The organism is Halomonas lysinitropha, assembly GCF_902500215.1.
Lineage (GTDB): Bacteria > Pseudomonadota > Gammaproteobacteria > Pseudomonadales > Halomonadaceae > Halomonas > Halomonas lysinitropha.
This window is the reverse complement of record NZ_CABVOU010000027.1, coordinates 356,587-584,538: the sequence shown is the minus strand read 5'-3', so window position 1 is coordinate 584,538 and position 227,952 is coordinate 356,587. Positions and strand designations below refer to the sequence as shown.

Genomic DNA, 227,952 nt, shown 5'->3' with positions numbered 1-227,952 from the left:
CCTCTCCCGCCGACGGAACACTTTCACAATTCGGCGCCATCGAGGCCGGACAGCTGCTCCAGGCCAAGGACCACCGCTTCTCGCTGATGGAGCTGCTCGGTGGCGACGGCGAGGCGGCCCGCCGCTACCTCGGCGGTAGCTTTGCCACCATCTATCTCTCTCCGAGTGACTACCACCGGGTCCATATGCCGCTAGGCGGCACCCTGAGAGAGATGGTCTACGTACCGGGCCGGCTGTTTTCGGTCAATGCCGCCACTACCCAGCATGTCCCCAACCTCTTCGCTCGCAACGAGCGGCTGGTATGTCACTTCGATACCGAGCAGGGCCCCATGGTGGTGGTGCTGGTAGGGGCGATGATCGTCGCCGCCATCGAGACGGTCTGGGCGGGCCAGATCACCCCCCTGCCCCGAGGGGGCGTGCAGCGGATCCGCTTCGATACGCCGATACGGCTGGAAAAGGGCGAGGAGATGGGGCGCTTCAAGCTAGGCTCCACGGTAGTGATGGCCTTCGCCGAGCCGGTCACTTTCGCCGATGCTCTCGAGCCCGGTGCCAAGGTACAGATGGGACAGTCGCTGGGGTGCTTCTAACAACGGGGCGTGGCAAAGGCCATGACCTCCGCCACGCTCTGCTTGCCCAGCGCCAGCTGGATAAGCCGGTCGAGGCCCAGCGCCACGCCGCTGCCTTCTGGCATGCCGTGAACCAGAGCAGCCAACAGGCGCGCATCCACATCGACCTCGGGCAGGCGCGCGGCACGGCGGTCGGCGTTGTCCTGCTCGAAACGCGCGGCCTGTTCGTCGGCGTCGGTGAGCTCGTCGTAGCCGTTGGCCAGTTCCAGCCCCTCGAAATAGAGCTCGAAGCGCGACGCCACCCGGGCGCCGTCCTCGGGGTCGCGATGGTGACGCGCCAGGGCGGCCTGACTGGCCGGATAGTCCACCACCACCTCGAGGCCATCTCGCCCGAGATGGGGCTCGATTTCGAGGCTCATCAACAGATCGAGGCATGCGTCACGGTCACTGTCGGTCATATCCAGGCCACCCCGCTGCCCGGCCAGGCGTCGCAGGGCATCGAGAGGTAACGTGAAGGGGTCGATGGCCAGAGTCTGGCGGAACAGCTCGCGGTAGCGGCGTCGCTGCGGCGGGCCCGGCTTATCCCCCAGTTCCTGGCCCAGCACGGTGTTGACCAGGGCAGCGGTCTCCTCGATCAGCGCATCAAGCCCCAGCCCGGGGCGATACCACTCCAGCATGGTGAACTCGAGGTTGTGGCGTCGGCCCACCTCACCGTCGCGAAAGCTCCTGGCCAGCTGGAAGATCGGCCCGCTACCGGCAGCCAGCAGCCGCTTCATGTGGAACTCCGGGGAGGTCTGCAGCCAGAGCCGCTCGTGCCCGGCCGGGGTGGTCGCTTCTGCGAAGAGCGATGCCAGGTGCATCTCGGTGCTGCCGCCGTGGCCCAGCACCGGGGTATCCACCTCCAGTACCCCCCGGTCGGAGAAGAAGGCGCGCACTCTCGCCAGCAGCCGGGCACGCTCGCGTAGTGTCGCGATATCGGCGGTCGGCTGCCAGTCTACCTCCATCCGTCGACTAGGCCCGGCTGACGTACTCGCCGGTGCGCGTATCCACCTTGAGAACTTCGCCCTCCTCGATGAACAAGGGGACCTTGACTACCGCGCCGGAAGAAAGGACGGCCGGCTTGGAGCCCCCCTGGGCAGTGTCACCCTTGAGGCCCGGATCGGTCTCGGTCACTTGCAGCTCGATGAAGTTCGGCGGGCTGACGTTGATCACGTTATCGTTCCACAGCGTCACGGTGTAGGGAACCTGCTCCTTGAGCCACTTCTCGGTATCCCCCAGGGCCTTCTTCTCCACGGCATACTGCTCGAAGGAGCCATCGGTCTTCATGAAATACCACATGTCACCATCGGTGTAGAGGTACTCCATTTCTAGCTCGAGGACGTCGGCGGCCTCCAGGGAGTCGCCGGACTTGAAGGTGCGCTCCCAGACGCGGCCGGTCATCAGGTTGCGCAGCTTGACGCGGTTGAAGGCCTGCCCCTTGCCGGGCTTGACCAGTTCATTCTCGACGATGCTGCACGGGTCACCGTCCAGCATCACCTTCAGCCCGCCCTTGAATTCGTTGGTAGAATAGTTGGCCATGATGACTTATCCATATTCGAGCGCGCCACCGGCACTGGCCGGGGGCGCGCGTAAGCAGATGAAGTTCGACGGGGCTCTCGTCCCCGTTCGCATTGACTGGTGTCGCGCATGATAACCCGAAGCAGCGCCCTTTTGCAGCGCCCCGACCGGGAGACCCAGCCTCAGCCACTGCCCATCCAGGCCCGCTGGCAAACCCAGCTGGCCAGGGCGATCCGCGACCCCCGCGAGCTGTGTCGCCGTCTGGGGCTCGACGAGGCCTGGTGGCCCGGTGCCGAAGCGGGCCATGCGCTCTTCGAGGTGCGTGTGCCCGAGGCCTACCTGGCACGCATCCGCCCCGGCGACCCGTCCGACCCCCTGCTGCGCCAGGTGCTGCCCCTGGCCGAGGAAGCAGTAACGATGGCCGGCTATGTCGCCGACCCGCTCGCCGAGGTCGAGCACGCCCCCGCCCCGGGGCTGATCCACAAGTATGCCGGGCGGGTACTGCTGATCGCGAGCCCCGCCTGCGCGGTGAACTGCCGCTACTGCTTTCGCCGCCACTTCCCCTACGAGGAGAACGCCCCCTCGCGAGCCCAGTGGGAGTCCACCCTCGATTATCTGCGCGGCGACCCCTCGCTCCACGAGGCCATCCTCTCCGGGGGCGACCCCCTGGCCGCCAGCGACCGCCAGCTGGCCTGGCTGGTCGAGCGGCTGGAAGGAATTTCTCACCTCAAGCGCCTGCGCATCCATACCCGGCTGCCGGTGGTGATCCCCGATCGCATCGATGACGCCCTGCTGGGATGGCTCGGCGCCACCCGCCTGCAGAAGGTGATGGTGCTGCACATCAACCATGCCAACGAGATCGACGAGGCCGTCATGGCAGCGTGCCGCAGGCTGAGCGCTGCCGGTGTGACCCTGCTCAACCAGAGTGTGTTGCTGCGCGGGGTCAACGATGACGTGGGCACTCTCTGCACGCTCTCCGAGCGGCTATTCGAGGCGGGCATCCTGCCCTACTACCTCCATGTCCTCGACCCGGTGGCCGGGGCGGCGCACTTCGACGTGGTGGACGAGGAGGCCCGCAAACTGGTCGCGGGCCTGCGAGAGGTGCTGCCGGGCTTCCTGATGCCGAGGCTGGTGAGGGAGATTCCCGGCGAGGCGAGCAAGACACCGCTGTAGCCATCATGGCCACCAGGTAGGCCGGATAAGCCGAAGGCGCATCCGGCGGGGATGCCCGGTGCGCTGTCGCTTACCGGGCCTACCGGATAATCCACGATTAGGCTATTTGGCAACCGCAAGGCTATCGGCGGTCACATTGGGCGCCGGGGCCCGGGTGGAAAGGTGGCGGTTGAGGGCACTCATCACCGCCTTCATGGAGGCACTGGTGATGCTCTCGTCGGTTCCGACCCCGAACACCGCCTCGTTGCCCGCGCGCACCTCCACGTAGGCGATCGCCTCGGCATCGGCGCCCTGGCCGCGTGCGTGCTCGTGGTAGTCGATGATCTCCACGTCGTGGCCGGCCGCGGCCAGCGCCTTGATAAAGGCCGCCAAAGGCCCGTTGCCTTGACCGGATACCACGCGGCGCTCGCCGTCCTCCTCGATGGTCGCCTCGAGGTTCACCTTGGGGCTGTCGGGCTCGGAGGAGAGACGATGGCCGACCAGACTGAAGGGCGAGTCCTTAGCCAGGTACTCGTCCACGAAGGCCTGGTAGATCATGTGCGAGGTTATCTCGCGTCCCAGGCGATCGGCCACCTCCTGCACCACCTGACTGAACTCCATGGAGAGCCGGCGAGGCAGTTCGATGCCGTACTCCTGCTCCAGCAGGTAGGAGACCCCTCCCTTGCCGGACTGACTGTTGACGCGGATCACCGCCTCGTAGCTGCGGCCGACATCCAGCGGGTCGATGGGCAGATAGGGGACCCCCCAGATGGCATCCGGATCGCCGCGCCGCTCAGCCATGCCCTTCTTGATGGCGTCCTGGTGGGAGCCGGAAAAGGCCGTGAACACCAGGTCGCCGACATAGGGATGTCGGGGGTGGACCGGCAACTGGTTGCAGTGCTCCACTTCGCGCATGATCGGCGTGATATTGGAGAAGTCGAGCCCGGGATGGACGCCCTGGGTGTAGAGGTTCATGGCCAGCGTCACGATATCGACATTGCCGGTCCGCTCGCCGTTGCCGAACAGCGTGCCCTCGACACGGTCACCGCCAGCCATCAAGCCCAGCTCCGCGGCGGCAACGCCGGTACCGCGATCATTGTGAGGATGCAAGCTGACGATCAGGCTCTCGCGGTTGGCGACGTTACGACAGAACCACTCGATCTGGTCGGCGTAATTGTTGGGCGTGGCAACCTCCACCGTGGCCGGCAGGTTGACGATCATCGGTGTGTCGACGGTCGGCCGGTAGACCCCCGCCACCGCCTCGACGATCTCCACGGCGAAATCCATCTCGGTGGTGGAGAACAGCTCCGGCGAGTACTGGAAGGTCCAGTGGGTCTCGGGGGCTTCCTCCATGCGGCGGCGAATCTGAGTGGTGGCATCCACGGCGATCTGAATGCACTCCTCCTTGCTGACATGAAAGACCACGCGGCGGAAGACCGGGTCGGTGGCATTGTAGACATGCACGATGGCATTCTTTGCCCCCTTCAGCGCCTCGAAGGTGCGATCGATCAGATGGGGCCGAGCCTGGGTCAGCACCTGGATCGACACATCATCGGGCACCTTGTCCTGCTCGATGAGGGTGCGAACGAAGTCGAAGTCGGTCTGGGACGCCGAGGGGAAGCCCACCTCGATCTGCTTGAAGCCGATCTTGACCAGCAGGTCGAAGAGGCGCTGCTTGCGCTCCTGGTCCATGGGGTCGATCAGTGCCTGGTTGCCGTCGCGCAGGTCGACGCTGCACCACTGCGGCGGCGTCTCGAGGCGGCGATTGGGCCACTGGCGGTCGGGCAGGTCGACGGCCACGAATGGGCGGTACTTGGTGGCGGGGTTGTCGAGCATCATGGTGGCGTTCTCCCTGGTGTACGGCGGCCTTCAGAAACGACAACGCCCCGCCGGCCGAAAGGCGGGCGGGGCATCGTTCGAGTCTGCACTGTCGATACTCACCGTGGAATATGCTCGAGAGCATACTGAAGGAGTGGCGACAGCGGCAATTGTCATGGGGCAGGTACTGCGTGTGGTAAACATCTTGCGACCTCGTTTCAACCTAATCTTAGTACTAGCGGCTTGCGGGCTGGCCAGGCGACGATGACGCGAAACGTCACCCGTCGCATTCAGCGGCAGGCTAGTAGTAGTCGTAGATCGAGAACGGGGAAGCAAAATGTCATGTTCATGCCTCTAGAGAATCAGTCTTCATCGCTTCTGTCAACTTTGATGTCGCCGCGCCCGGCCACCAGCGCCGCCTCCATGCGGTCGAGCTGATCACGAAGCTGACGCACATCGTGGCGCAGGCCATGCAGCTCGGCCGCCTCGCCCTCCCCGCTCTCGATCTCCATCTGGATGCTCTCTTTCTGCATCACGTCGAGCACGATGCCGATCATCATGTTGAGAAAGATGAAGGCGGTAAGGAAGATGAAGCTCAGGTAGTAGACCCAGCTCCAGGCATAGAGCTCCTGAGTGGCGTACATGACATCGGTCCAGTCCTCGAAGGTGGCCACCCGGAACAGGGTCAGCATGGCCGTCGAGATATTGCCCCACAGGAACTCGTCCACCTCGGCGAACAGGAAGCTGCCAAGGGCGGCGTAGATGTAGAAGATGATGAACATCAGCAACACCACGTAGCCCATGCGCGGGATCGACTTGATCAGCGCGCCCATCAGCATGCGCAGTTCGGGGATCATCGAGACCAGACGCAGCACCCGGAAGATGCGCAGCAGCCGCGCCAGCAGCACCATCTCCGAGTCGTCCAGCGGGATCAGGCTGGCGGTGACGATCAGGAAGTCGAAGACGTTCCAGCCCTTGCGAAAGAAGTCGCGCAGCCGCTTCTCCGCCGCCATGCGGATGAGGATTTCCACCAGGAAGAAGACCGTCACCGCCACGTCCATGGCCAGCAGCCACTGCTGGAAGCGCGTGGTCTCCTCGTAGGTCTTGGCCCCGATCAACAGCGCAGAAACCACGATGATGGCAATCACCGTCAGCTCGAACGCCTTGTGGGCGCGCAGCCGCTCGAAGCGGTCGCGCCAGGTCTCGAAGCTCGTGCTCACGACTAGCCTTCCTCCAGATCGCCGTGGCGGTAGCCGATCAGGTAGAGCACGGCATCGAGCCCCAGCGTGGAGATCGACTGGCGCGCCTGGGCCCGCACCATCGGCTTGGCCCGGAAGGCGATGCCGAGTCCGGCCGCGGCCAGCATCTTGAGGTCATTGGCGCCGTCCCCCACGGCGATGGTCTGCTCCATGGCCAGCCCCTCGCGGGCGGCGATCTCACGCAGCAGTTCGGCCTTGCGATCGGCGTCGAGAATCGGCTCGCGCACCTCGCCCGTGACCTTGCCGTCCTCGATCAGCAGTTCGTTGGCGTGCACCTCATCGAAGCCGAGCCGGTCCTGCAGGTGGCGGGCGAAGTAGGTGAAGCCGCCGGAGAGGATCGCCGTGCGGTATCCCAGCCGCTTGAGGTGGCGCATCAGCCGCTCGAGGCCATCCATCAGCGGCAGCGACTCGGCGATCTCGGCGAGCACCGACTCGTCCAGCCCACGGAGCTTGCGCATGCGCTCGCGAAAGCTCTGCTGGAAATCGAGCTCGCCGCGCATGGCCCGCTCGGTGACCTCGGCGACTTCGTCACCCACGCCGTGGCGGCGGGCCAGCTCGTCGATCACCTCGGCCTGGATCAGGGTGGAATCCATGTCGAAGCAGACCAGGCGGCGATGCCGGCGCCAGATGGAGTCCTCCTGGAGGGCGATATCCACGCCGTGCATGGCACCCAGCGCCAGGGCCTTCTCGCGCAGGGCGTCGAGGTCGACCTCCTCACCGCGCAGCCAGCACTCCACGCAGGCGCCGTGCTCGGGCATGCCGCCGTCCAGCGGTTCACGACCGGAGAGGCGATGAATCAGCTCCACGGTCAGGCCGTGTTCGGCGGTCAGCGCCCCCACCTCGGCGAGAATCCCTGCCGGCAGATGGGGCGCCAGCAGGGTCAGGATCAACCGCGGCTGGCTCGCCTGCACGCTCCAGCGCTGGTAGTCCTCGGCGCTAACCTGGATCGCCTGGACATCCAGGCCCAGGGTGTCTCCCGTCGTGGCCAGTGCGCCCTCCAGGTCGCTCTCCCGGGGAAGCCCCACCAGGGCTTCCAGGGAGAGGATACCGAAGGTCACGCTCTGGTTGATGTCCAGCAGCCGGGCGCCGCTGGTCGCCAGCGCCTTGCCGAGGCCGGCCAGCTGGCCGGGGCGCGCCACCCCGGTGGCGCGGATGAGTACTCGTCGTGTCATGGTTGCCTCAAGAAATACCGGGTAATCGCGGCTTATCCGGCGCCGCTGTATCGCCTTGTCAGGCGTTGGCGTTCAGTGCTTCCAGCCGATCCACTTTCTGCAGACCGCGGGGCAGCTTGCTGCCGCGCCGGCCGCGCTCGCCCCGATAGTAGTCCAGGTCGCCGGCCTTGAGGGTCAGGTGACGCTTGCCGGCATGCACCACCAACGCCGCGCCAGCGGGAAGCACCACCAGGTCGCGCACGAACTCCTCGCGGCGTGTGGCCCGGGCACCAGGGATATCGAGCATCTTGATGCCCTTGCCCTTGGCCATCTCGGGCAGCTGTTCGAGCGGGAAGACCAGCAGCCGCCCCTCGTTGGAGACCGCCGCCACCCAGGCGCCCTCCTCGGCCGGCACTTCCAGCGGCGGCAGCACGTTACAGCCCTTGGGCACGCTGAGGATCGCCTTGCCCGACTTGTTCTTGCCCACCAGTTCCTCGAGCCGGGCCAGGAAACCGTAGCCGCCGTCGGAGGCCAGCAGGAAGCGCCTCTCCGACGGCGCCAGCATCAGCCCCGCCATATGGGCCCCAGCCGCCACGTTGACCCGGCCGGTGACCGGCTCGCCCTGCCCTCGGGCGCTGGGCAGATTATGGGCCGACAGCGTGTAGGCCCGTCCGGTGTCATCCAGCAGCACCAGCGGCTGGTTGGTCTTGCCCCGTACCGCGAGGTGGAAACGATCGCCGGCCTTGTAGGAGAGCCCGGCGGGATCGATCTCGTGGCCCTTGGCGCTGCGGATCCAGCCCTTCTCGGAGAGCACCACGGTGACCGGGTCGGCGCCGACCAGCTCCACCTCGGAGAGCGCCCGGGCCTCCTCACGCTCGACCAGCGGCGAGCGACGATCATCGCCATGCGCCTCGGCGGCGGCGCGCAGCTCGTCCTCGATCAGGTCGGTGAGCTTGGCTTCGCTGCCCAGCAGCGCCTGGAGCGATTCCCGCTCGGCCTCGAGCTCATCCTGCTCGCCGCGGATCTTCATCTCCTCGAGCTTGGCCAGGTGACGCAGGCGCAGCTCGAGGATCGCCTCGGCCTGTCGGTCGGAGAGCCCGAAGGCCGCCATCAGCGCGGCCTTGGGTTCGTCCTCCTCGCGGATGATGCGGATCACCTCGTCGATGTTGAGGTAGGCGGCCAGCAGGCCCTCGAGGATATGCAGGCGATCCTCGACCTTGCCCAGGCGGTGCTCGAGGCGCCGGCGCACCGTGGCGCGGCGGAAGCGCAGCCACTCGCCGAGCAGGTCGGGCAATGCCATGACGCGCGGGCGGCCGTCCAGCCCGATCACGTTCATGTTGACGCGGATGTTCTTCTCGAGGTCGGTGGTGGCGAAGAGGTGCGCCATCAGCGCCTCGATGTCGACGCGGTTGGAGCGCGGCTCGATCACCAGCCGCGTGGGTTCCTCGTGGGTCGATTCGTCGCGCAGGTCGGCGACCATGGGCAGCTTCTTGGCCTGCATCTGGGCGGCGATCTGCTCGAGCACCTTGGCCCCGCTCACCTGGTAGGGCAGCGCAGTGACCACCACGTTGCCCTCCTCGCGCACGTAGCGGCCCCGCAGCTTCACCGAGCCGCGACCGCTCTCGTAGAGCTTTCGCAGGTCGCTGCGCGGGGTGATGATCTCCGCCTCGGTGGGGAAGTCCGGCGCCGGCATGTGAGCGAGCAGGTCGGTCGTGGTGGCATGGGGATCGCGCAGCAGATGACAGGTCGCCTCGACCACCTCGCCCACGTTGTGGGGCGGGATATCGGTGGCCATACCCACGGCAATACCGGTGCCGCCGTTGAGCAGCACGTGGGGCAGGCGCGCCGGCAATACCACCGGCTCGTTCATGGTGCCGTCGAAGTTGGGGGTCCAGTCCACGGTGCCCTGGCCGAGCTCGGCGAGCAGCACCTCGGCGAACTTCGACAACCGTGCCTCGGTGTAGCGCATGGCGGCGAAGGACTTGGGGTCATCGGGGCTGCCCCAGTTGCCCTGACCATCCACCAGCGGATAGCGGTAGCTGAAGGGCTGGGCCATCAGCACCATGGCCTCGTAGCAGGCGCTGTCGCCGTGGGGGTGGAACTTGCCCAGCACGTCGCCGACGGTACGCGCCGACTTCTTGTACTTGGCGTTGGCACCGAGCGCCAGCTCGCGCATGGCGTAGACGATGCGCCGCTGTACCGGCTTCATGCCGTCGCCGATATGCGGCAGCGCCCGGTCGAGGATGACGTACATCGAGTAGTCGAGGTACGCCTTCTCGGTGTACTCGCGCAGCGAGAGGCGCTCGACGTCGCCCTCCGCCACCTGGATATCCATGGTCATAAGGGGATCAGACCTCTATGTCTGCGAGGTTGCCGTAGTCTTCCAGCCAGCTCTTGCGATCGCCGGCACGCTTCTTGGCCAGCAGCATGTCCATCATCTCCATGGTGCCGTCGCCGACCTCGCGGGTGAGCTGCACCAGGCGGCGGGTCTCCACCGCCATGGTGGTCTCGCGCAGCTGCAGCGGGCTCATCTCGCCCAGGCCCTTGAAGCGCTGGACGTTGACCGTGCCGCGCTTGCCCTCGAGCTTGCGCAGGATGGCCGCCTTCTCGCTCTCGTCCAGGGCATAGTGCACCTCCTTGCCCAGGTCGATGCGGTAGAGCGGCGGCATGGCCACGTAGACGTGGCCGGCATCCACCAGCGCCGGGAAGTGACGCACGAAGAGCGCGCACAGCAGCGTGGCGATATGCAGGCCGTCGGAGTCGGCATCGGCGAGGATGCAGATCTTGTGGTAGCGCAGCTTGGAGAGGTTATCGCTGCCTGGGTCCATGCCCACGGCCACGGCGATGTCGTGAACCTCCTGGGAGCCGTAGATGTCGTGGGACTCCACCTCCCAGGTATTGAGGATCTTGCCGCGCAGCGGCAGGATCGCCTGGGTCTCGCGGTTGCGTGCCTGCTTGGCACTGCCACCGGCGCTGTCGCCTTCGACCAGAAAGAGCTCACTGCCTGCCGGGTCCTGACCCGAGCAGTCGGCCAGCTTGCCGGGCAGCGCCGGACCCGAGGTGACCTTCTTGCGCGCCACCTTCTTGGAGCTCTTCTGGCGGCGCTGAGCGGCATTGATCACCAGCTCGGCCAGGGCCTCGGCCTGGTCGACGTGGTGGTTGAGCCACAGCGAAAAGGCATCCTTGACCACCCCGGAGACGAAGCCGGCCACAGTGCGCGAGGAGAGTCGCTCCTTGGTCTGGCCGGCAAATTGCGGGTCGAGCATCTTCACCGAGAGCACGTACGAGACCCGCTCCCAGAGGTCCTCGGCGGTGAGCTTGACCCCCCGTGGCAGCAGGCCGCGGTATTCACAGAACTCGCGCAGGGCCTCGAGCAGGCCGGCCCGCAGGCCGTTGACGTGGGTGCCCCCCTGAGTCGTGGGGATCAGGTTGACGTAACTCTCCAACAGCGGCTCGCCGCCCTCGGGGAGCCACTGGATCGCCCAGTCCACGCCGTGCTCGTCGTCGGCAAAGTGACCGATGAAGGGCGAGGCCGGCAACACCTCATAGCCGTCAGTGGCCTGGGCCAGGTAGTCACGCAGGCCATCCGCGTACTGCCAGACGCTCTCGTTGCCGTCGGGCTCGACCAGGGTGACCTTGAGGCCCGGGCAGAGCACCGCCTTGGCGCGCATCAGGTGCTTTAGCCTTGAGAGGGAGAGCCGGGGGCTATCGAAGTAACTCTCCTCGGGCCAGAAGCGCACCACCGTACCGCGGGCACGCTTGGGGGCACTGCCGATCACCTGCAGGGGAGACGCCTTGTCGCCGTGCTCGAAGGCCATGCCATGGCGGCTGCCATCGCGCAGCACCTCGATCTCCAGGCGCTTCGAGAGCGCATTGACCACCGAGACCCCCACGCCGTGCAAACCGCCGGAGAAGCGGTAGCTCGACTGGGAGAACTTCCCGCCGGCGTGAAGCCGAGTCATGATCAGCTCGACGCCGGAGACGCCGTGTTCCGGATGGATGTCGATGGGCATGCCACGGCCATCGTCGGATACCTCGACGCCGCCGTCCTCGAACAGTCGCACGCTGACTTCCCCGGCATGGCCGGCCAGTGCCTCGTCAACGCTGTTGTCGATGACCTCCTGGACCATATGGTTAGGCCGCGAGGTGTCGGTATACATGCCGGGGCGTTTGCGCACCGGCTCGAGGCCGGAGAGGACCTCGATGGAGCTGGCACTGTATTGCGTCATGCATCACCCAACTGGTTGCGATCATTCGTGTCGCCCGGGATGCCGGCGCTCTCGGTTCCGGGGGATTCGCTGCCGGACCACCCTGGCGCCAGACGATGGCCGCCATGGGCGAGAATCGCAGGCAGGTAGTTGGCCAGCGCCGCGAAGCCGTGATCCCCCTGCGGGTGCAGGACGGTCCTGGCACCACGGTACAGGGCGAAGGCCTCGGCCGGATCCAGGGTCTCGTCGGCGGTCCCCAGCAGCAACAAGTAGTGCTCGGGCGTGACCCGCTCCGGGGTCAGCGTCTCGAGCTCCTCGAGGTGCGCTGCCTCGATGGCGAAGCGCTCGCCGGTATAGGCATTCTCGAAACGCTCACCGAGCCAGTCTGCCACCAGCCGGGCCGGGGCCACGGCCGGATTGACCAGCGCGCCCACCAGATCATGGCGTTCGGCGATCACCGTCGCCAGGAAGCCGCCCATGGAGCTCCCCGCCACCAGCGGCCGAGGTCCCAGCCGAGCCAGCTGCGCCTCGGCAAGCGCCAGGGCCGCCATCGGGCGATGGGGCATCTGTGGGGTTGCGCAGGGCAGACCGAGCCAAGCGCAGGCCTGGCGCATTAGCGCCGCCTTGGGCGAACCGCTGCCGCTGTTGAAGCCATGGAGGTAGAGGACCCCGCTGGCGGCCGGGAGCTGCCGGGCGGCACTCAGCATACCGCAACCCCTGTACATGCAGCCAGTATCATCGTGGGCTTCGCTCCGCCGCCCAGACGGCCTCGATCAGCCCTCGGGTAGAATCGTCCATGCCGGCGATGTCCGCCTGGTGCTCGAGAATCCGCCGGGTCTCACCGGCGATCTCCTTGCCCAGCTCCACGCCCCACTGGTCGAAGGGGTTGATGTCCCAGATTTTCGCCTGAACGAACACCTTGTGCTCGTAGAGCGCGATCAGCGCACCCAGGGTCGACGGCGTCATCCGTTCGAGGAGCAGGGTACTGGAGGGTTGGTTGCCACGATAGCGCTTGTGCACCGGACGCGGGCCGTCGTCGTCGATAGCCTCGTCGCCGAGCATCAGCACCCGCGACTGGGCGAAGCAGTTGGCCAGCGCCAGGCGATGCTGGCTCTTCAAGTGCGCCCGGGTGGCACTATCCTCCACTTCGTCGTAGCGGCGCAGGGGAGCAATGAAGTCACACTCCACGGCCTGAGTCCCCTGGTGAAGCAGCTGGTAGAAGGCATGCTGGGCATTGGGCCCGAGCTGGCCCCAGAGTACCGGGCAGGTGGAATAACCGACCTCGCGCCCGTCGTGGGTCACGGATTTGCCGTTGGATTCCATCTCCAGCTGCTCGAGGTAGGCGGCGAAGAACTCCAGGCGGCCGTCGTAGGGCAGGATCGAGTGGGCGCGGATATCGAGGAAGTTGACGTTCCAGATGCCCGCCAGGGCCAGCAGCACCGGCAGGTTGTCGGACAGCGGTGCCTCACTGAAGTGGCAGTCCATGGCATGCGCCCCGGCCAGCAGCTCGCGGAAGTGCTGCATGCCCACCATGAGGGCGATGGGCAGGCCGATGGCCCCCCACAGCGAATAGCGGCCGCCTACCCACTCCCAGAATTCCAGCTGGTGGTCCTCGGCGATGCCCCACTCGTGCATCTTGTCGGGGCTCGCCGAGACGCCGATGAAGTGCTGGCGCATCACCAATTCGGCGTCGACGCCCTCCTCGCCGTTGACACCCATCAGACGACCCATCAGCCAATCCCGTGCAGTGCGGGCATTGGAGAGAGTATCGATGGTGGTGAAGGACTTCGACGAGAGCACGAACAGCGTGGTCTCGGGATTGAGCCTTGCCAGATAATCGGCCAGTTGGGAGCCGTCCATGGTCGAGGCGAAGTGCACGTCGATGCGGTGAACCCCCTCCGGTCGGTAGTCGGCCAGAGCATGGGTCACCATCAGCGGCCCCAGGTCCGAGCCACCGACCCCCAGGTTGACCACGTCGCGGATCGCCCGGCCGGTGGCGCCACGCCACTGCCCGGCATGGAAGCGCTCGACCATGGTGGCCATGCGCTCGAGAGTGGCGTGCACCGAGGGCACCAGGTCCTCGCCCTCCACTACCAGGCTGGCCTCCGGCGGCAGCCTCAACGCGGTATGCAGGGCCGGCCGGTCCTCGCTACGGTTGACGCGCTCACCGGCGAGCAGGCCGCGAATCGCCCCGGGCACCTCGGCCTCACGAGCCAGGTCGAGCAGCCGTTCCAGGGTCTCGTCACGCCAGCGCTGCTTGGAGAGGTCCAGGGTCAGGCCCGCGGCCTGGCGAGTGAAGGCCGTGTGGCGCCCCGGCGCACCGGCGAACAGCTCAGACAGGTGACAGTCGCACATCTCGCGGGCGTGCTCGGCCAAGGCCTGCCAGGCCTTGCACTGGTCGATCGTGGGGTGTGGCATGGCGTCCTCCTGGACGTCCTGTCGTGCAGCCGGCGCGGGCGCGGCGTAGAATAATGCCCCTTTCCCACGATAACCGGTCGGTTCCATGAGTGACGCATCTTACCGTGACGCGATCTTTTCGACACCCCTGGACCGGGTGGCACGCTTTTCGTTCGATGAGAAGGTCGTCGCCTGCTTTCCCGACATGATCCGCCGCTCGGTGCCGGGCTATGGCCAGATACTGGGCATGCTGGGGCTGATCGCCGCCCGCCACCTGCGCCATGGCGCGCGGGTCTATGACCTCGGCTGCTCGCTGGGCGCCGCTGGCCTGGCGCTGGCCGGGACGCTGCCCCCGAGCGCCTTCCGCTACACCGGCGTGGACCTCTCCCCCGCCATGGTGGCTCGCGCCAGGGAGACCCTGGACGCGGAGTGCCCCGACCACGCCATGGAGGTGCGCGAGGGCGATATCCGCACCCTGGATGTCGCCCCGGCCGGCATGATCGTGCTCAACTTCACCCTCCAGTTTCTGGAACCCGGGGAGCGCGACGCGGTGATCAGCCGACTGTTCCAGGCCCTGGAACCGGGTGGCGTGCTGGTGCTCTCGGAGAAGATCAAGGCCTCAGACGAACAGGAGAATGCCTGGCTGGTAGAGCGCTATCACGACTTCAAGCGCGCCAACGGCTACAGCGAGATGGAGATCAGCCAGAAACGCACCGCGCTGGAGAACGTGCTGATCCCGGACACCCTGGCGGGCCACCACGAGCGCTTGGCCCGGGCCGGCTTCTCCCGCGCTCACACCTGGTTTCAGCTCCTCAACTTCGTGTCGTTGATCGCCTTCAAGGACGCCGGCGCCCCGACGTCCCAGGAGGCGTGACATGCCGATCGCGCCCGAACACCGCGACCTCTACAGGGCCTTTATCGACCAGGGGCTGGACACCTGGCTGGCCCGCCTCCCCGACCAGCTGGCCCGCGGCCTGGATCGCCAGCGTTTTGGTGATATGCCGGCCTGGGAGAAGGCCGTGGCCAAGCTTCCGACGCTGCCGGATGAGCGCGAGGTGCGTCTGGACGCCGATACCGTCGCGGTCGAGGTGAAGCTCGATGACAGCCGGCGCCGCCAGTGCGAGAACCTGCTGGGCAAGCTCGCGCCCTGGCGCAAGGGGCCCTACCGGCTCGGCGGCGTGCCGATCGACACCGAGTGGCGCTCGGACTGGAAATGGCGGCGGGTGGCACCGCACCTGGCGCCGCTGGGCGGGCGCCGGGTGCTGGACGTGGGAGGCGGCAACGGCTATCACGCCTGGCGCATGGCCGGTGCCGGGGCAGCCTTCGTGCTGGTGATCGATCCCTCGCCGCGCTTCTTCTGGCAGTTCCGGGCGGTGCGCCACTTTATCGGCGATGCCGACGGCGGCCGCACCCACTTCCTGCCGGTGGGCATCGAGGAAGTCCCCGAGCAACTCGCCTTCTTCGATACGGTGTTCTCCATGGGCGTGCTCTATCACCGCCCCTCGCCCCTCGAGCATATCCAGCAGCTCAAGGAAGCCCTGCGCCCGGGCGGCGAACTGGTGCTGGAGACGCTGGTGGTGGAAGGCGACGAGACCACGGTACTGCTGCCCGGCAGCCGTTACGCCGCCATGCCCAATGTCTACTTCCTGCCTTCATCCAGAGCGCTCTGCCAATGGCTCGAGCGCTGCGGCTTCACCAACGTACGCGTGGTGGACGAGGCGGTGACCACCACGGACGAGCAGCGCGCCACCGAGTGGATGACCTTCCAGTCGCTCGTCGACTTCCTCGACCCGGACAACCCGAGCCGGACCCGCGAAGGCTACCCCGCCCCGCGGCGGGCAGTGGTCATGGCCAAGCGTGCATAGAGCGTTCTGGAAAGAGGTATGTCAGACTCGGCGCTCGATACCGACAAGCAAGGAGAACAACATGGGTGTTCTAGCATGGATTCTGTTCGGCCTGATCGCCGGCGTCCTTGCCAAGCTGGTCATGCCCGGCAAGGATCCCGGAGGCATCATCGTCACCATCCTGATCGGCATCGGCGGCGCCTTCGTGGGCGGTTGGCTGGGCTCGATGTTCGGCATGGGCACCATGGGCGACTTCAGCCTGGGCAGCTTTATCACCGCCATCGTGGGTGCCCTGGTGCTGCTCGCCCTGTACCGCATGATCCGGAAGGCCTGAGGCAGCCACTCCCCCGGGGCCAGACAAAAGGCAACGTCAGCAAAGCCGCTCTTCCTGGCGGCTTTGCTGGTTTCGGATCACAACTGGCCGAGCGGTTCAGCCAGTTGCGGATAATTCTCAACGCCGCAAGATCACCAGCCAGCGCCCCAGGTTGAGAATGCTGGAAAGTGACGCCGCCACATAGGTGAAGGCGCAGGCGGTGAGCACATGGCGGGCACCGGCCATGTCACGGGGCGGGATGTACTCCTTGAGCAGCGGCAGGGCGCGCTGGAAGCTGGCATCGAACTCCACCGGCAGTGTCACCAGGTGCACCAGGGCCGCGGTGCCGAAGCTGATCACCGCGGCGGCCACCACGATGGCCAGGCCGCCCGGCAGGCGGGTCAACACGAACAGGAAGGGAGCAGCCATCATCAGCAGCGCCCCGATCTTCTCGGCCTTCTGCGCCACCCCCACCAGCCGCGAACGAGCCAGCAGCGGCGCATAGCCCTGGTGGTGCTGAATGGCATGGCCCACCTCGTGGGCCGCCACCGTCACCGCGGTGAGCGAACGGCCCCGGTAGTGGTCCGGGGAAAGCCGCACACGGCGCGTCTCAGGGTCATAGTGGTCGCCATGGTCGGTCATCTCCACCCTGACACCCTCGAGCCCGAGACGCCGAACCAGGTGGTCCGCCAGTTCGCCCCCGGTCCCGGGATACTCCTCTCGCCCCCGAGCGTGACGCGCCAGCACCCACTTCGCCCAGAGGTTGGGCAGCAGGAAGAGGGCCAGCAGCAGGGCGATTGCCAGGACGATCATCGGGGCAGGCTCCGGGGTGAGGTCAGGTCATTAGACCTACCCTACCAGAGCATGGTTCTTTCGGGATCAAGTCAGACGGGGCTTACCCGGGGACAGTTCGTAGAGGGGGTCCTATGCCATGGATGGCATCGGTAGCGTACAGGGAGGTATTCACAGCGCCCCCTCGAAGACCTGTCCCCGGAGCCCCATATCGGGGCAATCAAAAGGGATTACCGCAACAGCTCGCGAAGATCCCTGGCTTCCCAGTGGGGGAAGTACTTGCGCACCAGGGCGTTGAGCTCCAGCTCGAAGCCGGCCCAGTCCACCTCGCCAGTCGGGCGGTCACCCGCACGGGCCACGCCGCGGATCATCCCCGCGCCCACCGTGACGTTGCTGAGCCGGTCGATGACGATGAAGCTGCCGGTGCCCGGGCTCGTGCCATAGTCATCCAGCGGCACCTCGGCGGTGAGCTCGACCCGGCAGCGGGCAATGGCGTTGAGCTCGAGGCGCTCGGCCGGGTGGCGCGCCAGGCTGTTGACGTCCACCTGATGGAGGATCTCGCCGACCTGCCCCGACACGGAGCGCCCGGCCAGGCGGATATCGACCTGGCGACCGGGAGCGAGCGGCTCGTCATGCATCCAGACGATGTCGGCCTCGAAGGCATCGGCCATGGCCACCTCGGCGTCGGCAGCCACGATCCAGTCGCCCCGGGAGATGTCGATCTCGTCCGCCAGGGTCACGGTGATCGCCTGCCCCGGCCAGGCGGCTTCCAGGTCGCCATCGAAGGTGACAATGCGCTCGACCGTCGAGGTCCGCCCGGAGGGCAAGACCTTGATGGCCTGGCCCGGCCGCAGGATGCCGGCCTCGAGGGTGCCGGCATAGCCGCGGAAATCCAGGTCGGGGCGGTTGACGTATTGCACCGGCAGACGCAGGTCACTCAGGTTGCGATCGCGACTGATCTCGATGCCCTCCAGCAGCTCGAGCAGCGGCGGGCCGGGTTCTCCATCGACTGAGTACCAGGGCATGCGCTCGCTGCGGTTGACCACGTTGTCGCCCTCGAGCGCCGAGAGCGGCACGAAGTGGATGTCCGGTGCGGCAAGCTGTTCGGCGAAGACCCGGTAGTCGGCGACGATCTCGTCGAAGCGCGCCTGGTCGAAGCCCACCAGGTCCATCTTGTTGACCGCGATCACCAGGTGCTGGATGCCCAGCAGGTCGGCGATAAAGCTGTGCCGGCGGGTCTGGGTCTGCACACCGTAACGGGCATCGATCAGAATGATCGCCAGGCTCGCCGTGGAGGCGCCGGTCGCCATGTTGCGCGTGTACTGTTCGTGGCCCGGGGTGTCGGCGATGATGAACTTGCGCTTGTCGGTGGAGAAGAAGCGGTAGGCCACGTCGATGGTGATGCCCTGCTCCCGCTCGGACTGCAGGCCATCCACCAGCAGTGCCAGATCCACCGTTTCTCCGGTGGTGCCGCTCTTCTTCGAGGCCTGGGTGATCGCCGCCAACTGATCATCGAAGATCATCTTGGAGTCGTGCAGCAGGCGCCCGATCAGGGTCGACTTGCCATCGTCGACGCTGCCGCAGGTAATGAAGCGCAGCAGGTCCTTGTTCTCGTGCTCGTGCAGGTACTGCTCGATGTTGTCAGCGATCAGGGTCGATTGGTGTGACATCAGAAATAGCCCTCGCGCTTCTTCTTCTCCATGGAACCGGCCTGGTCGTGGTCGATGGCGCGGCCGCTGCGCTCACTGGTGCGCGTCAACAGCATCTCCTGGATGATCTCGGGCAGGGTGTCCGCCCGCGACTCCACTGCGCCGGTCAGCGGGTAGCAGCCCAGGGTGCGGAAGCGCACCCACTTCTCCTCGGGCACCTCGCCCTCGGCGAGCGGCATCCGCTCATCGTCAACCATCACCAGCATGCCGTCGCGCTCGACCACCGGCCGCGGCGCGGCGTAGTAGAGGGGCACGATGGGGATGCCCTCGAGGTGGATGTACTGCCAGATATCCAGCTCGGTCCAGTTGGAGAGCGGGAAGGCGCGGATCGACTCGCCCTTGTTGATGCGGGCGTTGTAGAGATTCCATAGCTCCGGCCGCTGATTCTTGGGATCCCAGCGGTGGTGCTTGTCGCGAAAGGAGAACACCCGCTCCTTGGCGCGGCTCGCCTCCTCGTCGCGGCGCGCTCCGCCGAAGGCGGCATCGAAGCCATACTTGTCCAGCGCCTGCTTCAGGGCGGCGGTCTTCATGACATCGGTGTAACCGCTCGAGCCATGATCGAAGGGGTTGATACCGGCGGCACGCCCCTCCTCGTTGATGTGCTCGATCAGTTCCATGCCGGAGTCCGCGGCCATGCGATCACGGAACTCGATCATCTCGCGGAACTTCCAGGTGGTATTGATGTGCATCAGCGGGAAAGGCGGCGGCCCGGGATAGAAGGCCTTGCGCGCCAGATGCAGCATCACCGAGGAGTCCTTGCCGATGGAATAGAGCATCACCGGATTGGAAAACTCCGCGGCCACCTCGCGAATGATATGGATCGACTCGGCCTCGAGCTGCTGGAGATGAGTCTGCCGCTCGGGCGACGGGGCCAGGCCGGCCTCGACGGCGCTCTCGCGTGACGGTGCGTGAAGACTGCTCATGGCCCGGCTACCTCGCATGACGTTGGGCGGTTGAGATCATGCGGGACAGAGTAACGCCGGACACATAATAACCCAAAAGAATTAATAACTATCTTTTTATATCAACTTTGGCTATTCAGCACTCGGATGTCGACGCGCTCCACCCAGGTCTCCAGTTCAATATCACTGAGCTCGATAAGGCGATAGCCCGGGCGCGAGGCCTCGTCGAGGGCAAAGGTCGCCGAGCCGGGCAGGAAAGGGTCAACGGTGGAGGGGCAGCCATACGCCAGCACCTCACCGTCGGCCAGGACCTGAACAGCGTGAAAGGACTGGTGGACATGGCCGAAGATCACCGCCTTGACCTGGCAATGGGGAGCAACCACACGCCAGAAGGCCTCGCCGTCAACCAGGCCGATCTCGTCGAGCCAGGCCGTGCCGACGGGCAGGGGCGGATGGTGCATCGCCAGCAGGGTCGGCCGGTCGTCGGTCGCCAGACGCTCGTCCAGGGTGGCCAGGGCCGCCTCGCCCAACTCGCCGTGCGGCTGACCGCTGACGTGGGTATCCAGCAGCAGCACCCGCCAGCGGCCCAGGTCCACCTCATCGTGAAGCTCACGGCACTCTTCCATCAGCGCCGGCTGGTCGTGGTTGCCGGGTAGCCAGTACCAGGGCGCTTCGAGACGTGACAGCGCGTGCTCCGCCAGCCGGTAGGAGGCTGCCGTTTCATCCTGGCTGATGTCACCGGTGACCAGCACCAGCGACGGCCGCTGCCGATTCACCGCCGCTACCACGGCCTCCAGCTGACGCAGCGGAGAGCCCGACCGACCGCGAGCCTCGGGATCGGCCTGCAGGTGGAAGTCGGTGATCTGAGCCAATCGCGTCAGCGGGGCTTTCTTCACCAGGGAAGCTTTCTTCATCAGGGCAGTTGGGGCAGATCCAGGGAGTGGCCATGAGCCAGACCATGGTCCAGCCACTCGCCGAGAAAACGGTTGAGCTGCAGCTTTTCGTCGGGCTGGTGCATGCTCGAGTTGGGATAGCGATAGCGGCCGTCGAAGTGACGCTGGCGCTGGAAATCGGTGACCTCGGCCATGCGCACATCGTGGTAAAGATGCACCCGCATGCGCGGGGTTTCGATCAGCGAATCGAGGATGCCGCGCTGGGAGACCCGCACAATACTGGTGTAAGGGGCCCGCTCCTGGAGCTTGAGGCACAGTTCGCCCACCCGCCGACCATGAGTGACCAGCTCGACCTCACGGGTCTCGCCGACCTCCAGGTCGCCCAGCAGCCGGGTCAGCCGGATGAAGTTGGCGGTACACTCGCCCTGTAGCGTCTTCAGGTCGGTGACATAGGCATTTCTCGGCACGCTACCTCCTCGCTCGCAACGATGCGCGTTCACCGGCCAGCCAGTAGAAGGCGATCAGGCTCATGGCATTGTCGAGTCGACCGGCCTGCAGCAACTCCCAGGCTCGGATAAACGGTAGCACATGCACGCGGATGTCCTCGTGTTCTTCGTCGAGTCCATGCACCCCGCCGAGACCACGGCTGTCGACCAGGCCACAGAACAGGGTAACCCGCTCGTCGCAGGCCCCGGGGCTTGGGTAGTAGGTGTGCAACTCGATCAGCTCACCCACATCGCAACCGGCCTCCTCCAGGGTCTCGCGGCGCGCCACCTCGGCGACACTCTCGCCGGGCTTGACCAGCCCGGCCACCACCTCCACTTTCCAGGGAGAGTCGGGGTCGTCGAGAGCACCGGGGCGAAACTGTTCGACCAACACCACGGCGTCACGCTCGATGTCGTAGAGCAGCACCCCCACGGCATCGTGCCGATGATGCACCTCGCGCACCACCCTGCCGCTCCAGCCGCCCTCGAAGAGGCGATGACGCAGATGAAGCTCCTCAAGCCGAAAGAAGCCCTGGTGCAGGCAGCGACGCTCGGCAAGATCCACGTCGGCAACCGTGAAGGGCGACGGGAGGGCCAGATCCTGTTCGTCCGCGGGCGGGCGTTTCTCGCTCATGCCGGTCTCCGGATCGCACAAAGCCACTATTATCGTGACCCGGGCGGAGAATGCCAACCGCAGACGCGTTGACGCTCGCTTGCCCAGCCACACACCGACTTGGCTGCATCGCTCGCGCGGCGTATGTTCGCCCAGACACAAGACTGCGAGGAACGCCATGAAAGGCCGCAACATGACGCGCTGGCGAGACCCCGCCAAGGACCCGCGCCAGGAACCCAAGAGCAACCTGATCACCGCCGAGGGAGCCGAGCGGCTGCGCGGCATCCTCGACCACCTCTCGCGGGTCAAGCGCCCCGCCCTCTCCACCAAGGTGGGCGAGGCGGCGGCACTGGGCGACCGCAGTGAGAATGCCGACTACACCTACAACAAGAAGGAGCTCAACCGGGTCATCGCCCGCATCCGCTACCTGACCAAGCGCCTCGACGAGCTCACGGTGGTGGACCGTCTGCCGGAGGACACCGGCAAGGTCTTCTTCGGCGCCTTCGTCACCCTGGAGGACGAGGAAGGCGAGGAGATGCACATCCGCCTGGTCGGCCACGACGAGACCGACACGACGAAACGCTGGATCAGCGTCGACGCGCCGCTGGCGAAGGCCCTGCTCGGCCGGGCACTGGACGACGAGGTGACGGTGGCCGCCCCGGGGGGCGAAACCACCTACGTGATCACCGAGATCGCCTATCGCGATCCGCGGGCCTGATCAGCCCTTTACGGACCGATAGACCCGGAAGCGCCGGTCGTCGGCCAGCACCTCGAAGGCGCCAAAGGCACGCTCCAGCAGGTCCGGATAGGGCAGGAAGGCGTTGGCCACCAGCAGCAGCTGGCCCCCGGGCCTCAGGTGGTCGGGAGCTTCGAGGATCAGTCGCCCCGCCGGGCCATAGTCGATCGCCCGTTCCTGATGGAAGGGCGGGTTGCTGACGATGGCGTCGAAGCGACGCCCTCCCAGTGCCGAGTAGACATCGCCCGCCAGGACCTCACCGTTGAGACGGTTGGCCGACAGGGTGCGCCGAGTGGCCTCCACTGCAAAGTGGCTCACATCCGCCGCCGTAACCCGCCCACCGTGCCGGGCCAACCAGGCCGCCAGGATGCCGTCGCCGCAGCCGATATCCAGAACATCGCCCAAAACATCGCCGCTCCCCGCATGATCCTTCTGCAGGTATGCCGGCAACTGCTCCAGCAGCCGCCGGGTGCCCTCGTCCAGCTTGCCGTGGCCAAAGACGCCCGGATGGCTGACCAGACGCAGACTCTCGTCTCCCAGATCGGCCTCAAAGGCGGTCCAGACGGCGTCCGGATCGATACCCACCCGGTCCAGGCGGGTCGCATAGAGGCCGCAGCGGCGAGCGCTGTCCAGCTTGCGACACCCCAGCCCCAGGGCTGCCAGCGCCTTGAGGACCCGCTTGATACCGCCCTGGTTCTCGCCCACCAGCTGCAGCGGCGTCCCCGGCGGCAGGTGGGCACAGAGCCACAGCAGCCACCACTCCCCCAGGGCATGGCTCTTGGGCCAGAACAGCACCGCCCCGGGCGGGGCCGGCTCGACACCCTCGAAGGGCGAGTGAGCCGCCCTCCCCCGGGCCCGCCAGGCCGCGAGCACGGCCTGATCCGCGGAGAGCAGGCTCCCCTCCCCCGCCGCCCGCCAGCCGGCACGGGGTGGCGCCACCCAGAGCCAGCCGCGGTAGTCGGTACCCTGACGCTCCAGCAGCTGACAAACGGGGATTTCGGCACTCATAGGGCGGCCTCCTCGGAGAAGCGAATGGGGCGCTCCAGGGTATAGAGCAGGTAGCGGCCCAGCCGCCAATGGGGATCGACGCGGCAGTAGCGCTGCTCCAGTGCCAGCAGTTGCTCACGGTCGGTATCGTCATCCGGGGGGTTGCGCAGGTAGTCGGCGAAGACCCGAATGCCCGCCACCTCGCGGATTACCAGGCCATTCTCGGCACTCCAGGCCTCGATCTGGCCATGGGTCAGCGGCGAGATCGGCGTCAACCGCTTGCGCAGCCCCTTGCCCTCAAGCCGGTCGGCCAGGGCCTTCTCCAGGTTGCCCTTGACCACGTTGGAGAGCCTGAGGGCATCCCGGTTGAACACCATCAGTGAGAGCTGCCCCCCGGGCGCCAGCAGGCCGACCAGGGTGGCCAGGGCTCCGCGCGGATCCGCCAGCCACTCCAGCACGGCATGACAGACGATAAGCGACCAGGGCCCTGGCGCCAGCTCGGGTAACGCCTGGAGCGGCGCCTGCAGCAGGCTCACCTCATGGCCTGTGAGACGCTCACGCGCCCGGTCGAGCATGTCACCGGCGGGCTCGGCCAGGGTCACGGCGTGGCCGCGCGCGGCGAACCACTCAGCCTGCTGACCCAGGCCGCCCCCCACGTCGAGCAGCGGCTGACGGTGGAGGTCGAGCATCTCGGGGAGCAGGTGGTCGAGCAAGGCCAGGCGCAGCTCGCCGCGGGCCCCGCCGTAGAGGCTCGAGGCAAACTTGTCGGCCAGTCCGTCGAAATGACGGTCACCAGCCGGCGAGAGGGGGGGAACAGATTCAGACATGCCGGCCACCGGTCACGGGTTTGCCGCGCATTCTACCCGGGAATCACAGCAGACTCATGATCGGAGGCGCGCCTCCGGCCCACCGCGGGTTTATCTCGGCGGTTCAGGCGCTTATACTGCGCCCCGTTACGCCCCCATAGCTCAGCTGGATAGAGCGTCCCCCTCCTAAGGGGAAGGTCTCAGGTTCGAATCCTGATGGGGGCACCAGGAAAATCAATGGCTTGAAGAAACCCGACAAGCGCGAACATGCTGTAAAACGGCTTCCGCCCCCACGCACGCCCCCACACTCTGCAAGCTATGGACCCCGGTCCGCCCACTTTTCCACGTCAAGACGCCAGCCCATCAACTGGGCGCCCCGGTGGCCACGCCCCGGCGACTGCTAATGAATAACGCCGTGATGACACATAACCCCCAGGCGGAGAAGACTAGCCCGGCGCTTGACCGGGTGGACTACAATCAAAGGCAGCCCGCAATTCATCCCAGCATGGGGGACCAGAGTGAAACTCCTCGGCTACTTTTCGATTTTCCTAGGGTGGTTCATCTTCATTGTCCTTGGCGGTCGGTTACTGCTCGATGGGCACCCCTTCCTAGCTTTCTTCCTTTGTGGAGGTGCGGCGGCGGGCTTAATCGGCATTGGCGCTGGCCTGGCTTCGGATGATCAAAACGACTCAGTGATCGCCCCCTCCAACGAGCTCAACGCGCTGGACATGCCGATGAGCACTCCTGATTTTGCCCAGCAACACTATCCAGCGTCATTTCCCATCAGTCGCATTGTCAGGAACTTTTTTCAATATGATTAGTCATGAATTATGTCGTTGATGATTGTGTTTTCCGTCTAGACTCCGGTTGTGTGGGAGGGAAACAGAGACGCTTCCTCGCGATTTGTCCCGAAGCTGCCTTGATGCAGACGATAACAACAATAATTCCAGCTCATGCGACAACGACCCCGAGAGACGTTGGGGTTGGGAGCGAGAGCAATGCAACAAGATCCCCATGCCCCTGACGGAACCCGGACCTTCGGATTTCTCCTGCTGGACAACTTCACCCTCATTTCCCTGGCCACGGCCATCGAACCGCTTCGCATGGCCAACCAGCTGGCCGGGCGTGAACTCTACCGCTGGTACACCCTTGGCATCGATGGTCAACCGATCAAGGCCAGCGACGGCCTGCAGGTCACTCCCGATGTTGCTGTCTCGGTGCCATTGAGTCTCGACATGGTCATCGTCTGTGGCGGGGTCGGTCCGAGCCGCAGCGTTCAGCGCGAGCATATCGCCTGGCTGCAGTCCCAGGCCCGCCTCCCGCGACATCTGGGTGCCATCTGTACCGGCAGCTGGGCGCTGGCCAAGGCGGGCCTGCTCGATGGCTATGAGGCGAGCGTTCACTGGGAGTGCCTGGCAGCCATGCAGGAGGCCTTTCCGCGGGTAATACTGACGCCACAGCTGTTCTCCATCGACCGCGACCGGGCCACTTGCTCCGGCGGCACCGTACCGTTGGACATGGTGCTCACCCTGATCGGCCGTCATCATGGGCGAGAGCTTGCCGCCGGCATCTCGGAGATGTTCATCTGCGATCGGGTGCGCGGCGAGAGCGACCATCAGCGAGTGCCGCTCAAGCATGTACTGGGCACGACCCAGCCCAAGCTGCTGGATATCGTCGCCCTGATGGAGGCCAATCTCGAGGAGCCCATCGGTCTCGACGAACTGGCCGGCTATGTCGACCTGTCGCGTCGCCAGCTCGAGCGGTTGTTCCATAACCATCTGCACTGCGCGCCGTCGCGCTACTACCTCAAGCTGCGTCTGACACGCGCCCGTCAGCTTCTCAAACAGACCTCCTGCTCCATCATTGATGTGGCCTCTGTCTGCGGCTTTGTCTCCACGCCGCATTTCTCCAAGTGCTACCGCGAGTTATTCGGTATGCCGCCCCGGGACGAGCGTCTGGGCAGCGGCACCATGGACCTCTCGCCAATCCCTGCCACGAAGGACGCGGATGTCCTGTTGAAGTCCGCCGCCTTCGACCCGCTCGCGCAGGGGCCTGTCTCTAGTGCCAAGGCCGCCCTCAAGCAAGCATGGGGTGAACCTTCCTACGCCAGCATGCGGATCAAGCGCTAGGCTTTGCCCGAAAACTCGAATTTTCTAATATCACCTATGCCTCAGCAGCATAGGTGACCCATGGCAGGACGCTACGAGATCTCCGACAACGGCTGGGCCCTCATCGAGGACATCGTCTCACCGCCGCAGAGGACAGGCCGCCCCGTCGCGATGACCGCCTGGTGTTGAACGGCATCTTCTGGATCCTCTGCTCGGGCGCCAAGTGGCGTGATCTCCCAGAGCGCTACGGTCCCTGGAAAACTGTCTAAGATCGCTTCCTTCGTGGCGCGATGATGGCACCTTCGAGGCCATCTTGGCTCATCTCCAGCTCCGCTTGCGAGAGGATGGCCCGATGGATCTGGACACCTGGATGATCGATTCGACATCGATCCGCGCTACCCGTGCCGCCTCTGGAGGCGGCAAAAAGGGGGATACCAAGAGCCCGTAGACCATGCCCTGGGCCGCAGCAGAGGCGGCCTGACAACCAAGACCCACATGGTGTCTGATCGAAATGGATGGCCGCTGACCTTCACCTTGTCGCCGGGACAGGACTCGGATAACCGGCACTTCATCCCGACCATGGAGCACGTCCACCTGCCTGGTCCCGTAGGCAGACCGCTCAAGCGCAGCCGCTTCATCGTCGCTGATAAGGGCTATGACAGCGATCCGCTTCCAGAACCCCTCGGCCGTGCAATGAGCGTCGGTCAGCAACCCGGGTGCCGGGAAGAAAGAATAGTGCCAGCGGACCTTACAGAAAAATTTCTCATCCTTTTGTCGCAATCGGTACATCGTGCAATTGTCACAATTCATCGAGGTCGCTATGTTAGCACCTGACGTCAACGTAAGATTTATGCCGCACGAGTGCCTGACGTTTACGTCAAGGTCATCACAATAAATCGATCTGCCTCCCGCAGGGGCAGTCGCGCATCGAAAGGAACAGCAAGTGACAATTCAAAATCGTCTCAAGCAGACCGCCATCTTCTCCGCCAGCGCCCTGGCCCTGGCCGTAGCCAGCGCTTCGCACGCATACGATTTCGAGGTAGGCGACACCACTGCCAGCGTCTATGGCTATGTCAAACTGGACATCATCCATGACGTCGATGCCGACATGGGTAACACAGTTGCTCACAGCGCCATCCGCCTGGATGGCGTCGACGGTCCTGATGGACATACTGATTTCCATGCCAAGCAGAGCCGCATCGGCTTCAAGACTTCCACCCCAATGAGCGGCAGCACCCTCAACACCACCATTGAAGGTGACTTCTACGGTTCGGGTAACGACACCTTCCGCCTTCGTCATGCCTTTGGCGAGTGGAACGGCATTCTGGCAGGCCAGACATGGACCAACTTCGGCGGCTTTATCGGCATGACGCCGACCATTGATTTCCTGGGTCAAGTGGGACAGGGCAACATCGGGCGTCAATCCCAGCTGCGCTATACCACCGGTGGCTTCTCGGTAGCGCTGGAGGATCCGGGCACCATCGGCAGCAATATCGACATGGATAACCGTATCAACGTCGATGATGATGTTAAGAGCAGCCTGCCCGACCTGACGCTGCGCTACCATGCCGATGCCGGCAATGTGAACTACGGCGCCTCTGCCGTCATGCGCCAGATTGAATACTACAATACCGCTCGTGACGACGATGAAAACGCGTTTGCCTGGGGGATCAATCTGGAAGCCAGCGCCGAAGTCGCTGATGGTGTCACGATCCGCGGTGCCCTCACTCATGGTGACGGCCTGGGTGGCTACATGTACGGCTCACCGGGTCGAGCCGGCTATATTGATAATAACGGCGATGTGGAAGGCATCGAGGGCACGGGCGGTACCTTCGGCGCGAGCGTGGCGGCAGGCTCCGGCAACGTCAATCTGGGTTACGGAGTTGCCACGGCAGATCTGGATGACGGTGTCGACGAGGGTGCGCTGTCGACCACCTCCACCGACAAGGTCGAAAGCATCTATCTCAACTACATCTGGTCACCTGTTGCTCGCGTCAGCTACGGCGTCGAGGCCGGTTACCATACTCGTGAAACCCACGATGGCGCCGACGGCGATGCCGTGCGCCTGCAGGGCATGGTGATGTACAGCTTCTAATACCCGACCCGATGGCGGGGCCAGCTCCCGCCATCATTGCGATAACGCTTTACAGCACAAGCAACTGCCTGTTCGATCCTTGCACCCCGGCCACACGACCGGGGCTTTTTCGTGGTGTATGGCCAAGACCTAGCTTCAGAGGAAAGGAAGACGGAGCCCCCACTGAAACTTGCTGGCTCCCTCTGCAAAACAACAAATTCACAGCGCCGTGTAAGCCTGAGCGATCTCATGACACCAAGAAACGTGACCTGACGTCAGGTCTGTTTCTCCCACAAGTTCAAGAGGTGTCGCCATGAACATGAAGCTTCTGACCGCTAGCCTGCTCGCCAGCCTGATGATGGCCGGTTCCGCCCTGGCCATGGATTCCCAGGCAGTCGAAGAGCACATGCAAAAGATCAACGAAGAATATGTCCAGACGGCGGAGCAGGAAGGTGAAGTCGAGGCGCTCGAGCAGAAAGTCGAACAGCTGGAGGAAATGATCCAGATGATGCTGGACGACCAGGATGCCTAACGTTCATTAGGCACACGTTGTTTGACAATAATGGCCCCCGGTGCAGATGCACTGGGGGCCTTGTCATATCGTGGCGCTAGGAAGGGTTACCGACGATTCAACTGCTGCACCCTGAGTTCATAGTTGTTGACGCCCGACATGGATGAGCCGAACTTCTGGCCCTGCACGCGAAGGCGGTAGCGACCGGGCGACAGTTCGGTCGTCATGTCGACATCGCCGTCGAAGCCCTCACCGGAGCCTTCTGCCACCACACGGCCGTTCTCGTCCAGCACCTCGAGCTCGATCCGGTAGGTATCTTCATAGCCACTGGGGTAGGTCGAGGTGGTGATGGCAATGGTGCCCGGCTCGGCGACCTCGAAGGTCAGCACCTCACCGCTCGCCCGAATCTTGACGTCAGTGACAATGGTCTCGAAACTGCGCGGCGATCCTTTGGCCTCTTGGGTTGCCGGGGCTTGCGCCGCCTGGCCAGCGGTTTCCGCGACCTCTGGCGATGCACTGCTGGCGTCTGCGGTCGCCGCTGCGGCACCCGCAGTCGCTTTCCCCCTCGAGGCGCCAAGGGTCGCCACGTCGTCATCGCCGCGCACAAAGACGCTGCGACTGCCCTCACGGCCGTTACCGATGAAGGCAAACCCCTGACCATCGCTGACGCCATCTTCCACGCGACGGCCCTGGTCATCCAGGCCAGTGACGGTGATATAGAAGCTGCTGCCTGCCCTGCTGCGAGTGCCGTATTTGCGGCCCTCCACGCGTAGCGTGTAGTCACCCGGCTGCAGGCGCTGCCGCATGGCCAGCCCGCCGTTCTGTCCCAGTGCCTCGCCACGCGCGATCTCTTGTCCCTGGTCGTCAAGCAGCACCGCGGCTACGCGGTAGTCTTCGGAAAACCCACCCGGCACGCGGCTCTCGAACAGGTAGTTACCGGACTCGTTGACCGTGAAGTCATGCTCATGGGGGCTACCGTAGAGAAAGCTGCGGCTGCGGGCATCGTTCTCGGACTGCAGGAAGCCGGTAAGGTCGAGCTGCTTGCCTTCTTCACGGAAACGCTCTTCCATTTCGCTGGCCAGCGCCGCGGCGCTGCCGAAGGACAGGCCCAGCGCTACCAGGCTGGCAGTGAAAATCGGCTGTTTCATGGAACCTCGCATCAGACAATGAAAAAGCCGACCCCTGAGGATCGGCTTTCGGTGTTCCATTCATCAAGCAGGGCTGCCCTGCCAGAGAATTTAGAACAGGTAGGTCACGCCGACGCCGACGCCGTCGCCATCGTCACCTTCGCGATCGTACCAAGCCACTTCGGACCAGACATACATGGCATCGGAGATGCTGTAGTTGGCGCCGAGAATGACCTCGTTGTAGGTCTCGTCACGATCCTGCTCGTCCTGGATGATCTCGTCCAGCTCGGAGAGGAAGGTGCCGGCGCCCACGTCGATATACTGGTAGGCCGCGTAGATATCGCCATTGCCGTAGCCGTAGCGAGCACCCAGGCCGTAGAAATTGGTGCTGTCGCTACCAGAGATGTCGGAATCGAAGCGCTCGACCTTGGCGGACACGCGCAGGGTATCAACGGTGTACTGGGCGGTCACGCCGTACTGGTCGCCTACGCTATCGACATCACCATTGCCGTCGATGTACTGGACGTTATCCAGGTTGTCGTAGACAGCGGCAATGGAGAAGGCACCGGCGGTGTACTTGGCGCCACCAAAGAAGGAAGCGTTGCCGGAGTCCTCAAGGTTCTCAGACTCGGAATCACCCTTGTACTGAGTACCCACGGCGAACTGCATGCCGCTGAAGGACGGCGAGGTGTAGGTCACCTTGTCGGTCTGCTGATTGCCGCCGTCACCATGAGCAGTGGTGGAGTCGGAGACGTCGAAGCCTTCGTTGTTGGTGATCGGATCCTGGATCCAGTCGTCGATCAGCTGGTCGTAGGAACCGAGACGAACATCACCGAAGTTGCCCTTCAGGCCGACGTAGGCAGTATCACCCGAATCATTGGCATCATTGGCGGTGGCCATTTCATCGGCCTTGATGTCGTCGAGCTCGAGCTTCAGGTAGCCGCTCAAGCCGTCGGAGATGACGTGCTCGGCGGCAAAGCCGAAGGTAGTACCGTTGTCGGCGATTTGGTCAGCGGAATCAGTACCTGTGAGTGTGCCTTCGTTGTCGAAGACAGCAGAATCAGTGTTGTAGTAGGCAATCTGGATATTGCCGTAGATGTCGAGCTTGGTGCCGTCTTCGTTGTAGACGGTGGCAGCCTGGGCGCCGGAAGCGGCCAGGGCACCGGCGATAGCAGTCGCTAACAGTGTCTTTTTCATTGCGATGGTTCCTTATTGACTAGCTTGCTGTTTCGATCGTGGCTGCCCGTTCTTGATGAGCGGGTCAGCGGGCTTGGCCGGTCTTGGTGCCGGTTCTCGTGCCTGCGGGCTCCCTCCCGGGAGGTGGCAGGTCGCGAGCCAGACCTCGGCAAAGCCTTGTTATAGTCCAATGCTCGCAAGAGGAACTCTATACCGGGATATACGGGAACGCAACAAGAAAAAACACTGTTTTCCTTCGCTGCGCACCTTCCTTATTCGGCGCTTCCCCCTGCCCTTGCGATGCGGGCGCCATCCCGGCGAGCCCAATACCCGTTCGGCCTGCCATGGCGATCCGGCATGCGAATCAGACACCTGGCACGATGAGCAGTTTCATCATGCCCCGCGAATATGACGAGAGCAAGTCAGCAGGTCAACGCTGGTTGTGTTTGGCAAGCAGAGCGGAAAGCTTCTCTTCCAGGGTGGCGGGTTCACTGCCCCTAGGGGCGTCTTGTCCGGCACCCTCGGCCGCGGTGGGAGCCCGGTTTGGGGGGGGAGCGGCCGCCCTGGCAGCGTCGGGCCGGGGGACTTCGGCCGAGGGCTTGCCGTCCTTGGCGGTATCCAACTTCTTGTTGCCACGCTGCCGGACCGGGCGCCCCTTCTGCCGGCGGTCGGCCTGCAAGCGCTCGAGCTTCTTGCGGGCATGCTCGGCGGCCGCGGCATCCACCCGGCCAGCCGGCTCACCGGCCAGATCAAGGCGCTCAGCCCCCTCGCGCACCGACTTGAGATACCGCGGCAGGTTGACGTAGCACGCCAGCGCCCGGCGCACCAGCTTCTCGGCCCAGGATTCCCGCTCGGCCAGCTCCTCGTGAATGCCGACCTTGAGCGGCCGGGTATGACCCTTGAAGAAGGTAGAGGAATAGCGCTGATACCACTGATCAAGCAGTGCCTGGGGCGATGGCGCTTCTTCAGGTGCAATCTCCCCAGGGGCCCCCGTTTCGGGAGGGGTCGCGGCTGGCACGTTCGGTTCGGCAACGGGCTCGGCGGCATCTGCAACCGGTTCCGACACCGGGGTCCCGGGCTGCTCGGGAGCGACGCCATCGGCTTCAGGCTGTCTGGGGCGATGGCCGATCAGTGCAGAGAGCCCCTGGGCACGGCGCGACTGGCGATGGAAGAGTGGCGTCCCGGCCTCAGCGGGCTCGCGCTCGAGAAGGCGACGATTGTGCGCCTCGAGTTCGCGGTTCTGCTCATCGAGCTCGCGGTTCTCCTCGGTGAGCTCCAGGCGGGTGGCTTCCAGTTCAACGAGACGTGCTTCCAGTTCGCCGCAGCGCAGCGCCAGGGCCTCCCGGGCGGCCTGCTCCTCGCGAGCCTCGGCGCCCAGCTCGGCATTGATGGCCTCAAGCTCGACGCGACGGCGTTCCAGCTCGGCCAGCCGGCTATGCAAAGCACTCTGCTGGACGCGGGATTCCCGCAATACGCCCAGCAAGGCCGCGGCGCGGCTCTCCAGCTGTTCCAGCAGGCGGGTTGAGCGTTCCTCGATCACGTCCTGGTCCTCCAGCGGTGCGCCATCCCGGTGATTGCTAGGTTCAGTCTGTGCCAGGCGTGGCGTGGTGACAAATGTCGCCGGCCGGCGACGCCTTCAGCGTCGATGGCCTGAAGATCGACGATACTGCACGAAATGGTAGGCCGGCTGCCCCTCGGCGGGCTCGCCGGGCACACGCTGCACCTCCTCCCACTCGGCCATGTCGAGCTCGGGGAAACGAGCGTCACCCTCCACCTCGATATCGACCTCGGTAAGGTAGAGCCGACTGGCGTAGGGCAGCGCCTGAGCGTAGATCTGCGCGCCGCCCATCACCATGATCTCCTCGACGCCGTCGATGGTGGCCTGCTGGTCGGCCAGCTTCAGTGCGGATGCGAGGTCGTGGCAGACCCGCAGGCCCTGAGCCTGGAAGCCGGTATCGCGGGTCACCACGATATTGAGCCGCCCGGGCAGGGCCCGGCCGATGGACTGGTACGTCTTGCGGCCCATCACCAGCGGCTTGGCCTGGGTCATGCGCTTGAAGAACTTGAGGTCCTCCGGCAGGTACCAGGGCAGCTGGTTGTCCACGCCGATCACCCGGTTGCGAGCCATGGCGGCAATCATGGCCACGGGAACAAGGGTCTCGTCGGTCAGGTCCCTGGCCTCGCTCATACCGCCACCTCGGCCTTTATATGAGGATGCGGGTCGTAGCCCTCGATGGCGATATGCTCGAAGCGGAAAGCGAAGAGGTCGTCGACGCCCGGATCAAGCACCAGGCACGGGGCGGCCCGTGGCGTGCGCGAGAGCTGCTCCTCGGCCTGCTCGAGATGGTTCAGGTAGAGATGGGCATCGCCCAGGGTATGCACGAAGTCGCCGGGCTCGAGCCCCGAGACCCGGGCGATCATCTGGGTGAGCAGTGCATAGCTGGCGATATTGAAGGGTACACCCAGGAAGATATCGGCGCTGCGCTGGTAGAGCTGGCAGGAGAGCCGCCCTTCTGCCACGTAGAACTGGAAGAGGCAATGGCACGGCGGCAGGGCCATCTCGTCCACCAGCGCCGGGTTCCAGGCCGAGACGATCAGCCGCCGCGAGCGCGGGTTCTCGCGAATCTGCTCCAGCACCTTGGCGATCTGGTCGACGTGGCCGCCGCGGGGGTCCGGCCAGCTGCGCCACTGGTAGCCATAGACCGGGCCGAGGTCGCCGTTTTCATCGGCCCACTCGTCCCAGATGCGCACCCCGTTCTCCTTGAGGTAGGCGATGTTGGTGTCGCCGGCCAGGAACCACAGCAGCTCATGGATGATCGAGCGCAGGTGCAGCTTCTTGGTGGTCACCAGCGGGAAACCGCGGGAGAGGTCGAAGCGCATCTGGTGGCCGAACAGCGAGCGGGTGCCAACGCCGGTGCGATCATCGCGCTCCACGCCGCGGCCTAGCACCTGGCGCATCAGGTCGAGATAGGGCTGTTCGAGGGCGGGCAGAGTATCGTCGGTCACGGCGGCATCATGGCTGATAAATGGGTAGAGAATTCTACAGGAACTCACTGATGATGTTGATCCGGGAGCACCAGCGGTTCAGGCAGCGAGGAATCCAGCGACATGCGCTGTTCCGCATAATCCCGGAGGTTGTTATAGGTCGCCATCAGCATCATCGAGAAGCGCCTGGCTGAATACAGCGCTTCCGAGAAGGCAACCGGGTCTTGCATGTATTCGTGAATCAGCTGATTACGGAGCTTGCGCGCCACCAGCCACTCTTCTGTGCTTTCCAGGACGCCCAGCCGCTCGGCACGGTCGAGGTTTTCGATCTGGCTTCCGGTACGCTCCGCCAGGCTTTGCAGCCAGCGAGGAATCAACTTGTCGGCGATGGTGTCCTGCATGCGGCCAAAGCGCGACACGAACGCCTCAAGCCTTACGGCCTCCTCCGGGTGCTGGTCGAGGCCAGCGACCCAGTCACTGTCCAGAACGTTGCCGCTGCCAAACAACGTCTCCCAGCTGTAGCGGAGATGACGTCCCTCGCGCTCGACGATATCCAGAGACCAGAGAAACCGCTCGATAGGCAGCAGCTGCTTCTTGTCGTGTGTCATAACCGTTGCCCTGTCTGCATGGCATGGCGATGAACGGGATTCAAGGCGGTAGAGGGGTCGATCACCAGAATGTCTATCGGCCGATCCCCGATACGCAGCTGCAGTCGAGCCGTCAGGGTCAACATCTTGTCCACCTTGCCCTCGATCTCGCAAGGGCTTTCCACCAGGAGATCGATGTCCCCTCCCCTGGCGTCATCATCCAGGCGGGAGCCGAAGACTCTGACATTCGCTTCATCGCCAAATACCTCGGCCGCGGTCTGCTTGATGATCACGATTTGCTCGGCAGAAAGACGCACGCTCAACCTCCCTTTCCCTCACCGACATGGCGGGTTAGACCATGTGTCAAAACTTTGCATCCACCGGCTGGCGGCGTGACCAGGTGATCAGCGCGATGCCGGCGGCGATCATCGGCAGGGTCAGCAGCATACCCATGGTGATCCAGCCGAAGGCCAGATAGCCGATGTGGGCGTCGGGCAGGCGCACGAACTCCACCAGGAAGCGGAACAGCCCGTAGAGCGCAAGGAAGAGCCCGGAGACCAGCCCGCGGGCGCGCGGCCGGGCCGAGACCCACCACAGCACCACGAAGAGCACCACCCCTTCCAGAAACGCCTCATAGAGGGACGAGGGATGGCGCGGCTCTGGCCCCATGCCGGGAAAGGGCATGCCCCAGGGCAGCTCGGTGACGCGACCGGGCAGCTCGTGGTTGATGAAGTTGCCGATGCGGCCTGCCCCAAGGCCGATGGGGACCAGCGGTGCGACGAAGTCGGTCAGCGTGAAGAAGGCGAGCCCCTTCTTTCTGGCGAACCACAGCGCGGCGAACAGCACCCCGACCAGGCCCCCATGAAAGCTCATGCCGCCATCCCATACGCGGAAAATCCACAGCGGGTCAGCGAACCACTGGGACATACCGTAAAAGAGCGCATAGCCGAGCCGGCCACCCACCACCACGCCAATGGCGGCGTAGAAGATCAGGTCACCGATATCGTCCCGGGTCAGCCCGATGCGCTCGGCACGCCGGCGCCCCAGGAGCAAGGCGGCAACGAAACCGACGACGTACATCAGGCCGTACCAGTGGACCTGGAAGGGACCGAGGGAGATGGCCACAGGGTCGATATCGGGATAGCTCAGCATGAAAGGCCTTTGGGTCACTTAACGATCGGAAAAAACTCGAGCTCCAACGCCGCCGGCAGGTCGACAACGGGGGTGCGCAGCGTAGGGGCAAAGCACAGGAGCTGCCATGATGCCAGACAACCGTCAAACAGTCCGCCAGCGGATTCATGCCGGCCCGGGCTCCAGGAAGGCTGGCAACCAGCGGCGTACCAGGTCGACCAGCGCCTGGGGGCGATAGGGCTTGGCCAGGTAATCATCCATGCCGGCCTGGCGAAAACGCTGGCGATCCTCGTCGCCGGCGTTGGCTGTCAGCGCCACCAGAATACTGCGCTGGCTGGTTGCCGCGTCGGCCTCTCGTTCGCGCCAGTGACGGCTGGCCTCCACACCATCCATGCCGGGCATGAAGATATCCATCAGCACCAGATCGAAGTAGCCAGCCTCCAGCCGAGACAGGGCCTCCTCACCGCTGGTGGCCGTCTCGACCTCCAGCCCCTGGCGCTCCAGCACCTGGCGTGCCAGCGTCAGATTCACCGGGCCATCGTCCACGATCAGTACCCGCCCTTTCACGGAAGGAACCGGTGGCATAGAGGCATCTGACGTGTCGATGGACTCGCCGAGATTCTCGAGCAGCACCACGGCATCGGCCAGGCGCTCGCGCAGCGCCAGGAGTATTGCATGGTCATGCTCGCCGCCGCACTGGCGAAGGGCGTCGCTATCCAGCGCCTCGGCCAGGGAACTCATCAGCGGGCCGAGCGACTGCTGCAGGTGGGAAAGATAGTCGGACTTGAGGCGCGACTCCTCTCGGGCCCGCGCCCGGCCAGCCTCCAGCCGCTCGAGCTGGCCTCGATGGTCCTGAAGATCGCTGGCCAGGCGTCGCTCCGCGGCTCGGCTCTCCTCAAGCTCCCGCCGCCATCCCTCGACCAGAGCTTCGCAGGCGACTGACAGGGCCTTAAGGCGCTGAGGCAGCGGTAGTTCATCGCCGGCCTGGGGACGATGTTGGCCAGACAGCCAGGTCTCGATGTCTATCAGGGCGTCGTTGAGGTCACGCTGGATGCCGCCCAGTCGCTGGCGCAGCAGCGTCAGGAAGACCGCCACATTCAGGCTGCTGCCCAGCAATAGCGCCAGCAGCAGCCAGAAGGTGGCGCTCCAGGAGGCATGGGAGGGCACCAACAACCACAGCGTAGCCCCGACCGCTAGGCAGAGCACCACCAGGGCGGCCTGGGCGAGCAGTACCGGCCAGAGGATCGGCCATACCAGGCTCGACCAGAGGCGGTTCAGGCAAGTGTCGTCCTGCATTGTCATCCCTGTGCAAGCACGATAGTAAACAGAGTGTACGTGGCCGGAACGAGACTGTCATGGCGGAGCCTTCCCCCCGGCCGGCCGGCCCGATAAGCTGGCCCCATGTGTCTGATTGCCTTCGACCATCGCCCCGGCAGCGCCTTTCCGCTGCGCCTGGTGGCCAACCGTGACGAATTCCACGCCCGCCCGGCCGCGCCCCTGGGCATCTGGCCCGATGCCTCGGAAATCGTCGGCGGCCGCGACCTGGAAGCCGGCGGCAGCTGGCTGGCGGTGCATCGCCGCGGCCGCGTTGCCGCCATCACCAATGTGCGCGACCCGCGCCTCACCGTGCCGCCGGGCGCTGCCAGCCGCGGCGCCCTGGTGCGCGAGGCGCTGGAGTGCAACGACCTGGCAACGTGGCTTCAGCGCCTCGCCGGTACCGCCGCCGAGTGCTACCCCGGCTTCAACCTGCTGACCGGCGACGGTGAGCGGCTGTGGCACCTCCATCGCGGTCGCGATGGCGTGTGGCTGAACGAGGTTCCGCCGGGCCTGCACGGCCTCTCCAATGCCAGCCTGGACAGCCCCTGGCCCAAGCTGATCGCCGCCCGTCAGGGACTCGCCGCCAGCCTGCGCCATGGCCGCTGGCCGGAGGAGGCCCTGTCCGCACTCGGCGACCCCCACCCCGCCGACGACGACGAACTACCGGAAACCGGCGTGGGGCTCGAGGCGGAGCGCCGGCTGTCATCCCCGTTCATCGTCGGACAGGAGTACGGCACTCGCGCCTCCACCTGGCTCACCTGGCGGGCTGACGGAGGAATCGAGATCGGCGAGCGGCGCTTCGGGCCGCAAGGGGTCAGGCTGGGGGAGAGCGTGTTGCAACTGTCACTGAACCAGCCGTAAGAGCCCTACCCATCGCGCTGCCAGTCGAGACGTCGAACCGAGCGCTCCTACAAGATGTGCCAGAAGCAAGCGATACTCAATCCCGCGGCGGCAACAGGTGACCGAGATCCCAGCCGTCCAGGCGTTTCGCGAGGTGGCGACGCACCTCGCCGGGCGTATCGAGCCTGAGGGTTTCCGTGACCAGCTCGCGAGCGCCGTCGAGGGATACCCGGCGGATCGCTGCCCTGACCCGCGGCAGGCTGGGCGCATTCATCGACAAGGCATCGAAGCCCATGCCCATCAGCATCAGGGCCCCGGCGGGGTCACCGGCCATCTCGCCGCACACCGAGGTGGGCATGTCCAGGCGTCGAGTATCCTCAGCGAGCCGGGCCATGGCCGAGAGCACGGCGGGATGGCAGGCGTCATAGAGTTCCGCGACCCGCGGATTGTTGCGATCCACCGCCAGCAGGTACTGAGTGAGGTCGTTGCTGCCCACCGAGAAGAAATCGACCCGACACGCCAGGGCATCGAGCTGGTAGAGGGTTGCCGGCACCTCCAGCATCACCCCCACCGGCGGCCGGTTGACCGGAACGTCTTCCTCGCCGAGTTCGAGGATGGCGCGGTCGAGCAGGCGCAGCGCATCGTCGACCTCGTCGACGTTGGTGACCATCGGCAGCAGCACCTGGAGGTTGTCCAATCCCTGGGAGGCACGCAGCATGGCGCGCAACTGCACCATCAGCACCTCGGGATGGTCGAGAGTGACCCGGATGCCTCGCCAACCCAGGAAGGGATTGGCCTCTTCGATGGGAAAGTAGGGCAGGTCCTTGTCGCCGCCGATGTCCAGGGTCCGCATCACCACCGGCAGCGGCGCGAAGCTCTCGAGCTGATCACGGTAGAGGCGGGTCTGCTCCTGTTCGCCGGGGAAGCGCTCGGTGATCATGAAGGGCACTTCGGTGCGATAGAGCCCCACCCCGCCGATCCGCGACTTGAGCGAGGCGACGGCATCCACCGTCAGGCCGGTGTTGACCATCAGCGACATGTCGTGGCCGTCCGGCGTGCGGCTGGGCAGGTCCTGCTCATGCTCCAGCACCTCCATCAGTGCCCGTTCCTCGTCGATCAGGCTCTGATAGTGGCTCTCGAGCTCCGGCGTGGGCCGCACGAAGAGACGCCCGCGGTGGCCGTCCAGCACCACCCGGTTGCCGCCGAGACGCGGCAGCGGCAGATCGACCATGCCGAGCACGGTAGGAATCCCCATGGCCCTTGCGACGATGGCCACGTGGGAGGTGCTGGAGCCGCGCACCGAGACCAGCCCGGCCAGCTTGTCGCGGGGCACTTCGCCAAGCATCGCCACGCTGATCTCGTCACCCACCAGAATGGTGCTGTCAGGATAGATCGCCGGGGTCTGGGGCGTCTCTTCCTGCAGGTGGGCCAGCACGCGCCGCCCCAGGTCACGGACGTCAGCGGCACGCTCGCGCAGATAGTCATCATCGACCCGTTCGAGATACTGGACATGGCGACGCACCACGTCGGCCAGGGCGCCGGGTGCCCACTGGCCTTCACGGATGCGTTTCTCGACCTCCTGGGAGAGCGCCGCCTCACCGAGCATCTGCTGATAAACATCGAACAGGGCCAGTTCCTGGGCGGAGATGCGGCTGGCCAGACGCTCGCCGGCGGCGCGAATCTCGTTTCGCACCCGACCTATGGCCTCCTTGAGCCGTGCAATCTCGTACTCCACGTCAGTGGGGATCAGGTCCGGCACACTGTTGAGGTCCGCGGGAGCGGCGGTCACCACCGCCTCGCCGATGGCCATGCCGGGCGAAGCCGCCACGCCGGTGAAGCGCGCCTGCCCTCCCGGCATGCTCGGCCGGTTGAGCCCACCCGTCGCCAGGGCATGGGCCAGCACGCCCGCCAGTTGGGCGGCCATGGTCACCAGGAAGGCCTCGTCTTCCTCGTCGAAGCGACGCTTCTCGGACTGCTGCACCACCAGCACCCCCAGCATGCGGCGCTGGTGGATGATCGGCACACCGAGGAAACTCGAGTAGCGCTCCTCGCCGGTGGCCTCGAAGTAGAGAAACCGGGGGTGAACGTGGGCGTTTTCCAGATTCAGTGGCTCTTCGCGCTTGGCCACCAGGCCCACCAGGCCCTCACCCACTTCCAGGCTTACCCGTCCCACCGCCTGGGAACGAAGACCGATGGTTTCCATCAGCACCAGTCGGTCGATGTCGGGGTCGAAGAGGTAAAAGGAGCATACGTCGGTGCGCATCGCCTTGCGGATGCGTCGCACCATGGTGGCCAGGGCCGCATCCAGATTGCGCGCCCCGTTGACCTCCTGAATGATGCGTCGCAACACCTCGAGCATCGGCGTCTTCTTTTCCATCGTGGTTATCTCTCGCCTCGCTGAGGAATGCCGTCGCCGTCAGGCGCTCGGCTCATCCATGGCGCTTATCCATGGCCAAGGGCCAACCGTTGCGCCCGGGGGGAGAGCTCGCGCAGGGCACGGCGGTAGACCTCCCGCTTGAAGGGCACAACCTGCCCCAAGGGATACCAGTAACTGACCCATCGCCAGCCATCGAACTCCGGCTTGCCGGACATGTCCATGCAGATCCGGCTCTCCTGGCAGCAAATCCTCAGCAGGAACCACTTCTGCTTCTGGCCGATGCACACCGGCCTCGAATGGGTACGAACCATGCGTCGCGGCAGGCGATAACGCAGCCAGCCCCGGGTGCAGGCAAGGATCTCGACGTCGTCGGCGGTCAGGCCGATTTCCTCGTGCAGCTCACGAAATAGTGCCTGTTGCGGAGTCTCGTTAGCCTTGATGCCTCCCTGGGGAAACTGCCACGCATTCTGTCCTACCCGACGCGCCCAAAGCAGCTGCCCCTGCTCGTTGGCAATGATGATGCCAACATTGGGGCGAAAGCCCTCAGCGTCGATCACGGACTTCACCTTATGAATCCAGTATTGGGACCATTCTTCCACAGGGCCGCAAAGGGCATCAATACGACCATGCTGTTAGCGGGAAAGGCGTCGTCATCAGCGCCGGCCTGGCGCTCGATGCCTGACGCCGCTTCTGCCATAATCGCCGACCTTGCCACGACCATGAAACACGCTCGATCATCAACATACGAGGGGAATGCAGTGAGCCTGGCCATTTTCGACCTGGACAACACCCTGCTGTCGACCGACAGCGACCATGCCTGGGGAGAATTCTTGCTGGAGCAGGGGGCCGTGGACCCGGTGGCCTACCGCGAGGCCAACGACCGCTTCCTGGCCGACTACGAAGCCGGCACCCTGGATATCCAGGCCTTCCTGGAAGTGGCGCTGCGGCCGCTGACGGAACACAGCCCCGAGCAGCTCGCCGCCTGGCACCAGCAGTTCATGGCCAGCAAGATCGAGCCACATATCCTGCACAAGGGCGAAGAGCTGGTGGCCCGACACCGCACCCGCGGTGATACCCTGCTGATCGTCACCGCCACCAACCGCTTCATCACCGGCCCCATCGCCGAGCGCCTGGGGATCGACGAGCTGATCGCCGTGGAGCCCGAGGTGGTCGACGGCCGCTATACCGGTCGTGCCACCGGCATCCCCAGCTTTCGCGAGGGCAAGGTCAAGCGTCTGGAGGAATGGCTTGCCGACCGCGACCTGACCCTGGACGGCAGCTGGTTCTACAGCGACTCCCACAACGACCTGGCACTGCTGGAGCAGGTCGACCACCCGGTGGCGGTGGACCCCGACCCCAGCCTGCGCGAAGTCGCCGAAGCCCGCGGGTGGAAGATCATCAGCCTCCGGGACTAACTTCCCCGCTGCAACCCATGGCGGCAACCACAATCGCAAAATGAATTTCGCTCCTAGAGGGTGCTGAGCCACCGGAAAGGTTGTCGTGGGAGCTTTGCTTGCAAAGCGATTGGACCGCGCGGTTGAAGCCGCCGCTTCGCAGCGGTTCGCGCTGCAAGCAGCGCTCCTACGGGGTGGGGAGCAGGCTTGCCCAGTGCGCAATCGCTTGCCGGGCCTACGACAGATGCCTTTCAACAACGGCAACCCCCGGAGGCGGCGGCCCCGGGGGTTGCTTATTCTTACCGCTTACCGCTTATAGCTGGCGATCAGCCCAGCAGATGCTCGACGGCGGCACGCTCCTCGCGCAGCTCGTCTTCGGTGGCCTTCATGCGGCCGCGGCTGAACTCGTCGACCTCGAGGCCCTGGACGATCTCGTACTTGCCGCCCTTGCAGGTCACCGGATAGGAATACATGATGCCGGGCTTGACGCCATAGCTGCCATCGGCGGGAATGCCCATGCTGACCACTTCATCGGTGCCCAGCGCCCAGTCGCGCATGTGATCGATGGCCGCGGACGCCGCGGAGGCCGCGGAGGAGGCACCACGCGCCTTGATGATGACGGCACCGCGCTGCTGCACGGTGGGGATGAAATCGCTCTCGTACCAGTCGCGCTCCACCAGATCGAAGGCCGGGGTGCCGTCCACCTTGCAGTGGGCCAGATCGGGATACTGGGTTGCGCTGTGGTTGCCCCAGACGATCATCTGCGCGACATCGTTGACGTGCTTGCCGGTCTTCTGGGCCAGCTGCGTCTTGGCGCGGTTGTGGTCCAGCCGCATCATGGCGGTGAACTGGCCAGCATCCAGGTCCGGCGCGTTGCAGGAGGCGATCAGCGCGTTGGTGTTGGCCGGGTTGCCTACCACCAGCACGCGCACGTCGCGGCTGGCATTGTCGTTGAGCGCCTTGCCCTGCACGGAGAAGATCGCCGCGTTGGCTTCCAGCAGGTCCTTGCGCTCCATGCCCGGTCCGCGCGGACGGGCGCCAACCAGCAGCGCGAAGTCGGCATCCTTGAAGGCGACGTTGGCATCGTCGGTGGCAACGATGTCCTCGAGCAGCGGGAAGGCGCAGTCGTTGAGCTCCATCACCACGCCGTTGAGGGCATCCATGGCCGGCGGAATTTCCAGCAGCTGCAGGATGACCGGCTGGTCCTTGCCCAGCATGTCGCCGGAGGCGATACGGAAAGCAAGCGAATAACTGATCTGGCCGGCAGCACCGGTAATGGCAATACGGACGGGGTCTTTCATGGTCGCTCCTTGGGTTGTCAACGCGCGGGTTGTCGCCGTGAGGATGAGCCGGACCGACATGCCGCCTGCCCGGCCGGAACTCGAATCGCCAAGATGGTATGCCTGCACTGCACAAAACTCAATTCGACCTAGGAGGGAGGGGGAACGGCACTTACCCGAGGCGGCGTGCGGCAAACATCTGTATGAGAGAGCCTGGCGAGGATAGTATGCTAGCGCTTTCATGCTCGCTGATGGATCACACTGCATGCCCCGCCGTCGTCTCCCTCCGCTCTCGGTCCTGTTTGCCATTGGGCTGGCCTGCCTGCTGCTGGTGTGGCTGGCGCTCGGTGACATCGAGGGGTTCCGCGACACCCCACCCGAAAGAGGCGATACCGAGGAGCCGGCGCCAACCCGAGTCGAGGTGGTGGAGCGCCAGGCAGAGGCTTATGCGCCCCGATTGGTGCTGCAGGGCCAGCTCGAAGCTCATCGCGAGGTAGAACTGCGCGCCCGACAATCGGGCCGGGTAGCGGCATTGCCCGTCACCCTGGGTGAGCGAGTCAAGGAGGGTGAGACCCTGCTGGCCTTGGCCCGGGAGGAGCTCCCCGCCCAGCTCGAGCAGGCCGAGGCCGAGCTGGCCCTGGCGCGGGGCGAGCTGGCCGGCGCCGAAGAGCTGCGTCGCCGCAAGCTGATCTCCAACCCGGACTACCTTCGCCTGCAGAGCGGCGTCAGTCAGGCCCTGGCCGAGGTCGCCACCCTGCGTCGCCAGCTCGATGACACCCGCCCCGAGGCCCCCTTCGACGGCGTGCTCGACCGCCTCGACGTGGAGATCGGGAACCTGATCCAGGCGGGCGAGGGCTGGGGCCGGCTGGTCGACGACTCGCGCCTCACGGCGATAGCCGCGGCGCCACAGCGGGATGCTCTGTCGCTGACCCCCGGGCTGCCCGCCGAAATCCAGCTGCTCGACGGCACCCGTCTGGCCGGCGAGCTAAGCCACGTGGCCAGCCGTGCCGATGACAGCACCCGCAGCTTCTCTGTAGAGGCCACGCTGGCCAATCCCGAGGGCCGCCGACTGGCCGGCGCCAGCGCCACCCTGGTCATCCGCCTGCCCGAACGCCAGGTGCACCGGCTCTCACCTGCCCTGCTCGAGCTCGACGGCGACGGCCAACTGGCGGTGAAGCACCTGGACGCCGACGACCGGGTGCAGCTTACCGCGATCGAGCTGATCGGTGCCGATACCGAAACCGCCCGGGTGTCAGGCCTGCCTGAACGGATCCGGCTGATCACTCTGGGCGGTGGCTTCGTGAATGCCGGCGATCGCGTACAGGCCGTCCCCGTCGAGTCAGCCAGCATGCAGACAGGCACGGACGCTACCGAGGAACTGCGCTGAGATGCGGGCCCTGATCGAGGCGGCACTAGATCGCTCGCGCACCACCCTGCTGCTGCTGGTCGCCCTGTTGCTGGCAGGCTTGGCCGCCTGGCAGGCGATCCCCAAGGAGGCCAACCCCGACGTCACCATCCCCATCATCTATGTGGCGATGTCGCTGGAGGGCGTCAGTCCCGAGGATGGCGAGCGGCTGCTGGTGCGCCCCATGGAGCAGGAACTGCGCAGCATCGAGGGGCTGCGCAAGATGACCGCGCAAGCCAGCGAGGGACGTGCCGCCGTCACCCTGGAGTTCGATCCCGGTTTCGACCCCGACCAGGCGCTGACCGACGTGCGCGAGAAGGTCGACATCGCCCGTGCCGAGCTCCCAGCGGAGGCCGACGAACCGCGCGTCATGGAGGTCAACGTGGCGCTCTTCCCCGTGCTCTCCATCGGCCTCTCCGGGCCGCTGGAAGAGCGCCAGCGACTGGCCGTGGCACGCCGCCTGCAGCAGGAGATCGAGGGCATCCCGGCGGTGCTCGAGGTGGACATCGGCGGTGACCGCGAGGACCTGCTGGAGGTCGTCGTCGACCCCCTGGTGCTCGACAGCTACGGCGTCGACTTCGACACCCTGTTCAACCTGTTCAGCCGCAACAACCGTCTGGTGGCGGCCGGCAGCCTGGATACCGGAGCGGGCCGCCAGGCGCTCAAGGTGCCGGGGATCATCGAACGCCTCGAGGACGTCATGGCGATGCCGGTAAAGATCGACGGCGACCGGGTGGTGACCTTCGGTGACGTGGCCTGGATCCGTCCCACCTTCAAGGACCCGGAGGGCTTCGCCCGTATCGACGGTCAGCCGGCCCTGGTGCTGGAGATCTCCAAGCGGGCCGGCGCCAACATCATCGCCACCGTGGCCCAGGTGCAGGGGCTGCTCGACGAGGCCGCCGAGCTGATGCCTGAGGAACTGGAGGTCACCACCATCCTCGACCAGTCCGAGACCGTCCGCGACATCCTTTCGGAGCTTCTCAACAACGTCGTCACCGCGGTGGTGCTGGTGCTGGTGCTGATCCTGGCCGCCATGGGCCTGCGCTCGGCGCTGATGGTGGGCCTGACCATTCCCGGCGCCTTCCTCACCGGCATCCTGATGATCTGGGCCCTCGGTTACACCCTCAACATCGTGGTGATGTTCGCGCTGATCCTGGTCGCCGGCATGCTGGTGGACGGCGCCATCGTGGTCAGCGAGCTAGCCGACCGTCACCAGCGCCAGGGCCTGCCGCCCCGGGAGGCCTGGATTCAGGCCGCCACACGCATGAGCTGGCCGGTGATTGCCTCCACCGCCACCACCCTGGCGGTCTTCGTGCCGCTGCTGTTCTGGCCCGGCGTGGTGGGCCAGTTCATGAAGTACCTGCCCATCACGGTGATACTCTGCCTGCTGGCGTCGCTGGCCATGGCGCTGATCTTCCTGCCCACCCTAGGCGGCGTGTTCGGCGTGCGACGTGCCGCTGCCAGCCGCGACACCGAGCTGATCACTGCGGGCGGCCGGCTCTACCGGGCCTTGCTGGCCCGCCTGCTCGCCTGGCCGGGCCTCACCCTGCTGGTCGCCCTGCTGTTGATGGCCCTGATCTACACCGCCTACGCCCGCTTCAACCACGGCGTCGAGTTCTTCCCCAGCGTCGAGCCCGATACCGCCCAGGTGCTGGTGCGCGCGCGGGGCGACTTCTCCGCCGTGGAGACCGATGCCGTGGTGCGACGGGTCGAGACACGGCTCACCGGCATGAGCGAGGTCCAGGCGCTCTACGCACGCTCCTTTGCAAGGCCGGACCAGCAACTCGGCAGCGACGTGGTGGGTGTGCTGCAATTCCAGCTGATCGACTGGCAGCGGCGCCGCCCGGCAAGCGCGATCCTGGCCGAGATGACCGAGCGCACTCGCGACCTGCCGGGCATCCAGCTGGAATTTCGCGAACAGGAATCGGGGCCGGCCGGCGGCAAGCCCATCGTGCTGGAGGTCAGTGCCCAGGACCCGGCCCTGGCCGATCAGGTGGTCACCTCGCTGCGCCGGACCATGGGCGAACTGGGCGGCTTTCGCGACATCGAGGACAATCGCAGCCTGCCGGGCGTGGAGTGGCGGGTGAAGGTGGACCGCGAGGCCGCCGCCCGCTTCGGTACCGACGTCGCCAGCGTAGGCAGTGCCGTGCAGCTGATCACCACCGGGCTGCAGGTGGCGAGCTACCGCCCGGCCGGGGTCAACGACGAGGTGGACATCCGGGTACGGCTGCCGCGGGGTGCCCGCTCGCTGGACCAGCTGGGCCGACTGACGCTGAATACCCGCCGCGGCCAGGTGCCGATCTCGCACTTCGTCTCGCTGGAACCCGCCCCCAAGGTGGGCACCCTGCACCGCATCGATGGGCGCCGGGCCATCACCCTGGAGGCCGATGTCACCGCCGACAACCGCCCCGACGAGCGTCTGGCGGCCTTGATGGCGGCCATGGAGTCACCTCCCGACGGAGTGAGGGTCAACGTGGCCGGCGAGCAGGAGGACCAGCAGGAAGCCATGCAGTTCCTTGCCACGGCCTTCCTGGTAGCGATCTGCCTGATGGCGCTGATTCTCGTCACCCAGTTCAACAGCCTCTACCAGGCGGCGCTGGTGCTCTCCGCCATCGTCTTCTCGACCGCCGGGGTGCTGCTCGGCCTGCTCGCCAATGCCCAGCCCTTCGGCATTGTCATGGTGGGGATGGGCATCATTGCTCTGGCAGGCATCGTGGTGAACAACAACATCGTGCTGATCGATACCTACAACCAGCTGCGCGGCGAGGGGCATTCCGCCAGGGAGGCGGCCCTCGAGGCCGGCGGACTGCGCCTTCGGCCGGTGCTGCTCACCGCCGTGACCACGGTACTGGGTCTCATGCCCATGGTACTGGGCGTCAACGTCGACCTGATCACACCGAGCCTGGGACTGGGCGCGCCCTCGACCCAGTGGTGGACGCAGCTCTCCAGCGCCATCGCCGGCGGCCTGGTCTTCGCCACCGGCCTGACCCTGCTGCTCACGCCCTGCATGCTGGTGCTGGGCCCGAAGGGACGGTGAAGAGTGAATGGTGAGGGGTGAGGGGTAACTACTCACTATTCACAAGCGCGCTCACCCCTCACCCCTGACAAGCGCGAAGCGCGCTCACTCCTCGAAGGAGCGCAGCTCGGCGGCATCCGGCGCATGGGCCGCATGCAGGCGGGCGATCAGCTGGTCCTCGAGGCTGAAGCGCTCGCTGAGACCTCGGTTCAGGCGATCAAGCCAGGCAGGAAGCCGACGCAGGTGGTGCTCGGCACGGGCCGGGCTGTCGTAGTCGCGGTCGAAGGAGAGCACCAGTTCGGTGGACATCTCCAAGCGCTCCAGCAGGCGATCAGCGATTTCCAGGGCCTGGTGGTCATTGAAGGCTTTCGCCTCTTCCCGCAACTGCGGATAGACCTCGAAGTGGCCCGCGCTGATATAGTCCATCAACACCTCGCTGAAGGTATTGACACGCTCCGAGTTCACCGTCTCGAGTTCAGCATCGCAGGCCTGCTTCAGCGCAGCGAAATGGATCAGCAACTCTCGGCGCTCGTGCAGCCAGCGATCGATCAGCTCGTGGACGCCGCCCCAGCGCTCCAGGGCATTCTTGCAGTCTTCCAGCATGGGTGCCTCCCTTGCCCGATGCAGCCAGCCACTCGGGGATCTCGAACCGCGAATTGCCAGACTCGCGCCTGCCGAGCCCGCTGTCAATCCTGCTGCCACGGGATTGCCGAAGTGGCGCTTGAGTCGTCACGATGCGGCAAGAGGAGGGGCGGAGCATGCGCTCTGCCGGCTCCGCGAGGGGAACGTGGAGAGCTCAACGCGGCATTCGTAGTACATTACCGCATCGGCATCCTGTGCTTGCGGTCGCCATCACCGTGCCACCGCCATGATACCAACAGAACTCTGGAGGGGATTTCCATGAACACGCTGACCCGTGCCGGCCTCGGCCTGCTGATGACCACCGCCGTAGCCACGGCCCAGGCCGATGACGTCAAGATCGGCATGATCACGACCCTGTCGGGAGGCGGATCCCATCTCGGTGTCGATGTCCGCGACGGCTTCATGCTCGCCATGAACCAGGCGGATCGCGATGATCTCGAGGTCCTGATCCAGGACGACGCCCGCCGCCCCGACCTCGCCAAGTCGCTCTCCAACGAGTTCATGCAACGCGACCAGGTCGACATCCTCACCGGCATCATCTGGTCCAACCTGGCCATGGCCGTGGTGCCCTCGGTCGTCCGCCAGGGAACCTTCTACCTCTCGCCCAATGCCGGCCCTTCGGATCTTGCGGGGCGCATGTGCCACGAAAACTACTTCAACGTGGCCTACCAGAACGACAACCTGCACGGTGCCATGGGGGCCTATATGCGCGGGCAGGGCTTCGAGAATCCCCTGCTGATGGCGCCCAACTATCCTGCCGGCACCGACGCCCTGGCCGGTTTCAAGCACCTCTTCGAGGGCGAGGTCGCCGACGAGATCTACACCCAGCTGGGCCAGACCGACTACGCCGCGGAGATCGCCAGGATCCGTGCCAGCGATGCCGATAGCCTGTTCTTCTTCCTGCCCGGCGGCATGGGGATCTCCTTCATGAAGCAGTGGGAGAGCTCAGGTGTCGAGATGCCGGTGTTCGGGGCGGCCTTCTCGTTTGACGAGACGATCATCAAGGCGGTGGGCAGCGCCGCGATCGGCGCCATGAACACCTCGCAGTGGGCCTATGACCTGGACAACGCGGCGAACCAGGCCTTCGTCGAGGGCTTCCAGGAGGCCTACGAGCGTATGCCGACCCTCTATGCGGCCCAGGGCTACGATACCGCCCGCCTGATCCTGAGCGCCCTGGACAAGGCACATCCGAGCGACAAGGACGCCTTCCGCGACGCCCTGCGCGACGCTGACTTCGATTCGGTACGTGGCGAATTCCGCTTCGGCTCGAACCACCACCCGATCCAGGACATCCATGTCCGCGAGGTCGTCGAAGGCGAGGATGGCGAGCCGACCAATCGCCTGGTCGGTATCGCCGTCAAGGATATCCAGGACGTCTATGCCGAGCAGTGCCGGATGTGATCGCTTCGCTTCTCTAAAGGCTACCTGACGTGTCCGTTACCCTGCTGATCGAGCAACTGATCAACGGCCTGCAGCTCGGTACCATGCTGTTCCTAATGGCCAGCGGCCTGACCCTGGTCTTCGGGGTCATGGGCTTGATCAACCTGGCACACGGCTCCTTCTACATGGTCGGGGCCTATGTCACCGCCTTGACGAGCGTCTCGACCGGCTCCTTCCCGCTGGGCCTGGCCGCCGGCGTGCTGGCGGCCGCCGCAGCCGGTGCCATCGTCGAACTGCTGGTGATACGTCGCCTCTACGGGCGTTCTCACCTCGACCAGGTCCTGGCCACCTTCGCGCTGATCCTGATCTTCTCCGAAGGCACCCGCTGGCTGTTCGGCTCCTCACCGCTGTGGCTCAGCCCGCCCGAGGCGCTGTCCGGGTCAGTGGCACTGCCCGGCGGCTCGCGCTATCCCGTCTATCGGCTGGTGATCATCGCCGTGGGGGTGGTGGTCGCCGCCGGCCTCTATCTGCTGATCGCGCATACCCGGCTGGGCATGCGCATCCGCGCCGGCGAGAGCGACCGCGAGATAATCGGCGCCCTGGGGGTCAACATCCGGCGGCTCTATACCCTGGTATTCGCCCTGGGCGCCGCCCTGGCGGGCCTGGCCGGATCCCTGGTCGGCGCCCTGCAGTCGGTGCAGGTGGGCATGGGCGAGCCGGTGCTGATCCTGGCCTTCGTGGTGATCGTGATCGGCGGCATCGGCTCGATCAAGGGTGCCCTGCTCGGCGCCCTGCTGGTCGGCATGGTGGATACCCTGGGCCGGGTCTTCCTGCCCGCGCTGTTCGGCCAGTTCATGAGCCCCTCGGACGCCGCCGGTGCCGGGACCGCCCTGGCCGCCATGCTGATCTACATCCTCATGGCGGTGATTCTCGCCTTCAAACCAAAGGGACTCTTTGCCGCGCATGACTAGGCCCCCTTCGACGACCGCTCCCACCGCGGGTCCACCCAGCGGGAGCCACTGGCTGAATCGCCGGCGGCTGGTAGAGGTTGCACTGCTGGCATTGATGCTGCTGGCTCCCGTCGCCGCCCACCTGCTGGGCGAAATCTACTACGTCAACCTCGCCTCCCGGGTCGCCCTGGTGGCCATGGCCGCCGTGGGGCTGAACCTGGCCATCGGCTTCGGTGGCATGATCAGCTTCGGCCATGCCGCCTACTTCGGCCTGGGCGGCTATGTCGCCGGCATCAGCGCCCACCATGCGTTCGAGGGCAGCCTGGTGATGGGCCTGCCCGGCAGCGACAACATGCTGGTGATCTGGCTGGCGGCCGTGCTGCTCTGCGGCCTGCTCGCTCTGGCGATCGGTGCCATCTCGCTGCGCACCACCGGCGTCTACTTCATCATGATCACCCTGGCCTTCGCCCAGATGGCCTACTACTTCGCCAACTCCTGGCCCGACTATGGCGGCGAGGATGGCCTGCCGATCTACCTGCGCAACGCTCTGCCCGGCATCGATACCAACCACGCCCTGAGTTTCTTCCTGATCTGTTTCACGGCGCTGGTGCTCTCCCTGGCGCTCACCTCGCGACTGATGAGGTCCCGCTTCGGGGCCGCCCTGACCATGGCGCGGCTCAACGAGACCCGCCTGGCCACCGCCGGCATCTCGCCCTTTCCGATCCGGCTGGTGGCCTTCGTCATCTCGGCGATGATTACCGGCCTGGCCGGAGCCCTCTACGCGGACCTGAACGGCTTCGTCAGCCCCTCCATGCTCAGTTGGCACTTCTCCGGCGAGCTGATGGTGATCGTCATCCTGGGAGGCGTCGGCCGCCTCTATGGGCCCCTCGCCGGGGCCATCCTCTTCGTGATGATGGAGACCCTGCTGGGCGGGCTGACCGAATACTGGCAGTTCTTCCTCGGCCTGGTACTGCTGGGCGTGGTGCTGTTCGCCAAGCAGGGCGTGATCGGCTGGCTGGCCGGGAGAGAGCACCATGGGTGAGAGCGTGCTGTCGATGTCCGGCCTGCACAAGCGCTTCGGCGCCCTGCAGGCTACCCACGACGTGTCGCTGGACCTGAAGGCCGGCGAGATCCATGCCCTGATCGGGCCCAACGGCGCCGGCAAGTCGACCCTGATCGCCCAGATCGCCGGAAGCCTGAGGCCCGATGCCGGAAAGATTCACCTGGGGGCGCGCGACATCACCGCCCTGGGGGTCGCCCGTCGGGCCCGCCTCGGCCTGGGCCGCAGCTTCCAGGTCTCTTGCCTGGCCGAGCCCCTCAGCGTGCTGCGTAACGTGATGATCGGCGCCCAGGCGCTGCAGGGGCACAGTTTCCGCTTCTGGCAGCCGGTCGATCGTGATCCGAGCCTGCTGGCCCCTGCCCGCGCGGCCCTGGAGCGTATGCACCTCGTCCACCGTGCCGACACGCCGGTGGCGGAACTCTCCCACGGCGAGCGCCGCCAGGTGGAGGTGGCCTGTGCACTGGTGCTGAAACCCCGCGCCCTGCTGCTGGACGAACCCATGGCCGGACTCGGCCCCGAGGGGACGGCACGGCTGACCGAACTGCTCGAGACCCTGAAACACGAAGTCCCCATCCTGCTGATCGAGCATGACATGGACGCGGTGTTCCGGCTGGCGGATCGCATCTCCGTGCTGGTGGCGGGCAGCGTCATCGCCCATGGCGACAGCGAGGCCATCCGCCGCGATCCACGCGTCCGCGACGCCTATCTGGGAGACTGAGATGCTCGACATCACCGATATCGAGACTTTCTACGGGCCGTCCCAGGCGCTGTTCGGCGTCAGCCTGCACGTCGGGGCGGGCGAGATGGTGGCGCTCATGGGGCGCAACGGCATGGGCAAGACCACCACCATCCGCTCGCTGTTCGGGCTGACGCCGGCGCATCGCGGACGCATCACCTTCGAGTCGCGGGATCTGCGGCGTCTGCCGGCCTACCGCATCGCCCAGTGCGGCCTGGGGCTGGTGCCGGAAGGACGGCGCTGCTTTCCCAACCTCTCGGTGCGCGAGAACCTGATGGTCACCGCCCGTCCCGGCCCCTGGAGCCGGGAACGGGTCGAGGCCCTCTTTCCTCAGCTGGCCGAGCGGCGACGCCAGATGGCGGCCACCCTCTCCGGCGGCGAGCAGCAGATGCTGGCCATCGGCCGCGCCCTGATGACCAACCCCCGCCTGATGGTGCTCGATGAAGCGACCGAGGGCCTGGCCCCGGTGATCCGGCAGGAGATCTGGTCGGCATTGCGGCTGATCAAGGCGCAGGGCCAGTCGACCCTGATCGTCGACAAGTCGCTGGGTGAGCTACTGCCGGTGGTCGACCACTGCACCATCCTGGAGAAGGGGCGCACGGCCTGGACGGGGCCGCCCGAGGCCCTGGATGCCGGCATCCGCGACCGCTATCTGGGTGTATAGGGGGGGCTGAGGCGCTTAGGAATGCAAGGCGGTGATCCAGTCGACGAAGCGACCACCGGGGCGATAGTGCTCGAGAAGCGTGAAGTGGTCATCGCCTTCCAGCACGGCCGATTCGACGCCGATGCCCAGTCCGCGCAGGTGCTCGGCGTAGGCCTGCATCTGGCGCGCGAACTCGCTGGACTCCTCCCCGCCGGCGACCAGCCGCACTTCGGCCGGGACATGGCAGGGCTGGAGAATCGGACTGTAGTCGCTCACGTCACGGCCGGTGAGTTGGAGCTTGGGCTGCAGCCAGGACCAGGGGAAGGGCGCCAGGTCATACAGGCCGCTGACGCACAGCGCTCCCCTGATCAGATCCTGGGGCAGGCCATAGGGGCCTTCCCAGTCGGTGGCCAGCAGCATGGCGCAGAGGTGCCCGCCGGCGGAATGGCCCGAGACGCTGAGTTGGCGCGGGTCAACACCCAATGACGCCGCGTTGCGATAGACCCACGCCAGCGCCGCCCGGGCCTGGCGTACCACCTCGCCGAACGCCACCGCGGGGCAGAGGGCGTAGTTGACCACCGCCACCGTGATCCCCGACGCTACCAGGCCATCCACCACGAAGCCGAACTCCTTGTGGCTGAGCGAGCGCCAGTAGCCGCCGTGGAAGAAGAGGTGACAGGGAGCAGGCTTGCCCTCCTCTCTCCCCTCCGCTCTCTCTTCCCCCCTGCCCTCGGCATGGAAGAGATCCAGGCACTCGGCAAGCGTCGGCCCGTAGGGCAGATCGAGTGTCGTCCGATGGTGTGCTCGGGAGGCCTCGCTTCGCCGCCGCCACGCCTCGAGCAGGACCGCCGGATCGCGCCCCCGCATGGGGTCGTAGGCGCGGTCGATCTCTTCCTGGGTTGCCAGGTCACGATAGAGCACGGACCTGCCTAGCCCTGCCAGCGATAGCCGCGGCGCGGGCGGTTGGCTGCCAGCAGCAGGCCCAGCGGGGCCAGGGCGAGCACCAGGAAGCCGGCCAGGGTCCAGCCGGGCAGCGAGATGCCGAGCAGCAGGAAGTCGATCTCGGCGCATTCCCCGGAGCCGGAGAGCACCTGGGCCAAGACCTGCTGCAGGGGCAGGATCTCCATCATGTAGTCAAGCCCCGGTCCGCAGGTCGGAACCTCGTCGGCGGGCAGCGATTGCAGCCACAGGTGACGACCCGCCACGGCGATGCCCCCCCCAACGGCGGCCAGCGACAGCAGACCATAGAGCACCGCCCCCACGCGCCCGACGGGGTCATGGATCGCGGCGACAAGGAACACCGCCGCAGCGGCCAGCACGGCCACCCGCTGAAAGATGCACAGCGGGCAGGGTTCCAGCCCCACGAGGTGCTCGAGCCCCAGGGCCACGGCCATCATCAGCGCACAGAAGGCCAGGCCCGCGAGGCTCCAGTCGCGGACGGAAAGGCGCCGCAGGTCATCGATCATGAGGTTTCTCCGGTCTGTAGCGGCGTGACAGTTCGCACCTCACGGGCACGCTCGAAGTAGCGGGCCAGGAAGGCGTCGAAGTCCTCGGTTTCCAGCGCTTCCAGGTCATCCTGCTGCATCCGGGAGCTCGTCACCAGTTCGTCGAAAAGTGCCGCCCGGGCCGGGTCCATGGGCGTATCGCGGAAGTCCTGCGCCTGTTGCCGGGCGAGGCTCAGCATGAGCTCGACGAAGGATTCGCCGCTCGACTCCAGGCGTGCCAGCAGACGGGCGGAGGGCGTCAGCGCAGGATCGCCGAGCCGCGGCGACAGGGCCGCCAATGCCTCACCATGGGGCTCGCCCTCTTCCAGGCGGTCAAGCAGCTGCGCCACTGCACCCATCTCGGCGACGATCTCACCGCCCCAGTCGGCGATGGAACGGTGGTGACCATCCTGCAGCAGGCGCAGCGCCGGATCCCGGCCGCGCTCGACCACCAGGCGGCGATTGTCGTCCAGCCGGTCGCACTCGTCGTCGGGGATCCAGGGGCTGTCGCTGAGCAGGCACCACATCAGGAAAGTGTCGATGAAGCGAATCTGTGGCTCGTCCACCCCCAGCGGCAGAAAGGGGTTGAGGTCCAGGCAGCGTACCTCGATATACTCCACGCCGCGGGCCTCCAGCGCCTGGCTGGGGGTCTCGTCGTGACGCGTCACCCGCTTGGGGCGGATGTCGCTGTAGTACTCGTTCTCGATCTGCAGGATGTTGGCGTTGAGCTGGCGCCACTCGTCGCCCTCCTTGACGCCCAGCCTCTGGTAATCCTGCCAGGGCGTAGCGATGGCGTGGCGCAGAGTATTGACGTAGTTGGAGAGTGAGTTGAAGCAGATCTTCAACTGCTCCTGGACCTTGTTCTGGTAGCCCAGGTCCGACATGCGCAGGCTGGTGGCATGGCGCGACACCAGGGTGTCTTCGTCGTGACGCTGAAGCTTCTCGGGCAGTTCGCCACTCGGCAGGAAGCTGCGATCCAGCGCCGACGATGCCCCGAAAAGATAGAGCAGCAGCCAGCTGTGACGGCGGAAGTTGCGGATCAGGCCGAAGTAGCGCGCCGAGCGATAGTCACGAAGCGGGGTGTCCACGTCGTCCTCGAGTTCGCGCAGCAGCAGCCAGAGGTCGTCGGGCAGCGAAACATTGTAGTGAACGCCGGCGATGGACTGCATGATCCGTCCGTAACGCAGGTCCAGCCCCTTGCGATAAACGCGCTTCATGAGGCCCACGTTGGAGGAACCATAATCGGCGATGGGTACGCTGTCGTTACCCGCCAGCCGCGACGGCATGCTGGCCGGCCAGATCAGTTCATCGTCCAGTTTGCGATAGCTGAAGCGATGCAGGTCGGCGAGAAAGGCCATGGCATCACCCGGCCGACAATAGATCGGGGTGATGTACTCCAGCAGCGCCTCGGAGTAGTCGGTGGTGATATGCGGGTGGGTCAGCTTCGAGCCCAGTGCGGCGGGATGCGGAGTGGCAGCGATACGTCCCTCGCCGTCGACCCGCAAGCCTTCCTTTTCGATGCCGCGGCGCAGGCGCCCGACCCGCCCCTGGTCGGCCAGGGCCTTGAGTCGATCGATACGGCTGGTGAGCGATTCGGACAAGATGGTCACCCCATATATGGAAAAGCGGGCGCCATGGCGCCCGGCAAACGTCAGATTATGGTGCCGCCTGGCGGCGCTTCAAGCTCAGCGATCCTTCCTTGCCTGCAGCAGGGCCGCCCCCAGGGCACCCATCTGGCCTTCCGGCTCGGCCGCCTTGTTACCGCGGCCGGCCTTGCCGGACCCTTGTCCCTTGGCTTTGCCGCTGCCCCGGCGCGGCGCATCGCCGCTCCTGTCACCACCTGGGTCATCAGGCTGATCATCGAGGCGCATGGTGAGGCCGATGCGCGAGCGCGCGAGGTCCACGCTCATGACCTTGACCCGCACGATATCACCGGCCTTGACCACCGTGCGCGGGTCCTCGATGAACTTCTCGGAAAGCGCCGAGATGTGCACCAGGCCATCCTGATGCACACCGATGTCGACGAAGGCACCGAAGTGGGTGACGTTGGTCACACTGCCCTCGAGGATCATGCCGGGCTCGAGGTCCTTGAGGGTCTCGACCCCTTCGCGGAACTCGGCCGCCTTGAATTCGGGGCGCGGATCACGGCCCGGCTTGTCGAGCTCGGCGAGGATATCGGTGACCGTGGGCACGCCGAAGCGCTCGTCGGCGAACTCGGCGGGCTTGAGCGACCTGAGGGTGGCGCTGTCACCGATCAGCCCGGCCAGCGGACGCCCGCTGCGCTGGGCGATTCGCTCCACCAGCGGATAGGCCTCGGGGTGCACGGCGCTGGCGTCCAGCGGATTATCCCCCTTCATGATGCGCAGGAAGCCGGCGCACTGCTCGAAGGTCTTCGGCCCGAGACGGCTCACGTCGAGCAGCGCCCGACGACTGGTGAAGGCGCCCTCGGTGTTGCGCCGCGCGACGATGTTGTCGGCCAGCGTTGCATTGAGGCCGGCGACCCGCGAGAGCAGTGCGCTCGATGCGGTATTGAGGTCCACCCCCACGGCGTTCACGCAGTCCTCGATCACCGCCTCCAGGCTCCGGGAGAGCTGTAGCTGAGAGACATCGTGCTGGTACTGGCCCACGCCGATGGACTTGGGCTCGATCTTGACCAGCTCAGCCAGCGGGTCTTGCAGCCGTCGGGCGATGGAGACCGCCCCGCGGATGGTGACGTCGAGATCCGGCAGCTCCCGCGAGGCGTACGCCGAGGCGGAGTAGACCGAAGCACCCGCTTCGCTGACCATTACCTTGGCGAGTGGGCGCTTGCCAGCCATTCGTTTCACCAGGTCGCCGACGAGCCTGTCGGTCTCGCGGCTGGCGGTGCCGTTGCCGACGGCGATCAGGGCCACATCGTGCCTTTCGACAAGCCTTGCCAGTTCTGCAAGTGCTTCATCCCAGCGCTTCTGCGGCGCGTGGGGATAGATAGTAGCGTGCTGCAGGAACTGGCCGGTGGCATCCACCACCGCCACCTTGCAGCCGGTGCGCAGGCCCGGGTCGATGGCCAGGGTCGCCTTCTGGCCCGCCGGCGCGGCCAGCAGCAGGTCCTTGAGGTTGGCTGCGAACACTTCGATGGCCTCGAGCTCCGCGCGCTCGCGCAGCCGTCCCATCAGTTCGGTCTCCAGGTGGGTATAGAGCTTGACCCGCCAGGTCCAGCGCACCACCTCGGCGAGCCAACGGTCGGCGGGGCGGCCCTGGTCGCTGACCGAGAAATGCTTGGCAATGGCCACCTGGGCCGGATGGAGCGGAGCCTCCTCCTCACCGGGCAGGCGCAGGGTCAGTGCCAGCACGCCCTCGTTGCGGCCGCGGAACATCGCCAGCGCCCGATGGGAGGGCGCCTTCGAGAGAGTCTCGTCGTGCTCGAAGTAGTCGGAGAACTTGGCGCCCTCCTGCTCCTTGCCGGCGATCACCCGGGAGGAGAGCTCGCCCTCGCGCCACAGCCGTTCGCGAAGCCTCCCGACCAGTTCGGGGTCCTCGGCGAAACGCTCCATGAGGATTTGCTTGGCGCCGTCCAGGGCGGACTTGGCATCCTCGACGGCAGGGATGTCGCCCTCGGCAGCGCGAAGGTAGCTGGCCGCCTCGGCCTCCGGCGCGAGGCTCGGGTCGCCCAGCAGGGCGTCGGCCAGCGGCTCGAGCCCGGCCTCCCGGGCGATCTGTGCCTTGGTGCGCCGCTTCTTCTTGTAGGGCAGGTAGAGATCTTCCAGGCGCTGCTTGGTGTCCGCGGCGCGGATGCTGGCGGCGAGCGCGTCGCTGAGCTTGCCCTGTTCGTCGATGGCGGCGAGCACCGCCGCACGGCGCTCCTCCAGCTCACGCAGGTAGGCGAGGCGCTCGTGGAGCTGGCGCAGTTGGATGTCGTCGAGCTCCCCGGTGACTTCCTTGCGATAGCGGGCGATGAAGGGAACGGTAGCCCCGCCGTCGAGCAGTTCCACCGTTGCCTTGACCTGCGGCGGGCGAACGGAGAGCTCCTCGGCGAGGCGGCGGATGATCTTGTCGTGTGCGTCCATGAAATCCTTGGTAATCAAACGTCCAGACGATCGCGACAAGGTATCATAAACGCCATCAAGGCGCCGCCAGGTCCATTACAGATAGCTTTATCGCTCGAGGCTGATCCGGCGACAAGCCCCGGAGTGCCGGACCATCGAGGAGGCGCTGTGAATACTTCCCTGTACGCTACCGATGCCATCCATGGCATAGGACCTCCTCTTCGGCTTGCCCCCGGCGCCTCTCCCTATGCGTAACTGATAGCCTTGGGGATGCCGTCTACGCTGGCACGAAGGTCAGCGCCAGACCGTTGTTGCACCAGCGCAGACCGGTGGGCTCGGGGCCGTCGTCGAAGACGTGGCCCTGATGACCGCCGCAGCGCGCGCAGTGGTATTCGGTGCGCGGGAAGACCAGGAAGTAGTCGACGCTGGTCAGCAGGTGCCCCTCGACGTGCTCGAAGAAGCTCGGCCAGCCGGTTCCGGAGTCATATTTCATGGCACTGGTGAACAGCAACAGGTCGCAGCCGGCACAGTGGTACTCGCCTTCGCGGGTCTCCTTGTCCAGGGGGCTCGAAAAGGCCGGCTCGGTGCCCTCCTCGCGCAGGATCTCGAACTCCTCCTCGCTCAGTCGCTCCCGCCACTCGGTCTCGGAAAGCTCCAGCGTCTCGAGCCCCTCGGCACGCGTCAGGTCAGGCTTGGGCCTGGCTGCGGCCAGGCCCGGTAGCAGCCCGACAAGGCTGCCGGCCCCCAACACGCCAAGAAAATGCCGTCGTTTCATGGTCTCTCTCCGTTGGTGATCAGACCTGGGCACCCGCCTTTCCCCTGTAGATGACATCAAGACGCAAGCGGGGGAAGGAACGGCGTCCTTCCCCCGGTCAGACCGTCGATACCGCCGACGGTTCGCTGTCGTGACGCACTCAGGTCAGGCTGGGGCCCGCCTTGACGATCGCCTGGTTGACGCCCTCGAACTTCTTGAAGTTGTCGACAAACTTGGCGGCCAGTTCCTGGCACTTTCGGTCGTAGGCGGTCTTGTCTTCCCAGGTTTCGCGCGGATCAAGGAGACGGGAGTCGACGCCCGGCACGGCGGTGGGCACGGCCAGGTTCAGGCCCTTCACCTCGCGCGTCTTGACGTCGCGCAGCACGCCGGACTGGATGGCGCTGATGATGGCGCGGGTGGTGGGAATCGAGAAGCGCGCGCCGCCCTCGCCGTAGGCGCCTCCGGTCCAGCCGGTGTTGACCAGGTAGACCTGAGCGTCCTTCTCGGCCACACGCTTGATCAGCAGTTCGGCGTATTCGCGGGCCGGCCGCGGGAAGAAGGGCGCGCCGAAGCAGGTGGAGAAGGTCGCCTCGAGGCCAGCGGAGGATCCCATCTCGGTGGAGCCCACCTTGGCGGTGTAGCCGGAGAGAAAGTGGTAGGCAGCGGCTTCCTTGGAGAGCACGGAAACCGGCGGCAGCACGCCGGACATATCGCAGGTCAGGAAGACGATGGCATTGGGCTCGCCGGCGCGGTTCTCGGGCACGCGCTTCTCGACGTGCTCCAGCGGGTAGGCGGCACGTGAGTTCTGCGTCAGGCTGCCATCGGCGTAGTCCGGCTCGCGGCGGTCGTCGAGGACCACGTTCTCCAGCACGGTGCCGAACCTGATGGCCTGCCAGATGATCGGCTCGTTCTTCTCGGAGAGATCGATGCACTTGGCGTAGCAACCGCCCTCGATGTTGAAGACGGTGCCCGGCCCCCAGCCATGCTCGTCGTCACCGATCAGGTAGCGGGCCGGGTCGGCGGAGAGGGTCGTCTTGCCGGTACCGGACAGGCCGAAGAACAGGGTGGTCTCGCCATCCTCGCCGACGTTGGCACTGCAGTGCATGGGCAGCACGTCGGCGTCGGGTAGCAGGAAGTTCTGCACCGAGAACATCGCCTTCTTCATCTCGCCGGCGTAGCGCATGCCGGCGATCAGCACCTTCTTCTGGGCAAAGTTGAGGATCACGCAACCGTCGGCATTGGTGCCGTCCCGGGCCGGATCGCACTCGAAGAAGGGGGCATTGAGGATGGTCCACTCGTCCTTCACGGACGGATTGTAAGCCTCGGGACGCACGAACATGGTGCGGCCGAAGAGGCCGTGCCAGGCGGTCTGGGTGGTGACACGCACCGGCAGATAATGGTCCGGATCACTCCCTACATGGAGTTCGGATACATAGTGCTCATCGCGGGCCAGGTAGGCCTCGACACGGGCCCAGAGTGCATCGAACTTGTCGGCGTCGAAGGGGCGGTTGACGCTGCCCCAGTCGATCTGGCCACTGGTGCTCGACTCGTCGACAATGAAGCGGTCCTTGGGCGAACGGCCGGTGCGCTCGCCGGTATTCACCACCAGGGCGCCGTTGGCGGCCAGGCGCCCTTCCCCGTTGGCCACTGCCCGCTCGATCAGCTCGGCACTGCAGAGGTTGACGTGGGAAATGGCGGCTTGCTGGGGGGCGGCTTGAGTCGTGGTCATGTCGTGTCCTGGGCCTTGCGGCCGCTTCTCTCTCGTGTGCCGGGCGTCGGTGACGCAACGTGGTTCATGCCATGATCGCCGTGTGCGGGTCGTTCCCGTCTGGTGCAGGGCGATTGGACCGGAAAAAACGGCGCCATTATGGCAAAAACCCGGCCGCCGGGAAACGCCGTTATTGGGCGAAGATCATGTAGTTTTACTACTACATCGACGCCGTTCAGTACCGCTCACCCGAAAACGCATGCTGCCTTGCAGCACTCGACACGACGCTCTCAGTGCAGCGTCGGTGCCGGTTCCTCGGGGTCATCGAGCAGCCCCTCGACCTCCGCCACCGAGAAATGGTAGCGGGTATGGCAGAAGTGGCACTGCGTCTCGATGCCGCCCTGCTCGGCCAGCACGTCGCGCAACTCCTGCTTGCCCAGGTTCAGCAGCGCGGAGGCGATGCGCTCGCGTGAACAGGTGCAGGCGAAATGCAGGGCCTTGGGGTCGAAGACCCGCACCGTCTCCTCATGGTAAAGCCGGCGCAGCACCTCGAGCGGCTCGAGACCGAGCAGTTCCGCGTCTTTCACGGTATCGGCCAGATGCACGGTGCGCGCCCAGGCATCGGCATCCTGATTGCGGGACTCGTCGGGCAGGCGCTGCAACAGCAGGCCGGCGGCACGCTGGCCGTCGGCGGCCAACCACAGCCGTGTCGGCAGCTGCTCGGACTGGGCGAAGTAGGCGGCCAGGCAGCCGGCCAGGCTGTCGTGCTCCAGGGCCACGATGCCCTGATAGCGATGGCCACCGGCGGGGTCGAGAGTGATCATGATCTTGCCCTCCCCCACCAGTTCGCGAAAGCCGGTGTCTTCGCCGGGAATCACGGCATCCTCGGCCAGGCGAGCGATGGCGCGCAGCTCGCCGCCGGGGTTGGATTCGGCCATCAGCAGGGCGAGCGCCCCCTGGCCGCGTACCTCGATGCTCAGGGTGCCATCGAGCTTGACGGTGTCGGTGAGCAGGGCCACCGCGGCGAGCAACTCGCCGAGCAGATGGTTCACCGCGGGAGGATACTCGTGGCGTTCGAGCACCTCGCCGTAAGCGCGCTCGAGGGTGACGAGCTCCCCGCGCACGTTGGTGTTGTCGAAAAGGAAACGCTGAATCTGGTCGGTCATAGGGAATCTGTGAGTCGTGAGGAGTGAATAGCGAGAGGTGAGTGGTGAAGCCTGGGGAACTACTCCTCACCGCCCTCCTTGAAGCGCCGGATATCACGGCGCTGCTTCTTGTCGGGTCGCTTGAGCGGGTGCTGCATGACCTGGTTGGTAAGGCGCCGAGCCTCGGCTTCGCGTTCGCGACGCGCGACGCTCTCCTCGGTCTCGCGATAGAGTGCTCGCGCTTCGGGAGCGCCGCGGCGCTGGTCGGAGAGCGCCAGCACCTCCACTTCCAGGACGTCCCAGCCCTGAGGCACCCGGATCAAGGCACCGACCTCGACGGCCTTGCTGGTCTTGGCCCGGGCACCCTCGTAGTGGACCTTGCCACCTTCGATGGCCTTCTTGGCCAGGGCCCGGGTCTTGAAGAAGCGTGCCGCCCACAGCCACTTGTCGAGCCGCACGCTATCCACGGGCGATCTCCTCCTTCTCTCCATCAACCGCAGGCGGGGTGTTTTCGGGCAGAATGCTGGCGAAGCGATCCAGGGCGATGAACTCCTCGAGTTCCTTCTCCGGCCGACGGCTGTTTGGCTGCTTGATGCCCAGCAGGTGGCGGATGCCGAACTCCCGGGCACTCTCCAGCACCGAGGCATTGTCATCGATGAACAGGGTACGCTGCGGGTCGAAGGGCTCGACCTCCTGCAAAGCGAACCAGAAGGCCTGCTCTTCCTTGGGGACACCGAGATCCGCCGAGGAGACGATGGCATCCAGGTACTCCTCCAGCCCGGTCAGCGGCAGCTTGAGCTCCAGGCTCGCGCGGTCGGCATTGGTGGCCAGCACCACTCGAGGATGGGCCACCTTGAGCCAGCGAAGGAAGTCCAGGGCATCGCTGCGCAGGCCGATCAGATGCTGTACCTCGCGCTTGAGCGCCACCACGTCGACCCCCAGCTCGCGACTCCAGTAGGCCAGGCTGTACCAGTTGAGGGTGCCCTGCTCGCGTATGATCCGGGCACGCAACTCCTCCTGGGTCGCCTCGTCGAGGCGATGCAGTTCCCCATAGCGTCGCGGCAGGTGCTCGAGCCAGAAATGGCTGTCGAAATGCAGGTCCAGCAGGGTACCGTCCATGTCCAGCAGGACGGTATCGATGGCGCGCCAGTCGATCATCACTACTCCGGGGTGAGTCAGGGTCCGTCGGGGCATAGTATTGGGCCGTTGCCAGATAGTATTGTATCGAATCGACATCCAGGGCGCACAGCGCGCCCGGCCCCGCCACCTGCCCCTTTCGTTCGCCAACAGGGAAGTCCGCCCATGTCCGACCCGCACGACACCTCCCGGTCCTGGCCCGTCAAGCCGCACATCCTCGACCGACGCAGCGTGGCGCGAAGTCGCCTCTTCCACGTCGAGGAACTGGACCTGCGCTTCTCCAACGGCGCCGAGCGCACCTTCGAGCGGCTCACCGGCACCGGCCAGGGCATCGGCGCGGTGATGATCGTGGCCATGCCCGACCCTGAACACGTGCTGCTCATCCGCGAGTATGCCGCCGGCTTCGAGGACTATGTGCTGACCCTGCCCAAGGGGCTCGTGGATCCCGGCGAGGACATCGTCACCGCTGCCAATCGCGAGCTGATGGAGGAGTGTGGCTTCGGCGCCCACCGCATCGAGCCGCTGGTGGAGCTGTCGCTAGCCCCCAACTACATGCGCCACCGCATGCAGGTGCTGCTGGCCAGCGGCCTCTACCCGAAGCGCCTGCCCGGCGACGAACCGGAGCCGCTCATCGTGGAGACCCACGCCATCGACGAACTCTCTGCCCTGCTGACCCGGGAGGACTTCCACGAGGCCCGCGCCATCGCCGCGCTGTTCATCGCCCGGGACAAGCTGCGCAGCGAGGCGCCCCACGATGCCGGGCTCTGGTGAACCCCGCTCATGAGCCGGCATCGCCCGGTGCGCGGTCGCTTACCGGACCTAAGGCCCCTTTGCCCCCTGTAGGCCCGATAAGCCGGAGGCGCATCGGGCGAGTCTTGCCCGGGGCGCTGTCGCTTACCGGGCCTGAAACTAGCTTGAGTGCAACCGGCGCAGCGCGCTGTTGCTGTCCTTGAGCTTCACCCAACGCCCCTGGCGGTAGCTGTCGAGCCCGGTCTCCAGCAGGGTCATCACGTCCAGCGCCGACTCGCTGGTCACGGGTGGCGGCGTGCCCTCGATCAGCGCCTGGGCGATGCCGGCGTAGAACGCGGCGTAGTCCCCCGGCACGACCGGTGCCTCGCGGGTGGTCAGGGCCACCGAATCACCCTCCTCCTCGGCGAGGGTCAGGGTGCCCGGCGACGCGTCCAGGCCCCAGCCCGGCGACGGGGCACGTCCCGCCTTGAGCCAGGCCTCCTGGGGGTCGAGCCCATACTTGACGAAGCTGCCCCGGGTGCCGTGGACCCGGAAGCGCGGCGTCGGCTCGGCTACCAGGGAACTGGCCTGCAGGCTTACCCGCAAGCCGTCGTACTCCAGCAGCGCCAGGAAGTCGTCATCCACCTCGGCTTCCTCGCGGGAGGTGGCAAGCTCCAGAAGGATCCCCTTGGGCATGCCGAAGAGCTGCCGGGCCTGGTCGAGGAGGTGCGGTCCGAGGTCGTACCAGATGCCACCGCCCGGCTTGTGGTGGTCACGCCAGCGATCGGTGACCCGGGGGCGAAAGCGGTCGAAGCGCGACTCCAACGCCACCACCCGCCCCAGGGTCCCCTCGTCGAGCAGCGCCTTGAGGGTCAGGAAGTCGCTGTCCCAGCGGCGATTGTGGAAGACGCTCAGCAGGCGTTCGGCGCCATCGGCCTGGGCCTTGAGCAGGCGGGCCTCGGAGGCAGTGACGCTCAAGGGCTTGTCAATCACCACATGCTTGCCGGCCGCCAGCGCCGCCTTGGCCAGCGGGAAATGGGTGTCGTTGGGCGTGGCGATCACCACCAGGTCGATGTCGCGCCGCGCAAACAGCTGCACCGCCTTGGGCAGTACCTCGACCTCGGGATAGTCGGTCTGAACCCGCTCGGCATTGCCGCTGACCACGGCCGTCAGTTCCAGGCCGGGAGCGGCCTGGATCAGCGGGGCGTGAAAGGTGCGCCCGGCCATGCCGTAGCCGATCAGGCCGACGTTGAGGGTCTGTGTCTTCATCGTGCGAGTTCCCTGCAGGGGTCATGGGGCCCGGTCCTCGGCAAAGGCTCACGTCGCCTGGCGTGGCGGCTCGGGTCTTCAGTTGATCCGTGATTCTGGCATGCGGCCCCTCGCCAGGCCAGTGACCCGGACGAGCGGGCCGTGTCACTGCTTGCACGCCCCTCGATCAGGGACGAAGATTGGCGCAACGTCATCACCCACCGATAGCCATTGCGATGCATCACCAAAGCACCACTTCGGACGACACCCTGGACGCCATCCGCCATCTGGCGATGGTTCGAGATGATATCGCCGCCCTGTGGTTGTACGGCTCACGGGCTCGTGGCGAGCACCAGGCCGCGAGTGATTTCGATCTGGCCGTGGCATTTACCACCTGGCTCAACGACCCGCTGGAGCGGCGCCTGCGCCCCGAGCTGCTTGCCCTGGAATGGCAACAAGCCCTGGGCATGGGCGAGGACATGCTGAGTGTGGTGGACCTGGCCATCGCCCCGATTCCCCTGGGCTGGAGCATCCTCGATCAGGGCCGTCTGCTGATCGATCTCCACCCACAGATTCGCATGCGCCAGGAATCGCGGATCCTGTCACGCTGGGAGATCGACTACCTTCACCCGGAGGGCATTCATGCCTGACAGTTCCCACCAGAGCGCCTATCTGAGCGCCCAGCGCCAGCATCTCGACGAATGCGAACAGGACATCGCCAGCCTTGCCGACATCCTGCGAGAAGGTGCCTGGAGCTATTACAATGCTCGACTTCGGCCGTCAGGCATTGGCCGAGCTGGAAGCCAGATCCTGAGGCCCATGCAGAAGGATGACCTGCTGCGGCGCGAATCAGGCCAGCACCAGGGGGTGCTCCTCGGACAGCGGCTGGGTGGCGTAGAGCACCCAGACGTCCAGCGCCGACCCGAGATCCCTCACTAGCCGAAGGTCATCGGGGTGCTGTGCCAGCACTTCGCGAGCGCAGATGCCGGCGTCCACTTCCCCCCTCCTCAGGGCCGCCGCCACCTCCACGATGGTGGCGTAGTCGTGGTGCTCGTCGAAGGCCGAGAGATCGGTGTAATGGCGGGTGGCCGGCTGCAGCCCCACGCTGACCGGCACGGCCACCTCGGCCCGCGCCAGCAGCGCCAGCGGCCGACTGCCGGCGACGAAGGCCTCCACCGGAAAGGCGCGATGCATGGTGCTGCCCACGCAGTCGGCATGGCTGGGGTGCGCCGTACACTGCAGGACCCGATCGACGCGGCCCGCCAGCAGCGCCTCGAAGGCCTCGGGAAAGGCCTCGAAGAGCTCGACCCGCGCGTCGGCGGGACCTCGCCGCTCGAGATAGCGGCGCAGCACCAGCGCATGGTTGCTGCCTTCCGGGCCCAGGGTGGCAAACCTCACAGCACCTCCTTGAACATGAAGATGAGCAGCGCGCCGGCAATGACCAGCAGCATCCTGACCCAGGCCGTACGGCGGGCAATCACCCCGTAGGAGATCGCGGCCAGCCCCGCGCCGATACGCAACGTATCGAGCAAAGCCGCGACGGGGTCGCTGGCCAGCCGGATCACGTCCGGGTTGGCGACCATGGCCAGGGGAATGATATAGAGCCCGATACCCAGCGCCATGGCCTTGAAGGCCACTTTCAGCCAGTTCTCTCCCACCATGCCGGCGGCGATGAAGACCCCGCCGCAGACCGGCGGCGTGATGGTCGAGAGCAGCGCGAACCAGAACACGAAGAGATGTGCCAGCAGCGGCTCCAGGCCCAGTTCGGTCAGCGCGGGCCCCGCCACCGAGACACAGATCACGTAGGCCGCGGTGGTCGGCACCTCCATGCCGAGCACCAGGCAGGCCAGGGCGGTGAGCAGCAGCGCCGGCCACAGCGCCTCTCCCGACAAGGCGAGGATTCCCGAGGTGATCTTGACCCCCAGCCCGGTCATCGACAGCACCCCGATCACCAGCGAGGCGCAGATGATGATCGAGCCGATCACCGCCACCTGACGCCCCGCCGTGACCAGCGCATCGGCCAGCCGCGAGGCAAAGCCGCCCAGGGAGAATGTCAGGGTGACATCAAAGAAGAGCAGCGCCACGCCGGCGAAGATCGCCAGGCTGGCCGCATACTGGGGCGTAAAGCCACCCGCGAAGATGCGCTCCAGCAGGATCGCGAAGGGAACCGCAAAGAACAGGGAAGTGATCAGCACCTCACGTCCGGAGGGCCGGTCGGCCTCGTCCACGGGCTTGAGGTCGTGGCGCGTGGCGTAGGCGTTGATTCCCGCCCACACGGTCGCGAAATAGAGAATTGCCGGGAGCATGGCCGCGGCCATGATCTGGGTATAGGGCGTCCCGGTGAGCTCCACCATCACGAAGGCGCCGGCCCCCATCAGCGGCGGCATGATCTGGCCACCCGAAGAAGCCACCGCCTCGATACCGCCGGCCAGAGCACGCGGATAGCCCAGGCGCACCATGCCGGGAATGGTGATGGCGCCGGTGGAGGCCACGTTGGCCGAGGCCGAACCGGAGATCGACCCCATCAGCGCCGAGGAGATCACCGACACCTTGCCGGCACCACCGGTTAGCCGACCCGCCACGGCACCGGCCATGTTCATGAAGCCCCGCCCCGCCTCTCCGGCGTTGAGTACCGCACCGAAGATCACGAAGATTGCCACTATACCCACGCTGACCCCGGTCAGCGTGCCCCAGAGCCCACCCTCGGAGATCGTCAGGGTGCCCATGAAGCTCGGTAGCGGCATGCCGGGATGCCCGTAACGGCCGGGCACAAGGTCACCGAACAGCCCATAGAGCAGTGCCAGCAGCGCCACCAGCGGCAGCGGCCAGCCAATGGCGCGACGCGCCGTCTCCAAAGCCAGCAGCACCAGGAACCCCCCGATCACCATCTGCAGCGGGGTATCGATGAAGCCGTACTGCTGCATCAGCAAAATCCGCGTGAACCCTCGCCCACTCGGGCGGGGAGGTAAGCGGGCAGCGCGGTAGCGCTGCTGGGGTTGCCCGACAGGATAAGACGACATAGGCTGTACATACATCCATGCTATGTGCTTCGCTATGTTGAAGGCCACGAAGATACGCATCTACCCCACGACCGAGCAGGTGGCGTTTCTGAACCGCCAGTTCGGCGCGGTGCGTTTCTGCTACAACACCGGCCTTCGCATCATGTCCCATCGCTACAAGCGCCACGGCCAGTCGTTGAGTGCAAAACACGACATCAAAAAGCTGCTTCCGGTGGCCAAGAAGTCCCGCCAGTATGGCTGGCTGAAAGAAGCGGATTCCATGGCTCTCCAGCAGTCGTGCATCAATCTCGACCAAGCCTTCCAGCGCTTCTTCGACCCCCATCAAAAGACGGGCTACCCGCGCTTCAAGAGCAAGCGGGGCAAGCAATCCAGCTACCACTGCGTCGGCGTCAATGCTGGCGATAGCTGGATTAAGGTGCCCAAGCTCGGGCCGATCAAGGCCAAGGTGCATCGTAAGGTTGAGGGCAGGCTGAAAAGCATCACCCTGACCCGGACGGTCACCGGGAAGCACTACGCCTCGCTGCTCTACGAAACAGAACAGGTCGCCCCGGCACTGCTGAAGGATGTAGACGCTGCCGGTGTCGTCGGCCTCGACATGGGGTTGTCGCATCTGGCCATTGACTCCACCGGCCGCAAGATCGCCAATCCGCGCTTCCTCAAGCAGGCGCAGAAGAACCTCAAGCGCAAACAGCAGGCGCTGGCCCGCACGAAGAAGGGCAGCGCCCATCGAGCTAGGGCACGGCTACTCGTCGCCAAGGCGCACGAGCGGGTTGCCAATGCCCGCAATGACTTCCAGCACAAGCTCTCTCGACAGATTGTTGACGACAACCAAGCGGTGATCGTCGAGACGCTGAAGGTCAAGAACATGATGAAAAACGCCAAGCTCGCCAAGCACATCGGCGATGCGTCATGGCATGCCTTGACGGCCAAACTGGACTACAAGGCCAAGGAGCAGGGCAAACATCTGGTCAAGATCGACCCGTGGTTTGCCAGCTCCAAGACCTGCCATGTCTGCCAGCACAAGATGGACGCCATGCCGTTGAGTCTCCGGTCGTGGGAGTGCCCCGCCTGCCACACACAGCACGACCGGGACATCAACGCGGCGCTGAACATCAAGCATCAAGGCATAGTGAAGTTGAAGGCGGAAGGGCTGTCCGTCTCTGCCCATGGAGGCTTGCGTAAGTCCGGCATGTCGCCGGCTGCTGCCTGAGAAGTGGGAAGCCTCGCCCGTGGCGCGTCAGCGCTTAGGGCGGGGAGCAGTCACCAATCACTATAATATCCAACCAACACACGAGGAAGCCTTCCTGCCGGCCCCCGGTCGTAGGCTCGGCAATTGACAGGGCAGAGGCTCAGCCGAATACCACCTTGGCCACATCACCGTAGTGGTCGGCAAAATGCACCGTCATGCCCTCCTTGAGGTAGTCGGGCAGCTCGTCGTAATCACGGCGGTTGGCGTCGGGCAGGATCAGCTCGGAGATGTCGCTGCGCCGCGCGGCGATCACCTTCTCGCGGATACCGCCCACCGGCAGTACCTGGCCGGTCAGGGTCAGCTCGCCGGTCATCGCCATCGGCCGGTCGATGGCACAGTGCCTGGCCAGGGACAGCAGCGCCGTGGCGATGGTCACCCCGGCCGAGGGGCCATCCTTGGGCGTGGCGCCTTCCGGCACGTGCAGGTGCACGAAGGCGGAGTCGAAAAAGTCGGTATCGGCGCCGTATTCACCCAGATGGCCGAGCACATAGCTGTAGGCGATATTGGCCGACTCCTTCATGACGTCGCCGAGCTGGCCGGTAAGCTTGAAGCCGCGGTCCAGGGCATGCACCTTGCCGGCCTCGACGGAGAGGGTGGCGCCGCCCATGGTGGTCCAGGCCAGGCCGGTGACGACGCCCTCCCCCTTCATCACCTGCTCCTTGCGGAAGATCGGCGGCCCCAGGTAGTCCTCGAGGTTGGTCACCGAGATCCGCACCGACTGCTGGCCGCTCTCGAGAAGCTTCACGGCCGCCTTGCGCACGATCCGGTGCAGCTGCTTCTCGAGCTGGCGCACCCCCGCCTCGCGGGCGTACCCCTCGATCACCTGACGCAGCGCCGCGGCGGTGAGGTTGATGCGCTTCTTGGGAATGCGGTCGCGCTTGAGCAGCTTGGGCCAGAGGTGGTGCTTGGCGATATCCATCTTCTCCTCGGCGATATAGCCGGAGAGACGGATCTGCTCCATGCGGTCCAGCAGCGCCGGGGGAATCGCATCCAGGGTGTTGGCAGTGCACACGAACAGCACCTTGGAGAGATCCAGGCGCACGTCGAGGTAGTGATCGAGGAAGTCGACGTTCTGCTCCGGATCGAGCACCTCGAGCAGCGCCGAGGCCGGGTCGCCCTGGAAGGACTGCCCCATCTTGTCGATCTCGTCGAGCATGATCACCGGGTTCTCGACCTCCACCTCCTTGAGGGCCTGGGCCAGCTTGCCGGGCATGGCGCCGATGTAGGTGCGGCGATGCCCCTTGATCTCGGCCTCGTCGCGCATGCCGCCCACCGAGAAGCGATAGAACTCGCGGCCCAGGGCCTCGGCGATGGAGCGCCCCACCGAGGTCTTGCCGACACCCGGCGGACCCACCAGCAGCAGGATGGAGCCCCCCACGTCGCCCTTGAAGGTGCCCTCGGCGAGGAACTCGACGATACGCTCCTTGACGTCCTTGAGGCCGTCATGGTCGCGGTCGAGCACCTGCCGGGCATGGACCAGGTCGAGCTGGTCCTGGCTGCGCACCCCCCAGGGCATGCTGGTCAGCCAGTCCAGATAGTTGCGCGTGGTGCCATATTCCGGCGAGCCGGTCTCCAGCACCGAGAGCTTGTCGAGCTCTTCATCGATGCGCTCCATGACCCGCTCCGGGACCACACACCCCTCGAGGCGTGCGCGGAAGGTGTCGACATCGTTCTCGCGATCATCCTTGGAGATGCCCAGCTCGCGCTGGATGACCTTGAGCTGCTCGCGCAGGAAGAACTCCCGCTGACGCTCCTGCATCTGGGCATTGACCTGGTCGCTGATCTCGCTCTGCAGCTGGGCGACCTCGATCTCCTTGCGCAGCAAGGGCAGCACCTTCTGCATGCGCTCCATGACCGGCAGGGTCTCCAGCACGTCCTGCAGCTCCGGTCCCTTGGCCGAGGTGATGGCGGCGGCGAAATCGGTCAGCGGCCCCGGCTCGTGGGGGCTGAAGCGGTTGAGGTAGTGCTTGAGCTCCTCACCATACAGCGGATTGATCGGCAGCAGCTCCTTGATGCCGTTGATCATCGCCATGGCATAGGCGCGGGTCTCGTCCTCCTCGGCGTCCACCGGCTCACGGGGATAGCTCACCTCCACCAGGTAAGGCGGCGTGCGGGAGAGCCAGCGCTGGATGCGAAAACGGCGCGCCCCCTGGGCGATGAACTGGATCTGCTGCTCCTCGCCCTGCAACTTGTGTACCTTCACGGCGGTCCCGATCTCGGGAAAATCCTCCCCGCCGAGCTCCTCGACGCCGGTCTCGCCGACGAAGGCCAGGCCCACGGTGTGATGCGGCGTATTGCCGACACGCCGGATGGTCTCTTCCCAGCGCTCGCGGTTGACCACCAGCGGTTGGACCTGGGCAGGAAAGAAGGGCCGATTGTGAATCGGCAGCAGATAGATGCGCTCGGGCAGCGAGTCACTGGCGGGCACCACCGCATGGTGGTTGCCCTCGTCGGGCCTCTCGTCGTGCAAGGCATCGTCGGTGTTGGCCTGAATCCAGTCCAGACCATCCTGCGCTTCGTGATCGTCGCTCATGCGTTCCTCATTCTGGATCGTCGGGATAGATTCCCGGGTCTGCCTGAGGAATGCGGGCACCGACGCCCGACTTCAAGTCATTGGAACCGTTCGAGGGCCGGCGGCAGTGGACGACCGTTGATCCGAACCCGGCCACGCACCACATCGATCTCCAGATCCCGGGTATCCAGCGGCAGACCGAGCCACAGGGCCACCACCTTGGGCGCCTGGTGCCAGATGAGGTCACCGAAGAGCCGTGCTCGCCAGCGAGCCTGTTCGCTGGCCTGTTCATGAGGATCGACGAGCGCGACCAGACTCAATTCCGAGAGCTGGCGCGAATCGAAGAACAATGCCCCGTCGCCCCGCGCCTCCAGCCCCAGCATCGGGCTGCGGAGGTCGATGGCATGGATGTCCAGCCGGGGGGAGTCCTGGAGCGTGGCCAGTAACTGCGGCTCCAGGCGGGCCAGCAGGTCGCCGCTCTCCTGAGCGGCATCGCCGCGGGCCGCCTCGGTGCGCAGCACGGCCAGCACGCTGCGCAGGGCGTCGGCATTGATGCGTGACAGCTCCAGGTCGACACGGCCGGTGAGCAGCACCTGCCCGGCCGTCACCAGGCGGTCCAGGGTCAGCTCGCTCTCGACGCGCAGTTCCTGTTCATCGAGCACCGTGCGGCTATGCAGGATCACCCCGCGGGCTTCCAGTTCGAGATCCGGCTGCTGCCAGGTCAGTCGCTCCACCTTGAGCAGGTCCTGCTGGCGGAAATGGTAGGCGGCATCGGTATAGGCATAGCGACTCTCCAGGACGGTCGGCCCCGCTTCCAGGGCAGCCGGGCCATCACTGAGGCGCCAGGGCTCGAGCCTGGCCTGCAGCCGCCAGTCACCGTAGACCCCGCCGAAGGTGATACGCCCACCGCGGAAATCGAGTTCGCGCCCCGCCTGGCTGACGATGAAAGGGGCCAACTGCAGATGCCCCTCCAGGGTGGCGCCAAGGGTGCGGTAGCGGGCCTGCCAGGTGGGCGGGCTCGAGGGCAGGGCGTCGCCGAACAAGCGTCGGTCGTCGGGCCCGAGATGCGGGATCAGCTCGCCGTCGATGCGCGTGCTGATCACCCCGTGACGTGCCACATAGGGCAGCTCGAGATGCCAGGCCTGGCCGAAGCGGGGCGTCAGATGGAGGGTGCCGCGGGACTCGAGCCAGCCGCGTTCGATGTCGCTGCGCTCAACCGCGAGCTCGCCCCGGGCGGTGAGATCCTCGAGGGCGCGCGCAAGTTCGCGCTCGAAGAGCACGCTCGAGAGATACTGGGCGGCGCCCCAGAGCAGCGCCACTCCCACCACCAGCGGGACGATCAGTCGTTCCTTGCGCATCATGGCGTTCCTTACCCGCGCCTTTTCCGGACCACTCCTGTGTCGCCGAAACGCTGGAGAGCTTTCAATGACCCCGGGTCAGTGGAGCCAGAACCACAGATGCATGGTACTCCATGCATACACCGCGGCGAGGACATCATCGATCATGATACCGAAGCCACCGGCGACCCGCCGGTCCGCCCAGCGGATCGGCCAGGGCTTGAAGACATCAAAGATACGGAAGACCACGAACCCCCAGAGAGCCGCTTCCCAGGAAAAAGGCACCGCCGCCATGGTCAGCCAGTAGCCGACGAACTCGTCCCAGACGATGCCCGAATGGTCGTGAACCCCTAGGTCGCGGGAGGTCTTGTCGCACAGCCAGATGCCCCAGAAGAAGGTCGCCGCTACCAGGCCCAGATACCAGCCCAGCGGCAGCTCGGAAATCAGCCAGTAGAAGGGAATCGCCGCCAGGGTGCCGAAGGTGCCGGGCGCGAAGGGCACGGTACCACTGCCCAGCCCGAAGGCCAGGAAGTGCACGGGGCGTCGCCATACGCTGGCGGGGGCCTGATTCATGGAGCGACACCTCCCGAAAAGTGCTGCCAGCCGCGATCGCCGGTGACCGTCACGCCCTGCACGCCGGATCGGTCGCTGAAGCGGCCGATCACCGTGAGGGCCAGGCCCAGGGCGGCCAGCCGGGCGCGAGCTTCGTCGAGGTGGTCGGGAGGCAGGCCGAGCAACAGCTCGTAGTCATCACCGCCGTGGAGCCCTGCCTGCCGAGCCCCCTCCTCGCCCAGCGCCGTCACCAGCCCCTCGGCCAGGGGCAGGGTGTCGGGCGTCAGCTCGGCCCCGACGCCCGAGGCCTCGAGGAGATGGCCGAGGTCGGCGAGCAGGCCGTCGGAGATGTCGATGGCGGCGCTGGCCAGGCCACGCAGGGCCAGGCCCGCCTCGAGGCGCGGAAGCGGATGGAGATAGCGCTGCAGCAGCGGGTGGCCGGTATCGCGTTCGCCACGCTGCCACAGGGCCAGCCCCCCGGCCCCGCCCCCCAGCGCACCGGTTACCGCCACCAGGTCACCCGGCCGCGCCCCGCTGCGGGTCAGCGCCTGTGCGGGGGGCACTTCACCCATCACCGTCACGCCGATGGCCAGTTCGCCGCGGGTCACATCGCCGCCCACCAGGGCCGTGTCGGTGGCGTCACAGAGAGCATGGAAGCCACGGGCGAAATCCGCCAGCCAGGCGTCGTCATCGGCCGCCGGCAGGGTCAGCGACATCAGGCACCAGCGGGCGCGGGCGCCCATGGCCGCCAGATCGCTCAGGCTGACCGCCAGCGCTCGATGGCCGACCGCCACGGCCGGGGCATCCTCGGGAAAGTGGATGCCGGCCACCGAGGTATCCACGCTGACCGCCAGCCGCTGCCCGGGCGTGGGGGCCAGCAGGGTGCAGTCGTCCCCGACACCCAGGGTCACGCCGGCCTCGGCCCCCGGGGGGTCGGGAGTGAAGAAGCGGGTAATGAGTTCGAATTCGCTGTGCATCAGGGGCTGGCCTTCAGCGGCGGCGAGCGGTGACCTCGGCGGATCGCAGTCGCCCGGCAAGCTTGTCGAGAATACCGTTGACGTACTTGTGGCCGTCGGTGGCACCGAACGACTTGGCCAGTTCGACCCCCTCGTTGATCACCGCGCGGTACGGAACCTCGGGGCGACGAGAGAGCTCGTAGGCGCCCAGGCGCAGAATCGCCAGCTCGATGGGGTCGAGATCCTCGAGGCGCCGGTCGAGCAGTGGCGCGATGGCGGCATCGAGCTCACGACGCTGATTCGCGACGTTGTGCAGCAGCTCGTGGAAGAGCGCCAGATCGGCGAATTCCATGACCTTGTGCCAGTTCTCGTGATCCTCGAGATCGTCGTCGGCCAGCTGGCTACGGAACTCGGCCTCCACGGCGGAGATCGACTTGCCGGTCATCTGCCACTGATAGAGGCCCTGAACCGCCAGCTCGCGTGCCGCACGACGCGACTGCTGGGCCTTGGACGGGGCCCGCGGGCGCTCAGCGTTCATGCCTCACCACCCTCGTCGGCGTCGTCACTGAAACAGCGCAGCAGCGAGACCATTTCCATCGCCGCCATGGCCGCCTCGGCGCCCTTGTTGCCGGCCTTGGTGCCGGCGCGCTCGATGGCCTGCTCGATGGACTCCACGGTCAGCACGCCGTTGGCCACCGGGGTGTCGAACTCCAGCTGAAGGCTGCCCATGGCGGTGTTGCAGCCGCCGGCGACATACTCGAAGTGCGGGGTACCGCCACGAATCACCGCCCCCAGGGCGATCACTGCCTCGGGGCGTGCCACCTGCAGCACGCGCTTGATGGCCAGCGGCAGTTCCCAGGCGCCAGGCACGTGGACGATATCGATGCCCTGCGGGTCGACGCCATGGCGGACCAGGCTGTCCACGGCGCCCTCGACCAGGCTGTCCACCACGTGGTGATTGAAGCGGCCGACCACGATCACGTAGCGGCCATCGACGTCGACGAAACTACCTTCGACTTGGGAAATCGGTTGCATGATTCTGTGTCCTGAGAGGTCCGGTGCGTGAGGATCCGGAAGGCATGGCGAATGAGCCATGTCGTGATGTAAGAGGCTGTAACGCTAGTCGTCGTCCGACTCACTGGACGCCAGCTCGCCGGGTTCCAGGCGCTCCACCACCTCGAGGTCGAAGCCGGAGAGCGCCGAAAACTTCCAGGGTGAACTCAACAGGCGCATCCTGCCCACCCCCAGATGGCGCAGGATCTGCGAGCCGGTGCCGATGGTCAGATAGTTGCCCGCGCCGTCGGAGTCGCTGGTGCGCGGCGACCGACGACGCTCCAGGAACACCTCGAGCAGATCGTGAAGATCCTGGTGAGGACGCCCGTCGTCGAGCAGCACGAAGACGCCGTGCTCGGCCCGCGCCACCTCGGCGAGGGCCTGCTGGGCGGTCCAGCTCGGCTTGTCGCCCTTCTGCAGGGCGAGCAGATCACGCATCACGTTGGCCAAGTGCACGCGTACCGTGGTCAGGGCCTCGGGATGCGGATGGCCCTTGACCAGCGCCAGGTGATGAGCCCCCTGGATGCTGTCGCGGAAGACGTGCAGGCTGAGCTCGCCGAAGGCGGTCTCGACCGGCGTCGACTCCACCGGCTGCACGGTCTGTTCATTGTGGATCCGATAGTGGATGAGGTCAGCAATGGTGCCCATCTTCAGGCCATGCTCAACGGCGAATCGCTCGAGCTCCGCCCGCCGCGCCATGCTGCCATCCTCGTTCATGACCTCGCAGATCACGCCGCTCGGGTCGAGGCCGGCCAGGGCGGAGAGATCGCAGGCCGCTTCGGTATGACCGGCGCGACGCAGCACGCCACCGGGCTCGGCCATCAGCGGGAAGATGTGGCCGGGCTGGACGATGTCGGCGGCCACCGCATCGCGGGCGACCGCGGCGCGCACGGTGCGGGCCCGATCGGCGGCGGAGATGCCGGTGGTCACCCCCTCGGCGGCCTCGATCGACAGGGTGAACTTGGTCGCGAAGCCGGAACCGTTGTCGCGAACCATCAGCGGCAGGCGGAGTCGTTCACAGCGCTCGCGGGTCATCGGCAGGCAGATCAGACCTCGGGCGTGACGCGCCATGAAGTTGATGTGCTCGGCCTCGACCTTCTCGGCGGCCATGATGAGGTCACCCTCGTTCTCGCGATCCTCGTCATCCATCAGGATCACCATCTTGCCCTGACGGATGTCCTCGACCAGTTCTTCGATGGGGGCCAGGCCCCCGGATGAGGCGTGCACCATGGAGTCTCCATTGATTCAGCGTGGTGGCTGTCGTCCTACGCCGACGTGGAAGTCGCCGTCAGGCGTCGCCACCCCGAAACCGCGACAGGGTACCGTGGCGCGTCGTCGGGCGCCAGTAAAGAGCCACCGTGGCGCGGACACCATCGCGAACTAAAATCGGAGCGCCGAACCGTTGCTCCCACAAGACTACCGTGGCGCTTCAGATATTGTGGGAGCGCAATTTATTGCGCGATGGCCGATGACGAGGGGGCTCGGGGCCTTACCGGCCGGGCGGTGATGCGCCAGTCATCCCCCACGGCCCGGATGTCGAGGATCTCCAGCCCCTTCTGCTGGGCCATCAGACTCAGGCCCGGTAGTTCGAAGAGCGGACGCGCCTCGCCGCCGAGCAGGGTCGGCGCCACGAACAGCTGCATCTCATCGATCAGGCCGGCCTCGAGCATGGCACCGGCCAGCGTCGCGCCGGTCTCCAGCAACACCTCGTTGGCCTGCTCCGTCTCAGCCAGATGGCGCAACAGGGCGTCGAGATCCACGCGGCCATCGGGGCCCGCAGGTATCGTCACCACCTCGGCGCCGGCAGCCTCGAGCCGCTCGCGTCGCTCGGGGTCGTGGTCGTCCAGGGTGGCCACCAGGGTGCGGCCGGGTTCGCGCAGGCAGGCCGCGGCCAGGGGCAAGCGCAGCCGGGAGTCCACCACCACCCGCAGCGGCTGGCGAGCGGCGAGCGCCTCGCCTTCGGGCAGTTCGAGCTGCTCGGGGCGCACGGTGAGTCGGGCATTGTCGAAGATGATCGACTCGACCCCGGTGAGGATGGCGCTGGAACGGGCACGCAGGCGCTGCACCTCGCGGCGGGCCTGGGGCCCGGTAATCCATTGGGACTCGCCGGAGCGCATGGCGGTGCGGCCATCGAGGCTCATGGCCATCTTCAGGCGCACGAAGGGGCGGCCATGGGACATGCGCATCACGAAACCGGGATTGAGCGACAGCGCCTCCTCCTCGAGCATCCCCACCGCCACTTCGATGCCAGCCTCGCGCAATCGGGCGATGCCTCGACCCGCCACCCGGGGGTTGGGGTCCTGCATGGCCACGACCACCCGCGTCACGCCGGCCTCGACCAGCGCCAGGTCACAGGGGCCGGTGCGCCCGTAATGGGAACAGGGCTCCAGGGTCACGTAGGCGGTGGCACCGCGGGCCTGCTGCCCCGCCGCCCGCAGCGCGTGGATCTCGGCATGGGGCTCGCCGGTCCGCTGGTGCCAACCCTCACCGACCACCCGATCATCCCTGACCAGCACACAACCCACTCGCGGATTAGGGTCGGTGGTATAACGCCCGCGATGCGCGAGCATCAGGGCACGCGCCATCCAGGCCTCGGGGACGCTGTGCTCCGCCATCAGGACGCCCCGGAAGGATCCGAAGCAAAGCCGGGCTCCTGGGCCAGGCGGTCGATTTCGGCGCGGAACTCATCGATATCCTGAAAGCTGCGATAGACCGAGGCAAAGCGGATGTAGGCCACCTGGTCGAGGCGTTTGAGGGCCTGCATGACCTCCTCGCCGATATCCCGGGCATGAATCTCACGCTCGCCCCGCGCTCGCAGGTTCTGGCGAATGCGCTCCACGGCCGCCTCGATGGACTCGGCGCTGACCGGCCGCTTCTCCAGAGCCCGCAGCATGCCGGCGCGCAGCTTGGTCTCGTCGAACACTTCCCGGGTGCCATCGGACTTGATCACGCGCGGCATCACCAGCTCGGCGGTCTCGTAGGTGGTGAAGCGCTCGCCGCAGGCCGCGCACTGACGCCGCCGCCGCACCTGGTCGCCCTCTACCACCAGGCGAGAGTCGGTCACGCGCGTGTCATTGGCGCCACAGAAGGGGCAATGCATAGGGATAACCCGAGGTCGATGAAAAGGGATATCCAGGCATTGTAACGGTTAGCAGGGAAGGCGCCCAGCGGCTGCCGGCAGATAGCAGCATTGCTCGGGGCTGATCCGTCGGCAGGCCTTCAAGGAGGCGCTGTAAACCCTTCCCTGGGCGCTACCGACGCCCTGCTGCGCTCTCGCGTCCCGCTCCGCTTGCAGGACCGGTGCTGGCCATCCGTGGCCAGCCCGTTCGGAGCAGTGCTCCTCACCCCTGGCGTAGGACCTCCTCTCCGACCTGCCCCCGGCGCCCCTCGCTTCGAGTAACTGCAATTGCTCTACTGGCAGGCTCGCTACTGCCCCATGTGCTGGCCATCACCCTGCATCTCCATCGGCTGTACCCGCCTGACCGGCGCTTCGACACTCAGGGTCTCGCCGTTGTCGAGGGTCAGGGTGAGCGCGACGCTCTCGCCCTCGACCGGGGGCCTGGCCAGTTCGAAGAGCATCAGGTGCCAGCCGCCCGGGGCCAACCGCACGGTCTCGCCAGCGGGGAGCGGAATCTCCTCGACCTGGCGCATCTGCATCACGCCCTCGACCATCACGTGATTGTGGAGCTCCAGGGTGCCAGCCAGCGGCGAGGCTCCCCCGACCAGCGCCAGGTCCGTCTCGCCCGGATTGGTCAGATCCATGAAGGCGGCCGTGGTGGGCGACCCCGGCGGCACCGCCCGCACCCGGGCATCCTCGACGGTGAGGGACTGGGCCAGCGCCGTGGCGCTGAACAGCGAGAAGAGGGCCAGCGGCAAGGCGGCGATACGCATGGCGGTCGACTCCAGAGGGGAACGGGGAACGGGGAACGAGCCGAGCTTACCGCTGGGGTCAGTGCTTGAACAGCTCGTCTAGGGAATTGGCGGTCAGGATGTCAGACGACCAGTCTTCCAACTGCTCGGGCGTCGCTTGCTCCAATCGCTGCTCGGCCCACTCGGGCAACTCACCGAACTTGAGGCCAATCTGCTTGCTCAGAATCCGCAGCGCCTCTTCCTGACGCCCTTCCAGACGCTCCTTCTTCACAAGATTCTCTAAATTTTCTGCCAGCATGTCTTTATCCTCCACGAGGCTTTCGAGCTGATCCAGGTTGACCTCAGCCCCGAGCCACTGCAAGTGCCGCTTGAGCCAGCGGGTAATGATCCGGTCGGTGCGCGCCTTGTGGGGATCGGCCTGGATGATCGCCACCACTCGGTCCACGGCTTGCTGCAAGGCGGCCCAGCTCTCACCGGCGTTCTCGACGCTGAACACCCCGCTCAGCGGCGTCTGGCGCAGGCCCAACTGCTCATCAGTATAGCGCCCCTCGTCGATCAGGTAGTAGCGCAGGTGCGGCTGGTAGACCCGCAGGAAGCCCGGCGGTTCCGGTTGCACCATGGCGTAGATGTCCTGCTGTGCCGTCCAGGGTGCCGAGCCGTTGTAGAGCACGATGGGCAGGATCGGCGGCAAGCCTTGGCCGGGGGTGGTGACCTTCTGCTTGAGCAGTTCGCTGTAGAAACAGGCGACGTAGTGCATCAGCCGCAGCGGCATGGTGCGGTCTATCGCCGACTGGAACTCCAGCAGGATGTACAGATATACCTCCTGCTTCACCCCTTCCCAGGTCACTTCGACCGACCACACCACATCTTCGATCTTCTCCTCGAACATCGGCGTGATGTAGTGGCCGCTGTGCTGCTTGAGCGTGGAGAAATCCATCAGCCCGGCGATCTCGCTCGGCGCAAAGCCCTCGATCAGCTGCTGAACGAACTCCGGGTGGCTGAACAGCTCCTTGTAGCCTGTATCGTGGTGGTTGCTGGCCATGTGGCGCCCCTGGCGATAGGTGACCGACAGGATACCACCCCGTCCTCGCCCCGGTCCGCCCCACTCCCTGCCTCTCTTCGTTAAGTTATCCTGCTTACCCTGCATCGCAACGGACAGGGAGCGGGATGCGACATTGCGTCTCGACGGTAGCCAAGGCGATTGATGCCGGGTGAATGACCAGGTGGCAGCAGGGGAACTTGTGGGGCCATGACGGGTCACCACGCCACCCCTTAACGACATGCCCTCTTGAACAGGACACCGCGATGCGCCCCTTTCCCCTCTCCCTGACCCTGACGGCCGGCCTGGTCGCGCTCTCGCTCACTGCGACACTCGCCGCCGACGAGCACTGGCCGGCGCCGGTCCAGGCCCTGGTGGACCAGGGCCTGGAGGTTCACGGCGAGTTCGCGGCCCCGGGCGGCCTCAGCGGCTATGCCGCCAGCCATCGGGGCCGCGAGATGGCCGTCTACCTCACGCCGGACGGCGAGCATGCTCTGGTCGGTACCCTGCTCGATGCCGATGGCAATGACCTCTCCGCCGCGCCCCTGGACGAGCACGTGCGCAGCGGCCAGGAGGCCGAGGTATGGCAGCAGCTCGAGGAGAGCCACTGGATACAGGATGGCGACTCCGAGGCAGAGCGCGTGATCTACACCTTCACCGACCCCAACTGCCCCTACTGCGCCCGCTTCCACGACCAGAGCCGCCCCTGGGTCGAAGACGGCGAGGTGCAGCTGCGCCATATCATGGTCGGCATCCTGCGCAGCGACAGCCCGGCCAAGGCGGCCGCCCTGCTCGGCGCCGAGGACCCCGCCGCCGCGCTGCAGGCGCACCAGGACAGTGACGAGGGCATCGAGGGTTCCGCCCAACCCCGCGAGATCGAGGAGCAGGTCTACGCCAACAACCAGCTCTTCGAGATGCTGGGGCTGATGGCCACGCCTACCAGCTACTACCGCAACGACGAGGGCCGCCTGGAAAAGGTCGAGGGGGCACCGAGCGAGGAGCGGCTCGAGGACATGATGGGCTCCCCGGGCCCCTGAGGCCACGCAAGCGGGCCCCCCGGCCATCGGCCGGGGGGCCCGCTTGTCTCCATGTGAAGCCTTTTGTCAGTCCTCCAGGTCCTCGAAGCGCGTCTGGCCGACGTTCCAGGGCACGATATCACCCTTCTCACCCCAGTTGGCGTGGTCGGCGAGGCGGTGGCCATCGTGCTCGCGCACCTGGCCATAGCTGGAGTTCTTGTGGAAGGTGGGCCCGAACTTTTCCCGGGTTTCCTCCACGTCGCCGGTGTAGCGCGGGTCCTGCGGGCGCTCCTGGCGGGTCATGTAGTAGGCGATGTCCCAGGCCTCCTGGTCGGAGAGCGACAGCGGCTGGCCCAGCGGCATGTTGTTCTTGATGAACCCGGCCGCGGTATGCGTGCGCACGATGCCGGCACCCCAGTTGTTGGAGCCATCGCCCCAGGGGGCGGGGAAGACGTACTCGCCATCCTCGTAGAGGCCTGAGCCGTCCTCGCTGTGACAGATCGCGCAGTTATCGAGATAGCCCTGCTCGCCACGTGCATAGCTCAGCTCCTCGGGCCGCTCAGGGGCCGGGAAGCCGCGGCCGTAGATCGGCTGATCCGGATACATGGGCGCCCCCGTGGCCAGCCACTGGTGGTAGGCGGAGAGGGCCAGCATGTCGTCACTGCCGTACTCGGGCGGGGTGCCGTTCATGGAGTAGGCGAAGCAGCCGGCGATGCGCTCCTCCAGGTTGTTGACGTGCTGATTCTTGCCCCGGAAGTTCGGCAGCGTGACCGCCGCCGGCCAGATCGGTGCGCTGAACGGCTGGCGGCCCTCGCCCAGGTGGCAGCTGGAGCAGTTCATGTCGTTGAAGACGTTCTCGCCGCGCAGCTGCTGGGTATCGGTAAAGAGGTCGTAGCCACGGCGGATGACCTTCTTCAGCTCGGGATGCAGGTCGGCCTCCTCGAGATCCGCCATGGTCGGCGGCACATGCACCAGTTCGCCCTCCTGGGGGGCGGGATAGCCCATCTCCACGAGGGTCTCGTACTCCGCCCAGGCGGCCATGCTCATGCCGGCGGCCAGAGTCGCACCGGCCAGGGCCAGGGTTGTTCTGCCCAGGATGTTTGTGTGACGTTTCATGATCTGCTCCCCTTATTCGGACACCACGGACTGATTGGCCAGCCAGGCCGAGACGGCACGGACATCTTCGTCACTCATGCGCGCGGCGATGGCGCCCATCAGGTTCTGCGGATCATTGCTGCGCTCCCCTTCCTGCCAGGCATGCAGCTGAGCCTCGATGTAGCCGGCGTGCTGACTGGCGATGCCGGGAAAGGTGCTGCCGGCACCCGCGTTACCCGGGCCATGGCAGCTCTTGCAGGAGACGATGTACGCGTCCCAGTCCCCGCGCAGGGCCAGCTGTTCGCCACGCGCCAGCAGCGCCTCCTCGGCCTCCTCGCCCCCCTGGGCCTCGGTCACCGGCATCTGGCTGTAGTAGGCCGCCACGTCGGCGATCTGCTGATCATCGAGCATGTTGGCAAACGGCATCATGGAGGCATTCTGGCGGCGGCCCGCCTTGAAGTCGTGCAACTGCTTGGCGATGTAGCCGGCATCCAGGCCGGCCAGTCGGGGCCAGGACTCGCCCCCCGGGGCATTCATCCCGCTGCCATCGGCCTGGTGGCAGGCCACGCAGGTGCCGGCCGCCGCCTGGCCGCGCTCTGCGTCACCCTCCTGCTGGGCCTGGGCCTGCCCGCCGGCCAGACCCAGGCCCAGCAGCAGGCCGAGCCCACTCGCGATCCTCATGGTGATCATGTTGGTTCCCCCTCATCGTTATCGTTGATCCCTTGCGGGGTTGTTTCCAGGTGCCGTGCGTTCCGGCCACCTCGAACTCGGTGTCAGTGGCTGGCAGGAATCGCTCGGGCCAGGAACCAGCCGGCCACCATGGCGATCAGCATGGCCAGAAGGGGCACGGTGAGCCCGGCGATGGAGGCGAAGGCCGGCCCCGGGCAGTAGCCGGAGAGCCCCCAGCCGATGCCGAACAACGCGGCGCCGCCGATCAGTCGGGCGTCCAGGTCCTGTCGGGTCGGCAGCTGGAAGGCGTTGCCGAAGAGCGGGGCCTTGCGGCGCAGTACCAGCCGGTAGCCGATGAAATTGGTGACTACCGCCCCCCCCAGCACGAACATCAGGGTGGGGTCCCAGGCACCGAAGAGGTCGAGGAAGCCGAGCACTCGCGCCGGGTCGGTCATGCCGGAGATGGCCAGGCCGAGGCCAAAGATCAGGCCGGCGATATAGCCCGCCAGGGTCTTGAGGTGAGAGGCCTTCATGCGCCACCTCCGATCATGTGCCGCACCACGAAGACGGTAATGATCGCCGCCACCAGGAAGGTGATCGTCGCCACCAGGGAGCGTGGCGACAGCCGCGCCAGGCCGCAGACCCCGTGGCCGCTGGTACAACCGCTGCCGATTCCCGTACCCAGGCCCACCAGCAGGCCGGCCACCAGCATCAGCGCCACGCCACCGGCAGGCTCGCCAACCACCTCGCCAGGCGCGCCAGCGACGTTGCCCAGGCCGCCGCCGAGCAGCATCAGCACGAGGGGGCCGCTGATCAGACCGAGCAGGAAGGTAAGACGCCAGGCGCTGTCGCCCTTGGGTCGAAGGGTAATCAGGTTGCCGAGTATGCCGCTGATGCCGGCAATGCGGCCCAGCGTGGCCATCAGCCAGGTGGCAGACAGGCCGATCAGGATGCCGCCGGCCAGGCCCTGCAGGGATGAACTCCAGTCCACTGTTTCTCTCTCCATTGGGGACATCCCGGGGGATGCGGTGTTGTCGATTCGTCGAGGGGTGAGGCGCTAGCGCGGCGCCGTCATCTGCAGCTCGGCACAGCGCAGTGACAGGGTGCCGTCGCTCTCGCCGCGCAGCTCCCGCCAGGCATCATAGGTACTGAGGAACACCTGCCCGGTGAGCTCGCGGCAGAATTCGGTGTTCTGCAGCCGATCCATCACCGGCCCCTTGACCTCGGCCAGGTGCAGGGTGACGCCGGAGTCCTTCAGGCGCCCATTGATGGCCTCGAGGCTCTCCAGCGCCGAGGCATCGATGAGATTCACCGCCTGGCAGGCCAGCACGATATGCTCGAGCGTCGGTTCGCGGGCCGCCAGCTCCATCACGGTATCCTCAAGGTAGCGCGCGTTGGCGAAGTAGAGGCTCTCGTCGACCCGCAGGATCGTCAGGCGGTCGTCGGTCTCCACGTCGTGACGCCGCACGTTGCGGAAGTGCTCGCTGCCCGGCACCCGCCCCACCACGGCACTATGGGGCCGGCTGGTGCGATAGAGGTGCAGCGCCAGGGAAAGTCCCACCCCCACGGTAATCCCGCTTTCCACGCCAACGCCCAGGGTGACCAGAATGGTCGCCAGCATCGCCGCGAAGTCGCTGCGCGAGTAGTCCCAGGTGCGCCTGATGGCTGGTAAGTCGACCAGCGAGAGCACCGCCACGATGATGGTGGCCGCCAGCGTGGCGATGGGCAGGTAAGCGATCAGCGGCGTAAGCAGCAGCGCCGCCCCGGCGATCCCTACCGCGGTGAAGGCTCCGGCCGCCGGCGTCTCGGCCCCGGCGTCGAAATTCACGACGGAACGGGCGAAGCCGCCGGTGACGGGCATCCCGCCGGTGAAGGAGGCAGCGATGTTGGAGGCGCCCAGGCCCACCAGCTCCTGGTCGGGATCGATGCGCTGGCGGCGCTTGGCCGCCAGGGTCTGGCCCACCGACACCGATTCCACGAAGCCGACGATGCTGATCAGCAGCGCCGCCAGGAACAGCTGGCTCCACAGGCCGCTGTCGAAGCCGGGCAGGGTCAAGGGTGGCAAGCCTGACGGCACGCTGCCTACCACGGCTACACCGCGCGCGTCGAGGCCCAGCCCCCAGGTGGCCAGGGTGGTGACCGCCACCGCGAGAATCGGCGCGGCCTTGGTCAGCATGTCCGCCGGCCGGACCGGCACGCCCAGGCGGAGCAGCCCCGGCTTGAGCCAGCGCCGTGCGGCATAGAGGAAGACCAGCACAGAGGCGCCGATCATCAGGGTCGGGCCGTTCACCCCGCCGAGGCCCCGGGCCAGACCGGCCAGCAGTTCCAGCAGGTTGTGGCCGCTGGCCTCCACGCCCAGCACATGCTTGAACTGGCTGGCGGCGATGATCAGCCCCGAGGCGGTGATGAAGCCCGAGATCACCGGGTGGCTCAGGAAATTGGTCAGGAAGCCCAGCCTCGCCACGCCCATCAGGGTCAGCATCAGCCCGGACATCAGCGCCAGCACCAGGGCGGCACCGAGGTATTCCGGCGAGCCCTGGGGAGCGATCTGCCCTACCGCCGCCGCCGTCATCAGCGACACCACCGCCACCGGCCCCACCGCCAGGGTGCGGCTGGTACCGAATACCGCGTAGACCACCAGCGGCGCGATGCTGGCGTAAAGGCCCACCTCCGGCGGCAGCCCGGCCAGCATGGCGTAGGCCAGCGACTGCGGAATCAGCATGACGGTCACGATCACCGCCGCCAGCAGGTCGCTTCCCAGGGTGGCGCGGCCATAGCCGGGTAGCCACTGCAGGATGGGCAGATAGCGCTGGGGGTTCATCGCTCAGCTCTGCCCGGCGGCGGCTTCCAGCATCGGGCGGCGCGCTTCCAGGTCATGCCCCGCGGCTCGGGCCGCTTCCAGCAGCGCCGGGATGTTGCAGTTCCCTTCTTGGCTGCGGGCATGGGCCCAGAGATGCACGGCCCGCTTGCCGGTCTTGCAGAAGGCCAGAATCGGCGTGGGTAGCCCGTCGAGGGCCTGGCCGAAGGCCTCGATGTCGGCCTCCGAGTACTCGCCGGGAGTGACCGGGATACAGCGCCACTCGAGGCCGAGCTCGGTGGCTCGGGCCTTCAGGGCACGGTCGTCGGGGTGATCCTCGGCTTCACCGGGCTGGCGATTGCAGATCACCGAGCGAAAGCCGCGGCGGGCGACCTCGTCGAGATCGGCAGGCGTCACCGCATCGGTGACGGCAAAGCCGGGTTCGAGTTCATGAATCTGCATGGACGTTCTCCTGAAAAACTGGGGTCTCAAAACGTGTTGATCGGCACCTTGAGGTAGACCTGGCCGTTGTCCTCGGCCGGCGGCATGTGCCCGGCGCGCATGTTGACCTGCACGGAGGGCAGAATCAGACGCGGCATGCCCAGGGTCGCATCGCGTTCGGAACGCATCTTGACGAACGCTTCTTCGCTGATGCCCTCGTGCACATGCACGTTCTGCTGGCGCTGCTCGGCCACGCTGGTCTCGTGCTGGTAGGCCTCGCGCTCCGGCGCCTTGTAGTCATGGCACAGGAAGAGGCGGGTCTCGTCCGGCAGGGCCAGCACCTTCTGGATGGAGCGGAAAAGCGTGCGGGCGTCACCGCCGGGGAAGTCGCAGCGGGCGGTGCCGTAGTCGGGCATGAAGAGGGTATCGCCGACGAAGGCGGCGTCGCCGATCACGTAGGTGAGGCAGGCCGGCGTGTGGCCCGGCGTGTGCAGTACCCGCCCCTCCAGGTGGCCGATGGTGAAGGTGTCGCCCTCCTCGAAGAGGCGGTCGAACTGGCTGCCGTCGCGGGCGAACTCGGTACCGGCATTGAAGGCCTTGCCGAAGACGTCCTGCACCACGGTGATCTTGGCGCCGATGCCGGTCTTTCCGCCCAGCGTCTCGTGCAGATAGGGGGCGGCGGAGAGGTGGTCGGCGTGGACGTGGGTCTCGAGCACCCACTCTACCTCGAGGCCATTAGCGCGCACGAAATCGATGATCGCGTCGGCGGAGCGCACATCGGTGCGTCCGGCGGCGTAGTCGAAATCGAGCACCGAATCGAGGATCGCGCAGGCGCGGCTCGAGGGATCCTGCACCACATAGCTGAAGGTATTGGTCGGCTCGTCGAAGAAGTGGGTAACCACTGGCTGTGACATGGGGAACTACCTCCATTGAGTGTCGCTGGCCGGGAGATGGCGTCAGTATAGCGCCTTTCAAGTTCTAAGGTTAGAATATTTTATAATATAAGACCTGCAAGGCATGCCGCTTCCCGACATCAGCGGCCACGCCCGATACGCCGGTGGCGCACCGGGCAATAGCCGGCCACTACTCCCGGGAGGCGCCTTCCAGGGCGTCCAGCGGAATTTTCAGGTAGCGCTTGCCGTTGGCCTCGGGCTCCGGCAGGCGGCCGCCCTGAATGTTCACCTGCAGGGAGTGCAGGATCAGCTTGGGCATCGGCAGCTCGCTGTCTCGCTCGTTGCGCATCGCCACATAGTCGTCCTCGGAAACATCGACCAGATGCTTGTTGGTCTCGCGCTGCTCGCGCACCGTGCTTTCCCATTCCGGCTCCCGGCCATCGGGCATATAGTCGTGGCCGGTGAACAGCCGGGTCTCGTCGGGCAGCGCCAGGATGGACTGGATGGAGTTCCACAGCTGATGGGCGTCACCACCGGGGAAGTCGGCCCGGGCGGAGCCGAAGTCGGGCTGAAAGAGGGTGTCATGGACGAAGGCCGCATCGCCGATCACATAGGTGATCGAAGCCAGGGTATGACCCGGCGAGAACATCACCCGTGCCTCGAGCTCACCGATGCGGAAGGTATCGCCCTCCGCGAACAGGCGGTCCCACTGGGAACCCTCCGCGGGGAAGTCAGGCCAGTGATAGAGCCCTTTCCAGAGTTCCTGGACCTCCACGACCTTCTCGCCGATGGCGGTGGGCGCGCCGGTCTTCTCTTTCAGATACTGCGCCGCGGAGAAGTGATCGGCATGGGGGTGGGTATCGAGAATCCACTGCACCTCGAGCCCTTGCGCCTGCACATAGGCGAGCAGCTCGTCGGCGTGGTGCGTGGCCGTGGCGCCGGACGTCTCGTCGAAGTCGTGGACCGGGTCGATGATGGCGCACTTGCGGCTCACCGGATCACTGACCACGTACTGCACGCTGAAGGTGTTCGGGTCGAAGAAGCCTGCCACATCGGGCGTGCCGGCCCCGGTGTTCTGCGAGAGGGCGAAGGTCTTCATGGCGTCATCTCCTGTTGGCGCCCGGATTTGGCCAGGCGACGATTACTTAATATGTAATAAGCTTAGCATATTTAGCTCTATATAGCGATAAAGGCCCTACATCGAGACGATAGCCGGCGCACAGCGCGGAACCGGGTCGTGAAAGGCGGAAGCGCAAGGCGTCCGCGACTCGAACGTCGCGGTTGCCGCAAGGAAGGGTTACCAGCCGGGGCCGGCCCGGCTGCCTGGTCGGACGGGCGTTGACGCCCGATACGCGACAGCGCATCGGGCGGAGGCCACTCAGAGCTCGATACGGTCACCGTAGGCGGGAATCTCGGCCTCGATATCGCTCTCGGCGAGGGCCGTCTGAAGGGCCTGCTGGGCACCGGGCTCGCCATGCACCAGATAGAAGCGTGGCCGGTTACGGAAGGCTCCGGCCCAGCCCAGCAACTGGGTCTGACCGGCGTGGGCGGAGAAGCCGCCGATGGTGTGGACCTTGGCCTTGACCGCCAGGTCCCGGCCCATCACGTGGATACGCTCGGCGCCATCGACGATCTGGCGCCCCACCGTGCCCGCGGCCTGGAAGCCGACGATCACCAGCCGAGTGTCCGGCTTCTCCAGGTTGTAGCGGAAGTGGTGAATGATGCGCCCGCCGTTACACATCCCGGCCCCGGCGATGATGATCGCCCCGCCGTGGATGCGGTTGATGGCCATGGACTCCTCCACCGTGCGGGTCATGCGCAGAATCGGAAGGTACCGGCGGGTGTCGCCGCTGGCGGCCAGGTTGAGCACCTTGAGATCCTCGGCATCCAGCGACTTGCGGGCGCGGTAATAGAGTTCGGTGACCTTGATCGCCATGGGGCTGTCGAGGAACACCATCTGCTGGCGCAGCCGCCCCTCGTGGTAGAGCACGCTGAGATGGTAGAGGATCTCCTGGGTGCGCCCCACGGCGAAGGCGGGAATCAGCACGTTGCCGCCGTCGGCATGCGCGTCTTCCAGCACCTGGGCGAACTCCTCGAGGGTTTCGTCGAGGGGCCGATGGTCACGGTCGCCGTAGGTGCTCTCCATCAGCACCAGGTCGGCGTCAAAGAGCTTCTCGGGGTCCTTCATCAACACCGAGCCGGGGTTGCCCAGGTCGCCGGAGAACACCAGCCGCTTCTCCTGCCCGCCGGAGGGAATGGTCAGCTCGACGATGGCCGACCCCAGGATATGCCCGGCATCGCGGAACACCAGGGTCACGCCACCGGGGAGCCTGGCCGGCTGACCGTAGGGGTGGGTCTCGCAGAGCGTCAGTGTCTGCTCCACGTCCGAGAGATCATAGAGCGGTTCGACCAGCGGCTTGCCGTTCCGGCGGCGCCACTTGTTCTCCCACTCCACGTCCTTGGCCATGATGAAGGCGGCGTCCTGGAGCATGATCTCCAGCAGGTCGCGGGTGCCGCGGGTACAGTGAATGGGCCCGCGATAGCCCTCGCGCACCAGCTTGGGCAGCAGCCCCGAATGGTCGAGATGGCCATGGGAGAGCACCACCGCCTCGAGTTCCCGGGGCAGCTTTCCGAAGGAGCGAGCGTTGGCCGCGTCGGCATCGCTGCCGCCCTGGTGCAGGCCGCACTCCAGCAGCAGCCTGTGTGAGCGGCCATTGCCGTCCACCTCGATGAGGTAGCGCGAGCCGGTAACTTCCTTCACCGCGCCCTGGAAGGTGAGTGTCGACATTGGCGTATGCTCCCGTCTGCTGGCGAAACCTGGTCTGACGTACACGTCCGGTTACTCGCCAACTGCCGAGAGTGCTCGGCAGCCAACGAACGTCATCTAACCATGAACGCTGAACAGGAGCCTGTCACCAGCGTCCTGTTAACCCAACTGTGTCAGGGCCAGGGAGTGATGTGCCAGGCACGCAACGGGGGAACGAGCAACGCGCAGAATCAGCCCGCCTCAGTCCGGAAGGCTCAAGGCAAAACCCAGCCTTTGTAGCTGTTCGATCAAAGCAGGGGTCAGGGACGAGGTAAACTCGTCGAAGCTGGCCAGGAGCACGAGATGATTCGGCTCGACAGCGGCCACCTTCTCCGCCAGGGCATCACTCTCGTCTGCGCTGACATGGGTGTCATAGTGAACCGCATGGACGACTTCCCCAGAGGGATCGAGGATCACCAGGTTCAATCCTCGATCTCCCTCGAGAAGCGTCTCTCCATTCACCCGAATGAAGCCTCTGGGATCCGGCATCTTGAACCCCCCGAACCCTCGCAGGTCTAGGCTTCCGATATCCTCGTGCCATAGCGCCACCCGCGCAACACTTGCCACGTCATCACCGGGAGAGAGGTGCTCTGCCAGTCGCCCTTTTTCTCGTGAGGCAATACCCGCCCAGGCACTTCGATAGGACATGGTCATCGACTCATTCTCGACATCCTGGTCGAACACCGGCTGTATATCGTCCAGCTCCTCTCCCGGCACACTCACTTTGGGTGCGAACTGCTCTAGCCCCTCTACGCCTTGCCAGCGCACGAAACCCATTCCTGAATTGGGCTGTGCCTCGAGCGTCACACGGGCATTACCTTTCGAAATAAGCTCACCGAAATTCATGACGGGCTGACCATCGACGATGATTTGCCCACCCAACTGCAAGTGAGGCAGAGTCTCCTCAAGGGGAGGCAGGATTTCGATCGAGGATTCCCCGTCCGGACTAGTCAGCCGCAACAAGCGGCCGTGCATGCTGGGACTCTCCGAGGTCAAGCGCTTCAGACGCGCCGGTTCCGCCAGTGAGTTGCTCCATACCACGCAGACCTCGCCTGGAGTGAGGGGCTGCAGGGTATTGCGCTGGCAATCATCCACCCACAAGAAAGCAGCACTCTCGGGTAAGCGGGCAAGCTCGGCGGTCGATCCAAGCACCTCTTGGACGGCCAGCTCGTCATCGAAACGCAGCATCAAGGGGTACTCAAATTCCCGAGTCCCGATAGTGACCAGCCGGCGCTCCTGGTCCAGATAGAGCCCCTTTTTGAGGTCAGGAATGCCCCAGAGGGTCCGCAGACTCGGATAGAGCTCCCGCAGCGCCTCTTGGGGATATTCATGGGTCTCGAGAAAGTTCGCTTCATCGCCGAGGAGGTTCCTGCCCAGGCCCAGAGCCTTCGATTCGAAGCCCATCAGGGAGAGCAGCGTCGGAGCCATGTCCAACTGGGAACCGGGGCGGTCATCCCGTGCCGGGTCGATATCGTCGCCCAGCACCATGAAGAGATTGCGCCGCGGATTGGCTTCCAGTACTTCGCTCACCGTGTTGCGCATGGCGGTATGGTCAGACATCACCACTAACAGGGTTTCCTCAGCATAGGGGGAGCCCAGGATGTGCTCGACAAGATCATCGATCAGCCGGTCGCTGCAGTGCACGGCCTCCAGCATGGGGTCTTCGGATTCAGCATAGGGCGAGTCGAGACACTGGCTAGCCACGTGTCCCTTGGGGTGGTGGGTGCCCAAGGTCAGGGTCGCCAGTACAAAGGGAGCATCTTCCGATGCCAATTCATCGAAACGCTCAGCCACGAGAGGGAGGGTCTCATCGTCCTGCAGTCCCCAGTGATTCAGACCGTCGGTTTCCGAAAGGCCGTCGCTCAGGTCGTGCAAACCTTCGATACGAGCGAAACCATGGGTCTTGTAAAAGCTCTTCTTGCCGCCGAATTCACTGTCGGCGCCGCCAATGTAGTGAAGGGTATAGTCCTGTTCAGCCAGGAGATCACCCAGGCAGCGAGCTCCCGGAAGGAAATCGCTGCTGTTGGACATGCTAGTTAAACCTGACGCCGTTACCAAGGGGGTACCACACTGGCTACCCACCTTGCCTCCCATGGTCCACCACATACCGGGCATCTGCTCGATACCGGTGAAGCTCAGGGCCTGTTCTTGACGGGCGACGAGGTGTGGAACGAGTGCCGGGAAGATCGACTCGTCAAAATAGGTACGCTCCAACGACTCGGCATAGATCAGCACCAGATTCTTTGGTTTCTTGACGCCCGCCTGGAGACGGGCCTCACCGGGGAACACAAAGGCCTCCGGCAGTTTACCTTCGGGCTGAACCATGACGTGTTGAGGCACTAACGTTACCAGACCTACTGCGCCAGGGTTGACGCCCCAGGCCAGAACCAACAAGGGGAGAGACGCCCAGCCGACGAAGTGGGGCAGTCTGGATGGGCGCCACCTCAGAAGGTGGATCATGGTCCAGCCATAAGCCAGCGATACCATTAGCAGGACGACAGCAAGAACCATGATCCCCAGATACTCGCGGAAGCCGGCGCCTTCCAGACCAACGAGCAGATGGTAGATCACCGATTCGTCGACCCCCTGACCGGTGAAGTGATTGGCCACCACATGCGTGCTGCTCAGAATGGCAAGCAGCAACCCCAGGCCACCCAGCGGCAATATCAGCACTCTTCGCTGCACTCGCGAGACAGCACAACCCAGAGCAAAGAACCCCAAGGAGATCAAGAGGAGAAACGACATGCCAATGCCTGCTGGAGATTCCAGATGAAAGTTGCAGCATTATGACATTTCCATGACGGTAGACCCATGGGGCCGGGCAAAAACGCAGGGAATGTCAAACTGGAACTCGAGCTAAGGTCTTTCTTATTTTTTCGCTCGGCAATGCTCGATAACCGGCATCACTCAACCCTATCGTGCCTTACGACTGAGCTGGCGAGCCAGCTTCATCAGCATATCCAGGTCCGCGGGGGCGAGCTTTCCCTGCTGCGCCAGAGAGGCAATCACCTGCAGGTGGCGAAGAGAACGATCGGCCAGCCCACTCAGATCGAGGCCGGGGCGTTCATCCGCTGATGAGGGCTCCTCAGCTGAACTCCTCAACCTTTCGTGGGGCAGGATGCCCACCTGTTGAAAGAGGCGCTTCTCGACCGCTCCCAGTCCTGCCTGCTCGATCAACTGCTGCGAGGATTCCGCCACCAGCACCTCATGCGCGAAAGATGGCGGCAACGTCGTCTGCTTGGCGCGGGCCTTGGCCGGTTGAAGGCTACACCGATGAAGCACCCAGGCACCGAAGCGCTCCCCATAGAGCACCAGCCTTACCGTCGGCTCACCGGCCTGCTCGGCAGCATTGTCGACCTCTCCCAGCCAGGTCGCATCAATGGCCAGGTCCGCCTGGCTGCTTCGCTCCAGCACCCTGGCCTCCAGCGGGCCAAAGGCGCCAACAGGTCCATGCATGGCACTATCGGCCGCCTCACCCACCGTGGCAACGCAAACATCATGGGTCAGCCATTCCGATAGAGACTGATGCAAGGCATCAGCGACAGGCGCCGCGCCCGATGCCTCCTCGGCCGGAGATGCCATGGCCTTGATGGGCTGCAGGTACCGAAGCCAGTTCTGTGACCCGCCCACGCGAATCGGCCGACTCAACTCCGACAGGGTAAAACACAGGGGCAGGGAGGCCTCCGCCGGCAGTTCGGGGGTCTGCGCATCAATGGAGACTTGTCTCGGCGGCAACTCAGCGAGCGGCGCCCAGGTAGCGCTGACAAGTTGGCCGCGAAAGCGAAAGGGTGAAGCTTCGCCGAGGTTTCTCAGGAACAGGTCCATGGACAGGCGCAATCGGCAAACCCGGGCATTACCCTCCACCACCAGGCTAACGGGCGCAATATGCGCGACCTGCCAGGTGGGGGACTCTCCCTTTTCGGGCAGGCCGGCGCCAAGTGCCTCCAGGGTGGCCGTGTCGAGCGTCAGGGTCATGTAGCGGTCGCTCGCGGATGGGAAAGCGGGCTCAGTGGGCCTGCTTGGAAGGCAGCTTCTCGCTCAGAGAGCGCGCATAGGCGGCACGGGCGGTTTGATAAATGGCCAATTGTTGCTTCACCTTGGCGATCTCCTGGTCGGTGACGCGCAGGTTGACAACCTGAGCGCGAGCCTCCTCGGAGAGATCCGAAAGCTGATACTCCACACCATCGATGGTGATCGACTGGCTGGCCTGGTTCTGCTCGGTAGCGACCTGTGGCTGATCCGTCATATGTGCTTCCTCTTGATGCGCTAAGCGTGAGTGAAAAGGGTATCATTGCCAAGCACAGTGTCTCACCGATGGGCGTCGGCCCCAAGGGCCATGGCCACATCGGTGGGCCTGCTGCGGACCAGGCTCATATAACGTATCGCAGCATTTCCCCAAGGCACGAAGTCGGCCGCATCTCACTCGAAGGTAAGCTCGCCCACCCCGGCCGAATTGATCTGGCCCACGCTCGTGAAGTCGCCGGACACACCGACCAGGGCAATCTTTGACACTGCCCCCAGGCCGTCATCGAAGGCGATATAGGTCGCCTGATCGTCAGTCGATACCGCTACATCCTCCGCTAACACCCCGACCAACTGCAGGGTGTCATCGTCGGAAAAGTTCTCTATCCAGGTGTGGCTCTGCTGTGCCACGTCATCGAACAACAGGAAGCTGTCGGTGCCGACGTCGAAGTGGAAAGGGGTCGCGTCGCTGCTGTCGAGCGTATCCAGCGCGACAGGCACAAGCGCGCCCTGCAGGTCGGAGAGTTCATCGCTGGCATCCTTTTCGCTGAAGATGCGCGCCATGACCCCCCTCACCGACGCCTGTCCCTCGGGGCTGGCGAAGGCGTCGATCCTTTCCTGGGTATCGAGGGTATTGGTATAGGCCTCAGCGAAGCCCACCCGGGCCTCCAACACCTTGGCATCGCTGCCCCGGGCACCGTCCGCCAGGCTCAGGCTGCCGCTCTCCAGGTGGCCGACATAGAAGGCCAGCGCCTAGGCATGCGGTTCACGTCCGAACAGCTGCTGGAAGATGGCACCGACCTACCCAGCCTCGTCCATCCGCCCAGGGACTGGATATACTCCTCGTAGCTGCCGAAGGCCTGCACAATCTCGGCCAGATCGCCATCCTTGGCCAGCGCCTGTCGAGCCCAGAAGGCAACGCCACCGGGATCCCCCGGTCGGCCGTAATAGGCAACAAACAGCTGCTGGATATCGGAATGATACGCGGTGGCCGTCTCGGCGATCATGTCATCGCCCAGGGCTTCCAGCGCCGGATCCCCGACCGTCTGGCCGGGTTCGATGTCGGCAAGGAACCCCTTGACCGTTCGAGATCCCCTCGATATACCTTGAGCATCAGGTCATGCTGCGCGAGTTGCCGCGTGACGGCATCGGCCGCCGCCAGCTTGGCCTGCCACAGGTCGGCGTCGCTGCCACGTGCGCCTTGTGCAATAGCCATTGCAATATCGGCCGGCGCCATTGCGCCGGTTTGCAGCTGATTGGCATTGAAGTCCAGGCCGCCCTGGTCGGGGTCTCGAGCAAACAGCTGCTGATAGAGCTTGGTGATCAACTCGACTTCATCCAGCCCCCCATAGGCGGCCAGAAACTCCTCTGAATCGCCGAAGCCCTGACTGATGGCGCTTGTATCACCCTGGGTGACCACCAGCTGGTCACTCCAGTAGTTCAGCCCCGCGGGATCCGCCGTACGAGCATAGTAGGCCACGAACATGGCCTGTGCGGTCTCGAGGGCGTCTGCCTCCAACTGCACTTGCGCCTCCTCGTGCAAGGCTTGAGACAGTGATTGCTCACGCGACAGGGTGTGTGCAATGAACTCCTCGAGATCGGCGCTGCTGGTGCCGGCCGGCAACATGCCTTCGGCCACCGGTTGAGAAGTCGTAAAATCGCCCAGTTAGTTCGGGCTGGAGAAAACCGTCGTGTGAATCTGATCAAAGGAATAGATGCCATCGGCCAGCACGAACTCTTCGATCCGAAACTGGGGATCCTCCCAATTGGAGATGGCGACCTGCTGACCGGAATAGATATCGCCGGCGATCAGATGACGCCCCTCGACCGTCGCCACATAGGTGCCCTCACGCAAGACGCTGATGCCATCGGCAACAACACTGTGGAAGCCACCGCTGTCCAGTATCTTCAAGGCCGCCCAGTCAGCCGCCACATAGATATCATCGCCGGGCCCACCAGCCAGAAAGCTGTAGTTGCTCCCGTAGCAGCCACGCAGTACTTCATCGCCTTCCAGGCCATACCCCACCTCGAACGCATCTATGACCATGTCATTATGGTCGCGCGATCCAAAAATCTCCGGAAAACGCAGCTTTGCCACAGGGTTACCTCCTCGATTCAACGTGATGGGACCGGAGCGGTGAATCAGTTCAGGGGTGTGCCATGGCAGCCTTCGTGGTGGCCCTTTCTTGCGTTGAGGGGGGAGCAGTGAAAACAGGTTCAGTCGTCGAACAGCTCGACGAGGGAATTGGCGGCCAGGATCTTCGCCACCCAGGCGTCAAGTTCCGCAACGCTGGCTTGCTCTAGACGCGCATCTGCCCAGTGGGGAATCTCCCCGAACTTCAGCGCGATGAGCTTACGCAGCGTGCCTTCAACACCTTCCAGACGCCCTTCTTTACGCCCTTCCAGGCGCTCTTTCTTCACCAGGCTCTCAAGGTTCTCTGCTAACATGTCTCTATCCTCTGCCAGGCTAGTGAGCCGCTCCAGGTAGATCCTCGCCCTGGGTGCCGCTGCCAAGATATCTCAGCTACGCAACAGCACCCGAACGAGTTGCAGCCGCCACGCCAGGTGGCGGGGCGCTTCCCTCAATCCAAGGCCGAATGCCCGCCTCGCATCCTGCAAATGCTCCGTGCGAAACAGCAGATCACCCAGTTCTCGATAGGCCGCGATACAGCTCGAATCGACAGCCAGCCCATGCTGAAAACAGGAAAGTGCCTGAGCGAGCTCGCCGCGCTCGAGAAATACGCGTCCCGAATCGACCTGCTCATCGGCGGATCGTGACGGGTTCAGATAGAGAGGCGCATTGTGATCTACCAACCCAGCCTCGTTACTTCCTGTATTTACAAAGGAGCGAATCAATTTCCCGATCCCGCGCCCTCGTGCCGAGGAACGCATTGCACAGCCTGGATAACGAATTGATACTGAATAGCCAAACCATCTCCCTTCCGAAGCCGCCAGTTCCGATGAAATCGAAACCTTTACTGCACTCGCCATACTCGAGCCAGATGCTCCTAACCTGCATCGGCTTGGGTTTCTTGCTATTGAGCCTACAGCAGGGCATCGGCAGCCGACAGCAGCCCGGGCCTGGGGCATTTCCCTTGATCATTGCAATGGGACTCATGGCTTTCGCGATAGCATCCCGAAGGCATCATCATGATGGAACACTCCACACCCTGATTCAGACATCAACCAACGCTTCGAGCATACACGCACAAACAGCGCCTTCTGCGCTTCCCATCCTCCCTGCAAGCGCCCTCCTGCTGTTCTTCATGCTGATTACCACTATGACTTTTTCCATCGCGGTGCCGGCCACCGCAATGCTTGCAGCCACTGCTTTCCGCCATATCAGCATTACCACCAGAGCCATCATTGCCGCCGGCATCAGTGTTGTGATCCTATTGGGCCATCATGGCACAGAGATCGCCGAAGCCCTCATTTCACAGCTTGCTACCTAGAGTCGCAACCATGCCCTTACACCTCATGAGACCCTCGAAACGAACCTCGTCATTCTTGCTACTGCCACTGCTCCTTGCCCTTGCGTTGTCAGCGTTGACCGGGCATTTCGCCAAAGCCGAGGCGACCGGGCATGATATCGAGATCGTCGTCCCCACCCGTGCAGGCGGCACCCTGGACCTTCTGGCACGCACCATTGCACGGCACTACGAACACAGCGAATTCGGTAACGTGCGGGTCAACAATATCGAAGGCGTCGCCGGAGAACGTGCCCTTGCCCATTTCCTGGCCTCCGATGAACCCGACGACATCTGGCTGCTCGGCCAGGAGAGCCTGATCACCATCAACCCCCATGTCTACGGGCGAGATGGCACCGGTATCGGTACCGACCTGCACCCGACAGCCAGCATCGCCGAGAGTTACTTCTACCTGCTGGTCAGACAGGACGACGAGGCTACCGACATGGCCTCACTGATCGATTCCCTGTCCAATGCCGATGCCAGTGTCGCCTATGGCAGCGGTGGAATCGGCACGCTGCATCATCTCAGCATGGAGGAGTTGGGCGCTCGGCTTTCCCTGCCACTGCGCCACGTACCCTACCGCAGCAACAGTGCCGCGGTACAAGGACTGATGAGCGGTGACGTCCGCATGGTGATGGCGGGAACCTCGGCACTTGGCTTGGTCCAGAGCGGTGACCTACGTATGCTCGCCGTGACCGCAGCGGAGCGGATGAGCGCCTTTCCCGATGTACCCTCCCTCGGCGAATTCGTGCCGGGCTACAAGGCCCGCAACTGGTTCGGCATCTACACCCGCATGGCGATGAGCGAGGAAGTCCGCGACCTGGCACAGCGGCGCCTCGAGCATATCGTCAGCCAGGCCTCTTTCGAGGAGACGCTGAGAGAGCGCGGCCACATCTCGACGCTGGACCTGCCAACCGAGACGTTTCGCGACCTCATCGAGGAGGAGGCGGCTCGCTTCGAACGGTTGCTGCAGCGGCTCGAGGAGTGACATCCGTGATGCCCTCCGCGACTTCACGAGCAAAAATTGTCGAAGAGCCACTGGAGGAATCCGCTCCCCTTTTCCAAGCGCTCTCGCAGACACACTGTTCGCAGGAGTGCATGGCATACCACGGCCTGTGGCAGACACTGCGCCTGCTGGGTATGGGGGCAACACTGGGCGGACACCCGGAGCGCTACCACGCTGTCCTGGGCGATCTCGTCCAGCGCCATCGGCGAGGTACGAGTCTTGATGATTCCCCGAGCGAATGGCCGATCTCGCTGCTGATCGCCGGCGCGGCCGACTACAGCATGCTGGCCCATGTCATCGATGCCGCGAGCTCGGCATGGCGCCAACTCGATATCACCGTCATCGACCAGTGCCCGACGCCCCTCCTGATGAATGAATGGTATGCCGACAGGCTTGTCGTCAAGATCACCACCCGCTGTGCTGACATCCTGACTCAGCGGCTACCCGAGCAGTTCGACATCATCGTCACCAGCAGCTTTCTTGGCTACTTCGATCCCGCCCGACGCACCGCGCTGTTTGATGCCCTGGCCGCGATGCTCAAGCCAGGCGGCAGCTTCGTCTCTTCCAACCGTCTGCGCAGTGAGGATCCGAACTCCCCCCTCGCGCGAAGCCATGCCGCTTGCCTGGCATTCGCCGAAAGGGTCGTCGCTTCTCAATCAGTCCTTCCAGCTGGCTGTCGACGGGATGAAGCACTTTTCGAGCAGGCTTACGAATACGCCAGGCGCCGGCGCCCCTTTCCCTTGAACGACATGGCAACCCTGGTGCGACTGGCAAGCCACGCCGGCCTGGATATCGAACGCCTCGAGCGCATCACCAGTGTCCAGGAGGCTTCCGGTGTTTCCGGCCCCACCCTGCAGGACGGTTCGCCCTATGCCTTCTTCGTGATGACAAGACCCTAGCCCGCTTCCCGTCTTGCCTGCCTGCTCGACCAGAGGGAAAGAGCAACCACCACCGCCCCCATGAAAAACAGCACCAGACTGACCGGACGTTGCAGGAAATAGCCCAGATCGCCCTGGGAGATCAGCAGCACGCGGCGCAGATGCTCCTCGAGCAGCGGTCCCATGATGAAACCGATCAGCACCGAGGCCAAGGGGTAACCCCGAGTACGCAGAAAGAATCCCAGACAACCAAATACGAAGAGCATCAGTACATCGAAGGGGTTGCGATGCAGCGTATAGGCTCCCACGCAGATCAGCGTCAGCATCGCTGGATTGAGCACATATCGGGGAACTTTCAGGATCAGGATCCATAGCCGGATCAAGGGCACGTTGAGCACCAGCAGCAAAACATTGCCCACCAGGAAACTGCCGATCAGCGCCCAGTACACCTCGGCATGCTGGGTGACGATCGCCGGGCCAGGGGTGATCCCATGCATCATCAGCGCCCCGAGCATTACTGCCATGGTGGCACTGCCAGGCAACCCCAGGGTCAGGGTGGGAATGAAGGCTGTCTGGGCGGCGGCGTTGTTGGCCGCCTCGGGGGAACAGACACCTTCGATGGTTCCCGTTCCCATCACGTAGCGTCGGGGCAGCAGACGCTTCTCCACCGCGTAGGCGATGAAGCTGGCGATGGTCGGCCCGGTACCCGGCAGGGCCCCGAAGAAGGCCCCCACGCCGGCGCCTCGCACCGAGGAAGGCAGGAAACGGCGCAGTGCATTGGTCTCCCGCAGGCCGCGAAACAGCGACCCCGTTTTCACCGGCAAGGCATCCTGGCCCTGCTGGGTATAGGCCTGGAACAGTTCCGATACCCCAAACAGGCCCATGGCGAAGATCACCAGGCTGATGCCGTCCTGCAGGTAGTCCCAGTCCAGGGTGAAGCGCTGGACACCCGTGTTGACATCCATCCCCACCATGCCGAGCAGCATGCCCAGGCAGAGCATGGCCATGCCTTGGGGAATACGGTGGTCGTTGATGAAAACCGCAATGATCAGGCCAAGCACGATCAAGGCGGTGAATTCGGCCGCCCCGAACGACATGGCAAGTGTCCCGATGGCGGGTGCTGCAACAAGCATCACCATGATGCCCACCACCCCGCCGAACAAAGACGCCAGCGCCGTAAGCAGGAGTGCCATGCCGGCGTGACCCTGCCGTGCCATCGGATAACCATCGAAACCGGTCACGATGGAGGCAGGGGTACCCGGTATATTGAGGAGGATTGAGCTTATCGAGCCGCCATACTCGGAACCATAGTAGATACCCGCCAGCAGCATGATGGCACCGGCCGGCGGCAAGTCGAACGTCAGTGGCAGCAATAGGGCCACGGCGGTGATGGCGCCGATACCCGGGAGCACCCCCACCAGGGTGCCCAGCGTCACGCCCAACAGGCACAGCAGCAAGGCATCGAACTGCAAGGCAGCCATCAGGCCCGCCTGAAGGTTGCCTAGCGTTTCCATGCCATCACCGGCGTCATTGAGTTTGTCGAGTATCGAAGGACAGGGTCGGGCAACGCGACGCTATTAGGCCGGATAAGCTCCTTCGCTGCGCACTTCCTAAACGCCTTACGCGACCCAAGGCCGGCACTCGACTCCTGGTCCTGGGTCTCGAGTCTCAAGAAATCAAGGTCACGTTCAGGCGTTCGGTGAGTGCGAATAAGCCACATCGGCCTTGGTCAATACCTCGGCAGCCCTTCTTACTGCTGCCCCATACTCCAGAGGTTCTCTCAACCATGTCGCCTTGGTCAAATGGCTCAGACCCTCGATATCCAGACCCGAATCAGCCACCGTGATCACCTCACCGTCACAGGCGGGCAAGAGAAGGGCAAGCAGCTCATACAACCAACGTTTGCGCTGGTTGTCATCTGCCCCGCGGGGAACCTGCAGTTGGGAGCCAGCGATGACCAGGAGATCGAAGCGAGGCACCGGAAGGCCGGTTCGCAGCATATAGATATCCAGGATGCTCATCACCACGGCTGACGGCCTGCGATCCCGAACCAAGGCCTGTCCTGCAGAGAAACCATCTACGGCGCCTTGCATCAGGGTGTCATTTTCCACCCAGACACCCGTGGCATCATGGCAGCCCGGCACCAAGTCGCGACCCAACAGTTCGGTTTCCATTTCCTTGACCAGAGAGTCGTTGGGCGTAGCTCCCAGTATCATAGCAACCGGCACTCTTCCCGAGCCTGGCACCAGCCGACGCAGGAGGGGCTCGTAAAGATGCGCAGCCGTGGTCTGGCCCAGGTTGGGTTGACCATTAACTTCACAGACAGCCGCTCCCGTTGCTTTCCATGAGCGGCTGATGTCGGGCATCAACAGATCGATTCCCGCCAGGTCCAAGCGAAGGGCTGCCGCCGCTCTCACTGCCAGTTGCCGATTATCCGGATGAACGTCGTCGAAAACCGCCACGGGTGTACCGCCTGAGGCGATGTTGGAAGCGCTCCGCAATCGCACAAACCGGTCCTTGTCGGGTATCGAATGCTCATCGAGACCGACACGGCGCAGCATGGCGAATGCCTCCTCATCGAGCACCAGGCGCTTCAAGGGGGCATGGATCCTGTTCGCGCGGCGGGGATCCGCGTTGAACTGCTCGATAAGCTCCTCAATCCTGTGTCGGCCATCGCCGGTCACCCCACCCGGGCGACGCTCGATCGCCCAGATCACTTCATTCTGGAAAACTGTGACACGATAGTCGTTACCCTCGACATGCTTCTCGACGAGGATATTCCGGGAATGGCTAGCGGCCTGCTGGAAGGCCCGCCTGACGTCGTCATCGGATTCAAGGCCAGCTGCAACCCCTGCACCGCCGTCCTGATCCGCGGGTTTGACCACGACCGGGTAGCCAAGCTGATGCGCGACATAAAGGGCAGACTCTATCTTGTCCACGACACCATGATCGGGGACCTTGATGCCCGCCTGCCGAAGAACCTGAGAAGCGAGGGGCTTGTTGCGGGCTATCTGAGCAGCGATCTGGGGAGTCTCATCGGTGAAGGAGCTCTCCATCCAACGGGCACGACGTCCCTGCCCGTACTGAATGATCTGGCCAGGTAATCCGCTGAAAGGGATCCTCATCTCGAATGCCGCCCTGACGAAGCGTGGCACGTTGGTGCCGAAGGCATTGGTCTGTTGTAGCTGCTTTTGAAGATCCGGCAGCCTGGCCAGGTATTCCTCACTGCTTTCGGTGCCGCGATGGAGCTCGACAAGGGCAAGAAGCCATTGCAGCAGGCCGACCAGCGGGCCGGCACTACCCGTAAACGTCGGTATGCACATCCTGGCCTCACCTTCACCCACGGCGACGATGCAGCCTGTCTCGAAGACAGGCAGGCCAGCGGCAAGTTGGCTCCTCTGCAAAGCAATCAGAAATAGCTGTAGGATCCCCTTGAACCCTGTTACTTCCTCAGCGGAAGGAGAGCCTGCATATCCTCCCCCCGCTGCTCCCTTTTGCGGAGGAAAATGATCGTCAATCCGGCGAAGGAACTGATGTCGTACAGCATCATTCAGTGGAGCGCCGCGGATGACCGCCATGATACAAGGGTAGTGAAGACCGAAGGCAAAACCGGGCAAGACGACCGGCTTGGCAGCCAGATGCCAGGTAGGGGTTGTCGTTTCTTTCATGTCGAAGAAGGTCCGGGGGAATTGCAGATAAGGGGCGTCGTCAAGTCATCTCACGCAGGAAGGATCTACCGTGACGCTTCAACGGGCAGCCACTATGGTCATCAAGGACCATCGCAAGCCCGTGGTCCCATCGGAAAGCCTCTCCCTACCCAGACGGGTCTCGATGGCCCGACAAGTCGTTGCTATGTTGTTATGGAGGTCAAACAACTGATGACAGAAGGCGGCCATACTCTCGGAGTCGTCGAATCGCCAATGAAAGTCGACCTGGTCGCAGGCAAGGATGGACCACCCTGCCTCTATCAAATGGTCGAGGGTGTGACTATCCAGGTATACACCTTCATGCCCCGTGCTGTTATGCGCCCCCACATAGTCGTCGAGAAATCCAGCCACCGCAGAGCCCTTGGCCACATCCGAGAGCACCAGGTGGCCTCCTGGACGAACGACACGTTTGAGCTCCTCGAACAAGGGGCGCTTGTCTTCGAGATGGTGTACGCCGGCAAGACTCACCGCCACATCCACACTTGCCTCTGCCCAGGGCAGCGGAAGCAACGGCCTGCCACTACTGCTTGTGCCATGGTTTGTGAAGCTTTCACAGGGCTCATGGCTCCACCATTCACAGCCCTCGGGAAGGTAGCGCTTCAGGTAACCGCCGCCTGCGGGAACATCCGCCACCCGCATGCCCGGCTTCAGGGCGGCACGCGCAACGAGTTGCTCGAATTCTTCTCGTCTTGCCTCCGGAAAAGCCTGCATGGCGCTGTCATACGCCGTGCCGCGCTTGTCGAAAAGCGTCGTATAATCTTCCATGCGGCGAGCTCCACACCATTCAAGCAGATCCAATACTTTATGATACTGTCATTGACGAGATATCGCATGCAATAGCAGGTAGCAAGGGAATTCATTCCTGGTGACTGGCATCGCGAAACGTATCAGAACGCCGACGCGACCCATTTCCCCGGCCATTGACTCCAACCTTCACTGATCAAAATACAGCTCGAAATCCTCATCGCCTTCCCCGAAGAGACTATCCAGATCTTCCGGCATCTTTCCTTCACCCCGCTTCGCGTGGAAATTGGCACGTTCCGTAAGCTGGCTGAGCTGGCTCATGGAAAAGAGCTGTGCATAGGCCAGGGCCATGGGGCCACCCCGCAGCTTGGCATAGGTCTCCGGTTCAAGGGCATTCAAGGCGTGTTCACTGATGCGATACAGGCCTTTTACCGTCACGGGCTCCTGCCCTTCTTCCCTTTCGACTTTCAAGGGCCAGGACTCGATCACATCAACTTGCGCCAATGCATCCACGGATTGCTGTGTGAGCTGGCGATTCTTCTCGCACTGCACCAGGAAGTCCAGCGTCTGCTGCACCTTTGGGGCAAGCTGGTTCTGGTCATCGAACAGGGGCTCGCCTCCCACCTCGCAGAGATGGTCCTGCTCAATGGCCAGCACTTGCTCCTGATCACGACGAGCCAGGGTGAAGGGGTAGCCACGCAGCGAAGAAGGGACGTAACTGCCCAGCCAACGCCCGTCCGGGTGCAAGTAGAGGTTCTCTCTTTCAGCCAGGCCGAGCATAGCTATCGGAATAAAACTCTCGTTTTCCCACACGAAGCCCAACACATAGTGAGGTAAAAGCCTAGGCAGTTCAGCAAGTAACACTGGGGTAGCGCTTCGATGGGCGGTGTGCTGATAACCAGTGCGTGAGGAATACCCCTGGCCTTGGTGAGTGGTGCGAGATAGCAAAATCCAGGACATGACTTTCCTCCCTGAGAATTTATGACAAGGTCCAAAAAAGAAAACCTCCGGCCCAAAGGGCCAGAGGTTCTGTGGCATCCAGTTTCTATCTGGACATAGTTTGCTTCATGGTGCCGTTACCTTATGCAACAATGATGTCATTGAAGTCGAAGTCGGAAAGGCCTTGCAACTGAACCACAGTTTCCCAGCCGTCACCGATATCATCGAAGAACAGGTAACCATCGTTTCCTGAGCCGGTGTCATGAACACCGAAGTAGTATGTCACTCCACCACCAAGCGCTGCATCAGCATTGGTGAAGACATCACTCAGGTTAGCTTCAGCGGTAAGATTTTCAGTGTAATTAGTAGCTGATCCAGCATCAAACCAAGAATCATCGAACTGCACCTGATCACCTTCAGTGGTGTCGAAGTCCGTGATGGTGTCGATGGTACTGGCTGCTACCGTGGTGGCAAAGGTGCCGTCATTAATTCCGCGATCAGCGAAGTTAAAGATATCAGCGCCTAAGCCACCTGTCAGGGTATCGGAATCTGCACCACCAGTGATGGTGTCATCACCTGCCAAGCCACTGATGTTGTCAGCACCTGCACCACCGTTGATGACATCGTCCTGAGCAGAGCCCACGATGTTGTCATTGCTAGCAGCACCATTGATGGTCCAGCCGTTAGCACCACCGGCAAGGCTCATGTCGACACCCAGGCCAGTTCCGGACATGTTCAGCGTCGCGTCACCATCGTTAGTGGTCGAGGCGCTGGAAATGTAGGTACCGGAGAGGTAGGCATCTGCCGTGGCACCCGCAGCCACCTGGAGATCATCACCGTTTTCCAGGTTGTTGATGGTGTCAGTATCGGCATCCACGATTATGGTGTCACTGCCACCTGTCGCATCGATGATGTCGTTTCCGGCGCCACCTGTGATGACATCGTCGCCCGCACCACCGGCGATGGTATCGATTCCTTCGCCGCCGTTGATGACGTCGTCACCAGCACCACCTGTCAGGGTGTCGTTACCTGCACCGCCGTTGATGACGTCGTCGAAGTCGGAGCCTACCAGCGTATCGTTCAGATCATCGCCATTGAGGGTGTAGCCATCCGTGCCGGTCGCAGCCGTCATATCGATATTGGCGGCAACACCAGCTTCAGCATTGAGGATGGCCGTACCACCAGTGTTGCTGGTATCGGCGGTAGCCACGAAGGCGGTTACATCATTGGCCGTGGCCGTGGCACCGGCACCCACTTGCAGGGCATCGCCTGTCGTGAGATCGGTGATGGTGTCGGAACCATCATTGACCACGAAGGTGTCGGCACCCGTGCCGCCTGTCAGCTCATCATCGCCCAGACCACCATTGAGGGTGTCATCACCTGCATTGCCATCGATGATGTCATTACCGCTGCCGGTGGTGATCACATCCGCCACCCCAGAACCGGTGATATTGAAGTCCCTGCTGAAGGCAGAGAGATCCATCGTCACTTCGGTTGCAGTCCCAAGTGTGACTGTGGCCAGGCTGATGTTGCTGACGTTGAAGTTGTTGAAGTCTTCACCGTTGTACTCGCCCACGATTTCCAGCGAGCCGTCACCCTCGATGCTCAGGCCATCGGCCTGTGCAGCGGTGAGGGTCAGTGAGGCACCGCTCGCCACTTGAATGGGGGCAGCAGCACCCGACAGGTCGAGGTTGTCGATAGCAGACAGGTCGACAGACCCATCGATCAACACGGTACCGCCACCGCCGATGGTCAGGGACGTATCATTGGCAGTGTCGATAACAGTCAAATCTTCGATCGTCATCACCGTGTCGGTGTTCAGATTGAAGGTCCAGCTGGCATCGCCTGGTGTGGAATTCAGGGTCACACCGTCCAGGGTAAAGGTAGTGGTACCCGTTCCCGCGGTGAAGGTGAAGTCTTGGCTGTCGATGTCCTCGATCACGCCCAGCGTGAGGTCACCGCTGAGGCCAGAGGCATCAATGACGCTGAGAGTATTACCTTCGATACCGTTGTTACCGGTTCCTGTATCGGTATCCAGCACGATATCGCCGGAACCGGTGAACACCAGGGATTCGGTGGCATCCATCTGGAGGGAGTCGGAGCCGCCAGTGACGGTCAGAGTACCCGTGTAGCCGGTAGTATCGATCACCAGGCCGCTAACTTGGGTATCGGTGGTATCGAGTGCCTTGACGGTGACATCGGCAGTGCCGTTCACCGTGAGGGTGGCGGTCGAAGGCCCTGTGCCTTCCTCGCTGAAGTAGATCGTGCCAGTGATATCCAGCTCGGAATCAGCGTTGATCACCACGTCGAGCAGATCGTTCTCTTCCGTGTTAGCAGCGAGAACACCCGGCGGAACAGAAGTACCATCGGCAAGAATGTCGCCATCGATGGTATTGGAAGCCGCACCCTCGGAGTTCAACATCAGTGTCTGGAAGGTACCGTTCTTGGTGTCGTTCAAGTCAAGAACGATGTCACCCACGATAGACGAGTCGCCCAGGAGGTTCAGCGTGACGTTCTGAACGTTGTCGTCGGTGTCAGCGTCAGTCGGTGTGACAAACTGTAGGTCCGCTGCCGACTTGGTGACACCTGCTTCGATGGTGACGATGCGATCCAGATCCAGCAGAGCAACCGGCGTTTCCACCACGTTGATGATGTTCTGAATACCCTCAATGGAGCTTGCCAGGTTCTTGAACAGCTCTTCAACGTTGGTATTGCGAGCCAGCAGCAGCTCGTAGGCCTGAATCGACAGGATGTCGGTGTAGTTAGCCATGTCCATGCTGACTCCGCCACTGGCGGGGCCGACGAAGTCGAGGATGATATTGCCGTTGCTGACAGTCAGCTCATCGGCTTGGTCCTCTTCGGCCAGCGTCAGGGTGTTACCCCCCAGGTCATGGCTGACGTTGTCGGAGAAGTCACCCAGTTCGAGACCTGCCGGGACAGTCACGTCTTCGGCGAAGCTGTAGGAGGTATCACCGTTGTTGCCAGTTACCAGCGTGGTGGCGCCGGCAGCTGCCAGATCGTCGACATTGGCCTGAGTCACACCAGACACACTCAAGTCGCCGTCACCCGCGAAAGTCACGCCAGCCAGGGCCAGGTCGACGAACTCGTCGCCAGTCATGGTCAGCTCGACGCCTTCCTGGATGTTCAGCGTAAGATCGATGCCGTCTTCCAGGCCCGCCACGTTCACGGTGGTGACATCGAAGTCCTCGGTGACCAGCAGGGAGATGTCGGCATCGTCGGCACGGTTGGCCAGCGAGAAGTCCTCGGCACCGATTGCGTCGAACTGTGCCTGGGTCAGGGTGATGGTCTCACCTTGCTGCAGGACCACAGAGACCTCGGTACCCGGGGCGAAGAGATCCTGCGCCTCGGAGATGTCGACACTCTCTTCAACGAAGAGGGTTACGTTCTCGCCGCTGATCAGGGAACCATCCTGAACAATAGTACCGTCATCATCGAAGGTGATCTGGTCGTTACCCGTGCCCATATCGGCGGTGAGCAGAATGATCTCATCACCGTTGACCAATTCACCTTCCACGGTCAGGACATCGTTACCCGAGCCGCCCGTGAAGATGACTTCTGCATGGTCATCCAACGAGATACTGACGCCGCCTGTGGTGGCACTGGCATCGATGGTGGCCGGAAGCTCATCACGGAAGAAGATCTCGTCGTTAATGAAGAGGCGTGCATCGCCGTCGATCACCAAGGTATCGAGGAACTGGCCAAATACCGCACCATCCAGGATATTGAGGCGACCGTCGGAGGTCAGGTTGACCTGGCCAGCGTTGTGGGAGACCTCGAAATCGTGCGACCCATCGGTGCGTACGTTCGAGAGCACGACGTTCACGGCATCCAAGCTGCCGCCAAAGTCGAGGCGTACATCCCCATTAAAGAAGCCTTCTAAGGTGGCCGTGGCGCCATTCTGGATGTTCCAGATATCCAGGTCCCCAAAGTTTTGACTGCCTTCGCGAACCACCAGATTTTCGATGTCGATGGCACGGCTCAGGTCGAGGACGCTGTCTTCACCAAAAGAAGACCTCAGTTCCATGAAGTCGGAACGGCTGGAGTCATAAACATTGTACAGATTGGTCACGGTGACCGTCTGAATGTTCAGCAGCATGGTCGGCTGTGAAAAGGGCCCCTTCATGTCGACGAACAGCGAGTTGCTGCCGCCGGCGCCATCGACCACGGCCCCATGGAGGGCGTAGGCATCGGCATAGATACGATCGTTCCCACCGCCGGTCAGGCCACCCTGGACCACGCCATCGTTGCTGGTGGTGGGCATGAGCACAGGTGCCAGCTTTTCAGTGGTGATGTAGTCGGTACTGAAACCCTGGAAGGTCTCGAGGCTGGTAAGATCCAGGCCTTCGAACAGTCGAAACTGCTCTGGCATTTCAGCGAGCGTGAAGACGTTGCCGGATTCTCCTGGCAGGGTCGCGTCCACGAGGCCATTGATGGCGTCGTCGACATCGACCTGACTCGGCACGGTGTCTTCGTTCACGTTGAACAGGAACTGACGCATGGAGTTGGCCGCGACGTTGCCGCTATAGGCCTGCAGCTCGTTGGGCTCGTCCAGGGCGTCGGTGAAGTTCTGTGCCACCTCGAGCTTGTTGCTCAACGCCAGGGCGTCTTCATTCTGGGCGGCATTGGCGATGGTCAAGGCGATTTCGGCCAGGCCTTTTTCGCCGGATCTCAGCACGCCCAGCCAGTACTCCTTACCGGCCTCTTCGGGCTGACGACCGAACAGCTGGTTGTAGAGGTTGGTGATCAATTGATCAGGGGTAAAATTACCGAAGCGCGCCTCGAACTCAGGAGACGTACCAAATTCATTGATGACAGCATCGACCCCCTCTTCATCGATGCGCGTTGCCCAGTATTCCTGGCCCTCGGAATCCGAGGGGCGGCCGTAATAGGCCACGTAGAGTTTTTGTACAAGATCCAATGATTCTTGAGTAGCCATGGGACTATAGTCTCCTTCCGTATTTAAGATGTCGACAATGTGCGATGTCGACCCTCTTCTTCACCTTGAGCGCTCAAGGCTTTCCCTCACTATTGCAAGGCCAAATGGTAGGCCATGGCTCCGGCAGTCGGGCGTTCCCTTGAGACTGTCATTCGGCCATCGCCCTGTTCTCCATTATTCGCCTGACAACATGAATACTGTAGTGGTAGCTGACTTTATGCGTCAACGGAGGCGTTAGCCTTGCCATTTGATGAATCATCATGCTAACCATTCTCATCTCGTGCGTAACTAAGCAAAAAGTGCAGTCTACCCCAGGCAATGAACCAGTGACGAATGACATCCGATGCATGCATGATAGAAAACACTGTTAATTTACGCCACAAATTCAGCTTATGCTCAACCATGCTGGTTGGCAACACCTTCCACCTCTGGCGTGCCTCAGCTCGTGGATCTTGTCGCACCATCATTTCGAGAAACGCCCTTGGGTCGGGTCTGGCCGCTTCGGCCGTGCCAAGGCCCTGACAGCGCTTGCCCAATCGAAGTGGGCCTCGGTCTGGCATCGCGCCGCTGACACGCGAGCCTGGCGCTCGACATCGTCGGTGACGAGAAGCTCATGCAGCCGCCGGCTCAACTCCCCCGGCGCAGCCAGCCACACGGCCTCCGGCGCAAAATCCAGGCCGCGGTTGCCGAAGAAGGTCGTGAGCACGGGCACGCCGCTGGCGGTGTAGTCGAGCATCTTGAGGTTGCTGCCGGAACCACCGAGCATGGGATTGAGGGCTATATCGGCCGAGGCCAGCAATACCTTGAGCTCGGCTTCGCTGACAAGGCCGGCCGCTCGCATGTTGACGGGCAGTGCCGGCAGTTGCGGGTGCTGGCAGAGGCTACCGACCAGCACGAAGTCCACCGTCGGGTGGGCTGGGGCCAGGCGTTCGGCGATGAAGCGTGCCGCTGCCAGGTTGGGACCATGCCAGCTGGCGATGAACAGGGCCACGGGCCTTGCCATGCCCAGCCGGCGCTGCCAGGCACGGCGGGTTGGCATGTCGATGAAGGGCAGGCGTTCCAGATCCGCGCAGTTGGGCACCACCACGCCCTTCTCTTGGGGCAGGCCGTAGCGACGGCGAAATACCGCGAGATCCTCCTCGGCACAGGCGATGATCTCGGCGCTGTCGCGGCAGGCGGTCGCCTCTGCCTGCTCGACATCGTCGAGCAGGGTGGCGGCGCGCTGGCGCGTGGCAAGATCATCGCTTGCCAGGGCCGGGGCGAGGATATCGCGCTTGAGCTCGGCCTCGACGTTGTGCGCCTCGTACCACCACGGCGAAGGGCCATGGGCCCGCATGGCGTGCACCAGGTAGGGATGCGCGCAGATCCCCAAAGTCGCCGTCTCCGCGTGCCGCGCGAGGGCCGCCAGGAAGGCGGGATTGTCGACCCAGCCGTGGATGGCGAAGAGATCGTCGAGGGGCGCGCCGAGGGCCTGCGACTGCCGATGCAGGGTCGTGAACTGGGCCGGGGTCAGGGGAATACAGTGCTCCTCCAGCCCCGGGGCGATCCACCGCTGGCGCTCGCTCTCGGCCTGGGTATCGAGACACAGCAGGGTGATGCGCACGCCGGCTTGCCGCGCCAGGTGGCGGTAGAGATGGTAGATGCGATTCTGCCCGCCGCCCCGCGGGGGGGTGACGGCGAAGGTATTGAGCACCAGCCAGTGGCCGGGCCGGCTGACCTGCACCACGGGCAGGTCAGGCGCCGGGCCGAGCAGCCCCTCGGCCACCCGCTGCCAGCTGATGCCCTTGGTGCGCTCGCGGGCTGCCCGGCCCAGCCGCGAGCAATACGCAGGATCGCTCAGCGCCGCGTCCAGCGCCTCGGCCAGGGCCGCTTCCTCGGGCGGTATGCACCAGCCGGTCATGCCATCCTCGACGAATTCCGTGGGGCCGCCGCTGTCGGTGCAGGTGATCACCGGTCTGCCGACGGCCATGGCCTCGAGGGTGATCAGGCCGAGGTCCTCGTCCCGCGGGATGAATGGCACGGCACAAGCGGCGCGGTACTGGTCGACGATCTCGCTGTCGCGGAGAAAGCCCAGAAAGTGAATACGCGGATCCTCGGCGGCCAGCTGCGCCAGCGCGGCCCGCTCGGGCCCGCTGCCGGCGATCCACAGTTCGCCCTTGCCCCGGGTGCGCCGGAAGGCGCGGATCAGCAGGTCGAGGCGCTTGGGGGCCTCCAGGCGGCTGCAGGTGAAGAGCCGGGGAGTGGCCTGCTCCGGCGTGACCGCCTGGGGCGGCGACACGTCGAGGTCCGAGGGGTGAGGCAGCACCTGGACCCGCGCGCCGGCGGGAAAGTAGCCGGGCCGATGCGCAACAGTGGCCGAGATGGCGCTGTAGCGCGTGATGACCTCCGGCGCCATGGCGATACGGTCCAGATGCTGGACGAGCGCCCGGGCCAGCGGCCCGGGAAAGGCCAGCAGCGGAGCCTGCGTCGGGGTAATGTCGGCCGCCAGGGACTCAAAGGCGGCGAACAGCTCGCCTAGATGCTCTCGCCGGGGAGCCGCCGCCAGGAGATCGCGCAGGGTTCGCCAGGCGGGAAGCCCCTCCGCGGCCGCTAGCGCCGGCCGGGCGATCAGCGGATCCGGCCAGCCATCGGCGTCATCGAAGGCGGCGGCATCGGAGAGCTCGGGCCAGGGCCAGGTGTCGTAGAGGCCACGCAGGGGATGCTGGAGATAGAGCCGGTGGTCGGGGTGGCTGACCATCCATGCCGGATACTTGGTGGTGATGACCGCATCGAAGTGGCTGACGTCCAGTTCGCTGAAGCGGCGGTAGCTCGCCATCACCTCGCGCAGGGTACGCTCGGGGCTGGGCAGCTTGATCAGTTCGGCCTGGTGGTCGCTCTCGCGGTTGAGGTGCTGCCAGAGGCCCCACCAGAGCTTCTCGGCGCCACCGATGGTGAACGGCACGGGGCTCGGCGCGATGATGGCAACCTTCATGCCTTCTCCTGGCCGAGCAGCCGCGCCACCACGCTATCCCAGCCGATGCCGTGAGCCTGATAGGCCTCGCGGCCGGCCTGGCCCATCTCGGCAGCAAGGCGGCGGTTGGCCCAGGCGGCGTCGATGGCCTCGGCGACGGCCTCGGGGCTCGGCTCGACCACCCAGCCGGTCTCGTCGTGGCGCACGAACTCCAGCGGGCCGCCGCTATCGGTGCAGGTGATCACCGGCTTGGCGGCGAGCATGGCCTCCAGGGTGATGTAGCCGTAGTCCTCGTCGAAGGGGCCGAAGAAGACGGCCAGGGCGTGGGCGTAGCAGGCGAGTTTCTGGGCCTCGCTGATCTGACCGGTGAGGGTGACCCGGTCCTTGAGATCATGGCGCTCGATGATCGCTTCATAGCGGGCGCGCTGCCCCCCGTCGCCGGCGATCAGGATCTTGGCCGGGCTGCGCAGGTGGCGGGCGGCCTCGATCAGCAGGTCCTGACGCTTCAGGCCTTCCAGGCGACTCGGATAGAAGACGTAGCCCCAGTCCTCGGCGTGGTAGAGGCGCTCGGCCCCGTGAGGGGGATGGTACAGCGGCGTAGCGGCGAGGCCGTTGTGGCTGGCCAGCCGTTCGGCGACACGGGCCGAATTGGCGAACAGCTGGCTGACGCGCCCCAGATGGCGGTTGTCGTAGTCGATCACCGCCTGGCGAAGCTGGCGCAGCGCGGGCGTGGCCTGGTGGTCGTCGAAAAGCTCATAGACGGCGCGATGCTGGTGCATCACCCAGACGGTATGCGCGGGATGGTGGATACCATAGCCGGGAAACTGCAGGCTGATCAGCCGGTCGACGGCCTGGCCGTTGGGCCGGGTCATGTCGAGGGTCTCGCAGTAGGACATCAACCGCTCGACGTCGGCCTCGGGCTGGAAGCGGAACGGCAGGCGCAGCAGTTCTGTGTCGTGGCCGTGCTCGCGCAGGGCGGCCACCAGCCCATGGATATGGTGATCGGCGCCGCCATGCAGGAAAGGGACGTGGTTGGCGGTGACCAGAATCTTCATGCCGCCTCCTCGGTGCGGTCGGCCACCTTGGTGCCGATGATGGCGAAATCCTGGGGGCCGCAGAGATGGCCGTTGACCCGCTCCGTGAGGGGGTCGTCGCCCGGGACCTGTGCCTCCTCGGGGTAGGGGTTGAAGCGACGCACCTGGACATCGCCGTAACCGTGATAGGTGAGCAGGAAGGTCATGGAGGTGGGCGTCAAGGGGTTACGATGCGTCGGGTCATGGTAGAAGGTGTGGCTCCCCACCAGCAGGTTCTCGGGGTTCGGCGTCTCGAGGATGAGCACGCCGCCGGGTGCCAGAGCGCGATGGGCCTCGTCGATCAGCGCATAGAGCACATCGAAGGGCAGGTGCTCGGCGATGTGAAAACCGCTGATCACGGCCTGGCTGTTGTCCGGCGCTTCTCGCAGGGCGCTGACGGCATCCTGGTGGTGGCACGCGAAGCCGGCCTCGCGGCAGTGCTCGACCATGGCGATATTGAGATCGATGCCGGTAGGCTCGAACCCCTCCTCCACCAGCAGTGACAGCCACTCCCCGCGGCCGCAGCCGAGATCGAGGGCCGCGGTTCCCGCCTGGCGCGCCTGATCGAGCTGCACCAGGTAGTGGCGCAGGTGTGCACGAATCTGCGCTTCGCTGCCCCGGCAGGCATCCTCGAAGGCGACATAGTAGGCGTCCAGCAGATCCTGGTGCACATTCGCCGGCTCGATACTGCCCCGCTCGACGGGGGGCAGCTCCAGGGTACGCTCGTAGGCGCGCCGCTGATGCTGGATAGCGCTCCACAGGGCGGCCTGCTCGTCGCGCAGCCGCTGGACGTCCCGCGCGGCGCCTTGCTGCTCGCCGAGAAAGTGGTCGAGGCGACCCAGCTGGCCGTCGACATCGCCCAGCACGGTCGTCATCTGGTCATGCAGCTGGTGCATTCGCGCTTCGGTACGCAGGCTGCGCGCCTCGAGGCGCAGCCGGGAACGCCAGGCAATCTCCCACAGCCGGCAGACCCCCATCACGGGGAGCAGGAGGACCTTGCCGGCCTTCCCCGTGCGCTGCAGGCGCTTGACCGGAACCAGCAGCCCGGCGGGGACGTCGACCCGGATGCCGGCCTGCTCGCGAAAGCGCCGCGACTCGTCGGAGATCAGCATGTTGGCCACCGTGAAGGCTCGCCCTACCCGCGGCAGGCGACGCAGGTAACCGGCCATCCCCTCGGGGTCCGGTTCACGCCCCAGCAGCCGGCGGTAGAGATGCCTGACAAAGGACTCGGCGCCCTGGTCCATCGCCAGGAGTTCGACGAACTGCGGGCGGCGGGCATCGACCAGCGGAAGCCCTTGACACTCGCGGGCGGCCTTGAGCTCGTCGATGAGGCGCTGGTGCCGGAACATCGGCACGGCCTGCACCGTCGATGCGTCGTTACCGGCCTCGGGCAGCTCACGAGCCTCCTGCTTGAGACGCGCCAGGAGGCGGTCAATGTCATCGAATGACGGGGGCATGGGCGCTCCTTGTCGCGTCCTGGGGAATCTCGGGGTCCAGCTCGATCGTCAAGGGCAGGCGACAGATCCCGCCGAAGGGCAGATCGGCAAAGCCCGCCACCTCGAACTGCAGATAGCTGTCGCACCACCAGAAGCAGTCATCGAGATGATGGTCGCTGGAATGTAGCGCCAGGGTCAGGGTGTACTTGCCGGGCGCGATGTCGGCGACGATCTCCAGGCTAACTCGCCGCTGCTCGCCGGCGGCAAGCCGAAGCGGCTGGCCTAGCTGATGGGTATTGACGCCGAAGATGTCCTGGCCGTAGCGGTCGCGAATCATCAGGCCCAGGGTGAGATCATCGAGCGCCTGGTGGGCCAGCAGGTCGAGGCTGACCTTCAGGGTCTCGCCGCTGCCGAGCACGGGCGCACCGCTTCGCTCGCCCAGCGCCTCGCCACGCAGGATCTCGGCCTCACCGCTGCCGTAGACCCCCTGCTGACGAGCGCGATGTCGCCCCTCCTCTTCCTCCGCCTGCCGCGCCATGATGCGGTTGTAGTAATTGACGGCGTCGTCTGCATCGCCGTCGTAGGTCAGCCTGCCGCTCTCCAGCACCATGGCCCGGTCGCAGAGCATCTTCACGGCATTGAGATCATGGGAGACAAACAGGATGGAACCGCCGGCCTCCTTGAACTGGCGTATACGCTTCATGCACTTCTGCTGGAAATAGCCATCCCCCACCGACAGGGCCTCGTCCACCAGGAAGCAGCTGGGATCGGCATGGATGGCCACGGCGAAGCCCAGGCGCATGACCATGCCGGAGGAATACGTTCGCAGCGGTTCGTGAATGTAGTCGCCGAGTTCGGAGAATTCGATGATGGCCTGGCGACGGGACTCGATCTCGGCATGGCTCATGCCCACCATGAGCCCGTTGATGGTGATGTTGTCGTGCCCACTGAGCTCCGGATTGAACCCGGTGCCCAGCTCCAGCAGCCCGGTAACACGACCATCGATATGCATCTCGCCGGCATCCGGCACCAGCACCCCGGTCAGCAGCTTGAGCAGTGTCGACTTGCCGGCACCGTTGCGTCCCAGCACACCCAGCACTTCGCCTTCCCGAACCTCGAAGCTGATGCCTCGGAGGGCATGATGGGGCGTGTGGCGAGCACGACCAGTAACGGCTTCCAGCAGCCTGTCGGCCGGCTTGCTGAACAGCTTGAATGACTTGTGAAGGTCATGAACCCGTATCATGGGATCTCCTAGAAGCTGTCGCGAAGGTCGCGCTCGGTTCGCGCGAGCAGCCAGAACGCCAGGGCCACCAGCGCCAGCGTGGCGAGCAGCAGCCCCCCGAGGCCAGCCAGCGCGGGCATCTGCTGGCGCATGATCAGGTCCCGATAGGCGCCGACGACATGGAACATCGGATTGAGCGAAAGCCAGTCCACCACCCAGGGTGGGAGAATATCGGTGACGTAGACGATGGGAGTGACCCAGAACCACAGCTGGAGACTGACTGCCACCATTTCGCGGATATCCTTGAGGTAGACCGCCAGGATCGCCAGCGTCAAGCCCAAGCCATACAGGAAGGCGCTCTGCAGCGCATAGACGAGTGGCAGGCCAAGCCACCACAGGGAGAATGGGTAGCCGATCATCAGCAGGAAGATGGCGAAGAGCGCCATGCCGATCAGGTGCGTGACCCCTTCGGCCAGCAGTACCGAGAGGGGCAGGGCCTTGAGCGAGAGACGAACCTTGGTGATCAGGTGCCCCTGGGAGACAAAAAGATTGGTGATGCGCTCGAGGCTCTTGGCGAAGACCATCCACGGCAGGATGCCGGCGATCAGATAGATGCTGTACGTGTACTGCTCGATCTCGGCGCCGAAGCCTTCCAGCCTGGCCCCCATGATGCGCGAGAAGACCAGCACGAAGACCAGGATGGTGACCAGCGGGCCGATGATGGTCCAGGCCGTGCCCAGGACCGAGCCCTTGTGGCGGTCGATCAGCTCCTGACGAGCTAGCTGGCGCACCAGTGGCAGGCTGTCGAGGAAGAGACGCGGCACACGACGATTCATCATGACTCCAGAGCGCGATGCAGCGAGGCCTGCAGGGCCTCGGCGGACGCCTGCCAGGTAAAGCGTTCGGCGCGTACTCGCCCCTGCTGGATGCGTGCCTCGTGATTCTCGTCCAGCAGTTGGCGCAGACCGCCGCGAATGGCGGTGATATCACCGGGGGGAACACTGATGGCCGCGGCGCCGCCCACCTCGGCGGTGGCCGTGACGTTGGCGGTAAGTACCGGGGTACCGGCGGCCATGGCCTCGATCACCGGCATGCCGAAGCCCTCGTAACTGGAGACATAGACGAAGCCGCTGGCAAGCGCGTATAGCGCCGGTAGGTCGTCTCCGGGCACATAGCCCAGGCGGCGAACGGTGCCGGCCTCCAGGGCTGAGCGGATCTCCCGACTGAGGGTCTGCTCGCCCCAGCCCTGCATGCCCACCAGCAGCAGTGGCGCGGCACGCTGCTCGTCGCGGGGCAGTTCGGCGAAGGCCTGCATGACCCGGACCAGATTCTTGCGCGGCTCCAGGGTGCCGACGCTCAGCAGGAAGCGCTCAGGCAGTTCATGACGCTGGCGGACCCGGGTGGCATGGGGGGCGTCGGGCACGGCAAAGAAGCGTTCCGATACGCCGGGGGAGACGATATCGATTCGAGAGGCATCGATGCCGTGCAGCGCCTGTAGTTCGTCGGCGGTGAACTGCGAGACCACATTGATGCGGCTGGCATGTGCCAGGCTCTCAGGCAGGTGGCGATTGAAGAACTCGACTCGCTCGCGGGGATGAAACTCGGGATGACGCTCGTGCGAGAGGTCGTGGATGGTCAGCACGCTGGGCCCCTGCCAGGGCAGCAGCACGTAGTTTGGCTCCCAGTAGACGGTATCGCCCTGACGTGCCAGGCGCTGTCCCTGGCGACGCAGACGCTCGCTGCACAGCCAGCGGTAGGCACGCCTCGTCAGGGGGTTGCGCAGGTAGCGTCGCGCCAGTTGCCAGAGCGGGCCGCGCTCGTCAAGGGGCGAGGCACCGAGGGTAGCCGCCTGGGTCGGGGCGGCGAGCAGTGGGTGCCCCGGGTCGAGCGCCTCGAAGCGAGTGCCGGTCACCCCGTCCATGCGCAGCCCGGCATCCAGCAGGGCCAACGTCAGCTCCCGGGTATAGTGGCCGATGCCGGTCAGCGGCGTCAGCAGCGGCTGCAGGTTGACGATCACATGCATGAGAAAGGCTCGTCGCTCGGGCCCAGTTGGAGACAGTCGATCCAGCGCTGCCAGAAACGCGCGATACCGAAACGCTGCGCCTGCGCCAGGCAGGCATCTGGGGAGAATGCCAGGGAGTCAAAGCGCTCAAGGGCACCCAGGAGAGCCGCCGGGGTCTGCTCGTGGAAGAACACGCCGGTTGCCTCGCTCCCCTCGTCTATCACGGTCTCCAGGGAACCGCCTCGCCCATAGGCGATCACCGGTGTGCCGCAGGCCTGAGCCTCCAGCGGCATGATGCCGAAGTCTTCCTCGGCGGCAAACACGAAACCCCTGGCGCGGGCCATCAGACGCTGCAGTTCGCCGTCGGGCCGATATCCGAGCAGTTCGATATTGGGGGCAGCGGCCGCCAACTTTTCCAGGCGTTTGCGCTCGGGGCCATCGCCGACCACCTTGAGGCGGCGGCGACCCTCGTGACCAAAGGCCTCGATGATCAGATCCATGCGTTTATAAGACACCAGCCGGGAGGCCGCCAGATAGTAGTCGTCTCGTGGCTCGGGATTGAAGGTAAACGCATCGAGATCGACGGGAGGATGGATGACCGTGGCATGGCGGCCGTAATACTTGGCGATACGCTTCGACACATTCGCCGAATTGGCGATGAAGGTGTCGACCTGGCTGGCCGTGAAGTGATCCCACTGGCGCAGCCGCCCAAGAACGCGGCGCACGTACCACGCCACCGGCCCGGAAAAGCCAGCATCACGCAGGTAGGCTTCCTTCATGTCCCAGGCATAGCGCACCGGGGTGTGACAGTAGCAGACATGCCACTGGCCGGGATGGGTGATCACCCCCTTGGCCACGCAGTGGCTGGAGGAAACGACCAGATCATAGTCGCTCAGGTCGAACTGCTCGATGGCATGGGGCATCCAGGGCAGCAGATGACGATAGAAGCGCCGAGCCAGAGGCCAGTGCTGCAGGGCACTGGTCACCACGCGGTGACCCGCCAGGCGCCCTCGCTGGCCAGCGGGCAGGAAGTCGACCAGGGTGTAGACATCCGCCGCGGGAAAGGCCTGCAGCAGCGCATCAAGCACCTTCTCGGCGCCCCCCTGCACCACCAGCCAGTCGTGCACGATGGCGATGCGCCGGGAGGCGCCCCAGGCCTGAAGCGCATGCAGGGTTGCGTCGCTGGCAGAAACTGTCATGAGGCCTCGGGGCCGCGGCCGTACACGTCATCGAAGCGCACGATGTCGTCCTCACCGAGATAACTGCCGGTCTGCACCTCGATCAGCTTGAGCGGGATGACGCCGGGGTTCTCCAGGCGATGCACGGTACCCAAGGGAATGTAGGTGGACTCGTCCTCACTGAGGATGAAGCTTCTGAGATGCGCGCTGTCGCCGTGACCGTCGCCCAGGGTCACCTGCGCCGTGCCGGCCACCACGATCCAGTGTTCGGCACGGTGATGGTGCATCTGCAGCGAGAGCTTGGCGCCCGGCTTGACGACGATCTCCTTCACCTGGAAGCCTTCCATCAGCACCATGGTGCGGTAGTGGCCCCAGGGCCGATAGACCTGCGGCAGCGCCTGGCTTTCCTTGCGACCTGCCGTATTGAGGGCCTCGACGATGCCTTTGGTGTCCTGGGCACGGGAGCGGTCGGCTACCAGCACGGCGTCCTCGGTCTCTACCACGATCAGGTCTTCGACACCCAGTGTCGCCACCAGGCGGGAGTGGCTGTGCACCAGGCTGTTGCGGGTGTCATGGAGCATGACATCCCCACGGGTGGCGTTGCCCTGGGCGGCAAGATCGGACTTGAGCTCGAAGATCGCATCCCAGGCGCCGATATCGCTCCAGCCGGGATCCATGGGGACCACCGCGGCGCGACGCGTGTGCTCCATGACGGCATAGTCGATGGACTCGCTGCGACAGGCGGCAAAGGCCTCGGCGTCGAAGCGCATGAAGTCGAGATCCTCTCGACGGCCGGCATAGGCAGCCTGGCAGGCGTGGTGTATATCGGCGGCGTGCGCCTCGAGTTCCTCCAGGTAGCGGTCTGCGCGGAACAGGAAGATGCCGCTGTTCCAGAGGTAATCGCCGCTCTCGAGGTAGGCATGGGCACGGGCGAGATCGGGTTTCTCGACGAAGGCATCGACCCGGTGTCCGGCCGACAGCGGCTGGCCACGGCGAATATAGCCATAACCGGTATGCGGCTTGTCTGGCGTGATCCCGAAGGTGACGAGAAAGCCCTGCTCGGCCAACTCGCGGCTCTGATCCACCGCGGCCTGGAACGCCGGGGCATCGATCATGACATGATCGGCCGGCATGACCAGCAGCAGGGTCGCCGGGTCCTGATTGGCGACCTGACTAGCGGCCAGTGCCACGGCAGGCGCGGTATTGCGCCCGCAGGGTTCCAGCAATATGCGCCACGGTGTCACGCCGGCTTCCTGAAGCTGCTCGGCCACAAGGAAACGATGGGCCTCGTTGCAGACAATCAGGGGATCGTGAACACCACCCAGCCCCGTCAGCCGGAGGGCAGTCTCTTGAAGCAGGCTGTGCTCGGTGGCGTTGAAACGCTGAAACTGCTTGGGATACTGCTCACGCGAGACCGGCCAGAGCCGGGACCCCGAGCCACCGGACAGGATCACGGGCGTTAGCGGTGCATTCCTTGTGAGCGTGGGCAAACTGGCACTCCTTGCCGGGCGGGTGACCCCGGTCGACCATCGGGCGTTGTTCGATGGCGCAGCATAATACCATCTAGACGCGCCAAACGTAGCGTAGCCTTGCCAGAGCACGCCGATCACGGCTGGCGGTTGACGAAGCCACGTGTCACGGTCATCAGCAGGATCTTGAGGTCGAACCCTAGCGACCAGTTGTCGATATAGTAGAGGTCGTATTCCACTCGCTTGCGCATGAGGGCCACATCATCGGTGATTCCCCGCAGACCGTTGACCTGGGCCCAGCCTGTCATGCCGGGCTTGACCCGGTGGCGCTGCATATAGGTCTCAATTTCATCCTTGTAATATTCGTTGTGGTCCATGGCGTGGGGACGCGGGCCCACCAGCGACATGCGGCCTTGCAGCACATTGTAGAGCTGGGGCAGCTCATCCAGGCTGGTGCGACGAAGAAAGGCCCCCAGCGGCGTTATGCGCGGATCTCCCTGGATTGCCTGAGGTGTGCCGGAAGCGTGATGCAGGGTCATGGTGCGGAACTTATAGATCCGGAAACGCTTGCCGTCCAGTCCATGACGATACTGCTTGAACAGCACGGGGCGCCCCATCTGCCAGCGCAACGCCGTGGCGATTCCCAGCATCAGCGGCAGAAAGACCACGAAGAGCGCCAGGCCCAACAGGCGATCCTCCAGGGCCTTGAACAGCCGCATGGCGCCATCCAGCGGCGAGCGGTTGAGGTCCAGGGAGAACATGTCGGCCACCTGGGTCACGCGGTGGTTGAGCAGCCGAACGTCGGTAAGGTCGGGAAAGTAGCGAATATCCACCGGCACCACCATCAGCTCGGCGGAGAGTTGCTTGACCCGGTCACCGCTGGCCAGAGGATAGGTCAGCCAGACTTCGTCAAAGTCGCGGCGGAAGACGCTACGGCTGGCCAGCGCCTTGACCCTGGCCACCAGGTCATCGCTGCCCATGGGTTCATCAATCAGCCGGGCCGCAATCTGATAGCCCAGGTAGGGCATGCTCTCCAACCGATGTTGGATACGCGCCATGTTGGCGGGAGCTCCGATCAGCAGCACCTTCTTGATATTGCGGCCGCGCGAGCGGATGCGCCGGAGATACACATAGAGAAGGGTGCGCAGCAGCAGCCCGGCGGCCAGCACACCGAGAGAGGAGAGCAGCATCCAGGCACGCGAGAAAATGACCGCGCTCTGGGTCGCAACCAGGAAGAGACTGAGCAGGATGATGGTCAGCAGCCACCCCAGGGCGTAGACACCGAGCATGGTGAAAAGGCTACGCCCGCGCCAAGGCTGATAGAGCCCGGAGAGTTCCCCGCAGGCCGGCAACAGCAGGCCACCGGCCAGGATCAGCAGGGGGTATTCCACCCCACTGGCACGATCTATATTCGGCAGAACGGCCAGAAGCAATGATGGCAATATCAGCGCGATGGCCGCATCGAAGCAGCGCATCAAGCGCCGCTGCCAGTCACTGGTGGTGGCTGCCATGATCAGCGCGCTGGATCACCATCTCCGGACTGTGTAATGCGCATCAGCAGGTCCATGCTGCGCTCCAGGTCCTCTCGTCCCAGGTCGCCTACGGCAGACTCCAGGGCTAGCCGATCGAGCACGAAATTGCCCAGGGTGTCGACGAACTGGATACGCTGGTCATACAGGCTGGCGCGTGCATCGAGCACATCCACCAGGTCGCGCAGGCCCAGCTGCTCGCCACGCTCGGCAGCTTCCAGGAAGAGCTCGCTGGATTCGATGGCCTGCCCGAGCGCCTCGAGACGGCGCTCGTTGCCGTCCAACGACCTCAGGCGTTGGCGCACCTCCTGGGCGGCCAGGTTGCGCTGGTTATCCAGCGCCTTCTGGCTGGCGGCAGTGCGAAGCTCGCCCTGGCGCACACTGGCAACGGTATAGCCACCGCGAAAGAGCGGCATGCTCACCTCGACATTGGCACGATAGTCCTCGCTTTCCCGCAGTTCGTCGTCGCTGACGCGATCACTGTAAGAGAGGTTGAGGTTGATCTCCGGGAAATAGCCGCCGCGCCGTACGCTGGTATCCTGATCGTTGATCTTGCGCTCGGCGGCGGCGCGCTGTACGTCGAGGTTCTGAACGATACGCTCGAGCCAGTCCTGGCCGTTGCCGAGATCACCTTCGATATCCACCGCATTCAGGTTACCGAGCCGATGCCCCTCGAAGGCGGGACGCACGCCGGTGAGGCGTTCAAGCTCGCTCAAGGCGTCGTCGAGGTCGTTCTCGGCCTCGACGGTATCGGCGATGCTCTGGTCGAAACGCGACTGAGCCTCGAGCAGATTGATGCGATCACCCACGCCCAGTTCATAGGCACGGTTGGCCTGGCGCACCTGGAGCTCGAGCGACTCCTGCTGGGCCTCGAGCAGACCAAGGGTACGCGAGGCCAGATAGGCGTTGACGTAGGCCTCGCTGACCTTCAGTGCGAGGTCTCGCTCGACCAGGGCCAGGTCGAGCTCGGCGGCACTCACCTGGGCGTCGGCGCGGCCCATGCCACGCCAGCGCTCCAGGCTGAACAGCGGCTGCTCCAGCTGCACCCGCCAGTACTGCTCCTCGATTTCACCAGGACGCGTAGCCTCCTGGTCCAGCCCGAAATCGTCCGGCTCGGTCTGGATATTGGTGGAGTCCTGCCATAGATAGCCGCCGCTGGCCGTCAGCTGCGGCAGCAGCTGGGAGCGAGCCAGCGGCTCTTCCTGCTCGACGGCCTCCAGCTCAAGCCGCTGGCGGGCCAGGTCGGCGTCGTTGTCCAGGGCGCGAGCAAAGAGCCCCGGAAGGGAGGGCAGGTCGACGCTGCTGCTGGCATCGCTCTGTTCCTGGGCCTCGAGCTCGGCCAGGGCCTCTATCGCCGCTTCATCCGCCGGGACATCGTCCTGCGTGGACTGCCCCAGCGCGGGGGTACTGGCAAGCATCAGCAGGAGCGTCAGACGCGCCGGACGCGACATTGCTCTGCTGAATGAGTTGCGATATCCCAATGACCTCTCCCGCATCATTCCTCCCTCATGGCGCGCGCCAGCATGTCGGTGATGGGCTTGGCGATGTAGCTGGCGAAGGTGCGCTCACCGGTCTTGATCAGCACCTCGGCCGGCATGCCGGAAAGGAGCTGCATGCGCTCGTTCATGTCCTTCTCTCCCTCCTCGGTGACGCGAACGCGGGCCTTGTAGTACATCTGGCCGGTGGCCTCATCCTCGAAGCTGTCAGCGCTGACGTGGATCACCTCCCCGGCGATCTCGTTGGTAAGGCGCTGGTTGAATGCCGAGAAACGGATATCGGCATGCTGGCCGATATAGATATTATCGATATCGCGGTTGGGCACTCGCGCCTCGACCACGAAGCCATCTCCCCCCGGCACGATATCCAGGATGGGGTCACCACCGCGAATCACGGCACCCTGAGAGTGTATCTGACGCCCCACCACGGTGCCGGAGACGGGGGCCACGATGGTAGTGCGATTGACCTGGTCGGACAGCGAGGTGATGCGCTCTTCCGCCTCGGCGATCTGTGACTGGGCGTTGCGCAGCTGTTCGCCAACCTCGGACTGGAACTCCTGGCGGCGCACTTCCTTCTGCAGCTGGTTCTCGCTGATCTGCGACTTGAGGCTGGCGATCTGCGAGCGATGCTCGGCGATGCGCCCCTGGTACTCCAGGACCTGACGCTCCAGCTCGCGCAGGCGCTGATTGTCGCCCAGCCCTTCCCGGTACAGCGAACGGAAGTCCTCGGCTTCGGCACGCAGTGAGCTGACGCGACGCTGGTTAATGGAGATCTGGGATTCAAGTCCGTCGATCTGCTCGCGCATCTGGTTGGTCTGCTCGTCCAGTGACTCAAGTGCGCCTTGCATGGACTCGCGACGGGCGACGAACAGACTCTGCTGCACGGCCAGCACCTGCTGCACGCGAGGCCGGTCACTTTCAAGAAGATCCTCGGGAAAGTCGAGCATTTCGGCTTCTCTCTGCTCGGCGAGCAGCCGCACTTCCATGGCACGGTTGATCAGATACTGCGACTTGGCGATATCCAGCTGCGAGCGGGCCTGGGTGTCACTAAGGATCACCAGCGGATCCCCTGCCTGCACCTTGTCACCGTCCTCGACGAGCAACTCTTCCACGATGCCACCCTCGAGGTGCTGTACGGTGCGCTTGAAGGATTCCATGGAAACACTGCCGGGAGCGACCACCGCCACGGCAAGGGAAGCGGTCAGCGCCCAGGTGCCGAAGCCGCCGAAGGCGACCAGCAGAATCACCATGCCCAGGCGACGATAGCCCTTGTCGCTGGTGGGCAGCTTTTCGGCATACTCGCCTTCAAGGGTTTCGGGCTTGCGAGGGGTGACATCGATTTCACCCTGCTGGGACGGCATGTTGCGATCGTCTGCCATTAGCTGGGCTCCTCGGGGGTATCATTCTGCCCGGCCCTGCCACCCTGGATGGCGGATAACCGGGCACTGTTGGACTGACTGACCTGAGCAGGCTTGCGCGCGAACTGAGCCAGCACCTCGTCGCGCGGACCGAACATGCTGACCTGGCCCTCCTTGAGCACCAGCAGCTGGTCCATGTTCTTGAGCACGCTGGTGCGGTGGCTGATCACGAACAGCGTCACACCCTCCGCCTTGAGCTTCTGGATCGCTTCACTGAGATGACGCTCACCGGCCTCGTCCAGGTTGGAGTTGGGCTCGTCCAGGACCACCAGCACAGGGTCGCCATAGAGGGCACGGGCCAGCCCGATGCGCTGGCGCTGACCGCCGGAGAGTGCACCACTGGTCGAGGAGATATAGGTGTCGTAGCCGTTGGGCAGCTCGAGGACCATTTCGTGCACGCCGGCTTTCCTGGCCGCCCTGACCACCTTGTCCGGGTCGACTTCACCAAAGCGCGCGATGTTCTCGCTGATGGTGCCGTCAAAGAGCTCGATATCCTGGGGCAGATAGCCGACATGGGGCCCGAGTTCATCGCGGTTGTAGTGGCTTACCTCGGCGCCATCGAGACGCACGTTGCCCACCTGGGACGGCCAGATGCCCAGCAACACCCGCGCCAGGGTCGACTTGCCGGCGGCACTGGGACCGATGATGCCGACATGTTCGCCGGCTGACACTGCAAAGTTGATGCCGCGGATGGTGGCCATGCGCACCCCCGGAGGCGCCGCGGCCACGGTCTCGACGGACAGGTCCCCTTTCGGCGCCGGCAATGACATGCGGCGATTCTCCTCGGGGATCTGCGTCAGCAGCTCATTGAGGCGACCGTAGGCACCGCGGGCGCCGACGAAACCCTTCCAGCTACCGATCATCTGATCGATAGGCGCCAGGGCACGACCCATGATGATCGAACCGGCGATCATCATGCCGGCCGTCATCTCGGCCTGCAGCACCAGGTAGGCACCCAGGCCAAGGATCATCGACTGGGCAAGCAGTCGCAGCACCTTGGAGGCATTGGTCAGCGCCCCGGCGCGGTCGCTGGCCCGCGACTGCTTGGACAGGAACTCGTGGTGCTTCTCGGACCAACGCCCCATGATGCCGGGCAGCATACCCATGGCATGCAGCACCTCGGCATTGCGCAGGTTGGAGTTGGCGAGGTCCTGAGCCTTGATGTGCTCGCTATTGGCTTCGGCCAGCAGGGTCTTGGTGGCCTTTTCGTTGGCGATAGCCAGAATCAGCAGCACGATGCCGGCGAAGGTAGCGAAGAACCCCAGCCAGGGGTGGAAAAGGAACAGCACACCCAGATAGACCGGCACCCAGGGGGCATCGAAGAAGGCAAACAGGCCATTGCCAGTAAGAAACTGCCGAAGACTGGTCAAGTCGTTGAGCGGCTGGGCACTTTGCTGGCCCTGGGAGACGACACTGCGCCGAAACATGGCGCTGTAGAGGCGCGAATTGATATCGGTATCCAGGCGATTGCCGACGCGCACCAGCATCCGGGAGCGAACGAGTTCCAGCCCACCCATGACCATGAACAGGAACACTACCACCAGGGTGAGCATAACCAGCGTCTCGACACTCTGCGTGGAAAGCACCCGGTCGTAGACCTGCAACATGTACATAGGGGGAACGAGCATCAGCAGGTTGACGAACATGCTGAAGAAACCCACCGAAACGAAGGAACTACGGCACGCCTTGAGGGCGCGCTGCAGATCGGTGGCATCCTGTTGCTTTGCCATGGGGTGAATCACCGTTGATCGAGTAAGGTAGCGAAACCGGGATAAATCAGATGCGGCAGAATAACAGAAGCGCCCCTACCGGGGGTAGGGGCCTTTCGCTGAAGGTCGGTCTGAAAAAGCGCAAGCCCTGTCTTGTCGAGTTTAATGGCGGTCTGTTCGCTTCCTCGGAGCGCGATACTTGTCTTGACATCCTACTCCCCCGATGACCAATCAGCTCCGACGGGCTGCTAGATCGCCGCGGGGTTGTCCAGACTTTGCAGCTGAGCCCACCAGTGGTCCACCCCCTCTGCCCAGCCTTCAGGCCCGCTGGCCTCGCTGCGGTAGAGCGCCGGCTGGTGGGGCGAAACGGCCAAACCGTGACAGCCGCAGATCACCACCGCCTGGTCCACTGCCTCGAGCATGGCGATATCGTTGGGCCCATCGCCCAGCGCCAGTGTCAGCGGCCGCTGACCACGCAGCGCCTCGAATCGCTCGATCAGCCAGTTCACAGCGCTGCCCTTGTGGCAATCCCCGGTAACGTGCCAGAAGCGCCCGCCGCGCACCAGACGCAGGCCGTCGCCCGCCAGCCCTGCGCGGAATGCCTCGAGCCCGGCCTCGTCATCCTGCCAGATCAGCGGCTCGCTCCCCTCACGCATCCGCGCCAGCCTCGCCTGTGGCGCCGACATGCCGGTCAAGGTCATCAGCTCATCGAGGGACATCTCGCTCATGGTGGTGAAGCACGCATCGAGACGCGCTCGCCACACCGCGAGCCGTTGGCGAATGAGGCCAATGTCGACCCCGAGCGAGCGGACCGCCATGCCATCGGCGCCGACGCCGCGGTCCAGGCGAGCATGGCACCAGGCCGATGGCAGTCCGACCACAGCGCCGTTCTCGGCGATGAAGGGAGCCTCGTCGAGACCCAGTTCACGACGCAGTGGCAGTAGCTCGCTGCGCGTCTTGCAAGACACCGGAATCACTGGCACCCCGAGCGCCTTCAATTGGACGAGCCACTGGCGGGCCGGGGCCCAATCATAGCGGTGGTGATCGAGCAGCGAGCCATCCAGGTCGGTGAAGAGCAGGCGCGAACGCCAGGCGGAATCAGGGGGTGAGACTGATGTCGAGGGCATGGCATTTCCGGCTACGGGTGGTGGGTTTACCATTTACCTTGCAGAATCCGCGCCAGGATCCGGCATAAGCCCGACTCGACAGCGAGCAAGGCATGCTGTTACGTGAACCAGGCGCCTCTGCACCCATTTCAAACACCAAAACGCCCCGCCATGGTGCATAGTGGCGGGGCGTTCGATGCCCCCTGGCCTAGGCTAGGGGGTCAGGCAACGGGGGTGGACCTCAGCGATAGACCGGCAGGCGGGCGCAGACAGCCTCGACCTTCGCCTTGACGTCCTCTTCGATGGCAGCGGTGTCGTCGCCTGCCGCCATGACGTCGAGGATGTCGCAGATCCAGCCGGCCAGCTCCCGGCACTCCGCCTCGCCGAAGCCACGAGTGGTTACCGCCGGGGTGCCGATGCGCAGGCCTGAGGTGACGAAGGGACTCTGCGGATCGCCGGGCACGGCGTTCTTGTTGACGGTGATATGGGAGCGCCCCAGGGCGGCGTCGGCGTCCTTGCCGGTCAGGCCCTGCTTGATCAGCGACAGCAGGAAGAGGTGGTCCTCGGTGCCGCCGGAGACCACCTCGAAGCCGCGCTCGATGAACACCCCGGCCATGGCCTGGGCGTTCTTGACCACCTGCTGCTGGTAGGTCTTGAAGCCGGGCTCCATGGCCTCCTTGAAGCAGATCGCCTTGGCGGCGATGACGTGCTCCAGCGGGCCGCCCTGCCCGCCCGGGAAGACCGCGGACTGCAACTTCTTCTCGATGGCCTCGTCGTTCTCGGCGGAGAGGATCAGGCCGCCACGCGGGCCGCGCAGGGTCTTGTGGGTGGTGGTGGTCACCACATGGGCATGGGGCAGCGGTGTCGGATAGACGCCGGCCGCCACCAGCCCGGCCACATGCGCCATGTCGACCAGCAGGTAAGCGCCCACCTCGTCGGCGATCTCGCGGAACTTCGCCCAGTCGATGATCTGGGAGTAGGCGGAGAAGCCGGCGATGATCATCTTTGGCTTGTGCTCGCGGGCGAGGCTCGCCACTTCGGCGTAATCAATGCGGCCGGCCTCGTCGATGCCGTACTGCACGGCATGGTAGTGCTTGCCGGAGAAGTTGGGCTTGGCGCCGTGGGTCAGGTGGCCGCCGGCGTCGAGGCTCATGCCCAGGATGGTATCGCCCGGCTTGACCAGCGCCTGAAACACCGCCGCGTTGGCCTGGGAGCCGGAGTGGGGCTGGACGTTGGCGTAAGTCGCGTCGAACAGCTCCTTGGCGTAATCGATGGCGAGCTGCTCGACGATGTCCACGTACTCGCAGCCGCCGTAGTAGCGCTTGCCGGGGTAGCCTTCCGCGTACTTGTTGGTCAGCTGGCTGCCCTGGGCCTCCAGCACCCGCGGGCTGGCGTAGTTCTCGGAGGCAATCAGCTCGATATGCGCTTCCTGGCGTGCGACTTCCTTCTGCATCGCATCGAACAGGGCATCATCGAAACCGGCAATCGTCATGTCACGGCTGAACATCGGCGGGGAACCTCGCATCATGGAATAATCTGAGGCCAGCATGATACCCCAGCCCCCCGAGGCTTTCACATGAAAGGCAATCATCCCGAGGGCGTGAGCCTTTCATCTTCCCCCGCCCATTTCCCTGGCCCCTGCGTTCAACGCGTTTCCACGCGCATCTCGAGACGCTCGGGCAACGCCATGGGATCGCCGGTGTAGGTTTCCAGGTTGCTCTCCGCCGGCAGCGTCAAGGCAACCTCGAGCTCATCGGCGTTACCTTCGGCCAGGGACACCAGGCCCAACAGGAACTGCTGCACTTCGGGACCGAACATCATGCCGAAGCCTTCGGCCTGGGTGCGTGCCTGTTCGAGGTACTGGCTTTCGGTTATGCCCTCCATGGCCGCTCCCAGGGTCGCCATGCGGCCAAAGAGCCCCTGCTCGGCGAGGATCAGGCGCAGGCTGCCACCCAGCAGCGTTGCCGACTCCAGTACCCCATCTTCGGCGAACACGGCCGCAGGGGTGACACCCTCGGGCAGCACTACCGGCAGTTCGACATCGACCAGCAGCCTGATGGCTTCATGGATCGTGACATGACTGTCGCTGGTGATAAGGCTTTGCGTATCGCCCTCTTCCCAGTTACCCAGCAGGGCGACATCGACACGCAAGTCGCCGCTACCATCGGTCAGCACGTTGCTGGCCATGCGCATCTGGGCCCGCTCTTCCTCGGGTGCCAGTTCGATCATGCGCGCCAGGTCGGCCTGAAAATCCTCGATCTCCAACCCGCCCTGACCGTCGCTGAAGTCGCCATCGACACTCAAGCGCGCCAGACTGCCCACGAGTCGCTCGGCGTCGACGACAAGGTCGCTCAGCAGCAACGCATCCAGGCGTTGTTCATCTTCATTATCGAGGCCCTGCAGCCCTTCGAACACCAGCGAACCGAGAGCAAAGGAACCGGCGCCAAACTCGCCCAGATTCTCGCCCATGCCGGACACATCGGCGATCTCGAAGCGCTCGATGGCCGTGTGGCTGAGCCCTTCGCCCCGCACCCGGGCGATCGTCATGCGCCCCTGGGCATCGTCCAGCTCGGCATCGTCAAACATATCGCGGGCCAGCTCCGACGAGAGATCCAGGATGATATCGTCGATCTCCAGGGTAGCGATGCGAACGTCCTGCGGGGCCAGGCTGTCGTCGAGCGGAAAGACGGCCCGCGATGGCTCGCCCAGGACGATGCGCTCGATCTCCACCAGGGCCATCTCGGATAGTTCATCCTCGAGACGCACCCCTTCCAGCGTCACCTCGTCGGGGCTGTCGTAGTCGCCGCTGACCACGTAACGGTCGATGAGCAAACGCTCGCCCTCTTCGCCGCGAAACACCACCTCTTCGGCGGTGACCCGCGAGCGCAGCGTCCCGCTCGACACCTCGCCGATGGTGACCTCACCGTGTTCGCCAAACACGCCTCGCAGATCGGCCTCGAGGCGCTCGGTCGAGCCCTGGGCGGAAACAGCAGGCAGTAACGTCACCAGCGCCAGGAAGGCGACACGGCGGGGGGAGACGCTGAGGGAAAGATGCGACATGGAATCACCTCCTGTGCAATCGATGGTGGAAAACGCCCGATATAGCGTAGCTCAAATGGGCGAGACGAGGCGTGCCTCGAGCCGTTGATTGACACTCTCCAGCACCCTGAGCCGGGCCTGGCGCTTGTCGTCGCAGGCGATCAAGGCCCATTCGGCGCCCGGCGCCTCGGTGCGGGCAAACATCTCGTCGATGGCCTCGCGATAGTCGTCCCAGCGCTCGCGGTTCCGCCAGTCCTCCTCGGTGAGCTTGTGGCGCTTGTGGGGCTTGGCCGCCCGGGCCTCGAAGCGGCGCAACTGCTCTTCGTGACTGATGGACAGGAACAGCTTGCACAGCACGGTGCCGTGGACCAGCAACTGGCGCTCGAACTCGCGGATCTCGCCGTAGGCGCGTCGCCAGGCCGCCTCGGGCGCCAATTCCTCGACGCGTTCCACCAGCACTCTGCCATACCAGCTGCGGTCGAAGATGGCGATGCGTCCGTCGGCCGGCAGGCGGCGCCAGAAACGCCAGGCCCAGGGCAACGCCAGTTCCTCGTCGCTGGGGGCGGCGATGCGATGGACCCGGTACTGGCGGGCATCCAGTGCCGCGGTGATCCGATGGATGCTGCCCCCCTTGCCCGCCGCATCGATTCCCTCGAAGGCCAGCACCACCGGAATTCGCCGACGAGCCGCTTCCCGGGCGTTGATGGCCAGGCGTCCCTGCGCCTCGGCGAGCTGCTCGGCGTAGGGCTCCTTCTCCAGAGCGGCCTTGGACCGGGAGTCGGCAAGGCGTATCGAGGGGGCGGACGATGCCACATCGGGCACCACGCCAGGCACGACGGAAGGCGCATCCGGTGGTGCCACCAGCGTTTCGCGCAGCAGCGCTCCCACCCGCTGCAGCTGGTCCGCCGGATCGCGAAAGTCGAGCCGGCGCCAGGGCGCATGGTCGGCCGCCGTGGCCTCGCGCATCTCGCGCCCCAGAGCGCCGATAGCGGCATGCTGGAGATGGCGCTGCCAGTCGGTGTCGTTCAGCTGCCAGCCCCGCACCGGGTCTTTCTGCAGCGCCTGCAGCTGACGGCGTTGTGTGGAACGGTCGATGTCCATCCACAGCTTAAGCAGTACAACACCCTCGGCGGCCAGCTCGGCCTCGAAGGCGCGAATCTCCGCCAGCCTGTCCCGAAAGGCCCCCGACGAAAGACGCCGCTCGGCCCGGGCAAAGAGGGCATCGCCATACCAGCCGTGAATGAAGATGCCGATACGGCCGCGATCGGGAATTCGTCGCCAGAAGCGCCACCAGTAGGGTCGCTCGCGCTCCTCGCTGCTGGGGCCCAAGGCATGCACCTCGGTGTGGCGGTTTTCCAGCCAGTGATTGAGCTCATTGACCAGCCGTCCCTTGTGGGTGACGGCGTGGCCGGTCAACAGCAGGATCACCGACTGCTCGCGACGATGGGCGAGGTCGAGCTGAGCTTCCAGCAGGCGGGCGCGCAAGATATCGGTCTTCATGGTCGCACCTCAGGTTTCGCCCAGCAGACCGAGGCTGGCGGCAGGCGCCTGGCGGCGCAGACCCCGCGACAGCAGATGGCCGATGAGACCGATAGGCAGCGCGCCGGCCAGCGGCAGGGTCAGCCACAGCAGCCAGTGGATCCTGGGGGCCAGGTCGAACCAGGCCAGGTAGATCCCGGCGGTCGCCAGCTCCGCCAGCAGGGCGCCCATCAGCCCGCTGGCCAGCCCCAGCACGGCGAACTCCGCCGCCTGCATCCGCGACAGCAACCGGTTGCCGGCCCCGAACACCCGCAGCAGGCCGCTCTCGTGGGCCCGCACCGGGAGGCTGGCGGTCAGCGCCGCATAGAGCACGCTGATCCCGGCCAGCAGCACGAAGCCCAGCACCAACTCCACCGCCCGGGTGACCTGGGTCAGCACCTCGCGTACCTGGGCGAGGATGGCCTCCACGTCGAGCAGGGTGACGCCCGGAAACTCCTGCACCAGCTGACGCAGCAGGTCGCGATCGTCATCGCCGAGATGGAAGGCGGTGATGTAGCTGTGGCCGAAACGCTCGAGGGTCTCGGGGGGAAAGATCACGAAGAAGTTGGGCCGGAAGCTCTCCCAGTCGAGGCTGCGCAGGCTGGTCACCTCGCCGGTGACCTCGTCGCTGCCGATGGTGAAGGTCAGGCGATCCCCCAGGGCCAGGCCGAGCCGCTCGGCCAGGCCATCCTCCACGGAAATCGGCACCGCCGCATCGCCCGGAGCGGAACTCGGCTCGGCGTCCACTTCGTCCAGCCAGCCCTGCTCAGAAGCGGGCGGGTCCTCGGTGAACCACTCCCCCGCCACCACCCGGTTGCCCTCGGGCAGGGTCTCGCGCCAGGTCAGGTTGAGTTCGCGACGCAGGGCGTTGTCGCCTCGCGATTCCGCAGGGACGACATCGCGCGGGGGCTGATCGTTGATGGCGGTAAGACGCCCGCGAACCATGGGATAGAGGGCGCTGCGGGCATCCGTGGCATCGGACAGGGCCGAAGCGAAGGCATCCCGCTCCTGGGGCTGGATATTGATGGCGAAGTGGTTGGGGGTGTCCTCGGGCAGCTGGGCCTGCCAGGTAGTGAGCAGATCGCCACGCACCAGGGCGATCATGGCCACGGCGAAGAAGGTCACCGAGAAGGCCAGCAGCTGGCCGAGGCTGGCATGGCGACGCCGTGCCAGCTGCTGGCCGCCCAGCCGGACGGCCGTGGCCATGCCATCCCGCGGGCCCCCACCCCGCCGCCCCGCGGGGGCCCCCCCGCGCGCCCGCGGGGGGGGGCCCCGCAGCACCAGGCCCAGCAGCGCGCCGCCGAGCCCCCAGAGCACGACCAGCATCACCAGTCCACCCAGCAGGAGGCCGGCGGCGATCCATGGATCGCCGGAGTAGAGCCACAGCAGTCCGCCGAAGACCAGCGACGCCATACCCACCACCAGCCAGGCCGAGGGCGGCAGCGGGTCCAGCTCGCGGCGCAGCACCTTGAGAGCGCTGACCCGCTTGAGGCGCAGCAGGGTCGGCCCGGCGAAGCCGGCCAGTACCGCCAGGGCGGTGAATACCCCGAGCCACAGCGGCAACAGGCCGGGTGCCGGCAGACTGAACGGCAGGAAGGCCGACAGCAGCTGTACCAGCAGCGCCTGACCGGCCAGGCCCAGCAGGGCCCCCAGCGCCGAGGCCGCCAGTGCCAGCCACAACAGTTGCAGCACGAAGAGTCGCAGCAGCTCACGCTGGGTGGCACCGAAGCAGCGCAACAGCGCCGCGGTATCCAGGTGGCGGTCGACGTAGCGCCGGGTGGACATGGCCACGGCCACGCCGGCCAGCAGCACGGCGGCAAGCCCTGCCAGTCCCAGATATTTCTCCGCCCGCTCCAGGGCATTGCCCAACTGGGGGCGATCGCTGCGCACGTCGCGCACTTCCACCCCCTCGCGACGCAGCCGTTCCAGCAACGGTTCGACGCGGGCCACCGCCTCGGCGCTGCCGGCAGCCAGCAGCTCGAACTCGACCCGCGAGCCCTCCTGGACGAGGCCGGTGGCGTCCAGGTCGTCGTGATGCATCATCAGCCGCGGATTGAAGTTGCCGAAGCCGGCCGACTGGTCGGGCTCGCGCTCGATCACGCCGCCGACCTCCAGCTCGGTCTCGCCCAGGCTTATCCGGTCTCCCACCTCGAGCTCCATCAGCAGGGCGAGACGCGGCGCCACCCAGGCCTCGCCCGGTGGCGGACCGTGCGCCAGGGTCTCGACGCCATCGCCGCGGTCCACGCGGGCCGTGCCGTAGTGGGGATAGACGTCGTCGACCACCTTGAGGCTGGCCGGCTGGAAGCGGTCACCGCGGCTGATCATGGAGACCATGTCGACCTGGTCGGAGAGCGTCAGGCCGGCGTCCTCCAGGGCCTCGCGGACCTCCGCGTCGAAGGGCCGGCCCTGCTCCAGCACCACGTCGCCGCCCGAGAGCTGGCCGGCCTGGCGGGTCAGCCCCCGATCGAGACGGTCGAGGAAGAAGCCGATCATGGTGGAGGCGGCCACCGCCAGCGCCAGCGCCAAGGCCAGGGCGCGCACGTCGGCGGAGCGCAGATCACGGATCAGGCTTCGGCCGGAAAGGCGCAGCAGGGCCGGCCAGTGGATTCGGCTCATGCCATCACCTCGTCGCGGGCCATCTCGACCAGCCGGCCATCCTCCAGGCGCAGGCAGCGATCGCAGCGCCGCGCCAGGGCATGGTCGTGGGTCACCAGTACCAGGGTGGTGCCGGCCTCGCGGTTGAGCGAGAACAGCGCCTCGATGATGCGCTCGCCGGTGACCGGGTCCAGGTTGCCGGTGGGCTCATCGGCGAACACCAGCTCGGCCCCGGTGACGAAGGCGCGAGCCAGGGCCACGCGCTGCTGCTCGCCACCGGAGAGCTGCTTGGGGAGGTGGCTCAGGCGCTCGCCGAGGCCGACGCGGGTCAGCCAGTCGCGGGCCTGCGCCTCGGCCCCGGGGCTCGGCGACAGCTCCAGCGGCAACAGAACGTTCTCCAGGGCCGTCAGGGTGGGCAGCAGTTGGAAATTCTGGAACACGAAACCGATGCGCCCTGCCCGCAGGGAGGCCCGGCCGTCCTCGTCGAGGGCACGCAACGACTGGCCGAACAGCGACAGCTCACCGCCGCTGGGTGAATCCAGGCCCGCCAGCAGACCCAGCAGGGTCGATTTGCCGGCGCCGCTCTGGCCAAGAATCGCCACGCTCTCCCCTGGGAACACCGACAGCGACAGGTCACTCAAAATACGCAGCCGCCGCTCGCCGCTCTCTACCTCCTTGGCGAGGCGGTCAGCGTGTAGAATCGGCGAGGCATCCGTTCGAGAGGAGATGGACATGGCGAAGGGCTTCCCTGTAGGTGCGTTGGGCCAGCATGCACCGCGCTGGCTCGCTGGGCGCTGGTTCACGGCGCTCTGGTTGACATTGCTGCTGGCCGGCGGCGCGGCACAGGCGGCGGAGAGACCGGTGCTGCTGGTGATGGGCGACAGCCTGAGCGCCGCCTACGGCATCGAGCAGGGAACCGGCTGGGTCAGTCTGCTGCAGGCGCGCCTCGACGGAAAGGCGCGCGTGGTCAACGCCAGCATCAGCGGCGAGACCTCCAGCGGCGCCGCCGCGCGCCTGCCCGACCTTCTCGGACAGCACGAACCCGATATCGTTGTGCTGGAGCTGGGGGGCAACGACGGCCTGCGCGGCCTGCCACCGCGCCAGTTCGAGACCCACATGGCCGACATGATCGAGGCGAGCCAGGCGTCGGGTGCCGAGGTGTTGCTGCTGGGCATCGACATCCCGCCCAACTACGGCCGCGCCTACCGCGACGCCTTCACCGGGGTCTACACGCGGCTGGCCGACGACTACGATCTCTCGCTGGTGCCCTTCCTGCTCGAGGGCGTGGTACTGGAGGACGGTCTGATGCAATCCGACGGCATTCACCCCACCGCGGCCGCCCAGCCGCAGATCCTCGAGAACGTCTGGCCTATACTGGAACCCATGATCGAGGAGGAGCTAAACCATGGATAATCCAGACTGGAATGAACAAGAGCGCAAAGAGCAGGGAGAAGCCTTGTTAGAGTTGCTGCGGCTAGGAGAAGAGAGCCGAGTAGCCGGCAAGACCATGACATACGATGAGTTCATGGAGAGATTGAACTTACGTCATCAGGAAAGACGCAATCAATCTATCTGAGCCACCGGCGCCGGGGTCTTCTGCCACTGCTGGAGGCCGAGCCCGCCGAGGATCAGCACCAGGCCCACCAGGGTGGAGGGCAGGATCGGCTCGCCCACTACCAGGAAGAGCAGCAGCAGCGACACCGGCGGCGAGAGGAAGATCAGGTTGGAGACCTTGGCCGTGCGCGAGACCCGGTGCACGGCCAACTGCCAAAGGACGAAGGCGATACCCATCTCGAACAGCCCCACATAGATGCCCGCCCCCAGCGCCGTCCAGCCGTACCAGGACAGCCCCGGCCCGGCCAGCAGCAGCACAGTGAGCACCGGCACGCCGACGCTGAAGTTCTGCCACTGGGCCACCAGCGGCGGGCGATGATCCCGGGCATTGAGCAGCCAGTAAAGCGCCCAGAGCAGCGTCGAGGAGAGCGCCAGCCCGACGCCCAGCGGGTCGGCGAAGGCCACGTCGAACACCGCCCCCCGGGTGGCGATGACCCAGACGCCGGCATAGGCGATCAGCCCCGCCAGCACGTCGATGCGCGTCAATCGCTGGCCGAGGATCGGCACCGCCAGGAAGGCCATGGCCAGCGCCCAGGTGTAGTTGAGCGCCATGGCTTCCTGGCCGGGCAGGCGATCGTAGGCGCCGAACAGCACCAGGTAGTAGGCCACCGGATTCATCAGACCCGCCCAGGCAGCAGTTCGCCAGCCGTGCCGGAGCGCCTGCCCCAGCAGCCCCTGGCGTGCCACCAGTACGCCCATCAGTGCCCAGGAGACCAGCGAGGCAATCCACATCAGCGCCAGCGGCGACATGTAGCCCAGCGCCACCTTGAAGGCGGTGGCCACGGTGGACCACAGCGCCACCGCCCCCAGGCCGAAGAGCATCGCCTGGCGATCACCGGTCATGGGCCACCGTCAGAGCGTTCAGGCAGGATATGCCGGCGATAGAACTCATGACAGCGCTGCAAGGTTTGGGGCAACAGATCGTAAAGACGCGCCGCCTGGTTGATGTTCTCAGCGATCGCCTGGCTATCGGACAGGTATTCATGTGCAAAGGCGTTGCGTAACAGCCGCACTTCCAACCAGTCATCTACTGTCTGCAGCACGCCGAACTTTTCCATCCGGTTGAGGGTATCCAGCAATGAGACATCCTGATCGGTATCCTCGAGGCTGGCACGAGATAGCGCGCGAAACAGCTTGCTGGCCATGAAATCCTGCAGCTTGCCGAAGCGGCTAAGAAACAGATCCACCCGGTCGATGGCATCGTCGTCGAGTTCACTGACTCGCGCGGCCTCCATCGGCAAGTCACCCTGGATAGCCTCCCAGGAGCGCTGCAGGTGGTGGTGCATTCGTTCGGCCACCTTGAGCTGTTCTTCGAGTATCGCCCGGGGTGTCGTGGTCATAGCCTGATTCCTTGTTCCAGGGCATCACGATGAATAGGCCGCAGCGTTTCATCGGCAGAGCGAATCAATAGATCGATGCGCCGGGGGCCCAACCGCGTCCAGAGCATTCGCTGCAGACGCGCCTGAATCCGGGTGCGGGGTTCGTCAAGCTCGGGGGCCTCGATGTAGAGGTCGATATCGCCTCCGTGACGCCCGTCATCGACCCGGGAACCGAACAGGTAGACACGCGCCCTCTCACCCAGCAACTCGGTCACGGTGTCATGGATGGTGGAAACCTGCTCATCGGTCAGCCGCATGATCGACTCCTTATCGGTCGAGGTGCCCCAGGTCACGGTCGGGGTCGAGGCGGTCGCGCACCGCCTGCTTCAGGGCCTTGATGTCGGGGAAGCCGCCGTCGCGCTTGCGCTCCCAGAGCGACGCCCCGTCACAGAGGATCTCGAAATGGCCGCCATGGGAGGGCACCAGGGCCACCTCCTCCAGTTCCTCGCCGAAGGTGGAGAGCAGTTCCTGGGCGTACCAGGCGCTACGCAGCAACCAGTGGCACTGGGTGCAGTAGTGAATTCGGATACGTGACATGGAACCTCGAGTGCCGCAACAATAATAGCCTCGATGATAACAGCCAGGGAGAGCCGGTGGCCGCCCCCGAGATCAGCCAGACCCGCCTCTTCGAGCGGCTAACCGGCGACGAGGACGGCCTGCAGCGTATACTTGTTGCGGCCCAGGCAGCGCCGACGCGTTGAAATCCCGACGCCGGCTGGCCATGATGAGGGCAATATCCCGCCCCCTGCCGCCATGTGATGCGGCAGAGGCACCGCGACAGGAAACCCCTGCATGAAACGATCCCCCCTGATCAGCCCGGAACTGCTGGAACGCATCATCGATGCCTCCGAGGACGGCATCGTGGTCGCCGAGCAGGAGGGCGACGAGAACATCCTGATCTACGTCAACCAGGGCTTCGAGCGCCTCACGGGCTACAGCGCCGATGAAATCCTCTACCAGGACTGCCGCTTCCTGCAGAACGAGGATCGCCACCAGCCAGGGCTCGATACCATCCGCGAGGCCCTGAAGGCGGGTCGCCCGTGCCGCGAGGTACTGCGCAATTATCGCAAGGACGGCACCCTGTTCTACAACGAGCTCTCCATCACCCCCATGTACGATGAGGACGACCACCTCACCTACTACATCGGGGTACAGAAGGATGTCACCGAACGCATCGAGGCGCAGCAAGAACTCGAGCGGCTCAAGGCCGAGCATGGGGTGAACTGAGGCGTCGCAACACGGCGGAGAAAAATTTCATCCGGGGGCTTGTCCTCGACCTTTCTTGTCGGTATATACCCTTCAGGCAACCGCCGTTGCCTGAAGGCGCTTCAGGTTCCATACCCGGGACGAGAAGCGATCGAATGATCCGCCGAACGACAGAGCGTTCGGCCCCGGGCCATGGGAGGTTATCGCATGAGCCATGAACCCCTTCTCGATACCACCGACGATGACGATCAGGACTACCTGGAGGCGGTCAACGACGACTACGGTCGCGTACGCCCCAGCAGTCGCGCCGACACACTCAAGGCCCGCCGACGCGTCGAGGCCCTCATCGAGGAGCGTCGCCTGCGGCGTGCCATCGAGGATGACTGGGCGCTAGAGGAAGAAGAGTAGCGCCGAGCGCCGAGCGCCGAGCGCCGAGCGCCGAGCGCCGAGCGCCGAGCGCCGAGCAAGATGTTGGGGCCTGGTCACCTCCCGGGACAATGCTGGTTTTTGTTTTGCCTGGCCACTATCATCGTGGCCACTGAACATCCTCCAACCAACGGGTTCCCATGGCGCAATACGTCTACACCATGAACCGGGTGGGCAAGGTGGTGCCCCCCAAGCAACACATCCTCAAGGACATCTCCCTGTCCTTCTTCCCAGGCGCCAAGATCGGCGTGCTGGGCCTCAACGGCTCCGGCAAGTCCACCCTGCTGCGCATCATGGCCGGGGTGGATACCGAGATCGAGGGCGAGGCCCGGCCCATGCCGGGACTGAATATCGGCTACCTGCCCCAGGAGCCTGAACTCGACGACGACAAGAACGTCCGCGACACCGTCGAGGAGGCGCTGGGTGCCATCAAGGAAGCCCAGGAGAAACTCGACGGCGTGTATGCCGCCTATGCCGAGCCGGATGCCGACTTCGACGCCCTGGCCACTGAGCAGGCGCGCCTGGAGAACATCATCGAGGCCTCCGACGCCCACAATCTCGAGCGCAAGCTGGAAGTGGCCGCCGAGGCCCTGCGCCTGCCGCCTTGGGACGCCCGGGTCAGCCACCTTTCCGGTGGCGAACGACGCCGCGTGGCGCTGTGCCGCCTGCTGCTATCCAGCCCTGACATGCTGCTGCTCGACGAGCCCACCAACCACCTGGACGCCGAGTCGGTGGCCTGGCTGGAGCGATTCCTCCACGACTATTCCGGCACCGTGGTGGCCGTCACCCACGACCGCTATTTCCTCGACAACGTGGCCGGCTGGATCCTCGAGCTTGACCGTGGCCAGGGGATTCCCTTCGAAGGCAACTACTCCCAGTGGCTCGAAGCCAAGGAGAAGCGCCTGGAGAAGGAGGCCAAGCAGGAGGCCTCGAAGAACAAGGCGATCAAGCAGGAACTGGAGTGGGTGCGCAGCAATGCCAAGGGCCGTCAGGCCAAGAGCAAGGCTCGCCTCAATCGCTTCGAGGAGCTGCAGTCCGGCGACTTCCAGAAGCGCAACGAGACCAACGAGATCTACATTCCACCCGGCCCGCGCCTGGGCGACAAGGTCATCGAGTTCCACGATGTCGCCAAGGCCTTCGACGACAAGCTGCTCTACGAGGACCTGACCTTCACGGTGCCCAAGGGCGCCCTCGTGGGCATCGTCGGGGGCAACGGCGCGGGCAAGTCGACTCTGTTCAAGCTGATCACGAATCAGGAGCAGCCCGATGCCGGCGAGGTGGTGGTCGGCGAGACCGTCGACATCGCCTATGTCGAGCAGCTGCGCGATGCCCTGGACGACAAGCAGACGGTGTGGGAGGCGGTCTCCGACGGCCAGGATGTCCTCAACATCAACGGCCACGAGGTCTCCTCACGGGCCTACGTGGGCCGTTTCAACTTCAAGGGCAACGACCAGCAGAAGCGCCTGAGCGAGCTCTCCGGCGGCGAGCGCGGCCGCCTGCAGCTGGCCCAGACCCTAAAGCAGGGCGCCAACGTGCTGCTGCTCGACGAGCCCTCCAACGACCTGGACATCGAGACCCTGCGTGCCCTTGAGGAGGCTCTGCTGGCCTTCCCTGGTTGCGCCCTGGTGATCTCCCACGACCGCTGGTTCCTCGACCGTATCGCCACCCACATCCTGGCGTTCGAAGGCGACTCCCACGTGGAGTTCTTCGAGGGCAACTACACCGAGTACGAGGCGGACCACAAGAAGCGCGTCGGCAACGACACCCCGCACCGCATGAAGTACAAGCGCATCGACGCCTGACCGGCTTCGCCGGAGCGGTAAGTCGTAAGCTTCAAGCTGTAAGTGAACCCCACGGACCCTAGGGTGTGTGGGGTTTTCTTATGGCTTATGGCTTCTAGCTTCCGGTTTCTTCTGATGCGCAGCGTCAGTAGAAACCGACCTCCCCCTCCGGCCGGGTCTTGAAACGCCGGTGCAGCCAGAGGTACTGCTCAGGGTGCTTGCGGATCGCCGCCTCGATCACCGCATTGATGCGGGTGGCATCGGCCAGGTCGTCGCCGCTGGGGAAGTTCTCCAGCGGCGGTAGGTACTCCAGGGTATAGGTGCGGTCATCGGGGTTGCGGTGGAAGATCAGCGGGATCACCGGGGCGCCGGTCATGCGCGCAATGCGCGAGGTCATTCGCACCGTGGCCGCCGGGATGCCGAAGAAGGGAGCAAAGACGCTGGCATCGCGGCCGAAATCCTGGTCCGGGGAGTACCAGACCGCATGGCCCGCCTTGATGCGGCGCACCACGCCGCGCAGGTCATGACGGTCGAGGACCACATCGAAGTAGGGGGCACGGGCACGCCCCATGAAGCGGTCGAAGAGCGGGTTGTCGTGGGGGCGCTGCACGGCGTCGGCGCGGAAGTAGAGCGCATGCAGGGCGGCCCCCAGATCCAGGGTGGAGAAATGCACCCCGAGGATCAGCGCCCCTTTCCCCTCAACCTGCAACCGGGCCCGGTGCTCCTGGCCCAGGAAGGTGACGCGATGGCGCAGATGCTCGGGATCGCGGCACCAGCCGGTGGCCGTCTCGACGACACCGATGCCGTTGGCGACAAAGGTCTCGCGCACCAGCCGCGACTGCTGCGCCTCATCGAGTTCCGGGAAGCAGAGGCGGATATTGGTCTCGGTGATATGGCGACGGCGTTTGACGAAGCGCCAGGCGGCAAGGCCGATCGCCCGGCCGATCCACAGCTTCAGCCGCCAGGGCAGCCAGGCCACCACATGCATGGCACCGATGCCCAGCCAGGTGGGCCAGTAACGCGGATGAGCGAAGGAGGTCTGGGGGGTGTCGTCCCTGGACATGCCTGTTCCCGTGGTGCGGCGTTCAGTCCGGCCCATGATAGCGCCTGGGAACCCTGGGTAGCACGCCACTGAGCAGGGTGTAGCTGATGGTGTCGCAATGGCGGCCCACCTCGTCCACCGACAGCAGCGCGCCGTTCGCGGCGCGCCCCCAGAGCACCACTTCGCTGCCGATGTCCGCCTCGGGAATCTCGGTGAGGTCCACCGTCAACATGTCCATGGAGACCTTGCCGGCAATGCCCGTGCGTTGTCCGTTGACCAGCACCGGGGTGCCGTCGACCGCATGCCGGTCGTAGCCGTCGCCGTAGCCGCAGGCGACCACACCGATCCGCGAGGGGCGTGGGGCCCTCCAGCGCCCGGCATAGCCCACAGGCTCACCGGCGGCGAGCTCACGCACGGCGATGATCTCGGAGCGCAAGGTCATCACCGGCGACAGCCGACGGCTCAGCTCGTTGGAGGCCTCCAGCGGATCGCTGCCATAGAGCATTACCCCCGGCCGGTTCCAGGCGCCGTGGGCCTCGGGCCAGGCCAGGGTGGCGGGCGAGTTGGCGAGGCAGGTAGGCGCCTCGAGCCGCAGCGCCAGGTCGTCGAGCAGTGCGAGCTGGCGGCGGAAGTAGCCGGGGTCCAGGGCGTCGGCGGTGGCGAAATGGCTCATCAGGTGCAGGTCGCAGGCCCGGTCGGGCGCCGCGGCGAGACGTGCCCAGACGGCGCCCGCCTGTGCCGGCGAAAACCCCAGCCGATGCATTCCCGAGTCCACCTTCACCCATACCGGGATGGGGCACACGGGCCGATAGGCGAGCAGCGCCTCCAGCTGCCAGTCGGTGTGCACCGCCATCCACAGCCCCAGCGCCTCGACCCGCTCGAGTTCGACGGCCTCGAAGATGCCCTCGAGCAGCACGATGGGCGCCGTGATACCCCCCTCGCGCAGGACCTCTGCCTCCTCGAGGCAGGCCACGGCAAACGCCGGCGCCAGGCCCTCGAGCGCGCGGGCGCAGGCCAGCGCGCCATGACCGTAGGCATCGGCCTTGATCACGGCGACCGCGCGGCTGTGGGGGGCCTGGTCACGGGCCAGGCAATAGTTGTGACGCAGGGCGTCGAGGTCGATGTCGGCAATCAGCGGCCGGGCCATGATCGGGATCCTGGAGGGATTGGCAGTGGCGTACCATGTGCCGGAGGTCAACTCCGGCACATGGCGTCACTCGAAGATGGCATCCAGCGAGAGGCCCTGCTTGTCGAGCATGCGGCGCAACTTCTTGAGGGCTTCTACCTGGATCTGGCGAACGCGTTCGCGCGTCAAGCCGATCTCTTCGCCGACCTGCTCGAGGGTCGCGGCTTCGTGGCCGCGCAGACCGAAGCGACGCACCACCACCTCCATCTGCTTCTCGGTGAGCTCGGCCAACCACTCGTCGACATGCTGGCGGACGTCGCCGTCGACCAGGGTGGACTCAGGACCCTGGTCATTGTCGTCGGCCAGCGTCTCGATCAGCGGCTTGTCGCTCTCGCTGCCCATCGGATAGTCGACGGAGGAGACGCGCTCGTTGAGGCCCATCATCTTCTTGACGGTCTCCACCGGCTTGTCGAGGTAGTCGGCGATCTCCTCGGCCGTGGCCTCGTGGTCGAGTTTCTGGGTCAGTTCGCGGGCGGCCCGCAGATAGATGTTGAGTTCCTTGACCACATGGATCGGCAGGCGGATGGTGCGGGTCTGATTCATCAGCGCCCGCTCGATGGTCTGGCGGATCCACCAGGTGGCGTAGGTCGAGAAACGGAAACCGCGCTCGGGGTCGAACTTCTCCACCGCCCGGATCAGCCCCAGGTTACCCTCCTCGATCAGGTCGAGCAGGGTGAGGCCCCGGTTGAGATAGCGCCGGGCGATCTTCACCACCAGCCGCAGGTTCGACTCGATCATCCGCGAGCGTCCCAGCGGATCGCCCTTGCGTGCCAGGCGGCCGTAATGGACCTCTTCCTCCGGTGTCAGCAGCGGCGAAAAGCCGATCTCGTTGAGGTAGATCTGAGTGGCATCGAGACTGTGACGCTGATGGCGATCCTCACGGCTCAGCGCCTTCTCGAAGGCTTCCTCGTCGCCGACCACCACCTCCTCGTCTTCGATGTCCTCGCGCTCCTCCCTTACCTCGACAGCCTCCTCGTCCGCCTCGTCAGCAGATGCCAGATTCACATCCTGAAGGTCCCGTTCAAGCATGCTCATCGAATAGCTACCCCATGGTTGCGACCGGGCGTCGTGTATCCGTGGCCGGATGGTCGACGCATGACATTATTATTGTGTTACCCCGTTCTTCCTTCAGCAGAGGCTGAACGACCGCCAGGATCAGCGGCCAGGCAGAAACTCGAGGGGATTCTGAGGCTGCCCGTCCTTGCGTACCTCGAAGTGCAGCCTCACATCCTCGGCATCGCTGTCGCCCATGGTGGCGATGACCTCTCCGGCCTCGACCACATCGTTCTCCTTGACGTTCAGGGTGTCGTTATGGGCATAGGCACTCAGGAACTGGTCGTTGTGCTTGAGCAGAATCAGCTTGCCGTAGCCCCTGACACCGCTTCCCGCATAGACCACGATTCCCGGGCCGGCTGCCTTGACAGGTTGCCCCTTTTGCCCCTCGATATCAATGCCGGCGGTGATGCTTCCCCCCTCACCGAACTGGCCGATCACGTCACCCTCGACCGGCCACTGCCAGGCCACCTCGTCCACCGGGGTGTAGCTCCGCCCGGCCCGTTGTTCGGACGCGGGCTCACCGGCGACCGAGGTCCCGGCATCGGTGCCATCATCGCCCGTCTCCGATGATGCCTGGGCCACCTGGGCCGCCTCATCCTCACCTGGGGCGTCAGGTGCGTCGGGCGTATCGGTCTCGCTCTCCGCCGCCTCGTCAGCGGCCTGCTCCTCTTGCGCACGGGACGCCAGTTCCCGCCGTTCGGCCAGGTCGCGCTCACTGAGGCTGCCGTCCGCTCCGGGACTATCGTAGCTATAGACCGGCCCCGGGCCCTGGTCGGCGCCCGAGACGGCATCGGCGCTTTCCATGGCCGCCTGACTGGGTCCCTGGGGCGAGTCATCTTCCTCCTGGCGCTCGGTCGAGAGGCGACGGTTGCGTTCGATGGCACTCTCGTCCGGCATCAGCCAGTCGAGTTCCTCATCGCTTGCGGACGCCTCGCCGCCGAGGCCGGTAGCCACGACCCCGCGGCCACCGGACGCGTCCTCGCCGCCCTGTTCGGGAGCGGAGGTGGCGCTTCCCTCGCCGCCCAATACCAGGCGCTGACCGGGCTCGAGGCGGTAGGGAGGACCGATGCGGTTGAGTCGCGCCAGATCGCGGTAGTCCATGTCATGGCGCCAGGCGATGCCGTAGAGCGTATCCCCGGCTTCCACGGTGTATTCGGCGGGGGTCGTCTCCGCCCGGCTGGCCGACAGGTCGCGAACCTGGACCGGCCCACTCTCGCCCTGCTGCGCGGCACAGCCAGCCAGCGCCAGGGCCAGACCGGAAATCACAAATACCTTATGCATTGGAGCCTTCCTCCTTGTCAGCACCATCTCGGTTACGGGATGTCGCGGGCCGGTTGGCCCGGCCGATGAGCAGCACCAGGGCCGCACCGGCGAGCATCAGGGCGACCACCGCCGGCAGCCGGGCGGGGTCGCCGGTCAGCTCGGCGAAGTCGGCCGGGGTCAGGTAACGATAGTCGAGGGGGATCATCTGCCCCTCGGGGCCCAGCTGGTAGCGTACCAGTTCGCGCCATGGCCAGAGTACCGGCAGCGAGCCGATAATGAAGCCGACCAGCAGCTGCAGGGTCGCAGTGTGATAGTGACGCAGCAGCCAGGAGAGCAGCCGCGAGAAGCCGAACAGACCGATCAGGCAACCCGCCCCGAACAGTCCGATCAACCCCAGGTCGAAGCCGCGGATGCCCTGCATCACCGTGCCGTAGAGGCCCATGGTGAGCAGCAGGAAGCTGCCCGAGACACCGGGCAGCAGCAGGGCACTGATGGCGATGGCCCCGCCCACCACCAGCACCAGGTCGGGATTGCCGAGTTGGGTGACCAGCGGCATCAGCGACGGCAGGCCATGAGCAAGCAACAGTCCCGCGGCGAGGGGCAGCAGGTGCCACCATCGCCAGTCGGCCGGGTGACGGCTGACCACCAGGGCAGAGGCGGCCACCAGGCCGAAGAAGAAGCCGTCGAGCAGTTGCGGGAAATCCTCCATCAGCCAGACGACGAGATGGGCCACGCTGACCAGGCTGATGGCGATGCCGGCCAGCAGCGGCAGCACGAAGGTCAGGTTGAGATGCGTCGCCAGCAGCGGCAAGCCGCCGCGTCGCCAGGCAACGAAGGCGCTGGGGCCGAACTGCTTGATGCTGTGAATCAGCTCCTCGTAGATGCCGGTGACGAAGGCGATCGTGCCGCCGGACACCCCGGGCACCGCGTCGGCGGCCCCCATGCCGGCGCCTCTGAGGAAGATACCGAGATGACGCTTCAACAGCGGACTCCTTTCAACGTATGACTCCTTTCAACGTATGACGCCTTCCAGCAGCGGCACGAACCGCACCGCCTCCAGTCGCTGTGTCTCGAAGCTCTCACCGCTGCGGCGCACACGGGTCAGCCATTGTTGACCATCAGGCTCGGCCAGCGGCGTGATCAACACTCCCCCTTCGCCGAGCTGGGCGAGCAGCGACGCAGGCAGCTCGCTGGCACAGGCCGTCAGCAGGATCACCTCGAAGGGCGCCTCCTCCGGCCAGCCATGGCCCCCGTCGGCGAGGCGCAGCCGGGTATTGTGGACCTCGAGCAGACGCAGGCGACCACCGGCGCGGCGATGCAGGGCATTGATCCGTTCCACCGACCAGAGTTCCTTCACCAACCGCGAAAGCACCAGCGTCTGGTAGCCCGAGCCTGTGCCGACCTCCAGCACCCGCGACGGTGCTTCCTGGATCACCAGTTCGGTCATCCGGGCGACCACCCAGGGCTGGGAGAGCGTCTGGCCATGGCCGATGGGCAGCGAGGTATCCTCGTAGGCTCGATGCGCCAGGGCCTCGTCAAGAAAGAGATGACGCGGCTCCCGGGCCATCACCTCCAGCACCCGGGGGTCACGGATTCCCTGGTCGGCCAGGCGGCCCACCATGCGATCCCGGGTACGCTGCGATGTCATGCCGACACCGCGCAGCAGGTCAGGTGAGTGCATCCAGCCAGTCCTGCACGTCGTCGCGCGCTGCATGCCGGGTCAGGTCGGTGTGCAGCGGCGTGATGGAAACATGGCCCGCCTCGATGGCGGCGAAATCGGTGTCCGGCCCGTCGTCGGCATTTTCGCCCACGGCGGCAATCCAGTAGCGCAGCCGGCCCCGGGGATCCCGCACCTCCAGGGGACGGGCCGCCGGGCCGCGATAGCCCATCCGGGTAACCCGAAAGCCCTGGATCTCGTTCCATGGCAGGTCCGGCACGTTGACGTTGAGCAGGCTACGCGGCGGCAGCGAGAGCTGGTCGGCCGCCCCCACCAGGCTCGCCGCCACCCGGCCGGCGGTCTCGAAATGGCGCGAGCCGACCAGCGACATGGCAATGGCCGTCATGCCCAGGTTACGCCCCTCCATGGCAGCGGCCACCGTGCCGGAGTAGAGCACGTCGTCGCCGAGGTTGCCGCCGTGGTTGATGCCCGAGATCACCAGATCTGGCCGCTCGTCCCAGACACCGTTGACCCCCAGGTAGACACAATCCGCCGGAGTGCCATCGACGCTGTAGAAGCCGTTGTCGAGGGAGGAGAGCGCCAGCGGCCGGCTAAGCGTGAGGGAGTTGCTGGCCCCGCTCTTGTCACGGTCCGGGGCAACGACGCGCAGCCGCGCATGGGGCAGCAGAGCATCATGCAGGGCACGCAGCCCGGGGGCGTGTACTCCATCATCGTTGGATAGCAGCAGTCGGCGCATTACAGGCTCCTGTCAGTAGGCGGGGCCCCGAGAGAGGGGTGAGAGATCAGTTCACGCAGCACGGCGGTGGCAAAGGCGCCCTGCGGCAGGCTGAAGGCCAGCCAGAGCTCAGCGTCGCCGCGGGTCAGCCGTGGCTCGCCCAGGCGCAGCCGCAAGGCCCGGCGGGCCAGGCGCACACCGGCGCGCTCGAGCCCCTCGCACAAGCCGGGGTAGCGCCCGGCCAGGGCGGCCTCGTGGGCTCCCGCCTCGCCGACGGCACGCGAGGCGCCGACGCCCCACAGTATCCCGGCGGGGTGCAGGTCGAGGCGTCGGGCCCGCTCACCAAGTTCGGCGAGTTGGGCGGCATCGTCGGGCGCTACATCAAACTGGCTGGCGCTGCCATCGAGCATCACCACCTCGCCGGGCAGCGGCGTGGCCCAGCTGTGATCATGAACCCGGGCGGCCAGCAGCTCGTTGAACAGAAAGCTACGGGCCGCCGAGAGCAGCATGCCTTCGCGGTCATCGCGCTTGCGCCAGCCGCGGGCCAGCACGGCCCGGGCGCGCTGCAGGTTGCGCCCGTCCGCACCGAAACGCTGGGGCCCGACATAGTTGGCGACGCCGAGGTTACAGAGGCGCTGCCAGCGCGCCTCGAGCACCGGGTCGGCCACGGCTGCCCCGGTGATTCGCAATTGGAAGCGATTGGCCCGATGCACGCCACGCTTGAGCTTGCGCGGATGACGGGCCTGGTCAAGCACCCGGATACCCCGCTCGGCGAGTTGGGTCACCAGCCCTTCGGGAGCCTCCTGGCCGGGCAGTTGCACGGAGAACCATTGACGGGTCACGGCGACGCGGTCCTTCATGCCCGCGTAGCCGACCACTCGCGACGAGACCTCGCAGAGACGGGCCAGCTCGCGGGCCACCATGGCGGTGGTCAGGTCGCGCTTCTCGATGAATAGCCATAGGTGCTCGCCCTCCCCTTCCGGGACGAAGTCGAGGGCCTCCTCGACCAGGAAGTCTTCGGGCACGGCGCGATAGTCGCCCGCCAGCGGCGCACCGAGCTCGCCCTCCAGTACCCGCGGCCAGGCCGGCGGCCAGTCGATGGCATCCTGGACGCTGGGAGATGCGACCTCACTCACTGGCCGCCTCCCCGTCGCGGCGCACCAGCAGCGTCACCGCCTCGGCGGCGATGCCCTCGCCGCGGCCGGTGAAGCCGAGTCGTTCGCTGGTGGTGGCCTTGACGTTGACCGCGCCCCGGGCGACACCCAGGTCGTCGGCGATATGTCGCGCCATGGCGTCGATGTGCGGCGCCATCTTTGGCGCCTGGGCGATCAGGGTGGCGTCCAGGTTGCCGACCCGGTAGCCGGCCCCGTCCACCAGCCCAGCGACGTAGCGCAGCAGGGCACGGCTGTCGGCGCCGGCCCAGGCCGGATCGGTATCGGGAAAGTGGCGACCGATGTCGCCCAGCGCGCAGGCGCCCAGCAGGGCGTCGCAGATCGCATGGAGCAATACGTCGCCGTCGGAGTGGGCAACGAAACCGTAATCGAAGGGAATGGCGACGCCGCCGACCATCAGGTGGTCGCCTTCGCCGAAGCGGTGGACATCGAAACCGTGGCCGATTCGCATCATGTACTTTTCATACCCCGTACTCTCTCAGCATCATCATTCGGCGTAAAAATATTCGATTCTACCGTAGGCCGGATAAGCCGAAGGCGCATCCGGCTTGGCAATTACCCCATCACCGTGCCCGGTGCGCTGGCGCTTACCGGGCCTACAGGACCTGTTGCTGGGCAGACAATATCAAGGCCGCCAGGGCCAGATCCTCGGGATGAGTGATCTTGAGGTTGTCGCGACGCCCGCTGATCAGCCGCGGCGAGTACCCTGCCGCCTCTACCGCCGAGGCCTCGTCGGTGACGGCGACACCTCGCGCCAGCGCATCATTCAGGGCGCGACGCAGCAGGCCGAGGCGAAAGCCCTGGGGGGTGAAGGCGTGCCAGAGGCCCTCACGCGACTCGGTGGTACGCACCCGGCCGTCGCCATCGTCGCGCTTCATGGTGTCGGCCACCGGGGCTGCCAGCAGCCCGCCCACGGGGTCGTCGGCGATGGCCGCCAGCAGCCGTGTCAGGTCGTCGACGGTGACGCAGGGCCTTGCCACATCGTGGACCAGCACCAGGTCATCTTCCGCCGCCTCCGGGGCGATGGCGTCCAGGGCGTTGACCACCGAGTCGACCCGCTCAGCCCCACCGGCAGACCGCCGCCAGTCGGCGAAGGGCACCCAGGCCGGGTCGAAGTGGTCATCGTCGGGATCCAGGCAGAGGCAGAGCCGGGCAGACGGGAAGGCCTGGTGGAGCCGCGCCAGGGTACAGGCCAGCACCGGCCGGCCGACCAGCGGCAGGTACTGCTTGGGGTGACCGGCACCCATGCGCCGCCCCTGCCCCGCGGCGGGCACCACTAGCCACAGGCGGGTACTCACTGGCTCGCCTCCGTTCCGGGTGCCGGCATGCCCACCAGGCCGGCATTGATCTCGAGACCGGTGTTGTCCACCGCCACGCCGGGCACCCAGAAGAACTGCTCGTCAGTGCGCACCATGCCGATGTCGCTGCGGGCCCGCTCCTCGATGGCATCGAGGCCGGTCTTGAGGTCCACCACTTCGGCGGCCAGGCGCGCATTGCGATCGCGCAGCGGCTGGTTCTCTTCCTCCAGGGCATCCACGCGTTGGCGCACCTCGGTGAGCTCACGCATGCCGCCCTCGCCGAGCCACAGCCGATACTGCAGAAGCCCGAGCAGGATGATGAGCACGATGGCCAGCCACTTGAGCATGCAGGATGTCCGTCTCGGGGTTATCGATGGCGAACATTATGCCAGTTTCGCTGCGCTTCGGCAGAACCATGCGGGCACTGTCAGCTCTCCCGGAAGGGCAAGGCGGCCTCCGCCGCCCGGGAGTAGGCCTCGACGTGAACTCGCTCCTCGGCGCAGAAGCGTGCCACGGCGTCGCGCAGGCGGGGGTCGGCGATGTGGTGCAGCGATGTGAGCCGCCGCGGGGCAAAGCCTCGCGAGAGCTTGTGCTCCCCCTGGGTACCGGGGTCGAAGAGGGTCAGACCGCGTTCGAGACAATGCTCGATGCCCTGGTAGTAGCAGGCCTCGAAGTGCAGGCAGTCGGCCAGCACCTCGCTGCCCCAGTAACGCCCGTAGAGGGTGCGCGCGCCCTGCAGGCAGAGCGCGGCGGCCACCGGTCGCCCCTCCAGGCGAGCCTGGATCAGCAGCAGCGACTCGGGCAGGGTGCGGCGCAGGCGCTCGAAGAAGTCGAGGCCGAGGTAGCCGTGGCGGCCACGCTCCAGATAGGTGATCTCATAGCAGCGAAAGAAGTGGGCCATCGCTGCCGCGTCGATGGCCTCGCCCTCCAGGCGATGCAGGGTCAGGCCCTGATCGGCCACCAGGCGCCGCTCGCGGCGGATCGCCTTGCGACGCTTCGCGGTCAACGCGGTAAGGAAACCCTCGAAGTCGCCATAGCCGCGATCGCGCCACTGGAACTGCACGCCGTCTCGCGCCAGCAGCGACGGACAGGCCGCCTGCCAGGCCTCGACCTCGGCCGGCTCGGCAAACAGCAGGTGCCAGCTCGACAGCCCGCTGGCCTCCCAGACCTCGGCCAGTACACGCCGGACAGCCAGGGGGTCGAGGTGGGACGCCAGGGCCAGCCGTGGCCCCGGCGCCGGGGTAAAGGGAATCGCCGAGAGCCCCTTGGGATAGTAATCGCCGCCGGCGCGCTCCCAGGCCTCGGCCCAGCCCCAGTCGAAGACGTATTCGCCGAAGGAGTGATGCTTGTGGTAGTGCGGCATGACGCCGACCAGCGCCTCGCCCTGCCAGAGGGTCAGGTGGCGCGGTACCCAGCCGGTGGCGGGACTCACCGCCCCGCTGGCCTCAAGGGCATACAGGAATTCGTGGCGCAGGAAAGGATGGTCGTCGCCGACCAGGGCATTCCAGGCCGCGACCGGCACCGCCTCAATGGCGGGCAGTTCTTGCAAAACGAGCGGGGTCATGGCGGCTCCCGGGGAAATGCGTTAACCAAGGCGAGGGGCGCCGGGGGCAGGTCGAAGAGCAGGTCCTACGCCATGGATGGCGTCGGTAGCGCCCAGGGAGGGGTTCACAGCGCCTGCTCGAAGACCTGCCGACGGTTTAGCCCCGAACCATGCCACCTATGCGACAGCTCCGATAGCTGACAAGCCGTTGGCAGAAGGCCTACATTGTGCCCAGTGCCCGAGCCCCCTTCCATCCTCATCGACACATGGAGACGTGCATGACCGACGCACGCGCCCTGCAGGCGCGCCTGGACCAGCAGCGCAACGCCTTCGCCACCGAGCCTTTCCCCTCGGCGGCAACCCGTCGCGACCGCCTCGCCCGCCTGGCGAACATGACTCGCCACCACCGCGACGAGATCGCCCAGGCGATCCACCAGGACTTCGGCCATCGCGCCGAGGCCGAGACACGCCTGGCCGAGGTGTTTCCCCTGCTGCAGGCGGTGCGCCATGCCCGCCGCCATCTCAAGCGGTGGATGCGCCCGCGGCGCGCTTCCGTGCCGTGGCGGCTGCAGCCGGCCCGGGCGCGCATCCATCGCCAGCCGCTGGGGGTCGTAGGCATCATTGCCCCGGCCAACTACCCCTGGAGCCTGGCGCTGTTGCCGGCAGTGGATGCCCTGGCTGCCGGCAACCGGGTGATGATCAAGCCCAGCGAGCAGACCCCCACCACCAGCGCTCTGCTGGCCCAACTGGCCGAGCGCTACTTCGCCCCGGAGGAGCTGTGCGTGATGACGGGCGATGCCGACACCGCCCGAGCCTTCGCCGCTCTGCCCTTCGACCACCTGCTGTTCACCGGCAGTGCGCGTATCGGCCGCGACGTGGCAAGGGCCGCCGCCGCCAACCTCACGCCGGTGACCCTGGAGCTCGGCGGCAAGACCCCGGCCATCGTCGCCGATGATGCCGACCTGGCGCATGCTGCCCGACGCATCGCCTTCGGCAAGTGGCTCAATGCCGGCCAGACCTGCATCGCCCCGGACCATGTGCTGATCGATGCGGCGCGGCTGCCGGCCTTCATCGAGGCGATCCGCGGAGCGGTCAAGGCATTCTACCCACAGGGCACCGCCAGCGACGATTACTCCGCCGTGCTCGGCGAAGGCGCGCGCCGGCGGCTCGAGGGCGTGCTCGACGAGGCCCGCGATCATGGCTGTCGGGTCATCGAACTCGGCGAACGCCAGCCACTCGACCAAGGCAAGAAGCTGCCGCCTATCCTGGTGGTGGATCCCACCGCCAACCTGTCGATCATGCAAGAGGAGGTCTTCGGTCCCTGGCTGCCGGTGATCGGTGTAGGCGACTTCGAGGCCGCCCTGGCCAGGGTCGCCAACGGGCCCAGCCCCCTGGCGCTCTATGCCTTTACCGACGACCCTAAGCGTCGCCAACGCCTGCTGGAAAAGAGCCGCTCGGGCGGCGTAGTCTTCAACGATACCCTGTGGCACTACACCGTGCCTGCCCTGCCTTTCGGCGGCATCGGCGAGAGCGGCCTGGGGGCCTACCAGGGCGAGGCCGGCTTCCTGCGCTTCAGTCATCAGCGCAGCGTTTTCCTGCAGGCACGCCACAATGCCGTGGGACTGCTCGACCCGCCGTATCGCAAGTGGCTGCTACGGCTGCTGGGGCTCTAGCGTGGTCCGCCCGGTGCGCTGTCGCTTACCGGGTCCACGAGCCGTACTATCGGTAATAAAACTACAATTTCCACCGAACCACGGGTAGAATAGCCAGATAACCGGACGCTTTATTGGTAAGTTTACAACACAACCGACGCTCGATACCGAGGTGACCCATGGCCAGCACCACCCCCGCCCTCCACCCCACCGTTGCCGACGTTACCCGCCGCATCCGCCAGCGCTCCGCCGAGCGCCGCGCGCTCTACGAACAGCGCATGGCCGACCAGCACAAGCGAGGGGTGCACCGTGGCGAACTCTCCTGCGGCAACCTGGCCCACGGCTTCGCGGCCTGCGGCGAGACGGACAAGAATTCGCTGAAGCTGATGAACTCGGCCAACCTCGGCATCATCTCGTCCTACAACGACATGCTCTCGGCCCACCAGCCGCTGGAGACCTTCCCCGAGACCATCAAGGACGCCGCCCGCGCCATGGGCTCCACTGCCCAGTTCGCCGGCGGCGTGCCGGCCATGTGTGACGGCGTCACTCAGGGCCAGCCCGGCATGGAGCTGTCGCTGTTCTCCCGCGACGTCATCGCCATGGCCACCGCCGTGGGCCTCTCCCACAACATGTTCGACGCCGCGCTCTACCTCGGCGTGTGCGACAAGATCGTCCCGGGGCTGTTCATCGCCGCGGCACGCTTCGGCCACCTGCCGGCCATGTTTGTGCCGGCGGGCCCGATGCCCAGCGGCCTGCCCAACAAGGAGAAGGCGCGTATTCGCCAACTCTACGCCGAGGGCAAGGCGAGCCGCGAGGACCTGCTGGAGGCGGAATCCGAGTCCTACCATAGCCCCGGTACCTGCACCTTCTACGGGACCGCCAACTCGAATCAACTGATGATGGAGATGATGGGCCTGCACTTGCCGGGCACCTCCTTCGTCAACCCCGGCACCGGGATGCGCGAGGCGCTCACCCGCTACGCTACCGAGCAGGCGGTCCGCAACACTGAACCCGGTGGCGACTACCGCCCCTTCTACAAGCAGATCGACGAGCGCGCCATCGTCAACGCCGTGGTCGGGCTGCTCGCCTCGGGCGGCTCGACCAACCACACCCTGCACCTGGTGGCCATGGCCGCCGCCGCCGGCCTGACCCTCACCTGGGAGGACTTTACCGACCTCTCCGCGGTGACGCCGAGCCTGATGCAGGTCTATCCCAACGGCCAGGCGGACATCAATCACTTTCAGGCCGCTGGCGGCATGAGCTACCTGTTCCGCGAGCTGCTGGGGGCCGGCCTGATTCATGGCGACATCCCCACGGCCTTCGGCACCGACCTGACCGCCTATACTCAGGAGCCTTTCCTGGAGGAGGGCAAGCTGGTCTGGCGCGAGGGGCCGGAGGCGAGCCTCGACACCGAGGTGCTACGCGGCGTGGCGACGCCCTTCGCCCCCACCGGCGGGCTCACCGTGGTCGACGGCAACCTGGGCCGCGGGGTGATCAAGGTCTCGGCAGTGAAGCCCGAGCACCGCGTGGTCGAGGCCCCGATCCGCATCTTCGAGGACCAGAACGACCTCAAGGGCGCCTTCGAGGCCGGTGACCTGGACCGCGACGTGATCGCCGTGGTCCGCTTCCAGGGGCCCAAGGCCAACGGCATGCCCGAACTGCACAAGCTGACACCCTATCTCGGTGTGCTGCAGGACCGCGGCTACAAGGTGGCCCTGGTCACCGACGGGCGCATGTCCGGCGCGTCCGGCAAGGTGCCGGCGGCTATCCACATCAGCCCCGAGGCACTGGATGGCGGACCCCTCGCCAAGCTGCGCGACGGCGACATCGTGCGCCTGGATGCCGACAGCGGCCGCCTCGAGGCCAAGGTCGACGCCCACGAATGGGCCGAGCGCGAGCGGCACATCGGTGATCTGGATCACTACCACGTGGGCCTGGGCCGCGAACTGTTCGGCGGCTTCCGCCACCTGGCCATGCGCGGCGAGGAGGGAGCCGGAGTGTTCGGCGGCTTCGAGGCCGACGACCTGGCGCGCCAGGAGGGCCAGATCCACGACGAGGATGCCTGAATGACGCGACCCGCCCTGATCGGCGATATCGGCGGCACCAATGCGCGCTTCGCCCTGGTGACGCCGGACACCTTCGCGCCCCGCGACATCCAGAGCCTGCCTTGTGCCGACTACCCGGGCCTAGTCGAGGCGGTCCAGGATTATCTCGAGCGGGTTGGGCTGACGGGCGATGCCACACCCCACGAGGCCTGCCTGGCCTTCGCCTGCCCAATACGCGGCGACCGAGTGAGCATGACCAACAATCACTGGACCTTCTCCCGGGAGGAGGTCCAACAGACGCTGGGGCTCACGCTCTTCAAGGCCATCAACGACTTCACCGCCCAGGCGCTGGGCGTCCCCCACGTGGCCGACAGCGACCTGGTGGAGGTACAGCGCGGCGAGGCGGTGCCCCATGCCGCCAGGCTGGTGATCGGCCCGGGTACCGGGCTGGGCGTGGCCGGGCTCTTTCCCGGGCGACGCGCCTGGATCCCGCTGCCTACCGAGGGTGGCCACGTGACCTTCGCGCCCACCGACGAGCGCGAACAGAACCTGCTGCGGCATTTCCGCAACCGCTACGGGCGCGTCTCCGTGGAGCGCATCCTGAGCGGCCAGGGGCTGCTCGACCTCTACCTTGCCCATTGCTCGCTCAAGGGCGCTCCACCGCAGCATGCAAGCCCGGCCGAGGTCACCCAGGGGGCCGCGGGCGGCGACCCGGTGGCCCGTGATACCCTGTTGCGGTTCTTGAAGATCCTCGGCGACGTCTGCGGCGATGCCGCCCTGACCCTGGGGGCCCGGGGCGGCGTCGCCCTGTGCGGCGGCATCCTCCCGCGGCTGCTCGAGTGGCTGCCCGAAAGCCGCTTCCTCGAGGCCTTCACCGCCAAGGGGCGCATGGGGGCCTACACCGGGGCCATCCCGATTCAGGTGGTCACCGCGCCCTGGACGGGGCTGCTGGGCGCCGCCGAGGCCCTGCACAATGAAGAGGTCGAGTGACTCGACGGAGAGGAGATCGAATGATTCCCGAATCGCTTGCCCGGCTGGTCGAGGAGACTCGCGGCCAGCGCCGTGCCGACTGGGCCGGCCGCGAGATATGGCTGGCCAACGAGGCGTGGGGCGAGCTCGCCGTCTCGTTACAGGGCGCCCAGGTGCTGCACTTTCTACCGTCGCCCGAAGACGCGACCGCTGAGGGCTCTCCTCCTGCGCCGCTCCCTAACGCGTCCGACGACACGGCCAGTGCCTCGAGCCCAGGCACGAGCGAGGAATCGCTGGTGGCCGGCGGCTGGCTCTGGGTGACGCCCACGCCCCAGGCCCTGCCCGGGGCGATCCGCGGCGGCATCCCGCTGTGCTGGCCCTGGTTCGCCGACGAGAATACCGCCGACGAATCCCCGGATCGCTCCGGCCCCATGCACGGCCCGGCGCGCAAGGCGCCGTGGCGACTGGAGGCCGTGGACGAGCACGAGGAGGGGGTGGAGCTGCACCTGTCGCCCGAGGAGCGCCTGCATGGCCAGCTAGTGCCGCGCGCGGTGATCCAGGCCAACGCCCGGCGCCTGCACGTGGAGCTGATCACCGAGCACGTCGGGGAGACACCGGTGAAGATCACCGGGGCCCTGCACAGCTACCTGGCGGTCGCCGATGCCTTCGACTGCCGGGTCGAGGGCCTGGCCGGCGCCACCTACCTGGACAAGCTGGCCGACTTCGCCGAACGCGACCAGCAGGGCGAGCTGGGCGTGCGCGGAGCGCTGGACCGCATCTACCGCAGCAACGCCGAGCTACGACTAGACGACGGCACTCGCCGCCTGCGCGTGGCTCGCCAGGGCAGTGATTCCGCGGTGGTCTGGCAGCCCGGCGACACCCCCCCCGAGGACACCTCGATCGAGGCCGCCCGCCATTTCCTGTGCGTCGAGTCGGCCAACACCCGGCTCGACCCGGTATGGCTGGTGCCCGGCGCCCAGCACCTGCTGGGCACCACCCTGAGCCGTGAGGAGACAGCGACCCTATGACCCCCGTAATCAGCTTCGGCGAGGCCCTCGTCGACCTGCTTTCCAGCCGCCTCGGCGACACGCCGGGCGTCGCCGCCGATGCCCCGGAGACCTTCACGCCCTATGCTGGCGGTGCCCCCGCCAACGTGGCCGTGGCCTGCGCCCGCCTGGGCGTGCCCAGCCGCTTCCTCGGCATGCTCGGCGAGGACCATTTCGGGGATTTCCTGGCCGCCGAGCTGGCCGCCCATGGCGTGGACACCTCCGGCGTGGTGCGCACCCGCGAGGCACGCACGGCACTCGCCTTCGTCTCTCGCGATGCCACGGGGGAGCGCACCTTCGATTTCTACCGCCCCCCGGCTGCGGACCTGCTCTATCGCCTGGAGCACCTGCCGGCCGGCGTCTTTGCCGACCCGGCCATCGTGCACTTCTGCAGCAACAGCCTGACCGAGCCGGAGATCGCCGATACCACCCTGGCCATGGCCGAGATGGCCCGCCGTGCCGGCTGCCTGGTAAGCGTGGATGCCAATCTGCGCCACAACCTCTGGGAAGGCGGGACCGCCGACATCAGCCTGGTCACCCGTCTGCTCGACGCTGCCGACCTGCTCAAGCTCTCGACGGAGGAGCTCGACGACCTGCGCGCCGACCACCCTCGGGAGGGCTGGCTAGCCGAACGCTTCGCCGCCGGGGTCAAGGTCGCGGTGATCACCGACGGCCCGGGCGAAGTGATGCTCAAGGGCGTCGGCCTGGACGAGCGAATCACGCCGCCCCGGGTCGAGGCGGTAGATACCACGGCGGGTGGTGACGCCTTCATCGGCGGCCTGCTCGCCGAACTTGCCGAGTACACCGCCGACAAGGGCATCGACTCCGACTGGCACCACGACACCGCTTTCCTGCACCGTACGGTGGACATCGCCTGCCGCTGCGGCGCCTACGCCGTCACCCGGCCCGGCGCCTACGCCGCCCTGCCGGATCGCGACGACCTGGCAAGGCTAAGAGGCTAGGGCCACGCCCGATGGGCCTAAGGGAAACGCTGCACAAATCCCGCCGCAGCTGCCTGGGAAGGCATGGGCAGCGATAGTGGGTCACGCTCACGCGAAGCCCAGGAAGACGGCCAGTGCTCGGCTGGCGGCGACCATGGTGCTGTCATGGAGGCGGCCGAATGCCTCTTACACCCTCTGTCGCTTCACCGTCATGGACTTGTACAACATGATCTAGGAGCGTCGCTGCAAGCCATTCTCGGGGGTGGGCGTAAAGAAGCCACGCCAACCTTGGTATGTACAAAAAACGGGCCTTATCCCCCTGTCGTTTTCAGAAGGCGGCTGCACTGACTCATCAGGCCAGGCCCCTGAACGCGGCGTGTCAGGCGTCCTATGCGCAAAGGCCGGGGGTTTATCAATACCCTGCTTCTTTCTGATGCCGGAACGCCAAGACATACACTGCCCCGGCGGTAGGCTCGTAGTGGTACAGAGCCACGTAGCCGGAGTCTCCGAAGGGAATCACCAGTTCGCGCAGCTCGGGCATCTCATCGAGCGGCCGGCCAATGTCGGGGGCTGATTCCAGTAGCAAGAAGTGCCGCTCGATGGCCTGCCCGGCCCGACTCAAGGCTTCTTGGGGCTTGGTGGCCAGGAATCGCCGGCACCGCTCCAAGCCTTCGGCTGCGCCTTCGGTAACGATTACTTGTGGCACTCAGGCTTCGCCTTTTCATCTTCGGTGCCCCAGGTGTTCAACCAGGTGCGCACTTCCTGGCCGGTCAGGTGCCGACCGGCTTCCTGATAGGCCGCCCAGGACGCCAAGGCTTCCTGCTTGAAGCTCTCGCGGGCTTCCTCACGCTCGACGTACTGCTGGATGGCTTCGAGCATGATCCAGTGCGACGAGCGCCGGCGCTGACTGGCAAGGTGCTTGACGCGATCCTTCAGTGCGTCGTCGATCTTGAGTGATGTTGCCATTACCGGCCTCCTATCACCAGGTAATACCTATGAATACCCTAGTCTTGCAGCCGACGTCCGTCAAACGATCAATAGACGGCCAAGCCGGACATCATCCGAGGATAGGCTTGTTTGGCGGCTTTTCGGACAAAAAGATAGGCGGACGGCTTAACGGACAAAAAGGCAGCCCATGGCACCTTCAAGCGGCACCAGGAGCAGCTGTGTATCAGCACGGTTACCCTCATGGAGCTGATTTACGGTGCGGAGAAGTCGACACATCCGGAGCGCAACCTGCACAGCATCGAGGGATTCGCGGCACGTCTTGAAGTGCTGCAGTACGATGCCGATGCGGCAGCCCATACAGGTCAGCTAAGAGCCGAGCTGGCCAAGGCAGGAGCGCCGATAGGCCCTTATGACCAGATGATTGCCGGTCATGCCCGTTCGAGGGGGCTGGTGGTGGTGACCAACAACATCCGCGAGTTCGAGCGCGTGCCAGGCCTTCGCCTAGAGGATTGGTCCACCACGAACAGCTGAATGAGAAAATGACCGTGGCCCAAAAAAGCCCCGGCTGAGCCGAGGCAAGGGACAGCTACCAGCTGTCGAGAGAGCACAGGGTAAGCGGTACAGGGAGACCGGTCAGTGGTGGAAACGCTCCGCCGCCTCGCGAGCCAGCGAACGGATGGCATCCCAGTCCTCGGCGTCGACCAGCGACTTGGGCGTGAGCCAGGAACCGCCCACGCACATCACGTTCTTGAGCGCCAGGTAGTCCTCGGCATTGTTGATGCCGATGCCGCCGGTGGGGCAGAAGCGTGCCTCCGGGATCGGGCCGGCGAACGACTTGAGGGCCTTGATGCCGCCGCTGGCTTCAGCGGGAAAGAACTTGAAGCGACGATAGCCGTACTGCCAGCCGGTCATCAGCTCGGAAACAGTTGCCACGCCGGGCAGCATCGGCACGGGACTGGTGACGCCGTAGCGATAGAGCGCCTCGGTAGTGCCGGGCGTTACCACGAAATCGGCGCCGACCTCCTCGGCCTGGCGGTACTGAGCCGGGGTGAGGACGGTTCCCACCCCGATGCTGGCGTGGGGCAGGGCCTCATTGATGCGCCTGATCGCCTCCAGGGCACACTCGGTGCGCAGGGTGATCTCCAGCACGGTCAGGCCACCCTCGTAGAGGGCACGGGCCAGAGGGACGGCATCCTCGATGCGCTGAATGGCCAGCACCGGGATCACTTCGGCCTTGAGGCAGATGCTGTCCAGCTCGGTGGTGCGGGTCGAGGGCAGCTGCTTGTCAATAGTCTTGTCGGACGTCATGGGAAGTCACTCCGGTAATTCAGGGAGCCGGTTTCAGGGGGCCCAGTAAGTGGCCAGCGGGCAAGCCAGAAAGGCGCGGATCGGCAGTTCGCGAACGTCGTCGCCGGAGAGCGCCCGGGCCAGCACGGCGCGCTTGTCGCCGCCGGTGATGTGCAGTATGTGACGTTGTGCCTGATGCAGGCGGTCGGCACTCAGGGTGATGCGCGGCTGGGGCTGGCTCGGGGTCCGCACCGCCACCGCCGGGGCATCGGTGGTCAGGGCCAGGCCGAGTTCACGGCTGTCGGGGAACAGCGAGGCGGTGTGGCCGTCGCCTCCCATGCCGAGGATCACCACGCTGGCCGGCCAGGCCAGGCCATCGAGGCGCTCGGCCACCGCGTCCGCGCCCTGCTCCGGGGTGGCATCGGCGGTGGTCAGCGGCACAAAGGTGGCGGCGGCAGCCGGCCCCTGCAGCAGGTGGGCGCGCACCAGGCGGGCATTGCTGTCTTCCGCAGCCTCCGCCACCCAGCGTTCGTCGGCCAGGGTCACCTGGACACGCTCCCAGGGCAACTCGCAGGCCGCCAGGGCCTCGAAGAAGGGCACCGGCGTGGAGCCGCCCGAGACCACCAGCAGGGCATTGTCCTGACGCGCCAGGTCGACCCGCAGCGCCTCGGCCACGGCCTCGGCCAGCTGGAGGGCCAGCTGGTCGCGGGGGGAATCACTCATCTCGTCTCTCGCTCTCAATAGTCTTCATACCAGCTGCGGCCATCCTGGGTGATCATGGCGATGGACGCGACCGGCCCCCAGGAACCGGCCGGATAGCGCCGGGGTGGCTCGTCGCGGTCGGCCCAGGCGGCAATCAGATTGTCGCACCACTGCCAGGCATGCTCGACCTCGTCGCGGCGCACGAAAAGATACTGCTGCCCCTTCATCACCTCGAGCAACAGCCGCTCGTAGGCATCCGGGATGCGCGTCTTGGGGAAGGCACTGTTGAAATCCAGGTGCAGGGGACCACGGCGTAGGCGCATCCCCTTGTCCAGGCCGCTGTCCTTGGTCAGCACCTCCAGCGCGATGCCCTCCTCGGGCTGCAAGCGGATCACCAGCTTGTTGGAAGCCAACCCCCGCTGGTCGGGGTCGAAGATATAGTGCGGCTGCTGGCGGAAGTGGATGATGATCTGCGAGAGCTTCTCCGGCATGCGCTTGCCGGTGCGCAGGTAGAAGGGCACCCCAGCCCAACGCCAGTTGGCCACGCCGGTCTTCATGGCCACGAAGGTCTCGGTCTGGCTGTCGGTATTGGCCCCCTCCTCTTCCAGGTAGCCCGGCACGCCATGACCATCCGTGGTACCGGCCATGTACTGGCCTCGAACCACGTCACGCCCCAGCATGTCGTCGGTGAAGGGCTTGAGCGCCTTGAGCACCTTGACCTTCTCGTCACGGATCGCGTCGGCATCCAGGTTGGCGGGAGGGTCCATGGCGATCAGGCACACCAGCTGCAGCAGATGGTTCTGCACCATATCGCGCAGCTGGCCGGCCTCGTCGAAGTAGCCCCAGCGCCCCTCGATGCCGACCTTCTCGGCAACGGTGATCTCCACATGGGAGATGTGATTCTGGTTCCACTGGGTGCCGAACAGCGGGTTGGCGAAGCGCAGCGCGATCAGGTTCTGCACCGTCTCCTTGCCCAGGTAGTGGTCGATTCGATAGATCCGGGATTCAGGGAAGACCGCGCCGATGGCGTCATTGATCTCGGCGGAAGAGTCGAGGTCATGACCAATCGGCTTCTCGACCACCACCCGGCTCTGCTCGTCGAGACTGCCACTGGCCTCGAGGTGACGGCAGATGTCGCCATAGATCTTGGCGGCCACCGAGAGGTAGACCACCATGGGGCGTAGTACACCCTGCTGGCGCCACTCGCGAATGGCGGTGTAGCCATCGGGCTTGGTGAAATCGAGCTGGATGAAATCGAGACGAGCCAGGAAGCGGGCCAGCGCCTCGCGCTCAAGCTCCTCGGCCTTGACATAGGTCTTGAGCGCCTTCTCGACCTGCTTGCGGAAACCCTCCAGGTCGTAGTCCTGTCGGGCCAGGCCCAGTAGCCGGGTGGCAGGATCCAGCAGCCCCTCGCGTTCGAGGTGAAAGAGCGCCGGGAACAGCTTGCGCTGGGCCAGGTCGCCAAGCGCGCCGAACAGCGCCAGGTCGATTTCCGTGCTGCCGGCGCCGCTGGGCTTGGCCTCGCCGGATCGGTTGCGTTGTGTCATGTCCGCCCCATCTGGTTAACTTACTTAAAAATAGCGCAGAAAAGCAATTCTATGCAAGTTTTATATGTAAGTTTACTACATAATTTATCTTCTGTCGCCGCCTGCGCTCCCCTCCTCCTTTGCGCATTGCACAGCATAGTCAGCATAATGTAGTTAAATCACCACATCACACCTGTTTCACCCCCGCGCCGCCGATGGCGCCCCGTCGTCACGGAGACTTCATCGCTCATGGTCCGACACGATCTACTCGACCGTATCCGCCGGCAGCTCGACGAGCTTAACCGATCAGAACGCAAGGTCGCCGACGTTATCCTGGCCGACCCGACATCGGCCACCAGCATGAGCATCGCCACCCTGGCCCAGCTGGCCTCGGTCAGCGAGCCCACGGTCAACCGCTTCTGCCGCAGCTTCGATGCCAAGGGCTACCCGGACTTCAAGATCAAGCTTGCCCAAAGCCTGGCCGGGGGTACTCCCTACGTCAGTCAGGCGGTGGAACCCGGTGACTCCGCCACCGAATACACCAGCAAGATCTTCGGGGCCACCATCGCCGCACTGGACCAGGCCCGCCGCGAGGTGGCCCCGGAGCGCATCGAACGCGTGGTCGACTACCTGATACAGGCCAGGCAGCTGCACTTCTTCGGCCTCGGCGCCTCCGGGGCGGTGGCCCAGGATGCCCAGCACAAGTTTTTCCGCTTCAACCTGCCCGTCACCGCCTATGTGGACGTGCTGATGCAGCGCATGGTGGCCGCCGCCTGCCATACCGGTGATGTGGTGGTGGTGCTCTCCTGGACCGGCCGCACCCGTGACCTGGTGGACATCGCCCGGCTGGCGCGGGAAAACGGCGCGGTGGTGCTCGGCATCACCGCCCCGCAGTCGCCGCTCGCCGCCGAATGCACCGAGACCCTGGAGGTCACCACCCCGGAAGATACCGACTACTACATGCCCATGACCTCGCGGATGATCCAGCTGGCACTGATCGATGTCCTGGCCACGGGCGTCACGCTGCGGCGCGGTGAGGACTTCCTGCCCCACCTCAAGAAGATCAAGGACAGCCTGCAGGCGACACGCTACCCCGCGGGTGGTCGCGACGACCAGCCCTGAGGCACCACCCGACTTGCCAGGCTGGCGTCGGACCACAACAATAGCCACCTTCAACCGTCCACTCCGGAGACTGCAATGCGCTGGCTTGCCGCTTCCACCGCTGCGCTGGCCCTGTTCGCCCAGGGTGCCGCCGCCGATACCTTCCGCTTCACCGCCATTCCCGACGAGGACCAGTCGCGGCTGGTCGAGCGCTTCTCCAAGGTTGCCAACTATCTGGAAGAGCGTCTCGACGTGGAGGTGGAGTATGTGCCGGTGAAGTCGTATGGCGCCACGGTCACCGCCTTTCGCAACAATCAGGTTCAGTTGGCCTGGTTCGGCGGCCTCTCCGGAGTCCAGGCGCGTCGCCTGGTACCCGGCTCAATCGCTCTGGCCCAGAGCAGCGAGGATGCCGAGTTCAAGAGCTACCTCATCGCCCACCGCTCCACCGGCCTCGAGCGGTCAGAGGAACTGCCCGCTGCCATCGAGGGCATGAGCCTGACCTTCGGCTCGCGCACCTCCACGTCGGGGCGCCTGATGCCCGAGCATTTCCTGCGCGAGCGCTTCGGTGAGGCACCCGACACGCTCTTCTCGCGGGTCGGATACTCCGGCGACCACTCGCGCACCATCGCCCTGGTGGAAGCCGGCACCTGGGATCTGGGCGCGGTCAACTACAGCGTCTGGGAGGCCGCCGTGGCCGACGATCGGGTGGATACCGACAAGGTCGAGGTCATCTGGGCCACCCCACCCTACCCGGATTACAACTGGACCCTGCGGGGCGACGTCGACCAGCCGTTCGGCGAGGGCTTCACCGAGAAGGTCCGCGCGGCCCTGCTCGAGATGGACGACCCCGAATTGCTGGCGAGCTTTCCCCGCGAGGCCTTCATCCCCGCCGACAACGCCCTCTACGCCCCCATCGAGGACGTCGCGGAAGAGCTCGGCCTGCTGCGCTGATGGCGGGTGAACCACGCCGACCGCTGGTCGCCTTCGAGGCCGAAGACCTCGGCCACGATGATCAGGTAGTGCTGCCCCGCCTGACGCTCGCCCTGTATCCGGACGAGAGGATCGCCCTGCTCGGCCCCAGCGGGGCCGGCAAGTCCACCCTGCTGGGGGCCCTGCGCCTGCGGCTGGGTGACGCCGCCGCCTGGTGTCCCCAGCAGCACGGCCTGGTGCCTCAGCTGGCGGTCTATCACAACGTCTATATGGGGCGGCTGGCCGAGCACTCGGCCCTGGCCAACCTGTGGAATCTGGTGCGTCCGCTGGCCGGACCCTGGCGCCAGGTCGCCGAGCTCTGCGAATCTCTGGGCCTCGCCGGGCTGCTGCGCCGCCCCGTCGGCCAGCTCTCTGGCGGACAGCGCCAACGGGTCGCCATCGCCCGGGCTCTCTACCAGCAGCGCGAGCTGTTTCTCGGCGACGAGCCGGTGGCCAGCGTGGACCCCCACCAGGCGCTACGCCTGTTGGGGTTGATCGAGGCGCGCCATACCACCACGGTCATCGCCCTCCACCAGCGCGAGCTGGCACTCAGCCATTTCGACCGGGTATGGGGGCTGCGTGACGGCCAGCTGGTGATCGACGCCCCGGCCCAACAGCTGACCCTGGCGGATCTGGACGGCCTCTATCCCGATGCCGATACACTCGCCGCGTCGCCACAGGAAGAAACGGCCCCCCAGATGCCCGACCCGGAGGCGCTGCCCTGCGCGCGGGGGCGGCCGTGAGCGCTGATCTGACCGAACGGCCGGGCCACGGCCGTTACTGGTGGCGCGGCAACAGCACCGGACTGAAGCTGGCCCGCCATACCCTGGCGCTGTTGGCGCTGGCCGTGGTGATGGTGCCCTTCGCCGACCTGGAGATCCTGACACGCGACCCCTGGGGAGAGCTGGCACGCATGGCCCAGGGGCTGGCCTGGCCCGCCTGGGGCTCGCTGGAATCACCGCTGCAAGCCCTTGGCCTGACCGTGGCCGTGGCCCTGTGGGGGACGCTGGGCGGGATGCTGCTGGGCTTCCCCCTGGCGCTGCTGTTCTCTCGCTCGCGGCTGGTCCGAGCCGGCTGTGCCTTCGTGCGGGCGATTCACGAGCTGTTCTGGGCGCTGCTCTTCCTGCAGGTATTCGGCCTCTCGGCGGCCACCGCGCTGATGGCCCTGGCGATCCCCTATGCCGGCATCTTCGCCAAGGTCTATGCCGAGATCCTCGAACAGCTACCCAGCGCCCCACGCGACGCCCTGCCACGAGGGGTCGGCCGGCTGTCCCGTTTCATCTATGCCGAGCTGCCGTTGGCTTGGGCCAGGCTCTCCGCCTATACCCGCTATCGCTTCGAGTGCGGGCTGCGCGCCAGCGTGTTGCTGGGCTTTGTCGGCTTGCCGACCCTGGGCTTCCAGCTCGAGACCGCCTTCCGCGAGGGACGCTACCACGAGGCCGGGGCCCTGCTGTGGCTCTTCTACCTGCTGATCGCCAGCCTGCCCTGGTGGGGCCACCGACGGCTGTTGCCACTGCTCGCCCTCGGCGGTGCCTTGCTGCTGGGCCCCTGGCCGGCGGTGGAAGGCGGCCTGCTGTGGCGCTTCATCAGCCAGGATATCTGGCCACCGGCCCTGCTCGAAGGCGATTGGCGGGGACTCATCGATTGGCTGGCACGCATTCCCAACCTGGGACCCGCCATCGGCAATACCCTGCTGCTGGGCCTGCTGGGCAGCGTGGGGGCCCTGCTGGTGGCCCTGGCACTCTGGCCGCTGGCCTCTCGACACTTCGGCAATCCGGCGACCCGGCTGGCCGGACGAGGGCTGCTGATCTTCCTGCGCTCGACCCCCGAGCTGATGCTGGCCTTCTTCTTCCTGCTGCTGCTGGGGCCGTCGCTGCTGCCGGCCTGGCTGGCACTCGCGCTGCACAACGGAGCGCTGATCGCCTTCCTGGTGGCACGCCATGCCGATGCCATCACTACGGGGATGCCGGGGGTGAATGCCTCGGGCCGGCTGGCCTACGAACTGTTACCGCGGCTGTATCCGGGCATCCTGGCACTGCTCTACTACCGTGCCGAGGTGATCCTGCGCGAGACGGCCATCCTGGGAATGCTGGGTGTCGCGACCCTGGGCTACTACATCGACGAGAACTTCGAGTATCTGCTGTTCGACGTGGCCTTCTTCCTGCTGCTGGTGACCGCGGCACTCAACATCGCCGTTGACGCCCTGTCGCGGCGGCTGCGTCCCAAAGAGACTGCCGTCATTGATGATCCCTGCCAGCGCTAGAGATCCTCGGCGCTCACGGCACCGGGGGTCAGTCGGCGCAATCGATGCACTTCAGCACCAGGGGATCGCCCTCCAGTCGCCTGGCACCGATCCATTCTCCACACTCGATGCACTCGCCGTATTCGCCCTTGTCGATGCGTGAGAGTGCGCCCGTGATGCGGCGCAACGCCAGCTGACGCCGCTGCTCCTCGGCCTTGGCCATGGCCTGTCCCTGCATGGCGTCCATGCGCGACAGGCGCCCTACCGAGGTCTGGTCCAGCATCACGGTATCTCGGGATTCACGGCTGGCATCGCTCTGCTCGAGCAGTTCGGCGCGCAATGCATGCAACCGCCTTACCACGGCGTCCATATCCAGCTCTGGATGATTCATCACCGCCCCCATTTGCGCAATATTGGACCCGCCGGCCCACAACCTAGGCGTGCAGCTGATATCCTAGCCCGCTTTCGGTCACTCTGCTTCAGGGCTCCATCTTGCCACCGCGCGCCAATGGCCGCACTCCCGTCACGACAATCCGGAGGTCACCATGGGTTACCGCACCTTGCTGCGGGATCATCGAGGGCTGCTGGGCATCGCCTTCCTGGCCATGTTCTCCTCCAGCCTGGGCCAGAGCTTCTTCATTGGCCTTTTCCAGGCGCCGATCAGCGCACACCTGGGACTGTCCGCCGGACAGTTCGGCACCGCCTATGCCGCCGTGACGCTGGTGGCGGGCTTCGCCGTCCTGCATCTGGGGCCCAGCATCGACTGGATGGCGCCGCGGCGCTTCGCGCTGGTGGTGATCGGCACCCTGCTCGCCGGCATCCTGCTGTTGACCACCGCGCCCTGGTGGGGACTGGGGCTTCTCGGCCTGGGCCTGGTACGCTTCTGCGGCCAGGGCATGATGACCCACCTGGGCAACACTCTCGCCGGCCGAGAGTTCGTCGGCCTGCGGGGGCGCGCACTGGGCCTGGTCGGCATGGGCATCATGCTGGGCGAGTCGGCGCTGCCGCCCTTGATGGCGGCACTGCTGATGTGGTTTGGCTGGCGGGAGCTATGGTGGCTGTTCGTGGCCTTCCTGGCGCTGTTCTGGGTGCCCCTGCTGCTGCGCGGTCCATGGCCGAAAGCACCAGGCAAGCGCCCGGCGCGGGGTCAGCGTCGCGACGGCCCGCGCCCCTTCCGCGAGGCGCGCTTCTGGAAATTGCTGCCGTTGTTGATGATCCTGCCGATCACCATGACCGGACTCTTCATCTACCAGGCGCGCATGACTCAGGATCTGGGCAGCTCCCTGGGCGTCTATGCCCTGGCCCTCACCGGCATGGGGCTGGCGAAGCTGCCCGGTGCACTGCTGGGCGGACGCTGGGTAGACAGGCTCGGTCCGGTCCGCCTGGCGCGGCTCTACTTGCTGCCCTTCGCCCTAGCCCTGCTGGTGGCCATCTTCGTCGGCGGTGACCTCGGCGTCTGGGCGCTGATGGTCGGTGGCGGGCTTGCCATGGGCGCCCAGGAGTCCATCGCCACCAGCCTGCTGGTGCGCAGCTGGGGTGCCGAGCACCTGGGCACGGTGCGCGCCACGCTGAGCGCGGCCATGGTCCTCTCCACCGGGCTCGCCCCGGCGGTGCTGGGCTTGACCCTGGACCTTGGCGCCTCGTTCACTGCCATTCTCGCCGGCATGCTGGTAATGCTGGTCGCCGGCTGGGTGCTGGCCCAGGGGGTATTGAGAGAACTCAAGACAGCAGGTTAGCGCAACAGCAGCACCGGCTTGGTGGCCTTGCGCAGCATCTCGGTGGTGGTACTGCCCACCAGCAGGTGGCGGATGCGCGAGTGGCCGTAGGCCCCCATCACCAGCAGGTCGATGTCCTGCTCCTCCTGGTAGCCACGCAGGGTGGCTTCCACCTCGCCCGCGCGGATGGCGCCCTCGGCCTCATGGCCGGCGTCACGCAAGGTCTTGAGCGCCCAGTCGAGCTGGGAGCGGTTGTCACCGGTCTCGGCGCCGACGATCACCACGTGCACCGGAACGCCGTCGAACAGTGGGCTCTTGGCCAGCATCTCCACGCCCTTGCGGGTGGTCTTGCTGCCGTCGAAGGCCAGCATCACCTTCTCCGGCGTCTTGTACATCTCGGGCACCATCAGGATCGGCCGGTGCAGGGTGCGCACCACCCGCTCCAGGTTGGTGCCCAGATGGTCGCCGTCCTGATGGGCCATCTCGCCACGCTTGCCCATCACCAGCAGGCGGATCTCGTCCTGGAGCTCCTCCAGCGTCTCCACCAGAGTGCCGTTGCGCTGACGAGTAGCGGGCTCGGCCACACCATTCGCGACGGCGCGCTCCTTGGCCGCAGTGAGCATCAGCCGACCCTGCTCCTGCGCCACCTTGGCGCGTCGCTCGTCGAGCTCAGAGAGTTCCTCAAGCAGATGCTCCCGGGCTCCAAGCCCGATATTGCCAGAGAGGTCCGCCTCTGCGGTCTGGGGGTGGTTGTCGTTTACATGCAGGAAGGTCAGCGGGGCGCTCAGCGCCATGCTGGCCCAGGCGGCATAGCCGCTCACCCCTTCCGAGTACTTCGAGCCGTCAATGGCGGCCATCACCTGTTCGGTCATCAAGCTGTTTCCTGGCTGGCGTATGTCGTTGTCTATCGTATCGTTTCTACCCGATCGAAGTCGGCTTGCCTAGGACATGGGTCAACACCCGTGCTGTTTCGCCACGAAATCGTCAGTTACACCGAACGATAAGGTCATCTCTCATTCCCCGGACGACACATCCGGCGCCTGCTTGGGGTGGGGCACAGCCTGGCGTAAGCTGTGGCCTTTTCATCACCGGCAGGAAGCCCACCATGTCCCGCCCTCTTGGTATCGCCCTCGGTCTATTGACCGCCCTGATCACGCTGGGGCTGCTCTGGCAGTGGTTCGCCATGCAGGACCTGCTGACCGCCGAGCGACTCAAGACATGGATCACCTCGGCGCCGGGCTGGCGTGACAACCCCTGGACCTTCCTGGTGGTGATGGCGGGCTACGCCGGCGCCCTGCTGGTGATGTTCCCGCTGAGTGCGATGGTTGCCCTCACCGGTCTGATATTCGGCCCCACCTGGGGCTTCATCTACGCCACCCTGGGGACCCTCACCTCCTCGGTGGCCTCCTACTGGGTGGGCAGACGCCTGGGACGCGATGCCCTGATGGCCTATGGCGGGCGCCACCTGCGCGGCATGTCGCGTTACCTGGCCAGGCGAGGTATCCGCACCATGACAGTGATCAACCTGCTGCCACTGGCGCCCTTCACGCTTACCAACATGATGGCCGGGGCCTTTCATCTGCGCTTTCGCGACTACATGATCGGCTCGACGCTGGGCATCGTGCCGGGTCTTGCGGCGGTGACGCTGCTGGGCAGCCAGCTGGGCGCGCTGGTCACCGCCACCAGCCGCGAAGAGCTTCTTTGGTCGCTTGCAGGCCTGGCCGCCGGCATTGCCATCCTGATTGCCCTGCGGCGTTACGCCCAGTGGCGTGGTAAGCAACGCTGAGAAACCTGCGGATGAACAGGAAGTAGCCGCCCATAGGGAATTCCAGGCGGCGTAGCCACACACGCCTTCGGAAAACGGTGAGCCGTCGATGGCGGCCATTACCTGTTCTGCCATGTCAGTGACCTCCCATCAGTTTCTCGACGGCCTCGGGGTCGTCGTGTACGGCGAAGCGGTCGACGATGGTAGCGCTGGCCTCGTTGAGGCCGATCATCTCTACCTCGGTGCCCTCGCGGCGGAACTTGATCACGATCCGATCCAGGGTCTGGACGGCGGTGATGTCCCAGAAGTGGGCGCGGGACAGATCGATAGTGACCTTCTCCACGGTCTCCTTGAAGTCGAAGGCCTCGCCGAAGCGCTCGGAGGAGGCGAAGAACACCTGGCCCACCACCTTGTAGATGCGCGCGTTGCCCTCATCGGCCTCCTCGCTTCCGACGTAGAGGATATTGCCCACCTTGTTGGCGAAGTTCATGGCGGCGAGCAGCACGCCGACGAAGACGCCGATGGCCAGGTTGTGGGTGCCCACGGTCACCACCACGGTAGCCACCATGACCATATTGGTGCTCATGGGGTGCTTCTTGAGGTCCTTGATGGAGCTCCAGCTGAACGTCCCGATGGCCACCATGATCATCACCGCCACCAGCGCCGCCATGGGAATCTGCGAGACCCAGTCGGCCAGGAACACCACCATCAACAGCAGGGCCACGCCAGCGATCAGGGTCGACATGCGACGGCGACCGCCGGACTTGATGTTGATCACCGACTGGCCAATCATCGCGCAGCCCGCCATGCCGCCGAGCAGGCCGGAACCGATATTGGCGATGCCCTGGCCCTTGCACTCGCGGTTCTTGTCGCTCCGGGTATCGGTGAGGTCATCGATGATAGTAGCGGTCATCATCGACTCCAGCAGGCCCACCACGGTCAGCATCAACGAGTAGGGCAGGATGATCATCAGGGTATCGAGATTGAGCGGCACTTCGGGCCACAGGAACACCGGCAGGCTGTCCGGCAGTTCGCCCATGTCGCCGACGCTGCGGATCTCCATGCCGGTGAGCAGATAGACGGCGGTCAGCACCACGATGCACACCAGCGGCGAGGGAATGGCCTTGCCAATCACCGGCACATAGGGGAAGCCGTAGATGATCGCCAGGCCGGCCAAGGTCATGGCGTAGACATGCCAGGTCACCCCGGTCAGCTCCGGCAACTGGGCCATGAAGATCAGGATCGCCAGGGCGTTGACGAAGCCGGTGACCACCGAGCGCGACACGAAGCGCATCAGGTCGGCAAGCTTCAGGTACCCCGCGATGATCTGCAGCACCCCGGTGAGCAGAGTGGCGGCCAGCAGGTACTCGAGGCCATGCTCCTTGACCAGGGTGATCATCAGCAGCGCCATGGCGCCGGTGGCCGCCGAGATCATGCCGGAGCGCCCGCCGGTGAAGGCGATGATCACGCAGATGGCGAAGGAGGCATAGAGGCCCACCTTGGGGTCGACGCCAGCGATGATGGAGAAGGCAATGGCCTCGGGAATCAATGCCAGGGCCACGACGATGCCCGCCAGGGTGTCGCCCTTGAGGTTGGAGAACCAACTCAGTTTCATTTTTTCGTACATGCTGCAGTCCAGTCAGGGGGGTGAGGGATAGGCCTTCAGTCGTCTGAGTCCTGTCGTGCCAATGCCTTTTCCGACGCCACGGGTGGGCGTTGTCGCCGACAGCGGACTCAGGAGAAGACGGAAATCGCGAGGTGGCGGCTAGGGCGCCTGAAACATCATGACGATGTCGAGCAATGACGCACCGAAAAGGGTGGCATCGCCGGGAGATAGGGAAGGGTGCGCTAGGGCGGCGTGGCCAGCCCTGTCAGGGGAGTCATCATGTGCTTGGGGTTCATCAGACGAAAGTCCAATAGGTGCGGGCAACGAGAACGCGGAATTCTAGCAGAACATATGCTGCAGCGCACCCTGGTCGCTGGCCGGGACAAGAGGCGCCGACGACAGGTCATGGAGAGGGAGACCTGTCGTCGGATCAGCCTCGTCGGAGCGCGTCAGGAGGCGTCGTTATCATTCGGCGCAGCCCCGTCGGTACGTGCCCTGGCGGCGGGCGAGGCCTTCATGTGCTTGAAGGCCTCCATGATGTCCATAGGCAACGGGAAGACGATGGTGGAAGCGTTCTTGTTGCTCATGTCGCTCATGGTCTGCAGGTAGCGCAGCTGCAGGGCGGCGGAATTCTCGGACATCACGTTGGCCGCCTCGACCAGCTTCTTGGAGGCCTGCAGCTCGCCCTCGGCGTGGATCACCTTGGCACGACGCTCGCGCTCGGCCTCGGCCTGGCGGGCAATGGCGCGGATCATGCTCTCGTCGAGGTCAACATGCTTGATCTCCACGTTGGCTACCTTGATACCCCAGCTCTCGGCGGAGCTGTCGATGATCTCCTGGATGTCATCGTTGAGCTTATCGCGCTCGGAAAGCATCTCGTCGAGGTCGTGCTTGCCAAGCACCGAACGCAGCGTGGTCTGCGCCAACTGGCTGGTGGCATTGACGAAGTTCTCCACCTGAATGATCGCCTTCTCCGGGTCCACCACCCGGAAGTAGAGCACCGCATTGACCTTGACGGTGACGTTGTCCTGGGAGATGACGTCCTGCTCCGGTACGTCCATGGTAATCACCCGCAGGTCGACTACCTGCATCTTCTGGATGCCGGGGATGATGATCAGCAGGCCCGGCCCTTTCACCGCCTGGAAGCGGCCGAGGAAGAACACCACCCCGCGCTTGTATTCGGGAAGGATGCGGATCGACGCCGCCAGCAGCATGACCAGCAGGACGACCGGAACGAGATAGGAAATCAACATGACTTGCTCTCCTTCGATGTGTCCGGCGACGGTAGGCGCCGGGGTTCTTGCCAGAGTCTCAGGACGCGGCGTCGAGCGGTTCCACTTCCAGCGTCAGGCCGTCGACCGCCGTCACCCGGACCGCCTGCCCACGGGCCAGCGACTGCGTGCTTCGCGCATTCCAGCGCTCACCCATCAGCCGCACATGCCCTTTTCCCTCGAAATCCTCGACGGCGGTGGCCTCACTGCCGACAAGTTCCTCCTGCCCGGTCCGCGGCGCGCGGCGACGCAGTCCGATGAACCGGGTCATCACCCACAGCATCAGGCCAGCCGCCAGCAGGGCAATACCGCCAATCATCGGCAGCGAGATATTCAGGTTGTCCGCATCCATCAGCATCACCGATCCGATCACGAAGGCGACGATGCCGCCTATTCCGAGAATGCCGAAACTGGGCATCAAGGCCTCGCCCACGATCAGCCCCAACCCCACCAGGATCAGCGCCAGGCCAGCGTAGTTGACCGGCAGTACCTGGAAGGCAAACAGCGCCAGCAGCAGGGAGATGATGCCGATGGTACCCGGTATCAGGCTACCCGGGTTGGACAGCTCGAAGATCAACCCGTAGAAGCCGATGATCATCAGGAAATAGGCGACGTTGGGATTGGTGATCACGGCCAGCAGCTTGGTTCGCCAGTCGGGATCGAAGCGTTCGACGGCAAGGTCAGCGGTCGCCAGGGTCCGCTGCCCGTCATCCATCACCACGCTGCGACCATCGAGCTGCTCGAGCAGATCGTCGAGGTCGCGGGCCACCACGTCGATGACGTTGTTCTCGAGCGCTTCGCTGGCGGTCAGGTTGACCGCCTCGCGCACGGCTCGCTCCGCCCAGTCGGCATTGCGATCATGACGTTCGGCGAGCGAGCGGATATAGGCCACCGCGTCCTCCAGCACCTTGCGCTCCATGGCTGTCTCGCCGCGCCGTGGCTCGTCATTCGCCGTGTCATCCGTGGCCTCCGGGTCGGCCGCTTCCTCCTCGGCCGACGCATCGTCGGTCTGGCCTTCATTTTCCTCCTCGCCGCCGAGGCCCGGCAGCCCCCCTCCCCCCATCTGCACCGGAGTCGCCGAGCCGAGATGGGTGGCCGGCGCCATGGCGGCGACATGACTGGCATAAAGCAGGTAGGTGCCAGCGCTGGCGGCTCGGGCACCCGCCGGCGCGACATGGATGGCGACCGGCACGCTCGAGGAGAGCATGGCGCGAATCATGTCGCGCATGGAGGCATCGAGCCCACCCGGGGTATCCATCTGCACCACGACCAGCTCGGCATCGCGCTCCTCGGCGAGTTCCAGGCCACGCTGGAAATAGTCGCTGATGGCCGGCCCGATGGCATCGTCGACCGTCATCACCAGAGCGCTACGCTCGTCCTGCTGCGCCTGCACCTGCCAGGCCAGCAGGGCACCCAGTGCCAGGCACAGCAGGCTGGCCAGCAGCAGTAAATGCCCGGCGATGCGCCTGCGATCCGGATTCGTCATCTCGAGCCTACCCTGCGATTCGTCTCCCCGAGAGCCTCATCGGGAGACAGTGGTTCAGTCATTGCCGATATCAGCGTAGGCAGTGAACCCGCGGGCGGCAACAGCCCGCCTGCGGTATCAAGGTAAGAAGAGGCCCTCACCGCAGGAAGCCGGACCCGCCAGATGGCGGGTCCGGAGATGATGGCAGAGAGAATAGAGAGGAGGTGAGCGCGCTCAGCGCCGCAAGCCGGGCTCAGAGGTCATGCGGCTCTCCGGCGACGCGCTTCTGAACCTCTACCATATAGGCGGCCAGAGACGTCAGCTCCTCGCTGCCCCACTCGAGCGGCTCGGACGCCATCGGCGCGACCATGCAGATCTGCACCATCTCGTCGGCATGCACTTCGGACATGCCGAACTGGTTGGAAGCCATCGCTACCTGGTGAGGGAAGGGCTGTTCGAATGTCGGATTGTAGCCCATGTCCTGACCATCACTACCATGGCAAGTCGCGCAGGAAAGGCCGTTGCTGCTCAAGGAGGTGTCGTAATACAGCTCCTTGCCGCGAGCCAGCATCTCCTCGGGGTTATCGCCGCTCTCGCTGTAGGCCGGCGAGTAGCCAGCGGGCCTGGCCACCGCGGCGCTGGAGCCACCCTCGGCTTCCGCTTCACCTTCCGCTTCACCTTCTGCCTCGCCTTCTGCCTCGCCTTCTGCCTCGCCTTCTGCCTCGCCTTCTGCCTCGCCTTCTGCCTCGGCTTCTGCTTCACCTTCCGCTTCACCTTCCGCCTCGGCAGCGCCTTCGGCGTGGTTGCTGGCCAGCATCAGGGGTGCCTCAGAGGGCGAGGTAAAGTTCGAAACGGCCACGTCATCGCCTGCTGAGGCCTGAAGGACGGCCCCTCCCGCCACCAGGGCAAGCAAAGGAGCCGTGTAGGCCAGCTGCCGATTCAGGCGACCCAGCAGCTTGCGACGCTTATCGTCATGCTGTGACATGATTTTCACCCTCGTTGTGATTGTTCAGGAAATGGGGGGTACGCTGACCCTACTCTTGCGTATCAGCGCTCTTGTTGTGTCGACACGCGCGGCCCAGGCTTACAATCGTGGGGAAAACCGTCCGCGCACCAACGCCGATGTAAGGAATACCCGCCTCGTGCGACCATCAATGATCGATAGACCAGACAACCAGGAACGTCATGCCGGATAGCGTCTTTTCCCAAGCCTCGTCACCGTCCCGAGCAGATCTCTGCCACCCTCTGGCCGAGGCCGTGCGAAACGCCGGATATGATGCGGGCATACAGGCCATGCAACCGATGGCCGACACCGGCCTGGCCCATCACCATGTGTGGCTCGAGCGGGAACAGATAGACTGGGTGGCACGATTACCCAAGCAGAGCCAGATGCAGCTCGACCCTGCCGCCAACCTCGACTATCAGGCGGCCTGCTTCGACCGCGCCAGCCAGGGCGGTCACGCCCCCTCCCTGCACGGTATCCTCCCGCCCAGCGCGGCGCTGCCGCGGGGTGGTCTGCTGGTGAGCGCTATCCGGGGCCGCCCGGCGCAACTCCCGGAGGATCTTCCCGATATCGCCGAGGCGCTGGCCAGCTTCCATGTCCTGGACGTGCCCGACAGCGAGGTGCGTCCACCACTGCAGTCCCCCCCCGACCCCTGGGCGGCGATGCTCGAGGAGGTCAGGGACCAGGCCGGCTTCCTCGACAGGGCCGGGCTGAATACCAAAGCCCGACAGCTGATCGAGGCCGAGCTGGCCGCTCTCCCGGAACGGCTGCCTCCCGGGGCTGGCGCCGAGCCTCGACTGATCAGCTTCGATGCCCACCCGGGGAACTTCCTCGTCACCGACTCCGGACGCGCGGTGCTGGTGGACCTGGAGAAATGCCGTTACGGCCTGGTGGGCTTCGACCTGGCCCATGCCAGCCTCTACACCTCCACCACCTGGGATCTGCAAAGCCGGGCCGAACTGCTACCCCAGGAGGTGGCCGCCTTCTATCGTCACTGGATGTCCGCCACGGGCTTTGCCGACGAGACCGCCACCTTGCTGGCGTGTCGCCGCGCGATGTGGCTCTGGTCGCTGACCTGGTGTGCCAAGTGGCGAGCCAGTCATCTTCTCGAGCGCGATGCCTCGACCAGGGGGGAAGACTGGTCGACCGAGCTGAGCGACGATGCGCTGATCGCCCATGTCCGCGACCGTGTCGACCACTATCTTTCGGTGCCCGTTATCGAGCATGTCCAGCAAGAGAGTCGCGTGCTGGCACGCCTCCTCTCCCCCCATGGCCAGGACTAGCCAACGCTTCTCTCGACTGTCCCCTTAGGGCACCCCTCACGAAAAGGAACCCAGTGATGCGCGCTTTCTCCCCTCGGCTCGCCACCCTACTACCGGCCCTGCTGCTCTGCGGCCCTGTCGCCGCGGCTCCCGATCCGACCAACTGGACGGCCGTGCTCGACGAGGCCAGCGGCCAGAACGTTTACTGGTACGCCTGGGCCGGCGACCAGCGCACCAACGACTACATCGACTGGGTGGCCGAGCGAGTCGAGGAGCAGTTCGACATTGCGCTCACCCACGTCAAGATCGGGGATACCGCGGAGGCGGTCTCACGGGTGCTGGCGGAGAAGCAGGCCGACAATGACGACGACGGCAGTGTCGACCTGGTCTGGATCAACGGCGAGAACTTCGCCACCATGAAGGCCAACGACCTGCTGTTCGGCCCCTTCGCCGACGCGCTGCCGCATTTCGCACTCACCTACCCCGAGCAAAATCCCGAGGTGGTCACCGACTTCACCCTCCCCACCGAGGGTTACGAATCGCCCTGGGGCCGGGCGCAGATCACCTTCTACTATGATAGCCATGAGCTCCGCGGGGATAGCCAGGAGATCGCGACGCCCCCCCAGGATATCCACTCCCTGCGGGAATGGGCCGAGGCCAATCCGGGGCGCTTCACCTACCCCCGGATACCCGACTTCACCGGCAGCACCTTCCTGAAGCAGGCGCTGATCGCACTGACCGATGAGGACAAGGCGCTCTACGCCCCGGTCGAGGAGAGCGACTTCACGGCAGTCACTGCCCCGCTGTGGGACTACCTGGATGCGCTTCACCCCCATCTGTGGCGCAGCGGTCGCCAGTTTCCCGCCACCGGGCCCGAAATGCGCAGCCTGATGAGCGACGGCGAGCTGTCGCTGGCCTTCACCTTTTATCCCTCGGTGCCCGCCGCCGCGGTGGCCGACTATGAATTACCGCCCAGCACGCGCAGCTACGTGCTGGATGAGGGGACCCTGGGCAACGTTCACTTCGTGGCCATTCCCTACAATTCGCCCCACAAGGCCGGCGCCATGGTGGTCGCCGATTTCCTGCTCTCGCCCGAGGCTCAGGCACACAAGCAGGACCTCGGCGTCTGGGGGGATCGCACCGTGCTGGATGTGACCCGCCTCGATGACGAGAGCCGAGCCCTCTTCACCCTGGACGAGAGCAACCCGGCGATGCTGCCCGCGGGCGCTCTGCAAAAGACGCTCCCCGAGCCGCATCCCAGCTGGATGACGGCCCTGCAGGACGCCTGGCAGGCCCGCTACGTCGGCAACTGATGGCGCGGAATAGCGCCCTGGGCGCTGCGGCGATGAGGCCCGTCTAATGTTGCTTCGTCTGGCGCCGGCGCTGATCGTCATCCTGCTGGTCGCGCCAATCCTGGCCGGCCTGGCCATGGCGCTGATGCCGGCCTTCGGTTACCTGCCGGTACTGGGAGGAGAGAGCCTGTCGCTCGACCCCTGGCGAGCCCTGTTCGCCGAGCCCGGCATCTGGCGCTCGACGCTCATCAGCCTCGCCAGTGGACTCATCGCCACCGCCGTGTCGCTGGCGGTCGTGTTTCTCTACCTGGCCGCCGCGAGCGGCAAGCGATTCGACCGCTGGGTACGACGGCTGGTCTCGCCTTTGCTCTCGATTCCTCATGCCGCCGCGGCCTTCGGCCTGGCCTTCCTGATCGCCCCCTCGGGGCTCATCGCGCGTCTCACCTCGCCGGGGCTGACCGGCTGGGAGCGTCCGCCGGACCTGCTGATCGTCCAGGACCCCTGGGGGCTGTCGCTGATCGCGGGGCTGGTGATCAAGGAGATCCCCTTCCTGCTGTTGATGAGCCTGGCGGCCCTATCCCAGCTCGACCCCGAACGCCGCGTGGCCATGGCCCGCTCCCTGGGCTATCGCCCGACCCTGGCCTGGTGGAAGGTGGTCGCTCCGTCACTCTACCCCCTCATCCGCCTGCCGGTGTTCGCGGTGGTCGCTTTCGCCTCATCGGTCGTGGATGTGGCGATGATCCTCGGCCCCACCCTGCCACCCACGCTGGCCGTCTCGATACTCACCTGGTTCAGCGACCCCGATCTGGACAAACGCTTCATGGCCTCGGCCGGGGGGATCCTGCAGCTCGGGGTGACCGCCACGGCGCTGGCCATCTGGTGGGGTCTGGAACGACTCGTGGCCAGGCTGATGGGGTGCTGGATCGAGCGAGGTGGACGCACGAGAGGCGAAAATGGCCTGCGACTGGCCGGCAAGGGCCTGATACTGCTGGCTTCCGTAACCGCCTTCATCGGCATCGCCGGCCTGACGATCAACTCCGTGGCCGGCTTCTGGCGCTTTCCGGATGCCCTGCCGGAGAGCTTCACCGGCGCTCACTGGGTTCAGGCCCTTCCCTCGCTCGCCGGACCGATCGGCTCGACGGCGCTGATCGCCCTGGTCGCGACCCTGCTCGCCGTGACCCTGGCGCTGGGAGCACTGGAGAACGAGCAGCGGACCGAACGGCACCCCTCACGGGCCCTGTGGCTGCTCTACCTGCCGCTGATCGTGCCGCAGATCGCCTTCCTGTTCGGCCTGGTGGTGCTGGTGGAACAGTTCGGGACTCGACCGACCCATGCCCTGGTCATCTTCGGCCACCTGCTGTTCGTGCTGCCCTATGTCTTCCTGTCGCTGTCCGAGGCCTACCGCCGCTTCGACCCGCGCTGGTCGCGTCTGGCGCTGACGCTGGGCGCCTCGCGCAACCGGGCCTTCTGGCGCGTCCGCCTGCCGATGCTGCTGGCCCCGATGCTCACCGCCCTGGCCGTGGGGCTGGCGGTGAGCATCGGTCAGTACCTGCCCACCCAGTTGCTGGGCGCCGGGCGCATCACCACAGTAACTACCGAAGCCGTATCGCTCGCCGCCGGTGGCAACCGCCGGATAATCGGCGTCTGGGCACTGGTCCAGGCCTGCCTGCCGCTGGTGGGCTTCATTGTCGCCATCGGCCTGCCCAGGTTGCTATGGTCGAATCGCCGCGCCATGCAGGGAGCCCCATGACTGCCCCCCATCGCCTCGAACTCCGTGACATCTGCATCAGCCTGGGTAGCCAGGTCCTGCTCGAGCTGGATGCCGAAATCGGTCCCGGTGAAGTCCTCACCGTCATGGGCCCGTCCGGCTCGGGCAAGTCGACCCTGCTGGCCTATCTCGCCGGCTTCCTGGCCCCCGACTTTCAGGCTCGAGGCCAGGTGCTGCTGGATGGACAGGACATCAGCCCCTTGCCCGCCGAGAAGCGCGGCATGGGACTGCTCTTCCAGGACCCGCTGCTATTCCCCCACCTGTCCGTGGCGGGCAACCTGCGCTTCGGCCTGCCTCGGTCAGTGGCTGACAAGGCACAGCGGGTCGAGGGCGCGCTAGCGCAAATCGGCCTGGCCGGCTTCGCAGACCGCGACCCGGCCACCCTCTCCGGTGGCCAGAAGGCCCGGGTGGCACTGATGCGCCTGCTGCTGTCGGCGCCTTGCGCCGTCTTGCTCGACGAACCCTTCTCCAAGCTCGATACGAATCTGCGCCACGAGATGCGCCAGCTGGTCTTCGACCTCCTGCGCGAGGCCGGCCTGCCCAGCCTGCTGGTCACTCACGACCGGGAAGACGCCGAGGATGCCGGCGGACGAATGATCGAGCTGAATCATTGATCCACGCCAGGCCTTGCGCAATAGTGAAGAGCAGGCCCGACCCTCACGGAGATCGACACGATGCGCGATGATCCCGGAACACGTGGCCACAGCGCTCATCAGGCCCATGAGCTGCTCAGCTTCCATCTCGACAACCTGCCCTTGGCGGTAATCGAGTGGGACAGTGACTTTCGCATCACACGCTGGTCGAGACATGCCGAGACCCTGTTCGGCTGGCCGGCGGAAGCGGTCATCGGGCTGCATCACCGTGACTTCGCCTTCGTCCATCCCGATGATGCCGAGTCCGTTGCCAAGGTCGTCCAGCAGCTTCTCCTCGGCACCGCGCCGCAGCATGTCTCCACCAATCGCAACCTGACCCGGGAAGGCGTCGTGGTCGAATGCGAATGGCACAACTCCATCCAGCTCGATGATCGGGGCCACGTCGCCTCGGTGCTCTCGGTGGTACATGACATCACCGAATGCCGCGAGATCGAGCGCTACCACCAGTATCAGCTGGATCTCTCCCGCAACAGTGAGGCGCGTTGGCGTCGTCTCTTTGCCGAGGCCGCCACCGGGATCGTCAAGGCCGACACCCAGGGCCGCTTTCTGTACGCAAACCGAGCCTTCTGCGACATGCTGGGCTACTCGGAAGAGGCACTGAGGTCCACCGACTTCCTGACCCTGACGCATCCCGACGACAGGCAGGCCAATCTGGACAAGCTCGGCTCTCTCTTGGCCGGCGATGCCAACGGCTTTATCATCGAGAAACGCATGCTCGATCGCAGTGGCAAAGTCCTTTGGTGCCGCAACAGTGTCTCCGCCCAGCGCGATATGCATGGCTCCATCCTCAGCCTGGTCGCCGTGATCGAGGACATCACCGCCCAGCGCGAGGCGGAAGCACGGCAGCAGTCGCTGGCCCAGCGGCTGACCCGAAGTCTCGAGAACATGAGCGACGCCTTCTTCCTGCTCGATGAGGACTGGAATTTTTCCTACCTCAATCACCAGGCGGAATGTGTGCTGGAACGATCCGCCGACGAGCTCCTGGGCCGCAACGTCTGGGAGGAATTTCCCGAGGCCAGGGAGAGCGAGGCCTGGACCTGCTATCACGCCGCCGCCGGATTCGGTGAAGCGAAACACTTCACCTTCTTCTACGGACCCCTGGCCCAGTGGTTCGACGTCAATGCCTACCCCGTAGAGGAAGGCCTGGCGGTCTACTTTCGTACCGTCACCGAGAAGAAACGCCTCGAGGCGCAGCTTCAGGAGGCGCAACGCATGGAGGCCATCGGCCACCTGACCGGCGGCATGGCCCACGACTTCAACAACCTGCTGACGGTGATAATGGGCAATGCCGACCTGCTCTGCGAGGCATTGGCGAACGACGTCCGACTCAGTCCCCTTGCCCGGGCCGTCGCCGAGAGCGCCCAGCGGGGTGCCGACCTCACTCAGCGCCTCCTCGCCTTCGCCCGACGCCAGGCCCTGGACCCGCAAGCTACCGATATCAATCGCCTGATCCGCGGGTTGACCGAGCTGCTGAGGCGAACCCTGGGAGAGCAGGTCGAGATGAGTTTCCATCTGGGCCAGGACCTCTGGTCGGCCGATATCGACCCTTTCCAGCTCGAGAGTGCGATCCTCAACCTCTCCATCAACGCCCGGGATGCCATGCCAAATGGCGGGTACCTGACCATCGAGACCCGCAACGTGTCGCTGTCGTCGCACTATGCCGACGGTCATCTGGAGCTGGCGCCGGGCGACTATGTCTGCATCGCGGTCAGCGATACCGGCACGGGGATTCAGGAGGCTATCCGGAGCCGGGTCTTCGAGCCTTTCTTCACCACCAAGGAGAAGGGCAAGGGGACGGGACTAGGGCTCAGCATGGTCTTCGGTTTCCTCAAGCAGTCCGCTGGTCATGTCAACCTCTACTCGGCGGAGGGGGAAGGTACCACCATCAAGCTTTACTTGCCGCGTATCCGGCAAGCGGCCGCGGAGCCCAGAGTCGCGCCGCACGAAGAGACGAACCTGACGGGCCGCGAGACCTTGCTGGTGGTCGAGGACGATATCGCGGTCAGGGAGTATGTCGTGGCGCAGCTCGAGGCGGCAGGCTATGGTGCGCGCCAGGCAAAGGATGGCCCCGGCGCCCTGGCGATTCTCGCCGCTGACACTGCCATCGACCTTCTCTTTACCGATGTCATGATGCCGGGAGGCATGACCGGGAGAGAGCTGGCCATTGCCGCCCTGAAGCGCAAACCCGACCTCAAGGTGATCTACACCTCGGGCTATACCGAGAATGCCATCGTGCACAATGGCAGGCTGGATGAAGGGGTTCGCTTCCTGGGCAAGCCCTATCGTCCCGTCGCCCTGCTCAAGAAAATCAGAGAGACCCTGGATGAAGACTGAACCGCCCGGCAAGGGAAAGCCGCCGCGTCTACTGATTCTCGACGACGAGGCGATGACCGGCGAGACCATTGCCCGGGTTGCCGTTTTCGACGGCTTCGATGCACGACACATCACCTCGCCGATGACCTTTTTCGAGGAGGCGACGCGTTGGCATCCGGATATCCTGGCCATCGACCTGATCATGCCGGAAATGGACGGCGTGGAAGTGATGGCCGAACTGGCCAGGCTTGGCTGTCGAGCCCGCTTGATCATCACCAGCGGCGTGGGCAGCCGGGTATTGGACGCCGCCGCACGCTCGGCGAGAGAGCACGGCCTGGACATTGTCGGCGTGATTGCCAAGCCCTTCTCGGCCGCGGCACTTCGCGAACTCCTGCACCAGGCCATCGAGAGCCGCGAGACCGCCGATCACTCGCCAGCCGAGGGAAATGCGCCCAGGGACGTTAACGTCCAGGACCTGGAGGAGGCGCTGACCCTGGGGCAGATTCATCTGGCGTATCAGCCCAAGGTGCGCTGTCGTACCGGCACCATCGTGGGTGTCGAGGCACTGGCCCGCTGGCAGCATCCCCGGCTGGGCTTCATCCCCCCGGATGTCTTCATTCCCCTGGCCGAGGCACATGACCTGATCGATCGACTCACCCTTCAAGTGACCGAACAGGCCCTCGACTGGCTGGCCGATATCTCCTCGGATGACACCGCCAGGCGAGTCGGGCAACACGCCCTCCAGGAGACTGTGCTGTCACTGAACGTCTCCGCGCGCTCCCTGGGCAATGTTGCCCTGTTCGACGCCATTCTGCAGCGCTGTCGCGAGCGTGACATCGCGCCCGAGCGCATCGTGCTCGAACTCACCGAGACCAGCGCCATGCAGGATGCCATCACCTCGCTGGATACCTTGACTCGGTTGCGCCTGCAGGGATTCCAGCTCTCCATCGACGACTTTGGCACCGGCTATTCCTCGATGGTCCAGCTGGTTCGCCTCCCTTTCTCTGAGATCAAGGTCGACAAGCGCTTCGTGATGACGGCCAACGATTCGGAGGAATCCCGTGCGGTGATCCGCTCGGTGGTGGAACTGGGGCGCAGCCTGGGCCTGAATACCACCGCCGAGGGAGTCGAGGACGGGGAGACGCTGGCCTATCTCGATGCGCTGAAATGCGATCTGGCCCAGGGCTACCTGATCTCGCGCCCGCTGCCGCCGGATGCGTTCCTCGACTGGTTCATCGCTCGCGAGTCCCAGCGCGAGGAGCGCCGGCTCGTGGCGCTGGCGGGCCTGGGCCTGCTGAACACTCCTGCCGAGGCACGCTTCGATCGTCTCACACGGCTGGCGCGCAGGCTCTTCGGTGTCTCCACCGTGCTGATCAGCCTGCTGGATCGTGATCGGCAGTGGTTCAAATCCCGTCAGGGTCTGGATATCACCGAGACCCCGCGTGACATCGCCTTCTGCCACAAGACGCTGGAACGCGACGGGCTGATGGTGGTTCCCGACACCCATACCCACCCCCTCTTCCACGACTATCCCGGGGTGGTGGGCGCCCCCTTCATCCGTTTCTATGCCGGCCGGCCACTCTACCTGCCCGGAGGCGAGAAGATGGGCACTCTCTGTCTGATCGACCCCGAACCGCGGGTCTTCGGGGCAAGGGATGCCGAGCTGCTCGATGATCTGGCCAGCATGGTCGAGAACGAGCTGGCACTCTACACGGGAGATAGCCATGATCAGCGCACAGGACTGCTCAACCGCAGGAGTTTTCGGGAGCAGGCCGAAGCCACCTGCCAGCTGTTCCGACGCCTCGGACTCCCCATGGCGCTGGTATCGGCGAGACTCGAAGAACTCCCCACCATCAACAAGCTCTTCGGACGAAACACCGGGGACCGACAGCTGCAGGACCTGGCCGGTCTGATGGCGGAAGTCGCCGAGGATGCCGACCTGACCGGCCGCTATCGTGCCACTGAGATCACCGCCCTGTTGATGGGCGCCGATCTCGAGAAGGCATGGCAGATCGGTGAGCGACTGTATCAAGCCGTGGTGCGCCACAATGTCAACCAGACACCCGATCAGGCCAGTCTCTCACCGAGTATCCGGGTGGCGGAGCTGTCGCCCCATGAAGGCGCCTTCGAGCAGCGCCTGGAAGACGCCTGGCAGTTCCACAGCGTGGTTGAGGCCGAGTGAAATGCCCGATACATGCTCAGGTCGATTCATGCCAGTTCAGCTCGCGGTGATCGAATCCACCCTGAAGCCGGGGCTTGACGACCTCGAACCAGGGAGACAGGTCAAAATCCCGCGGGGTGAACAGGGTAGGATGGCGACGCCGCAACAAGGTCACTTGGCCCTCGACGGAAATCGGCAGGATCGGATAGCGAATCGACTGGAACGCCTCGGCGATCAGGGTCGAACAGATGGCCCGAGTCGGGTCGCCGCTGCCCAGCCCGAGCATGTGTCGCCGCCAAGGCGTGGGCACAGGGGGTAGTGGCAGCAAGTAACGAGCCAGGTCGATGATATTGCGCAGATCATAGCGATGGCCCACTCGCCCACAGGCAAAGGCAATCAACTGCTCGAGGTCCTGCCGACCCAGACCCACCGGACGACAGATACGCAGGGGATAGCCGTCGAATTCCTCGAATCCCACGATACGCACCCCCTCCGCCAGGTCTGCCTCGATAAAGCCACCGCCATTGGTCGAGCGTGCCGACCCGGAACAGCCGCCCTCGCCGACGTAGAGAGCGACATGCGACCAGGTGGACTGCGTCAGGTACTTGATCACCGTGCTGATTCTCGAGGAACCTTCTACCAGCAGGACGTCTCCGGGCTGGAGGCATGCTCGGACTCCCTCGTTGACAGGCGACAGGGGGCGATGCCAGGGCCTGGGGCAGGATAACCAGCAACCAAGCCCATAACCGCAGCGCTCGAGCATGTTGGACATCGACTTGTTCCTCCAGCGACTCAGGAGGTGGATGAGGTCAGCGACTTGGCCAGGCGCCAGAGCACGACCAGCAGGATGACCAGAGCCAGCGGCACGAGAAGGGGCGAGATACTGGCAACGGTTCCCGCGATGGGAAGCCCCAGCCAGATGAGCACCAGAGGCGCACAGCAGGCACCCCCCGCCAACAGTGCGGGTATGCCCGCCAGGGTGCCTGCTCCCGAGGCACTCAGGCCGCACTGGCGTGGTGCCTTCCAGACCTTCAGGCCGGCAGCCACGGCGAGGCCCAGCAGGCCACCCATCATCAGCGCAAGCAGCGTATTGAGCGGACTGAAGGTCCACACCAGGGTGCCGACCTGGATCAGTCCCACAGGTTCGAATTGAAAGGGACCGCGTGCCTCGAAGGCACGCTCCCAGGCAGGGAAGGCCGCCTGCCATCCCCCCGTGCCACCGCCGCTGATATCCCCGTTCAACCAGAGATAGAGCCCGCCGTAGACCAGGGTGACCAGGACAATCAGGGCGAGCATCCTGGGGTCTTTCACCAGCATGGCCACCATCATGGCGATCGCTTTCATGGCATCCCCTCTCCCGTGTAGACCCGGGTATCGGGATAGAAGGCCGTCCAGGCAAACCACATGGCCTCGAAGGCGTTGACCCTCTCGAACTCCTCCAGGCCCGCACCCGTCACGCCTTCCGGACCGAACCTCAGGCCGTCGATGCTCACCTCGGCACGCCGAGGATTGTGGAAGACCCAGCCGGTATCCAGGCCCGCGTCGTGAACCACCGTATAGTGGCTGTCTCCCAGGGGCATCTCGACCACCGTTTCTTCACGCAGCGCATCCCGGGTGATGGCCGCGGCACCCTCTTCGGTCCGGAAGCCGAATATCTCGGTCTTGGGAGGAAAGCGGTCACTGCCGGCCATGACCGGGAAAAGGCGTGAACTCTGGGGCAGGTAGTAGCCACCCCGAGGGTTGTAGCTGCCGTAGGGATCGCGTTGATAGTTGCGCACGTAACCGGTCTGTTCGGTAAGCACTCGGGTATCAGGATGGCGAGCCTTCCATGCGCCCCAGGTGGTCCAGAAGACACGGAACTCCTCCAGGCCATGACCGGCCAGGGGACCGTCGATGGCGACACCCAGGATCTGGGGCCATTCGCTGTCGGTGGCGTGGTCGTACATGACCAGGTTACTGTTGACCAGTTTTCCCGACACCCCGAGTTGAGTATCGCCACGCTCGAAACCCAGTGCCGTACCCGTCAGGGGGCAGTAGGTCACGCTGATGGCTTTCCCTCCGACCTCGTCATTGACGATCTCGTGCCAGACCAGGATCCGCTGAGGATAGGCGCGCGCCTCGCCATCGGCGTAGAGTCCGATCACCTTGTCGTTGTCCTCGAGCACGTCCTCCGCCGCCACTGCCGACTGGAATCTCGGACTGTCGATGGAGGGGATGCCATCCTTTCCGGGCCCTCCCGACTGGAGAGCCTGGCGGAAGGCTGCGAGGGAATGGGCCACGGGCATCTCGGGCGGGTCTGCCGTGGGAAGTCCTGCCCCGACCCGGGGCGAAGCGAGCAACAATGTGGCCAGTGCGACCAGGATGCGGCGTGAATGCATCACTCACCTCCTTCCACCTTGGGGACTCAGGCTTCATCGCCGCCAGACGACTCGCGGCCTTACGTTTCAGTCGATCCGTTGTAATAGGCCTTACAGCACCGGCTGGACGCTGTTCTCAGACTGTAAGGCCAATATCGATGAAACGACCCTGGTCTTCACTGCACCGATCCGCGCATCAGGAGGATTGTCGGCATGCCGGATACACCGAAGCTCAGCATCATCATCCCGACACTGAATGAGGCGGGCACCATCGAGACGCTGCTGTCCGAACTGCGGTCGTGTCAGGCCGGCGGCGCAGCGGGCCAGGTGGAGGTGATGGTAGTGGATGGGGGCAGCCGCGATGATACGGTGGCCCGAGCAGTTCCCCTGGCAGCAAAGGTGATCGTGCGAGAGCCCGGCCGATCCAGGCAGATGAATGCCGGCGCGCGCGAGGCCCGAGGTCCATTCCTGCTGTTCCTGCATGCCGACACCCGGCTGCCCAAGGGAGCCGACCGGCTTGTCGAGCGCGCCCTGTCGGGGGCACATAGTTGGGGACGCTTCGATGTTCGCCTCGAGGGCCGCCATCTCATCCTGCCGGTGGTCGCGGCAGCCATGAACCTGCGCTCGCGGCTGACCGGTATCGCCACCGGCGACCAGGCGCTCTTCATGACACGCGATGCCTTCGATGCGGTAGATGGCTTTCCCGACCAGCCGCTGATGGAGGACATCGAGATCTCACGCCGACTCAAGCGACTATCGCCACCCGCCTGTTTGAGGGACAGGGTGATCAGCAGTGGACGGCGCTGGGATCAGAATGGCGCCTGGGCCACCATCCACCTGATGTGGCAGCTGCGCTGGCGCTACTGGCGGGGGGCGTCGGCGGAAGACCTGGCCCGGGAGTATCGCCATGTGCGCTGACACTCACGCTCACTTCCCCCTGGCGATACTGGCCAAGGCGCCCATTTCCGGACAGGTAAAGACACGCCTGATGCCGGCCCTGGGTGCCGAGGGCGCCTGCCGGCTTCATGAACGGCTGCTGCAGCAGGCGGTGGACACTGCGCTAGCGGCAACCTCGCCGCACAGCATCACCCTGTGGACGGCACTGGACCATGCCCATCCCGTGTTCAGGGAACTGGCCGACCGGCACGGCATCAGGCTTCGCGCCCAGCCGGAAGGTGATCTGGGGCAGCGTATGTTCCAGGCCCTGCAGGCCATGGAAGAGCCCGGACTCCTGATCGGCAGCGACTGTCCGGCACTCACCCCGGCCCTGCTCGAGCGCTGCCAGAGTGCTCTGTCAGAGGCCGACGCTGTCTTCCTCCCGGTCGAGGATGGCGGCTATGCGCTGGTCGGGGTCCGTCGAAACGACCAGCGCCTCTTCGCGGCCATCGACTGGGGCACGAACCGTGTCATGAAACAGACGCGCGCTCGTGCCCATGCGCTGGGTTGGCGACTGGCCTGCCCCGCCCAACTCTGGGATGTGGATAGACCCGAGGATCTTGACCGACTGGCAAATCATTCTGACACGATGATGAGAACAGGCGGCCGATACCGATAACCGGGCAAGACGACCGAATCACTAAAAGGAAGGAGATATATCGTTGGAGGAAATCCTCGCGACATACGCCATATAGAGACGTATCATTCAAGGAGACACGGACACTACTGCCACCGAACGTTTTCCGCTTTGCATCGAGATGCCGACAATCTTTGCAAGGAGTAGCGGCAGAATGCCGGAAGCTATTGTCGAAACGCGGCATGTTGAACACCGTAAGACTTCTGTAAGGAAAGCCTGCGGATAACGACACATCGTCTGAGGTCCTATGTCCTGACTGATACCAGCTGCTAGACTTAGCCGGACTCTGCTCAATCACCAGGATAGGGAATAAGGAACTCACTGATGAACGACAAAGAGGATAGGCTACAGCGACTTACGGCTGTAAGACCACGTCTGGTCTCCTTCGCCTTGATGCATTTACGTGATCGCAGCCAGGCCGAGGATGCCGTTCAGGAGGCAATGATGTCCGCCATCGAAAAGAATGAAAGCTTTGCCGGACGATCCGGTTACGAGACCTGGGTTTTCGGCATCCTCAAGTACAAGATCCTCGACACCATGCGCGTCCAGAAGCGTCATGGACGCTGGCAGCCCCTCGAGGATGAGGACGAAGACGACGCCATCGATCGACAGTTCCAGCAGAATGGCCGCTGGCAGGAGAGTGCTCGCCCTTCCAGTTGGGGGGAGCCCGAGGCGACTTTCGAGAACGAACACTTCTGGCAGGTCTTTGATGCCTGCATGATTGCGCTGCCGGACAACGCCGCCAGGGTATTTTCCCTGCGCGAGCTGATGGGGCTCTCCACCGAGGATATCTGCCGCGAGCTAGACATCAAGGAGAACAACTGCTGGGTGATTCTGCACCGTGCTCGGCTTCGTCTCAGGGCCTGCATCGAGAAAGGCTGGCTGAAGGGGGAGACGGCATGATGATGATGTGCAAGGAGGCGACTCGCCTGATGTCCCTCAAACAGGACCGCCCTCTGACGTTCCAGGAGCGAATCTCCCTGAGATTACATCTTTCCATGTGCGGCGCCTGCAGAGAGTGTGACAGACAGTTTACCCTGCTCCATGAGGCTGGCGAGAAATTCGTGCCGGAGCATGACCCCGACACGAAGGTTGAGCCCGACAAGAAGGATGACCCCGAACAGGACGATGACGGGCGCTGAAAGCCCGTCAATGCTGTACTCGCTTCAACTTACTGGCCTGCGGCCTCGTTTGCGACGTCCTCGAGCACATCGGCAACCTTGTCCAACGGGAGGTCGCACTCCTCCAGGGCATGGCGCTCGGCCAGGTAATGTGGCGAATTCCACTCCAGCCTGACACCCTCATCCGTCTGCCGCACCACCATCTTCTGGGGCAGGTCCAACGCCATGCTTCCCTGGCACTGCATCATCGGCGTTCCCACTTGTGGATTACCGAAGATGAAGGTGCGGGTCGCAGGTAATGAGAGCCCTGCGCGTTCCGCATTGGCGGCATGATCGACGACGGTCATCAGCGTTAACCCCTTGTCATCGATGGCATCGCGGAGGCGCTCCTCGACGCGATCGATATCATCTTTCGCCTCGATATGCATCATGCCGTGCTCTTCCGCCTGCACCATCAGCGGTATAGCCACGAAGATAGCCAAGGCCGTGCCGGTCAGCGTCTTCCACATGGTATTTCCTCACTCTTTCAGCGAATGTTATCTCAGAATGGCCAAGATCCGCGCACAAGGCAAGAACCCCGGACCTGAGGAGTTCAGGTCCGGGGCAGCTGGCGAGGAAAGGGGGGATTAACGCCACCAGTAGCGCAGAGCTTCTTGCGTCAGCTCCCATTGTTCCCATTCGCTATCCACTTGAGAATGCTGCTCATCGCCACGCTGATTGACGTGTCTTTCGCGTCGCCGTTCCAGAGAACCCTCCCCCTGCTGGACCGAGCTTGTGGTTTCTGCATGCAGTGCCTGTCGGCGCTTGTCCTGAAACTCGGAATCCATCGCCATCAGGGGGCCGGCACTTAGCATCAGGGATATTATGGCCAACATAAAACCTTGGGTTTTCATGGTAACACCTCATGATATCTGGCTGATAAAAGACCTTTAATCAGGCCTTGATACTTAGTGAGACAAAACCCAAGATCTTTACGCAGAACCGAAACAGAAAGAGTGAAAATTTTTGCTTCATTATTGTAATAAAATTCTCCTTACGCGATAATCCATCCAGTCTTACAAGACGCCATCTATCTGATGCAGGATGTGTGATATGAACAAAGCAGCCAGCTCGATAGCCAGACCTCTTTTCTTCTGCCATCTCGTAACGATGACGACATTTTTCGCAGGCCCTGTCATGGCAGCGGATGACCTTCATTTTTCGCCGGACGATATCGTCTCCTGGACGACTCGCCATTTCGAGGGCGAGACCGAATACCGGGTGATCGAACGGGATGACACTCGTCTTCTTCAGGCAAGTGCCCAACAACAGGCCTCGGCAAAATACCTGGAACGCGAGATCGACCTTGGCGAGACACCCTACCTCCATTGGTGCTGGCAAGTGTCCGGGGTTCATGAAGGACTCGACGAGACCCAAAAATCGGGAGACGATTACCCGGCCAGAGTCTATGTAGCACGCAAGACGGGCCTGCTGCCCTGGCATGTCGAATCGGTGAACTATGTATGGGCCTCGAGCCAGCCTGCCGGCACGGCCTGGCCCAACGCCTTCACCTCGCGCGCCCAGCTACTCGCCCTGCAGAGTGGCGAGACACGCGTGGGCGAATGGGTGGCAGAGGTGCGAGATGTTCGCGACGACTATCGGCGGCTTTTCGGGAGTCGCCCGGAGAGTATCGATGGCCTCGCCCTGATGAGCGACGGCGATAATGCCGAGGTGGATGCCACGGCCTGGTTCACGCATCTGGCCTTTTCCGCGAGCCCTGAGCCACCCGACTGCCCCTGACACCCCAGACGCAAGATCGCTCAGGCTAACTGCGGCAAGCAGGCCCCCCAGGAAAGGGCGACACTACTCCGATGCATCAGTAGCTCGCTGCGAAATGGCGGCAAAAAGGGTATCGAGTTCACGGGCGACAGCTTCCAGTTCCTTGCCGCCCGCCTCCATGTAAGGCGCGAGCAGATGCGTCGGCTTTTTCCAGGAGAGCGTGGCGCTGCCATTATCATTTTCGGTGACATAGAAGCGCATGGGGGCTTCGATCATCGCCGGGACGCTCAGCCGCAATATCCGCACCGCATAGTCGTTGCGAAATACGCCCACGACCCGATTGCCGGGGATGGTGACCCCTCGGCTCGCGGCGGCCTCGGTGGGCCCGGCCTCGGTGACCACGAACATGCCCTCGGCCTCCACCGCCTGCTTCAGCGCCTGCAGGAGTTCGTCATAGCCCTGTGCGGTCGGTATGACCTGCCACCCCTGGTCAGGCCAGCGGGTCTCGGCGGCCAGCGGCGCGGCCAGACTCAGCGCCAGCAGGCATGTCGCCAGTATTGCGCGTATCATCAGGCAGTCCACCGCGAGAGGGACGCCTGCTCGGCAGAGGCCTGCTGCCAGTGGCGAAGGGTGGAGGGATGCACACCGAAGGTCTCGGGCAGATGAATGCCCGACTGTTCGGCCAACAGGGCGATGATCGCCATGTGGTGAATGCTGTGACTGGTCAGGAAGGCCAGCTCTCGGTTCAGGCTGGACGCCAGGGTGAGCGTATCGTCGTCCAGGGGGTAGCCAAGCGACAAGGCGTCCGGCGACGGCCCACTGCCGAGTGATAACAGCCGGGCCTCGATGCCGGCCAGATGACTCGCTGCTTGCTGCGGCCATTGCTCGAGGACTTCATCGCGCCGACGCTGCTCGTAGTCGATGACCTCTGCGTCTCGGTCGAGACCATCGAGGAGGGCATCATAATGATCGATGATGTGACGCACATGCTTGCCCAGGGTGTGACGACCATGCTCGCCGAACGCCTGCCGATAACCTTCTGGGGTAAGGTCAGCGACCATGCTCCTGAGTTGGGCAAGGGTCAGCAGATTCTCCTCGACGAGGCGTGCCGTGGAAGGAGACGACCGGGATAAAGATGATGTCATGACGGATGTCCTTGAAATTCAGCTGTGGATTACGTAAGGGAATCGCCTTGAGGCGGAGAGGGAAGAGGCCAGGCCGCCACCGTGGTGACGGACCTGGTTTCCCCTGATGGGAAGCGAAAGGCTCAGCCCTCTGCTTCGCCCTCGCCTTCCGCTTCGCCTTCGGCCTCACCTTCCGCTTCACCCTCGGCTTCACCTTCTGCTTCACCCTCGGCTTCACCTTCTGCTTCACCCTCGGCTTCACCTTCTGCTTCGGCGCCGCCCTCGGCGTGAGCCTCGGCAAGCATCAGGGGCGCCTCCTGGCCATTGGTATAGCCGAGTTCAGGGGATGTCTCGCTGGCCACGGCCTGGAGGGCCGCACCGCTAGCGACCAGAGCGAGTGCCGGTGCCGTATAGCCGAACTGACGACTGAGGCGACTCAGCAGGCTACGACGCTTCTCATCTTGTAGTGTCATGTTCATGACCTCCTTGATGCAGATTGGGCGACATGCTGGGCATGCCGTCTTGCAGTGAAGTCGGCTCTTGGGGCCGGCTTCGTCATCGGCGATGCCATGGCATCACCGTATGCTCGTGCCCCGGGTCATCCCTTTGCCATGGCAGGACGACCGTGCGAGGGGTCGGGTTCTACCCGAGTGATCAGCCATTCGGTCAGAGAGTCAGCATCTGGCGCACCCGGGCCCGATTTCACGGCGCTCGAGGCAAGGGTGGCGAGCCAGTCGCTCAGTAGCGTCACGCTCTGGGCATCCAGCGCCTGACCATCGCCGGTGAGGCAATTCGGCAGCAGGGCGCCAAGCGCCCCCAGCGGATCTATCGCCGTGAAAGCCCCCTCACCAGCACCAGACTCATCGTCCGGCAGCAGCATGCCGCGAATGGTCACGGCCTCGGGCAACTCGCTTGAGTCCACGTCGGTGACGCCCGGCAGCGGGAAATCCAGCGGCTCGGCTGTTTCCGGGTTCGCGAGGTTCAGACGCACGCCGCGAGTCAGCACGCCACCCGATGTCTCCACTAGCCGCTGCATCAACAGGCGGCTCTCCTCTTCGTCGGGTAGCAGGCAGAGCACCCCGGTACCCTGCGGCGTGACCAGTAGACCAGCGTCAACCACGGGGCGGCCGGGCATCGCCGCCTGGCGAATCAGGTGCGCCGTCAATACCGGGGCCAGCTGGGCCAAGGTCAGTCGCGACGCCAGCAGCCAGTCGTCGGCGGCCAGGGCATAGCCGCCGGACTCGCGCAGCACCGTCAGCCGCGGCAGCCGGCTTGCCGGCTCATCGGCCAGTGGCGAGAGCCGCTCGCCGAACCATGTCGTCAACCGTGCCAGAGCGGGACCGCTGCTTACCTCCAGCGACCACTGGAGACCGTCCAGGCTGAGCCTCATGGCCCGCCCCGACGGCGATACCGGCGTCGTCTGATCATGGGCGTCGTGGTCTACCGCCAGCGCTGGCGGCACGAGGCCCTGCTGGCAGAGCAGGCCGGTACGGCACCAGTCATGCAGGGTGCTCCACACATCATGCCGCAGTGCCGTACGCTCCGCCGGTACCCCGGCCTCGGTAGTGGCGCGTGCCAGCTCCTCGGCGATGGCATCGGGATCCAGACCCTCGGTCGCCAGCAACCAGGTCAGGGCTGCCGTGTCGTTGGGGCGATAGTAGCGACCGCTGCGTGTGTCATAGAGCGCGAGGCGCTCTTCATCGACCAGTTCAACCACGTGGCGACGCTGCAGCCGCGGGCGCGGCAGAGAATGCCCCGTCAGCCCTTCAGCCAACAACAGGTCAGCCGAGGTGGGTAAGGTGAAATAGGGCAGATAGCGCTCCGGATCGGCGGCCGGCAGCAGCCGACGGAAACCTCCGGCACGAGCCTGTTCGGCTTCGGCCTCGGCGACCAACCGAGCGGCGACATCGGGGCCCTGCTCGGCAGCCTCCGTCTCGGCGGTTTCGGAGAGTGCCTCACCGGGGATATCGATCAGCGAGACCATGTCGCGCACCAGCCCGCCCTTGACCGCTTCCTCGATGCGTCCTCCTGTCTCCGGGGCGGCGCAGATACCCAGCGATGGGCTGAGATTGCACTCCAGGATCCACGGCTTGAGGGTGTCGTCCACCAGGCAGTCGAGTCCCAGCAGTTCATAGCAGCCACGCGGATCGGCGCCGACCTCGGCGGTGCGGCTGCGCATGGCATCCACGGCGGAGATGGCGGTCAGGGCCACCAGGTCGTCGATCCGCGCGAAAAGCTCAGCGTCGTCGTGCCCCTGATCTCTCAACCAGGTCCGGTATCGCTCCAGGTCGATGAACTCCACCGGCACCTCGGCGCTGCTGTTCAAGGCGTTGATGTCCGGATTGGTCAGCTGGCTGAAGGGGTTGTCGGCATCCTCGGGATCCCAGGGCTCGGAGGCCAGCTTGGCGAAGCCCTGGCGATAGAGGTAGACACGCAGCGGCTCCAGGGAGGTAATCAGCACATAGAGTCGCAGCACATATTTGTGACCGCGAATGGTGTGAGGATTGGCCACATACTCCTGTACCAGCCAGTCCTGGGCGAGCGGCGCCTCGGCGACATCCTCCAGCACGCGCACACCCTTGCCCTTGGAGGCATTGGTGGGCTTGAGGATCCAGCGCTGGTCGGGGTTGGCCAGGGCGGCCTCCTGCAGCGCATGGTAATCACCGGGCATGACGTAGGCATGGGGGAAAAATTCCAGTCGCCGGGCAAGATCATGGTGGGCGCCATGGCTGTCCCGGATGCGCTCGCGCAGAGTGGCAAGGCTGTCGTGGAGACGACTCTTGACGGTAAGTGCCGCATTGCCCGGGAAGTGGTTGATCCTGCGAGCCGGCGACACCCGCCGGAACTGTGCGGCATCCGGCATACCGGTGATCCAGCCGGCGTCCCAGTCATGCTCGTCCCCGAGTTGCCAGCCCAGAGGCTCCAGGGCCTCACGGAAGAACCGGTCCTGCTCGGCCGCCCGCTTGCCGCCCAGCCAGAAGCGTCTTGTCGGCGAATGCTGCTCCGTCATGCTCGAGTTCTCCTGTACGGCCATCGTCATGGGCTATTCGTTATTGTGGTCATCTACGCGTTGAGTCGTCGCTCTCGCACGCTCCTTACATCGATAGCAAGCGGAACCCGATCTGTCGCGCCTTGAATTATGGAACGATCGGTACTATATTCTACGACATGACACGAGGACGACCCATCGCATTCAGCCCGGACGAGGCTGCCAACGCCGCCATGCAGGTCTTCTGGAATCGAGGCTACGAAAGTTCCTCGACCCGGGAACTGCTTGAGGCCATGTGCCTCTCGCGCAGCAGCCTCTACCAGGCGTTCGGCAACAAGGAGCAGCTGTTCCTCGAGGCCCTGAGACGCTATCGCGAGTCCCTGGTGGGGCGCCTGGGTCGGCGCCTGGCGGTGGCGCCCTCGGCGATGGCCTTCCTGACGGGCCTGTTCCGCGAGACGGCGCAGGAGGCCGGCAGTGATCGCGCCGCTCGGGGATGCCTGATCTTCAACTCTGCCAGCGAACTCGGCCAGCGTGACGGCCTGCCCTCTCAGCATGCCCGCCACAGCATTGCCGCCATCACGGCACTGTTCCACGAGGCAGTGAGTCGGGCCCAGGCGGAGGGAGACATCGCCCCGGGCCGGAATACCGACGCCCTGGCCAGCTACCTGACGATGGGCATGGCCGGGCTCAGGACGCTGTTGAAGAGCGGAGCCGATGCCGAACAGGCCGGCCAATCGGTCGAGCTGCTTCTGGACGGCCTGCAACATTGAACGGCCCTTTTTCATGCCATTTCTGGAACGATTAATACAGAAATGGCGCCACCGCAGCACTGACGACAACACAGGAGGCACATCCCATGTCTGCCGACTATCAAATGCAACTCTCACCCCAGACGCTCGACAACGCCGACGCCAAGGCCAAGCCGCTGCTCGAGCAAGCCAACGCCAAGCTGGGCTTCGTGCCCAACATGTACGAGGGCATGGCCAAGGCACCGGGCGTACTGGACACCTACCTGCACGGCTACGAGCTGTTCCGCGAGGACTCTGGTTTCGCTCCGCCCGAGCAGGAGGTCGTATTCCTGACCATCAGCCGACTCAATGGCTGCGGCTACTGCATGTCCGCCCACAGCATGCTGGCCGACAAGATGTCCCAGGTGCCGGCTGAGGTGACCGAGGCGATTCGCAATGACCAGCCGATTCCCGACGAGCGCCTGGCGGCACTCGCCGAGTTCACCAAGGTGATGTTCGAGAGCCGGGGCAAGCCTACGCAGTCCGACGTCAAGGCATTCCTGTCGGCCGGCTTCGAGGAGCAGCAGGTACTGCAGATCGTGCTGGCCCTGGCGGTCAAGACGCTCTCCAACTATTCCAATCACGTCAACCACCCGGAAGTCGACGAGGCCTTCGCCGGCCACGCCTGGAAAGGCTGAATACCCGTCTTCTTGCACCGGCGTCGAGATAACGGCGCCGGCTTTTTATGCTTTAAATGAATAAATACGTCAGAAAGCATTCTTGCCGCCAGATTGCCCCGCCCGGAGGGCACGCCTAGCATCGTGTCATCCCTGTGAGAGGAGGACCCCCTGATGAAACGCACCCTGATACTGGCGGCCGGTACCCTGGTCCTGGCCGGCCCGGCCCACGCCCTGCACCCTTCCCCCCTGGTCGATGCCCAATGGTTGGAGGGGCAGCTCGGCAGCGATGATCTGATCGTGCTGGACGTGCGCTCCGCCATCGATGACGGCGGCGACCGGAAGAGCTTCGAGGCCGCGCGCATTCCCGGCAGCCGCTACAGCAGCTATACGGAGGCCGGCTGGCGCGAGAATCGCGACGGCGTCGCCGGCCTGATGCCCGATGTCGAGGACCTCGAGGCCTTGATCGGGAACCTGGGCATCGACAACGACGACACCGTGGTCGTGGTCCCGGCCGGCACCGGCGCCACCGATTTCGGCAGCGCCGCCCGCATCTACTGGACCTTCAAGGCCCTGGGCCACGACGAGATAACGATCCTCAACGGCGGCTTCGCCGGCTGGGAGCAACAGGGCCACGACGTCGCCAGCGGGCCCGTGAAGGCCCCGGACGCGACTTCCTTCGAAGGCAATCTGCGCGAATCGCTGCTGGCCACCACCGAGGAGGTGGAGGCGGCACGTGAGGCGGGTGAACAGCTGGTGGATGCCCGGCCGCCCGCCTTCTATAGGGGGGAGACCCAGTCACCCGCCGCCCGGGTGCCGGGCACCATCCCGGACTCCGTGAACCTGCCCCACGATGGCAGCTTCGAGGCGCGCGACGGGGCCTACTACCTGCAGCCGGATTCCCTGAAGGCCCGCATCGGCAGTCTCGGACTCGATAACGAGGCGCCGACGGTGGCCTTCTGCAACACCGGCCACTGGGCCGCCAGCGGCTGGTTCCAGCTCAGCGAGATCGGCGGACTCGAGAACGTCACCATGTACGACGGCTCGATGGCCGCCTGGACTCGTGACGATGAACGTCCCGTGCAGATGGCCGATCGAGGCACCGTGCGCGTCGGGGAACTCGTCGACTAGGCCCCTGCCTGCCCCAAACCCAATGACGCCCCGCGGTGGCGTTCACCACCGCGGGGCGTCGTCTTTGCCGGGCGCTGCGTGTCGCGCCCAAGAGCGTCCTAGCCCAGGCGCTCGGCCAGGGCATCGAGGTCGGAAACCGTGATATCAGGCTCGATACCCCAAGGATCGAAGGGAGCATCCGGAACACGGCGTACCCAGGCGGCATGCAGGCCGGCATGGCGGGCACCGATGACATCGAAGGCATTGCTGGAGACCAGCCAGGTGTCGCCGGGCTCGCTCTCGAGCCGGTAGCGCAGATGGGCATAGACCGCCGGGTCGGGCTTGAAGCGCTTGACCTCATCGACGCTGACCACCGTCTCGAAGCGCTGGCGAATCCCGGCCTGCTCCAGCAGGCCCTCGACTGCCTCGCGGCTGCCGTTGGAAAAGGCCACACAGCGGACCCCCGCCTCGGCGAGGCGATCCAGGGCGGTCGAGGCCTCGGGAAAGGCCGGCAGCCGGGCATAGACCCCCATCAGGTGCTCCTTGTCGGTCTCCGAGAAGCGGGTGTGAAGTGCACGGTCCGTGAACTCCAGCGCCTCGCGGGTGCACAGGGAGAAATCCGCATAGGCCCCCATGAGGCCACGCCGGAAGCTGTACTCCAGCTGTTTGTCGCGCCAGCGCCGCGAGAATTCCGGGGCCAGATCGGAGCGGTCCTGCCCGGCCAGACGCTGCTCGAGTTCGGCAACCACGCCGTGAGTGTCGATCAGGGTCCCGTAGACATCGAAGGCGAGTACCGTTGCCATCTTTTCAACTCCTTGAATCAACGTGGTCAAACATTCTCAGCATGGAGCCTTGTGAGAAGGGACTCAAGCGGTGCGAGAGAAATCCCCTGCTCATGACGACGGTAGCGTCCACGACGATGCCGGTGGCGATGGCAGCCTGCCCTGCCTATGCTGCGTTCACACGCCTGCGGGGTGCTATCCATGTCATACACCGGGCAATGATCATCATGGAGGACCGCGGCCATGCAGCATCGGCAAGACCCCTCTTCCCGGCGAGAACCGCGCGCCTGGCGCATCAGCCCGCCGCTGCTGCTGGCCGCGGGCTTTCTGGCGTTGATCCTCGTCGGCACGGTGCTGCTCAAGCTACCGTTTGCCACCACCACGGCCCTCGCCTGGCGCAATGCGCTCTTCACGGCCACCTCGGCCGTCACCGTGACAGGCCTGGTGGTCACCGACACCCAGGCCACCTTCACGCTGTGGGGCGAGTTGGTCATTCTCCTGCTGATGCAGGCGGGGGGACTAGGGCTGATGACGTTCGCCGTGCTGGCCCTTCTGTCGCTGGGTGGCCGTATCACGTCCCGGCGCTACCTGGCCGCCAGCGGCACCCTCCACGCCACGCATCCGCGCGACGTGATGCGCACGGCCAAGGAGGTGATCAAGCTGGCGCTCATCATCGAGGGCATTGCGCTGGTGCCCCTGGCACTGGTCTGGGTGCCGGAACACGGCTGGCTCGAGGGACTCTGGTGGTCGCTCTTCCATACGGTTTCCGCTTTCAACAATGCCGGTTTCACCCTCTCTTCCGACAGCCTGATGGCTTACGCCGGGCATCCGGTCATCAACACGGTCATTCCCGCCCTCTACCTCATCGGGGGACTGGGCTTCATCGTGATCGTGGGTATACTCGACTATCGCATCGGTCGGCCGCTGGACATCAATGTAAAGGTCGTGCTGCTGGGTACGCTGGTGCTGAGCCTTGCAGGCACTGCAATGCTCTACCTGCTGGAGGCCGACAACCCTGACACTCTGGCGGCGCTGCCCGCACTCTCCGACCAGCTCTGGGCCTCATGGCTGCAGGCCACCACACCGCGGACCGCCGGGTTCAACAGCCTCGATATCGGCAGCCTCACCCAGCCCACCAGCCTTGTGCTGATGCTGCTGATGTTCGTCGGGGCGGGCGCCAACGGCACCGGGAGCGGGATCAAGGTCACGACGCTGTTCGTCCTGCTTGCCGCCACCTGGGCCTATCTGCGTCAGCGGCGGCAACCGACGCTGTGCGCCCAAGTCATCGACACCACCACCCTGCTCAAGGCGCTCGCCGTCACGGTGATGGCCGTCATCGGCATTTTCATGGGCACCCTGGCCCTCTCACTGACCGAACAGGCCGATCTGCTGACGGTGGCCTTCGAGGCCACCTCGGCGCTGGGCACCGTTGGCCTGACGCGCGGCCTCACCCCCGAGCTCTCAGGCGCGGGCCAGTTCATCATCATGATCATGATGTTCGTGGGTCGGGTGTGCCCGCTGACGGTGGCCTATCTGGTCGGTTCCGCCTTTGCTTCCTCGGGGGACACGGTGAAGACGCAGTTGCAGATCGGCTGAGCCGGGGGTCGAACATGCCGTCAGGCGACCGTGTCCGCTGCCACCTTGACGATACCCTCGCGCACCAGCTCATCGAGTACCGCGTCGACCGCACGCCCGACACGCGAGACGATCTCGTCGACCTCCTCGCGGGTAGTGATCAGCGGCGGTGCGAAGCCCAGGATATCGCCCTGGGGCATGGCGCGGGCGATCAGGTTCTCCTGCATCGCCGCGGCGGCGATGCGCGGGCCGACCTTCAATGCCGGGTCGAAGGCCTCGCGACGGCTCGGGTCGGCGGCGAACTCCAGGGCCGCCAGCATGCCCACCCCACGCACGTTGCCGACAATGGGATGGTCAGCGAAGGCGGCCTGCATCCGCTGCTGCAGGTAGGCGCCGGTCTCGGCGGCGTTGGCGGTCAGGCCCTCGCGCTCGATGATCGCCAGATTGGCCAGACCGGCGGCGCAGCCCAGGGCGTGGCCCGAGTAGGTCCAGCCGTGGCCGATCGGGCCATATTCCCCGGTGCCCTGCTCCAGCACTTGCCACACGCGGTCACCGACGATCACACCGGAGAGCGGCTGGTAGGCGCTGGTCAGGCCCTTGGCCACGGTGATCAGGTCGGGCTGGATACCGTAGACGTGGCTGCCGAAATCGGCCCCGATGCGCCCGAAGCCGCACACCACCTCGTCGGCGATCAGCAGCACGTCATACCTGGCCAGCACCGCCTGTATCTCGGCCCAGTAGCCCTCCGGCGGCGGCACGATGCCCCCGGTACCCAGCACCGGCTCGCCGATGAAGGCGGCCACGGTCTCCGGCCCCTCGGCCAGGATCATCTCCTCGAGCCTGGTCGCGCAGTGCTTCGAGAACTCGCGCTCGCTCATGCCCTCGAGTTCCGCGGCGCGCTGGTAGTAGAACGGCGCTTCGGTGTGGCGGATGGTGTCGATGGGCAGGTCGAAGTGGTCATGGAAGGCCTTGAGGCCCGTCAGCGAGCCCGAAGCGATGCCGGACCCGTGGTAGCCACGCATGCGCGAGATGACCTTCTTCTTCTGCGGCAGGCCACGCACGTTGTTGTAGTAGCGCACGATCTTGAGCTGGGTCTCGTTGGCATCACTGCCGGACATGCCGTAGTAGACCTTGGACATCCCCGGGCCGGCAAGCTCGAGGATCTTTTCCGACAGGGCGATCTGCGGCTCGTTGGAGTGCCCCACATAGGTGTGGTAATAGGACATCTGCAGCGCCTGCTCGTAGATGGCCTCGGCCACCTCGGTGCGACCGTAGCCGATATTGACGCAGTAGAGCCCGGCGAAACCGTCGATGAACTCGCGGCCATCCTTGTCGACGATATGGATTCCCTTGCCGCCGGTGATCACACGGCCCGGCGCGTCGCCATGGGCGAAGTCGCGCAGGTGGGTGGAGGCGTGGAAGGTCACCTTGCGGTCGCGCGCGATCAGCTCCTGGTGCTGCTGGTTCATCGTGTTCTCTCTTCTGTGGTGCTCCCCGGCATCCTGCCGGGGAGAAGGTTCATCAATGGGGTCGGGGAATCAGCTGCCGGAGACCGAACCGAGGGCACCTAGGCAGTAATACTTGGTCTCCAGGTACTCGTCGATACCGGTCACCCCGCCCTCGCGGCCGAGGCCGGAGTGCTTGACGCCGCCGAAGGGCACGGGCGGACCGGTCATCTTCACCGAGTTGACCGAGACCATGCCGAACTCCAGGGCGCGCAGGATCTTCCAGATGCGGCGAATGTCATGGGTATAGAGATAGGCCGCCAGGCCGTACTCGGTGTCGTTGGCCATCTCGATCACCTGATCATCGTCCGCGTAGGCGGTGATGCCGGCTACCGGCGCAAAGCTCTCCTCGTGCCAGATCTTCATGTCGTGAGTCACGTCCGTGAGCAGTACCGGCATGAAGAAGTTCTCGCCCGGGGCCTGGCTCTGATCGCCCGCCACCAGGGTGGCGCCCTTGGAAATGGCGTCGTCGACGATGGCCGCCGCCTTCTCCACCGCCTGGCGATGGATCAGCGGCCCCAGGTCGATCTCTGGCTCGAGGCCATTGCCCACGGTGAGCGCGGCCATGCGCTCGGCGAAGTGCTCGACAAAGGCATCGTGGATCGACTCGTGAACCAGGATACGGTCCGCGGCAAGGCAGTCCTGGCCGGCGGTCTGAAACTTGGCCGCCACCGCAGCGAAGGCCGCTTCCTTGGGGTCCATGTCCGGGCCGACGATGAAAGGCGCGTTGCCGCCCAGTTCCAGCGAGACGCGCTTGACGGTGTTGGCGCACTGCTCCAGCAGCAGCCGGCCCACCCGGGTGGAGCCGGTGAAGGAGAGCGCCTTGACGCGGTCCTCGGCACACAGGATCCGGGATACCTCGGGTGGATCACCGAGCACCACGTTGAACACCCCTGCCGGGATACCGGCGCGCTCGGCGAGCTCCGCCAGCGCCAGCGCCGAGAACGGCGTCTCGCCGGCCGGCTTGACGATCACCGTGCAGCCGGCGGCCATGGCGGCGGCGGCCTTGCGGGTGATCATGGCCAGCGGGAAATTCCAGGGGGTGATCAGCGCGGCGATGCCCACCGGCTCCTTGATGGTGCCCAGGGCGGCGTTAGGGATGTGACTGGGAATGGTCTCGCCGAAGGTCCGCTTGCCCTCCTCGGCGAACCAGCGCACGAAGCTGGCACCGTACTCCACCTCGCCGCGAGCGTCAGGCAGCGGCTTGCCCTGCTCCAGGGTCATGAGGGTGGCGAGGTCTTCGCGATTGGCCTGCAGCAGGTCATACCAGGCCAGCAGCCGCTCGCAGCGCTCGTCCACGCGCAGGGCGCGCCAGTGCACGAAGGCAGCCTCGGCCGCATCCACCGTGGCAGTGATCTGGTGAGCTTCCAGCCAGGGAATATGCCCCAGTGCCTCGCCGGTGGCCGGATCGAACACGGCCTCCTCGCGGCCACCCTCGCCATGGGTCCACTTGCCGTCGACGTAGGCGTACTGACGGAACAGGCGCGGATCGCTGAGCTTGCTGGAAAGAGTCATGCTGTACCTCCCCTGACGCACCGGCCGGATCGAGGTTGTCTGGCCGATGTGGAAAAAACGGGCGAGCCGCCTGTTCGTAACGCAACAGAGCGGCTCGATGGGATAAGCATAGCGGCTTTGGCAGGACAGGACTTTTTGTTACTGGCGACAGGCGGCGCAGGATTTTTTGTCCTGTGCCGCAAAGGTGCGGTTTTTTCTGCAAAGCGCCGGGAGTCGCTCGCGGGGCAGCGCTCACCCCGCCGGGGGATTGTGCAGCGCCTCCTGGGTGAAGACCAGCAGGCCGAGCTCCGGACGATAGCCATGGATCTCGGTGACATCCAGCGCCTGCAGGAAGTAGAGAATCTCCTCGCTCACCACCTGGCCCGGGACCAGCACCGGGAAGCCCGGCGGGTAAGGAATCACGAAGCTTGCCGAAACCACGTCGCGGCCGGCCCGCATGGCCGCCTGCACCTCGCCGTTGTCGAAGCGCAGGTACTCGGTGTTCTCGTCGTCGTAGCTGAGGAAGTAGGCACAGCGGATGTCCCCTTCCGGCGTGTTGCCCTCGGGATCGGGACGGAAGGCCGCGTGGAAGCGGCTGAAGTCCGGCAGCGGCGGCAGCTCCTTGGTCAGCGAATGCACCCGGTTCTCGATGATCTTGCGCTCCGGACGGCTGCTCTCCTCCCAGCGATACTCGAACTCCTTGGCCAGCTTGATCAGCACGTCGAGCAGGTAGGCGATGGAGCCGCGGGTGGTGCCGATGTTGGTCATGAACAGCACGGTATTGCGCGAGGTCTTGTTGATCTGGATGCCGTACTTGTTCATCAGGTACTCGTTCTTGAAGGTATCGCCGTCGATACCCGTGGTGCCGATGGCGATGGTGATGCGGCTGGGGTCGACGACGAACTCGTCATTGGCCCAGGCCTCCTCCATCTTGTTCCAGCCGGTGGCCGGGTCGTAGAAGGTCTCGACCCCCGACTGCCGGTACTCCAGCGGCACCATGTCCTTGTTGACCAGCACCCGGAAGTACTTCTGCAGCAGCGGATGGGTATAGAGCTGCTCGCGCAGCGACAAAGCCGCCTCCACCTGGGCATGCACCAGCTCGAAGCCCTCCATCTCGGCCTGCATTCGCCCCACATCCAGCGAAGCGATGATCTGGTAGTTGGGCGAGGTCGAGGTATGGGTCATGTAGGCCTCGTGGAACGGTCCTTCGACCTTCTGGCGATAGTCCTGGTCCCAGACGTGGATCATCGACCCCTGGCGCAGCGACGTCAGGGTCTTGTGGGTGGAGTGGGTGGCATAGGCGCGTATACGCACCTGATCGGGGTCGGGCAACAGGGGCCGGTCGAGCCAGGTGGCATCATCCTCGGGGTCGAGGGCATCGAACTCGGCCTTCCAGGCCTCGTACTCCTCACGATAGCTGGCGCTGCGATAGCGGTCGCGCAGCGTGCGGGCGGCATGCATGGCGGTGCGTGGCCGATAGGTGGGGTTGAAGCCGGCAAAAGCGAACCAGGCCTCGTCCCAGAGGAAGACCAGGTCGGGCTTGATCGCCAGACACTCCTCCATCACTCGCCGCACGTTGTAGACCACGCCGTCGAAGGTACAGTTGGTCAACAGCAGCATCTTGACCTTGTGCAGCTGGCCCGAGCGCTTGTATTCGAGCAGCGTCTTCTTGATCTCCTTGAGCGGCACCGCGCCATACATGGAGTAGTCATGGAGCGGGTAGGAGTCCAGGTAGCTGACATGAGCGCCGGCCAGCACCATGCCGTAGTGGTGCGACTTGTGGCAGTCGCGGTCGACCAGCACGATGTCCCGCGGCTTGACCAGCGCCTGGACCACGATCTTGTTGGCCGTGGAGGTGCCGTTGGTGACGAAGAAGCTCTGGCGGGCTCCGAAGGCTCGCGCCGCGTACTCCTGGGCCTTCTTGATCGGCCCGTAGGGCTGCAGCAGCGAATCCAGCCCGCCGGAGGTGGCCGACGTCTCGGCCAGGAAGATGTTGATGCCGTAGAAGTCGATCATCTGCCCGGCCCAGTGGGAGCGGGTGATCGACTTGCCCCGCGAAATGGGCATGGCATGGAAGACCCCGGTGGGCTTCTTGCTGTACTCGCGCAGGGCATCGAAGAAGGGCGTGCGGTAGCGGTTGTCGATGGCGCGCAGGATGGTGTGGTGCTGCTCGATGTAGTCCGTCTCGCGGTAGAAGATGCGGTTGAAGTGACGGATGTCGCGACTCGCCGTGGCCTCCACGTCGCCGCTGGTGACCAGGAACTGATCGATCTCGGGACGCAGCTCATGAATCATGGTGCTCAGCAGGATGCTGCGCTCGGCCTCGGAGTGGTTCTCCAGGGACTGTTCGGAAATCCCCTCCAGGTAGCTGCGCAGAGCGCTGAGGTTGTACTTCGACTTGTAGGGGAACTCGTAGCGGATCAGGCAGGCCTGGATGTTCGGATTGACCAGCACCGCGATCAGCGCATCCTCGAAGCTGCGCACCGTGACCACGTCGTAGACGAAGCGGTCCTCGAGGCGGCGCATGTTGTGGAAGGCCTCGCGGACCACCTCCTCCTCGGGCGCCGAGATGTTGTCGACGATCAGCAGCTCGAAGTAGGGCTGGGCCGAGCTATTGGACGCCGGGTGCCCGCGGCGCAGCTGCGCCAGCGCATCGAGGGTCTCGAGGTCCTCGGCATCGGCATCGGTCTCGGAGAGATCGACGTGGCGCCGCCGGTAGGACTCGCTGATCAGCGCCCGCACCAGGCGCTTGACCACCTTCTCCAGCAGCCCGTACTCCGCGCGGTCGAACAGCGACCATAGATGGCGGAAATCCTCCTTGGAAGGAAAGGCGTGGTAGTCCTCGATGATCTCGAGCCGCGTCAGCTTGATGTCGACGGCCTTGATCAGTTTCTTGGCCCGGCCCTCATCATTGAGGCGCACCAGCTGCCCGAGATCACGCTTCAGCGCATTCCAGGTGTCGGCACGCAGCTGGGAGATCTTGTGATAGAAGCCCAGGGCGGTATAGGGCGTATCGGTATGACTCGTCTCTTGCATGGCAACACCCATCCTTGCTTGTTGTTGTCGAGGAACGCGATCAGGGGGGATACGGGTCAGCCGCCATGAAGCGCGCGCGTTCCGTAGCGTACGGTGATCCGCTCCTCGGGAAAGTCGTCGAAATTCAGGTCCAGATTCATGCCGGGCCAGTGGAACTGGGCGCGCCCCGCCTGGGGGTGGTAGACCGCGGTATAGACGGTCCCCAGGCCACGCCGGTAATCGTGACGGAACAGCGGCGGGGCCGAGAAGGCCGCGATGAACCGCTCCTCGGTAGTGGCCTCATCGTCCACCAGGATCGATAGCTGGCGTTCACGAATCAGGGTCTCCGAGGCGAGGGCATGGGCGTACCACTCGATCTTCTTCTGGTGGTTGGTGGCCACCGGCACGCGGCGGATGCTGGCGCGGCGATCCGGGCCGATCATCGCCGTCACATAGCGGCCAGCGGCATCGGCCACGGTGATGTTGTAGGCCATGTGGGTGGGCACCCGGGCCAGCACCTCGGAAGCCTCGAGCACGGTGTCACAGAACTCCAGCAGGTAGCGCAGGATGATCGGCGCACCGAAGCCCTCGCCCACCGCCTTGCGCCCGCCGAAGGCCAGAGACACGGCGAGACCGCGGTCGTTCATGCCGTCGAGCACGCCCCACAGGCAGTCGGACATGGCAATCACTCGCCGCTCGTTCCAGTGGGTGTAAAGGATCGTGCCTTCACAAAGCTCGGGCGGGTAGTCGTAGTTGCGCGCCAGCACCGTGGATTCGGGGCTGGCGAGCACCGCCTGAGAACAGCCGGTGATATAGGGCGGTGGCTGGTAGAGGCTCAGGAATCGCGCGGCCAGGTCGCCGCCACCGGCCAGGTCGCAGAGGGCGCGATAAGTACCGAGCAGCTCCGGCATGTGGCGGCGCAGGGCATTATAGCAGGCAAGATAGCCTGGCCGCTCGCGCTCTCCCTCACTGAGGTACCACTGCTCGTAGGCCGGCCAGTGATAGGCGAACAGCGCCTGCCACCGCGGACCGGCCGTATCTTCACGCAGAGTCCGGAAATCGAGCATCTTGTCCATGTCGGCCGTCGGCACCTCCCGGGGCGGCAGAGAAACGGTCCCGGAACTCACAGTATCTTGAAGTTGCCACCGCCGACGGCATGGCTGACGGCCACCTCCTGCACGACCGGGTCCTGCAGTGACTGGCCGGCATACTGACCGCGGATGCCCTCGATCCAGGCCTTGGCGCGCTCGTTGAGCTGGAAATCATCATCCATCAGCCGCCCCCGAGTGATCAGGATGCCCAGATCGGCCCCTTCATAGCGGAAGTCGCCCGCCCCGCTGATGCGCAGGAAAAAGCCCTCGCTGTCGTTCTCGGCGGCATGCGGGTGATAGCTGTAGTGGTCATAGCTGACGCTGCCGTCGCCGGCCATTTTCCAGACACCGGTGCGGGGTGCGGTAGTGAGCAGGTCGACGCTCTCGTCGGTGTGCTTGATCACCAGCTGGCTCCAGCTGTCGACGCTCTCGGGGTGCGCCCAGCGCTCGTTGATCTCGTTGATGTCGAGGTCGAAGTCGACGTCCGAGAACTCCAGCAGGTGGAAGAGAAACAGCGGGATGTCCGAGTGGGCGAAGGCGGCCACGTTGGTCAACGAGCTGGCGCCGGTGACCCGGGGATTGAGTTCACCCAGATAGACCTCGCCGTTGTCCATGTCGATCAGGAAGTCGAGCTCGAAGTAGCCGCGGTAGCCCTCCTCACGCAGCGCCTCACCGAACTGGAAGGTATATTCCCGCGCCTTGTCGCGGATCGACTGATCGAAGGCGCCGGAAAACATCTCATTACCGCACCAGCCGCCCTTGTAGGGAGTCAGCGTCTTGAAACCCACCAGCTCGGTCATCAGCGGGCCGACCACGGTGCCACAGCGGGTGGCACAGGCCTCGATGGCCGAGCCGCGGCAGTTGATGCGCTTCATGATCTTGACCTCGGCCTCGGCCTCGATCTCCTCGGCATGCTTGTAGTAGTCGTCCTCACTGGAGATGAAGAAGGTGGTATGGCCGGAGTCACCGAAGGCGGTCTGTACCACCAGGTCGTTACCCAGCTCCTTGCTCACCTCGCAGAGCTCCTGGTAGCTGCCCACCTTGGCCAGCACATTGGGCACGCTGGGCACGCCCGCCTTGTTGCCGATGCGAACCGTCTCGATCTTGTTGTCCATCCGGCTGCGCAGATTCGCCGGGGGGAACGCCACGCGGAGCCCGAGCTGCTTGCAGGTCTCCTCGGTATGCTCGTCGAACATCAGAAAGGCGGCCACGCCGGCATTCTCGCCGTCCGCCCGTGACTGGATGTAGTCGATTACCTCCTTGTGCTCGAGAAGGTAGTTGTTGATGTCCTCGATGCTCTCGAAATCGCGAGGGAACTTCTCCTTGGGGACGAAGACGTTGCGCTGCTGTCCTTCGAAGCAGTCGATGTAGTTGATGTGGCGAAAATTCCCCACCCAGTCGCCAATGCCCAGCAGGTTGAAGTTGGTGGCCGAGATGAAATAGATCGGCTCCTTGTTGTTGCGAAAGTGGCGGCGGACATCGGCGATGCTTGTTATTTTGCTCATCATGGTCGCTCCATCATTGACGGGGGAGGCGTCGGGCGCCTTGCGCGCGGCAGGGGCTGCCGGGGAATTACCGAACAGACGGCGCAGCAGTCGAACAAGTGGCTCCAGCACGGGATCTCCTCTTCTTTATGCTGCACTGCCCGCAGGCGAAGGGTTAGTACTCCTCGACGTCGGCGCGCAACGGCTTCTGCAGCGGACCGAGGGTATCGAGGAAGGGGCTCGAGCGTGTCTCGCTGCGGTAGAGCGAGAAGTCGACGGACCGGTCACGGAAGCTCTTCAGCGGCTGACCGAGGCCGCGCAGACCGGTCTCGCGCTCCCGGCGCACGCGGTTCATGTCGACCTCGATGGGCATGACCTCCTCACCGGTGCCGGCCTGATGGATGACGTCGCCGGAAGGGCCGACCACGATGGAACGACCGTTGCCGAGGGCGCCGGCGCCGTTGATATCGAAAAAGTAGCACTGGTTGACCGCGGCATTGGTGCGAGCGATGGACAGCTCGATATCACGGTCGATGGTGTCGGTCATGGTCGGGTGAAGGATCACCTCGGCACCCATCGCGGCCAGGGTACGGGTAGTCTCGGGGAACCACATGTCGTAGCAGATCGAGACCCCGAAACGCGCCACGTTGGGCACATCGAAGGTGACGAACTCGCTGCCGCTCTCCACCCCGGCCTCGTAGGGCCGGAAGGGAAACATCTTGCGGTAGCGGGCCACCACCTGGCCGTGGGGATTGATGACCGAGAGGGTATTGAAAATGCCATCCTCGGTATGCTCGAACATGGAGCCCGGAATCAGCCAGATGCGATGCTGCTCGGCGATCTGGCAGAACAGGGCCTCGCTGCTGCTGGGCATCGACTGGGCATGGTGAGGCGAGGCCCCCATGGGCATCAGCTCGCTGAACAGGACCATCTGCACCTGTGGGAAACGGCTCATCAGCACGTCGATCCGGTGGCGCATGGCCTCGGTGTTGTCACCATGGTGCAGGGCGTGCATCTGCACCCCGGCAATCGTGAAATAGGACATCTTGGTCTCTCTGCGTCAGGCGATCTCGGAAACTTCCAGGGCGCTATCGAATAATGTTCCGGCACCATCAGGAGCATGCCGGTGGGATCGCCCGGCCGGGTGAACCTGAGTCCACCCCCTGTTAACAGCTTATGCCACAAGGTCCGCAGTGTTATCAACGTTGAAATTTCGCTAGGAGCCTGTCGGGTTTAACCGATCGTAGCGAGAGAGACGGATTTCGAGACAAATTTATCGATCTGATGAGGCGAATAGCCCGCTATTTAACGAATCAGATCGAATGAAGTTGGCCGAAAGACCGGCTTTCGCAGTAGATCAGCGTTAAGTCCGACAGGCTCCTAGGAGCCTCAGGCCAGTTCATCTGGCGAGAAGCCGGGGGCCGGGCGTTTCACCGTCTTGGTGACGATATAGGTAAAGTAGCGCTCGATACCGGCTTCCCCGGTCAGCCAGGCATCCATCAGTCGCTGATAGGCATCGATGGAGTCGGTCTCGAACTTGATCAGGTAATCGACACCTCCCCCCACGGCCACGCACTCGGTCACCTCGGGGGTGGCGTGGACCAGCGCCTCGAAACGCGCGAAGCTCTCGGCATTGTGCTGCTTAAGCTCGATCTGCACCCACACCGGGGTACGCTTGACCAGCGCTCCGGCATTGATCCGTGCGCTGTAACCCTCGATGATGCCGGCCTTCTCGAGCCGGCGAACCCGCTCCCAGCAGGGGCTGACCGAGAGATTGATCGCCTCGGCGAGCTTCGACTTGGTGATGCGGCCGTCGCGGGAGAGGATCTCGAGGATCTTCAGGTCATAGCGGTCGAGTTTCATGACAGGGTATCGACGATATCGGCAATCACCGCGATGGTGTCTCCCATGTTGACCCGCGCCGGATGGCGTCGCGCTGCCAGTACGCCATCGCGCCCGGCACGATATTCCACCGGCGCGGTGCCGCTGCGCATCGGATCAAAGACACGGGCCACCACCTCGCCCTTCTCCACCCGCTCGCCGAGGGCAAAGCAGAGTTCGAGCACGCCCGCGTGCTCGCTCTGCACGTAGCAGCTGGCATCGGGCATATCGAGATAGACCTGGGGCTCGGCCGGCATTTCCAGCTCGCCGGCCATCAGGCCGTAGTGCACCAGGAAGTTGCGCACGCCGCGCTCGGTGATCGCCATGCTCTGTGGCGTGGAGGTGCCCCCGCCGCCCAGTTCGGTGGCCACGAAGATCTTGCCCTGGCGCTCCACCGCGGTGTCGAACAGCGCCGCGGCGTCGAGCTCGAACATCACCATGGCGTAGGGGGCGGCGAAGGCCTTGGCGCCTTCCAGGGCCTGGCGCTGCTGCTCGGCATCCTCCAGCACGTGGGAGGCGCCGAAGGGGATGATGTCCAGGGTGCGCCCACCGGAGTGCAGGTCGAGAACCACGTCGCTCATCGGGACCATCACTCGGGTGAAGTAGTCGGCGATCTTCTCGGTCACGCTGCCATCCGGGTCGCCGGGGAAACTACGATTGAGGTTACCGCCATCTAGCCCGGAGGTGCGCTTGCCGGCCATCACCGCCGGCTGGTTCATGCAGGGCACGATGATCACTCGGCCGCGAACATCCTCGGCCTTGAGTGAGCTCGACAGCTTGAGCAGCGAGGTGATGCCTTCGTACTCGTCGCCGTGGTTGCCACCGGTGAGCAGCGCCGTGGGACCCTCGCCATTCTTGACCACGGTGACGGGGATCATCACCGCCCCCCAGGCGGAGTCGTCCACGGAGATCGGCAGCTTGAGGAAGCCGTGCTGGACGCCGTCGGCGTCAAAGTCGACGGTGGCGCTGATGGGGCTGGGACGCTTGGTCATGTCAGGGGACTCCTTGTTCTCATGCGGAAGACGATACCACTGCCGCTGCGTCGCTCGGGGCTGACCCGGCGACAGGCCTGCGAGGAGGCGCTGTAAATACCTCCCTGTACGCTACCGACGCCATCCATGGCGTAGGACCTCCTCTTCGGCCTGTCCCCGGCGCCCCCGGTTGATCGTTGAGGAATACTCGGTTTCTACTCACTCAGCGTACGAACAATTGGCGTGGGAAGTCGGCCAGGGTCTCGCAGCCGGTCTCGGTAATCAGGATGCTCTCGGTGATCTCCAGGCCCCAGTCGTCCTCCCACAGGCCCGGCATGAAGTGAAAGGTCATGCCCGGCTGCAGGATGGTCTCGTCGGAGGGGCGCAAGCTCATGGTGCGCTCGCCCCAGTCCGGGGGGTAGCTGATGCCGATGGGGTAGCCGCAACGCGCGCCGCCGCGGTCGAAGCCATACTTGTCCATTGCGGAACCCAGCGCCATGGCAATGTCCGCGGTGCGATTACCCGGCTTGGCCACTGCCAGGCCATTCTCGATGCCCTCGAGCAGCGCTGACTCGGCGCGCACGAACTCCTGGGGCGGTCTGCCCAGAAAGACGGTCCGCGACATCGGGGCATGGTAGCGCTTGAAGACCCCGGCGATCTCGAAGAAGGTGCCCTCGCCCTCGCGGAACGGCGTGTCGTCCCAGGTCAGGTGGGGGGCGGCGGCGTCACTGCCGGTGGGCAGCATGGGCACGATGGCGGGGTAGTCGCCGCCGTAGATCTTGCCCTGCTCGTCCCGCCAGCCCTCGATGCCGACGCGGTAGATCTCCGAGACCAGCTTGCTCTTGGGCAGGCCCGGTTCAATCACCTCGAGGATTCGCGTGTGCATCCCCTCGACGATCTTGGCCGCCACGCGCATGTACTCGATCTCCTGGGGCGACTTGATGGCTCGACACCAGTTGACCAGCGAGTTGGCATCCATGAAGCGGGCATGGGGCAGCTCGCGCAGCAAGCTCTGATAGGCCTTGGCCGTGAAATAGTAGTTATCCATCTCCATGCCCACTACCCCCTCGTGCCAGCCACGATCGGGGAGGATGGTCTGGGCCAGGTAGTCCATGGGATGCATGTCCGGATTCTGCACATAGTAATCCGGGTAGTAGGTGATGTTGTCCGGGTCGATCCAGCAGGTCCGCAGGGCGCCGTTGGCGTCCATCCGTCGGCCATACCACACCGGCTCACCCGCCAGGCCCACGAGCACGCACTGATGCACGTAGAAGGACCAGCCGTCGTAGCCGGTCAACCAGGCCATGTTGGAGGGATCACTGACGATCAGCACGTCGATACCGCGACTGGCCATCTCGGCACGCACTTTCCACAGGCGGGTCGCGTACTCCTCACGAGTGAAGGGCAGGGAAACCTGGATCATGAAGCCACTCGCCATCGCATTATCAAGAAAATCGGCCCTCTCTGCGCTGAGAAGGCCGGGCCGGGGGCCGCATCACCATCGAAGCACCGGGCCTCATGGGGGCCGCGGGCTTTCCGGAGAGTCTATCGATTCCCCTGAATGGAGGTTACTGCCAACACACGGTAGGTGGTCAAGCATTTCATACTGCTATATCAGGGATGGCCCGTAAGCCTTGTTCGCAGCCTCGTGCGCTCCCATGATGAAAGGCCGCGACAAATCCGGGAGGAGGAGATGAAGGTACTGGTCCATATCGACGAGGCTGAACGATGGCGGGACGCCCTGGCCGAGCGCCTACCGAATGCCGAGGTATTCACCAGCAGCGCCCCGGCCGAGAAGCGCCGCGAGGCGGACTACCTGGCCGTATGGAAACCCTCCGCCGAGTTGCTCGGCGAGCCCGAGCGACTCAAGGGCATCGTCAACCTGGGCGCCGGAGTGGATGCGCTGCTGGACAATCCCGGGCTCCCCGCGGGGGTGCCCATCGTCAAGCTGCGCGATGCCGGGATGGCGGAGTTGATCGGAGACTATGTGCGCTACGGCATCCTGCACTTTCAGCGTGACTTCGACCGCTACCGCCGTCAGCAGGCTCGCCGCGAGTGGCAAGAGCATGCGCTGGTCGACAAGGCCGACTGGCCGGTCGGTGTGTTGGGCCTTGGCGCCATCGGCGCGAAGGTCGCCGCCATGGTGGCCGCCGACGGCTTTCCGGTGCATGGCTGGAGCCGCTCGGAGAAGTCGCTCGAGGGCATCAGCTGCCATCATGGCGACGCGGGGCTTGATGAACTGCTCGGCCAGGTCAGGAGCCTGGTGCTGCTGCTGCCGGACACCCCTGCGACACGCCATGTTATCGATGCCGACGCCCTGGCAAGGCTGCCCGAAGGGGCCAGCCTGATCAACCCGGGACGCGGTACTCTGATAGATGAAGCCGCCCTGCTCGACGCGCTGGGTCCCGCTGGCGAGGGCAGGGAAGACACGGAGGGCCGGCTGCGCGGGGCGCTGCTCGACGCCTTCCCGGAGGAGCCGCTGCCAGAGGCCAGCCCCTTGTGGCGCCACCCTCGGGTATGGGTCACCCCGCACATGGCCGGCCCCACCCCCCTGGGCGCGGCACTGGACCAGGTGGCCGAGGCACTTCTCGCCTTCGAGACGGGGGAAGCCATCGATACCGTCGACCCCGAGGCCGGTTATTGACCCGACCCCCTACAACAAGCGCCGGGAAGGCCGTACGCTGAAGGGGATGACACCCAATGACCTCCAGGGAGGCACAGGATGACCATGAAGGTGAACTACAGCCCCCGCGACGCGCTGCTTGTCGTGGATATGCAGAACGATTTCTGTGAAGGCGGTGCCCTGGCGGTCCAGGGCGGTAGTGGTCTGGTCCCGGGAATCAACGCCGAGATCGAGGCAGCCCAGGCGAACGGGGCCCTGGTGATCGCCTCGCGGGACTGGCATCCGGTGGACCACGTGAGTTTCACGCATCGTGGTGGCCCCTGGCCGGTCCACTGCGTACAGGACACCCCCGGCGCGGCCTTCCATCCCGATCTGGCCCTCTCCGATGACACCATCCGCGTCAGCAAGGCCACTGCCTTCGATGCCGATGCCTACTCCGCCTTCGACGGCACCGGACTCGGCGGCTACCTGAAGGAGAAGGGCATCGAGCGGGTGATCGTCTGCGGCCTGGCGCTGGATGTCTGCGTCAAGGCCACCGTGCTGGCGGCCCGCGAGGAGGGCTTCGATACCCTGTTCCTGGAGCGCCTTTCCGCGGCGGTGGACCCTGATGCCGTGGCCGAGTGCCGGCGCGAATTCACCGACGCCGGTGCCGAGGTAGGCTCATGAAGGAGTCGCTCCCGCTGCAGGTCGAGGATGGCGAATTGGCCCTGCTCACCGACCTCTATCAGCTGACCATGACCCAGGCCTACTGGAAGGAGGAGATGCACGAATGGGCCACCTTCAGCCTCTTCTTCCGCAAGATGCCGCCGACCCGCCGTTTCATGCTGGCCTGCGGACAGCAGCATGCCGCAGAACTGCTCAGCCGGTTGCGCTTCGGTGACGAGGCCCTTTCGCGCCTCGCCGACACGGGACAGTTCGACCAGGGGTTCCTCGACTGGCTGGGCAACTGGCGCTTCGAGGGCGATATCTGGACCCTTCCCGAGGGCACACCGGTGTTTGCCAACGAGCCGCTGCTGGAGGTGGATGCGCCCATCGCCCAGGCACAGCTGCTCGAGAGCCTGGTGATGAATCTGGTGCAGCTGGAGACAGTGCTCGCCTCCAAGGCGGTACGCCTGGTGTTAGCGGCACAAGGCCGCCCGGTGGTGGATTTCGGGATGCGTCGCATGCACGGGGTGGACGCCGCGGTGCGGGGTGTCCGCGCCTACCGCTCCGCAGGGCTGGCCGGCACCAGCAACGTACTCGGCGGCCTGCGCCACGACCTGGCAATCAACGGCACCATGGCGCACAGCTACATCCTCGCCCATGACGACGAAACCGAGGCCTTTCGTGCCTTCGCCCGCCACTACCCCGGCACCACCCTGCTGGTCGATACCCATGACACCCTCGAGGGCGTCCGCAAGGTGATCGAGATCATGCGCGAGGAACCCGAGGTTGACGTCAAGTCGATCCGTCTCGACTCCGGCGACCTGGGCAAGCTGGCGAAGGGAGCGCGCGCCCTGCTCGACGAAGCGGGGCACGATGACATCACCATTGTCGCCAGCAGTGGCCTCGACGAGCACAAGATCGCGGCGCTGCTCGAGGACGGTGCGCCCATCGATGCCTTCGGCGTCGGCACCCAGATGGGTGTTGCCGCCGACGCCCCGGTGATCGATCTCTCCTACAAGCTGGTGGAGTACGCCGGCACCCCGCGGGTCAAGCACTCGCCGGGCAAGATCAACCTGCCATGTCGCAAGCAGCTGTATCGCCGCCAGGACGAAAGCGGCCGCTACATCGGCGACATCATCGCCCTGCGTGACGAGGAGATTGACGCCGGCGAGCCACTGCTGCGTCAGCTGGTGCAGGGGGGACGACTCGACGAGAAGGCAATGGCGCTGGCCGAGGACGCCCGTGAGCGGGTTACGGACGCCCTCGACCGATTCCCCGAGTCCGTCAGACGGCTAGCGGAGGGCGAGAGCGACTACCCGGTAGAGTTGAGCCCGGAGCTCGAGCGTCTGCAGTCGAAGACCTGATGCCGGAGTAGTTCCAGAGAATGGCCCTGGACGTAACACTGCTGACGGTGTTCATCGCCGCCATGATCACGGCGCTGGCCACCGGTCTGGGCGCGCTTCCCTTCCTCTTCGTCAAGCAGTTCGGCAAGCGATGGCTGAGCCTGTTCAATGCCCTGGCAGCCGGCTTGATGCTGGCCGCCAGTCACAGCCTGATCAGCGAGGGAGGCACGCTCGATCCATGGTTGACCATGATCGGCATGCTGCTGGGGCTCGGCCTGGTGATCGGCTCTGACGCCTGGATTTCCCGCCATGGCTCACCGGACATCAACGAGCTCACCGGCGCCAATGCCCGCAAGGCGCTGCTGATCCTCGGCGTGATGACGATGCACTCGTTCGCCGAGGGCGTGGGGGTCGGCGTCTCCTATGGAGGCGGAGAGTCCCTGGGCGTGTTCATCAGTACCGCCATTGCCGTCCACAACATCCCGGAGGGCCTGGCCATCAGCCTGGTCCTGATTCCGCGTGGCATGTCGGTGCTCAAGGCAGGGGGATGGAGCATCTTCACCAGCCTGCCCCAGCCCCTGATGGCCGTTCCGGCCTTCCTGTTCGTTACCTGGTTCGAACCCTTCCTGCCGATCGGCCTCGGCCTGGCGGCCGGTGCCATGATCTGGATGGTGTTCGCCGAACTGGTTCCCGATGCCATGAAGGATGCCTCCGGAAGGGCGGTCGGCACCACCGTGACCCTGGCCTTCATGGCAATGTTCGCCTTCCAGCACCTTATCGACTAGGCATGCGCCCTCCCCCGATACCCGGGACACCAACGCAGCCGGGGGAGGTCGTTCTCGACCTGGCCCGGCTTTCCTCGTGTCATCCAAAAGGCAGGTGTCTCACCCGTTGGATGAAAGCACCCGCTTGCTTAGAGCGGCTGCTTGGTGGGACGGATGATCAGCTCGTTGACGTCGACGTCCGCCGGCTGCTCGATGGCGTAGGCGATCGCCCGGGCAATGGCATCGGCATCGATGGCCATCTCGTAGAGCTCATCCACGCCCTTGGCGGTGTCGGGGTCGCTGATGGTGGTGGTCAGCTCGGTGGCCACCGCCCCCGGGGAGATGTTGGTGGAGCGGATCTCCTCGCCGCCCTCCTGGCGGATGCCCTCGGAGAGCGCCTTGACCGCATACTTGGTGGCGCAATAGACGGCCGCGGACGGAAAGACCACGTGGCCGGCCACCGAGGAGAGGTTGATGATATGGCCGGCATGCTGCTCGCGCATGGTCGGCAGCACCGCGGCGATGCCGTAGAGCACGCCCTTGATGTTGACGTCGACCATCTGCTCCCACTCGTCGACCTTGAGCTGGTCCAGCGGCGAAAGCGGCATCAGGCCGGCATTGTTGACCAGCACGTCGATGCGGCCATAAGCCTCCCTGGCGGCGGTGGCCAGGGCCTCGACCTGGTCGCGATCGGTCACGTCGGTAACGCGATAGATGGCCTCGCCACCCTGCTCGACGATCGCATCGCGCAGCGCCACAAGACGCTCCTCGCGACGGGCGCCGAGCACCAGCTTGGCGCCGGCCTTGGCCAGGCGGTGGGCGGTGGCTTCGCCGAGGCCGCTGCTGGCCCCGGTAATGATGACGACCTTGCCATTGATCTCGGACATGGGCTCTTCTCCTCTGGGTTGCATCAGGTTGTAAGACCCGCGGTCGCCCCGACCGCGGGCTCTAAGGATGCAGGCCGACTATTCGGCCGGTCTCGGATTGTCTGTAGCATCGCAGCGACGACCATAAGGTTATGGAAAACGATCTCTCTGTATCGCAATTTTTAGACCAGTCTACTAAATTCAGATTACACCCATCTAAAACGACGCGGGGCAGAACATCAACTCGTCACGGGAAGTTCACTGTTCAGCACCTGGCGGAAGAGAATCGACTCGAAACACTCCATGGGCGCCAGGGACTTGACCGTCTTGGCGCGCAGGATAGCGCCTTCCCAGCCGGCCATGATAAAGCTCGCCATCGCTTCGGGATCAATATCGTCCGGCACCTCGCCGGCGCTGCGGGCCTCCTCGAGGCACGCCACCAGCCGATGCTCCCAGGCGCGAAATACCTGATCCAGACGGGCCCGGAAGACCTCGCTGCGCGCCGACAGCTCCTGGCCCAGGTTGCCGATCAGACAACCGCGGGCATGATCCCAGGAGAGCATGTCTGACTTGCCGGCGGCGAAGTAGCGGCGCAGTCGTGTCAACGGGGAGGCGTCAGTAGCTTCGAAGATCGCCGCGAGCCGAACGTCGTACTGCGCCACGAAGGCGTCGATCACGGCCAGGCCGAAATCCTCCTTGCTCGAGAAGTAGTGGTAGAAGGATCCCTTGGGGACCCCGGCCCGGCTGAGCACCGCATTGATGCCGGTGGCGTTGAACCCCTGCTCGGCGATCAGGTCGGCGCCGATCTCGATCAGCTTGTCGCGGGTGGCGTGCGTCTTCATGCCAGCAACATTAGACCAGTCGTCTAGTTACGTCAAACCACACTTGGCGTGCTCAGTCGAGCATGGCAGCGAAGCGCTTGAGCCAGGCCGGATGCGCCGGCCAGGCGGGGGCCGTGACAAGCTTGCCGCTGGCCACGGCCTGATCGACATCAATCTCTGCAAAGTCACCCCCGGCCAGGCGCACTTCCGGCGCACAGGCCGGATAGGCCGAGACCCGATGCCCCTCGAGCGAGACCGCGGCGGCCAGCAGCTGGGCACCGTGGCAAATGGCGGCCACCGGCTTGTCATGCTCGAAGAAGTGGCGGACCATCTCGAGAACCCGCTCGTCGAGGCGCAGGTACTCCGGCGCCCGCCCGCCGGGAACGACCAGCCCGTCATAGTCGGCCATCTCCACCTCGGCGAAGGTGGCATTCAGGGTGAAATCGTGGCCGGGCTTCTCGGAGTAGGTCTGGTCGCCCTCGAAATCGTGGATGGCGGTGCGAACCTTGTCACCTTCGCGCTTGTCGGGACACACCGCGTCGACCGAATGGCCCATGGCCTGTAGGGCCTGGAAGGGCACCATGATCTCGTAGTCCTCGACATAGTCACCGGCGATCAGCAAGAGTCTAGCCATGGGAGTCTCCTCGTTGGTGCGGCGGCGATAGAAGCGTCGCCCTGCAAGGGCAGCCTAGCAGCCCTTCGGAGGCCCCGCCGGGAAAAGCGCGAGTCGCGCACGGAAGGGAACCCCCGGCCGCATAAAGACTCTCATCCCTGCCCCACCGACGGCCATGGAGTCCCCGCATGCCCCCACCGTTGCGCCTGTGCCCCTCTCTCCTGCTCCTCCTGCTGGTGTTCGTCGTCAGTGCGCATGCCGCGGAGCCGCGCCCCTTCGATGCCCGCTATCGGCTCGAGGTCGCCGGCTGGCCAAGCACCACCGTCGAGCATCGCCTGAGCCGTGACGGGCTGAACTGGCAAAGCGACATGCGGGCCGCCATCGCGGTGGCTCGGGGACGTGAACGCAGCCTGTTCATCGTCGGCGAGGTGACCCGCTCGCTGTACTACGCAAGCGGCTACAGCCTGATGGGCATCGGCAAGGACTATGAACTGGGACAAGAGGCCCTGGCCCGACTGCCCGACCGCCAGGCCGCCCTGTTCGAACTCTCTCGGCGAGCCGTCGCCGACGACTGCAACCCGCCCTGCCGGCTGCGCTACCTCGACCACCGCGGTCGCGAGGAGCGGGTCGACTACCATCGGCTGGACCAACGGATCCTCGAATTGCCCGCCGGGCGCTTCGAGGCGGTCAGGGTAGAAGTCACCGAGACGGACGACCCCGAACGCCGCATGGTGTTCAGCTTTCATCCCGAGGTGCCTGGCCTGCTACTGGCCATGGAGTACCACCGCGACGGTAAGCAAAAAGGCCGCCTGGCCCTGACCGACCTGATTCTCTCCGACACCGGGCTCGCTTCCTCACCGAAGAAAAATTGACTAGAGTGAGCGGTTTTCGGTCGCCGCCGGCGGCCCCTGACCGGGAAGGGAGTCTCGATGCTGAGCGGCCTGGTGATCGTGCTGTTGCCGCTGGTGCTGGGGTATCTGGTGCCGGTGCGGGAGACCCGGTTGATGGCCCTGATCAACCGCGGCGTGAACGCCTCGATCTATGTGATCCTGCTGTTGATGGGCGTCAGCCTGGCGGGCCTGGACAATCTGGCGGGCCAGCTCTCGCGGCTGGGCGGCCAGGCCCTGCTGCTTTTCGTGGTGATCACGGCCTGCAATCTGGCGGCTCTCTGGTGGCTATCGCGTCGGCTGGGCCTGACCGCCGACCCCGCGATGGTGGTGGCGGGGGCACCCACCAGCAAGTGGGCCGCCATGGCGGGCTCGCTCACTCTGGTGGCAATGGTGGTGGCCGGCGTGGTGATCGGGCTGCTGCTGGAGTGGCTCACCGGCAGCGGCCTGTTCGCGACAGCCGAGACCCTGGCCGAAGGGGTGCTCTACGCTCTGCTGGCACTGATCGGCTGCCAGCTGCGTAATTCCGGGATGTCGCTGCGCCAGATCGTGCTCAACCGCTTCGGCCTGGCCATCGCCCTGACGCTGGCCGCCAGCTCCCTGGTCGGCGGCCTGCTCGCGGCACCGCTGCTGGACCTGGCCTGGAACGAGGGGCTGGCGCTGTCCGCTGGCTTCGGCTGGTACTCACTTTCCGGCATTCTGGTCGGCGACCAGCTGGGCCCGCTGATGGGCGGGGTGGCCTTCTTCAACGACCTGGCCCGGGAACTGCTCGCCTTCGTGCTGATCCCCCTGGTGATCCGCAAGCATGCCGCCCTGGCGATCGGCTACGGAGGTGCCACCTCCATGGACTTCACTCTGCCGGTGATCCAGCAGCACGGGGGCGTAGCCTGCGTGCCGATGGCCGTGGTCAGCGGCTTTATCCTCTCGCTGCTGTCGCCTCCGCTGATTCTCTTCCTGCTCTCGCTCTAACCCGTTGCACATTCCCTGCACAGAACCTGACCGATGGCTGCACGTCGAACGGCGAGAATACGTCACATCCTCGCCGCCCTTCGCTTCCGGAGCACGTCCATGCGCTCACCAAGCCTTCCCCAACCGGCCGTATCGCGGCTGGGCATCAAGCTGTTCGCGATCATCCTGGCGGTCAACGTGGCCATCTCCGGGCTGGTGTTCCTGGCGGTCTCGCGCAGCCTCGATCAGGGCTTCATCGAATACCTGGACCAGACCCAGACCCGCCGCGCCGAGACGCTGGCCGAGGGGCTCGGCGAGGAGTGGGCCAGCCGCGGCGACTGGCAGTGGCTGCGCCAGTCGCCGCGTGCCTGGCATCGCCTGGTACGCCACCAGCTGTGGCCCGGCGACTCGCCGCCGCCGGAGGGCATCGAGCGGCGCCTGGGTGACCCCAAGGACTTCGTGCTCCACGACGCATCCGGCCTGCCGGTGATAGGCCTGCCGCCGGATGACGACGAGCAGGCGGCGACCCTGCGCTGGCTCCCCATCGAGAGTGACGGCCAGCAGGTCGGGATGCTTGGTTACCGCCCGCCTCAGCAGCTGATGGCGCGCATGGACCGCATCTTCCTCACCCGCCAGCAGCGTAACCTGAGCATCATCGTCGCCTCCCTGGGGCTGGCCTCGCTGCTGCTGGCAGGGGGGCTCTCCTGGTGGCTGGGACGGCGCACTCGCGGCATGGCACAGGCCACGCGGCGACTCACCGAGGGCGACTACAGCACTCGCCTGGAAGAGCGCGGCCGCGACGAGCTGTCGAGCCTCGCCCACGACTTCAATGTGCTGGCCGCCACCCTGGAGGCCAGCCGCGAAGCGCGCAACCGCTGGGTTTCCGATATCGCTCACGAGCTGCGTACGCCACTGGCGGTGCTGCGCGGCGAGATCGAGGCCATGCAGGACGGCATCCGCTCCCTGGACCAGGACAACCTGCACTCGCTGGCCCAGGAGGTCGGTCAGCTGGAGCGCCTGGTGGCCGACCTGCGCCTGCTCTCGCAGAGCGACGCCGGCGCCCTGGAGGTTCAACTGGCGCCCCTGAACCTGGCGGAGAGCCTCGCCTCGCGCCTCGACGAGGCCGGTGGATGGCTCGAGGACAACGACATTCGCCTGGAGCACGAGATCGGAGGCCCGGCCTGGATCCGCGGCGACACCCAGCGGCTGCGCCAGCTCTGGAACAACCTGATCGACAACACCTGCGCTTATACTTCTGCCCCGGGGCGGCTACGCGTACGGCTCGCCCGCCACCCGGGGCAAGTGAAGGTGACCTGGGAGGACAGCGCCCCCGGCGTGCCCGAGGCCGAACTGCCGCGGCTCACCGAGCGTCTCTACCGGGTCGAGGGATCGCGTAACCGCGCCAGTGGCGGCAGTGGCCTGGGGCTGTCGATTGCTACCGCCCTGGCGCGCGCCCACGGCGCGCGCATGGAGGCCTCCCCCTCGCCGCTGGGCGGGTTATGCTGGACGCTGACCTTTCCCGCCATCGAGGACCACCCCTTCAGGGAGCATGCCGCATGAGTAACCCGGACACCGATCAGGACCAGATCTTGATCGTCGAGGATGAGCCCAAGATCGCCCGCCTGGTCGCCGACTATCTACAGGGAAGCGGCTTCACCAGCCACCACCTGGACCACGGCGATGCCGTGCTGCCCTGGCTCGAAGCCTGCCGTACGCGCCCGGAGCTGGTGCTGCTCGACCTGATGCTGCCGGGCACCGACGGCCTGACCCTGTGCCGGGAGATCCGCCAGCGCTGGCCGGCGGTGGCGATCATCATGCTCACTGCCCGGGTCGAGGAGGTCGACCGCCTGCTGGGCCTGGAACTGGGGGCCGACGACTATATCTGCAAACCCTTCAGCCCTCGCGAGGTAGTGGCCCGAACCAGGGCGGTGCTGCGGCGCAGCCGGGCGGCCAGTGAACCCGCCGCCACTGGCAGCGATCTGATTCTCGACGAGGAGGGCTGGCGGGCCCTGGCCGACGGCCACGACCTTGGGCTTACCGCCGTGGAATTCCAGCTGCTGAAGGTGATGATGCACTCACCCGGGCGGATCTTTACCCGCGAGCAGCTGATGGACCACATGTACCGCGACCATCGCATCGTCTCCGAGCGCACCGTCGACAGCCACATCAAGAAGCTGCGCCGCAAGATTGCCGAGACCTGGCCCGAGCGCGAGGTGATCCGCTCGGTCTATGGTGTCGGGTACAAGTATCAGCCGGAGGAGTGATCCCCCGGCAGATGCACGAGCTTTGCACGCTTGCTGCAAGCCGCTTGCACCCCCGGCGACGAGACTGACAGCGTCAACCCGAGGCCCCAAGGAGAACCGCCATGACACGCTCACTCACCCGCACCCTGCTGGCTCCCGCCCTGCTCGCCCTCGCCATCGCGCCGCTGGCGCTTTCCGCCGGCGCCGCCCCCGGTGGCGAGGGCAGACAACAAGGCTGGAACGAGGAACATCGCCAGCAGCACGAGCAACGCCGCCAGGCCCTCTTCGAGCGGGCCGGCATCGACGACGAGACCCGCCAGGCCCTGGAGGAGGCCCGCAGCGAGCACCGCGCAGCGGTCCGCGAACTGCGCGAGGAGCACCGCCAGCGCATGGACGAGATCCTCGGTGAGAAGCAGCGCGAGGCGCTTGAGGCCGCCCGACAGGAAATGCGCGAGGAAAAGCGCGCCGAGCGTCGTGAGGCCATGCAGCAGCGCCTGACCGAGCTGGTCGACAGTTGGGAGCTCTCCGACGAGGAGCGCGAGTCGCTGCGTGAGGTCCGCGAGGCGATCTACGCCGACATGCAGGCGCTGCGCGAGGGCGATATCGACTCCCGCCAGGCGCGTCGCGAGGCCTTGCGTGAACTCCGCGAGGAGCACCATGAGGCCCTTGCCGAGATACTCAGCGACGCGCAGATCGCGGAGATGCGCGCGGAACTCTCCCGCCACGGCAAGGGCGACGGTCGCGATGGGCAAGGCGACGATGACGCCAACTGACGCCTGCCGCTGCTAAACGCGCCTGTTCGTCGCCGTCCAGCATCCGGCGGCCGACGGGGTTGAAGCCTTCAAGGGCCATGACGGCCGCTCCAGCTTCGAGAATCCCGCCACCCGCTGGCCGGACTTCGATGCCGTCATGCCTCCCCGTCCTTCGGTAGAGGCCATCACGCGGCGCAGGCGGCAAACGAAAAAAGCTCGCGACCATCAGGCCGCGAGAAAGCATCGAAACAGCAGGCAGACAGGGCCCGGCCGGCGCCGGGCCCTTGCCATCAGAACCAGACTTCGGTCTGCACGCCGAAGGTCCACTGGCTGCCGGTGAACTCGTCGCTGCCGAAGGCGTCGCCAGCGCTGTAGTCATTCAACTCCTCGTCCCAGTCGCTGAAGCTGGCGAACAAGCGGATCTCCGGACGCTGCCAGAAGCCGCCCACCTGGGGCTTGAAGGTCGGGGCGACAGTGAACTTGGTATAGTCCCCCTCGACCGCGGTGCGACCGTCGAAGCCCCGGGGGTCGAGGTCCATCCACTGGTAACTCGCCTCGTACTGCATCTCGAAGTTCTGGGTCAGCTCGTTGGCCAGGCGCACGTTGAGGGTCGCCCAGTCATACTGGTCGCCGTCGACGTAGCGGTCTTCACTGGTCTCCGCCAGGATCGCCGGGGCCAGGCGCCACCTGGGGGCCACATAGGTGGTGCCATACAGGCCGACGCGAGTCGCGGTGGCATCCTCGGTCAAGTCGCCGCGAGCGCCGATGCCCTTGGTCTCGGCGCCCAGGCCCTGGCCGTGCATCACCGCCGCCTTGAAGTTGCCCTCATCCAGGCCGAAGAAGCTGTCGCCGTGGTAGGCCACCATGGTGTGGACACCGGATTCGGCGGCTTCCTGACCCGCACCGATATCGCGCTCCTCGTTGTCGGCGGCGGACATGCCGTTGACCATCCACTGCCAGTTGCCGAAGTAATTATTGGAGGTCAGGATCAGGTTATCGGTATCGCCGC

Annotated in this window: 210 protein-coding genes, 1 tRNA gene and 3 pseudogenes (2 of these 214 cut by a window edge); 70 read left to right on the top strand and 144 right to left on the bottom strand. The window is 65.1% G+C overall.

Annotation, left to right across the window (positions count from 1 at the left end; all coding sequences use genetic code 11):
• Positions 1–587: the 3' portion of an archaetidylserine decarboxylase gene (gene asd / locus HALO32_RS07220; protein ID WP_151443083.1), read on the top strand. It extends 250 nt beyond the left edge of the window; only the last 587 of its 837 coding nucleotides appear in the window; the start codon falls outside the window, past its left edge; its stop codon occupies positions 585–587.
• On the opposite strand, the gene epmA is transcribed toward asd, so the two are convergent.
• Positions 584–1,570 (bottom strand): EF-P lysine aminoacylase EpmA, encoded by a 987-nt coding sequence (gene epmA, locus HALO32_RS07215; RefSeq protein ID WP_151443082.1) that lies wholly within the window; start codon positions 1,568–1,570, stop codon positions 584–586. The genes asd and epmA overlap by 4 nt on opposite strands.
• A 7-nt stretch (positions 1,571–1,577) precedes the next feature.
• Complete coding sequence (gene efp, locus HALO32_RS07210) at positions 1,578–2,144, bottom strand: elongation factor P (RefSeq protein WP_151443081.1); 567 nt, start codon at positions 2,142–2,144, stop codon at positions 1,578–1,580.
• A 108-nt stretch (positions 2,145–2,252) separates the two neighbouring features.
• Between efp and epmB the strand changes: the two genes are divergently transcribed.
• Positions 2,253–3,296, top strand: coding sequence for an EF-P beta-lysylation protein EpmB (epmB, locus tag HALO32_RS07205; RefSeq protein WP_151443080.1), 1,044 nt, complete (start codon positions 2,253–2,255; stop codon positions 3,294–3,296).
• 102 nt (positions 3,297–3,398) lie between these two features.
• Here epmB and leuA read toward each other — a convergent pair whose 3' ends face one another.
• From leuA to pgi, 7 genes are all read right to left on the bottom strand, one after another.
• Positions 3,399–5,114 carry a 2-isopropylmalate synthase gene (gene leuA / locus HALO32_RS07200; RefSeq protein ID WP_151443079.1) on the bottom strand — a complete coding sequence of 572 codons (1,716 nt, stop codon included), beginning with the start codon at positions 5,112–5,114 and terminating at the stop codon, positions 3,399–3,401.
• 341 nt (positions 5,115–5,455) lie between these two features.
• Positions 5,456–6,313 carry an ion transporter gene (locus HALO32_RS07195; protein WP_151443078.1) on the bottom strand — a complete coding sequence of 286 codons (858 nt, stop codon included), beginning with the start codon at positions 6,311–6,313 and terminating at the stop codon, positions 5,456–5,458.
• Between the two features lie 2 nt (positions 6,314–6,315).
• On the bottom strand, positions 6,316–7,524 hold the full coding sequence (gene serB / locus HALO32_RS07190; RefSeq protein ID WP_151443077.1) for a phosphoserine phosphatase SerB: 1,209 nt from the start codon (positions 7,522–7,524) through the stop codon (positions 6,316–6,318).
• A gap of 58 nt (positions 7,525–7,582) precedes the next feature.
• The gene (parC, locus tag HALO32_RS07185; protein WP_151443076.1) at positions 7,583–9,844 is read right to left on the bottom strand and encodes a DNA topoisomerase IV subunit A; all 2,262 of its coding nucleotides are present in this window, start codon (positions 9,842–9,844) and stop codon (positions 7,583–7,585) included.
• A gap of 7 nt (positions 9,845–9,851) precedes the next feature.
• Complete coding sequence (parE, locus tag HALO32_RS07180; protein ID WP_151443075.1) at positions 9,852–11,732, bottom strand: DNA topoisomerase IV subunit B; 1,881 nt, start codon at positions 11,730–11,732, stop codon at positions 9,852–9,854.
• Positions 11,729–12,418, bottom strand: coding sequence for a YqiA/YcfP family alpha/beta fold hydrolase (locus HALO32_RS07175; RefSeq protein ID WP_151443074.1), 690 nt, complete (start codon positions 12,416–12,418; stop codon positions 11,729–11,731). Before HALO32_RS07175 ends, parE begins: the two co-directional genes overlap by 4 nt.
• A 28-nt stretch (positions 12,419–12,446) precedes the next feature.
• Positions 12,447–14,129, bottom strand: a complete 1,683-nt coding sequence (pgi, locus tag HALO32_RS07170; protein ID WP_151443073.1) for a glucose-6-phosphate isomerase — start codon at positions 14,127–14,129, stop codon at positions 12,447–12,449.
• 85 nt (positions 14,130–14,214) lie between these two features.
• Here pgi and cmoA point away from each other — a divergent pair, with 85 nt between their 5' ends.
• The 3 genes from cmoA to HALO32_RS07155 all read left to right on the top strand — a co-directional run bounded on the left by cmoA (position 14,215) and on the right by HALO32_RS07155 (position 16,286).
• On the top strand, positions 14,215–14,982 hold the full coding sequence (gene cmoA, locus HALO32_RS07165; RefSeq protein ID WP_151443072.1) for a carboxy-S-adenosyl-L-methionine synthase CmoA: 768 nt from the start codon (positions 14,215–14,217) through the stop codon (positions 14,980–14,982).
• A 1-nt stretch (position 14,983) separates the two neighbouring features.
• On the top strand, positions 14,984–15,973 hold the full coding sequence (gene cmoB / locus HALO32_RS07160) for a tRNA 5-methoxyuridine(34)/uridine 5-oxyacetic acid(34) synthase CmoB (protein WP_151443071.1): 990 nt from the start codon (positions 14,984–14,986) through the stop codon (positions 15,971–15,973).
• Between the two features lie 61 nt (positions 15,974–16,034).
• A complete protein-coding gene (locus tag HALO32_RS07155) occupies positions 16,035–16,286 on the top strand; it encodes a GlsB/YeaQ/YmgE family stress response membrane protein (protein ID WP_151443070.1) in 252 nt (83 codons plus the stop codon).
• A 117-nt stretch (positions 16,287–16,403) separates the two neighbouring features.
• Here HALO32_RS07155 and HALO32_RS07150 read toward each other — a convergent pair whose 3' ends face one another.
• The 6 genes from HALO32_RS07150 to HALO32_RS07125 all read right to left on the bottom strand — a co-directional run bounded on the left by HALO32_RS07150 (position 16,404) and on the right by HALO32_RS07125 (position 21,680).
• On the bottom strand, positions 16,404–17,078 hold the full coding sequence (locus tag HALO32_RS07150) for a zinc metallopeptidase (protein WP_151443069.1): 675 nt from the start codon (positions 17,076–17,078) through the stop codon (positions 16,404–16,406).
• Between the two features lie 209 nt (positions 17,079–17,287).
• A complete protein-coding gene (gene cysN / locus HALO32_RS07145; RefSeq protein WP_151443068.1) occupies positions 17,288–18,727 on the bottom strand; it encodes a sulfate adenylyltransferase subunit CysN in 1,440 nt (479 codons plus the stop codon).
• Positions 18,727–19,689 carry a sulfate adenylyltransferase subunit CysD gene (gene cysD, locus HALO32_RS07140; protein WP_151443067.1) on the bottom strand — a complete coding sequence of 321 codons (963 nt, stop codon included), beginning with the start codon at positions 19,687–19,689 and terminating at the stop codon, positions 18,727–18,729. The genes cysN and cysD overlap by 1 nt, the downstream gene beginning before the upstream one ends.
• A gap of 101 nt (positions 19,690–19,790) precedes the next feature.
• The gene (locus HALO32_RS07135; RefSeq protein ID WP_325063452.1) at positions 19,791–20,564 is read right to left on the bottom strand and encodes a phosphodiesterase; all 774 of its coding nucleotides are present in this window, start codon (positions 20,562–20,564) and stop codon (positions 19,791–19,793) included.
• A gap of 17 nt (positions 20,565–20,581) precedes the next feature.
• Positions 20,582–21,028 carry a DUF1249 domain-containing protein gene (locus HALO32_RS07130; protein WP_151443065.1) on the bottom strand — a complete coding sequence of 149 codons (447 nt, stop codon included), beginning with the start codon at positions 21,026–21,028 and terminating at the stop codon, positions 20,582–20,584.
• 1 nt (position 21,029) lies between these two features.
• Entirely contained in the window at positions 21,030–21,680 is a 651-nt protein-coding gene (locus tag HALO32_RS07125) for an NUDIX domain-containing protein (RefSeq protein WP_151443064.1), read from the bottom strand.
• A 157-nt stretch (positions 21,681–21,837) separates the two neighbouring features.
• On the opposite strand from HALO32_RS07125, the gene greB reads away from it, so the two are divergent.
• A complete protein-coding gene (gene greB, locus HALO32_RS07120) occupies positions 21,838–22,377 on the top strand; it encodes a transcription elongation factor GreB (protein ID WP_151443063.1) in 540 nt (179 codons plus the stop codon).
• Here greB and HALO32_RS07115 read toward each other — a convergent pair whose 3' ends face one another.
• Together HALO32_RS07115 and HALO32_RS07110 are read right to left on the bottom strand one after the other, a co-directional pair.
• Positions 22,378–23,403, bottom strand: coding sequence for a class I SAM-dependent methyltransferase (locus HALO32_RS07115; RefSeq protein ID WP_151443062.1), 1,026 nt, complete (start codon positions 23,401–23,403; stop codon positions 22,378–22,380).
• Positions 23,400–24,209, bottom strand: coding sequence for a methyltransferase domain-containing protein (locus HALO32_RS07110; RefSeq protein WP_151443061.1), 810 nt, complete (start codon positions 24,207–24,209; stop codon positions 23,400–23,402). The genes HALO32_RS07115 and HALO32_RS07110 overlap by 4 nt, the downstream gene beginning before the upstream one ends.
• Before the next feature lie 130 nt (positions 24,210–24,339).
• Between HALO32_RS07110 and HALO32_RS07105 the strand changes: the two genes are divergently transcribed.
• The 6 genes and pseudogenes from HALO32_RS07105 (at position 24,340) to HALO32_RS07075 (ending at position 28,902) form a co-directional block, all read left to right on the top strand.
• Positions 24,340–24,416, top strand: a tRNA-Arg gene (locus HALO32_RS07105).
• Between the two features lie 290 nt (positions 24,417–24,706).
• The gene (locus HALO32_RS07100; protein WP_151443060.1) at positions 24,707–25,009 is read left to right on the top strand and encodes a hypothetical protein; all 303 of its coding nucleotides are present in this window, start codon (positions 24,707–24,709) and stop codon (positions 25,007–25,009) included.
• A gap of 177 nt (positions 25,010–25,186) precedes the next feature.
• Complete coding sequence (gbdR, locus tag HALO32_RS07095) at positions 25,187–26,317, top strand: choline metabolism transcriptional regulator GbdR (RefSeq protein WP_151443059.1); 1,131 nt, start codon at positions 25,187–25,189, stop codon at positions 26,315–26,317.
• A 60-nt stretch (positions 26,318–26,377) separates the two neighbouring features.
• Positions 26,378–26,968, top strand: a pseudogene (locus HALO32_RS18110) (IS5 family transposase); the annotation flags it as partial.
• Positions 26,969–27,239: 271 nt separating this feature from the next.
• Positions 27,240–28,391 (top strand): DcaP family trimeric outer membrane transporter, encoded by a 1,152-nt coding sequence (locus HALO32_RS07080; protein WP_151443056.1) that lies wholly within the window; start codon positions 27,240–27,242, stop codon positions 28,389–28,391.
• 292 nt (positions 28,392–28,683) lie between these two features.
• Positions 28,684–28,902: a hypothetical protein gene (locus HALO32_RS07075; protein ID WP_151443055.1), complete on the top strand. Its 219-nt coding sequence runs from the start codon at positions 28,684–28,686 to the stop codon at positions 28,900–28,902.
• A gap of 86 nt (positions 28,903–28,988) precedes the next feature.
• Here HALO32_RS07075 and HALO32_RS07070 read toward each other — a convergent pair whose 3' ends face one another.
• From HALO32_RS07070 to HALO32_RS07030, 9 genes are all read right to left on the bottom strand, one after another.
• Positions 28,989–30,029, bottom strand: coding sequence for a hypothetical protein (locus tag HALO32_RS07070; protein WP_151443054.1), 1,041 nt, complete (start codon positions 30,027–30,029; stop codon positions 28,989–28,991).
• Between the two features lie 90 nt (positions 30,030–30,119).
• The gene (locus HALO32_RS07065; RefSeq protein WP_151443053.1) at positions 30,120–31,205 is read right to left on the bottom strand and encodes a porin; all 1,086 of its coding nucleotides are present in this window, start codon (positions 31,203–31,205) and stop codon (positions 30,120–30,122) included.
• Between the two features lie 409 nt (positions 31,206–31,614).
• The gene (locus HALO32_RS18105; protein WP_225809807.1) at positions 31,615–32,724 is read right to left on the bottom strand and encodes a ProQ/FINO family protein; all 1,110 of its coding nucleotides are present in this window, start codon (positions 32,722–32,724) and stop codon (positions 31,615–31,617) included.
• 96 nt (positions 32,725–32,820) lie between these two features.
• Positions 32,821–33,372 carry a dihydrofolate reductase gene (locus HALO32_RS07055; protein ID WP_151443052.1) on the bottom strand — a complete coding sequence of 184 codons (552 nt, stop codon included), beginning with the start codon at positions 33,370–33,372 and terminating at the stop codon, positions 32,821–32,823.
• Entirely contained in the window at positions 33,369–34,142 is a 774-nt protein-coding gene (locus HALO32_RS07050) for a thymidylate synthase (protein WP_233279909.1), read from the bottom strand. Before HALO32_RS07050 ends, HALO32_RS07055 begins: the two co-directional genes overlap by 4 nt.
• Positions 34,143–34,234: 92 nt before the next feature.
• Entirely contained in the window at positions 34,235–34,777 is a 543-nt protein-coding gene (locus HALO32_RS07045) for a hypothetical protein (protein ID WP_151443050.1), read from the bottom strand.
• Positions 34,774–35,073 (bottom strand): nucleotidyltransferase domain-containing protein, encoded by a 300-nt coding sequence (locus tag HALO32_RS07040; RefSeq protein ID WP_151443049.1) that lies wholly within the window; start codon positions 35,071–35,073, stop codon positions 34,774–34,776. Before HALO32_RS07040 ends, HALO32_RS07045 begins: the two co-directional genes overlap by 4 nt.
• Positions 35,074–35,119: 46 nt before the next feature.
• A complete protein-coding gene (gene lgt / locus HALO32_RS07035) occupies positions 35,120–35,908 on the bottom strand; it encodes a prolipoprotein diacylglyceryl transferase (RefSeq protein WP_151443048.1) in 789 nt (262 codons plus the stop codon).
• 144 nt (positions 35,909–36,052) lie between these two features.
• Complete coding sequence (locus HALO32_RS07030) at positions 36,053–37,183, bottom strand: response regulator (protein ID WP_151443047.1); 1,131 nt, start codon at positions 37,181–37,183, stop codon at positions 36,053–36,055.
• Between the two features lie 105 nt (positions 37,184–37,288).
• Here HALO32_RS07030 and HALO32_RS07025 point away from each other — a divergent pair, with 105 nt between their 5' ends.
• On the top strand, positions 37,289–38,065 hold the full coding sequence (locus tag HALO32_RS07025) for an NRDE family protein (protein ID WP_151443046.1): 777 nt from the start codon (positions 37,289–37,291) through the stop codon (positions 38,063–38,065).
• 76 nt (positions 38,066–38,141) lie between these two features.
• Here the strand turns inward: HALO32_RS07025 and ptsP are convergent, their stop codons facing one another.
• The gene (ptsP, locus tag HALO32_RS07020) at positions 38,142–40,403 is read right to left on the bottom strand and encodes a phosphoenolpyruvate--protein phosphotransferase (protein WP_151443148.1); all 2,262 of its coding nucleotides are present in this window, start codon (positions 40,401–40,403) and stop codon (positions 38,142–38,144) included.
• Positions 40,404–40,486: 83 nt separating this feature from the next.
• Positions 40,487–40,978, bottom strand: a complete 492-nt coding sequence (locus HALO32_RS07015) for an RNA pyrophosphohydrolase (RefSeq protein WP_151443045.1) — start codon at positions 40,976–40,978, stop codon at positions 40,487–40,489.
• A gap of 201 nt (positions 40,979–41,179) precedes the next feature.
• On the opposite strand from HALO32_RS07015, the gene HALO32_RS07010 reads away from it, so the two are divergent.
• Positions 41,180–41,836 carry a histidinol-phosphatase gene (locus HALO32_RS07010; protein ID WP_151443044.1) on the top strand — a complete coding sequence of 219 codons (657 nt, stop codon included), beginning with the start codon at positions 41,180–41,182 and terminating at the stop codon, positions 41,834–41,836.
• Between the two features lie 305 nt (positions 41,837–42,141).
• Here HALO32_RS07010 and HALO32_RS07005 read toward each other — a convergent pair whose 3' ends face one another.
• Entirely contained in the window at positions 42,142–43,116 is a 975-nt protein-coding gene (locus HALO32_RS07005) for a malate dehydrogenase (protein ID WP_151443043.1), read from the bottom strand.
• A gap of 244 nt (positions 43,117–43,360) precedes the next feature.
• Here HALO32_RS07005 and HALO32_RS07000 point away from each other — a divergent pair, with 244 nt between their 5' ends.
• Positions 43,361–44,482: an efflux RND transporter periplasmic adaptor subunit gene (locus HALO32_RS07000; RefSeq protein ID WP_151443042.1), complete on the top strand. Its 1,122-nt coding sequence runs from the start codon at positions 43,361–43,363 to the stop codon at positions 44,480–44,482.
• 1 nt (position 44,483) lies between these two features.
• On the top strand, positions 44,484–47,537 hold the full coding sequence (locus tag HALO32_RS06995) for an efflux RND transporter permease subunit (protein ID WP_151443041.1): 3,054 nt from the start codon (positions 44,484–44,486) through the stop codon (positions 47,535–47,537).
• An 84-nt stretch (positions 47,538–47,621) separates the two neighbouring features.
• Here HALO32_RS06995 and rsd read toward each other — a convergent pair whose 3' ends face one another.
• On the bottom strand, positions 47,622–48,119 hold the full coding sequence (gene rsd, locus HALO32_RS06990; protein WP_151443040.1) for a sigma D regulator: 498 nt from the start codon (positions 48,117–48,119) through the stop codon (positions 47,622–47,624).
• A 297-nt stretch (positions 48,120–48,416) separates the two neighbouring features.
• Here rsd and HALO32_RS06985 point away from each other — a divergent pair, with 297 nt between their 5' ends.
• The 5 genes from HALO32_RS06985 to HALO32_RS06965 are packed head-to-tail and all read left to right on the top strand — an operon-like array spanning position 48,417 to position 52,948.
• Positions 48,417–49,559 (top strand): ABC transporter substrate-binding protein, encoded by a 1,143-nt coding sequence (locus HALO32_RS06985; RefSeq protein ID WP_151443039.1) that lies wholly within the window; start codon positions 48,417–48,419, stop codon positions 49,557–49,559.
• Positions 49,560–49,588: 29 nt separating this feature from the next.
• The gene (locus HALO32_RS06980; RefSeq protein ID WP_151443038.1) at positions 49,589–50,509 is read left to right on the top strand and encodes a branched-chain amino acid ABC transporter permease; all 921 of its coding nucleotides are present in this window, start codon (positions 49,589–49,591) and stop codon (positions 50,507–50,509) included.
• Positions 50,502–51,530: a branched-chain amino acid ABC transporter permease gene (locus HALO32_RS06975; protein WP_151443037.1), complete on the top strand. Its 1,029-nt coding sequence runs from the start codon at positions 50,502–50,504 to the stop codon at positions 51,528–51,530. The genes HALO32_RS06980 and HALO32_RS06975 overlap by 8 nt, the downstream gene beginning before the upstream one ends.
• Entirely contained in the window at positions 51,523–52,266 is a 744-nt protein-coding gene (locus HALO32_RS06970) for an ABC transporter ATP-binding protein (RefSeq protein ID WP_151443036.1), read from the top strand. Before HALO32_RS06975 ends, HALO32_RS06970 begins: the two co-directional genes overlap by 8 nt.
• Before the next feature lies 1 nt (position 52,267).
• Positions 52,268–52,948 carry an ABC transporter ATP-binding protein gene (locus HALO32_RS06965; protein WP_151443035.1) on the top strand — a complete coding sequence of 227 codons (681 nt, stop codon included), beginning with the start codon at positions 52,268–52,270 and terminating at the stop codon, positions 52,946–52,948.
• Positions 52,949–52,963: 15 nt separating this feature from the next.
• Here HALO32_RS06965 and HALO32_RS06960 read toward each other — a convergent pair whose 3' ends face one another.
• The 9 genes from HALO32_RS06960 to yrfG form a co-directional block, all read right to left on the bottom strand.
• Positions 52,964–53,848 carry an alpha/beta hydrolase gene (locus HALO32_RS06960; RefSeq protein WP_151443034.1) on the bottom strand — a complete coding sequence of 295 codons (885 nt, stop codon included), beginning with the start codon at positions 53,846–53,848 and terminating at the stop codon, positions 52,964–52,966.
• Positions 53,849–53,856: 8 nt separating this feature from the next.
• Positions 53,857–54,393 carry a disulfide bond formation protein B gene (locus tag HALO32_RS06955; protein ID WP_151443033.1) on the bottom strand — a complete coding sequence of 179 codons (537 nt, stop codon included), beginning with the start codon at positions 54,391–54,393 and terminating at the stop codon, positions 53,857–53,859.
• Positions 54,390–56,012, bottom strand: a complete 1,623-nt coding sequence (gene gshA, locus HALO32_RS06950; protein WP_192576462.1) for a glutamate--cysteine ligase — start codon at positions 56,010–56,012, stop codon at positions 54,390–54,392. The genes HALO32_RS06955 and gshA overlap by 4 nt, the downstream gene beginning before the upstream one ends.
• A gap of 84 nt (positions 56,013–56,096) precedes the next feature.
• Positions 56,097–58,454, bottom strand: a complete 2,358-nt coding sequence (locus tag HALO32_RS06945; protein ID WP_151443031.1) for a Tex family protein — start codon at positions 58,452–58,454, stop codon at positions 56,097–56,099.
• Between the two features lie 256 nt (positions 58,455–58,710).
• Positions 58,711–59,208, bottom strand: a complete 498-nt coding sequence (gene msrB, locus HALO32_RS06940) for a peptide-methionine (R)-S-oxide reductase MsrB (RefSeq protein WP_151443030.1) — start codon at positions 59,206–59,208, stop codon at positions 58,711–58,713.
• A 139-nt stretch (positions 59,209–59,347) separates the two neighbouring features.
• Positions 59,348–60,916, bottom strand: coding sequence for a phosphoenolpyruvate carboxykinase (locus tag HALO32_RS06935; protein ID WP_151443029.1), 1,569 nt, complete (start codon positions 60,914–60,916; stop codon positions 59,348–59,350).
• Positions 60,917–61,185: 269 nt separating this feature from the next.
• Positions 61,186–62,061, bottom strand: a complete 876-nt coding sequence (gene hslO, locus HALO32_RS06930) for an Hsp33 family molecular chaperone HslO (protein ID WP_151443028.1) — start codon at positions 62,059–62,061, stop codon at positions 61,186–61,188.
• A 59-nt stretch (positions 62,062–62,120) separates the two neighbouring features.
• The gene (hslR, locus tag HALO32_RS06925; protein ID WP_233279907.1) at positions 62,121–62,507 is read right to left on the bottom strand and encodes a ribosome-associated heat shock protein Hsp15; all 387 of its coding nucleotides are present in this window, start codon (positions 62,505–62,507) and stop codon (positions 62,121–62,123) included.
• Complete coding sequence (yrfG, locus tag HALO32_RS06920; protein ID WP_151443026.1) at positions 62,500–63,198, bottom strand: GMP/IMP nucleotidase; 699 nt, start codon at positions 63,196–63,198, stop codon at positions 62,500–62,502. The genes hslR and yrfG overlap by 8 nt, the downstream gene beginning before the upstream one ends.
• A gap of 144 nt (positions 63,199–63,342) precedes the next feature.
• On the opposite strand from yrfG, the gene nudE reads away from it, so the two are divergent.
• Positions 63,343–63,948 carry an ADP compounds hydrolase NudE gene (gene nudE, locus HALO32_RS06915; protein WP_151443025.1) on the top strand — a complete coding sequence of 202 codons (606 nt, stop codon included), beginning with the start codon at positions 63,343–63,345 and terminating at the stop codon, positions 63,946–63,948.
• Between the two features lie 138 nt (positions 63,949–64,086).
• On the opposite strand, the gene HALO32_RS06910 is transcribed toward nudE, so the two are convergent.
• Positions 64,087–65,175, bottom strand: coding sequence for an oxidoreductase (locus HALO32_RS06910; protein ID WP_151443024.1), 1,089 nt, complete (start codon positions 65,173–65,175; stop codon positions 64,087–64,089).
• A 215-nt stretch (positions 65,176–65,390) separates the two neighbouring features.
• Between HALO32_RS06910 and HALO32_RS06905 the strand changes: the two genes are divergently transcribed.
• The gene (locus HALO32_RS06905; protein ID WP_225809805.1) at positions 65,391–65,804 is read left to right on the top strand and encodes a nucleotidyltransferase domain-containing protein; all 414 of its coding nucleotides are present in this window, start codon (positions 65,391–65,393) and stop codon (positions 65,802–65,804) included.
• A 199-nt stretch (positions 65,805–66,003) separates the two neighbouring features.
• Here HALO32_RS06905 and HALO32_RS06900 read toward each other — a convergent pair whose 3' ends face one another.
• Both HALO32_RS06900 and HALO32_RS06895 read right to left on the bottom strand, forming a co-directional pair.
• A complete protein-coding gene (locus tag HALO32_RS06900) occupies positions 66,004–66,552 on the bottom strand; it encodes a hypothetical protein (protein ID WP_151443023.1) in 549 nt (182 codons plus the stop codon).
• Positions 66,549–68,096, bottom strand: a pseudogene (locus tag HALO32_RS06895) (TRAP transporter permease); the annotation flags it as partial. The pseudogene HALO32_RS06895 and the gene HALO32_RS06900, both read right to left, overlap by 4 nt.
• A 112-nt stretch (positions 68,097–68,208) precedes the next feature.
• Here HALO32_RS06895 and HALO32_RS06890 point away from each other — a divergent pair.
• Positions 68,209–69,384 carry an RNA-guided endonuclease InsQ/TnpB family protein gene (locus HALO32_RS06890; RefSeq protein WP_151443022.1) on the top strand — a complete coding sequence of 392 codons (1,176 nt, stop codon included), beginning with the start codon at positions 68,209–68,211 and terminating at the stop codon, positions 69,382–69,384.
• 139 nt (positions 69,385–69,523) lie between these two features.
• On the opposite strand, the gene lon is transcribed toward HALO32_RS06890, so the two are convergent.
• The 11 genes from lon to HALO32_RS06835 form a co-directional block, all read right to left on the bottom strand.
• Complete coding sequence (gene lon, locus HALO32_RS06885; RefSeq protein ID WP_151443021.1) at positions 69,524–71,956, bottom strand: endopeptidase La; 2,433 nt, start codon at positions 71,954–71,956, stop codon at positions 69,524–69,526.
• 77 nt (positions 71,957–72,033) lie between these two features.
• Entirely contained in the window at positions 72,034–73,293 is a 1,260-nt protein-coding gene (locus tag HALO32_RS06880) for a DUF945 family protein (RefSeq protein WP_151443020.1), read from the bottom strand.
• A gap of 78 nt (positions 73,294–73,371) precedes the next feature.
• A complete protein-coding gene (locus tag HALO32_RS06875) occupies positions 73,372–73,845 on the bottom strand; it encodes a phosphatidylglycerophosphatase A family protein (RefSeq protein ID WP_151443019.1) in 474 nt (157 codons plus the stop codon).
• Positions 73,842–74,801 (bottom strand): thiamine-phosphate kinase, encoded by a 960-nt coding sequence (gene thiL / locus HALO32_RS06870; RefSeq protein ID WP_151443018.1) that lies wholly within the window; start codon positions 74,799–74,801, stop codon positions 73,842–73,844. Before thiL ends, HALO32_RS06875 begins: the two co-directional genes overlap by 4 nt.
• Positions 74,802–74,814: 13 nt before the next feature.
• Positions 74,815–75,318: a transcription antitermination factor NusB gene (nusB, locus tag HALO32_RS06865; protein ID WP_151443017.1), complete on the bottom strand. Its 504-nt coding sequence runs from the start codon at positions 75,316–75,318 to the stop codon at positions 74,815–74,817.
• The gene (gene ribH / locus HALO32_RS06860; protein WP_151443016.1) at positions 75,315–75,815 is read right to left on the bottom strand and encodes a 6,7-dimethyl-8-ribityllumazine synthase; all 501 of its coding nucleotides are present in this window, start codon (positions 75,813–75,815) and stop codon (positions 75,315–75,317) included. The genes nusB and ribH overlap by 4 nt, the downstream gene beginning before the upstream one ends.
• Positions 75,816–75,899: 84 nt before the next feature.
• On the bottom strand, positions 75,900–77,063 hold the full coding sequence (ribBA, locus tag HALO32_RS06855; RefSeq protein WP_151443015.1) for a bifunctional 3,4-dihydroxy-2-butanone-4-phosphate synthase/GTP cyclohydrolase II: 1,164 nt from the start codon (positions 77,061–77,063) through the stop codon (positions 75,900–75,902).
• A gap of 221 nt (positions 77,064–77,284) precedes the next feature.
• Positions 77,285–78,448 (bottom strand): bifunctional diaminohydroxyphosphoribosylaminopyrimidine deaminase/5-amino-6-(5-phosphoribosylamino)uracil reductase RibD, encoded by a 1,164-nt coding sequence (ribD, locus tag HALO32_RS06850; RefSeq protein WP_151443014.1) that lies wholly within the window; start codon positions 78,446–78,448, stop codon positions 77,285–77,287.
• A complete protein-coding gene (gene nrdR, locus HALO32_RS06845; protein WP_151443013.1) occupies positions 78,448–78,933 on the bottom strand; it encodes a transcriptional regulator NrdR in 486 nt (161 codons plus the stop codon). The genes ribD and nrdR overlap by 1 nt, the downstream gene beginning before the upstream one ends.
• 326 nt (positions 78,934–79,259) lie before the next feature.
• Positions 79,260–79,724 (bottom strand): copper chaperone PCu(A)C, encoded by a 465-nt coding sequence (locus HALO32_RS06840; RefSeq protein WP_151443012.1) that lies wholly within the window; start codon positions 79,722–79,724, stop codon positions 79,260–79,262.
• Between the two features lie 58 nt (positions 79,725–79,782).
• A complete protein-coding gene (locus HALO32_RS06835) occupies positions 79,783–80,745 on the bottom strand; it encodes an Rpn family recombination-promoting nuclease/putative transposase (RefSeq protein WP_151443011.1) in 963 nt (320 codons plus the stop codon).
• 263 nt (positions 80,746–81,008) lie between these two features.
• Here HALO32_RS06835 and dsbG point away from each other — a divergent pair, with 263 nt between their 5' ends.
• Positions 81,009–81,779, top strand: a complete 771-nt coding sequence (gene dsbG / locus HALO32_RS06830) for a thiol:disulfide interchange protein DsbG (protein WP_151443010.1) — start codon at positions 81,009–81,011, stop codon at positions 81,777–81,779.
• A 66-nt stretch (positions 81,780–81,845) separates the two neighbouring features.
• Here the strand turns inward: dsbG and HALO32_RS06825 are convergent, their stop codons facing one another.
• The 18 genes from HALO32_RS06825 to HALO32_RS06740 form a co-directional block, all read right to left on the bottom strand.
• Entirely contained in the window at positions 81,846–82,874 is a 1,029-nt protein-coding gene (locus HALO32_RS06825) for a c-type cytochrome (RefSeq protein ID WP_151443009.1), read from the bottom strand.
• Between the two features lie 12 nt (positions 82,875–82,886).
• Complete coding sequence (locus HALO32_RS06820) at positions 82,887–83,543, bottom strand: c-type cytochrome (protein ID WP_151443008.1); 657 nt, start codon at positions 83,541–83,543, stop codon at positions 82,887–82,889.
• 83 nt (positions 83,544–83,626) lie between these two features.
• Positions 83,627–84,055 (bottom strand): DUF6691 family protein, encoded by a 429-nt coding sequence (locus HALO32_RS06815; RefSeq protein ID WP_151443007.1) that lies wholly within the window; start codon positions 84,053–84,055, stop codon positions 83,627–83,629.
• Positions 84,052–84,513 (bottom strand): YeeE/YedE family protein, encoded by a 462-nt coding sequence (locus HALO32_RS06810; protein ID WP_151443146.1) that lies wholly within the window; start codon positions 84,511–84,513, stop codon positions 84,052–84,054. Before HALO32_RS06810 ends, HALO32_RS06815 begins: the two co-directional genes overlap by 4 nt.
• Positions 84,514–84,579: 66 nt before the next feature.
• A complete protein-coding gene (locus HALO32_RS06805) occupies positions 84,580–86,343 on the bottom strand; it encodes a SulP family inorganic anion transporter (RefSeq protein ID WP_151443006.1) in 1,764 nt (587 codons plus the stop codon).
• Positions 86,344–86,346: 3 nt separating this feature from the next.
• Positions 86,347–86,781 (bottom strand): TIGR01244 family sulfur transferase, encoded by a 435-nt coding sequence (locus HALO32_RS06800; RefSeq protein WP_151443005.1) that lies wholly within the window; start codon positions 86,779–86,781, stop codon positions 86,347–86,349.
• 26 nt (positions 86,782–86,807) lie between these two features.
• Positions 86,808–87,674 (bottom strand): MBL fold metallo-hydrolase, encoded by an 867-nt coding sequence (locus HALO32_RS06795; RefSeq protein ID WP_151443004.1) that lies wholly within the window; start codon positions 87,672–87,674, stop codon positions 86,808–86,810.
• 169 nt (positions 87,675–87,843) lie between these two features.
• On the bottom strand, positions 87,844–88,752 hold the full coding sequence (locus HALO32_RS06790; protein WP_151443003.1) for an MBL fold metallo-hydrolase: 909 nt from the start codon (positions 88,750–88,752) through the stop codon (positions 87,844–87,846).
• 279 nt (positions 88,753–89,031) lie between these two features.
• Positions 89,032–90,441, bottom strand: coding sequence for an MBL fold metallo-hydrolase RNA specificity domain-containing protein (locus tag HALO32_RS06785; RefSeq protein ID WP_151443002.1), 1,410 nt, complete (start codon positions 90,439–90,441; stop codon positions 89,032–89,034).
• A gap of 219 nt (positions 90,442–90,660) precedes the next feature.
• Positions 90,661–93,204, bottom strand: a complete 2,544-nt coding sequence (locus HALO32_RS06780) for a sulfatase-like hydrolase/transferase (RefSeq protein WP_151443001.1) — start codon at positions 93,202–93,204, stop codon at positions 90,661–90,663.
• Positions 93,205–93,372: 168 nt separating this feature from the next.
• Positions 93,373–94,434: a hypothetical protein gene (locus tag HALO32_RS06775; protein ID WP_151443000.1), complete on the bottom strand. Its 1,062-nt coding sequence runs from the start codon at positions 94,432–94,434 to the stop codon at positions 93,373–93,375.
• Between the two features lie 31 nt (positions 94,435–94,465).
• A complete protein-coding gene (locus tag HALO32_RS06770; RefSeq protein ID WP_151442999.1) occupies positions 94,466–94,705 on the bottom strand; it encodes a DUF6447 family protein in 240 nt (79 codons plus the stop codon).
• 173 nt (positions 94,706–94,878) lie between these two features.
• A complete protein-coding gene (locus tag HALO32_RS06765) occupies positions 94,879–95,361 on the bottom strand; it encodes a hypothetical protein (RefSeq protein WP_151442998.1) in 483 nt (160 codons plus the stop codon).
• A gap of 50 nt (positions 95,362–95,411) precedes the next feature.
• Positions 95,412–95,708 (bottom strand): hypothetical protein, encoded by a 297-nt coding sequence (locus HALO32_RS06760; RefSeq protein WP_151442997.1) that lies wholly within the window; start codon positions 95,706–95,708, stop codon positions 95,412–95,414.
• Positions 95,705–96,340: a DUF4214 domain-containing protein gene (locus HALO32_RS06755; RefSeq protein WP_151442996.1), complete on the bottom strand. Its 636-nt coding sequence runs from the start codon at positions 96,338–96,340 to the stop codon at positions 95,705–95,707. The genes HALO32_RS06760 and HALO32_RS06755 overlap by 4 nt, the downstream gene beginning before the upstream one ends.
• A 27-nt stretch (positions 96,341–96,367) precedes the next feature.
• Positions 96,368–96,799, bottom strand: coding sequence for a hypothetical protein (locus tag HALO32_RS06750; RefSeq protein WP_151442995.1), 432 nt, complete (start codon positions 96,797–96,799; stop codon positions 96,368–96,370).
• Between the two features lie 119 nt (positions 96,800–96,918).
• Positions 96,919–97,149, bottom strand: coding sequence for a hypothetical protein (locus HALO32_RS18100; RefSeq protein WP_225809803.1), 231 nt, complete (start codon positions 97,147–97,149; stop codon positions 96,919–96,921).
• A gap of 72 nt (positions 97,150–97,221) precedes the next feature.
• Entirely contained in the window at positions 97,222–97,515 is a 294-nt protein-coding gene (locus HALO32_RS06740) for a hypothetical protein (RefSeq protein WP_151442994.1), read from the bottom strand.
• A gap of 77 nt (positions 97,516–97,592) precedes the next feature.
• On the opposite strand from HALO32_RS06740, the gene HALO32_RS06735 reads away from it, so the two are divergent.
• The 3 genes from HALO32_RS06735 (at position 97,593) to HALO32_RS06725 (ending at position 100,076) form a co-directional block, all read left to right on the top strand.
• The gene (locus tag HALO32_RS06735; protein ID WP_151442993.1) at positions 97,593–98,153 is read left to right on the top strand and encodes a tripartite tricarboxylate transporter TctB family protein; all 561 of its coding nucleotides are present in this window, start codon (positions 97,593–97,595) and stop codon (positions 98,151–98,153) included.
• Positions 98,154–98,208: 55 nt separating this feature from the next.
• On the top strand, positions 98,209–99,159 hold the full coding sequence (locus HALO32_RS06730; RefSeq protein WP_192576461.1) for a tripartite tricarboxylate transporter substrate binding protein: 951 nt from the start codon (positions 98,209–98,211) through the stop codon (positions 99,157–99,159).
• A gap of 110 nt (positions 99,160–99,269) precedes the next feature.
• Positions 99,270–100,076 carry a class I SAM-dependent methyltransferase gene (locus tag HALO32_RS06725; RefSeq protein ID WP_192576460.1) on the top strand — a complete coding sequence of 269 codons (807 nt, stop codon included), beginning with the start codon at positions 99,270–99,272 and terminating at the stop codon, positions 100,074–100,076.
• Here HALO32_RS06725 and HALO32_RS06720 read toward each other — a convergent pair.
• From HALO32_RS06720 to HALO32_RS06610, 23 genes are all read right to left on the bottom strand, one after another.
• Positions 100,073–101,569, bottom strand: a complete 1,497-nt coding sequence (locus tag HALO32_RS06720) for a tripartite tricarboxylate transporter permease (RefSeq protein WP_151442990.1) — start codon at positions 101,567–101,569, stop codon at positions 100,073–100,075. The two genes, HALO32_RS06725 and HALO32_RS06720, sit on opposite strands and share 4 nt — an antisense overlap.
• A gap of 174 nt (positions 101,570–101,743) precedes the next feature.
• Positions 101,744–103,723, bottom strand: a complete 1,980-nt coding sequence (locus HALO32_RS06715; protein ID WP_151442989.1) for an ATP-binding protein — start codon at positions 103,721–103,723, stop codon at positions 101,744–101,746.
• 78 nt (positions 103,724–103,801) lie between these two features.
• Entirely contained in the window at positions 103,802–104,527 is a 726-nt protein-coding gene (locus HALO32_RS06710; protein WP_151442988.1) for a class I SAM-dependent methyltransferase, read from the bottom strand.
• 168 nt (positions 104,528–104,695) lie between these two features.
• The gene (locus HALO32_RS06705) at positions 104,696–105,466 is read right to left on the bottom strand and encodes a SapC family protein (protein WP_192576459.1); all 771 of its coding nucleotides are present in this window, start codon (positions 105,464–105,466) and stop codon (positions 104,696–104,698) included.
• A 121-nt stretch (positions 105,467–105,587) separates the two neighbouring features.
• The gene (locus HALO32_RS06700) at positions 105,588–110,402 is read right to left on the bottom strand and encodes a DUF4214 domain-containing protein (RefSeq protein WP_151442986.1); all 4,815 of its coding nucleotides are present in this window, start codon (positions 110,400–110,402) and stop codon (positions 105,588–105,590) included.
• A 463-nt stretch (positions 110,403–110,865) separates the two neighbouring features.
• Complete coding sequence (locus HALO32_RS06695) at positions 110,866–113,373, bottom strand: glycosyltransferase family 4 protein (RefSeq protein ID WP_151442985.1); 2,508 nt, start codon at positions 113,371–113,373, stop codon at positions 110,866–110,868.
• Positions 113,370–114,407: a glycosyltransferase family 4 protein gene (locus tag HALO32_RS06690; RefSeq protein WP_151442984.1), complete on the bottom strand. Its 1,038-nt coding sequence runs from the start codon at positions 114,405–114,407 to the stop codon at positions 113,370–113,372. The genes HALO32_RS06695 and HALO32_RS06690 overlap by 4 nt, the downstream gene beginning before the upstream one ends.
• Complete coding sequence (locus HALO32_RS06685; RefSeq protein ID WP_151442983.1) at positions 114,404–115,882, bottom strand: methyltransferase domain-containing protein; 1,479 nt, start codon at positions 115,880–115,882, stop codon at positions 114,404–114,406. Before HALO32_RS06685 ends, HALO32_RS06690 begins: the two co-directional genes overlap by 4 nt.
• Entirely contained in the window at positions 115,863–117,104 is a 1,242-nt protein-coding gene (locus HALO32_RS06680; protein ID WP_151442982.1) for an ABC transporter ATP-binding protein, read from the bottom strand. Before HALO32_RS06680 ends, HALO32_RS06685 begins: the two co-directional genes overlap by 20 nt.
• Before the next feature lie 8 nt (positions 117,105–117,112).
• Entirely contained in the window at positions 117,113–117,919 is an 807-nt protein-coding gene (locus tag HALO32_RS06675) for an ABC transporter permease (protein ID WP_225809802.1), read from the bottom strand.
• Complete coding sequence (locus tag HALO32_RS06670) at positions 117,919–119,106, bottom strand: glycosyltransferase family 4 protein (RefSeq protein WP_151442980.1); 1,188 nt, start codon at positions 119,104–119,106, stop codon at positions 117,919–117,921. The genes HALO32_RS06675 and HALO32_RS06670 overlap by 1 nt, the downstream gene beginning before the upstream one ends.
• On the bottom strand, positions 119,097–120,284 hold the full coding sequence (locus HALO32_RS06665) for a glycosyltransferase (protein ID WP_151442979.1): 1,188 nt from the start codon (positions 120,282–120,284) through the stop codon (positions 119,097–119,099). Before HALO32_RS06665 ends, HALO32_RS06670 begins: the two co-directional genes overlap by 10 nt.
• Positions 120,281–121,753, bottom strand: a complete 1,473-nt coding sequence (locus HALO32_RS06660; RefSeq protein WP_151442978.1) for a mannose-1-phosphate guanylyltransferase/mannose-6-phosphate isomerase — start codon at positions 121,751–121,753, stop codon at positions 120,281–120,283. Before HALO32_RS06660 ends, HALO32_RS06665 begins: the two co-directional genes overlap by 4 nt.
• Before the next feature lie 116 nt (positions 121,754–121,869).
• On the bottom strand, positions 121,870–123,243 hold the full coding sequence (locus HALO32_RS06655; protein WP_225809800.1) for an undecaprenyl-phosphate glucose phosphotransferase: 1,374 nt from the start codon (positions 123,241–123,243) through the stop codon (positions 121,870–121,872).
• Positions 123,244–123,245: 2 nt separating this feature from the next.
• Positions 123,246–124,712, bottom strand: a complete 1,467-nt coding sequence (locus HALO32_RS06650) for a TolC family protein (RefSeq protein WP_151442977.1) — start codon at positions 124,710–124,712, stop codon at positions 123,246–123,248.
• 44 nt (positions 124,713–124,756) lie between these two features.
• Positions 124,757–126,136 (bottom strand): HlyD family type I secretion periplasmic adaptor subunit, encoded by a 1,380-nt coding sequence (locus tag HALO32_RS06645; protein WP_151442976.1) that lies wholly within the window; start codon positions 126,134–126,136, stop codon positions 124,757–124,759.
• Positions 126,136–127,905: a type I secretion system permease/ATPase gene (locus HALO32_RS06640; protein ID WP_151442975.1), complete on the bottom strand. Its 1,770-nt coding sequence runs from the start codon at positions 127,903–127,905 to the stop codon at positions 126,136–126,138. Before HALO32_RS06640 ends, HALO32_RS06645 begins: the two co-directional genes overlap by 1 nt.
• 227 nt (positions 127,906–128,132) lie before the next feature.
• Positions 128,133–129,011, bottom strand: a complete 879-nt coding sequence (locus HALO32_RS06635; protein ID WP_225809799.1) for an HAD-IIB family hydrolase — start codon at positions 129,009–129,011, stop codon at positions 128,133–128,135.
• A gap of 220 nt (positions 129,012–129,231) precedes the next feature.
• Positions 129,232–130,497, bottom strand: a complete 1,266-nt coding sequence (gene glyA / locus HALO32_RS06630) for a serine hydroxymethyltransferase (RefSeq protein ID WP_151443144.1) — start codon at positions 130,495–130,497, stop codon at positions 129,232–129,234.
• Positions 130,498–130,634: 137 nt separating this feature from the next.
• Positions 130,635–132,050 carry a hypothetical protein gene (locus HALO32_RS06625; protein WP_151442973.1) on the bottom strand — a complete coding sequence of 472 codons (1,416 nt, stop codon included), beginning with the start codon at positions 132,048–132,050 and terminating at the stop codon, positions 130,635–130,637.
• A gap of 51 nt (positions 132,051–132,101) precedes the next feature.
• Positions 132,102–133,529 carry a polyphosphate:AMP phosphotransferase gene (locus HALO32_RS06620; RefSeq protein ID WP_151442972.1) on the bottom strand — a complete coding sequence of 476 codons (1,428 nt, stop codon included), beginning with the start codon at positions 133,527–133,529 and terminating at the stop codon, positions 132,102–132,104.
• 9 nt (positions 133,530–133,538) lie between these two features.
• Positions 133,539–136,163 (bottom strand): ABC transporter permease, encoded by a 2,625-nt coding sequence (locus HALO32_RS06615; protein ID WP_151442971.1) that lies wholly within the window; start codon positions 136,161–136,163, stop codon positions 133,539–133,541.
• The gene (locus HALO32_RS06610; protein WP_151442970.1) at positions 136,160–136,876 is read right to left on the bottom strand and encodes an ABC transporter ATP-binding protein; all 717 of its coding nucleotides are present in this window, start codon (positions 136,874–136,876) and stop codon (positions 136,160–136,162) included. The genes HALO32_RS06615 and HALO32_RS06610 overlap by 4 nt, the downstream gene beginning before the upstream one ends.
• On the opposite strand from HALO32_RS06610, the gene HALO32_RS06605 reads away from it, so the two are divergent.
• Both HALO32_RS06605 and HALO32_RS17950 read left to right on the top strand, forming a co-directional pair.
• Positions 136,875–137,555, top strand: a complete 681-nt coding sequence (locus tag HALO32_RS06605; protein WP_151442969.1) for an arylesterase — start codon at positions 136,875–136,877, stop codon at positions 137,553–137,555. The two genes, HALO32_RS06610 and HALO32_RS06605, sit on opposite strands and share 2 nt — an antisense overlap.
• Entirely contained in the window at positions 137,548–137,718 is a 171-nt protein-coding gene (locus HALO32_RS17950) for a hypothetical protein (RefSeq protein ID WP_192576458.1), read from the top strand. The genes HALO32_RS06605 and HALO32_RS17950 overlap by 8 nt, the downstream gene beginning before the upstream one ends.
• Here the strand turns inward: HALO32_RS17950 and HALO32_RS06600 are convergent.
• Genes HALO32_RS06600 through HALO32_RS06585 form a run of 4 tightly spaced genes read right to left on the bottom strand, consistent with a single transcriptional unit; the run spans position 137,706 to position 139,672 of the window.
• Positions 137,706–138,599, bottom strand: coding sequence for a DMT family transporter (locus HALO32_RS06600; protein WP_151442968.1), 894 nt, complete (start codon positions 138,597–138,599; stop codon positions 137,706–137,708). The genes HALO32_RS17950 and HALO32_RS06600 overlap by 13 nt on opposite strands.
• A complete protein-coding gene (locus HALO32_RS06595; protein ID WP_151442967.1) occupies positions 138,596–139,096 on the bottom strand; it encodes a hypothetical protein in 501 nt (166 codons plus the stop codon). Before HALO32_RS06595 ends, HALO32_RS06600 begins: the two co-directional genes overlap by 4 nt.
• Positions 139,093–139,392 (bottom strand): nucleotidyltransferase domain-containing protein, encoded by a 300-nt coding sequence (locus tag HALO32_RS06590; RefSeq protein ID WP_151442966.1) that lies wholly within the window; start codon positions 139,390–139,392, stop codon positions 139,093–139,095. Before HALO32_RS06590 ends, HALO32_RS06595 begins: the two co-directional genes overlap by 4 nt.
• A gap of 10 nt (positions 139,393–139,402) precedes the next feature.
• Positions 139,403–139,672 (bottom strand): SelT/SelW/SelH family protein, encoded by a 270-nt coding sequence (locus HALO32_RS06585; protein ID WP_151442965.1) that lies wholly within the window; start codon positions 139,670–139,672, stop codon positions 139,403–139,405.
• Here HALO32_RS06585 and HALO32_RS17945 point away from each other — a divergent pair.
• From HALO32_RS17945 to ettA, 4 genes are all read left to right on the top strand, one after another.
• Entirely contained in the window at positions 139,666–139,836 is a 171-nt protein-coding gene (locus HALO32_RS17945) for a hypothetical protein (RefSeq protein ID WP_192576457.1), read from the top strand. The two genes, HALO32_RS06585 and HALO32_RS17945, sit on opposite strands and share 7 nt — an antisense overlap.
• A 91-nt stretch (positions 139,837–139,927) precedes the next feature.
• A complete protein-coding gene (locus HALO32_RS06580; RefSeq protein ID WP_151442964.1) occupies positions 139,928–140,362 on the top strand; it encodes a PAS domain-containing protein in 435 nt (144 codons plus the stop codon).
• Positions 140,363–140,548: 186 nt separating this feature from the next.
• Positions 140,549–140,749 (top strand): PA3496 family putative envelope integrity protein, encoded by a 201-nt coding sequence (locus tag HALO32_RS06575; protein WP_151442963.1) that lies wholly within the window; start codon positions 140,549–140,551, stop codon positions 140,747–140,749.
• 158 nt (positions 140,750–140,907) lie between these two features.
• Positions 140,908–142,569, top strand: a complete 1,662-nt coding sequence (gene ettA / locus HALO32_RS06570; RefSeq protein WP_151442962.1) for an energy-dependent translational throttle protein EttA — start codon at positions 140,908–140,910, stop codon at positions 142,567–142,569.
• Between the two features lie 124 nt (positions 142,570–142,693).
• Here ettA and lpxL read toward each other — a convergent pair whose 3' ends face one another.
• From lpxL to HALO32_RS06510, 12 genes are all read right to left on the bottom strand, one after another.
• On the bottom strand, positions 142,694–143,611 hold the full coding sequence (gene lpxL, locus HALO32_RS06565; protein WP_151442961.1) for an LpxL/LpxP family Kdo(2)-lipid IV(A) lauroyl/palmitoleoyl acyltransferase: 918 nt from the start codon (positions 143,609–143,611) through the stop codon (positions 142,694–142,696).
• Between the two features lie 22 nt (positions 143,612–143,633).
• The gene (alr, locus tag HALO32_RS06560; protein WP_151442960.1) at positions 143,634–144,737 is read right to left on the bottom strand and encodes an alanine racemase; all 1,104 of its coding nucleotides are present in this window, start codon (positions 144,735–144,737) and stop codon (positions 143,634–143,636) included.
• Positions 144,738–144,803: 66 nt separating this feature from the next.
• Positions 144,804–145,811 (bottom strand): RNA polymerase sigma factor RpoS, encoded by a 1,008-nt coding sequence (gene rpoS, locus HALO32_RS06555; RefSeq protein WP_151442959.1) that lies wholly within the window; start codon positions 145,809–145,811, stop codon positions 144,804–144,806.
• A gap of 120 nt (positions 145,812–145,931) precedes the next feature.
• Positions 145,932–147,113, bottom strand: a complete 1,182-nt coding sequence (locus HALO32_RS06550; RefSeq protein WP_151442958.1) for a peptidoglycan DD-metalloendopeptidase family protein — start codon at positions 147,111–147,113, stop codon at positions 145,932–145,934.
• Positions 147,106–148,080 carry a DUF368 domain-containing protein gene (locus HALO32_RS06545; RefSeq protein ID WP_151442957.1) on the bottom strand — a complete coding sequence of 325 codons (975 nt, stop codon included), beginning with the start codon at positions 148,078–148,080 and terminating at the stop codon, positions 147,106–147,108. Before HALO32_RS06545 ends, HALO32_RS06550 begins: the two co-directional genes overlap by 8 nt.
• A gap of 27 nt (positions 148,081–148,107) precedes the next feature.
• Positions 148,108–148,776: a protein-L-isoaspartate(D-aspartate) O-methyltransferase gene (locus tag HALO32_RS06540; RefSeq protein WP_151442956.1), complete on the bottom strand. Its 669-nt coding sequence runs from the start codon at positions 148,774–148,776 to the stop codon at positions 148,108–148,110.
• Positions 148,763–149,509, bottom strand: a complete 747-nt coding sequence (surE, locus tag HALO32_RS06535; protein WP_151442955.1) for a 5'/3'-nucleotidase SurE — start codon at positions 149,507–149,509, stop codon at positions 148,763–148,765. Before surE ends, HALO32_RS06540 begins: the two co-directional genes overlap by 14 nt.
• Positions 149,509–150,624: a tRNA pseudouridine(13) synthase TruD gene (gene truD / locus HALO32_RS06530; protein WP_225809797.1), complete on the bottom strand. Its 1,116-nt coding sequence runs from the start codon at positions 150,622–150,624 to the stop codon at positions 149,509–149,511. Before truD ends, surE begins: the two co-directional genes overlap by 1 nt.
• Complete coding sequence (gene ispF, locus HALO32_RS06525; RefSeq protein WP_151443142.1) at positions 150,617–151,111, bottom strand: 2-C-methyl-D-erythritol 2,4-cyclodiphosphate synthase; 495 nt, start codon at positions 151,109–151,111, stop codon at positions 150,617–150,619. Before ispF ends, truD begins: the two co-directional genes overlap by 8 nt.
• Positions 151,112–151,256: 145 nt before the next feature.
• Complete coding sequence (gene ispD, locus HALO32_RS06520) at positions 151,257–151,958, bottom strand: 2-C-methyl-D-erythritol 4-phosphate cytidylyltransferase (protein ID WP_151442954.1); 702 nt, start codon at positions 151,956–151,958, stop codon at positions 151,257–151,259.
• On the bottom strand, positions 151,955–152,305 hold the full coding sequence (gene ftsB / locus HALO32_RS06515) for a cell division protein FtsB (protein WP_151442953.1): 351 nt from the start codon (positions 152,303–152,305) through the stop codon (positions 151,955–151,957). The genes ispD and ftsB overlap by 4 nt, the downstream gene beginning before the upstream one ends.
• 80 nt (positions 152,306–152,385) lie before the next feature.
• Positions 152,386–153,522, bottom strand: coding sequence for a GNAT family N-acetyltransferase (locus HALO32_RS06510; RefSeq protein ID WP_151442952.1), 1,137 nt, complete (start codon positions 153,520–153,522; stop codon positions 152,386–152,388).
• Between the two features lie 257 nt (positions 153,523–153,779).
• On the opposite strand from HALO32_RS06510, the gene HALO32_RS06505 reads away from it, so the two are divergent.
• The 5 genes from HALO32_RS06505 to HALO32_RS06485 all read left to right on the top strand — a co-directional run bounded on the left by HALO32_RS06505 (position 153,780) and on the right by HALO32_RS06485 (position 160,175).
• Positions 153,780–155,174: a coniferyl aldehyde dehydrogenase gene (locus HALO32_RS06505; RefSeq protein WP_151442951.1), complete on the top strand. Its 1,395-nt coding sequence runs from the start codon at positions 153,780–153,782 to the stop codon at positions 155,172–155,174.
• A gap of 158 nt (positions 155,175–155,332) precedes the next feature.
• Positions 155,333–157,219 carry a phosphogluconate dehydratase gene (gene edd / locus HALO32_RS06500; RefSeq protein WP_151442950.1) on the top strand — a complete coding sequence of 629 codons (1,887 nt, stop codon included), beginning with the start codon at positions 155,333–155,335 and terminating at the stop codon, positions 157,217–157,219.
• Positions 157,220–158,188, top strand: a complete 969-nt coding sequence (gene glk / locus HALO32_RS06495; RefSeq protein ID WP_151442949.1) for a glucokinase — start codon at positions 157,220–157,222, stop codon at positions 158,186–158,188.
• A 20-nt stretch (positions 158,189–158,208) separates the two neighbouring features.
• Positions 158,209–159,195: an aldose epimerase family protein gene (locus tag HALO32_RS06490; RefSeq protein WP_192576455.1), complete on the top strand. Its 987-nt coding sequence runs from the start codon at positions 158,209–158,211 to the stop codon at positions 159,193–159,195.
• Complete coding sequence (locus HALO32_RS06485) at positions 159,192–160,175, top strand: carbohydrate kinase family protein (protein ID WP_151442948.1); 984 nt, start codon at positions 159,192–159,194, stop codon at positions 160,173–160,175. Before HALO32_RS06490 ends, HALO32_RS06485 begins: the two co-directional genes overlap by 4 nt.
• Positions 160,176–160,566: 391 nt before the next feature.
• Here the strand turns inward: HALO32_RS06485 and HALO32_RS06480 are convergent, their stop codons facing one another.
• Positions 160,567–160,860, bottom strand: a complete 294-nt coding sequence (locus tag HALO32_RS06480; RefSeq protein WP_151442947.1) for a type II toxin-antitoxin system RelE/ParE family toxin — start codon at positions 160,858–160,860, stop codon at positions 160,567–160,569.
• Positions 160,848–161,120 (bottom strand): CopG family ribbon-helix-helix protein, encoded by a 273-nt coding sequence (locus tag HALO32_RS06475; RefSeq protein WP_151442946.1) that lies wholly within the window; start codon positions 161,118–161,120, stop codon positions 160,848–160,850. Before HALO32_RS06475 ends, HALO32_RS06480 begins: the two co-directional genes overlap by 13 nt.
• A 186-nt stretch (positions 161,121–161,306) precedes the next feature.
• Here HALO32_RS06475 and vapC point away from each other — a divergent pair.
• Positions 161,307–161,633: pseudogene (gene vapC, locus HALO32_RS06470) on the top strand (tRNA(fMet)-specific endonuclease VapC); the annotation flags it as partial.
• Positions 161,634–161,735: 102 nt separating this feature from the next.
• On the opposite strand, the gene HALO32_RS06465 reads toward vapC, so the two are convergent.
• Genes HALO32_RS06465 through zwf form a run of 3 tightly spaced genes read right to left on the bottom strand, consistent with a single transcriptional unit; the run spans position 161,736 to position 164,638 of the window.
• On the bottom strand, positions 161,736–162,410 hold the full coding sequence (locus tag HALO32_RS06465; RefSeq protein WP_151442944.1) for a bifunctional 4-hydroxy-2-oxoglutarate aldolase/2-dehydro-3-deoxy-phosphogluconate aldolase: 675 nt from the start codon (positions 162,408–162,410) through the stop codon (positions 161,736–161,738).
• A 33-nt stretch (positions 162,411–162,443) separates the two neighbouring features.
• Entirely contained in the window at positions 162,444–163,112 is a 669-nt protein-coding gene (gene pgl / locus HALO32_RS06460) for a 6-phosphogluconolactonase (protein WP_151442943.1), read from the bottom strand.
• A 14-nt stretch (positions 163,113–163,126) separates the two neighbouring features.
• The gene (gene zwf, locus HALO32_RS06455) at positions 163,127–164,638 is read right to left on the bottom strand and encodes a glucose-6-phosphate dehydrogenase (RefSeq protein ID WP_151442942.1); all 1,512 of its coding nucleotides are present in this window, start codon (positions 164,636–164,638) and stop codon (positions 163,127–163,129) included.
• A gap of 228 nt (positions 164,639–164,866) precedes the next feature.
• Between zwf and HALO32_RS06450 the strand changes: the two genes are divergently transcribed.
• From HALO32_RS06450 to HALO32_RS06435, 4 genes are all read left to right on the top strand, one after another.
• Positions 164,867–165,739 carry a MurR/RpiR family transcriptional regulator gene (locus tag HALO32_RS06450; protein WP_151442941.1) on the top strand — a complete coding sequence of 291 codons (873 nt, stop codon included), beginning with the start codon at positions 164,867–164,869 and terminating at the stop codon, positions 165,737–165,739.
• A gap of 75 nt (positions 165,740–165,814) precedes the next feature.
• Complete coding sequence (locus HALO32_RS06445; protein ID WP_151442940.1) at positions 165,815–166,669, top strand: putative selenate ABC transporter substrate-binding protein; 855 nt, start codon at positions 165,815–165,817, stop codon at positions 166,667–166,669.
• On the top strand, positions 166,669–167,430 hold the full coding sequence (locus HALO32_RS06440) for an ATP-binding cassette domain-containing protein (protein ID WP_151442939.1): 762 nt from the start codon (positions 166,669–166,671) through the stop codon (positions 167,428–167,430). Before HALO32_RS06445 ends, HALO32_RS06440 begins: the two co-directional genes overlap by 1 nt.
• A complete protein-coding gene (locus HALO32_RS06435; RefSeq protein ID WP_225809796.1) occupies positions 167,427–168,950 on the top strand; it encodes an ABC transporter permease subunit in 1,524 nt (507 codons plus the stop codon). Before HALO32_RS06440 ends, HALO32_RS06435 begins: the two co-directional genes overlap by 4 nt.
• A gap of 28 nt (positions 168,951–168,978) precedes the next feature.
• Here the strand turns inward: HALO32_RS06435 and HALO32_RS06430 are convergent, their stop codons facing one another.
• Positions 168,979–169,320: a TraR/DksA family transcriptional regulator gene (locus tag HALO32_RS06430; RefSeq protein WP_151442938.1), complete on the bottom strand. Its 342-nt coding sequence runs from the start codon at positions 169,318–169,320 to the stop codon at positions 168,979–168,981.
• A gap of 154 nt (positions 169,321–169,474) precedes the next feature.
• Here HALO32_RS06430 and HALO32_RS06425 point away from each other — a divergent pair, with 154 nt between their 5' ends.
• Positions 169,475–170,665: an MFS transporter gene (locus HALO32_RS06425; RefSeq protein ID WP_151442937.1), complete on the top strand. Its 1,191-nt coding sequence runs from the start codon at positions 169,475–169,477 to the stop codon at positions 170,663–170,665.
• Here HALO32_RS06425 and HALO32_RS06420 read toward each other — a convergent pair.
• A complete protein-coding gene (locus HALO32_RS06420) occupies positions 170,662–171,516 on the bottom strand; it encodes a universal stress protein (RefSeq protein WP_151442936.1) in 855 nt (284 codons plus the stop codon). The genes HALO32_RS06425 and HALO32_RS06420 overlap by 4 nt on opposite strands.
• 233 nt (positions 171,517–171,749) lie before the next feature.
• Here HALO32_RS06420 and HALO32_RS06415 point away from each other — a divergent pair, with 233 nt between their 5' ends.
• Complete coding sequence (locus tag HALO32_RS06415) at positions 171,750–172,430, top strand: TVP38/TMEM64 family protein (RefSeq protein ID WP_151442935.1); 681 nt, start codon at positions 171,750–171,752, stop codon at positions 172,428–172,430.
• A gap of 115 nt (positions 172,431–172,545) precedes the next feature.
• Here the strand turns inward: HALO32_RS06415 and HALO32_RS06410 are convergent, their stop codons facing one another.
• From HALO32_RS06410 to HALO32_RS06395, 4 genes are all read right to left on the bottom strand, one after another.
• The gene (locus HALO32_RS06410) at positions 172,546–174,036 is read right to left on the bottom strand and encodes a SulP family inorganic anion transporter (RefSeq protein ID WP_151442934.1); all 1,491 of its coding nucleotides are present in this window, start codon (positions 174,034–174,036) and stop codon (positions 172,546–172,548) included.
• Between the two features lie 428 nt (positions 174,037–174,464).
• Positions 174,465–175,268 carry a slipin family protein gene (locus HALO32_RS06405; RefSeq protein WP_151442933.1) on the bottom strand — a complete coding sequence of 268 codons (804 nt, stop codon included), beginning with the start codon at positions 175,266–175,268 and terminating at the stop codon, positions 174,465–174,467.
• A 58-nt stretch (positions 175,269–175,326) separates the two neighbouring features.
• Positions 175,327–176,772 (bottom strand): NfeD family protein, encoded by a 1,446-nt coding sequence (locus HALO32_RS06400; RefSeq protein ID WP_151442932.1) that lies wholly within the window; start codon positions 176,770–176,772, stop codon positions 175,327–175,329.
• 232 nt (positions 176,773–177,004) lie between these two features.
• Positions 177,005–177,736: a c-type cytochrome gene (locus HALO32_RS06395; RefSeq protein WP_151442931.1), complete on the bottom strand. Its 732-nt coding sequence runs from the start codon at positions 177,734–177,736 to the stop codon at positions 177,005–177,007.
• A gap of 308 nt (positions 177,737–178,044) precedes the next feature.
• On the opposite strand from HALO32_RS06395, the gene HALO32_RS06390 reads away from it, so the two are divergent.
• From HALO32_RS06390 to HALO32_RS06365, 6 genes are read left to right on the top strand one after another with little or no spacing between them, the layout of a single operon-like run.
• Positions 178,045–179,037: an aminoglycoside phosphotransferase family protein gene (locus HALO32_RS06390; RefSeq protein WP_325063451.1), complete on the top strand. Its 993-nt coding sequence runs from the start codon at positions 178,045–178,047 to the stop codon at positions 179,035–179,037.
• Between the two features lie 56 nt (positions 179,038–179,093).
• Positions 179,094–180,329, top strand: a complete 1,236-nt coding sequence (locus HALO32_RS06385) for an ABC transporter substrate-binding protein (protein ID WP_151442929.1) — start codon at positions 179,094–179,096, stop codon at positions 180,327–180,329.
• Between the two features lie 46 nt (positions 180,330–180,375).
• Positions 180,376–182,058: an ABC transporter permease gene (locus HALO32_RS06380; protein ID WP_225809794.1), complete on the top strand. Its 1,683-nt coding sequence runs from the start codon at positions 180,376–180,378 to the stop codon at positions 182,056–182,058.
• Positions 182,055–182,690, top strand: a complete 636-nt coding sequence (locus tag HALO32_RS06375) for an ATP-binding cassette domain-containing protein (protein WP_192576454.1) — start codon at positions 182,055–182,057, stop codon at positions 182,688–182,690. The genes HALO32_RS06380 and HALO32_RS06375 overlap by 4 nt, the downstream gene beginning before the upstream one ends.
• Before the next feature lie 60 nt (positions 182,691–182,750).
• Entirely contained in the window at positions 182,751–185,063 is a 2,313-nt protein-coding gene (locus tag HALO32_RS06370) for a PAS domain S-box protein (RefSeq protein WP_151442927.1), read from the top strand.
• Entirely contained in the window at positions 185,053–187,224 is a 2,172-nt protein-coding gene (locus HALO32_RS06365; RefSeq protein WP_192576453.1) for an EAL domain-containing protein, read from the top strand. The genes HALO32_RS06370 and HALO32_RS06365 overlap by 11 nt, the downstream gene beginning before the upstream one ends.
• 16 nt (positions 187,225–187,240) lie before the next feature.
• On the opposite strand, the gene HALO32_RS06360 is transcribed toward HALO32_RS06365, so the two are convergent.
• The 3 genes from HALO32_RS06360 to HALO32_RS06350 form a co-directional block, all read right to left on the bottom strand.
• Complete coding sequence (locus HALO32_RS06360) at positions 187,241–187,816, bottom strand: C40 family peptidase (RefSeq protein ID WP_225809793.1); 576 nt, start codon at positions 187,814–187,816, stop codon at positions 187,241–187,243.
• A gap of 179 nt (positions 187,817–187,995) precedes the next feature.
• A complete protein-coding gene (locus tag HALO32_RS06355; RefSeq protein WP_151442924.1) occupies positions 187,996–188,547 on the bottom strand; it encodes a hypothetical protein in 552 nt (183 codons plus the stop codon).
• Positions 188,544–189,581, bottom strand: coding sequence for a DUF3179 domain-containing protein (locus HALO32_RS06350; RefSeq protein WP_151442923.1), 1,038 nt, complete (start codon positions 189,579–189,581; stop codon positions 188,544–188,546). Before HALO32_RS06350 ends, HALO32_RS06355 begins: the two co-directional genes overlap by 4 nt.
• Before the next feature lie 192 nt (positions 189,582–189,773).
• On the opposite strand from HALO32_RS06350, the gene HALO32_RS06345 reads away from it, so the two are divergent.
• From HALO32_RS06345 to HALO32_RS06330, 4 genes are all read left to right on the top strand, one after another.
• The gene (locus HALO32_RS06345) at positions 189,774–190,478 is read left to right on the top strand and encodes a TIGR04283 family arsenosugar biosynthesis glycosyltransferase (protein WP_151442922.1); all 705 of its coding nucleotides are present in this window, start codon (positions 189,774–189,776) and stop codon (positions 190,476–190,478) included.
• Entirely contained in the window at positions 190,468–191,115 is a 648-nt protein-coding gene (locus HALO32_RS06340; protein WP_151442921.1) for a TIGR04282 family arsenosugar biosynthesis glycosyltransferase, read from the top strand. The genes HALO32_RS06345 and HALO32_RS06340 overlap by 11 nt, the downstream gene beginning before the upstream one ends.
• 342 nt (positions 191,116–191,457) lie before the next feature.
• The gene (locus HALO32_RS06335; protein WP_151442920.1) at positions 191,458–192,036 is read left to right on the top strand and encodes a sigma-70 family RNA polymerase sigma factor; all 579 of its coding nucleotides are present in this window, start codon (positions 191,458–191,460) and stop codon (positions 192,034–192,036) included.
• Positions 192,033–192,275 (top strand): zf-HC2 domain-containing protein, encoded by a 243-nt coding sequence (locus HALO32_RS06330; protein ID WP_225809791.1) that lies wholly within the window; start codon positions 192,033–192,035, stop codon positions 192,273–192,275. Before HALO32_RS06335 ends, HALO32_RS06330 begins: the two co-directional genes overlap by 4 nt.
• A 29-nt stretch (positions 192,276–192,304) precedes the next feature.
• Here HALO32_RS06330 and HALO32_RS06325 read toward each other — a convergent pair whose 3' ends face one another.
• Together HALO32_RS06325 and HALO32_RS06320 are read right to left on the bottom strand one after the other, a co-directional pair.
• Positions 192,305–192,763, bottom strand: coding sequence for a DUF302 domain-containing protein (locus HALO32_RS06325; protein ID WP_192576452.1), 459 nt, complete (start codon positions 192,761–192,763; stop codon positions 192,305–192,307).
• Positions 192,764–192,880: 117 nt separating this feature from the next.
• Positions 192,881–193,147 carry a hypothetical protein gene (locus HALO32_RS06320; protein ID WP_151442919.1) on the bottom strand — a complete coding sequence of 89 codons (267 nt, stop codon included), beginning with the start codon at positions 193,145–193,147 and terminating at the stop codon, positions 192,881–192,883.
• A gap of 283 nt (positions 193,148–193,430) precedes the next feature.
• On the opposite strand from HALO32_RS06320, the gene HALO32_RS06315 reads away from it, so the two are divergent.
• A complete protein-coding gene (locus tag HALO32_RS06315; protein ID WP_225809790.1) occupies positions 193,431–194,033 on the top strand; it encodes a DUF3047 domain-containing protein in 603 nt (200 codons plus the stop codon).
• Positions 194,034–194,096: 63 nt separating this feature from the next.
• On the opposite strand, the gene HALO32_RS06310 is transcribed toward HALO32_RS06315, so the two are convergent.
• The 4 genes from HALO32_RS06310 to HALO32_RS06295 all read right to left on the bottom strand — a co-directional run bounded on the left by HALO32_RS06310 (position 194,097) and on the right by HALO32_RS06295 (position 198,146).
• A complete protein-coding gene (locus HALO32_RS06310) occupies positions 194,097–194,582 on the bottom strand; it encodes a DUF302 domain-containing protein (RefSeq protein WP_151442917.1) in 486 nt (161 codons plus the stop codon).
• Positions 194,582–195,157, bottom strand: a complete 576-nt coding sequence (locus tag HALO32_RS06305) for a DinB family protein (protein WP_151442916.1) — start codon at positions 195,155–195,157, stop codon at positions 194,582–194,584. The genes HALO32_RS06310 and HALO32_RS06305 overlap by 1 nt, the downstream gene beginning before the upstream one ends.
• Positions 195,158–195,279: 122 nt before the next feature.
• A complete protein-coding gene (locus HALO32_RS17940; protein WP_192576451.1) occupies positions 195,280–195,609 on the bottom strand; it encodes a hypothetical protein in 330 nt (109 codons plus the stop codon).
• A gap of 125 nt (positions 195,610–195,734) precedes the next feature.
• Complete coding sequence (locus HALO32_RS06295; RefSeq protein ID WP_192576450.1) at positions 195,735–198,146, bottom strand: PqqD family peptide modification chaperone; 2,412 nt, start codon at positions 198,144–198,146, stop codon at positions 195,735–195,737.
• Between the two features lie 158 nt (positions 198,147–198,304).
• Between HALO32_RS06295 and HALO32_RS06290 the strand changes: the two genes are divergently transcribed.
• The 3 genes from HALO32_RS06290 to HALO32_RS06280 all read left to right on the top strand — a co-directional run bounded on the left by HALO32_RS06290 (position 198,305) and on the right by HALO32_RS06280 (position 200,661).
• Positions 198,305–198,895, top strand: a complete 591-nt coding sequence (locus HALO32_RS06290; protein WP_151442914.1) for a TetR/AcrR family transcriptional regulator — start codon at positions 198,305–198,307, stop codon at positions 198,893–198,895.
• 86 nt (positions 198,896–198,981) lie between these two features.
• The gene (locus HALO32_RS06285) at positions 198,982–199,551 is read left to right on the top strand and encodes a carboxymuconolactone decarboxylase family protein (protein ID WP_151442913.1); all 570 of its coding nucleotides are present in this window, start codon (positions 198,982–198,984) and stop codon (positions 199,549–199,551) included.
• Between the two features lie 153 nt (positions 199,552–199,704).
• Positions 199,705–200,661: a sulfurtransferase gene (locus HALO32_RS06280; protein ID WP_151442912.1), complete on the top strand. Its 957-nt coding sequence runs from the start codon at positions 199,705–199,707 to the stop codon at positions 200,659–200,661.
• Positions 200,662–200,759: 98 nt separating this feature from the next.
• On the opposite strand, the gene HALO32_RS06275 is transcribed toward HALO32_RS06280, so the two are convergent.
• Positions 200,760–201,443 carry a haloacid dehalogenase type II gene (locus HALO32_RS06275; protein WP_151442911.1) on the bottom strand — a complete coding sequence of 228 codons (684 nt, stop codon included), beginning with the start codon at positions 201,441–201,443 and terminating at the stop codon, positions 200,760–200,762.
• 222 nt (positions 201,444–201,665) lie between these two features.
• Here HALO32_RS06275 and HALO32_RS06270 point away from each other — a divergent pair, with 222 nt between their 5' ends.
• Positions 201,666–203,018: a TrkH family potassium uptake protein gene (locus HALO32_RS06270; protein ID WP_151442910.1), complete on the top strand. Its 1,353-nt coding sequence runs from the start codon at positions 201,666–201,668 to the stop codon at positions 203,016–203,018.
• 20 nt (positions 203,019–203,038) lie between these two features.
• Here HALO32_RS06270 and HALO32_RS06265 read toward each other — a convergent pair whose 3' ends face one another.
• From HALO32_RS06265 to doeA, 9 genes are all read right to left on the bottom strand, one after another.
• Positions 203,039–204,466, bottom strand: a complete 1,428-nt coding sequence (locus HALO32_RS06265; protein WP_151442909.1) for an aminotransferase — start codon at positions 204,464–204,466, stop codon at positions 203,039–203,041.
• A gap of 69 nt (positions 204,467–204,535) precedes the next feature.
• The gene (locus HALO32_RS06260) at positions 204,536–206,017 is read right to left on the bottom strand and encodes an NAD-dependent succinate-semialdehyde dehydrogenase (protein WP_151442908.1); all 1,482 of its coding nucleotides are present in this window, start codon (positions 206,015–206,017) and stop codon (positions 204,536–204,538) included.
• 231 nt (positions 206,018–206,248) lie between these two features.
• Positions 206,249–209,032, bottom strand: a complete 2,784-nt coding sequence (locus HALO32_RS06255) for an aminotransferase class I/II-fold pyridoxal phosphate-dependent enzyme (protein WP_151442907.1) — start codon at positions 209,030–209,032, stop codon at positions 206,249–206,251.
• A 56-nt stretch (positions 209,033–209,088) separates the two neighbouring features.
• Positions 209,089–210,087 (bottom strand): C45 family autoproteolytic acyltransferase/hydolase, encoded by a 999-nt coding sequence (locus HALO32_RS06250; RefSeq protein ID WP_225809789.1) that lies wholly within the window; start codon positions 210,085–210,087, stop codon positions 209,089–209,091.
• A gap of 47 nt (positions 210,088–210,134) precedes the next feature.
• Positions 210,135–211,718 carry a biotin carboxylase gene (locus HALO32_RS06245; RefSeq protein ID WP_225809787.1) on the bottom strand — a complete coding sequence of 528 codons (1,584 nt, stop codon included), beginning with the start codon at positions 211,716–211,718 and terminating at the stop codon, positions 210,135–210,137.
• 43 nt (positions 211,719–211,761) lie between these two features.
• Complete coding sequence (locus HALO32_RS06240) at positions 211,762–212,631, bottom strand: carbon-nitrogen hydrolase family protein (protein WP_151442906.1); 870 nt, start codon at positions 212,629–212,631, stop codon at positions 211,762–211,764.
• Between the two features lie 344 nt (positions 212,632–212,975).
• Positions 212,976–213,449 (bottom strand): Lrp/AsnC family transcriptional regulator, encoded by a 474-nt coding sequence (locus HALO32_RS06235; protein ID WP_151442905.1) that lies wholly within the window; start codon positions 213,447–213,449, stop codon positions 212,976–212,978.
• Complete coding sequence (gene doeB, locus HALO32_RS06230) at positions 213,446–214,459, bottom strand: N(2)-acetyl-L-2,4-diaminobutanoate deacetylase DoeB (RefSeq protein ID WP_151442904.1); 1,014 nt, start codon at positions 214,457–214,459, stop codon at positions 213,446–213,448. The genes HALO32_RS06235 and doeB overlap by 4 nt, the downstream gene beginning before the upstream one ends.
• Before the next feature lie 202 nt (positions 214,460–214,661).
• Positions 214,662–215,861 carry an ectoine hydrolase DoeA gene (gene doeA / locus HALO32_RS06225; protein WP_151442903.1) on the bottom strand — a complete coding sequence of 400 codons (1,200 nt, stop codon included), beginning with the start codon at positions 215,859–215,861 and terminating at the stop codon, positions 214,662–214,664.
• 270 nt (positions 215,862–216,131) lie between these two features.
• On the opposite strand from doeA, the gene HALO32_RS06220 reads away from it, so the two are divergent.
• The 4 genes from HALO32_RS06220 to HALO32_RS06205 all read left to right on the top strand — a co-directional run bounded on the left by HALO32_RS06220 (position 216,132) and on the right by HALO32_RS06205 (position 219,834).
• On the top strand, positions 216,132–217,082 hold the full coding sequence (locus tag HALO32_RS06220) for a 2-hydroxyacid dehydrogenase (protein ID WP_151442902.1): 951 nt from the start codon (positions 216,132–216,134) through the stop codon (positions 217,080–217,082).
• A 78-nt stretch (positions 217,083–217,160) separates the two neighbouring features.
• Positions 217,161–217,727, top strand: a complete 567-nt coding sequence (locus HALO32_RS06215) for a nicotinamidase (protein ID WP_151442901.1) — start codon at positions 217,161–217,163, stop codon at positions 217,725–217,727.
• The gene (locus HALO32_RS06210; RefSeq protein WP_151442900.1) at positions 217,724–219,070 is read left to right on the top strand and encodes a nicotinate phosphoribosyltransferase; all 1,347 of its coding nucleotides are present in this window, start codon (positions 217,724–217,726) and stop codon (positions 219,068–219,070) included. Before HALO32_RS06215 ends, HALO32_RS06210 begins: the two co-directional genes overlap by 4 nt.
• 20 nt (positions 219,071–219,090) lie before the next feature.
• Entirely contained in the window at positions 219,091–219,834 is a 744-nt protein-coding gene (locus tag HALO32_RS06205; RefSeq protein ID WP_151442899.1) for a ZIP family metal transporter, read from the top strand.
• Positions 219,835–219,962: 128 nt separating this feature from the next.
• Here the strand turns inward: HALO32_RS06205 and HALO32_RS06200 are convergent, their stop codons facing one another.
• From HALO32_RS06200 to HALO32_RS06190, 3 genes are all read right to left on the bottom strand, one after another.
• Entirely contained in the window at positions 219,963–220,700 is a 738-nt protein-coding gene (locus HALO32_RS06200) for an SDR family oxidoreductase (protein WP_151442898.1), read from the bottom strand.
• Positions 220,701–220,918: 218 nt separating this feature from the next.
• Positions 220,919–221,521: a TetR/AcrR family transcriptional regulator gene (locus tag HALO32_RS06195; RefSeq protein WP_151442897.1), complete on the bottom strand. Its 603-nt coding sequence runs from the start codon at positions 221,519–221,521 to the stop codon at positions 220,919–220,921.
• Positions 221,522–221,573: 52 nt separating this feature from the next.
• The gene (locus HALO32_RS06190) at positions 221,574–222,134 is read right to left on the bottom strand and encodes a DJ-1/PfpI family protein (protein ID WP_151442896.1); all 561 of its coding nucleotides are present in this window, start codon (positions 222,132–222,134) and stop codon (positions 221,574–221,576) included.
• Between the two features lie 167 nt (positions 222,135–222,301).
• Here HALO32_RS06190 and HALO32_RS06185 point away from each other — a divergent pair, with 167 nt between their 5' ends.
• The 5 genes from HALO32_RS06185 to HALO32_RS06165 all read left to right on the top strand — a co-directional run bounded on the left by HALO32_RS06185 (position 222,302) and on the right by HALO32_RS06165 (position 226,964).
• Positions 222,302–222,985 carry a hypothetical protein gene (locus tag HALO32_RS06185; RefSeq protein ID WP_151442895.1) on the top strand — a complete coding sequence of 228 codons (684 nt, stop codon included), beginning with the start codon at positions 222,302–222,304 and terminating at the stop codon, positions 222,983–222,985.
• Positions 222,986–223,042: 57 nt separating this feature from the next.
• Complete coding sequence (locus tag HALO32_RS06180; RefSeq protein ID WP_151442894.1) at positions 223,043–223,969, top strand: lysine exporter LysO family protein; 927 nt, start codon at positions 223,043–223,045, stop codon at positions 223,967–223,969.
• Positions 223,970–224,068: 99 nt separating this feature from the next.
• Positions 224,069–225,508, top strand: a complete 1,440-nt coding sequence (locus HALO32_RS06175; RefSeq protein WP_151442893.1) for an ATP-binding protein — start codon at positions 224,069–224,071, stop codon at positions 225,506–225,508.
• On the top strand, positions 225,505–226,212 hold the full coding sequence (locus HALO32_RS06170) for a response regulator (protein WP_151442892.1): 708 nt from the start codon (positions 225,505–225,507) through the stop codon (positions 226,210–226,212). The genes HALO32_RS06175 and HALO32_RS06170 overlap by 4 nt, the downstream gene beginning before the upstream one ends.
• A gap of 101 nt (positions 226,213–226,313) precedes the next feature.
• Positions 226,314–226,964: a hypothetical protein gene (locus HALO32_RS06165; protein WP_151442891.1), complete on the top strand. Its 651-nt coding sequence runs from the start codon at positions 226,314–226,316 to the stop codon at positions 226,962–226,964.
• A 269-nt stretch (positions 226,965–227,233) separates the two neighbouring features.
• Here HALO32_RS06165 and HALO32_RS06160 read toward each other — a convergent pair whose 3' ends face one another.
• Positions 227,234–227,952: the end of a carbohydrate porin gene (locus HALO32_RS06160; RefSeq protein ID WP_151442890.1), read on the bottom strand. Its footprint extends 787 nt past the window's final position; only the last 719 of its 1,506 coding nucleotides appear in the window; its start codon lies off the right edge, out of view; it ends in the stop codon at positions 227,234–227,236.

Bases quoted from the DNA above. Each gene is read 5' to 3' on its own strand.
- lgt (WP_151443048.1), bottom strand. From the start codon at position 35,908: ATGCTGAGCTATCCCGATATCGACCCTGTGGCCATCTCCCTCGGTCCC.
- HALO32_RS06465 (WP_151442944.1), bottom strand. From the start codon at position 162,410: ATGACGTCCGACAAGACTATTGACAAGCAGCTGCCCTCGACCCGCACC.
- HALO32_RS06840 (WP_151443012.1), bottom strand. From the start codon at position 79,724: ATGCGTATCGCCGCCTTGCCGCTGGCCCTCTTCTCGCTGTTCAGCGCC.
- HALO32_RS07025 (WP_151443046.1), top strand. From the start codon at position 37,289: ATGTGTCTGATTGCCTTCGACCATCGCCCCGGCAGCGCCTTTCCGCTG.
- HALO32_RS06705 (WP_192576459.1), bottom strand. From the start codon at position 105,466: ATGTCCTGGATTTTGCTATCTCGCACCACTCACCAAGGCCAGGGGTAT.
- HALO32_RS07075 (WP_151443055.1), top strand. From the start codon at position 28,684: ATGAACATGAAGCTTCTGACCGCTAGCCTGCTCGCCAGCCTGATGATG.
- gbdR (WP_151443059.1), top strand. From the start codon at position 25,187: ATGCAACAAGATCCCCATGCCCCTGACGGAACCCGGACCTTCGGATTT.
- HALO32_RS06380 (WP_225809794.1), top strand. From the start codon at position 180,376: ATGTTGCTTCGTCTGGCGCCGGCGCTGATCGTCATCCTGCTGGTCGCG.
- HALO32_RS06965 (WP_151443035.1), top strand. From the start codon at position 52,268: ATGCTCGACATCACCGATATCGAGACTTTCTACGGGCCGTCCCAGGCG.
- HALO32_RS07000 (WP_151443042.1), top strand. From the start codon at position 43,361: ATGCCCCGCCGTCGTCTCCCTCCGCTCTCGGTCCTGTTTGCCATTGGG.
- HALO32_RS06405 (WP_151442933.1), bottom strand. From the start codon at position 175,268: ATGTTGATTTCCTATCTCGTTCCGGTCGTCCTGCTGGTCATGCTGCTG.
- HALO32_RS06330 (WP_225809791.1), top strand. From the start codon at position 192,033: ATGATGATGATGTGCAAGGAGGCGACTCGCCTGATGTCCCTCAAACAG.
- rsd (WP_151443040.1), bottom strand. From the start codon at position 48,119: ATGCTGGAAGACTGCAAGAATGCCCTGGAGCGCTGGGGCGGCGTCCAC.
- ftsB (WP_151442953.1), bottom strand. From the start codon at position 152,305: ATGCTCAAGTGGCTGGCCATCGTGCTCATCATCCTGCTCGGGCTTCTG.
- HALO32_RS06485 (WP_151442948.1), top strand. From the start codon at position 159,192: ATGACCCCCGTAATCAGCTTCGGCGAGGCCCTCGTCGACCTGCTTTCC.
- HALO32_RS06640 (WP_151442975.1), bottom strand. From the start codon at position 127,905: ATGGCAAAGCAACAGGATGCCACCGATCTGCAGCGCGCCCTCAAGGCG.
- ribH (WP_151443016.1), bottom strand. From the start codon at position 75,815: ATGCAACCGATTTCCCAAGTCGAAGGTAGTTTCGTCGACGTCGATGGC.
- HALO32_RS06365 (WP_192576453.1), top strand. From the start codon at position 185,053: ATGAAGACTGAACCGCCCGGCAAGGGAAAGCCGCCGCGTCTACTGATT.
- HALO32_RS06285 (WP_151442913.1), top strand. From the start codon at position 198,982: ATGTCTGCCGACTATCAAATGCAACTCTCACCCCAGACGCTCGACAAC.
- HALO32_RS06235 (WP_151442905.1), bottom strand. From the start codon at position 213,449: ATGAAACTCGACCGCTATGACCTGAAGATCCTCGAGATCCTCTCCCGC.
- HALO32_RS06345 (WP_151442922.1), top strand. From the start codon at position 189,774: ATGCCGGATACACCGAAGCTCAGCATCATCATCCCGACACTGAATGAG.
- HALO32_RS06355 (WP_151442924.1), bottom strand. From the start codon at position 188,547: ATGAAAGCGATCGCCATGATGGTGGCCATGCTGGTGAAAGACCCCAGG.
- HALO32_RS06690 (WP_151442984.1), bottom strand. From the start codon at position 114,407: ATGAAGATTCTGGTCACCGCCAACCACGTCCCTTTCCTGCATGGCGGC.
- HALO32_RS06165 (WP_151442891.1), top strand. From the start codon at position 226,314: ATGACACGCTCACTCACCCGCACCCTGCTGGCTCCCGCCCTGCTCGCC.
- HALO32_RS06490 (WP_192576455.1), top strand. From the start codon at position 158,209: ATGATTCCCGAATCGCTTGCCCGGCTGGTCGAGGAGACTCGCGGCCAG.
- doeA (WP_151442903.1), bottom strand. From the start codon at position 215,861: ATGATCCAGGTTTCCCTGCCCTTCACTCGTGAGGAGTACGCGACCCGC.
- HALO32_RS06510 (WP_151442952.1), bottom strand. From the start codon at position 153,522: ATGACCCCGCTCGTTTTGCAAGAACTGCCCGCCATTGAGGCGGTGCCG.
- greB (WP_151443063.1), top strand. From the start codon at position 21,838: ATGAAAGGCCGCAACATGACGCGCTGGCGAGACCCCGCCAAGGACCCG.
- HALO32_RS06585 (WP_151442965.1), bottom strand. From the start codon at position 139,672: ATGTCACGTATCCGAATTCACTACTGCACCCAGTGCCACTGGTTGCTG.
- HALO32_RS06595 (WP_151442967.1), bottom strand. From the start codon at position 139,096: ATGACCACGACACCCCGGGCGATACTCGAAGAACAGCTCAAGGTGGCC.
- HALO32_RS06210 (WP_151442900.1), top strand. From the start codon at position 217,724: ATGAAGGAGTCGCTCCCGCTGCAGGTCGAGGATGGCGAATTGGCCCTG.
- thiL (WP_151443018.1), bottom strand. From the start codon at position 74,801: ATGCACAGCGAATTCGAACTCATTACCCGCTTCTTCACTCCCGACCCC.
- HALO32_RS06250 (WP_225809789.1), bottom strand. From the start codon at position 210,087: ATGGACAAGATGCTCGATTTCCGGACTCTGCGTGAAGATACGGCCGGT.
- doeB (WP_151442904.1), bottom strand. From the start codon at position 214,459: ATGACCAAGCGTCCCAGCCCCATCAGCGCCACCGTCGACTTTGACGCC.
- HALO32_RS06875 (WP_151443019.1), bottom strand. From the start codon at position 73,845: ATGAATCAGGCCCCCGCCAGCGTATGGCGACGCCCCGTGCACTTCCTG.
- HALO32_RS06610 (WP_151442970.1), bottom strand. From the start codon at position 136,876: ATGTCCATCTCCTCTCGAACGGATGCCTCGCCGATTCTACACGCTGAC.
- HALO32_RS06675 (WP_225809802.1), bottom strand. From the start codon at position 117,919: ATGAATCGTCGTGTGCCGCGTCTCTTCCTCGACAGCCTGCCACTGGTG.
- rpoS (WP_151442959.1), bottom strand. From the start codon at position 145,811: ATGAGCATGCTTGAACGGGACCTTCAGGATGTGAATCTGGCATCTGCT.
- pgl (WP_151442943.1), bottom strand. From the start codon at position 163,112: ATGAGTGATTCCCCCCGCGACCAGCTGGCCCTCCAGCTGGCCGAGGCC.
- HALO32_RS06450 (WP_151442941.1), top strand. From the start codon at position 164,867: ATGGTCCGACACGATCTACTCGACCGTATCCGCCGGCAGCTCGACGAG.
- HALO32_RS17950 (WP_192576458.1), top strand. From the start codon at position 137,548: ATGGATAATCCAGACTGGAATGAACAAGAGCGCAAAGAGCAGGGAGAA.
- HALO32_RS06665 (WP_151442979.1), bottom strand. From the start codon at position 120,284: ATGACAGTTTCTGCCAGCGACGCAACCCTGCATGCGCTTCAGGCCTGG.
- HALO32_RS06770 (WP_151442999.1), bottom strand. From the start codon at position 94,705: ATGACGGATCAGCCACAGGTCGCTACCGAGCAGAACCAGGCCAGCCAG.
- HALO32_RS06720 (WP_151442990.1), bottom strand. From the start codon at position 101,569: ATGGAAACGCTAGGCAACCTTCAGGCGGGCCTGATGGCTGCCTTGCAG.
- HALO32_RS07050 (WP_233279909.1), bottom strand. From the start codon at position 34,142: ATGCGCCAGGTGCTAGGCCGCGGCGTGGAGCGCGATGATCGCACCGGC.
- HALO32_RS18100 (WP_225809803.1), bottom strand. From the start codon at position 97,149: ATGTTAGCAGAGAACCTTGAGAGCCTGGTGAAGAAAGAGCGCCTGGAA.
- pgi (WP_151443073.1), bottom strand. From the start codon at position 14,129: ATGCCACACCCCACGATCGACCAGTGCAAGGCCTGGCAGGCCTTGGCC.
- HALO32_RS06590 (WP_151442966.1), bottom strand. From the start codon at position 139,392: ATGCGGCTGACCGATGAGCAGGTTTCCACCATCCATGACACCGTGACC.
- HALO32_RS07030 (WP_151443047.1), bottom strand. From the start codon at position 37,183: ATGCAGGACGACACTTGCCTGAACCGCCTCTGGTCGAGCCTGGTATGG.
- HALO32_RS06970 (WP_151443036.1), top strand. From the start codon at position 51,523: ATGGGTGAGAGCGTGCTGTCGATGTCCGGCCTGCACAAGCGCTTCGGC.
- HALO32_RS07005 (WP_151443043.1), bottom strand. From the start codon at position 43,116: ATGAAAGACCCCGTCCGTATTGCCATTACCGGTGCTGCCGGCCAGATC.
- HALO32_RS06200 (WP_151442898.1), bottom strand. From the start codon at position 220,700: ATGTCCGAGATCAATGGCAAGGTCGTCATCATTACCGGGGCCAGCAGC.
- HALO32_RS06540 (WP_151442956.1), bottom strand. From the start codon at position 148,776: ATGCACTCACCTGACCTGCTGCGCGGTGTCGGCATGACATCGCAGCGT.
- lpxL (WP_151442961.1), bottom strand. From the start codon at position 143,611: ATGTCCAGGGACGACACCCCCCAGACCTCCTTCGCTCATCCGCGTTAC.
- nusB (WP_151443017.1), bottom strand. From the start codon at position 75,318: ATGAACGCTGAGCGCCCGCGGGCCCCGTCCAAGGCCCAGCAGTCGCGT.
- HALO32_RS06270 (WP_151442910.1), top strand. From the start codon at position 201,666: ATGCAGCATCGGCAAGACCCCTCTTCCCGGCGAGAACCGCGCGCCTGG.
- HALO32_RS06655 (WP_225809800.1), bottom strand. From the start codon at position 123,243: ATGGCAGCCACCACCAGTGACTGGCAGCGGCGCTTGATGCGCTGCTTC.
- glyA (WP_151443144.1), bottom strand. From the start codon at position 130,497: ATGTTCAGCCGTGACATGACGATTGCCGGTTTCGATGATGCCCTGTTC.
- cmoB (WP_151443071.1), top strand. From the start codon at position 14,984: ATGCCGATCGCGCCCGAACACCGCGACCTCTACAGGGCCTTTATCGAC.
- efp (WP_151443081.1), bottom strand. From the start codon at position 2,144: ATGGCCAACTATTCTACCAACGAATTCAAGGGCGGGCTGAAGGTGATG.
- glk (WP_151442949.1), top strand. From the start codon at position 157,220: ATGACGCGACCCGCCCTGATCGGCGATATCGGCGGCACCAATGCGCGC.
- HALO32_RS07045 (WP_151443050.1), bottom strand. From the start codon at position 34,777: ATGACACACGACAAGAAGCAGCTGCTGCCTATCGAGCGGTTTCTCTGG.
- HALO32_RS06275 (WP_151442911.1), bottom strand. From the start codon at position 201,443: ATGGCAACGGTACTCGCCTTCGATGTCTACGGGACCCTGATCGACACT.
- HALO32_RS06945 (WP_151443031.1), bottom strand. From the start codon at position 58,454: ATGGACGCACACGACAAGATCATCCGCCGCCTCGCCGAGGAGCTCTCC.
- HALO32_RS06975 (WP_151443037.1), top strand. From the start codon at position 50,502: ATGACTAGGCCCCCTTCGACGACCGCTCCCACCGCGGGTCCACCCAGC.
- HALO32_RS06550 (WP_151442958.1), bottom strand. From the start codon at position 147,113: ATGCATAAGGTATTTGTGATTTCCGGTCTGGCCCTGGCGCTGGCTGGC.
- HALO32_RS06800 (WP_151443005.1), bottom strand. From the start codon at position 86,781: ATGCAGATTCATGAACTCGAACCCGGCTTTGCCGTCACCGATGCGGTG.
- HALO32_RS06175 (WP_151442893.1), top strand. From the start codon at position 224,069: ATGCGCTCACCAAGCCTTCCCCAACCGGCCGTATCGCGGCTGGGCATC.
- HALO32_RS06195 (WP_151442897.1), bottom strand. From the start codon at position 221,521: ATGAAGACGCACGCCACCCGCGACAAGCTGATCGAGATCGGCGCCGAC.
- HALO32_RS06575 (WP_151442963.1), top strand. From the start codon at position 140,549: ATGAGCCATGAACCCCTTCTCGATACCACCGACGATGACGATCAGGAC.
- HALO32_RS06820 (WP_151443008.1), bottom strand. From the start codon at position 83,543: ATGATCACCATGAGGATCGCGAGTGGGCTCGGCCTGCTGCTGGGCCTG.
- HALO32_RS06805 (WP_151443006.1), bottom strand. From the start codon at position 86,343: ATGAACCCCCAGCGCTATCTGCCCATCCTGCAGTGGCTACCCGGCTAT.
- HALO32_RS06265 (WP_151442909.1), bottom strand. From the start codon at position 204,466: ATGAACCAGCAGCACCAGGAGCTGATCGCGCGCGACCGCAAGGTGACC.
- HALO32_RS07125 (WP_151443064.1), bottom strand. From the start codon at position 21,680: ATGAGCGAGAAACGCCCGCCCGCGGACGAACAGGATCTGGCCCTCCCG.
- HALO32_RS06890 (WP_151443022.1), top strand. From the start codon at position 68,209: ATGTTGAAGGCCACGAAGATACGCATCTACCCCACGACCGAGCAGGTG.
- leuA (WP_151443079.1), bottom strand. From the start codon at position 5,114: ATGATGCTCGACAACCCCGCCACCAAGTACCGCCCATTCGTGGCCGTC.
- HALO32_RS06240 (WP_151442906.1), bottom strand. From the start codon at position 212,631: ATGTCCTATTTCACGATTGCCGGGGTGCAGATGCACGCCCTGCACCAT.
- serB (WP_151443077.1), bottom strand. From the start codon at position 7,524: ATGACACGACGAGTACTCATCCGCGCCACCGGGGTGGCGCGCCCCGGC.
- lon (WP_151443021.1), bottom strand. From the start codon at position 71,956: ATGAGCGACGATCACGAAGCGCAGGATGGTCTGGACTGGATTCAGGCC.
- HALO32_RS06295 (WP_192576450.1), bottom strand. From the start codon at position 198,146: ATGACGGAGCAGCATTCGCCGACAAGACGCTTCTGGCTGGGCGGCAAG.
- cysD (WP_151443067.1), bottom strand. From the start codon at position 19,689: ATGAGCAGTCTTCACGCACCGTCACGCGAGAGCGCCGTCGAGGCCGGC.
- zwf (WP_151442942.1), bottom strand. From the start codon at position 164,638: ATGACACAACGCAACCGATCCGGCGAGGCCAAGCCCAGCGGCGCCGGC.
- HALO32_RS06340 (WP_151442921.1), top strand. From the start codon at position 190,468: ATGTGCGCTGACACTCACGCTCACTTCCCCCTGGCGATACTGGCCAAG.
- HALO32_RS06685 (WP_151442983.1), bottom strand. From the start codon at position 115,882: ATGCCCCCGTCATTCGATGACATTGACCGCCTCCTGGCGCGTCTCAAG.
- cysN (WP_151443068.1), bottom strand. From the start codon at position 18,727: ATGTCACACCAATCGACCCTGATCGCTGACAACATCGAGCAGTACCTG.
- HALO32_RS06710 (WP_151442988.1), bottom strand. From the start codon at position 104,527: ATGGAAGATTATACGACGCTTTTCGACAAGCGCGGCACGGCGTATGAC.
- parE (WP_151443075.1), bottom strand. From the start codon at position 11,732: ATGACGCAATACAGTGCCAGCTCCATCGAGGTCCTCTCCGGCCTCGAG.
- HALO32_RS06255 (WP_151442907.1), bottom strand. From the start codon at position 209,032: ATGCAAGAGACGAGTCATACCGATACGCCCTATACCGCCCTGGGCTTC.
- HALO32_RS07110 (WP_151443061.1), bottom strand. From the start codon at position 24,209: ATGTCTGAATCTGTTCCCCCCCTCTCGCCGGCTGGTGACCGTCATTTC.
- HALO32_RS06320 (WP_151442919.1), bottom strand. From the start codon at position 193,147: ATGAAAACCCAAGGTTTTATGTTGGCCATAATATCCCTGATGCTAAGT.
- HALO32_RS06185 (WP_151442895.1), top strand. From the start codon at position 222,302: ATGCCCCCACCGTTGCGCCTGTGCCCCTCTCTCCTGCTCCTCCTGCTG.
- HALO32_RS06645 (WP_151442976.1), bottom strand. From the start codon at position 126,136: ATGGCAGACGATCGCAACATGCCGTCCCAGCAGGGTGAAATCGATGTC.
- HALO32_RS06370 (WP_151442927.1), top strand. From the start codon at position 182,751: ATGCGCGATGATCCCGGAACACGTGGCCACAGCGCTCATCAGGCCCAT.
- HALO32_RS06260 (WP_151442908.1), bottom strand. From the start codon at position 206,017: ATGACTCTTTCCAGCAAGCTCAGCGATCCGCGCCTGTTCCGTCAGTAC.
- ettA (WP_151442962.1), top strand. From the start codon at position 140,908: ATGGCGCAATACGTCTACACCATGAACCGGGTGGGCAAGGTGGTGCCC.
- HALO32_RS06815 (WP_151443007.1), bottom strand. From the start codon at position 84,055: ATGAAGGCCTCTCACCTCAAGACCCTGGCGGGCTATATCGCCGGCCTG.
- HALO32_RS07155 (WP_151443070.1), top strand. From the start codon at position 16,035: ATGGGTGTTCTAGCATGGATTCTGTTCGGCCTGATCGCCGGCGTCCTT.
- HALO32_RS06985 (WP_151443039.1), top strand. From the start codon at position 48,417: ATGAACACGCTGACCCGTGCCGGCCTCGGCCTGCTGATGACCACCGCC.
- alr (WP_151442960.1), bottom strand. From the start codon at position 144,737: ATGGCCCGGCCGCTGATTGCCGACATCGACCTCGACGCCCTGCGTCAC.
- HALO32_RS06280 (WP_151442912.1), top strand. From the start codon at position 199,705: ATGAAACGCACCCTGATACTGGCGGCCGGTACCCTGGTCCTGGCCGGC.
- HALO32_RS06620 (WP_151442972.1), bottom strand. From the start codon at position 133,529: ATGAAGACCGATATCTTGCGCGCCCGCCTGCTGGAAGCTCAGCTCGAC.
- HALO32_RS06305 (WP_151442916.1), bottom strand. From the start codon at position 195,157: ATGACATCATCTTTATCCCGGTCGTCTCCTTCCACGGCACGCCTCGTC.
- HALO32_RS06625 (WP_151442973.1), bottom strand. From the start codon at position 132,050: ATGTCGCATCTTTCCCTCAGCGTCTCCCCCCGCCGTGTCGCCTTCCTG.
- HALO32_RS06325 (WP_192576452.1), bottom strand. From the start codon at position 192,763: ATGTGGAAGACGCTGACCGGCACGGCCTTGGCTATCTTCGTGGCTATA.
- HALO32_RS06670 (WP_151442980.1), bottom strand. From the start codon at position 119,106: ATGCATGTGATCGTCAACCTGCAGCCGCTGCTGACGCCGCTGACCGGC.
- surE (WP_151442955.1), bottom strand. From the start codon at position 149,509: ATGCGCCGACTGCTGCTATCCAACGATGATGGAGTACACGCCCCCGGG.
- HALO32_RS06715 (WP_151442989.1), bottom strand. From the start codon at position 103,723: ATGAAAGAAACGACAACCCCTACCTGGCATCTGGCTGCCAAGCCGGTC.
- HALO32_RS07065 (WP_151443053.1), bottom strand. From the start codon at position 31,205: ATGAAAAAGACACTGTTAGCGACTGCTATCGCCGGTGCCCTGGCCGCT.
- yrfG (WP_151443026.1), bottom strand. From the start codon at position 63,198: ATGATCGACTGGCGCGCCATCGATACCGTCCTGCTGGACATGGACGGT.
- HALO32_RS07175 (WP_151443074.1), bottom strand. From the start codon at position 12,418: ATGCTGAGTGCCGCCCGGCAGCTCCCGGCCGCCAGCGGGGTCCTCTAC.
- HALO32_RS06335 (WP_151442920.1), top strand. From the start codon at position 191,458: ATGAACGACAAAGAGGATAGGCTACAGCGACTTACGGCTGTAAGACCA.
- HALO32_RS06825 (WP_151443009.1), bottom strand. From the start codon at position 82,874: ATGAAACGTCACACAAACATCCTGGGCAGAACAACCCTGGCCCTGGCC.
- HALO32_RS06795 (WP_151443004.1), bottom strand. From the start codon at position 87,674: ATGTCACAGCCAGTGGTTACCCACTTCTTCGACGAGCCGACCAATACC.
- ribD (WP_151443014.1), bottom strand. From the start codon at position 78,448: ATGGCGGAGCACAGCGTCCCCGAGGCCTGGATGGCGCGTGCCCTGATG.
- HALO32_RS06955 (WP_151443033.1), bottom strand. From the start codon at position 54,393: ATGATCGATGACCTGCGGCGCCTTTCCGTCCGCGACTGGAGCCTCGCG.
- HALO32_RS06905 (WP_225809805.1), top strand. From the start codon at position 65,391: ATGCATCACCAAAGCACCACTTCGGACGACACCCTGGACGCCATCCGC.
- ribBA (WP_151443015.1), bottom strand. From the start codon at position 77,063: ATGGTGCACGCCTCATCCGGGGGCCTGGCCCCCATCGAAGAACTGGTC.
- HALO32_RS06695 (WP_151442985.1), bottom strand. From the start codon at position 113,373: ATGAAGGTTGCCATCATCGCGCCGAGCCCCGTGCCGTTCACCATCGGT.
- HALO32_RS06785 (WP_151443002.1), bottom strand. From the start codon at position 90,441: ATGTCGACACTCACCTTCCAGGGCGCGGTGAAGGAAGTTACCGGCTCG.
- HALO32_RS06310 (WP_151442917.1), bottom strand. From the start codon at position 194,582: ATGATACGCGCAATACTGGCGACATGCCTGCTGGCGCTGAGTCTGGCC.
- HALO32_RS07070 (WP_151443054.1), bottom strand. From the start codon at position 30,029: ATGAAACAGCCGATTTTCACTGCCAGCCTGGTAGCGCTGGGCCTGTCC.
- HALO32_RS06475 (WP_151442946.1), bottom strand. From the start codon at position 161,120: ATGGCAACATCACTCAAGATCGACGACGCACTGAAGGATCGCGTCAAG.
- HALO32_RS06390 (WP_325063451.1), top strand. From the start codon at position 178,045: ATGCAACCGATGGCCGACACCGGCCTGGCCCATCACCATGTGTGGCTC.
- cmoA (WP_151443072.1), top strand. From the start codon at position 14,215: ATGAGTGACGCATCTTACCGTGACGCGATCTTTTCGACACCCCTGGAC.
- HALO32_RS06400 (WP_151442932.1), bottom strand. From the start codon at position 176,772: ATGACGAATCCGGATCGCAGGCGCATCGCCGGGCATTTACTGCTGCTG.
- hslO (WP_151443028.1), bottom strand. From the start codon at position 62,061: ATGACCGACCAGATTCAGCGTTTCCTTTTCGACAACACCAACGTGCGC.
- HALO32_RS06205 (WP_151442899.1), top strand. From the start codon at position 219,091: ATGGCCCTGGACGTAACACTGCTGACGGTGTTCATCGCCGCCATGATC.
- HALO32_RS06580 (WP_151442964.1), top strand. From the start codon at position 139,928: ATGAAACGATCCCCCCTGATCAGCCCGGAACTGCTGGAACGCATCATC.
- epmA (WP_151443082.1), bottom strand. From the start codon at position 1,570: ATGGAGGTAGACTGGCAGCCGACCGCCGATATCGCGACACTACGCGAG.
- HALO32_RS07055 (WP_151443052.1), bottom strand. From the start codon at position 33,372: ATGAGCGAGGCCAGGGACCTGACCGACGAGACCCTTGTTCCCGTGGCC.
- HALO32_RS06650 (WP_151442977.1), bottom strand. From the start codon at position 124,712: ATGTCGCGTCCGGCGCGTCTGACGCTCCTGCTGATGCTTGCCAGTACC.
- HALO32_RS06410 (WP_151442934.1), bottom strand. From the start codon at position 174,036: ATGTACGAAAAAATGAAACTGAGTTGGTTCTCCAACCTCAAGGGCGAC.
- HALO32_RS07150 (WP_151443069.1), bottom strand. From the start codon at position 17,078: ATGATCGTCCTGGCAATCGCCCTGCTGCTGGCCCTCTTCCTGCTGCCC.
- HALO32_RS06780 (WP_151443001.1), bottom strand. From the start codon at position 93,204: ATGTCGTTTCTCCTCTTGATCTCCTTGGGGTTCTTTGCTCTGGGTTGT.
- HALO32_RS06290 (WP_151442914.1), top strand. From the start codon at position 198,305: ATGACACGAGGACGACCCATCGCATTCAGCCCGGACGAGGCTGCCAAC.
- HALO32_RS06935 (WP_151443029.1), bottom strand. From the start codon at position 60,916: ATGACCACGACTCAAGCCGCCCCCCAGCAAGCCGCCATTTCCCACGTC.
- ptsP (WP_151443148.1), bottom strand. From the start codon at position 40,403: ATGCTCGAGGTGTTGCGACGCATCATTCAGGAGGTCAACGGGGCGCGC.
- HALO32_RS06440 (WP_151442939.1), top strand. From the start codon at position 166,669: ATGGCGGGTGAACCACGCCGACCGCTGGTCGCCTTCGAGGCCGAAGAC.
- HALO32_RS17940 (WP_192576451.1), bottom strand. From the start codon at position 195,609: ATGACACTACAAGATGAGAAGCGTCGTAGCCTGCTGAGTCGCCTCAGT.
- HALO32_RS06420 (WP_151442936.1), bottom strand. From the start codon at position 171,516: ATGACCGAACAGGTGATGGCCGCCATTGACGGCTCGAAGTACTCGGAA.
- HALO32_RS07115 (WP_151443062.1), bottom strand. From the start codon at position 23,403: ATGAGTGCCGAAATCCCCGTTTGTCAGCTGCTGGAGCGTCAGGGTACC.
- HALO32_RS06425 (WP_151442937.1), top strand. From the start codon at position 169,475: ATGGGTTACCGCACCTTGCTGCGGGATCATCGAGGGCTGCTGGGCATC.
- HALO32_RS06315 (WP_225809790.1), top strand. From the start codon at position 193,431: ATGGCAGCGGATGACCTTCATTTTTCGCCGGACGATATCGTCTCCTGG.
- msrB (WP_151443030.1), bottom strand. From the start codon at position 59,208: ATGAAACGACGGCATTTTCTTGGCGTGTTGGGGGCCGGCAGCCTTGTC.
- HALO32_RS06170 (WP_151442892.1), top strand. From the start codon at position 225,505: ATGAGTAACCCGGACACCGATCAGGACCAGATCTTGATCGTCGAGGAT.
- HALO32_RS06600 (WP_151442968.1), bottom strand. From the start codon at position 138,599: ATGACCGGTGATCGCCAGGCGATGCTCTTCGGCCTGGGGGCGGTGGCG.
- HALO32_RS06180 (WP_151442894.1), top strand. From the start codon at position 223,043: ATGCTGAGCGGCCTGGTGATCGTGCTGTTGCCGCTGGTGCTGGGGTAT.
- HALO32_RS06415 (WP_151442935.1), top strand. From the start codon at position 171,750: ATGTCCCGCCCTCTTGGTATCGCCCTCGGTCTATTGACCGCCCTGATC.
- HALO32_RS06995 (WP_151443041.1), top strand. From the start codon at position 44,484: ATGCGGGCCCTGATCGAGGCGGCACTAGATCGCTCGCGCACCACCCTG.
- epmB (WP_151443080.1), top strand. From the start codon at position 2,253: ATGATAACCCGAAGCAGCGCCCTTTTGCAGCGCCCCGACCGGGAGACC.
- HALO32_RS06635 (WP_225809799.1), bottom strand. From the start codon at position 129,011: ATGCCCTCGACATCAGTCTCACCCCCTGATTCCGCCTGGCGTTCGCGC.
- HALO32_RS06910 (WP_151443024.1), bottom strand. From the start codon at position 65,175: ATGAAGACACAGACCCTCAACGTCGGCCTGATCGGCTACGGCATGGCC.
- HALO32_RS06385 (WP_151442929.1), top strand. From the start codon at position 179,094: ATGCGCGCTTTCTCCCCTCGGCTCGCCACCCTACTACCGGCCCTGCTG.
- HALO32_RS06615 (WP_151442971.1), bottom strand. From the start codon at position 136,163: ATGAGCCGAATCCACTGGCCGGCCCTGCTGCGCCTTTCCGGCCGAAGC.
- HALO32_RS06700 (WP_151442986.1), bottom strand. From the start codon at position 110,402: ATGGCTACTCAAGAATCATTGGATCTTGTACAAAAACTCTACGTGGCC.
- HALO32_RS06445 (WP_151442940.1), top strand. From the start codon at position 165,815: ATGCGCTGGCTTGCCGCTTCCACCGCTGCGCTGGCCCTGTTCGCCCAG.
- HALO32_RS06375 (WP_192576454.1), top strand. From the start codon at position 182,055: ATGACTGCCCCCCATCGCCTCGAACTCCGTGACATCTGCATCAGCCTG.
- HALO32_RS06725 (WP_192576460.1), top strand. From the start codon at position 99,270: ATGGCATACCACGGCCTGTGGCAGACACTGCGCCTGCTGGGTATGGGG.
- HALO32_RS06605 (WP_151442969.1), top strand. From the start codon at position 136,875: ATGGCGAAGGGCTTCCCTGTAGGTGCGTTGGGCCAGCATGCACCGCGC.
- nrdR (WP_151443013.1), bottom strand. From the start codon at position 78,933: ATGCATTGCCCCTTCTGTGGCGCCAATGACACGCGCGTGACCGACTCT.
- HALO32_RS06220 (WP_151442902.1), top strand. From the start codon at position 216,132: ATGAAGGTACTGGTCCATATCGACGAGGCTGAACGATGGCGGGACGCC.
- HALO32_RS06680 (WP_151442982.1), bottom strand. From the start codon at position 117,104: ATGATACGGGTTCATGACCTTCACAAGTCATTCAAGCTGTTCAGCAAG.
- HALO32_RS06395 (WP_151442931.1), bottom strand. From the start codon at position 177,736: ATGTCACAGCATGACGATAAGCGTCGCAAGCTGCTGGGTCGCCTGAAT.
- HALO32_RS06350 (WP_151442923.1), bottom strand. From the start codon at position 189,581: ATGCATTCACGCCGCATCCTGGTCGCACTGGCCACATTGTTGCTCGCT.
- nudE (WP_151443025.1), top strand. From the start codon at position 63,343: ATGTCCGACCCGCACGACACCTCCCGGTCCTGGCCCGTCAAGCCGCAC.
- HALO32_RS06880 (WP_151443020.1), bottom strand. From the start codon at position 73,293: ATGCGCAAGGAACGACTGATCGTCCCGCTGGTGGTGGGAGTGGCGCTG.
- HALO32_RS06430 (WP_151442938.1), bottom strand. From the start codon at position 169,320: ATGAATCATCCAGAGCTGGATATGGACGCCGTGGTAAGGCGGTTGCAT.
- HALO32_RS06505 (WP_151442951.1), top strand. From the start codon at position 153,780: ATGACCGACGCACGCGCCCTGCAGGCGCGCCTGGACCAGCAGCGCAAC.
- HALO32_RS06760 (WP_151442997.1), bottom strand. From the start codon at position 95,708: ATGATCGCCGAGACGGCCACCGCGTATCATTCCGATATCCAGCAGCTG.
- HALO32_RS06215 (WP_151442901.1), top strand. From the start codon at position 217,161: ATGACCATGAAGGTGAACTACAGCCCCCGCGACGCGCTGCTTGTCGTG.
- HALO32_RS06190 (WP_151442896.1), bottom strand. From the start codon at position 222,134: ATGGCTAGACTCTTGCTGATCGCCGGTGACTATGTCGAGGACTACGAG.
- HALO32_RS06835 (WP_151443011.1), bottom strand. From the start codon at position 80,745: ATGGCCAGCAACCACCACGATACAGGCTACAAGGAGCTGTTCAGCCAC.
- parC (WP_151443076.1), bottom strand. From the start codon at position 9,844: ATGACCATGGATATCCAGGTGGCGGAGGGCGACGTCGAGCGCCTCTCG.
- edd (WP_151442950.1), top strand. From the start codon at position 155,333: ATGGCCAGCACCACCCCCGCCCTCCACCCCACCGTTGCCGACGTTACC.
- dsbG (WP_151443010.1), top strand. From the start codon at position 81,009: ATGCGCCCCTTTCCCCTCTCCCTGACCCTGACGGCCGGCCTGGTCGCG.
- HALO32_RS06790 (WP_151443003.1), bottom strand. From the start codon at position 88,752: ATGAAGACCTTCGCCCTCTCGCAGAACACCGGGGCCGGCACGCCCGAT.
- HALO32_RS06775 (WP_151443000.1), bottom strand. From the start codon at position 94,434: ATGACCCTGACGCTCGACACGGCCACCCTGGAGGCACTTGGCGCCGGC.
- ispF (WP_151443142.1), bottom strand. From the start codon at position 151,111: ATGCGAATCGGCCACGGTTTCGATGTCCACCGCTTCGGCGAAGGCGAC.